Annotated in this window: 201 protein-coding genes, 1 pseudogene and 2 riboswitches (2 of these 204 cut by a window edge); of the genes and pseudogenes, 90 read left to right on the plus strand and 112 right to left on the minus strand. The window is 67.6% G+C overall.

All coding sequences use genetic code 11. The annotated features are described in order from the left end of the window. Positions 1-842, plus strand: the end of a protein-coding gene (locus ACZYRS_RS21090; RefSeq protein WP_463420818.1) for a prolyl oligopeptidase family serine peptidase. Its footprint begins 1,303 nt before the window's first position; 842 of the gene's 2,145 nt are visible here — the last part of the coding sequence; the start codon falls outside the window, past its left edge; the stop codon is at positions 840-842. Between the two features lie 49 nt (positions 843-891). Here ACZYRS_RS21090 and ACZYRS_RS21095 read toward each other — a convergent pair whose 3' ends face one another. Further along, complete coding sequence (locus ACZYRS_RS21095; protein WP_463420819.1) at positions 892-1,455, minus strand: cytochrome b; 564 nt, start codon at positions 1,453-1,455, stop codon at positions 892-894. 161 nt (positions 1,456-1,616) lie between these two features. Between ACZYRS_RS21095 and ACZYRS_RS21100 the strand changes: the two genes are divergently transcribed. After that, complete coding sequence (locus tag ACZYRS_RS21100) at positions 1,617-3,098, plus strand: glycosyltransferase family 2 protein (protein ID WP_463420820.1); 1,482 nt, start codon at positions 1,617-1,619, stop codon at positions 3,096-3,098. Between the two features lie 46 nt (positions 3,099-3,144). Here the strand turns inward: ACZYRS_RS21100 and ACZYRS_RS21105 are convergent, their stop codons facing one another. Beyond that, a complete protein-coding gene (locus tag ACZYRS_RS21105; RefSeq protein ID WP_463420821.1) occupies positions 3,145-3,969 on the minus strand; it encodes a DODA-type extradiol aromatic ring-opening family dioxygenase in 825 nt (274 codons plus the stop codon). A gap of 99 nt (positions 3,970-4,068) precedes the next feature. Between ACZYRS_RS21105 and ACZYRS_RS21110 the strand changes: the two genes are divergently transcribed. Together ACZYRS_RS21110 and ACZYRS_RS21115 are read left to right on the plus strand one after the other, a co-directional pair. Beyond that, complete coding sequence (locus ACZYRS_RS21110) at positions 4,069-5,004, plus strand: LysR family transcriptional regulator (protein ID WP_463420822.1); 936 nt, start codon at positions 4,069-4,071, stop codon at positions 5,002-5,004. A 72-nt stretch (positions 5,005-5,076) separates the two neighbouring features. Then, complete coding sequence (locus tag ACZYRS_RS21115; protein WP_463420823.1) at positions 5,077-6,933, plus strand: ABC transporter ATP-binding protein; 1,857 nt, start codon at positions 5,077-5,079, stop codon at positions 6,931-6,933. Here the strand turns inward: ACZYRS_RS21115 and ACZYRS_RS21120 are convergent. Next, a complete protein-coding gene (locus ACZYRS_RS21120) occupies positions 6,930-7,622 on the minus strand; it encodes a GNAT family N-acetyltransferase (protein ID WP_463420824.1) in 693 nt (230 codons plus the stop codon). The genes ACZYRS_RS21115 and ACZYRS_RS21120 overlap by 4 nt on opposite strands. Before the next feature lie 70 nt (positions 7,623-7,692). Here ACZYRS_RS21120 and ACZYRS_RS21125 point away from each other — a divergent pair, with 70 nt between their 5' ends. After that, complete coding sequence (locus ACZYRS_RS21125) at positions 7,693-8,655, plus strand: GlxA family transcriptional regulator (protein WP_463420825.1); 963 nt, start codon at positions 7,693-7,695, stop codon at positions 8,653-8,655. Between the two features lie 32 nt (positions 8,656-8,687). Here the strand turns inward: ACZYRS_RS21125 and ACZYRS_RS21130 are convergent, their stop codons facing one another. Next, positions 8,688-9,116 (minus strand): VOC family protein, encoded by a 429-nt coding sequence (locus ACZYRS_RS21130; protein ID WP_198784900.1) that lies wholly within the window; start codon positions 9,114-9,116, stop codon positions 8,688-8,690. A gap of 92 nt (positions 9,117-9,208) precedes the next feature. Here ACZYRS_RS21130 and ACZYRS_RS21135 point away from each other — a divergent pair, with 92 nt between their 5' ends. Next, a complete protein-coding gene (locus tag ACZYRS_RS21135) occupies positions 9,209-9,790 on the plus strand; it encodes a TetR/AcrR family transcriptional regulator (protein WP_463420826.1) in 582 nt (193 codons plus the stop codon). A 123-nt stretch (positions 9,791-9,913) separates the two neighbouring features. Here ACZYRS_RS21135 and tssF read toward each other — a convergent pair whose 3' ends face one another. Both tssF and tssE read right to left on the minus strand, forming a co-directional pair. After that, a complete protein-coding gene (tssF, locus tag ACZYRS_RS21140; protein WP_198784454.1) occupies positions 9,914-11,794 on the minus strand; it encodes a type VI secretion system baseplate subunit TssF in 1,881 nt (626 codons plus the stop codon). Between the two features lie 46 nt (positions 11,795-11,840). Beyond that, positions 11,841-12,428, minus strand: coding sequence for a type VI secretion system baseplate subunit TssE (gene tssE, locus ACZYRS_RS21145; protein ID WP_463420827.1), 588 nt, complete (start codon positions 12,426-12,428; stop codon positions 11,841-11,843). A gap of 464 nt (positions 12,429-12,892) precedes the next feature. Between tssE and ACZYRS_RS21150 the strand changes: the two genes are divergently transcribed. From ACZYRS_RS21150 to ACZYRS_RS21160, 3 genes are all read left to right on the plus strand, one after another. After that, positions 12,893-14,287 (plus strand): DUF2868 domain-containing protein, encoded by a 1,395-nt coding sequence (locus tag ACZYRS_RS21150; protein WP_463420828.1) that lies wholly within the window; start codon positions 12,893-12,895, stop codon positions 14,285-14,287. Then, a complete protein-coding gene (locus ACZYRS_RS21155) occupies positions 14,284-15,723 on the plus strand; it encodes a GTPase/DUF3482 domain-containing protein (RefSeq protein WP_463420829.1) in 1,440 nt (479 codons plus the stop codon). The genes ACZYRS_RS21150 and ACZYRS_RS21155 overlap by 4 nt, the downstream gene beginning before the upstream one ends. 105 nt (positions 15,724-15,828) lie before the next feature. Beyond that, positions 15,829-16,188, plus strand: a complete 360-nt coding sequence (locus tag ACZYRS_RS21160) for a hypothetical protein (RefSeq protein ID WP_463420830.1) — start codon at positions 15,829-15,831, stop codon at positions 16,186-16,188. Positions 16,189-16,203: 15 nt separating this feature from the next. On the opposite strand, the gene ACZYRS_RS21165 is transcribed toward ACZYRS_RS21160, so the two are convergent. Then, the gene (locus ACZYRS_RS21165) at positions 16,204-17,202 is read right to left on the minus strand and encodes a sialic acid TRAP transporter substrate-binding protein SiaP (RefSeq protein WP_463420831.1); all 999 of its coding nucleotides are present in this window, start codon (positions 17,200-17,202) and stop codon (positions 16,204-16,206) included. Between the two features lie 223 nt (positions 17,203-17,425). On the opposite strand from ACZYRS_RS21165, the gene ACZYRS_RS21170 reads away from it, so the two are divergent. From ACZYRS_RS21170 to ACZYRS_RS21185, 4 genes are all read left to right on the plus strand, one after another. Further along, a complete protein-coding gene (locus ACZYRS_RS21170; protein WP_463420832.1) occupies positions 17,426-18,001 on the plus strand; it encodes a hypothetical protein in 576 nt (191 codons plus the stop codon). A gap of 10 nt (positions 18,002-18,011) precedes the next feature. Continuing rightward, positions 18,012-18,539: an O-acetyl-ADP-ribose deacetylase gene (locus ACZYRS_RS21175; protein WP_463420833.1), complete on the plus strand. Its 528-nt coding sequence runs from the start codon at positions 18,012-18,014 to the stop codon at positions 18,537-18,539. 111 nt (positions 18,540-18,650) lie between these two features. Beyond that, complete coding sequence (locus ACZYRS_RS21180; protein WP_463420834.1) at positions 18,651-19,646, plus strand: Bug family tripartite tricarboxylate transporter substrate binding protein; 996 nt, start codon at positions 18,651-18,653, stop codon at positions 19,644-19,646. 16 nt (positions 19,647-19,662) lie between these two features. Beyond that, on the plus strand, positions 19,663-21,417 hold the full coding sequence (locus ACZYRS_RS21185) for an IlvD/Edd family dehydratase (RefSeq protein ID WP_463420835.1): 1,755 nt from the start codon (positions 19,663-19,665) through the stop codon (positions 21,415-21,417). Here ACZYRS_RS21185 and ACZYRS_RS21190 read toward each other — a convergent pair whose 3' ends face one another. Next, entirely contained in the window at positions 21,418-22,287 is an 870-nt protein-coding gene (locus ACZYRS_RS21190) for a LysR family transcriptional regulator (protein WP_463420836.1), read from the minus strand. It lies immediately after the preceding gene. Between the two features lie 33 nt (positions 22,288-22,320). Further along, a complete protein-coding gene (locus tag ACZYRS_RS21195; RefSeq protein WP_463420837.1) occupies positions 22,321-22,938 on the minus strand; it encodes a DJ-1/PfpI family protein in 618 nt (205 codons plus the stop codon). A 61-nt stretch (positions 22,939-22,999) separates the two neighbouring features. Between ACZYRS_RS21195 and ACZYRS_RS21200 the strand changes: the two genes are divergently transcribed. From ACZYRS_RS21200 to trhA, 3 genes are all read left to right on the plus strand, one after another. Further along, positions 23,000-24,334 carry an aminotransferase-like domain-containing protein gene (locus ACZYRS_RS21200; RefSeq protein ID WP_463420838.1) on the plus strand — a complete coding sequence of 445 codons (1,335 nt, stop codon included), beginning with the start codon at positions 23,000-23,002 and terminating at the stop codon, positions 24,332-24,334. A gap of 88 nt (positions 24,335-24,422) precedes the next feature. Further along, on the plus strand, positions 24,423-25,862 hold the full coding sequence (locus ACZYRS_RS21205; RefSeq protein ID WP_463420839.1) for a glycerophosphodiester phosphodiesterase family protein: 1,440 nt from the start codon (positions 24,423-24,425) through the stop codon (positions 25,860-25,862). 33 nt (positions 25,863-25,895) lie between these two features. Then, complete coding sequence (trhA, locus tag ACZYRS_RS21210) at positions 25,896-26,519, plus strand: PAQR family membrane homeostasis protein TrhA (protein WP_463420840.1); 624 nt, start codon at positions 25,896-25,898, stop codon at positions 26,517-26,519. 18 nt (positions 26,520-26,537) lie between these two features. On the opposite strand, the gene bla is transcribed toward trhA, so the two are convergent. Beyond that, positions 26,538-27,422, minus strand: a complete 885-nt coding sequence (bla, locus tag ACZYRS_RS21215; protein ID WP_463420841.1) for a class A beta-lactamase — start codon at positions 27,420-27,422, stop codon at positions 26,538-26,540. Positions 27,423-27,592: 170 nt separating this feature from the next. Here bla and ACZYRS_RS21220 point away from each other — a divergent pair, with 170 nt between their 5' ends. From ACZYRS_RS21220 to ACZYRS_RS21260, 9 genes are all read left to right on the plus strand, one after another. Then, a complete protein-coding gene (locus ACZYRS_RS21220; protein WP_198784472.1) occupies positions 27,593-27,931 on the plus strand; it encodes an ArsR/SmtB family transcription factor in 339 nt (112 codons plus the stop codon). 26 nt (positions 27,932-27,957) lie between these two features. Continuing rightward, positions 27,958-28,494 (plus strand): SRPBCC family protein, encoded by a 537-nt coding sequence (locus tag ACZYRS_RS21225; RefSeq protein WP_463420842.1) that lies wholly within the window; start codon positions 27,958-27,960, stop codon positions 28,492-28,494. A 40-nt stretch (positions 28,495-28,534) separates the two neighbouring features. Then, positions 28,535-29,278 (plus strand): glutamine amidotransferase, encoded by a 744-nt coding sequence (locus ACZYRS_RS21230; RefSeq protein ID WP_463420843.1) that lies wholly within the window; start codon positions 28,535-28,537, stop codon positions 29,276-29,278. 118 nt (positions 29,279-29,396) lie between these two features. Beyond that, positions 29,397-30,035, plus strand: coding sequence for a CDP-alcohol phosphatidyltransferase family protein (locus ACZYRS_RS21235; protein ID WP_198784475.1), 639 nt, complete (start codon positions 29,397-29,399; stop codon positions 30,033-30,035). A 26-nt stretch (positions 30,036-30,061) separates the two neighbouring features. Beyond that, positions 30,062-30,643 carry a glutathione S-transferase family protein gene (locus tag ACZYRS_RS21240; protein ID WP_463420844.1) on the plus strand — a complete coding sequence of 194 codons (582 nt, stop codon included), beginning with the start codon at positions 30,062-30,064 and terminating at the stop codon, positions 30,641-30,643. A gap of 97 nt (positions 30,644-30,740) precedes the next feature. Then, the gene (locus ACZYRS_RS21245) at positions 30,741-33,143 is read left to right on the plus strand and encodes a penicillin acylase family protein (protein WP_463420845.1); all 2,403 of its coding nucleotides are present in this window, start codon (positions 30,741-30,743) and stop codon (positions 33,141-33,143) included. Positions 33,144-33,166: 23 nt separating this feature from the next. Beyond that, positions 33,167-33,817: a histidine phosphatase family protein gene (locus ACZYRS_RS21250; RefSeq protein ID WP_463420846.1), complete on the plus strand. Its 651-nt coding sequence runs from the start codon at positions 33,167-33,169 to the stop codon at positions 33,815-33,817. Between the two features lie 41 nt (positions 33,818-33,858). Further along, a complete protein-coding gene (locus ACZYRS_RS21255; RefSeq protein ID WP_463420847.1) occupies positions 33,859-34,821 on the plus strand; it encodes a DnaJ C-terminal domain-containing protein in 963 nt (320 codons plus the stop codon). Between the two features lie 2 nt (positions 34,822-34,823). Further along, positions 34,824-35,141 (plus strand): chaperone modulator CbpM, encoded by a 318-nt coding sequence (locus ACZYRS_RS21260; protein WP_463420848.1) that lies wholly within the window; start codon positions 34,824-34,826, stop codon positions 35,139-35,141. A 21-nt stretch (positions 35,142-35,162) separates the two neighbouring features. On the opposite strand, the gene ACZYRS_RS21265 is transcribed toward ACZYRS_RS21260, so the two are convergent. Next, positions 35,163-36,908 (minus strand): dipeptidase, encoded by a 1,746-nt coding sequence (locus ACZYRS_RS21265; RefSeq protein WP_463420849.1) that lies wholly within the window; start codon positions 36,906-36,908, stop codon positions 35,163-35,165. A gap of 138 nt (positions 36,909-37,046) precedes the next feature. Then, on the minus strand, positions 37,047-38,786 hold the full coding sequence (locus tag ACZYRS_RS21270; RefSeq protein ID WP_463420850.1) for a dipeptidase: 1,740 nt from the start codon (positions 38,784-38,786) through the stop codon (positions 37,047-37,049). A 60-nt stretch (positions 38,787-38,846) separates the two neighbouring features. Between ACZYRS_RS21270 and ACZYRS_RS21275 the strand changes: the two genes are divergently transcribed. Then, positions 38,847-39,431, plus strand: coding sequence for a DNA-3-methyladenine glycosylase I (locus tag ACZYRS_RS21275; RefSeq protein ID WP_463420851.1), 585 nt, complete (start codon positions 38,847-38,849; stop codon positions 39,429-39,431). Positions 39,432-39,516: 85 nt separating this feature from the next. Here the strand turns inward: ACZYRS_RS21275 and ACZYRS_RS21280 are convergent, their stop codons facing one another. Both ACZYRS_RS21280 and ACZYRS_RS21285 read right to left on the minus strand, forming a co-directional pair. After that, a complete protein-coding gene (locus ACZYRS_RS21280) occupies positions 39,517-39,867 on the minus strand; it encodes an alpha/beta hydrolase (protein WP_198784484.1) in 351 nt (116 codons plus the stop codon). A 273-nt stretch (positions 39,868-40,140) separates the two neighbouring features. Further along, positions 40,141-41,109 (minus strand): Bug family tripartite tricarboxylate transporter substrate binding protein, encoded by a 969-nt coding sequence (locus ACZYRS_RS21285; RefSeq protein ID WP_463420852.1) that lies wholly within the window; start codon positions 41,107-41,109, stop codon positions 40,141-40,143. A 227-nt stretch (positions 41,110-41,336) separates the two neighbouring features. Between ACZYRS_RS21285 and ACZYRS_RS21290 the strand changes: the two genes are divergently transcribed. After that, positions 41,337-42,848 carry a short-chain fatty acyl-CoA regulator family protein gene (locus ACZYRS_RS21290; protein ID WP_463420853.1) on the plus strand — a complete coding sequence of 504 codons (1,512 nt, stop codon included), beginning with the start codon at positions 41,337-41,339 and terminating at the stop codon, positions 42,846-42,848. On the opposite strand, the gene ACZYRS_RS21295 is transcribed toward ACZYRS_RS21290, so the two are convergent. Both ACZYRS_RS21295 and gcvA read right to left on the minus strand, forming a co-directional pair. Beyond that, on the minus strand, positions 42,790-43,641 hold the full coding sequence (locus ACZYRS_RS21295) for a hypothetical protein (protein ID WP_463420854.1): 852 nt from the start codon (positions 43,639-43,641) through the stop codon (positions 42,790-42,792). The two genes, ACZYRS_RS21290 and ACZYRS_RS21295, sit on opposite strands and share 59 nt — an antisense overlap. Then, positions 43,638-44,600: a transcriptional regulator GcvA gene (gene gcvA / locus ACZYRS_RS21300; protein WP_463420855.1), complete on the minus strand. Its 963-nt coding sequence runs from the start codon at positions 44,598-44,600 to the stop codon at positions 43,638-43,640. Before gcvA ends, ACZYRS_RS21295 begins: the two co-directional genes overlap by 4 nt. A gap of 172 nt (positions 44,601-44,772) precedes the next feature. Between gcvA and ACZYRS_RS21305 the strand changes: the two genes are divergently transcribed. Together ACZYRS_RS21305 and ACZYRS_RS21310 are read left to right on the plus strand one after the other, a co-directional pair. After that, a complete protein-coding gene (locus ACZYRS_RS21305; RefSeq protein WP_463420856.1) occupies positions 44,773-46,140 on the plus strand; it encodes an amidase in 1,368 nt (455 codons plus the stop codon). 8 nt (positions 46,141-46,148) lie between these two features. After that, positions 46,149-47,465: an MFS transporter gene (locus ACZYRS_RS21310; RefSeq protein ID WP_463420857.1), complete on the plus strand. Its 1,317-nt coding sequence runs from the start codon at positions 46,149-46,151 to the stop codon at positions 47,463-47,465. 185 nt (positions 47,466-47,650) lie between these two features. On the opposite strand, the gene ACZYRS_RS21315 is transcribed toward ACZYRS_RS21310, so the two are convergent. Genes ACZYRS_RS21315 through ACZYRS_RS21345 form a run of 7 tightly spaced genes read right to left on the minus strand, consistent with a single transcriptional unit; the run spans position 47,651 to position 53,933 of the window. Next, positions 47,651-47,875 (minus strand): acyl-CoA carboxylase biotin carboxyl carrier protein subunit, encoded by a 225-nt coding sequence (locus tag ACZYRS_RS21315; RefSeq protein WP_463420858.1) that lies wholly within the window; start codon positions 47,873-47,875, stop codon positions 47,651-47,653. Further along, positions 47,868-48,683: a LamB/YcsF family protein gene (locus ACZYRS_RS21320; RefSeq protein WP_463420859.1), complete on the minus strand. Its 816-nt coding sequence runs from the start codon at positions 48,681-48,683 to the stop codon at positions 47,868-47,870. The genes ACZYRS_RS21315 and ACZYRS_RS21320 overlap by 8 nt, the downstream gene beginning before the upstream one ends. Further along, positions 48,680-49,699, minus strand: a complete 1,020-nt coding sequence (locus ACZYRS_RS21325; RefSeq protein WP_463420860.1) for a 5-oxoprolinase subunit C family protein — start codon at positions 49,697-49,699, stop codon at positions 48,680-48,682. Before ACZYRS_RS21325 ends, ACZYRS_RS21320 begins: the two co-directional genes overlap by 4 nt. Beyond that, positions 49,696-50,412, minus strand: coding sequence for a 5-oxoprolinase subunit PxpB (gene pxpB, locus ACZYRS_RS21330; RefSeq protein ID WP_463420861.1), 717 nt, complete (start codon positions 50,410-50,412; stop codon positions 49,696-49,698). The genes ACZYRS_RS21325 and pxpB overlap by 4 nt, the downstream gene beginning before the upstream one ends. Before the next feature lie 17 nt (positions 50,413-50,429). After that, complete coding sequence (locus ACZYRS_RS21335; protein ID WP_463420862.1) at positions 50,430-51,830, minus strand: acetyl-CoA carboxylase biotin carboxylase subunit; 1,401 nt, start codon at positions 51,828-51,830, stop codon at positions 50,430-50,432. A 3-nt stretch (positions 51,831-51,833) separates the two neighbouring features. Beyond that, the gene (locus tag ACZYRS_RS21340) at positions 51,834-53,069 is read right to left on the minus strand and encodes an MFS transporter (RefSeq protein ID WP_463420863.1); all 1,236 of its coding nucleotides are present in this window, start codon (positions 53,067-53,069) and stop codon (positions 51,834-51,836) included. Between the two features lie 42 nt (positions 53,070-53,111). Continuing rightward, on the minus strand, positions 53,112-53,933 hold the full coding sequence (locus ACZYRS_RS21345) for a putative hydro-lyase (protein ID WP_463422518.1): 822 nt from the start codon (positions 53,931-53,933) through the stop codon (positions 53,112-53,114). A 197-nt stretch (positions 53,934-54,130) separates the two neighbouring features. On the opposite strand from ACZYRS_RS21345, the gene ACZYRS_RS21350 reads away from it, so the two are divergent. After that, on the plus strand, positions 54,131-55,117 hold the full coding sequence (locus tag ACZYRS_RS21350; protein WP_463420864.1) for a LysR family transcriptional regulator: 987 nt from the start codon (positions 54,131-54,133) through the stop codon (positions 55,115-55,117). Here ACZYRS_RS21350 and mmsB read toward each other — a convergent pair whose 3' ends face one another. The 5 genes from mmsB to ACZYRS_RS21375 are packed head-to-tail and all read right to left on the minus strand — an operon-like array spanning position 55,118 to position 60,258. Further along, complete coding sequence (mmsB, locus tag ACZYRS_RS21355) at positions 55,118-56,014, minus strand: 3-hydroxyisobutyrate dehydrogenase (RefSeq protein ID WP_198784498.1); 897 nt, start codon at positions 56,012-56,014, stop codon at positions 55,118-55,120. Between the two features lie 33 nt (positions 56,015-56,047). Further along, on the minus strand, positions 56,048-57,163 hold the full coding sequence (locus tag ACZYRS_RS21360; RefSeq protein ID WP_463420865.1) for an enoyl-CoA hydratase/isomerase family protein: 1,116 nt from the start codon (positions 57,161-57,163) through the stop codon (positions 56,048-56,050). Between the two features lie 28 nt (positions 57,164-57,191). After that, a complete protein-coding gene (locus tag ACZYRS_RS21365) occupies positions 57,192-58,346 on the minus strand; it encodes an acyl-CoA dehydrogenase family protein (RefSeq protein ID WP_463420866.1) in 1,155 nt (384 codons plus the stop codon). After that, the gene (locus ACZYRS_RS21370) at positions 58,343-58,738 is read right to left on the minus strand and encodes a lysozyme inhibitor LprI family protein (protein ID WP_463420867.1); all 396 of its coding nucleotides are present in this window, start codon (positions 58,736-58,738) and stop codon (positions 58,343-58,345) included. The genes ACZYRS_RS21365 and ACZYRS_RS21370 overlap by 4 nt, the downstream gene beginning before the upstream one ends. Further along, positions 58,735-60,258 carry a CoA-acylating methylmalonate-semialdehyde dehydrogenase gene (locus tag ACZYRS_RS21375; RefSeq protein ID WP_463420868.1) on the minus strand — a complete coding sequence of 508 codons (1,524 nt, stop codon included), beginning with the start codon at positions 60,256-60,258 and terminating at the stop codon, positions 58,735-58,737. Before ACZYRS_RS21375 ends, ACZYRS_RS21370 begins: the two co-directional genes overlap by 4 nt. 170 nt (positions 60,259-60,428) lie before the next feature. Here ACZYRS_RS21375 and ACZYRS_RS21380 point away from each other — a divergent pair, with 170 nt between their 5' ends. Together ACZYRS_RS21380 and ACZYRS_RS21385 are read left to right on the plus strand one after the other, a co-directional pair. After that, the gene (locus tag ACZYRS_RS21380) at positions 60,429-61,337 is read left to right on the plus strand and encodes a LysR family transcriptional regulator (RefSeq protein ID WP_463420869.1); all 909 of its coding nucleotides are present in this window, start codon (positions 60,429-60,431) and stop codon (positions 61,335-61,337) included. 174 nt (positions 61,338-61,511) lie between these two features. Further along, a complete protein-coding gene (locus ACZYRS_RS21385; protein WP_463420870.1) occupies positions 61,512-62,678 on the plus strand; it encodes a pyridoxal phosphate-dependent aminotransferase in 1,167 nt (388 codons plus the stop codon). Between the two features lie 12 nt (positions 62,679-62,690). Here the strand turns inward: ACZYRS_RS21385 and ACZYRS_RS21390 are convergent, their stop codons facing one another. The 3 genes from ACZYRS_RS21390 to ACZYRS_RS21400 form a co-directional block, all read right to left on the minus strand. Next, on the minus strand, positions 62,691-63,746 hold the full coding sequence (locus ACZYRS_RS21390) for a DUF4241 domain-containing protein (RefSeq protein WP_463420871.1): 1,056 nt from the start codon (positions 63,744-63,746) through the stop codon (positions 62,691-62,693). A gap of 75 nt (positions 63,747-63,821) precedes the next feature. After that, positions 63,822-64,460, minus strand: a complete 639-nt coding sequence (locus ACZYRS_RS21395) for a 3-oxoacid CoA-transferase subunit B (protein WP_013540817.1) — start codon at positions 64,458-64,460, stop codon at positions 63,822-63,824. A gap of 1 nt (position 64,461) precedes the next feature. Beyond that, the gene (locus tag ACZYRS_RS21400; RefSeq protein ID WP_463420872.1) at positions 64,462-65,283 is read right to left on the minus strand and encodes a CoA transferase subunit A; all 822 of its coding nucleotides are present in this window, start codon (positions 65,281-65,283) and stop codon (positions 64,462-64,464) included. Between the two features lie 104 nt (positions 65,284-65,387). On the opposite strand from ACZYRS_RS21400, the gene ACZYRS_RS21405 reads away from it, so the two are divergent. The 3 genes from ACZYRS_RS21405 (at position 65,388) to ACZYRS_RS21415 (ending at position 67,172) form a co-directional block, all read left to right on the plus strand. Further along, a complete protein-coding gene (locus tag ACZYRS_RS21405) occupies positions 65,388-65,954 on the plus strand; it encodes a LuxR C-terminal-related transcriptional regulator (protein ID WP_198784507.1) in 567 nt (188 codons plus the stop codon). 174 nt (positions 65,955-66,128) lie between these two features. After that, entirely contained in the window at positions 66,129-66,902 is a 774-nt protein-coding gene (locus ACZYRS_RS21410; protein WP_463420873.1) for an alpha/beta fold hydrolase, read from the plus strand. Between the two features lie 123 nt (positions 66,903-67,025). Beyond that, positions 67,026-67,172 (plus strand): hypothetical protein, encoded by a 147-nt coding sequence (locus tag ACZYRS_RS21415; protein WP_177224783.1) that lies wholly within the window; start codon positions 67,026-67,028, stop codon positions 67,170-67,172. A gap of 9 nt (positions 67,173-67,181) precedes the next feature. On the opposite strand, the gene ACZYRS_RS21420 is transcribed toward ACZYRS_RS21415, so the two are convergent. The 11 genes from ACZYRS_RS21420 to ACZYRS_RS21470 all read right to left on the minus strand — a co-directional run bounded on the left by ACZYRS_RS21420 (position 67,182) and on the right by ACZYRS_RS21470 (position 80,464). Then, positions 67,182-67,562 (minus strand): VOC family protein, encoded by a 381-nt coding sequence (locus tag ACZYRS_RS21420; protein ID WP_463420874.1) that lies wholly within the window; start codon positions 67,560-67,562, stop codon positions 67,182-67,184. Between the two features lie 39 nt (positions 67,563-67,601). After that, a complete protein-coding gene (locus ACZYRS_RS21425; RefSeq protein ID WP_463420875.1) occupies positions 67,602-68,387 on the minus strand; it encodes a CorA family divalent cation transporter in 786 nt (261 codons plus the stop codon). After that, on the minus strand, positions 68,387-69,121 hold the full coding sequence (locus ACZYRS_RS21430; protein WP_463420876.1) for a phospholipase D-like domain-containing protein: 735 nt from the start codon (positions 69,119-69,121) through the stop codon (positions 68,387-68,389). Before ACZYRS_RS21430 ends, ACZYRS_RS21425 begins: the two co-directional genes overlap by 1 nt. A gap of 3 nt (positions 69,122-69,124) precedes the next feature. Continuing rightward, the gene (locus ACZYRS_RS21435; RefSeq protein WP_463420877.1) at positions 69,125-74,386 is read right to left on the minus strand and encodes a DNA repair ATPase; all 5,262 of its coding nucleotides are present in this window, start codon (positions 74,384-74,386) and stop codon (positions 69,125-69,127) included. Between the two features lie 12 nt (positions 74,387-74,398). Further along, positions 74,399-74,944 (minus strand): zf-TFIIB domain-containing protein, encoded by a 546-nt coding sequence (locus tag ACZYRS_RS21440; RefSeq protein ID WP_198784513.1) that lies wholly within the window; start codon positions 74,942-74,944, stop codon positions 74,399-74,401. Then, positions 74,941-77,127: a flotillin family protein gene (locus ACZYRS_RS21445; RefSeq protein ID WP_463420878.1), complete on the minus strand. Its 2,187-nt coding sequence runs from the start codon at positions 77,125-77,127 to the stop codon at positions 74,941-74,943. Before ACZYRS_RS21445 ends, ACZYRS_RS21440 begins: the two co-directional genes overlap by 4 nt. Before the next feature lie 52 nt (positions 77,128-77,179). Next, a complete protein-coding gene (locus ACZYRS_RS21450; RefSeq protein WP_463420879.1) occupies positions 77,180-77,824 on the minus strand; it encodes a ubiquinone biosynthesis protein in 645 nt (214 codons plus the stop codon). Positions 77,825-77,860: 36 nt separating this feature from the next. After that, positions 77,861-78,238: a hypothetical protein gene (locus tag ACZYRS_RS21455; protein WP_463420880.1), complete on the minus strand. Its 378-nt coding sequence runs from the start codon at positions 78,236-78,238 to the stop codon at positions 77,861-77,863. Continuing rightward, positions 78,235-78,948, minus strand: a complete 714-nt coding sequence (locus tag ACZYRS_RS21460) for a PspA/IM30 family protein (RefSeq protein WP_463420881.1) — start codon at positions 78,946-78,948, stop codon at positions 78,235-78,237. Before ACZYRS_RS21460 ends, ACZYRS_RS21455 begins: the two co-directional genes overlap by 4 nt. Before the next feature lie 13 nt (positions 78,949-78,961). Next, on the minus strand, positions 78,962-79,378 hold the full coding sequence (locus tag ACZYRS_RS21465) for a YjfI family protein (RefSeq protein WP_198784518.1): 417 nt from the start codon (positions 79,376-79,378) through the stop codon (positions 78,962-78,964). Between the two features lie 141 nt (positions 79,379-79,519). Next, complete coding sequence (locus ACZYRS_RS21470; protein WP_463420882.1) at positions 79,520-80,464, minus strand: LysR family transcriptional regulator; 945 nt, start codon at positions 80,462-80,464, stop codon at positions 79,520-79,522. A gap of 107 nt (positions 80,465-80,571) precedes the next feature. Here ACZYRS_RS21470 and ACZYRS_RS21475 point away from each other — a divergent pair, with 107 nt between their 5' ends. The 3 genes from ACZYRS_RS21475 (at position 80,572) to ACZYRS_RS21485 (ending at position 84,819) form a co-directional block, all read left to right on the plus strand. After that, entirely contained in the window at positions 80,572-82,098 is a 1,527-nt protein-coding gene (locus tag ACZYRS_RS21475) for a CoA-acylating methylmalonate-semialdehyde dehydrogenase (protein WP_463420883.1), read from the plus strand. 99 nt (positions 82,099-82,197) lie between these two features. Beyond that, positions 82,198-83,049 (plus strand): class I SAM-dependent methyltransferase, encoded by an 852-nt coding sequence (locus ACZYRS_RS21480; protein WP_463420884.1) that lies wholly within the window; start codon positions 82,198-82,200, stop codon positions 83,047-83,049. Positions 83,050-83,220: 171 nt separating this feature from the next. After that, a complete protein-coding gene (locus tag ACZYRS_RS21485; protein ID WP_463420885.1) occupies positions 83,221-84,819 on the plus strand; it encodes an OpgD/OpgG family glucan biosynthesis protein in 1,599 nt (532 codons plus the stop codon). Positions 84,820-84,843: 24 nt separating this feature from the next. Here the strand turns inward: ACZYRS_RS21485 and ACZYRS_RS21490 are convergent, their stop codons facing one another. Then, positions 84,844-85,761 carry a LysR family transcriptional regulator gene (locus ACZYRS_RS21490; protein ID WP_463420886.1) on the minus strand — a complete coding sequence of 306 codons (918 nt, stop codon included), beginning with the start codon at positions 85,759-85,761 and terminating at the stop codon, positions 84,844-84,846. Positions 85,762-85,886: 125 nt separating this feature from the next. Between ACZYRS_RS21490 and ACZYRS_RS21495 the strand changes: the two genes are divergently transcribed. Further along, the gene (locus ACZYRS_RS21495; protein ID WP_463420887.1) at positions 85,887-86,642 is read left to right on the plus strand and encodes an SDR family NAD(P)-dependent oxidoreductase; all 756 of its coding nucleotides are present in this window, start codon (positions 85,887-85,889) and stop codon (positions 86,640-86,642) included. A gap of 4 nt (positions 86,643-86,646) precedes the next feature. Here ACZYRS_RS21495 and ACZYRS_RS21500 read toward each other — a convergent pair whose 3' ends face one another. Further along, positions 86,647-87,057 carry an FKBP-type peptidyl-prolyl cis-trans isomerase gene (locus tag ACZYRS_RS21500; RefSeq protein WP_042579315.1) on the minus strand — a complete coding sequence of 137 codons (411 nt, stop codon included), beginning with the start codon at positions 87,055-87,057 and terminating at the stop codon, positions 86,647-86,649. 119 nt (positions 87,058-87,176) lie between these two features. Between ACZYRS_RS21500 and eat the strand changes: the two genes are divergently transcribed. The 7 genes from eat to ACZYRS_RS21535 all read left to right on the plus strand — a co-directional run bounded on the left by eat (position 87,177) and on the right by ACZYRS_RS21535 (position 94,698). Then, the gene (eat, locus tag ACZYRS_RS21505) at positions 87,177-88,637 is read left to right on the plus strand and encodes an ethanolamine permease (RefSeq protein WP_463420888.1); all 1,461 of its coding nucleotides are present in this window, start codon (positions 87,177-87,179) and stop codon (positions 88,635-88,637) included. Positions 88,638-88,667: 30 nt separating this feature from the next. Further along, positions 88,668-90,062: an ethanolamine ammonia-lyase subunit EutB gene (locus ACZYRS_RS21510; RefSeq protein WP_463420889.1), complete on the plus strand. Its 1,395-nt coding sequence runs from the start codon at positions 88,668-88,670 to the stop codon at positions 90,060-90,062. After that, a complete protein-coding gene (eutC, locus tag ACZYRS_RS21515) occupies positions 90,059-90,844 on the plus strand; it encodes an ethanolamine ammonia-lyase subunit EutC (protein WP_463420890.1) in 786 nt (261 codons plus the stop codon). The genes ACZYRS_RS21510 and eutC overlap by 4 nt, the downstream gene beginning before the upstream one ends. A 71-nt stretch (positions 90,845-90,915) precedes the next feature. Next, positions 90,916-91,260, plus strand: a complete 345-nt coding sequence (locus ACZYRS_RS21520) for a helix-turn-helix domain-containing protein (RefSeq protein ID WP_463420891.1) — start codon at positions 90,916-90,918, stop codon at positions 91,258-91,260. Positions 91,261-91,953: 693 nt separating this feature from the next. Then, a complete protein-coding gene (locus ACZYRS_RS21525; protein ID WP_463422519.1) occupies positions 91,954-92,502 on the plus strand; it encodes a type II toxin-antitoxin system HipA family toxin in 549 nt (182 codons plus the stop codon). Positions 92,503-92,581: 79 nt separating this feature from the next. After that, positions 92,582-94,012 (plus strand): carotenoid oxygenase family protein, encoded by a 1,431-nt coding sequence (locus tag ACZYRS_RS21530; protein WP_463420892.1) that lies wholly within the window; start codon positions 92,582-92,584, stop codon positions 94,010-94,012. Positions 94,013-94,044: 32 nt separating this feature from the next. Beyond that, on the plus strand, positions 94,045-94,698 hold the full coding sequence (locus ACZYRS_RS21535) for a glutathione S-transferase family protein (protein WP_463420893.1): 654 nt from the start codon (positions 94,045-94,047) through the stop codon (positions 94,696-94,698). Between the two features lie 11 nt (positions 94,699-94,709). Here ACZYRS_RS21535 and ACZYRS_RS21540 read toward each other — a convergent pair whose 3' ends face one another. The 8 genes from ACZYRS_RS21540 to ACZYRS_RS21575 all read right to left on the minus strand — a co-directional run bounded on the left by ACZYRS_RS21540 (position 94,710) and on the right by ACZYRS_RS21575 (position 98,990). After that, entirely contained in the window at positions 94,710-95,474 is a 765-nt protein-coding gene (locus ACZYRS_RS21540) for an immunity protein Imm33 domain-containing protein (protein WP_463420894.1), read from the minus strand. A gap of 8 nt (positions 95,475-95,482) precedes the next feature. Then, positions 95,483-95,797: a nuclear transport factor 2 family protein gene (locus ACZYRS_RS21545; protein WP_463420895.1), complete on the minus strand. Its 315-nt coding sequence runs from the start codon at positions 95,795-95,797 to the stop codon at positions 95,483-95,485. A 353-nt stretch (positions 95,798-96,150) separates the two neighbouring features. Continuing rightward, positions 96,151-96,402 (minus strand): hypothetical protein, encoded by a 252-nt coding sequence (locus ACZYRS_RS21550; RefSeq protein ID WP_463420896.1) that lies wholly within the window; start codon positions 96,400-96,402, stop codon positions 96,151-96,153. Positions 96,403-96,525: 123 nt separating this feature from the next. Continuing rightward, the gene (locus tag ACZYRS_RS21555; protein ID WP_463420897.1) at positions 96,526-96,891 is read right to left on the minus strand and encodes a hypothetical protein; all 366 of its coding nucleotides are present in this window, start codon (positions 96,889-96,891) and stop codon (positions 96,526-96,528) included. A 55-nt stretch (positions 96,892-96,946) separates the two neighbouring features. Continuing rightward, entirely contained in the window at positions 96,947-97,282 is a 336-nt protein-coding gene (locus ACZYRS_RS21560; RefSeq protein WP_463420898.1) for a hypothetical protein, read from the minus strand. A 137-nt stretch (positions 97,283-97,419) separates the two neighbouring features. After that, positions 97,420-97,722: a DUF6678 family protein gene (locus tag ACZYRS_RS21565; RefSeq protein ID WP_463420899.1), complete on the minus strand. Its 303-nt coding sequence runs from the start codon at positions 97,720-97,722 to the stop codon at positions 97,420-97,422. Between the two features lie 83 nt (positions 97,723-97,805). Continuing rightward, positions 97,806-98,135: a hypothetical protein gene (locus tag ACZYRS_RS21570; protein ID WP_463420900.1), complete on the minus strand. Its 330-nt coding sequence runs from the start codon at positions 98,133-98,135 to the stop codon at positions 97,806-97,808. Positions 98,136-98,729: 594 nt separating this feature from the next. Further along, positions 98,730-98,990 carry a hypothetical protein gene (locus tag ACZYRS_RS21575; protein WP_198784535.1) on the minus strand — a complete coding sequence of 87 codons (261 nt, stop codon included), beginning with the start codon at positions 98,988-98,990 and terminating at the stop codon, positions 98,730-98,732. A 488-nt stretch (positions 98,991-99,478) separates the two neighbouring features. On the opposite strand from ACZYRS_RS21575, the gene ACZYRS_RS21580 reads away from it, so the two are divergent. Together ACZYRS_RS21580 and ACZYRS_RS21585 are read left to right on the plus strand one after the other, a co-directional pair. Further along, entirely contained in the window at positions 99,479-100,753 is a 1,275-nt protein-coding gene (locus tag ACZYRS_RS21580; protein WP_463420901.1) for an HAD family hydrolase, read from the plus strand. A gap of 72 nt (positions 100,754-100,825) precedes the next feature. Beyond that, positions 100,826-101,404: a peroxidase-related enzyme gene (locus ACZYRS_RS21585; RefSeq protein ID WP_042577136.1), complete on the plus strand. Its 579-nt coding sequence runs from the start codon at positions 100,826-100,828 to the stop codon at positions 101,402-101,404. A gap of 123 nt (positions 101,405-101,527) precedes the next feature. Here the strand turns inward: ACZYRS_RS21585 and ACZYRS_RS21590 are convergent, their stop codons facing one another. Genes ACZYRS_RS21590 through ACZYRS_RS21600 form a run of 3 tightly spaced genes read right to left on the minus strand, consistent with a single transcriptional unit; the run spans position 101,528 to position 104,576 of the window. Further along, the gene (locus ACZYRS_RS21590) at positions 101,528-103,297 is read right to left on the minus strand and encodes a phosphoethanolamine transferase (protein ID WP_463420902.1); all 1,770 of its coding nucleotides are present in this window, start codon (positions 103,295-103,297) and stop codon (positions 101,528-101,530) included. Between the two features lie 57 nt (positions 103,298-103,354). After that, the gene (locus ACZYRS_RS21595) at positions 103,355-103,924 is read right to left on the minus strand and encodes a phosphatase PAP2 family protein (RefSeq protein ID WP_463420903.1); all 570 of its coding nucleotides are present in this window, start codon (positions 103,922-103,924) and stop codon (positions 103,355-103,357) included. Continuing rightward, on the minus strand, positions 103,911-104,576 hold the full coding sequence (locus ACZYRS_RS21600; protein ID WP_463420904.1) for a phosphatase PAP2 family protein: 666 nt from the start codon (positions 104,574-104,576) through the stop codon (positions 103,911-103,913). Before ACZYRS_RS21600 ends, ACZYRS_RS21595 begins: the two co-directional genes overlap by 14 nt. 183 nt (positions 104,577-104,759) lie before the next feature. Between ACZYRS_RS21600 and ACZYRS_RS21605 the strand changes: the two genes are divergently transcribed. Further along, positions 104,760-105,434 (plus strand): winged helix-turn-helix domain-containing protein, encoded by a 675-nt coding sequence (locus tag ACZYRS_RS21605; RefSeq protein WP_198784540.1) that lies wholly within the window; start codon positions 104,760-104,762, stop codon positions 105,432-105,434. After that, on the plus strand, positions 105,431-106,786 hold the full coding sequence (locus ACZYRS_RS21610) for a sensor histidine kinase (RefSeq protein ID WP_463420905.1): 1,356 nt from the start codon (positions 105,431-105,433) through the stop codon (positions 106,784-106,786). Before ACZYRS_RS21605 ends, ACZYRS_RS21610 begins: the two co-directional genes overlap by 4 nt. A 22-nt stretch (positions 106,787-106,808) precedes the next feature. Here the strand turns inward: ACZYRS_RS21610 and ACZYRS_RS21615 are convergent, their stop codons facing one another. The 6 genes from ACZYRS_RS21615 to ACZYRS_RS21640 all read right to left on the minus strand — a co-directional run bounded on the left by ACZYRS_RS21615 (position 106,809) and on the right by ACZYRS_RS21640 (position 111,459). Beyond that, positions 106,809-107,501 (minus strand): LysE/ArgO family amino acid transporter, encoded by a 693-nt coding sequence (locus ACZYRS_RS21615; RefSeq protein ID WP_463420906.1) that lies wholly within the window; start codon positions 107,499-107,501, stop codon positions 106,809-106,811. Positions 107,502-107,505: 4 nt separating this feature from the next. Next, the gene (locus tag ACZYRS_RS21620) at positions 107,506-108,345 is read right to left on the minus strand and encodes a 2OG-Fe(II) oxygenase family protein (protein WP_463420907.1); all 840 of its coding nucleotides are present in this window, start codon (positions 108,343-108,345) and stop codon (positions 107,506-107,508) included. Between the two features lie 299 nt (positions 108,346-108,644). Beyond that, positions 108,645-109,340 (minus strand): M949_RS01915 family surface polysaccharide biosynthesis protein, encoded by a 696-nt coding sequence (locus tag ACZYRS_RS21625; RefSeq protein ID WP_463420908.1) that lies wholly within the window; start codon positions 109,338-109,340, stop codon positions 108,645-108,647. Positions 109,341-109,346: 6 nt separating this feature from the next. Continuing rightward, complete coding sequence (locus tag ACZYRS_RS21630; RefSeq protein ID WP_093433771.1) at positions 109,347-109,769, minus strand: acyl-CoA thioesterase; 423 nt, start codon at positions 109,767-109,769, stop codon at positions 109,347-109,349. After that, a complete protein-coding gene (locus tag ACZYRS_RS21635; RefSeq protein WP_463420909.1) occupies positions 109,766-110,599 on the minus strand; it encodes a DMT family transporter in 834 nt (277 codons plus the stop codon). The genes ACZYRS_RS21630 and ACZYRS_RS21635 overlap by 4 nt, the downstream gene beginning before the upstream one ends. Positions 110,600-110,676: 77 nt before the next feature. Then, on the minus strand, positions 110,677-111,459 hold the full coding sequence (locus tag ACZYRS_RS21640) for an SDR family oxidoreductase (RefSeq protein ID WP_463420910.1): 783 nt from the start codon (positions 111,457-111,459) through the stop codon (positions 110,677-110,679). A gap of 117 nt (positions 111,460-111,576) precedes the next feature. On the opposite strand from ACZYRS_RS21640, the gene ACZYRS_RS21645 reads away from it, so the two are divergent. From ACZYRS_RS21645 to ACZYRS_RS21660, 4 genes are all read left to right on the plus strand, one after another. Further along, positions 111,577-113,274, plus strand: coding sequence for an electron transfer flavoprotein-ubiquinone oxidoreductase (locus ACZYRS_RS21645; protein ID WP_463420911.1), 1,698 nt, complete (start codon positions 111,577-111,579; stop codon positions 113,272-113,274). Positions 113,275-113,439: 165 nt separating this feature from the next. Next, entirely contained in the window at positions 113,440-114,414 is a 975-nt protein-coding gene (locus ACZYRS_RS21650; RefSeq protein ID WP_463420912.1) for a TRAP transporter substrate-binding protein, read from the plus strand. A 358-nt stretch (positions 114,415-114,772) separates the two neighbouring features. After that, entirely contained in the window at positions 114,773-115,285 is a 513-nt protein-coding gene (locus tag ACZYRS_RS21655) for a TRAP transporter small permease (protein WP_198784550.1), read from the plus strand. An 11-nt stretch (positions 115,286-115,296) separates the two neighbouring features. Continuing rightward, positions 115,297-116,589, plus strand: coding sequence for a TRAP transporter large permease (locus ACZYRS_RS21660; RefSeq protein WP_198784551.1), 1,293 nt, complete (start codon positions 115,297-115,299; stop codon positions 116,587-116,589). Positions 116,590-116,601: 12 nt separating this feature from the next. Here the strand turns inward: ACZYRS_RS21660 and ACZYRS_RS21665 are convergent, their stop codons facing one another. Beyond that, the gene (locus ACZYRS_RS21665; RefSeq protein WP_463420913.1) at positions 116,602-117,396 is read right to left on the minus strand and encodes an AraC family transcriptional regulator; all 795 of its coding nucleotides are present in this window, start codon (positions 117,394-117,396) and stop codon (positions 116,602-116,604) included. 92 nt (positions 117,397-117,488) lie between these two features. Here ACZYRS_RS21665 and ACZYRS_RS21670 point away from each other — a divergent pair, with 92 nt between their 5' ends. The 6 genes from ACZYRS_RS21670 to gcvP all read left to right on the plus strand — a co-directional run bounded on the left by ACZYRS_RS21670 (position 117,489) and on the right by gcvP (position 124,921). After that, complete coding sequence (locus tag ACZYRS_RS21670) at positions 117,489-118,691, plus strand: MFS transporter (protein ID WP_463420914.1); 1,203 nt, start codon at positions 117,489-117,491, stop codon at positions 118,689-118,691. A gap of 82 nt (positions 118,692-118,773) precedes the next feature. Further along, positions 118,774-119,283, plus strand: a complete 510-nt coding sequence (locus tag ACZYRS_RS21675) for a L,D-transpeptidase Cds6 family protein (RefSeq protein WP_463420915.1) — start codon at positions 118,774-118,776, stop codon at positions 119,281-119,283. 120 nt (positions 119,284-119,403) lie between these two features. Continuing rightward, positions 119,404-119,970, plus strand: a complete 567-nt coding sequence (locus tag ACZYRS_RS21680; RefSeq protein WP_463420916.1) for a hypothetical protein — start codon at positions 119,404-119,406, stop codon at positions 119,968-119,970. 35 nt (positions 119,971-120,005) lie between these two features. Further along, positions 120,006-120,096: riboswitch (glycine riboswitch) on the plus strand. A 12-nt stretch (positions 120,097-120,108) separates the two neighbouring features. Further along, positions 120,109-120,216: riboswitch (glycine riboswitch) on the plus strand. A 47-nt stretch (positions 120,217-120,263) separates the two neighbouring features. After that, a complete protein-coding gene (gene gcvT / locus ACZYRS_RS21685; RefSeq protein WP_463420917.1) occupies positions 120,264-121,436 on the plus strand; it encodes a glycine cleavage system aminomethyltransferase GcvT in 1,173 nt (390 codons plus the stop codon). A gap of 72 nt (positions 121,437-121,508) precedes the next feature. Next, positions 121,509-121,880 carry a glycine cleavage system protein GcvH gene (gene gcvH / locus ACZYRS_RS21690; protein WP_198784555.1) on the plus strand — a complete coding sequence of 124 codons (372 nt, stop codon included), beginning with the start codon at positions 121,509-121,511 and terminating at the stop codon, positions 121,878-121,880. Positions 121,881-122,008: 128 nt separating this feature from the next. Continuing rightward, positions 122,009-124,921, plus strand: a complete 2,913-nt coding sequence (gene gcvP / locus ACZYRS_RS21695; protein ID WP_198784556.1) for an aminomethyl-transferring glycine dehydrogenase — start codon at positions 122,009-122,011, stop codon at positions 124,919-124,921. A gap of 31 nt (positions 124,922-124,952) precedes the next feature. On the opposite strand, the gene ACZYRS_RS21700 is transcribed toward gcvP, so the two are convergent. The 6 genes from ACZYRS_RS21700 to ACZYRS_RS21725 form a co-directional block, all read right to left on the minus strand. Beyond that, positions 124,953-125,201, minus strand: a complete 249-nt coding sequence (locus ACZYRS_RS21700) for a hypothetical protein (protein ID WP_198784557.1) — start codon at positions 125,199-125,201, stop codon at positions 124,953-124,955. Between the two features lie 115 nt (positions 125,202-125,316). Next, on the minus strand, positions 125,317-126,240 hold the full coding sequence (locus ACZYRS_RS21705; RefSeq protein ID WP_463420918.1) for a DUF3014 domain-containing protein: 924 nt from the start codon (positions 126,238-126,240) through the stop codon (positions 125,317-125,319). A gap of 157 nt (positions 126,241-126,397) precedes the next feature. Then, complete coding sequence (locus ACZYRS_RS21710; RefSeq protein WP_463420919.1) at positions 126,398-127,066, minus strand: alpha/beta hydrolase; 669 nt, start codon at positions 127,064-127,066, stop codon at positions 126,398-126,400. Between the two features lie 12 nt (positions 127,067-127,078). After that, positions 127,079-128,131, minus strand: a complete 1,053-nt coding sequence (locus tag ACZYRS_RS21715) for an NAD(P)H-dependent flavin oxidoreductase (protein ID WP_463420920.1) — start codon at positions 128,129-128,131, stop codon at positions 127,079-127,081. Positions 128,132-128,218: 87 nt separating this feature from the next. Further along, complete coding sequence (locus ACZYRS_RS21720) at positions 128,219-128,599, minus strand: DUF3140 domain-containing protein (protein ID WP_463420921.1); 381 nt, start codon at positions 128,597-128,599, stop codon at positions 128,219-128,221. Continuing rightward, complete coding sequence (locus ACZYRS_RS21725; RefSeq protein WP_463420922.1) at positions 128,592-128,804, minus strand: hypervirulence associated TUDOR domain-containing protein; 213 nt, start codon at positions 128,802-128,804, stop codon at positions 128,592-128,594. The genes ACZYRS_RS21720 and ACZYRS_RS21725 overlap by 8 nt, the downstream gene beginning before the upstream one ends. Positions 128,805-128,967: 163 nt before the next feature. Here ACZYRS_RS21725 and ACZYRS_RS21730 point away from each other — a divergent pair, with 163 nt between their 5' ends. Continuing rightward, positions 128,968-129,681, plus strand: coding sequence for a helix-turn-helix domain-containing protein (locus ACZYRS_RS21730; protein ID WP_198784563.1), 714 nt, complete (start codon positions 128,968-128,970; stop codon positions 129,679-129,681). 54 nt (positions 129,682-129,735) lie between these two features. Next, complete coding sequence (locus ACZYRS_RS21735) at positions 129,736-130,635, plus strand: DMT family transporter (protein WP_463420923.1); 900 nt, start codon at positions 129,736-129,738, stop codon at positions 130,633-130,635. Between the two features lie 24 nt (positions 130,636-130,659). Here the strand turns inward: ACZYRS_RS21735 and ACZYRS_RS21740 are convergent, their stop codons facing one another. The 3 genes from ACZYRS_RS21740 to ACZYRS_RS21750 all read right to left on the minus strand — a co-directional run bounded on the left by ACZYRS_RS21740 (position 130,660) and on the right by ACZYRS_RS21750 (position 133,044). After that, positions 130,660-131,157, minus strand: a complete 498-nt coding sequence (locus ACZYRS_RS21740) for a hypothetical protein (RefSeq protein ID WP_463420924.1) — start codon at positions 131,155-131,157, stop codon at positions 130,660-130,662. 84 nt (positions 131,158-131,241) lie between these two features. Next, on the minus strand, positions 131,242-132,543 hold the full coding sequence (locus ACZYRS_RS21745) for a UDP-N-acetylglucosamine 1-carboxyvinyltransferase (RefSeq protein ID WP_463420925.1): 1,302 nt from the start codon (positions 132,541-132,543) through the stop codon (positions 131,242-131,244). A 252-nt stretch (positions 132,544-132,795) separates the two neighbouring features. Beyond that, on the minus strand, positions 132,796-133,044 hold the full coding sequence (locus tag ACZYRS_RS21750; protein ID WP_463422520.1) for a hypothetical protein: 249 nt from the start codon (positions 133,042-133,044) through the stop codon (positions 132,796-132,798). A 211-nt stretch (positions 133,045-133,255) separates the two neighbouring features. Here ACZYRS_RS21750 and ACZYRS_RS21755 point away from each other — a divergent pair, with 211 nt between their 5' ends. Both ACZYRS_RS21755 and ACZYRS_RS21760 read left to right on the plus strand, forming a co-directional pair. Then, complete coding sequence (locus ACZYRS_RS21755; protein WP_463420926.1) at positions 133,256-133,501, plus strand: hypothetical protein; 246 nt, start codon at positions 133,256-133,258, stop codon at positions 133,499-133,501. A 120-nt stretch (positions 133,502-133,621) separates the two neighbouring features. Beyond that, positions 133,622-134,023 (plus strand): RidA family protein, encoded by a 402-nt coding sequence (locus ACZYRS_RS21760; RefSeq protein WP_463420927.1) that lies wholly within the window; start codon positions 133,622-133,624, stop codon positions 134,021-134,023. On the opposite strand, the gene ACZYRS_RS21765 is transcribed toward ACZYRS_RS21760, so the two are convergent. Together ACZYRS_RS21765 and ACZYRS_RS21770 are read right to left on the minus strand one after the other, a co-directional pair. Beyond that, positions 134,013-134,921: a LysR family transcriptional regulator gene (locus tag ACZYRS_RS21765; protein ID WP_463420928.1), complete on the minus strand. Its 909-nt coding sequence runs from the start codon at positions 134,919-134,921 to the stop codon at positions 134,013-134,015. The genes ACZYRS_RS21760 and ACZYRS_RS21765 overlap by 11 nt on opposite strands. 56 nt (positions 134,922-134,977) lie before the next feature. Continuing rightward, positions 134,978-135,211: a hypothetical protein gene (locus tag ACZYRS_RS21770; protein ID WP_463420929.1), complete on the minus strand. Its 234-nt coding sequence runs from the start codon at positions 135,209-135,211 to the stop codon at positions 134,978-134,980. A gap of 163 nt (positions 135,212-135,374) precedes the next feature. On the opposite strand from ACZYRS_RS21770, the gene ACZYRS_RS21775 reads away from it, so the two are divergent. From ACZYRS_RS21775 to ACZYRS_RS21790, 4 genes are all read left to right on the plus strand, one after another. Next, entirely contained in the window at positions 135,375-135,992 is a 618-nt protein-coding gene (locus ACZYRS_RS21775; protein WP_463420930.1) for a LexA family protein, read from the plus strand. 129 nt (positions 135,993-136,121) lie between these two features. Continuing rightward, a complete protein-coding gene (locus ACZYRS_RS21780; RefSeq protein WP_463420931.1) occupies positions 136,122-136,385 on the plus strand; it encodes a hypothetical protein in 264 nt (87 codons plus the stop codon). 250 nt (positions 136,386-136,635) lie between these two features. Further along, positions 136,636-137,202, plus strand: coding sequence for a TetR/AcrR family transcriptional regulator (locus ACZYRS_RS21785; protein ID WP_463420932.1), 567 nt, complete (start codon positions 136,636-136,638; stop codon positions 137,200-137,202). Between the two features lie 29 nt (positions 137,203-137,231). After that, complete coding sequence (locus tag ACZYRS_RS21790; protein WP_463420933.1) at positions 137,232-137,912, plus strand: response regulator transcription factor; 681 nt, start codon at positions 137,232-137,234, stop codon at positions 137,910-137,912. A gap of 78 nt (positions 137,913-137,990) precedes the next feature. Here the strand turns inward: ACZYRS_RS21790 and ACZYRS_RS21795 are convergent, their stop codons facing one another. Continuing rightward, a complete protein-coding gene (locus ACZYRS_RS21795; protein WP_463420934.1) occupies positions 137,991-138,308 on the minus strand; it encodes a hypothetical protein in 318 nt (105 codons plus the stop codon). Between the two features lie 255 nt (positions 138,309-138,563). Between ACZYRS_RS21795 and ACZYRS_RS21800 the strand changes: the two genes are divergently transcribed. Further along, positions 138,564-139,247 (plus strand): class I SAM-dependent methyltransferase, encoded by a 684-nt coding sequence (locus tag ACZYRS_RS21800; protein WP_463420935.1) that lies wholly within the window; start codon positions 138,564-138,566, stop codon positions 139,245-139,247. Here ACZYRS_RS21800 and ACZYRS_RS21805 read toward each other — a convergent pair. Then, on the minus strand, positions 139,205-140,149 hold the full coding sequence (locus ACZYRS_RS21805) for a LysR family transcriptional regulator (RefSeq protein WP_463420936.1): 945 nt from the start codon (positions 140,147-140,149) through the stop codon (positions 139,205-139,207). The genes ACZYRS_RS21800 and ACZYRS_RS21805 overlap by 43 nt on opposite strands. A gap of 156 nt (positions 140,150-140,305) precedes the next feature. Here ACZYRS_RS21805 and ACZYRS_RS21810 point away from each other — a divergent pair, with 156 nt between their 5' ends. Then, positions 140,306-141,646 (plus strand): amidohydrolase, encoded by a 1,341-nt coding sequence (locus ACZYRS_RS21810; protein WP_463420937.1) that lies wholly within the window; start codon positions 140,306-140,308, stop codon positions 141,644-141,646. A gap of 9 nt (positions 141,647-141,655) precedes the next feature. Here ACZYRS_RS21810 and ACZYRS_RS21815 read toward each other — a convergent pair whose 3' ends face one another. Continuing rightward, a complete protein-coding gene (locus tag ACZYRS_RS21815) occupies positions 141,656-142,048 on the minus strand; it encodes a hypothetical protein (RefSeq protein ID WP_463420938.1) in 393 nt (130 codons plus the stop codon). Positions 142,049-142,187: 139 nt separating this feature from the next. Between ACZYRS_RS21815 and ACZYRS_RS21820 the strand changes: the two genes are divergently transcribed. After that, on the plus strand, positions 142,188-143,861 hold the full coding sequence (locus ACZYRS_RS21820) for an AAA family ATPase (RefSeq protein ID WP_463420939.1): 1,674 nt from the start codon (positions 142,188-142,190) through the stop codon (positions 143,859-143,861). Beyond that, entirely contained in the window at positions 143,858-144,565 is a 708-nt protein-coding gene (locus ACZYRS_RS21825) for an alpha/beta hydrolase (RefSeq protein ID WP_463420940.1), read from the plus strand. Before ACZYRS_RS21820 ends, ACZYRS_RS21825 begins: the two co-directional genes overlap by 4 nt. Here ACZYRS_RS21825 and ACZYRS_RS21830 read toward each other — a convergent pair. The 3 genes from ACZYRS_RS21830 to ACZYRS_RS21840 form a co-directional block, all read right to left on the minus strand. After that, positions 144,543-145,307 carry a tRNA-uridine aminocarboxypropyltransferase gene (locus ACZYRS_RS21830; protein WP_463420941.1) on the minus strand — a complete coding sequence of 255 codons (765 nt, stop codon included), beginning with the start codon at positions 145,305-145,307 and terminating at the stop codon, positions 144,543-144,545. The two genes, ACZYRS_RS21825 and ACZYRS_RS21830, sit on opposite strands and share 23 nt — an antisense overlap. A 15-nt stretch (positions 145,308-145,322) precedes the next feature. Next, positions 145,323-145,781, minus strand: a complete 459-nt coding sequence (locus tag ACZYRS_RS21835; protein WP_463420942.1) for a hypothetical protein — start codon at positions 145,779-145,781, stop codon at positions 145,323-145,325. A 103-nt stretch (positions 145,782-145,884) separates the two neighbouring features. Then, positions 145,885-146,295, minus strand: a complete 411-nt coding sequence (locus tag ACZYRS_RS21840) for a cupin domain-containing protein (protein ID WP_198784586.1) — start codon at positions 146,293-146,295, stop codon at positions 145,885-145,887. Positions 146,296-146,824: 529 nt separating this feature from the next. On the opposite strand from ACZYRS_RS21840, the gene ACZYRS_RS21845 reads away from it, so the two are divergent. After that, on the plus strand, positions 146,825-147,010 hold the full coding sequence (locus tag ACZYRS_RS21845) for a hypothetical protein (protein WP_463420943.1): 186 nt from the start codon (positions 146,825-146,827) through the stop codon (positions 147,008-147,010). 27 nt (positions 147,011-147,037) lie between these two features. On the opposite strand, the gene ACZYRS_RS21850 is transcribed toward ACZYRS_RS21845, so the two are convergent. After that, complete coding sequence (locus ACZYRS_RS21850; protein ID WP_463420944.1) at positions 147,038-147,850, minus strand: class I SAM-dependent methyltransferase; 813 nt, start codon at positions 147,848-147,850, stop codon at positions 147,038-147,040. A 231-nt stretch (positions 147,851-148,081) separates the two neighbouring features. Between ACZYRS_RS21850 and ACZYRS_RS21855 the strand changes: the two genes are divergently transcribed. Then, positions 148,082-148,438 carry a hypothetical protein gene (locus ACZYRS_RS21855; RefSeq protein ID WP_463420945.1) on the plus strand — a complete coding sequence of 119 codons (357 nt, stop codon included), beginning with the start codon at positions 148,082-148,084 and terminating at the stop codon, positions 148,436-148,438. A 50-nt stretch (positions 148,439-148,488) separates the two neighbouring features. Here the strand turns inward: ACZYRS_RS21855 and ACZYRS_RS21860 are convergent, their stop codons facing one another. After that, entirely contained in the window at positions 148,489-149,898 is a 1,410-nt protein-coding gene (locus tag ACZYRS_RS21860) for a DUF2130 domain-containing protein (RefSeq protein ID WP_463420946.1), read from the minus strand. 232 nt (positions 149,899-150,130) lie between these two features. Here ACZYRS_RS21860 and ACZYRS_RS21865 point away from each other — a divergent pair, with 232 nt between their 5' ends. Then, on the plus strand, positions 150,131-150,640 hold the full coding sequence (locus ACZYRS_RS21865) for a DUF4303 domain-containing protein (RefSeq protein ID WP_463420947.1): 510 nt from the start codon (positions 150,131-150,133) through the stop codon (positions 150,638-150,640). A gap of 87 nt (positions 150,641-150,727) precedes the next feature. Here ACZYRS_RS21865 and ACZYRS_RS21870 read toward each other — a convergent pair whose 3' ends face one another. The 3 genes from ACZYRS_RS21870 to ACZYRS_RS21880 all read right to left on the minus strand — a co-directional run bounded on the left by ACZYRS_RS21870 (position 150,728) and on the right by ACZYRS_RS21880 (position 153,428). After that, the gene (locus tag ACZYRS_RS21870; RefSeq protein ID WP_463420948.1) at positions 150,728-151,837 is read right to left on the minus strand and encodes an enolase C-terminal domain-like protein; all 1,110 of its coding nucleotides are present in this window, start codon (positions 151,835-151,837) and stop codon (positions 150,728-150,730) included. Further along, on the minus strand, positions 151,834-152,757 hold the full coding sequence (locus tag ACZYRS_RS21875; protein WP_463420949.1) for a ketopantoate reductase family protein: 924 nt from the start codon (positions 152,755-152,757) through the stop codon (positions 151,834-151,836). The genes ACZYRS_RS21870 and ACZYRS_RS21875 overlap by 4 nt, the downstream gene beginning before the upstream one ends. A gap of 65 nt (positions 152,758-152,822) precedes the next feature. Then, positions 152,823-153,428 (minus strand): TetR/AcrR family transcriptional regulator, encoded by a 606-nt coding sequence (locus ACZYRS_RS21880; RefSeq protein WP_463420950.1) that lies wholly within the window; start codon positions 153,426-153,428, stop codon positions 152,823-152,825. A 198-nt stretch (positions 153,429-153,626) separates the two neighbouring features. Here ACZYRS_RS21880 and dsbD point away from each other — a divergent pair, with 198 nt between their 5' ends. The 4 genes from dsbD to ACZYRS_RS21900 are packed head-to-tail and all read left to right on the plus strand — an operon-like array spanning position 153,627 to position 157,622. After that, the gene (dsbD, locus tag ACZYRS_RS21885) at positions 153,627-155,498 is read left to right on the plus strand and encodes a protein-disulfide reductase DsbD (RefSeq protein WP_463420951.1); all 1,872 of its coding nucleotides are present in this window, start codon (positions 153,627-153,629) and stop codon (positions 155,496-155,498) included. Beyond that, positions 155,495-156,328, plus strand: coding sequence for a TlpA family protein disulfide reductase (locus ACZYRS_RS21890; RefSeq protein WP_463420952.1), 834 nt, complete (start codon positions 155,495-155,497; stop codon positions 156,326-156,328). The genes dsbD and ACZYRS_RS21890 overlap by 4 nt, the downstream gene beginning before the upstream one ends. Next, positions 156,325-156,996, plus strand: coding sequence for a thiol:disulfide interchange protein DsbG (dsbG, locus tag ACZYRS_RS21895; RefSeq protein WP_463420953.1), 672 nt, complete (start codon positions 156,325-156,327; stop codon positions 156,994-156,996). Before ACZYRS_RS21890 ends, dsbG begins: the two co-directional genes overlap by 4 nt. Continuing rightward, positions 156,996-157,622: an SCO family protein gene (locus ACZYRS_RS21900; RefSeq protein WP_463420954.1), complete on the plus strand. Its 627-nt coding sequence runs from the start codon at positions 156,996-156,998 to the stop codon at positions 157,620-157,622. The genes dsbG and ACZYRS_RS21900 overlap by 1 nt, the downstream gene beginning before the upstream one ends. Positions 157,623-157,763: 141 nt before the next feature. Here ACZYRS_RS21900 and ACZYRS_RS21905 read toward each other — a convergent pair whose 3' ends face one another. Both ACZYRS_RS21905 and ACZYRS_RS21910 read right to left on the minus strand, forming a co-directional pair. Continuing rightward, entirely contained in the window at positions 157,764-159,263 is a 1,500-nt protein-coding gene (locus ACZYRS_RS21905) for an ATP-binding protein (protein ID WP_463420955.1), read from the minus strand. Beyond that, on the minus strand, positions 159,260-159,925 hold the full coding sequence (locus tag ACZYRS_RS21910; protein WP_463420956.1) for a response regulator: 666 nt from the start codon (positions 159,923-159,925) through the stop codon (positions 159,260-159,262). Before ACZYRS_RS21910 ends, ACZYRS_RS21905 begins: the two co-directional genes overlap by 4 nt. A gap of 403 nt (positions 159,926-160,328) precedes the next feature. Here ACZYRS_RS21910 and ACZYRS_RS21915 point away from each other — a divergent pair, with 403 nt between their 5' ends. The 3 genes from ACZYRS_RS21915 (at position 160,329) to ACZYRS_RS21925 (ending at position 172,177) form a co-directional block, all read left to right on the plus strand. Beyond that, positions 160,329-162,029: a ShlB/FhaC/HecB family hemolysin secretion/activation protein gene (locus ACZYRS_RS21915; RefSeq protein WP_463420957.1), complete on the plus strand. Its 1,701-nt coding sequence runs from the start codon at positions 160,329-160,331 to the stop codon at positions 162,027-162,029. A 13-nt stretch (positions 162,030-162,042) separates the two neighbouring features. Continuing rightward, positions 162,043-171,234 (plus strand): two-partner secretion domain-containing protein, encoded by a 9,192-nt coding sequence (locus ACZYRS_RS21920; protein WP_463420958.1) that lies wholly within the window; start codon positions 162,043-162,045, stop codon positions 171,232-171,234. Positions 171,235-171,427: 193 nt separating this feature from the next. Then, on the plus strand, positions 171,428-172,177 hold the full coding sequence (locus ACZYRS_RS21925; protein WP_463420959.1) for a hypothetical protein: 750 nt from the start codon (positions 171,428-171,430) through the stop codon (positions 172,175-172,177). Here the strand turns inward: ACZYRS_RS21925 and ACZYRS_RS21930 are convergent. From ACZYRS_RS21930 to ACZYRS_RS21980, 11 genes are all read right to left on the minus strand, one after another. Beyond that, positions 172,174-173,385: a DUF1501 domain-containing protein gene (locus ACZYRS_RS21930; RefSeq protein ID WP_463420960.1), complete on the minus strand. Its 1,212-nt coding sequence runs from the start codon at positions 173,383-173,385 to the stop codon at positions 172,174-172,176. The two genes, ACZYRS_RS21925 and ACZYRS_RS21930, sit on opposite strands and share 4 nt — an antisense overlap. A 16-nt stretch (positions 173,386-173,401) precedes the next feature. Continuing rightward, positions 173,402-174,964, minus strand: coding sequence for a DUF1800 domain-containing protein (locus ACZYRS_RS21935; protein WP_463420961.1), 1,563 nt, complete (start codon positions 174,962-174,964; stop codon positions 173,402-173,404). 121 nt (positions 174,965-175,085) lie between these two features. After that, entirely contained in the window at positions 175,086-175,769 is a 684-nt protein-coding gene (locus tag ACZYRS_RS21940) for a DsbA family oxidoreductase (RefSeq protein WP_463420962.1), read from the minus strand. A 60-nt stretch (positions 175,770-175,829) separates the two neighbouring features. Then, positions 175,830-177,248: an MFS transporter gene (locus ACZYRS_RS21945; protein ID WP_463420963.1), complete on the minus strand. Its 1,419-nt coding sequence runs from the start codon at positions 177,246-177,248 to the stop codon at positions 175,830-175,832. Between the two features lie 69 nt (positions 177,249-177,317). After that, the gene (locus ACZYRS_RS21950) at positions 177,318-179,192 is read right to left on the minus strand and encodes a bifunctional sugar phosphate isomerase/epimerase/4-hydroxyphenylpyruvate dioxygenase family protein (protein WP_463420964.1); all 1,875 of its coding nucleotides are present in this window, start codon (positions 179,190-179,192) and stop codon (positions 177,318-177,320) included. 132 nt (positions 179,193-179,324) lie between these two features. Continuing rightward, positions 179,325-180,092: an alpha/beta fold hydrolase gene (locus ACZYRS_RS21955; RefSeq protein WP_463420965.1), complete on the minus strand. Its 768-nt coding sequence runs from the start codon at positions 180,090-180,092 to the stop codon at positions 179,325-179,327. 15 nt (positions 180,093-180,107) lie between these two features. Then, positions 180,108-181,316, minus strand: a complete 1,209-nt coding sequence (locus tag ACZYRS_RS21960; protein ID WP_463420966.1) for an MFS transporter — start codon at positions 181,314-181,316, stop codon at positions 180,108-180,110. Then, positions 181,313-181,762 carry a carboxymuconolactone decarboxylase family protein gene (locus ACZYRS_RS21965; protein WP_463420967.1) on the minus strand — a complete coding sequence of 150 codons (450 nt, stop codon included), beginning with the start codon at positions 181,760-181,762 and terminating at the stop codon, positions 181,313-181,315. Before ACZYRS_RS21965 ends, ACZYRS_RS21960 begins: the two co-directional genes overlap by 4 nt. Then, on the minus strand, positions 181,759-182,970 hold the full coding sequence (gene pcaB / locus ACZYRS_RS21970; RefSeq protein ID WP_463420968.1) for a 3-carboxy-cis,cis-muconate cycloisomerase: 1,212 nt from the start codon (positions 182,968-182,970) through the stop codon (positions 181,759-181,761). The genes ACZYRS_RS21965 and pcaB overlap by 4 nt, the downstream gene beginning before the upstream one ends. A 19-nt stretch (positions 182,971-182,989) precedes the next feature. Further along, positions 182,990-183,823 carry a shikimate dehydrogenase family protein gene (locus tag ACZYRS_RS21975; RefSeq protein ID WP_463420969.1) on the minus strand — a complete coding sequence of 278 codons (834 nt, stop codon included), beginning with the start codon at positions 183,821-183,823 and terminating at the stop codon, positions 182,990-182,992. Positions 183,824-183,852: 29 nt separating this feature from the next. Further along, positions 183,853-184,776, minus strand: a complete 924-nt coding sequence (locus tag ACZYRS_RS21980; RefSeq protein WP_463420970.1) for a shikimate dehydrogenase family protein — start codon at positions 184,774-184,776, stop codon at positions 183,853-183,855. 198 nt (positions 184,777-184,974) lie between these two features. Here ACZYRS_RS21980 and ACZYRS_RS21985 point away from each other — a divergent pair, with 198 nt between their 5' ends. Beyond that, positions 184,975-185,787, plus strand: a complete 813-nt coding sequence (locus ACZYRS_RS21985) for an IclR family transcriptional regulator domain-containing protein (protein WP_198785986.1) — start codon at positions 184,975-184,977, stop codon at positions 185,785-185,787. 51 nt (positions 185,788-185,838) lie between these two features. Here ACZYRS_RS21985 and ACZYRS_RS21990 read toward each other — a convergent pair whose 3' ends face one another. From ACZYRS_RS21990 to ACZYRS_RS22000, 3 genes are all read right to left on the minus strand, one after another. After that, the gene (locus ACZYRS_RS21990; protein WP_463420971.1) at positions 185,839-192,852 is read right to left on the minus strand and encodes an autotransporter outer membrane beta-barrel domain-containing protein; all 7,014 of its coding nucleotides are present in this window, start codon (positions 192,850-192,852) and stop codon (positions 185,839-185,841) included. Positions 192,853-193,229: 377 nt separating this feature from the next. Next, positions 193,230-193,967, minus strand: a complete 738-nt coding sequence (locus ACZYRS_RS21995) for a response regulator transcription factor (protein WP_463420972.1) — start codon at positions 193,965-193,967, stop codon at positions 193,230-193,232. Further along, positions 193,967-196,132, minus strand: coding sequence for a sensor histidine kinase (locus tag ACZYRS_RS22000; RefSeq protein ID WP_463420973.1), 2,166 nt, complete (start codon positions 196,130-196,132; stop codon positions 193,967-193,969). The genes ACZYRS_RS21995 and ACZYRS_RS22000 overlap by 1 nt, the downstream gene beginning before the upstream one ends. A gap of 185 nt (positions 196,133-196,317) precedes the next feature. Between ACZYRS_RS22000 and ACZYRS_RS22005 the strand changes: the two genes are divergently transcribed. Genes ACZYRS_RS22005 through ACZYRS_RS22025 form a run of 5 tightly spaced genes read left to right on the plus strand, consistent with a single transcriptional unit; the run spans position 196,318 to position 200,867 of the window. Next, positions 196,318-197,322, plus strand: coding sequence for a Bug family tripartite tricarboxylate transporter substrate binding protein (locus ACZYRS_RS22005; protein WP_198785983.1), 1,005 nt, complete (start codon positions 196,318-196,320; stop codon positions 197,320-197,322). A 26-nt stretch (positions 197,323-197,348) separates the two neighbouring features. Then, positions 197,349-198,014: a response regulator gene (locus ACZYRS_RS22010; RefSeq protein WP_463420974.1), complete on the plus strand. Its 666-nt coding sequence runs from the start codon at positions 197,349-197,351 to the stop codon at positions 198,012-198,014. Positions 198,015-198,023: 9 nt separating this feature from the next. Next, entirely contained in the window at positions 198,024-199,424 is a 1,401-nt protein-coding gene (locus ACZYRS_RS22015) for a sensor histidine kinase N-terminal domain-containing protein (protein ID WP_463420975.1), read from the plus strand. Positions 199,425-199,438: 14 nt separating this feature from the next. Beyond that, positions 199,439-200,449 carry a Bug family tripartite tricarboxylate transporter substrate binding protein gene (locus tag ACZYRS_RS22020; RefSeq protein ID WP_463420976.1) on the plus strand — a complete coding sequence of 337 codons (1,011 nt, stop codon included), beginning with the start codon at positions 199,439-199,441 and terminating at the stop codon, positions 200,447-200,449. A gap of 16 nt (positions 200,450-200,465) precedes the next feature. After that, entirely contained in the window at positions 200,466-200,867 is a 402-nt protein-coding gene (locus ACZYRS_RS22025; protein ID WP_463420977.1) for a DUF6194 family protein, read from the plus strand. Positions 200,868-200,876: 9 nt separating this feature from the next. Here the strand turns inward: ACZYRS_RS22025 and ACZYRS_RS22030 are convergent, their stop codons facing one another. Continuing rightward, positions 200,877-201,518 (minus strand): hypothetical protein, encoded by a 642-nt coding sequence (locus ACZYRS_RS22030; RefSeq protein WP_463420978.1) that lies wholly within the window; start codon positions 201,516-201,518, stop codon positions 200,877-200,879. A gap of 192 nt (positions 201,519-201,710) precedes the next feature. On the opposite strand from ACZYRS_RS22030, the gene ACZYRS_RS22035 reads away from it, so the two are divergent. Together ACZYRS_RS22035 and ACZYRS_RS22040 are read left to right on the plus strand one after the other, a co-directional pair. Next, positions 201,711-201,968 (plus strand): hypothetical protein, encoded by a 258-nt coding sequence (locus ACZYRS_RS22035; protein ID WP_198785977.1) that lies wholly within the window; start codon positions 201,711-201,713, stop codon positions 201,966-201,968. Continuing rightward, on the plus strand, positions 201,953-202,417 hold the full coding sequence (locus tag ACZYRS_RS22040; RefSeq protein ID WP_463420979.1) for a hypothetical protein: 465 nt from the start codon (positions 201,953-201,955) through the stop codon (positions 202,415-202,417). Before ACZYRS_RS22035 ends, ACZYRS_RS22040 begins: the two co-directional genes overlap by 16 nt. Before the next feature lie 29 nt (positions 202,418-202,446). On the opposite strand, the gene ACZYRS_RS22045 is transcribed toward ACZYRS_RS22040, so the two are convergent. The 11 genes and pseudogenes from ACZYRS_RS22045 to ACZYRS_RS22095 form a co-directional block, all read right to left on the minus strand. Further along, entirely contained in the window at positions 202,447-203,676 is a 1,230-nt protein-coding gene (locus tag ACZYRS_RS22045; protein ID WP_463420980.1) for an ROK family transcriptional regulator, read from the minus strand. Next, positions 203,669-204,466 (minus strand): ATP-binding cassette domain-containing protein, encoded by a 798-nt coding sequence (locus tag ACZYRS_RS22050; protein ID WP_198785974.1) that lies wholly within the window; start codon positions 204,464-204,466, stop codon positions 203,669-203,671. Before ACZYRS_RS22050 ends, ACZYRS_RS22045 begins: the two co-directional genes overlap by 8 nt. Next, positions 204,466-205,431 (minus strand): ABC transporter permease, encoded by a 966-nt coding sequence (locus ACZYRS_RS22055; protein WP_198785973.1) that lies wholly within the window; start codon positions 205,429-205,431, stop codon positions 204,466-204,468. Before ACZYRS_RS22055 ends, ACZYRS_RS22050 begins: the two co-directional genes overlap by 1 nt. A gap of 40 nt (positions 205,432-205,471) precedes the next feature. After that, positions 205,472-206,494: a substrate-binding domain-containing protein gene (locus tag ACZYRS_RS22060; protein ID WP_463420981.1), complete on the minus strand. Its 1,023-nt coding sequence runs from the start codon at positions 206,492-206,494 to the stop codon at positions 205,472-205,474. A gap of 589 nt (positions 206,495-207,083) precedes the next feature. Beyond that, positions 207,084-215,003: a YadA-like family protein gene (locus ACZYRS_RS22065; protein WP_463422521.1), complete on the minus strand. Its 7,920-nt coding sequence runs from the start codon at positions 215,001-215,003 to the stop codon at positions 207,084-207,086. A gap of 357 nt (positions 215,004-215,360) precedes the next feature. After that, positions 215,361-215,471: pseudogene (locus ACZYRS_RS22070) on the minus strand (ESPR domain-containing protein); the annotation flags it as partial. 723 nt (positions 215,472-216,194) lie between these two features. After that, a complete protein-coding gene (locus ACZYRS_RS22075; protein ID WP_463420982.1) occupies positions 216,195-220,910 on the minus strand; it encodes an autotransporter domain-containing protein in 4,716 nt (1,571 codons plus the stop codon). A gap of 557 nt (positions 220,911-221,467) precedes the next feature. Then, positions 221,468-222,640, minus strand: coding sequence for an MFS transporter (locus ACZYRS_RS22080; protein WP_332875234.1), 1,173 nt, complete (start codon positions 222,638-222,640; stop codon positions 221,468-221,470). Between the two features lie 17 nt (positions 222,641-222,657). Beyond that, positions 222,658-223,770 carry a chorismate synthase gene (gene aroC, locus ACZYRS_RS22085; RefSeq protein WP_463420983.1) on the minus strand — a complete coding sequence of 371 codons (1,113 nt, stop codon included), beginning with the start codon at positions 223,768-223,770 and terminating at the stop codon, positions 222,658-222,660. 33 nt (positions 223,771-223,803) lie between these two features. Further along, positions 223,804-224,001: a hypothetical protein gene (locus tag ACZYRS_RS22090; protein ID WP_093433918.1), complete on the minus strand. Its 198-nt coding sequence runs from the start codon at positions 223,999-224,001 to the stop codon at positions 223,804-223,806. Between the two features lie 117 nt (positions 224,002-224,118). Then, positions 224,119-225,084, minus strand: the 3' portion of a protein-coding gene (locus ACZYRS_RS22095; protein ID WP_463420984.1) for a hypothetical protein. Its footprint extends 111 nt past the window's final position; only the last 966 of its 1,077 coding nucleotides appear in the window; its start codon lies off the right edge, out of view; its stop codon occupies positions 224,119-224,121.

Here is a 225,084-nt window from a genome sequence, read left to right on the forward strand (position 1 = left end):
CCACCTTCTTCGATGCCGCCGGCCTCCGGGTGCAGCGGCTGGAGGCGCGCTCGGCCGATGGAACGCTCATTCCCTACACGGTGATCGCGCCCGCCGCGCTGGCAACGGACGGCCAGGCGCCGACGCTGCTGTACGGGTACGGCGGCTTCGGCATCGCGCTCGAGCTGGACTACCAGCGCATGCCCGGCATCAACTGGCTGCGCTACGGCGGCGTCTACGTGCTGGCGCACATCCGCGGCGGCGGCGAGTTCGGCGCCAGCTGGTACGAGGCGGCGAAGGGCGCGCGCCGGCAGGCCGCGTTCGACGACTTCATCGCGGTCGCCGAAGACCTGGTGCGGCGCGGCATCACGCGCCCCCGGCGGCTGGGCATCTACGGCGCGAGCAACGGCGGCGCGCTGGTGTCGGCCGTGCTGGTGCAGCGGCCCGAGCTCTTCGGCGCCGCGGTCGCGCGCGTGCCGCTGACCGACATGCTCGAGTTCACGCGCTTCACCGCGGGGCCGTCGTGGATCGAGGAGTACGGCGACCCGGCGGTGGCGGCGGACCGCGCGGTGCTCGCGCGCTGGTCGCCGCTGCAGAACCTGAAGAACGCGAGCGGCGGCGTCGCCTATCCGCCCACACTCTTCATCGGCAACCGCAACGACGACCGCGTGCACCCGTCGCACGCGCGCAAGATGGTGGCGCGCATGCGGGCGCTGGGCCATGCACAGGCATGGCTGTACGAGGAAACCAGCGGCGGGCACCTCGGTCGTGCGACGCCGCAATTGCTCGCCACGCGCGAGGCGTTGCTGCACACCTTCCTCATGGGCATGCTGCAGCGCAGCCCGGCCGAGCCGGCCGCGTAGTCCGGTGTAGTCCGGCGTGTTCCGGCGTGTTCCGACCTTTGCGAGGCGGTCAGGGAAGCATCCGCTGGAGCTCGGCTTCGCCGTCGAAGAACTGGTGCTTCAGCGCGCCCAGCACGTGCAGGCCGAAGAGCACATACAGCACATAGCCGGCCCAGGTGTGCACGCCACCCAGCACCGTGTGCCAGCTTTCCTTCAAGGCCGGCTCGATGCCCGAGATCCAGCCGATGCGCGGCCACTCGAACAGGCCGAAGAGCTGCATCGGGTGTGTGGCCGCATCCTTCCAGGCCGAATCGTGCATCCAGCCCGACAGCGGCAGCAGGACCATCAGCAGGTAGAGGACACCGTGCGCCGCATGCGCGGCCGCGCGTTCGAGCCGCCCGTAGGAGCCGGGCATGGCCGGCGGCCGGTGCGTGGCGCGCCAGAGGATGCGAAGAATCACCAGCCCCAGCACCGTGATGCCGATGGACTTGTGGGTGTCGACGGCGGGCCGCACCCACTCGTCGGGGTAGTGGTCCACCAGCAGGATCAGCGCGATGTTGAGCGCCATGAGCAGCGCGATCGCCCAGTGCAGCACGATGGCGGTTCGGGTGTAGCGGTTTTCTTGTTGGGGCATGCGGGGAATTTTCAGGGCAGGACGCACTCAGTCTTCGGCACGCCCGATTGTCCCGGCATTGCGCCGGACCTTCCCGCCGCCTTGAAACCGCTGGTCGGGTTCTTGCGTACTCCGTTCGCCGCCGACCACCCTCGGCCTCGTCATTTTTTTGCGGCTTTGTCTTGAACGATTCACTCCAACGCGCCTTCGAGGCCGCATCGCCGCGGATTTCCCCGCCCGCCACGCCGCTGCGAAGCTGGCTGATCCATGGCGGTGTGCTCGTGCTCTGGGCACTGCTGTTCGCGATGGCGTTTCGCATCGGCAACGTGCGCGCCTGGTCGGTGGGCGTGGCCTATGTGCTTTACGACACCGTGCTGCTGCTGTTCGTGGGGTGGAAGACCTTGCCTATCCTGCGGTCGCTGCGGCCCATGCACCCGCCCGCTGCCGCTCCTGCCCCCGGAGGCGGCCCGCGGCGCACCACGCTGGGCGTGATTGTCGCCTCGCACAACGAGGCCGCGGTGCTGCCGGTCACGCTTGCTGCGCTGCTCGGGCAGGACGACCGGCCCGACCGCATCGTGATCGCGGACGACGGCTCCACCGACGCCACAGCAGAACTGCTCGCCGCGCGCTACGGCCTCACGGCGCCCGCGCCCGGCGCGTTGAGCGAGGCGAGCACGCTGCACCCCGGTCTTTACTGGCTGCGCCTGCCCCATGGCGGCAAGGCGGTGGCGCTCAATGCGGCGATGCTGTGCATCGACACCGACACCGTGCTCACCGTGGACGGCGACACGCTGCTGGACAAGGGCGCCATCGGCGCGGTGCGCCGCGCATTCGCCGCCGAACCGAACCTGGTGGCCGCCACCGGCGTCATCACCCCCGTGTGCAGCCGCACGCTGGCCGGGCGCTGCCTGCAGTGGTTCCAGACCTACGAATACATCCGCAACTTCCTCTCGCGCTATGCGTGGATGCGCGTCAACGGGCTGCTCCTGATCTCGGGCGCATTCGCGGGCTTCCGGCTCGAGGCGGTGCGCGCGGTGGGCGGCTTCGACACCGACTGCCTGGTGGAGGACTACGAGCTCATCCACCGGCTGCACCGCCATGCAGAAGCGCATGGTCTCGCGTGGACCGTGCGCGTGCTCGGCGACGCGCAGGCCCACACCGATGCGCCCAGCAGCACCGGCGCCTTCCTGCGGCAGCGTCGCCGCTGGTTCGGCGGCTTCCTGCAAACGCAGTACTGGTACCGCGCGATGGTGGGCGACCGGCGCTACGGATGGCTGGGCACGCTGATGCTGCCGGTGAAGGCCATCGACACGCTGCAGCCGCTCTACGGGCTGGCGGCCTTTGGGCTCTTGCTGATGTACCTGGTGCGCGGCGACTTCGGCGTGCTCGCGCCGGTGGCCGGAGTGATCGGCGCGAAGATCGTGCTCGACCTGGCCTTTCACCTGTGGTCGGTGCACCTGTACCGGCGCTGGATCGGCCGCCCCGGCGAAGCCCACATGGCGCACGCCTTGCTGGCCGCGCTGGTGGAGCCCTTCACCTTCCAGATCCTGCGGCACACCGGCGCCGCATGGGGCTGGTGGACCTTCCTGACCGGTCGCGGCACCTGGGGCAAGCAAACCCGCGTCGGGCTGGTCGATGCCGAGGGCGCCGGGCGCCGGCCTTGACCTGCGGCGCGCGCCGAAGCGACCCGGCGCGGGTTCCCGCAATGCCTCAGGCCGCGCCGAAGCGGTAGCTGGACACCACGAGCCCGCCCATGAAGGCGTCCTCGTGGTACACGCGCTCGCCGGCATCCGCCTCGGCCGCGCCGACCGCGACCATCAGCGGAATCAGGTGCTCCTCGCGCGGATGCGCCATGCGCGCGGCGGGCGCTGCTTCCCAGTTCTTCAGGTGCGCGGCGCGCTCGGCCGACGCGCCCTTCACCACCGCGGCGTCGAGCCAGTCGTCGAAGGCCTTCGAGACGCCATGCGCCTGCGGGCCGAAGTTGCGCAGGTTGTGATAGCTCAGGCCACTGCCGACGATCAGCACGTCTTCGTCCCGCAACGGCGCGAGCGCGCGGCCCAGTGCGAGGTGCTCGGCCGGATCGAGCCCGCGCCGCAGCGACAGCTGCACCACCGGCACGTCGGCCTTCGGATAGATCGCGGCCATCGGCGAGAACATGCCGTGGTCGTAGCCGCGCTCGGGATCGATCTGCACCGGCAGGCCGGCCGCCGCGATGAGCGACTGCACACGCTGCGCGAGTTCGGGCGAACCGGGCGCGTCGTAGCGCACCTCGTAGGTGTGGGGCGGGAAGCCGCCGTAGTCGTAGATCATGGGCGGTTTGGGGTTGCCCTGCACCGTGAAAGCCGGCGCCTCCCAATGCGCCGACACCATGAGGATGGCCTTGGGCGTGCGACCGATCTGGCGCGGCATATCGGCGAGCGAGGCGGCCAGTTGGTCGTAGGTGGGGCCCATCTCCTTCTTCATCCAGGGCCAGGGGCCGCCGCCGTGGGAGATGAAATACGTAGGGAGGCGGGAGGTGCGGTTGTCGTGGGTCAAGTCGATGCTCCTTCAAGCGTTGGATCGACTGTAGACATTTCCTCAAAGGAAATCGACCGGCTACGATGCATCGAATCATTTCTTTGGAGGAAACCATCGATGGACCGCATGACCAGCCTGCGCGTATTCCGCGAGGTCGTCGAAGCCGGCAGCTTCACGGCCGCGGCCGGGCGGCTTTCGATGTCGCCGCCCATGGCGAGCAAGCATGTGGCGCAGCTGGAGAAGTCGCTCGGCGCGCGCCTCTTGCACCGCTCCAGCCGCCACCTGAGCCTGACCGAAGCCGGAACGGCCTGGTACGAGCAGAGCCGCCGCGCGCTCGACCTGCTCGATGCGGCCGAGGCGGCGATCGGCCAGACCAGCGAGGCGCCGCGCGGCCAGCTCAAGGTGAGCGCGCCGGTGTGGTGTGCCACGCCGCGTTTCGCGCGCGTGCTCGCCGATTACCGCGAGCGCTTTCCCGAAGTGCTGGTCGACATGCACCTGGAGAACCGCAAGGTCGATCTCGCGGCCGATGGCTATGACCTCGCTTTGCGCGCCACGCAGGAGCCCTCGCCCGCGCTGATCGCGCGGCCGCTGTGCCGCGTGCCCTTTCACCTCGCGGGCACGCCCGATTACCTGAAGCGCATGGGCGGCTGCCCCGCGCTGCCCGCCGACCTGGCGCGGCTCGGCGCGATCGTGCCGAGCTACGTGAACCTGGACAACCTCGCGCTCAAGGGACCGGGCGGGCGGATGCTTCCGCTGCGCCTCACGCCGGCCATGCGCTCGGACGACACCACGCTCACGCTGCACGCGGTGCATGCGGGCATGGGCATCGCGTTCATGCCGCTGTGGCTCATCGACGAGGACCTCGCCGCGGCCCGGCTCGTGCGGCTGCTGCCGGAGTACGCGGCCGAGCCCGTCACGCTCTTCGCGGTGTACACCAGCCGGCAGTACATGGCGCCCAAGCTGCGTACTTTCATCGACTTCCTGGGCGAGCGGCTCGGCGCGCTGGAACCAAAGGCAACGCCGCCCGCCGTCGCGAAGCCTCGCAAGCGCTAGAACAACGCACCTTTTCAGGGCAAGGACTTGCGGGCGCGGCTACAGTCCAAGGCTCTCTGGGAGACCGTGTCCTTGTTCCGCTTCTTCGAAAAACTCCTCCACCCCTACCCCGCCGCCGAACCGCCCCTGCCGCCGCAAGGCTTCTTCGCCTTCCTGTGGGCCTGCACGCACGGCGTGCGCGGCAAGATCGCCGTCATGGCGGCGCTCACGGCCGTCATGTCGATCTTCGAGGCGGCCCTGTTCGCGATCCTCGGGCGCATCGTCGACTGGCTCGGCGGCCAGGTGCCCGCGCGGCTGTGGACCGAGCGCGGCGACATGCTGCTGTGGATGGCCGCGGTGCTGATGGTCAGCATCGGGGTGGTGGCGCTGCAGACCATCGTCAAGCACCAGACGCTGGCGGTGAACCTGCCGATGCGCCTGCGCTGGAACTTCCACCGGCTGATGCTGGGCCAGAGCATGGCCTTCTACTCGGACGAGTTCGCGGGCCGCATCACGGCCAAGGTGATGCAGACCGCGCTCGCGGTGCGCGACACCATCTTCGTGCTGGCCGACGTGCTGGTGGCCATGGGCGTGTACGTCGCGACCATGATCATCCTGGTGGGCCTGCTCGATGCGCAGCTGGTGTGGCCCTTCGTCATCTGGCTGGCGCTGTACATCGGCTCGCTCGTTTACTTCGTGCCCCGCCTGGGCAAGGTCGGCAAGGCGCAGGCCGATGCGCGCGCGCTCATGACCGGCCGCGTGACCGACGCCTACACCAACATCGCGACCGTCAAGCTCTTCTCGCACACGCAGCGCGAGGCGGGCTTCGCACGCGATGCGATGCGCGAATTCATGCACACGGGCTACGGCCAGATGCGCCTGGTGAGCGCGTTCGAAATCGTCAACCACACGCTGAGCATGGGCCTCACGGCCGGCATGGCGGGCACGGCTCTCTGGCTCTGGTCGCACGGCACGGTGGGCGTGGGCGCGGTGGCCGCGGCCACCGCGATGGCACTGCGGCTGCAGGGCATGTCGCACTGGATCATGTGGGAGATGACCAGCCTGTTCGAGAACATCGGCACGGTGCAGGACGGCATGAAGACGCTCTCGCGCCCGCGCACCGTACTCGACGCAACCGACGCCGGCGTGCTCGACGTGCCGCGCGGCGAAGTGCGCTTCGACCACGCGAGCTTCCGCTATGCGGACGCGGGCCGCCGCGTGATCGACGACCTGAACCTCACCGTGAAGCCCGGCGAGAAGATCGGCCTGGTCGGCCGCTCGGGCGCGGGCAAGTCCACGCTGGTGAACCTGCTGCTGCGTTTTCATGACCTGGAGAGCGGCCGCATCCTCATAGACGGGCAGGACATCGCGCATGTCACGCAGGACTCGCTGCGCAGCCACATCGGCATGGTCACGCAGGACACCTCGCTCATGCACCGCTCGGTGGCCGACAACATCGCCTACGGCCGGCCCGATGCGACGCATGCGCAGATCGAGGCCGCGGCCAAACGCGCCGAAGCGCACGACTTCATCCAGACGCTGGGCGATGCGAGCGGCCGGCGCGGCTACGAGGCGCACGTGGGCGAGCGCGGCGTGAAGCTCTCGGGCGGCCAGCGCCAGCGCGTGGCCATTGCGCGCGTGATGCTCAAGGACGCGCCGATCCTCCTGCTCGACGAAGCGACCAGCGCGCTCGACTCCGAAGTGGAGGCCGCGATCCAGCAGAGCCTCTACACGCTGATGGAAGGCAAGACCGTGATCGCTATCGCGCATCGGCTCTCGACCATCGCGGCGATGGACCGGCTGATCGTGCTCGACGAAGGCCGCGTGGTGGAAGAAGGCGACCACCGCACGCTGATGGCGCAGGGCGGCCTCTATGCGCGCCTGTGGGCGCACCAGAGCGGCGGGTTCCTGGGCGATTCGCTCGACGAAGACGAAGCGCTCAGGGCCTAGTCGAAACCCACCCGGTAGAGGTGAAACGTCTGCCGGGTCTGGAACCCCAGGCGTTCGTAGAGCCCGATGGCCGTCGCGTTGTCGTCGCGGACATGCAGGAAAGGTGTCTCGCCGCGCGCGCGTATCTCGCGGCGAAGGATGTTCATGAGGCGGCCCGCGATGCCCTTGCCGCGGTTCGCGTCGGTCACGCAGACCGCGCTGATCTCGGTGTAGCCGTCCAGGCGCATCCGCTCGCCTGCCATTGCGACGAGGCTCCCGCCTTCCCGGATGCCGATGTAGTTGCCCATCTCGTGCGTTCGCGGGCCGAAGGGGCCGGGCTTGGTCTCCAGGGCCAGTGCCAGCATCTCCGGCGCGTCGGCGGCGGCCAGCCGAAGCACGTCGTCCTGCGTCGCGCTCGCAGCCTCGGCGGTGTCCACCATCTGGCACACCGCGAACAGGCGCTCGGCGTGCACCCCTTCCACCGGCGGCAACGGCTCCACCGCCGTGAGCAGCACGTGCTCGCCCGGTGCGACGAGCAGGCCGAGCTGACGGAAGGCCTCGGGCGTCGTGTTCGCCACGCCGGCGAACGCGGCGACGTCCGGGTGGTAGCGGGCTGCCAGCGCTTCGCGCCGCCCCAGATGCGCCTGCTTCGTGGCGAGGGCGAACCATGGCGGGTTGTCGAGCCGGCTTTCATCGTGATGTTTCGTCATGCGCCCAGTTTAGGCAGCGGGGCCGCACTGGGCTACAGTCGCAAACGACATCTTTGGTGCGATTCACGACATGAAGCTTTGCATCCTCGCTCTCGACGGCGCGTTCGACACCGGCATCACTGCGCTGCTGGACACCTTCGCCACGGCGAACGAACTGGCCATGTTGCAAGGGGCAGCGTCACCGCCATTCGATGTGCGGCTCGTCGGCGTCAGAAGGCGCATCCGCACGGCCATGGGGTTCACCACGATGGTCGAGCCGGCGGGCGCGCTCGGGCGGCCCGACTGGGTGGTGGTGCCGGCGCTGAATGCCAAGCAGCCCGCGAGCCTCGTGGAAGCATTGGCGCGGCGCGACGTGTGCGAAGCCAAGGACCATCTTCGCGCCTGGCATGCGGAGGGCATCGGCATCGCCGCCGCCTGCATCGGCACCTTCCTGCTCGCGGACGCGGGGCTGCTGGACCACGGCGACGCGACCACGACCTGGTCGCTCGCGCCCCTCTTCCGCCAGCGCTATCCAGCAGTGAAGCTGGACGATTCGCGCATGGTCATCACATCGCGCGGGGTGGTGACGGCGGGCGCGATGATGGGCCACCTCGACCTGGCGCTCTGGCTGGTGCGGCAGGCCAGCCCCGAGCTGGCGGCGCGCGTGGCGCGGCTGATGCTGGTCGACAGCCGCTCGTCGCAGGCGCAGTACATCATTCCGGACTTCGTGGCCCATGCCGATCCGCTGATGGCGCGGTTCGAGCGCTGGTCGCGCGAGCACCTCGCGCAAGGGTTCTCGCTGCAGGCGTGCGCGGACGCATTGCACGTTCATCCGCGCACGCTGCAGCGCCGGATGGAAGCGGTGCTGGGCAAGTCGCCCCTCGCGTTCTTCCAGGACCTGCGGATCGAGCACGCCAAGCAGCTCGTGGCGTCCGGCGGCGACCTCGAGGCGATCGCGGCAGCGGTCGGCTATGCCGATGCCTCGACCTTGCGGAATCTCCTTCGCCGCAAGCTCGGCCGCGGCGTGCGGGAGCTTCGCGCGGAGATGAGGTAACGCGGTAGCGGCCGCCCTCTGTCCCCTCTGTATCAGGCCGGCAGCGCGCCGGCCTCGTACTGCGCCGCGAACTCCCCGCTCGGCGGGATCGGCTTGATGATGTCGATCAGCACCCCGTTCGGATCGCGCGTGATGAAGTGGCGCTGGCCGAAAGCCTCGTCGCGCAGCGGCAGCAGGATCGGCAGGCCCGCCGCCTTCAGCCGGTCGTGAACAGCATCGGGGTCGTCCACCTCGAAGTTCAGCAGCAGCCCGCCCACGACCTGGCCGCGCGCGGGCGCGGGAATGGTCTCGTGGCGGCCATCGAGCACGGCCAGGTTCACCGAAGGCTCGCCCTCCAGTTGCAGATGCACGTACCAGTCGCTGGTGAAGAGCGGCACGAAGCCGAAGTGCGATTGGTAGAAGGCGGCGGTGCCAGCCACGTCTTCGGTCATGACGACGGGGTAGTAGCTCGTGACTTTCATGGGCAGCATGGGACAGGTCCTTTCATAAAACATACAGTCTGTACGTAAGTTGAATATTAACCTACAGACAGCCTGCATGTAAATTACCTCCCATGGCCACCAACCGCGAACGCACCGAAACCACCCAGCTCGCACTGATCGAAGCCGCCCGCGCGCTCTTCGTCAGCAAGGGCTACGGCGACACCTCCACCCCCGAGATCGCGCAGGCCGCGGGCATCACGCGCGGCGCGCTGTACCACCACTTCGCGGACAAGCGCGACCTGTTCCGGCAGGTGCTCGCGCGCGAGGCGATGGCGGTGGCGGCCGACATCGAGGCCGCCACGCCCGAGCGGCTGGGCCCGCGCGAGGCGCTGCTCCAGGGCAGCGAGGCCTACCTGGACGCCATGACCGTGCCGGGCCGCACGCGGCTCCTGTTGGTCGACGGCCCGGCCGTGCTGGGCATGGCCGAGGCCATGGCGATCGACGATGCCAACGCGGCGCAGTCGTTGCGCGAGGGATTGAAACGCGCCGGCATGGGACGCGGCCAAGTCTCCGTCGATGCGCTGTCGCAGCTGCTGTCGGCCGCCTTCGACCGCGCCGCGCTGGAAATCGACGCGGGCGCCGATGCCAAAGAGGTTCGCGCCGCCATGCGCTGGCTGGTCGAACAGGCGCTGGGGCCCGTCAAGAAACGCTGACCCGTCCTGACTCGAGTTGGCCGTCAATCCACAAAAACCGTTCGGGCTGAGCTTGTCGAAGCCTCGCGCGGCGCTTCGACAAGCTCAGCGTGAACGGTTTTATCTTTTCAAACGCACTAGGTATCAGACGATCCCGCGCCCGCCCATGCGCACGGGCCACCTGGCCACCGTGCCGCGCTGCATCGATTCGAGCGTCGTCTGCGTGAACACGTTGATGCTCACGTGCCGCGCGAGGTAGTGCTCCAGCACCACGCCCAGGAGGTACGGGCTCGTGCCCGAAAAGCCCTCTTCATCGACGCTCAGGGTGCACTGCACGCCGCGCCCGTAGATCAGCGGCCCCGAGCCCGGCAGCCGCCGCGTCACCGGCTCGATGCGCGAGCCCACGAGGCTGTCGATCTGCCGGCGCAGCACGTCGCTGTCGGCCGAGACGAACAGCCGCAGCATGTCGCGCAGCGCCTGCGCGCCCTCGCGGTGCGGCATGTCGGCCAGCGGCAGGTGGTTGAAGCCCAGCTGGCGAATCAGCCGCCATGCGATCTCGCGCTGCGCGAACGGCGACTTCGGCGTGCTCGGCGGGCGGATCAGGCCCACCGCCGACACCGGGATCGAGTCGGACACCGCCAGATCCGAATGCCCGTTGCGCGGCACCAGGCAGGGCAGGTCGCGGTTCGTGAGCATCGCCTTCACCGACAGGTAGCGCAGGCTCTCCGGATACGGCGCTTCGTGCTGGTCGACCAGCGAAAGAAACACCTCGGTGCCGATGTACGGCGTGCGCGTGCCGTACTTGCGCGCGGTGTCGGACACGAGCCGCGGCTCGCGGCGCACCGAGAAATAGCGGCCGTGGTTGCCCTCGTCTTCATTGAGCGTCTGGTAGAGCGGGCGGAACTCCATTTCGGCCGTGGTCTGCGCCTGCTGTCCCGCAATGCGCTGGACCGAATAGACCTCGAAGTCGAGCGGCCGCGAGCGGTCGGGCACCAGGTGGAACTCGGGCTGCGCCGCGTTGAGCTCGATGCGGTCGGTGCGCCGCTCGAAGAGGTTGACCACCGGCGTGCTGAAGAGCGCGAACTGCCCCGCATCGACCAGCGCGCCCAGCGGCCCCGGCGGCTTGCTCAGCAGCACGAGGATCTCGACCTCCTTGCCCTGCACGCGCGCAAGGCCCGGCGCCAGCTGGGTCAGCGTGAAGAAATAGAAGCGCTCGGGGCACGCGAAGTATTCGTGCAGCAGGTTGTGCCCATGGAAGGTGTTCCACGCGAGCGGCAGCAGCCCCTGCCCCGGCGCGAGTCCTTCGTGCACCAGCGCGCCGTCGGTCACCACATGCGGGCGCTCCATCAGCCTGCCCGGCTCGCCGACGAAGGTGGCGACCGCCGAGGTGTGCAGCAGCTCGAACAGGTGCGAGGCCACGTGCTCGTTGCCGCGCAGGTAGATGGGCAACCGGTCGAGCCCGACCAGCGCGCCGAAGCCCATCTCGCCCACGGTGCGCAGCTTCAGGCGCAGCGCGCCCGTCACCTGCACGTGCGGTGGCAGGTAGCGCTCCAGCGCGGGAATGTCGGGCGGCGCGCCGGTGAGCTTCGCATCGACGATCTCGATGGGCCACAGCGTCACGTCCTGGCTGGAGCGGAACTCGCAAGGCGTTTCCTCGCCCGCCGGCACGCGCGCATGGAAGGCCGTGCCGCGCGGCACCGCGAAGCCGCGCGTGAAGTCGCCCTCCTTCACGCTCGGGTGCAGTTGCGCCACCGCCATCGACGGCGTGGGGCTCAGGTAGTTGGGGTACAGCACTTCGAGCAGCCGCTGCGTGAAGCGCGGGAACTCCGCGTCCAGCTTGATCTGCATGCGTGCCGAGAGAAAGCTGAACGACTCGATGAGCCGCTCCACGTACGGGTCGGCCACCTCGATGCCGTGCATGCCCAGGCGCCTTGCGATCTTCGGGTGCGAGGCGGCGAACTCGCTCGCGGCCTCGCGCATGTAGACCAGCTCTTTGTTGTAGTAGTCGAGGAGTTGCGGGTCCATGGTGGCGTGTTTTCCCTGAATGAAGTCTGTTGTTGTGATGAAAGGATCAGCGCGCGGAAGAGATCACGCGCATGCGGTTGGTTTCCAGATCGACCGCGCTCTGCACCGTGAACGCCAGCGGGTAAGGGCTCAGGTGGATCAGCGCGCGGATCTCGAACAGCAGCACGTTGTAGTCACCGGCCGCGCCGCCCTCCTTCATGAGCGGCACGACCGTCACCGTCTCGGTGATCAGCCGCGGCTCGTAGTCCTGGATGGCGCGGCGGATGATGCGTTCGATGTCCGCCCACTTGCGCTCCGACAGGTAGCTTCCCGCGAGCGGCGGCACGCCGAAGTTGATGGTCGAGGACGCCGCCTCGGCATGGCGCGTGCGGTCGATCAGGTCTTCGGCGTTGGTGGTGTTGAGCAGGTAGGCCAGGTCGCGCTGCACGATGCCGCGCATCTGCGCGGGCGTTACCGCGTACTCGGCGGGCAGCTCGCTCTCGCGGCTCGGGGCCTCGTCGCGCAGGCGGTCGAACAGCGTGGGGAGGAGCTGCGCGTTGGGGTGCATGGCCGGGGCATCGGCCGGCCGGGGCGAACGGGCGCCGGGGTGCGCGGGGTGGGTGCCTGTGAAGGACGACTGCTCCGAAGGTCGCATGGCTGGGCCTTTCTGCTTTCTGCTTTCTGGAAGCGCCCGAGTCTTGCGTGGATGCGCGCCGCGCATTGCAAACAATGGTCACATCTGCCGGCGCGCGCTGACAAAGCCGCCCAAACCGGAGATTTGTCATGGCCGGTGCGCTTCGCGAGTCCTACAGCACCCGCCGCCTCCCGCCGACATCGGCCGCGGCGCCGAAGCCCGATCCTTGATTCATCCCAATCAACGAGGAGTCCTCGCGTGAATTCCATCATCTATATCGTCGGTCTGGTCGTGGTCGTTGTGGCCGTGTTGTCGTTCTTCGGCCTTCGCTGAGAACGCACCGCGCTTTTTTCGATCCGACATCCCTTCGAGAACGGGGCCGCATGCGGCCCCGTTTCTCATGGCCGCTCGCAAGGCGCCGGGCATAATTCCCGCGCCCCGGCACTCCGCGGGGCACGACCCGGCCACTTGCGAGAAGGACCCTGTTGATCAACACCGCGTTGCGCGAACCTGCCTTTCCGGATGCGGTGATCACCGAGGCGATCCGATGGACCGAAGAGCGCGGTCCGCTCGACGACGCAGAGGCCCTGCGCACCGCCGCCTCGCGTGCGAGCGACGGCCAAGCCCGCATCACCGAACGCGCCCTGCAGCTGGGCGAGCGCATCGGGCTCCAATCCGAAATGACGCGCGCACGCCAGTGGGCGCCCTGGGTGCTGCTCGCGCTGGTGGCGCTGATCGTCGTGGCGGGGCTGGGCCTCGCGGGCAATGTGGTGGGCGGTGGCGAGCGGCACATCAACGTGATCGTCGCGCTCGTGAGTCTGCTGGGCCTGCATGCGCTCACGCTGCTGCTGTGGCTTGCCGGCCTGTGGCTGCCGGCGGGCGCGTTCGGCACCGCGTCGCTCGGCTGGATCTGGCTGTCGCTCAGCGCGCGCGTGGCGGGCGGCAGGCGCGGCCAGGCACCGCTGCTGGTGCGCGCGACCACCGGTCTCCTGACACGCGCCCGGCTGCTGCCGTGGGCCTTCGGACTCGTGAGCCACGGCATCTGGTCGCTGTCGTTCGCCGTGGTGCTGGCCGCGATGCTGTTCGCGCTGGCCTTTCGCAGCTACACGCTGAGCTGGGAGACGACGATCCTCGATCCGGCCTTCTTCGTGCGCGCGGTGCAGGTGCTGGGCTGGGCGCCGTCGCAGCTGGGCTTTCCGGTGCCCGACGCGGCCACCGTGCTTTCCGCCTCGCCCGGCGCCGCAGGCCAGCGCACCTGGGCGATGTGGCTGACCGGCTGCATCGTGGTCTACGGCCTGTTGCCGCGGCTGGCGCTCGTGCTGTTGAGCGCCGCCGTCTGGCGCAGCCGCCGCAAGGCGCTGCAGCCCGACTGGAGCGAGCCCTACTACCGCAAGCTGCTCGCGCGCTTCGCCGCACTCGCGCCGGCCGCCATCGTCGATGCCGACCCGGGGCGCACGCGCGGCGCCGCGCCCGCCCGGCCGGCGCCCTCCGAACTGCAGGACGCGCTCTTCGTCATCGGCTTCGAGCTGCCGCCCGACATGCCCTGGCCGCCCGCAGCCCTGCCCGCCGATGCCACGCAAGTGCTGCGCATCGACGGCAGCGCCCCCGCCCGCCGCGCGCTGCTCGACCAGTTGGCATTGGCCCGTCCGCGCGCCGTGCTGCTGGTGTGCCACGCCGCATCGAGCCCCGACCGCGGCACCGAACGGTTCCTGCGCGAAGTGCTCGCGCATTGCGGCGAATGCCGGCTCTGGCTGGCCAGCGCGACCAGCGACGATGCGATCACCCGCTGGACCGACTGGCTGCGCGACACCGGCCTCGAACGCATAGCGGCCAGCGACCGGCTCGACACCGCCTTGCAGGCGCTGGACCCCACGCCATGACGCAAGAAGCCGCCATCCGCATCGCCGTCGTCGGGCACACCAACGCGGGCAAGACCTCGCTGCTGCGCACGCTCACGCGGCGCGTCGACTTCGGCGAGGTGTCGCAGCGCCCGGGCACCACGCGCCATGTCGAATCAGCCGATCTCGACGTGAACGGCGCGGCCGCCGTGCGCTTCTTCGACACGCCGGGCCTGGAAGACGCGATGGCGCTGCGCGAGCACCTCGCGGGCTTCGACGCAGGGGCCACGCCGCCCGAGCGCATCCGCCAGTTCCTGCAGGGACCCGAAGCCCACGGCGTGTTCGAGCAGGAGGCCAAGGTGCTGCGCACGATGCTCGACATCGACGCGGCCTTTCTGGTCATCGACGTGCGCGAGCCGGTGCTGCCGAAATTCCGCGACGAGATCGAGCTGCTCAACGCCTGCGCGCGCCCCGTGCTGCCGGTGCTCAATTTCGTGCGCGATGCGGCCAGCCGCGAGCCCGCGTGGAAAGAGCTGCTCTCGGCCTACGGCCTGCACGTGCAGGTGCGCTTCGATGCAGCGGCGCCTTTCGTCGGCGCCGAGCGCGACCTCTACAACGACCTCGCCACGCTGCTGCGCGAGCGCCGTGACCAGTTGCGGGGCGTGGCCGATTTTCTCGATGGCGAAGCCGCCGAGCGCCGCCGGTCCGCCTGCACGCGCATCGCCGGGTTGCTGGTCGATGCGGCGGCGATCCGCCGCACCGTGTCGGCCACCGAATTCGCCGACACGGCGCGGCGCGAAGCCCTCGTCGCCGCCCTTCGCAAGACCGTGTTCGACAAGGCCCAGCGCTGCACCGACGACCTGCTCGCGCTCTACGGGTTTCGCCAGGGCGATGCCGACGAGGCGCCGCTGCAGGCGATCGAAGGCCGCTGGACGCTCGACTTCTTCAGCCCCGAAGCGATGAAGGACGCGGGCCTGCGCCTGGGCAAGGGCGCCGTCATCGGCGCCGCGGTGGGCGTGGTGGCCGACCTCGCGGTGGCGGGCATTTCGCTCGGCGCGGGCGCGGCATTGGGCGGCGCCATCGGCGGCGCGGTGTCGCAAGGCTGGGGGCCGCTGGGCCGCAAGCTCGCGAACAAGCTGCGCGACGTGCACGAGGTCACGGTGGAAGACGGCGTGCTGTTCACGCTGGTGGCCTGGCAGCTCAAGCTCACGCAGGCGCTGGAGCAGCGCGGGCATGCGGCGACGCAGCGCATCAGCGCCCAGGCCTCCGGAATGCCCGAGGACGGCGACGCGCCCACGCGCGCCGCGGCCGCCGCGGCAGCCGCGGCAGTCGCGGTGCGCGGCGCGCAGCCCGCGCGCAACCATCCCGAATGGGAACAGAGCGGCATCGCGACGCGCAGCTTCTGGCGCCCCTCGCCGCAGCGCGAGACGCTGGTGGCCGATCTGTCGCGCGCCCTGCTCCCCGCCTTCCAGCCCTGACGCCGCGCTTGGCTTGCAGCCGGCGTTGGCCGGCTCCTACGCACCGGCCGCGCCAAACGGCCCAGCGTTCCGACGATGTTCACCGGCACATCGAAAGGAAACCCCATGGCCGTCGAATGCAAGCTCCTGTCCACCCCGCTCGTCGGGCGCATCTGGGAAGGCCGCACGCCGATTGCGCGCGCGGACGAGTACCTGCGCTACAGCGTCGAGCACGGCATCGCGGAGATCGCGAAGAAGCCCGACTGCCTCGGCGTGCAGTACTTTCGCAAGCTCAACGGCAACGTGGCGGAATTCCGCACCGTGTCGTTCTGGCGCTCGATCGACGAGATGCAGGCGATGCACGCCAGGCGCGGCGGCGATCCGCTGCGCGTGGCGCCGCTCGCGCGCGATGAGGAGTTTCTGCTGGAGCTGCCCGAATACGTCGACATCGTCGAGGTGCATGTCAATTCGTTCGGAAACCGTTGAGGCGGAGAAGACCGATCAGTTCGCCCCGCCGAGCGCCTGCAGCTTCGCGTAATCACCCGGCCGCGCGCCGAACTGCTCGGGCGTCGAGCGCTTGGCGATGCGCTCCAGGAACGCCTGCCGGTTGACCGGCGAGACGGTCATGCCCTTGCCGCGCAGGAACTGCTCGTCTTCCAGCTCGCCGGCGATCACGCCGACGTTGGTCCACTTGGCCGTTTCCACGAGCGTCTTCTCGACCATCGCCTGCTGCTGCGGCGTGAGCTTTGCCCATGCCGCCTTGCCGATGACGATGCCCAGCGTGTCGTAGATGTGGCCGGTCAGCTGCACGTATTTCTGCACCTCGTAGAGGCGCTTGTCCTTCACCGTGCCGAGCGGGTTCTCTTGCGCTTCGACCTCGCCCTTCTTGAGCGAGCCGTAGAGGCTCATGAAGGGCAGCGTGATGGGCTTGGCGTCCAGCGCGGTGGCGAAGAGCTGGTAGGCCGAGGCATCGGGCACATAGAGGCGCAGGTCGCGAAAGTCCTCGGGCTTGAGCAATGGCTTGCTCGACGTGACCTGCCGCGCGCCGTAGTACACCGGCGCCACCATGTGGTTGCCGCTCTTCTCGTCGTAGCCCTTCATCAGTTCCGCGAGCAGCGGGCTCGCGAGGTACTTGCGCATGTGGGCGAGGTCCTTGAAGGCGAAGGGGTAGCTCCCGAGCCGCAGCGGCGGATAGCCCTCGGCCAGCGTGGCCTGCCCGACGTAGGCGATCTGCATGGAATCGTTGGCGAGCATCAGCGCGAAATCGCCCTCCTGCCCCAGCTTGGACGAGGGCACCACCTCGATCTTGATCTTGCCCTCGGACTGCTCGCCGATCTTGCGCGCCGCCAGCTCCGCCTGCTGGTGAAAGATGCTGCCGGGCTCGAAGACATGGCCCCACTTGAATTGCAGCACCTGGGCCTGGGCGGCCGCGCTCGCGACGACGCCACCCAGCGCGATCAGCAGGACGCCAGCCCGGCGCCACGGCAAGAAGCTTTTCATGAACTCTCTCTCCCTCGGTTTGAGAAGGTCAACACAGTGCAAATTGCGCGCCAGAGCACCGGTCGGCCACCGCGGAAAAATCCCGGCGAACGGATCGTAAGGATTTGAAACAAAGGTGGTAATCGGGTTTGCCCGACTGCTGCATGCCGCCAAGCCCAGGTCGCCGCCGCATTTAGGATGCGTGCCTCGCACACGCAGAACCGCACAACCACCAGCGACCGCCATGCAGATCACCCAGGGAATTCTTCGCCGGCTCCTGATGGCCGTCATCGCGCTGCTGCTCCAGCCCGCGGCCATGGCACAGCCGCAGAGCACCTACCTGTCCGTGGCCCGGCAGGGCGATGCCTATGTGCTCACCGTGCCGGCCAGCAAGCTGAGTCTTGCGATCCCTTCGCGCGGCCTCAACCAGATCAACCCGAACGCGGGCGGCGCCACGCAGAGCCCGAGGTATTTCTATTTCTCCGACGAGGCCCGCAGCCTGACCATCTCGGGCTGGTTCGAGCCGGCCGTCCAGTACCACGGCCTGGAGTTCACCTGGCAGGGCGATCAGGTCGATTGGAAAAGAATCGGCCTCCCGGCGCCGACCGATGTCTCGTTCGACAAGGTGGATGACTGGGAGGTGGTGCTCTACGAACAACCGACGTCGGCCATCTCCAACTCGCACATCCGGGCTCACCTGGTCCGCGCGGGCACCTGGATCGACGTGCACATTTCCATCGCGACCCAAGGAGCGGGCAAATCGAACCGCCAGGCGGCGACCGCGTTTCTCAAGACGCTTGCCGTGTCGCAACGCGAGTGACCGCCGCGCCATGACCCTCTTGCTGCGCGCGCTCCGCGCCGACATCACCACCCTGCAGGTCGACGCCATCGTCAACGCCGCCAACTCCTCGCTGCTCGGCGGCGGCGGCGTGGATGGCGCGATCCATCGCGCGGCCGGGCCGGACCTCGTGCACGAATGCCGCCTGCTCGGTGGCTGCAAGACGGGCGACGCCAAGCTGACCAAGGGCTACCGCCTGCCGGCCAAATTCATCATTCATACGGTCGGGCCGGTGTGGCGCGGCGGCACTTCGGGCGAACCCGAGTTGCTCGCGTCCTGCTATCGCCGCGCGATGGCGATTGCAGAAGCGCAGGGGGTGCAAAGCATCGCCTTCCCGAGCATCAGCACCGGCATCTACGGCTACCCGATCGAACTGGCGGCGAAGACCGCCGTTGCCACGGTGCGTGCCGCGGCGAAGGAGGCACCGTCCGTGCGCGAGGTCGTCTTCTGCTGCTTCTCGCCCGCCGACCTGGCGGTGTACGAAGCGGCCCTCGGCGATACGGGCGCGCCCGGCGGCTAGCTTCCACCGCACACGCAAGAATCTTTATCTTGTGTCCTTGCCCCAGCCGCTTCAACGCACACGCCCCACGGGCAACACTGCGCACCGAGAGCGAACTGGAGACAACACAAGATGAAAGCCCCCCGATTCCCGCGCCGCCGGGCGCTGCAGGCGTGCCTGGCCGCAGCCCTCGCGGCATGCGCCCCGGCCGTGCTGGCCGCTTACCCCGACAAGCCCGTGAAGCTCGTGATCCCCTACCCACCCGGCGGCGCCACCGACGTGATCGGGCGCATCGTCGCGCTCAAGCTCGGCGAGCAGTTGGGCCAGCAGGTGGTGGTGGACAACCGCGGCGGCGCGGGCGGCAACATCGGCGCCGAGGCGGTGGCGCGTGCGCCGGCCGACGGCTACACGCTGCTGATGGGCGCGCTGACCTCGCACGCGACCATGGCGACGCTGGAGAAAGGGCGCCTGCGCTACGACCTCACGAAGGACTTCGCGCCGGTGATGGTCGTGGGCTCCGTGCCGCTGGTGATCGTGGTGAATCCGCAGGTGCCCGCCACGACGCTGAAGGAATTCATCGCCTACGCCAAGGCCAACCCCGACAAGCTGAATTACGCCTCCTCGGGCGCGGGCTCGCCGCAGCGCATGGCGGCCGAACTCTTCCAGCGCGAGGCCGGCATCCGCATGACGCACATCGCCTACAAGGGCAGCGGCCCCGCGATGACCGACATGGTCGCCGGGCAGGTCAACACGATGGTCGAGACCGCGCCGGCCTCCCTACCCTTCATCACCGCGAACAAGCTGCGCGCGCTGGCCGTTGCCACGCCGCAGCGCATCTCGATGCTGCCCGACGTGCCCTCGGCGATAGAGGCCGGCGTGCCGAACCTGGAGGTGAGCTCCACCTTCGGCGTGCTCGCGCCGGCGGGCACGCCCGCGGCCGTCGTCGCGCGGCTGAACGAGGCGCTCGCCAAGGTCGTGCAGTCGCCCGAGGCCAAGGAGATGCTGCTCAAGCAGGGCGTGTATGCGGCGCCGCCCACCACGCCCGCGCACTCGGCCGCGCAGATCCAGGCTGAGGTGGCGCGCTGGAAAAAAGTGATCACCGAGTCCAATATCAAGTCCGACGAATAACCCCCCACGACCACCCATGCCAGATTCCCCTTTCGAGCCCGACGACAACGCCCCCGACAGCAACGCAGGCATGCGCAAGGGCCTGACCAGCTACGGCGACCGCGGCTTCTCGCTCTTCTTGCGCAAGGCCTTCATCAAGGGCGCGGGCTTCACCGACGCGGCGCTGGACCGCCCCGTGATCGGCATCGCCAACACCGGCAGCGCCTACAACCCGTGCCACGGCAATGCGCCGCAGCTCATCGAAGCGGTCAAGCGCGGCGTGATGCTCGCGGGCGGTTTGCCGATGGACTTTCCGACCATCTCGGTGCACGAGAGCTTCGCCGCGCCGACCAGCATGTACCTGCGCAACCTGATGTCGATGGACACCGAAGAGATGGTGCGCGCGCAGCCCATGGACGCCGTCGTGCTCATCGGCGGCTGCGACAAGACCGTGCCCGCGCAGTTGATGGGGGCGGCCTCGGCGGGGCTGCCCTCGATCCAGCTCATCACCGGCTCGATGCTCACCGGCAGCCACCGCGGCGAGCGCGTGGGCGCCTGCACCGACTGCCGCCGCTACTGGGGCAAGTACCGCGCGGGCGAGATCGACATCGAGGAAACCGCCGACGTCAACAACCAGCTGGTGGCCAGCGTGGGCACCTGCTCGGTGATGGGCACGGCCAGCACCATGGCCTGCATCGCCGAGGCGCTGGGCATGACAATGCCCGGCGGCGCATCCCCACCGGCCGTGACGGCCGACCGCATCCGCATCGCGGAGCAGACCGGCGCGCAGGCGGTGCAGATCGCGCGCGACCGGCTCACCATCGACAAGGTGCTCACGCCCGCCGCCTTCGAGAACGCGATGCGCGTGCTGCTGGCCATCGGCGGCTCGACCAACGGCATCGTGCACCTGGCGGCCATCGCGGGGCGCATGGGCCTGGACATCGACCTGCACGCGCTCGACCGCATGGGCCGCGAGACGCCGGTGCTGCTCGACCTGAAGCCCTCGGGCCAGCACTACATGGAAGACTTCCACGCCGCGGGCGGCATGGCGACGCTGCTGCGCGAATTGAAGCCGCTGCTGCACCTGGACGCGCTCACGGTCACCGGCCGCACGCTCGGCGAAGAAATCGAACGCGCCGGCCCGGGCTTCAAGCAGGACGTGGTGCGGCCCGCGAGCCAGCCGATCTATCCGCAGGGCGGCATCGCGGTGCTGTGGGGCAACCTCGCGCCGGGCGGCGCGATCATCAAGCAGTCGGCGGCCGACGCGAAGCTCATGGAGCACGAAGGCCGCGCGGTGGTGTTCGAGAACGCCGAGGACCTCGTGACGCGCATCGACAGCGACGACCTGGACGTGACGGCCGACGACGTGCTGGTGCTCAAGAACATCGGCCCCAAAGGCGCACCGGGCATGCCCGAGGCGGGCTACATCCCCATTCCGCGCAAGCTCGCGCGGGCGGGCGTGAAAGACATCGTGCGCATCTCCGACGGCCGCATGAGCGGCACGGCCTTCGGCACCATCGTGCTGCACGTGACGCCCGAGTCGGCCATCGGCGGGCCGCTGGCGTATGTGCAGAGCGGCGACCGCATCCGGCTCAGCGTCGCGAATCGCGAGATTTCGCTGCTGGTGTCCGACGAGGAACTTGCGCGCCGCGCGAAGGAAACGGTGGTGATCGAGCCGACCGCCGACCGCGGCTACAAGAAGCTCTTCCTGCAGACGGTGATGCAGGCGGACAAGGGCGTGGACTTCGATTTCCTGCGCGCGCCGAACACCGTCGGCAAGGTGCCGCGCTGACTAACCGAAGACGGCTCGCGCCTCCGCAAGCAGCGCCTGTGCGAGCGCCGCGCGCGGCCCCTGCGCCGCCCAGATGAGGCCCACGCGCCGCACCGGCGCACGCTCGGGCAACGGCACGCGCGCGATCTGCATGCCGGCGCGCCACATCGGCGCCCAGTCGGGCAGCAGCGCCACGCCCAGGCCGCGCCCCACGAGCGCGGCGACGGCCATGAGGCTGTCGATTTCCAGCCGCTGCCGCACGCGGATGCCATGGTCGCGCAGGTACCGGTCGGCGAGCTGTCCGCCCAGCACCGAGCGGTCGTAGCGGATGAAGGGCTCGGCGGCCAGCAGTTCGTGCGCCGCGCGGTGCGCCATGGCCTCGGGCGCCACCACCACCAGCGGCTCCTCCAGCAGCGTCTCGAAGCTGCAGCCCTTGCCCACGGCGAACTGCGGCTCGACCACGATGGCCGCATCGAGCGCGCCGTTCGCCACCTGCCGGCACAGTTCCACCGAACTGCCGGGCGCCACGAACACCGAGAGATCGGGAAAGCGCGCGTAGAGGCGTTCGAGCACCGGCGGCAGCACGCCGGTGAGCGCCGAGATGAACACGCCCAGCCGCAGCTCACCGAGCGAGACGCCGCCGCTGGTGGCAGCGCGCAGGTCGCGCACGTCGCGCAGCACGTTGCGCGCGCGCTCGAGCATCTTCAGGCCCGCCTCGGTCGGACGCACCGAGCGGCCGGCGCGCTGCACCAGCGGCACGCCGATGTCGTCTTCGAGCGCCTTCACGCGCGCGGCGATCGCGGCGGGCGTGAGGTCGAGCCGCCGCGCGGCCTCGGCCATCGAGCCCAGTTCGACCACGGCGACGAAGCTCTGCAGGTATCGCGTATCCATGCGCGCGAATGTACGCGCCGGGCGGCTCTGGCCTCAGGCGGCGAGGGGCGCGACTTCCAGGAACGGCGTGATGTTGCGCATCGCGCGCTCCACGTAGTCTTCCTTTTCTCCGACGGGCGCCACGTAGTGCATCGCACTGCGGGCCTCTTCGACGCCCGCGAGGCGGGCAATGACCCACGCTGCAAGGTACTGCGACGCGAGGCAACCGCCGGCAGTCGCGACGTTGCCATTCGCGACGAAGGGCTGGTTCAGCACGGCAACGCCGGCGGCTTCGACCCACGGCTTGGTCGTCAGGTCCGTGCACGCCGGAACGCCGTTGAGCAAACCCAGCTTGGCCAGCACCAGCGCGCCGGAGCACTGCGCGCCCAGCAGTTGCCGCGACGGATCGAGCTGCAGCTGCGCCATCAAGCCCGCATCGGCGACCACCTCGCGCGTCTGCATGCCGCTGCCGACGATGACCGCATCGGCCTCGCCGGCTTCGCGAAGGGACGCCTGCGATTCGAGCACCACGCCGTTCATCGACCGCACGCGCGCGGTGGGACTGGCGATCGACACGCGCCAGCCCGGCGTCTTGATGCGGTTGAGGATGCCCAGCGCGATGAGCGAGTCGAGCTCGTTGAAGCCTTCGAAGGTGAGGATGGCGATGTGCATGGGCCGCATCGTAGACAGGGCGATCAATACAATCAAGAAATTGTCATGGATACATTGCCGCATGCCTCAAGCCCGCTACAAGCAGTTGGTCGATGCGCTCGCCGCGCAGATTCGCGACGGCAGCCTGCCGCCGGGCACGCGCCTGCCGACCGTTCGCAAGCTCGCGGCGCAGCAGAGCCTGGCGCTCGTCACCGCAGGCCGCGTCTACGCGGAGCTGCAGGCGATGGGCCTCGTGAGCGGCGAGACCGGCCGCGGCACCTTCGTGCGCGAGAGCCTCTTGCCTCGGGGCCTGGGCATCGACCAGCATGCCGCGGCCTCGGGCATGGTCGACCTGAACTTCAACTACCCGTCCCTGCCGGGCCAGGCCGAGATGCTGCGCGCGGGCCTGCGGCAGCTCGCCGCCTCCGGTGACCTGGAGGCGCTGCTGCGCTACCAGCCGCACGGCGGTCGCCCGCATGAACGCGCCATCGTCGCCGGCCATCTCGCATCGCGCGGCCTCGCCGTGAATGCGGACCAGGTGATGCTCGTGAGCGGCGCGCAGCACGGGCTTGCCACGACGGTCATGGCGCTGCTGCAGCCGGGCGACGTGGTCGCGGCCGATGCGCTGACGTATCCGGGCTTCAAGGTGCTGGCCGAAGCGCACCGCCTGGAGCTGGCGCCGATCCCCGCCTCCGGCCACGGCCCCGATCTCGATGCGCTGGAGCGCCTCTGCAAGAGCCGCCGCGTGCGCGCCCTCTACACGATGCCCACGCTGCACAACCCGCTCGGCTGGGTAATGAGCGCGAGCCGGCGGCGGCAGCTGGTGGCGATCGCCCGGCGGCATGGCCTCCTCATCATCGAGGACGCGGCCTACGCCTTTCTCGCGGAGGACGCGCCAGTGCCGCTCGCCGCGCTGGCGCCGGAATCGACGGTCTACATCTCGGGGATTTCCAAGAGCATCGCGACCGGGCTGCGCGTCGGCTTCGTCGCCGCGCCCACCGCGTGGGTGGCCGGCATCGAGCGCGCGATCCGCGCCACCACCTGGAACACGCCCAGCGTGATGACGGCCATCGCCTGCGGCTGGCTCGAGGACGGCACCGTCACCCGCCTGGAGGCCGAGAAGCGCGGCGATGCGATGGCGCGGCAGGCGATTGCGGCCGGCGTCTTCGCCGGCATGCGGTGCGTGCGCCATCCGTCGTCGTACTTCGTGTGGCTGCCGCTCGCGGAAGAGGTGCGCGCGGACCAGGTGGCCACGGCGCTCATGCGCGACGGGATCTCGGTGTCGACGGCCGAACCGTTCGCGACCTCCGCCCAGGTGCCGCATGCCATTCGCCTCGCGCTGGGGTCGGTCGGCCTGGACACGCTGCACGGCGCGCTCGCGCAGGTCCGCCGCACGATCGACGCATACCCCCTCTGAGGCGCGAGCCTCTGGCGGTCACCGTGCCGTCACGGGCCAAACCTAGCATCCGCCGGCCTTCGTCCCTACAAAACATCCGAAAACCAACATGACAAAGAACGTTCCTGCGCCTGCTCCCCGTCCGCTGCGCGCGGCCCTCGTCGCCCTGGGCGGCAGCCTCGTGATCGCAGCCTGCGGGGGCGGCGGCAACGACGGCCCGGTGTTCCCGATCATCCCGCCGGCGCCCGCACCCGCGCCTGCGCCCGCCCCGGCACCGCAGCCCTCGCCGCTGGGCACGCTCGACGGTTCCGTGCCCCTGGTCATCGGCCACCGCGGCCTGCCGGGCCTGTTCCCCGAAGAGACGCAAAAGGCCTACGAGGCCGCGGCCGATGCCGGCGCCGATTCGCTGGAGACCGACCTGCACCTCACCAAGGACTGCGTGCTCGTCGCGCGCCACAACCCCTGGCTGAGCGACAACACGAACGTGGCCGACGTCGCCAAGACCAACCCCACCGTGGCCGGCCGCAAGCGCACCGTGCCCGGCGTGCTGGTCGATGTGAAGTACCCGCCCGTGGCCGACAACGGCCCGCCGCAATACCTGAGCGACCTGACCGATCCGAAGGACCCGAAGTCGGTGCTCAAGTCGCTCATCGTCGACGGCGAGGACCACACCAACGACTGGTCCATCACCGACTTCACGATGGCCGAGCTCAAGCAGTGGATCGCCGGCACCACCTACGACGCCGCCGACCAGCGGCCCACCGAGCTCAACGGCAAGCTGCCGATCCTGAGCTTCCAGGAAGTGATCGACATCGCCAAGGCCAAGTCCAAGTCGACCGGCCGCGCGCTCACCATCTACCCGGAAACCAAGAACCCGATCTGGAACAACGCACAGGCCATCGCCAACGGCTGCGGCGTCGCCGGCAGCCATCCGCTGGAAGACGCGCTCCTGAAGATCATGGCCGCCAACGACCTCAACCGGAAGGACGCGCCGATCTTCGTGCAGAGCTTCGAGCCCGAGAGCCTGAAGTACCTGCGCACGGCCGGCCTGAAGGCCCGCGCGGTGCAGCTGGTGGACGGCAACGCCATCGACTTCAAGACCGGCGAGATGATCTACGTCACCAACGACGTCTACACCTTCGTCGATGGCCGCCCCTACAGCTGGACGCTGGCCGGCAACCCCAAGTGGTTCGGCGAGATGCTCACGCCCGCGGGCCTGGCCGAGGTGAAGACCTACGCCGACGGCATCGGCCCCTGGAAGCCGCAGGTCATGGCGCACACCATCGTGCCGTTCAAGGACAAGGGCACGCTCGCCGACGTGAACACCATCAAGCCCACCGCGCTCATCGCCGACGCGCACAAGGCCGGCCTCATCGTGCACAGCTACACCTTCCGCAACGAGGCCAAGTACCTCGCGGGCGTGTTCAAGGGCGACCCGGTGGCCGAGTACCTCGCGTACTTCCGCGCGGGCATCGACGGCGTGTTCTCGGACTTCGCGAACACCGCCTTCGCCGCGCGCCAGGCGTACCTGAAGGAAACCGGCCGGTAAGGGTCAGGGCCGGTAACAGACAGCAGGCGGCGCATGTATCCAGGCGAACGACTCAACGGATACAGCCACCTGCTCGGGCTCGTGCTCGCGCTGCCCGCGGCCGCCCTGCTGCTCGCCAAGACCGTGCCCACCGGCGACCCCGCGCGCATCGCGGGCGCGCTGGTGTTCTCGCTCTCGGCCGTGGCGCTGTATGCGGCCTCGACGCTGTTCCACAGCACGCGCGGGCGCTTCAAGCGCATGTGGGAGCGCGCCGATCACTGCGCGATCTACCTGCTGATCGCGGGCACGTACACGCCCTTTGCGCTCGTCACGCTGCAGGGCTTCTGGGGCTGGCTGCTGCTTGGGACGATCTGGGGCGCCGCGTTCTACGGCATCTGGCGCGAGCTCCAACCACCCAAGACCGATGCGCCGCAGAAACCGCCGCTCGCGCTCTACATCGGCATGGGCTGGCTCGGTGTGCTGGCCGCCGTGCCGCTCGCGGCGCGGCTCGAAGGCGGCGGGCTCGCGTGGCTCCTGATCGGCGGCGTGCTGTACACCGCCGGCACCGTGTTCTATCGCAACAGTTTCGGGCTGCGGCATGCGCACGGGGCGTGGCATCTGTTCGTGCTGGCGGGGACGGCGAGCCACTATGTGGCGGTGGGGTGGTTTGTGCTGTAGATGGGGTCCAGGCGCGACTCAGGCCAGCGCCCCCACCGCAATCCGCGTCGCCGACGCCACCACATCGTTGCGCCCCTTCGCATCCTTCTCCGGAAACGTCAGGTACACCGCCAGCACCAGTGGCGCACCCGCTGGTGGCCAGAGCACGCCGACGTCGTTGTTCGTGCCGTAGGAGCCCGCGCCGGTCTTGTCGCCGACCTTCCATCCCGCCGGCACGCCCGCGATGAATCGCTCCTTGCTGGTGGTGTTGCCCAGCAGCCAAGTCTTGAGCTGTTCGCGCTGCGAGGTGCCGAGCGCGTTGCCCAGCACCAGCCGCTGGACGCTGGCCGCCATGGCCGCGGGCGTGGTGGTGTCGCGCAGGTCGCCGGGGATGGCGGTGTTGAGTTCGGTCTCCCAGCGGTCGAGCCTGAAGGCATCGTCACCGGAAGAACGCGCGAACGCCGTCACCGCGGGCGGGCCGCCCAGGATCTTCATGAGCAGGTTGGCCGCGGCGTTGTCGCTGTACTGGATCGTGGCGGCGCACAGGTCGGCCACCGTCATGCCGGCCGCGACGTTCTTCTCGGTGATGGGCGAGTTGGGGATGATGTCGCCCTTGCTGTAGTTGACGCGCCGCGCGAGCAGGCCGCCCTCCTTCGCGCTGCGGTCCAGGACGGCCGCGGCCAGCATGAGCTTGAAGGTGCTGCAGAACGGAAAGCGCTCGTCCGCGCGATGCTGCACGCGCGCGCCGGTGGCGGTGTTGAAGCCGACGACGCCGAGCCGGCCGCCCGATGCGCTTTCGAGCGCGGCCAGTTGCGCCGACGCATCCTGCTGCGCGCCCTTGGCGGACCATGCGGTGCAAGCGCTCGCGAGCGGAAGAACGGAAGCGGCGAGCAACAGGGTGCGGCGATGTACGAGAGGATTCATGGGTTGTGTGGCAAGTGAATGGAACGAGCCCTCATCGTAGGAGCGCCTTCGCGCAGGCCCAAGCGCGCCGCGGCGTGTGGGCGTCTCGCGTGTATCGGGTGTAACGGCCCCGGCTTTTATATTCAACCTTGTGGTTGAATAATTTCCGGAATCCATCTATATTCAACTTCATGGTTGAACTAGATGACGAACGGCTCGACGCCGTGTTCCAGGCCCTGGCCGACAGCACGCGCCGCACCATGCTGCAACTGCTGGCCCAGGGCGACTGCAGCGTGGGCGAACTCGGCGCGCCGTTCCACATGTCCTTCGCGGGCGCCTCCAAGCACGTCAAGACGCTGGAGCGCGCGGGCCTGGTCTCGCGCACCGTGCTCGGCCGGGCACATGTCTGCCGGCTCGAGCCGGCGGCGCTGGCCACGGCCGATGCATGGCTGCGCCACTACGAAGGCTTCTGGAACACCCATCTCGACGCGCTTGCAGAGGAACTGCGGCGCGACACATCCGGCAAGTGAACGAATCTCTCAAGGAGCGCGACCTCATGACACTCAAGCACAGCCTCGGCACATTGATCGAACCCGCCACCCTGCGCGTGGAGCGCACCCTGCCCGCGCCCGTGGAGCGCGTGTGGGCCTACCTCGTCGACCCCGAGAAGCGCAGGACCTGGCTGGCCGGCGGCTCCATGGCCGCGGCGCCGGGCGGCGTGTTCGAACTGCGCTTCCAGCACACCGAACTCTCCGGCGAAGAAGCACCCGAGCACTACGCGGCCTACCGCAAGACGCACATCCAGAAGTCGCGCGTGGTGCGCATCGAGCCACCCAAACTGCTGACGATCAGCTGGGGCAGCGAGAGCGACACGGCTTCCGAAGTCACCTTCGAACTCACCCCGAACGGCGACGGCACGCAGCTCGTGCTCACGCACCGGCGCCTGCCCGACCGCAAGGAAACGGTGAGCGTCTCCAGCGGCTGGCATGCGCACCTGGACGTGCTCGACGATGTGCTGCACGGGCGCAAGCCGCATGGGTTCTGGACGAACCTGCAGGAAACCGAGAAGGCCTACGAAGCCGGCATTCCCTGAGCATCCGCTTGCGCATTTCGCCTGCGGCATGATCCCGGGCATGGACAACCACAGCCCTCTTCCGCTCGTCATCGTCAAGCTCGGCGACACCCATGCCACGCTGCGCGAACGCCGCGGCGATTTCGAACACTGGATTGCCGACGGCCTCGACGCGCAGACCCTGCCGCTTCTCGTGATCGATCCACGCCGCGGCGACACGCTGCCCGCACCGGATGCGGTGTCGGGCGCGGTGATCACCGGCTCGCATGCGATGGTGTCGCACCGCGAGCCCTGGAGCGAGCGCACCGCCGAATGGCTCGCACGGCTCGTGGCGCAGAACACGCCGGTGCTCGGCATCTGCTACGGCCACCAGCTGCTCGCCCACGCGCTGGGCGGCGAAGCAGGTGACCATCCGCAAGGCATCGAGATCGGCACGGTGACCGTCACGCTCGACGAAGCCGCCGCCACCGATGCGCTGCTGCAGGGCCTGCCGGCCGAATTCCCGGCCCACGTGGTGCACCTGCAGACCGCGCTGCGCCTGCCCGAAGGCGCGGTGCGCCTCGCCGGCAACGCACACGAGCCGGTGCAGGCCTTTCGCGTCGGCGACAGCGCCTGGGGCGTGCAGTTCCACCCCGAATTCGATGCCGAGACGATGCGCGGCTACATCGACATGCTGGCCGGCGACCTGAAGGCCGGCGGCGCCGACCCGGCCGCGCTGCGCGACGGCGTGAGCGACACCGGCACGGCCGCCGCGCTGCTCGGCCGCTTCGCCCGGATCGTCGAGGCGCGCCAAGCCGGCGGCTGAGCGGCGCAAGCGGGCCACAGACGCCCACAGACGCCTTCACCGCGTCGGAGCGCGACTACAAGAAGGGGCCCGCGCTTGGGTTAAGGTGCGGTCCATTCGTCGATTCCGAAGCCTCTTCATGACCACGCCCTCCCCCGTTCCGGCCCGCAAGCATTTCTCGATGATCCGCGGCTTCCACCTGGCCGACGTGTTCACGCTCGGCAATGCGGCCTGCGGTGTCGGCGCGGTGTTCCTGGCGATGGCCTACATGGCGAGCCAGTCGCTCGCGCAGTTCCTCTGGGCCGCGGCGCTGGCGCCGGCGGCTTTCATCTTCGACGTGTTCGACGGCCGCATCGCACGCTGGCGCCAGACGCACTCCGCGCTCGGGCGCGAACTCGACTCGCTGGCCGACGTGATCTCCTTCGGCGTCGCGCCCGCGGCGCTCGCCTTCGCGGCAGGCCTGGATGGCGGCTGGGACTGCGCCATCCTCATCTATTTCGTGGGCTGCGGCGTGAGCCGGCTCGCGCGCTACAACGTCACGGCCGAGGCACTGTCCGAGGGCGCCGACAAGGTGAAGTATTTCGAGGGCACGCCGATCCCGACCAGCGTGGTGCTGGTGGGCGTGCTGGCGTATGCGGCGTGGCAGGGCCGCATCGGAGACGCCGTCTGGGGCGGCGCCTGGGCCATCGGCCCGTGGCTTTTGCATCCGCTTGCGCTGCTGTTCGCGCTCTCGGGCACGCTGATGATCAGCAAGACCCTGCGCATTCCCAAGTTCTGATTCCCTCCAGCCGAAGGAGAACGCCCATGACCATGAAGCTGTATTTCGATCCGCAAAGCCGCTCGCAAATCGCCAAGTGGATGCTCGACGAAGCCGATGTCGACTACGAAATCGTGACCACGCTCATCAAGGACAAGGCGCACAAGCGCCCCGAGTACCTGAAGATCAACCCGGCCGGCAAGCTGCCCGCGCTGGTCGACGGGCGCACGCGCATCTTCGAGAACGCGGCCATCTGCATGTACATCGCCGAAAAGTTTCCCGGCAAGCGCCTGGCGCCCTTCACCGGCACACCCGAGCACGGCCGTTACCTGTCGCTCATGGTGTATTCGACCGCGCAGCTGGAGCCCGCGATGGGTGACAGCCTGCTGCACATCCGCAGCAACAACAGCGCGCGCGGCTGGACCAATTTCGAGGAAGCCAAGAACGCGGTCGAGCGCGAGCTGGGCTACGGCCCGTACCTCTTCGGCACGCAGTTCACCGCTGCCGACGTGATGATCGGCTCGATGTTCATCTGGCACCGCGCCTTCGGCGGCAAGCTGAACCGCCCGAAGCTGGACGCCTATGTCGACCGCCTGCAGGCGCGGCCCAAGGGCATGAAGTTCGGCTGAGCCACGTGCGGCGTGCCGCGCTCGCGACAGCGCGCGGCGGAGGCTCAGGCCTCTAATCGGTCCCGTTGTCCGGCTTTCAAAATCACACGCCCGCACCATGACTTCGAACACCCCGCTCTCCCGGCTCTCGGCCTTCTCTCTCGGTTTTCTGGGCCTGGCCGCCCTGCTCTCGGCCTGCACCAGCGCGCCGCCCTCCAGCGGGCGCAGCGTGACCATCGAGCGCACCACCTTCGGCATCGCGCACATCACCGCGCCCGACTACGAGGGCCTGGCCTACGGCAGCGCCTACGCGCATGCGCAGGACAACGTCTGCCAGACCGCCGAACACCTGCTCACGCTGCGCGGCGACCGCTCGCAGTTCCTCGGCGCGCAGAACACCGGCGAGATCGGGCTGGGCCGCGCGCCCAATGCGCAGATCGATCTCTTCATCCGCTATCACATGGACGACGAGGCGCTCGCGCGCGCCGGGGCCACCACCAGCCTGGATGTGAAGGCCGCGCTGCGCGGCTACGTGGCGGGCTACAACCGCTACCTGCAGGACGCGGGCCCGAACGGCCTGCCCGCGGCCTGCCGCGGCAAGCCCTGGGTGCGGCCGATGACGCTGGCCGACCTGTCGCGCGCCACCGAGATGTCGATGATCCAGGGCGGCCTGGGCGCGCTGGCCGGCGCGGTGCTGGCTGCTGTTCCGCCACCGCCCGGCGTGAAGACCGGCGCGGCGCCTGTCGAGCTCACGGAGGCCGTGGCCGAGATCGGCCGCCACAGCTTCAACGCGAACCCCGAGGGCGGCGAGCTCGGCTCCAACGGTTGGGCGTTCGGGCGCAACGCCACGCCCGACGGGCGCGGCCTGCTGCTGGGCAATCCGCACTTTCCGTGGAACGGCACCAACCGCTTCTGGCAGATGCACCTGACCATTCCCGGCCAACTCGACGTGATGGGCGCCACCGGCGGCCTGAGCCCGGTGGTGGCGATCGGCTTCAACAAGGACGTGGCGTGGACCCACACCGTGTCGACCGGCAAGCGCTTCACGCTCTATGAACTGAAGCTCGACCCCAACGACCCGACCGTCTACTGGGTCGACGGGCAACCGAAGAAGATGGTCGCGCGCACCGTGGTGCTGCCGGCCGCGGCCACGGGCGGCGGCGCCGCGCCGGTGCAGCACACCTTCTACGCAACCGACTGGGGCCCCGTCATCTCGCTGCCGCGCGCGGGCCTGGGCTGGACCGCGCAGAAGGCGTATGCGATCCGCGATGCCAACACGCTCAACGTGCGCTCGGCCGAGAGCTGGATGCGCATGGCGCTCGCGCGCAACGTGGCCGAGCTGCGCGCCGCCATGGGCAACCAGGGCATGCCGTGGATCAACACCCTCGCGGCCGACCGCGAGGGCAACGCGATGTATGCGGACCTCTCGGTGGTGCCCGACGTGTCGGCCGACATGCTCAAGGCCTGCGCGCCCTCGCCCGCCGCTGCGGCGCTGCTGGGCGCGGCGGGCCTGCCGGTGCTCGACGGCTCGCGCAGCGCCTGCGCCTGGAACCGCGACATCACGGCCGCCACGCCCGGCCTCATCGCGCCGGCGCGCATGCCGGTCGTGGTCACGCCGGACTACGTGCAGAACAGCAACGACAGCTTCTGGCTCAGCAACCCGCGCATCGCGCCGATGGCGGGCGTCTCGCCGCTGGTCGGCCCCATCGGCGTGCCGCAGCGGCTGCGCACGCGCAGCGGCATCATGGAGATCGAAGGCCGCCTGGCCGGCGCCGACGGCCTGCCCGGCAACCGCATGGGCGCGGCCGAACTGCGCAGCGTGATCTTTCGCGACAGGAACCTCGCCGGCATGCTGGTGATGGACGACCTGCAAGCCGCCTGCGCCGCCGGCGGTGCCGCGCTGAATGCCGACCAGGTGCTCGGCTGCCGCGTGCTCTCGGCCTGGGACCGCACGAGCAACGCCGATTCGAAGGGCGCCGTGCTGTTCCGCGAGTTCTGGCGCAAGGCCAAGGACCTGCCGAAAGTCTGGCGCGTGCCCTTCGATCCGGCGCAACCGGTGGCAACGCCCGCCGGCTTGGACATGGCCACGCCCGCCACGCGCGAGGCGGTGTTCAAGGCGCTGGGCGAGGCGGTCGGCATCGTGCGCACTGCGGGCTTCGCGGCCGACGTGCCGCTGGGCGTGCCGCAGTCGCGCGAAGTGCGAGGCCAGAAGATCGCGCTGCACGGCGGCGACGAGTTCGAGGGCGTGCTCAACAAGCTCGAATCGCAGGGCCAGTCGCTGATCGACCCGAAGGGCTACAACGTCAACTACGGCAGCAGCTACATGCAGGTCGTGACCTTCGACGAGCGCGGCCCGGTCGCGCAGGGCCTGCTGACCTACGGCCAGAGCAGCGACCTCGCCTCGCCGCGCGCCTACGACCAGCTGCCGCTGTTCGCGGCCAAGCAATGGCACGCGCTGCCGTTCCATCCGGCCGACGTGCAGGCGCAGCGCGAAGGCCAGCCGATCCGATTGGCCTACTGAGCGATCGACGGACAGCGAAACCCATGTCACAGCACACGCCCCCACCCGCACACACCGCCGCCGGCGGCCTCGACCGGCTGGTCGAGATCGCCGCCGCGCAGCCGCTCGCACCGGCCTGCGACCACTTCTACTTCCTGCGCCACGGCCAGACCGGGCGCAACGCGCTGCGCATCTTCCAGGCGGTGGACGAGCCGTTGAGCGAGCTCGGCCTGCAGCAGGCGGCGCACGCGGCCGAGCTGCTCGCGGGCGAGCCCATTCGCACCATCGTCTGCAGCGATGCGCGGCGCGCCTTCGACACCGCCCACACGGTGGCGGCCGCGCTGCGCCTGGTGCCGACGGCGCAGGCCGAGCTGCGCGAGCGCAACTTCGGCGCGCTGATCGGCACCTCGTCGGCCAACATCGACTGGGCCTGCGAACCCGAGGGCGGCGAGACGTTGACGCAGTTCGTCGCCCGCAAGCGCGCCGCGCTCGACGCGGCCCTGAAGCAACCCACGCCGGTGCTCGTGGTGGCGCACGGCGGCACGCTGTACGCGCTGGCGGCGCTGCTGGGCGTGCCCATCGACGTCACCGTGCTCGGCAACGCGCAGCCATTGCGTTTTTCGCGCAGCGGCCTTAAATGGGCTGTAACGCCGCTTCTGCGGCATGCCGACGGCGCATCCTCCGCCCTGGCCTAGCCGGGTCGCCCGGTCCGCCGTCCATCGAAACGACCCTCACCATGGAATTCAAGGACTACTACAGCGCACTGGGCATCGAGCGCACCGCGTCGGACGACGAGGTGCGCAAGGCCTACCGCAAGCTCGCCCGCAAGTACCACCCCGACGTCAGCAAGGAGCCCGACGCCGAGAAGCGCATGCGCGAGATCAACGAGGCCAAGGACGTGCTGGGCGATAAGGAAAAGCGCGCGTCCTATGACGCGCTGGCCGATCGCGTCGCGCGCGGCGGCAGCCCCGAGGGCGACTTCCAGCCGCCGCCGGGCTGGGACTCGGGCTTCGAGTTCCACCGCGGCCCGCGCCAGGGGCCGGCCGACCATGCGGACTTCAGCGAGTTCTTCTCGTCGATGTTCGGTGAGGCCGAGCGCCGCGGCGCCGCGCGGCAGAACTACCGCGCGCGCGGCGAGGACCATCACGCGGCCATCGAGATCGCCATCGAAGACGCGCTCAACGGCGCCGAGCGCGAGATCACGCTGCGTGCACAGACCGTCGATGCGCAGGGCCATCCGCAACTGGAGAACCGCACGCTCAGCGTGAAGATCCCGCCGGGCGTGCACCCGGGCCAGTTCATCCGCCTCGCGGGGCAAGGCATGCCCGGCCACGGCGGCGAGGCGGCCGGCGACTTGTACCTGGAAGTGCGCATCGCGCCGCACAAGCTCTACCGCGTGGAGGAACGCGACATCTACATGACGCTGCCCGTCACGCCCACCGAGGCCGCGCTCGGCGCGCAGGTCGAGGTGCCGACACCGGGCGGCGGCGTGGTCGAGGTCACGGTGCCGCGCAATGCGCGCGGCGGCATGAAGCTGCGGCTGAAGGGCCGCGGCCTGAAGGGCAAGACGCCCGGCGACCTGTACCTGCTGATCGAGATCGCGCTGCCGCCCGCCGACAGCGACGCCGCGCGCGCGGCCTACGAGCAGCTTGCGCAGGCAGCCTCTTCGTTCAACCCGCGCCAGCACCTGGGAGTCTGAGCATGGCGACTGTTTCCGTCACAACCGCAACCGCCATCAGCGCCTCGCAACCGCTCGCGCTGAACGACCTGGCCCATGCCGTGGGCGCCGATGCCGCCTGGGTGGTGCAGCTGGTCGAGGTCGGCATCGTGCAGGTCACCACGGCCGAGGCGCCGCCCGAGCGCTGGGAGTTCTCCAGCACCGATCTGCAATGCGCACTGGAAGCGCGGCGGCTGGAGCGCGACTTCGGCGTGGGCCTGGATGCCGCGGCGTTGATCCTCGACCTGCAGCACGAGGTGCGGCGGCTCAAGGCCGTGCTGCAGGCGCACGGGGTGCGCTGAGCGCAGCCCGCCGCGCCTGGGTTACTGCATCTGCTGCAGGTTGCCGATGCGCACCAGCATCTCGGTGAACATCTGCAGGTCGGCCTCCAGGTCGGGCACTTCCTTGTATTCCTTGGCGTTGTGCCCCGTGTACTTCTTGCCGGGCATGCCGGGGCCGAAGCTGATCGCGTTGGGCATCTGCTTGGCCGTGGTGGCGCCGGCCGCGGACACCGGCTTGGCTTCGAGCCCGGTGGTGTCGCCGTAGATGTTGAGCAATGTCGAGAGCCACTGGCCCGAGGGGTCGCGCGCCATCCAGTTGCCTTGGTCGTACTTGATCTCGACCTTCGCCTTGTTCGCCGCGGCCCATTCGTTGATCTTGGCTTCCACCTGCGCCTTCAGTTCCTCGGGCGTGCGGCCGCGCGGCATGCGCGTGTTGACCGACATGACCACGCGGCCGTCGGCGCCCGTGCGGATCAGGTTGGGCGAGAACGTCAACGGGCCCATGAAGTCGTCCTTGTAGCCCACGCCCATCTTCTCGCCGAGGTAACCGGTGCCGTAGAGACCGTCGATGTACTTCACGGCCTTCAGGAACTGGTTGTCGGCCAGCGCGACGCCCGACTCCTGCAGGAACAGGGACAGGCGCGGCAGCGGGTTCACGCCGTTCTGCGGCTCGGACCCGTGGGCCGAGGTGCCGGTGACCTTGATGTCGATGCTGTCCCCGTTGTCGCTCTTGCGCGTGACGGCGATCGCGAACTTGCCCTGCGGTTCGTACTTCTGCAGGAAGGCCGGCTTCGCGGCGTCGAGCTTCGCCTGCACGGCCGCGAGATCGCCGCCCTTGAGCGTGGCGGTGGCGGTCTGCGAGATGGCGTTGACCGCGGCGGCCGCGCCCATGTCGGTGATCGCGGTGACGGCGCCATCGGTTTTCTCGGCCGGGAAGAACACGCTCAGCGAGCCCGCGCCCTTCTCGGCCACGACGGCCGGGTAGCCGCTGTCGAGCACGATGTTGTATTCGGGCAGCTTGGTCTTGCCGCGGTAGTACTCCATCGCATCGCCGCCTGTTTCCTCGGTGGTCTCGATCATCAGGCGCATGGTGCGCTGGATCGGGATGCCGCTTTCCTTGACCGTCTTCATCGCGTAGAGCACGGCCGCGATGGAGCCCTTGTCGTCGATGGTGCCGCGGCCGTAGAGGCGGTCGCCCACGCGCTTCATCGTGAAGGGGTCGAGCGTCGTGCCGTCTTCGAGCACCCATTCGGAGAGCACCGCGGGCACCACGTCCGAATGCGTGAGGATGCCGAACTCTTCGGTGCCCTTGCCCTTGAGGCTCACCTCGAAGATGCGGTTGTCGACGTTGCGGTACGCAAGCCCGAAATCCTTCGCCATCTTCTGCACGAGCTTGCCGAAGTCGACGATCGCCGGGTTCTCGTGCGGCGGGATCTGCACGTTGCGCGCGGTCGGCAGCGCCACCATGGTGCCCAGGCTCGCGATCACCGCCTTCTGGTTGTGCAGGCGGTTGTAGAGGCCGAGCAGGCGCCCGATGTTGGTGAGGTCGTCGCCGGCCAGCGGCGCCTTCTTGCGGTAGGCAGCCACGGCGGGTTTGAGCGTGGGGTCGGCCTTCTCTGCCTGGGTGAGGAACGCATTGAAACTGGACGGCGGCTTGCCGCCCTGCCAGGCCGCGGCCAATTGGTCGAGCGCGGGTTTCTTGAGCGTGTCTGCGAAGGCCGGTGCGGTGAGGCCAACTGCCATCAGGCCCAGGGTAAGGGCCGGCAACGAGACGCGAAATTGCTGCATGAGGGTGACTCCCGGTTCACGAAAAATGGAGCCTTCGACGATACCCGAGGCATGCATGCCGGCATGCCTCGTCACGCTACGAAGAAACGTAGCGCACGAGGCGAAAGGTGCAGCTTTAGGTTTGCAGACCGCGCGTGGTCACTGCATCTGCCGCAGGTTGCCGATGCGCACGAGCATCTCGGTGAACATCTGCATGTCGGCATCGAGGTCGGGCACTTCCTTGTATTCCTTGGCGTTGTGCGCGGTGTATTTCTTGCCCGGCATCGCGGGGCCGAAGTTGATCGCGTTGGGCATCAGCTTGGCCGTCGTGCTGCCGGCCGTGGGCACGGGCTTGGCTTCGAGGCCGGTGGTGCTGCCGTAGATGTCGAGCAGCGTGGAGAGCCACGCGCCCTTGGGGTCGCGGGCCATCCAGTTGCCCTGGTCGTAATTCACTTCAAGCTTCACCTGGTTCGCCGCGGCCCACGCGTTGACCTTGGCGCTCACCTGCGACTTCAATTCGTCGGGCGTGCGGCCGCGCGGCATGCGCACGTTGGTCGTCATCTCGAGCCTGCCGTCCGCGCCCATGCGGATGAGGTTGGGCGAGAAGGTCAGCGGGCCCATGAAGTCGTCCGTGTAGCCCAGGCCCATCTTCTCGCCGAGGTAGCCGGTGCCGTAGAGCGCGTCGATGTACTTCACGGCCTTGAGGTACTGGTTGGCGGCGAGCGGCGCGCCCGATTCCTGCAGGAAGAGCGCCAGGCGCGGCAGCGGGTTCACGCCTTCTTCCGGACGCGAGCCGTGGGCCGATGTGCCGGTGACCTTGATGTCGATGCTGTCGGCGCCGCGCGCGATGTCGATGGCGAACTTGCCGCCTTGCGGTTCGTACTTTTGCAGGAAGGCGGGCTTGGCGGCTTCGAGCTTCGCGGCCACTGCGGCGAGATCGCCGCCCTTGAGCGTGGCGGTCGCGGTCTGCGAGATCGCGTTGGCGGACGCGGCGCCGCTCATCGCGGTGATCGCGGTCGATGCGGCGTCCGCGGTCTCCGCGGGGAACAACACCTTGAGCGCGCCCGAGCCCTTCTCCGCGACCACCGCCGGGTACTTGCTGTCGAGCACGATGTTGTAGGCCGGCAGTTGCGTCTTGCTGCGGTAGTACACCATCGCGTCGCCGCCGGTTTCTTCGGTGGTCTCGATCATCAGGCGGATGCTGCGGTCGATGGGCAGGCCACTGTCCTTCACCGCCTTCATCGCGTAGAGCACGGCGGCGATGGAGCCCTTGTCGTCGATGGTGCCGCGGCCGTAGAGCAAGTCGCCCACGCGCTGCATCGTGAAGGGGTCGAGCTTCGTGCCGTCGTCCAGCACCCACTCGGAGAGCACCGCAGGCACCACGTCCGCGTGCGTGAGGATGCCGAACTCCTCGCTGCCCTTGCCCTTCAGGCTCACTTCGAAGATGCGGTTGTCGACGTTGCGGTACGCGAGGCCGAAGTCCTTCGCCATCTTCTCCACGAGCTTGCCGAAATCGATGATCTGCGGGCTCTCGTGCGGCGGCACCTGCACATTGCGCACCGTGGGAATCGCCACCATCGTGCCGATGCTCGCGATCACGGCCTGCTGGTTCTGCAGGCGGTTGTAGAGGCCGAGCAGGCGCGCGATGTCGACGAGCTCGTCGCCCGCCAGTGGCTTCTTGTTTCGGTACGCGGCAACGGCCGGCTGCAATGCGGCGTTCGACCTGGCGGCCTGTGCAAGAAAGGCATTGAAATCGGCGGGCGGCTTGCCGCTGCTTTGCCATGCCGCGGCCAGTTGGTCGAGCGCCGGTTTCTGGAGCGTTTCAGCGACGGCCGGTGCACCGAGACCGAGCGCAACGCCCAATGAAAGGGCCGACAATGAAAAGCGAAATTGCTGCATCAGGGTGACTCCCTCATTCTGAAAACATCTCACGACGATAGCCGAGCGACACATCGAACAATGAACAGCACCACCGCCATCACCGCCACGCCAACGCGCTGCGCCTGGGCCCAGACCGACCCGCTGCTGGGCGCCTATCACGACGCCGAATGGGGCGTGCCCGAATACGACAGCCGCGCGCTGTGGGAAAAGCTGATGCTCGACGGCTTCCAGGCCGGGCTCGCGTGGATCACCATCCTGCGCAAGCGCGATGCGTTCCGCAAGGCCTTCAAGGGGTTCGTGCCGGAGAAGGTCGCCAAATTCACGGCCGACGATGTCGAGCGGCTGATGCAGGACGCGGGCATCGTGCGCGCGCGGGCCAAGATCGAGGCCACCATCGGCAACGCGCGCGCCTATCTCGCGATGCAGGCGGCGGGCGAGGATTTCTCGGAATTCATCTGGGGCATGGCCGGCGGCAAGCCCATCGTCAACAAGACCGGCAAGGTGCCGACGCAGACGCCGCTGTCGGAAGAGATCTCGAAGGCGCTCAAGAAGCGCGGCTTCAAGTTCGTCGGGCCGGTCATCGTCTACGCCTGGATGCAGGCGACCGGCATCGTGGACGACCACGCGCCGGATTGCCACCGGCACGGATTGAAGAAGAAATAGACACGCAATAAAAAGCCGGACCGCGCTTTCGCACGGTCCGGCTTTTGTTTGGCTGGTGACCTGAGGCGGCTTGCGCCGCGACGGATTACAGGCCGGCTTGACGCGTGAAGGTCAGGCTCTTGGCTTGCGAGGGAATCACGCTGCCAGCGAAGGTTTCAGGACGCAGGTTTTGGCCCGGTGCGTGCGCTGCGGCAACAGCCTGAGCACGAACGGCGGCGCGGTCGGTGGTCGAAGCGGTCAGCGTGGGTGCCACGGTGGACGAAGCAGCGTCGCTGTATTCGTTGCCGGCACGAGCGGCGGCAGCAGCTTGGGGCGCCACGTCGGCGCGGCTGTAGCCGGAGGTCAGGGGTTGCACGCCTTCATAGGTTTCTGCATGGGCGCCAGCAGCGGCGAGCAGGGAGAGAGCGGCGGCGGCGAGGATGTTCGAGGTCTTCATTTCAATTTCCTTCTTGATTGGGCTTTGGATGCCCTGAAGTTTGCACCACGATTCCAAGGGAAAACCCTACTCAATCGAATCGCAGTGTTCATGAAACTGAAACAATGACCGGGAACTTTGTGACGAGGCTAAGTCAAGTGCCCATTGCCCCTCCGAAAACCCGGCTAGTTTGCGTACTTTTCCTCTAGATCGTCAAGCAATGGTTGGCACCAAGGTGCTAAGTCATGCACGCCAATGCACGTTGCATGCCAGCCACCGCCCACCTCACCGCGCCTAGTCTTCCTTCATGCCCGTCGCCTTGACCACGCCGCCCAGTCGCGCGCGCTCCTCATCGACGAACTTCGTGAACGAGGCGCGCGTGCCGCCGATGGGCTCGATGCCCATGCCCTTCAGGTGCTCGGCCGTGGCCGGTGTCTTCATCGCGGCATCGATGGCCGCGGCCATCTTGTCCAGGATGGCATCGGGCGTGCCGCGCGGCGCGTGCACGCCGGCCCAGTGCGCGATGCGGATCTCGGGGAAGCCCTCTTCCGCCGCGGTCGGCAATTGCGGATAGGCCGAGATGCGCTGCGTCCACGTGCCAGCCAGCGCCTTCAGCTTGCCGCTCTTGATGTACGGCAGCACCACGATGCTGGCCTCCGACGTCGCCTCGACCTGGTTGCCGAGCACCGCGGTGATCGACTCGGAGCCGCTCTTGTAGGGCACCACGTCGAGCTTGCCGCCGTACTTCGTCTGCAGGATGCCCTCGACGAAATGCGGCGTGCTGCCGGTGCCCGCCGTCGCCCAGTGGAAGCCGTTGGCCGATTGCTTCGATGCGGCCACGAACTCCTTCAGGTCCTTGTAGGGCGCGTTGGCCGGCACCACCACCACCGAGGGCGCGAGCGCGATCATGGCCACCGGCACCAGCGCGTCGTCCTTGTAGGGCATGTTCTTCTTGATCATGCTGTTGGACACGACGCCCGCCGCGCTCACGAGAAAGGTGTAGCCATCGGGCGCGCTCTTGGCGACCACGTCGGCACCGAGGATGGCACCCGCGCCCGGCTTGTTGTCGATGACGACCGGCTGGCCGAGCTGCTTGGACGCGCCCTCGGCCGCGGCGCGCGCCATCAGGTCGTTGGCACCACCGGCCGAGAACGGAACGACGAGGCGGATCGGCTTGGTCGGCCACGCCTGCGCAGAAGCGCCCGAGGCAAGCACCGACGCTGCAAGCCCGATGGCCAGCGAGGCAAAGCGGAATGAAATCATGCTGTTCTCCTGTGTTGTAGTGGGTGTGAAGAGGCCCGTCGAAGCGGGTTTTTCATGATGCCACGCCCCCGCTTTCCGCGGCCTCCCGCATGGAAATCGCGTGCGATTTACATGATTCGCAATTCACGCAATTTCGTACCCATAATGAAGGGCTCGATTGGCAAATCCTTGCGAATGCGACGCGCAAGATTTGCGAATCTTGCGAACATCGAAGAACGGATCGAACGATGAAGAAGACCTTCATGGGCGTGCGGCTGCGCAGCCTCCGCGAAGCGCGCGGCCTGAGCCAGCTCGCGCTCGCGCAGCAACTGGGCCTGTCGCCCAGCTACCTCAACCAGATCGAGCAGAACCAGCGGCCGCTCACCGTGCCGGTGCTGCTGCGCCTGCATGCCACGCTGGGCGTCGACATCCAGGCCTTCTCGGAAGACGAGGAAGCACGCCTCGTCGCGAGCCTGCGCGAGGCGCTGGCCGACAACCCGGGCGGCGATACCGTCGCGCTCGCCGAGCTGCGCGAAGTCGCCACGCAGATGCCCGCGGTGGGCCGCGCGCTGGTCGCGCTGCATCAGCGGCATCGCGATGCCATGGAGCGCCTCGAGGCCCTGGCTGGCGAGCTCGGCGATGGCCGCGGCGACCTCGCGCGCATGCCGCAGGCGCGGCCCATGCCGTTCGAGGAAGTGCGCGATTTCTTCTTCGCGCACCAGAACCACATCGCGCCGCTCGACGACGCCGCCGAGGCTTTCTCCGCCGAGTGGCGGCTGCGCGAGGGCAACCCTGGCGACCGGCTCGCACAGCGCCTGCTCGAAGCGCATGGCGTGCAGGTGATTCCGGCCGAGGACGACGAAGGCGGCGCGCAACGCCGCTTCGATCCGGCCACGCGCGTGCTCCGTCTCTCGCGCTACCTGGAGCCGGGCCAGCACGCCTTCCAGCTCGCGACGCAGCTGGCGTTTCTCGAAGTCGGCGACATGATCGACAAGCTGGTCGCAGAAGCGCCGCTGTCGAGCGACACCGCGCGTTCGCTCGCGCGCATCGGCCTCGCGAACTACTTCGCCGCCGCGCTGCTGCTGCCCTACGGCGTGTTCCTCGAAGCGGCCGAACAGCTGCGCTACGACATCGACCAGCTCGCGCGCCGCTTCGGCGTGGGCTTCGAAACCATCTGCCACCGACTGAGCTCGCTGCAGCGGCCCGAGGCGCGCGGCGTGCCCTTCTTCCTCATCCGCGTCGATCGCGCGGGCAACATCTCCAAGCGCCAGTCGGCCACGCACTTTCACTTCTCCAAGACCGGCGGCACCTGCCCGCTGTGGAACGTGTACGAGGCCTTCGCGCAACCGGGCCGCGTGCTGACGCAGCTCGCGCGCATGCCCGACGGCCGCGCCTACCTCTGGATCGCGCGCACCGTGTCGCACGGCTTTCGCGGCTACGGCTCGCCCAACAAGACTTTCTCGATCGGCCTGGGCTGTGACGTGAGCCACGCCACGCGGCTCGTCTACTCCAAGGGCATGGACCTGCGCGATCCCGAGGTGCCGACGCCCATCGGCGCGGGCTGCAAGGTGTGCGAGCGCGAGGCCTGCCCGCAGCGCGCCTTTCCGTTCGTGGGCCGGCCGCTCGATGTGGACGAGAACCAGAGCCGCTTCATGCCCTATGCCGCGGCGCCCGAAAAATACGGTGCCGCGCGGGCAACCCTCAAGAGCGGGGCCAGCCGCGCACCAGCGTCCGGATCGCCACGGCGCCGCTCCCCTTGACCTCGGCGCGGTAGGTGCCCACCAGCGCCTCGCGCTCAGCGGCGGCCTGCGGGTCGTTGCGCCAGGCGAGCAAGGCCGCCGCGTCCGCATCGGGCAATGCCGCGAGCAGCGCCTGCGTGACCTGCTTCTCGAACTCGCGCGCCACCGTCAGCAGGTTGCGCGGACGCGGCGAGGTGATGCCGCGCGACCACAGCGTGTCGACCGCCATGTCGAGCGTGCGGTCGGGCAGCGAGGTGAACTGGCCGGCATTGCCGCGCGCCAGTTGCTTGACGACGGAACTGAGCAACAGCTGGCTGGAGAAATCGACTTCGCGCGTGTCGGCCACGGCCATCCGATCGAGCAGTTCGGTGCGCACCGGGTCGGCCGCCTTCGCGCGTTCGCGGTTGAAGAACTCGACCTTGGCCGCGTCGTCCATCGCCGCGTAGTCGGCGCGCAGCTTCGCGAAGCGCGCCACCGCCTCCAGCACCTGCGGGTTCGGCGCGGCGCCGCCCTTGCCGGCAGTGGCGATCTCCTGCTGGATCGCGGCCACGGAAGCCTTCACATCGAACGCGCGCGAAGCGGCCGTGTCCAGCGCCGCGAGCGCCTTGTCGGCGATGGCCTGGTCCGGCGGGTCCAGCAGTTGCCGTGCATCGCGCGACACGGCGCCGGGCGCATACGCGGCCTGGTAGCGCGCCTGCACGCCTTCGAATTGCAGCAGCGCCTGTGCACGGTCCTGCGCCCAGGCCATGGCCGGCGCGAGCAGCAGCGAAAGGACGAGGGCAAGACGTTTGGCTGCGAGGGGAGAGACATTCATGGCGCCATTATTGGCGCGGGCCGCGACCGCCCCTTGCCGCCTCTGCCTGCCCTCTTGCGCGGAGAGGCCGCTTTCCTGCTCGCCTCGCTCAAGATCCATTCGCGAAAGGCCGCGACCTTCGGACGGTCGTGGCTGTTCTCCGGATACACGAGGTAGTAGGCAAAGTCTTCGAGCCAGCTCACATCCGACAGCTGCACGAGCCGGCCTTCCGCCAGGTCGTCGGCCACCACTGCAGCGGGCAACAAGGCCGCGCCCTGCCCCGCAAGCACGGCCTTCAGGAGCAGGCCCGAATCGTCGAATGACGGACCGCGCGCAGGCCCCGTGCTCTCGATGCCCTGCGCCTCGAACCACAGCGCCCACGCCTTGCGCTCGGCATCGTTCACGCGCGGCCAGCGCGTGAGGCCAGCCGGTGTTTCGGGCATGCCGAGGCGCTTGACCAGCGCAGGCGCAGCGACCGCAACGATCTCCACCGTCAGCACCCGCTGGCTGCTCAACCCCACATAGCGGCCCAGCCCGTGGCGGATCGCAACGTCCACACCATCGCGCGAGAAGTCGGCCAGCGCGCTGCTGCTGAACACCTGCAAATCGATGTCCGGATGCGCGTCCTGAAAGCTCTTGAGCCGAGGCACCAGCCACGCGGAAGCGAAGAACGGCGTTGCGCTCACGGTGAGGATGCCCGTGTCCTCGGGCACCGCGACGCGGCGCGTGGCATCGCTGATCTGCCGGAAGGCATTGCGCACCGGCGGCAGGTAGGCCTGACCGACGTCGGTGAGGAAGATGCCGCGGTTCACGCGGCGAAAGAGCGGAACGCCCAGGTGCACCTCCAGCGTCTTGATCAGCTGGCTCACCGCGCCGGGCGTCACGCACAGCTCGTTCGCCGCGTTCTTGACCGAGAGATGGCGGGCGGTGGCTTCGAAGGCGCGCAGCGCATTGAGCGGTGGGAGTTGGTGCTCTGTCATTTAGTTAATCTGATCCAAGATCTTCAGAAAATCTGGTTTGCGAGGCGGCGCTTCAAAGAGGAATATTGGCACAACGAAGACGAAATGAGAAACCACCTTGTTGCACACACCCGATCTCCTTGACCTTAGATATTCTGATCACTCGAACGACGCCCTCCACTATCTGGAAATCATGGTACTGGCCGCGCGCATCCGCACGCGCCAGGTCTCCCCGGTCGCGGTGCTCCGCGCCCAGCTCGATCGCATCGCCGCGCTGGACAGCACGCTGCACAGCTACGCGCTGGTGATGGCCGACGCCGCGATGACGCAGGCCGAAGCGGCGCAGGCAGAGATCGCCGCGGGCCGGTACCGTGGCCCGCTGCACGGCGTGCCCATCGCGGTGAAGGACCTCTGCTTCACCGCAGGCTTCGCCACCGCGGGCGGCATGGCGATCCACAAGCACCACATCCCCGCCGAGGATGCGACCGTGGTGCGCCGCCTGAAGGAAGCCGGCGCGGTACTGGTCGGCAAGCTGCAGCTCACCGAAGGCGCGTACTCGGATCACCATCCGTCTATCACGCCGCCGCGCAATCCATGGCATGCGGACCATTGGCCCGGCATGTCGTCCAGCGGCTCCGGCGTGGCAACCGCGGCGGGCCTTTGCTACGGCTCGCTCGGCTCCGACACGGGCGGCTCGATCCGCTTTCCCTCTGCAGCCAACGGCCTCACCGGCATCAAGCCGAGCTGGGGCCGCGTGAGCCGGCACGGCGTGTTCGAGCTCGCGGCCTCGCTGGACCACATCGGGCCGATGGCGCGCAGCGCGGTCGATGCCGGCGTGCTGCTCGGCGTGATCGCGGGCAGCGAGGAGAACGACCCGACCGCCGCGCTCGACGCGGTGCCCGACTACCTCGCGACGGCGGACCACGGCGCGCGCGGCTTGCGCATCGGCATCGATGCCGCATGGAACAGCGACGGCGTGGACCCCGCGACGCAAGCCATGCTGAAAGACGCCGCAGAGACATTGCGCGCCCTCGGTGCGCGGCTCGTCAACCTGCGCCTTCCCGACATGACGCAGGCGGTGGCGGACTGGTTTCCGCTCTGCGCGGTGGAAGCCGCCGTGGCGCACGAAGCGACCTACCCGTCACGCAAGGATGCGTACGGCCCCGTGCTCTCTTCGGTCATCGAATCGGGCCATGTCGTGAGCGGAACCGAGTTCCAGAAAATCAACCTGCGCCGCATGGCCCTGCGCGGCCGCGTCTCGGCCCTGTTCACCGGCATCGACCTGCTGCTGATCCCGGTACACCCCTTCGCATCACCCACCGTCGCAGCGATGCAGGCCCTGGGCGAAACGCCGACACTGGTGTCCGCGCTGCTGCGCTACACCGCGCCTTTCGACATGACCGGCCACCCCACGATCACGCTGCCCGGCGGATTCACCGAGGCCGGCATGCCGCTCGCATTTCAACTTGTCGCAGCGCATATGGACGAAGCCACGCTGGTGCGCGCCGGCGCCGCGTTCCAGAGCGTGACGGCATGGCACCGCCGCCATCCACTGGACTGAAGAAGAACATGGAGACCTCCCCCTTGACCCCTTCATCTCCTTCGCCGCGCGCACGCCTTTTCCGCGGCTGGCTCGTCGTCGCGGGCGCCTTCGCCGTGACCCTCGTGGGCTTCGGCAGCGCCTACACCTTCAGCGCCTTTCTCGAATCGCTGCAGCGCGACTTCGGTGCCTCGCGCGGCTCGGTGTCGCTGGTGTTTTCGCTCGCGGGCTTTCTCTATTTCGGGCTGGGTGTCATCAGCGGCCCGCTGGCGGACCGGTGGGGTTCGCGCCGGCTCGCGGTCGCGGGCATGGTGCTGGTCGGGCTGGGCCTCGCCCTCGCGGGGCAGGCGCGGAGCCTCACGCAGATCTATCTCGCCTACGGGCTCGGCGTGGGCCTGGGTGTCGGCGCGTCGTATGTGCCGGTGCTCGGCGCGGTGCAGCGCTGGTTCGTCAAGCGGCGCGGGTTCGCATCGGGCCTTGCGGTCAGCGGCATCGGCGTGGGCACGCTGGTGATGCCGCCGCTGGCGTCGTTCCTCATCGAAGCCATCGGATGGCGCCACGCCTACCTGGCACTCGGCGTGCTCGCGGTGGTGGTGGGCGTGGGCATGGCGCTCTTCATTGAGAACGATCCGCGCGACCGCGGGCTCGGCCCCGACGGCGATCCGCCGCAGCCGCAAGCGCCATCGGCCAAGCCGGCAGGTGCGACGGTGCGCGAAGCGGTCACGTCGCGGCGCTTCGCCGGCCTCTTCGCGGCCTGCCTCATCAGTTCGTTCGGCCTGTTCGTGCCCTTCGTCCATCTCGTGCCTTATGCGCTCGACCACGGCGTGCCGTCGACTTCCGCAGTGCTGCTGCTGGGTGCCATCGGCATAGGCAGCACGGCGGGCCGCTTCTTCCTCGGCGGGCTGGCCGACCGCATCGGCCGCCAGTTCGCACTGCCGCTGATGTCCGCCGGCATGGCGCTGTCGCTCGTGGTGTGGGCCGTGTCCGACGGGTTCTGGGGGCTGGCCGTGTTCGCGTTCTCTTACGGCGTGTTCTACGGCGGCTTCGTCGCGCTGCTGCCGGCGCTGGTGATGGACTATTTCGGCGGACGCAACATCGGCGCGATCATCGGCGTGCTCTACACCAGCGTCGCCGTGGGCACGCTGGTCGGGCCGAGCGCGGCGGGCTTTGCGTTCGACGTCAGCCGCAGCTACCTGCTGCCGATCGTGGCCAGCATCGGCGCGAACCTCGTGGCCGTCGCCATCCTGCTGGCCATGGCCCGACGGGATGCCTCGGTGAAACCGGCCGCGGCCGGAGCCGCGCGGGGTACAGTCGGGAATGAACCCACAACCGCCCGCCGCCCCTAGCCCCGCTCCCGCGGCTGCCCCCGAAGTCGTGACCGAAGCCCAGGCCTTCACCCGCGCCTGGATGCTCTTCGTCGTGCTGGTCGCCGTCGTGCTGGGCGTCCTGTGGGCCGTCAAGGCCTACTTCATCTGACGGCCGGGAGCCTGGAATTTAGCGGGCGCTCAGGTCCCTCGCGATTGCGGGGAATTCACGCGGATTCCAGCACGACCAGCACCTGCTCGTCGGTCACCATGTCGCCTTCGGCGGCCAGGATGCGCAGCACCGTGCCCGCGGCCGGCGCCTCCACCGGGATTTCCATCTTCATGGACTCCACGATCAATAGCGTGGCGCCCTCCTCGACCTGCTGGCCCTCGGCCACCTCGAGCTTCCAGATGCGGCCGCTGACATCGGCCACCACGTTGTGTTCAGGCATGGGTATCTCCTCCGGTTGATTGCGTGCGATTCGTCGACAGGAATTCGGGAGCGGCCACGCGCACGCCGACGGCATCGAGCGCGCTGCGGATGCGCTGGGCGAACGCGAGCGCGCCGGGCTGGTCGCCGTGGATGCACAGCGTGTCGGCGCGCAACGCGACCGTCTTGCCGCTGACCGCGCGCACCGTGCCGTGCCGCACCATCTGCAGCACCTGGGCGGCGGCCACGTCGGCGTCTTCGATCAGTGCGCCAGGCTGGCCGCGCGGCGACAGCGAGCCGTCGTCCTGGTAGCTCCGGTCGGCGAACACCTCGGCCGCCACGGGCAGGCCCAGGGCCTCGGCGGCGCGGATCATCTGGCTGCCCGCCAAGCTGAACAGCACGAGCTGCGGATCGACCTCGTGCACGGCGCGCGCGATCGCATCGGCCAGTGCGCGGTCTTTCGCGGCCATGTTGTAGAGCGCGCCGTGCGCCTTCACATGGCTCAACGTGCCGCCGGCCGCCCTCGCGAAGGCCCACAGCGCGCCGACCTGGTAGACCACCATCGCGTGGACCTCGGCCGGCGACACCTGCATCACGCGCCGCCCGAAACCCTGCAGGTCGGGCAGGCCCGGATGCGCGCCGACGCGCACGCCGCGCTGCAGGGCCGCGGCCACCACGCGGTGCATGGTCTGCGGGTCGCCCGCATGAAAGCCGCACGCGATGTTGGCCGAGCTCACATGGTCGAGCAGCGCGATGTCGTTGCCCATGGCCCAGGCGCCGAAGCCCTCGCCCATGTCGCAGTTGATGTCGATGCGCAGCGCCCGCGTCATGGCGCCTCCCCGGCCGCGCGCACCAGGCTGCGCAGCCGCGCGAGCGCGCGCTCGCGCCCCAGGTAGAGCGCCTGCGCCGCCTCGAGCGAAATCGGCTCGAAGCGCAGCGCTTGCTGCGGCGCCAGCTGCGCGACCAGCGGCAGGTCGACGCTGGCCACGCAGGCGATCTTGGGATAGCCGCCGGTGGTCTGCCGGTCGGCCATCAGCACGATCGGCTGCCCGTCGGGCGGCACCTGCACCGTGCCGAAGGCCACGCCCTCGGAGATCATCTCCATCGCATGCCGGCGCTCGAGCACCGGCCCTTCGAGCCGAAAGCCCATGCGGTCGGACTGCGGGCTCACGCGGAACTCGGCCTGCATGAAGGCCTCTTGCGCCTGGGCGGTGAACAGCGCCCATTGCTGACCCGCGATCACGCGCACCGGCGCCGGGCCCTCGGCTTGCGGCGTGATGGCCGGCGCATGCACCTCGGGCTCGTGAATCTCGATGAAATCTCCATCACCCAATCGGGCGAGCGATGCGGCGACCGATGGCGCGGAAAGCGGCGGCACGCCCCCCACCTCCAGCACATCGCCCTTCTTCAGCGCCCGCCCCTGCAGCCCGCCGAACGCGCCGCGCACATAGGTGCTGCGGCTGTCCATCACGCTGGGCACCGCAAAGCCGCCGCGCACCGCCAGGTAGCTGCGCATGCCCTCGATGCGCTTGCCGAAATCCAGCCGCGCACCGGCGCGCACCCACACCGCGCGGTTCATCGGCAGCTCGGCCTCGCCGATGCGCGCCGACAGGTTCGCGCCGCACAGCGCGATCGCCTGGGCCTCGTGGAACAGGAGGCTCGGCCCCATCAGCGTGATTTCGAGCGTGGCTTCGTCCTCGTCGTTGCCGAGCAGCGCGTTGGCGCAGCGGTGCGACCACTCGTCCATCGCGCCGCCCACCACCACGCCCAGGTGCTGGTAGCCATGGCGCCCGCGGTCCTGCAGCAGCGACAGCGCACCGGGCTTGATGACGTCGATGCGGCTCATCGGCGCACCTCCGCGCTGCCGAAGACCTCGGCCGATGCCGGCACGAAGCGGATGCGGTCGCCCGGGCGCAGCAGGCACGGCGATTCGGCCGCCGCGTCGAACAGCTTGAGCGGCGTGCGGCCGATCACGTTCCAGCCGCCCGGCGTTTCCAGCGAATAGATCGAGGTCTGGTCGCGCGCGATCGCCACGCTGCCTGCGGGGACGCGCGTGCGCGGCGTGCCGCGGCGCGGCACGGCGAGCGACGGATCGAGTCCGCCGATGTACGGAAAGCCCGGTGCAAAGCCCAGCATGCAGACGAGGTGCGGCGATGCGACGTGACGCGCGATCACCTCTTCGGTCTGCAGCCCGCAGGCAGCGGCGACCTCTTCGAGATCGGGGCCGAATTCGCCGCCGTAGCAGACCGGGATATCGACAGTGCGCGCGTCCTCGTCTTGATGGCGGATGCCACGCGAAAGCAAGGCGTCGAGCCGCCGGCGCAGCACGTCGTACGGCGAGGCACCTTCCGCGAAGAACTCGGGGCGGTAGTGCACCGCCACGGTGATGAAGGCCGGCACCACGTCCACGATGCCCGCGATGGGTTCGTCGAGCAGTTCGCGCGCGAAGCTGCGCACGGTGGCGTTGACGGCCGGTTCCACGGCCTGGCCGAACTCCACGACGAGGCTGCGGTCGCCCACCGGGGCGATGCGCCAAGGCGATGTGCTGGGAGAAGTCATCGGTCGCACCTTCGTGTTCAGCGCACCGCCGGCGCAACCGCCATCGCCTCGAGCAGCCGCGCGCGCTCTCGCTCGACCAGCCCGGTGTCGAGCCGCCCGGCCGCGAAGTCCTCGTGGCGGATCACGGCCTTGAGGAATGCGAGGTTGTTCTTCACGCCCTCGATGCGGCTGCCCTCCAGCGCAACCAGCATGGCGGCGAGCGCCGCGTCGCGGCTCTCGCCCCAGACGATCATCTTGGCGATCATCGGGTCGTAGAAAGGCGTGATCACATCGCCCTGCCGCACGCCGGTGTCCACGCGCAGGTGCGGCGCGGCCGGGGGCAGCGCGAACACATCGAGCGGGCCCGGCGAAGGGAAGAAGTTCTTGGCCGGGTTCTCCGCATAGAGGCGGCATTCGATGGCCGCGCCGTGCATCGCGATGTCCGCCTGCGCGATCTTGTCGAAGCCCGCGAGCGAGGGGCCCGCGGCCGCCAGCTTGATCTGCTGCTGCACCAGGTCCCAGCCCGTGACCATCTCGGTGACCGGGTGCTCCACCTGGATGCGCGTGTTCATCTCGAGGAAGAAGAATTCGAGCGAGTCCGCATCGACGATGAACTCCACCGTGCCCGGGCCGCGGTAGCGTTGATGCGCGGCCAGCGCGGCAGCGGCCTTGGCCATGCGCGCGCGCAGCTCGGGCGGCAGGCCCGGCGCGGGGCTCTCCTCGATGATCTTCTGGAAGCGCCGCTGGATCGAGCACTCGCGCTCGAAGAGATGCACCGCGCTGCCGTCGCCATAGCCGAACACCTGGATCTCCACATGCCGCGCACGCGGCACATAGCGCTCCAGGTAGATCGTGCCGTCCTTGAACGATTTCGCGGCGAGCTGCTGCGTGGCCGACACCGAGGCCAGCAACTTCTCGGGCGCATCCACCAGCCGCATGCCGATGCCGCCGCCACCGCCCGTGGCCTTGACCAGCAGCGGATAGCCCACGGCCACGGCCGCGTCTTCGATGCCGGCCAGCTCGTCGAGCGCGAAGCGCCGGCTGCCCGGCAGCGTCGGCACGCCAGCCGCTCTGGCGATTTCGCGGGCGCGTTCCTTGTCGCCCATCTCCTCGATGCTCTGCGGCGTGGGGCCGATCCACACCACGCCCGCCGCCTCGGCGGCGCGTGCGAACGCCGTGTTTTCCGACAGGAAGCCGTAGCCCGGGTGCACGCCTTGGGCGCCCTCCGCGACGGCGGCCGCCAGGATGCGCTCGTGGTTCAGATAGCTCTCGGCCGGCGACGCGGGGCCGATGGCGACCGCGCGGTCGGCCATCTCCACGTGCAGCGCCTTGGCGTCGGCCTCGGAGTACACGGCCACCGTCTCGATGCCGAGCGCCTTGCAGGCGCGGATGACGCGGCAGGCGATCTCTCCGCGATTGGCAATAAGGATGCGCTTCATCGCTCAGTCCTCCGACGAGAGCTCGAGGCCGCCCGTTTCAGGCAGCAGCAACGACGCGATGATCACCAGCAGGTAGCCGCCCGCCGCCATGTAGCCGATGGCAATGCCCAGCGGCATCGAGGTGCTCATGTAGCCGATGAGCGCCGGGCAGATCGAGCCGACCGCGCGGCCGAAGTTGTAGCAAAACCCCTGGCCCGAACCCCGCACGCGGCTGGGGAAAAGTTCGCTCAGGTACGCCCCCATGCCCGAGAAGATGCCCGAGAGAAAGAAGCCGAGCGGAAAGCCGAGCACCAGCATCATCCCGTCGGTGATCGGGATCTGCGTGTACGCGATCACCAGCAGCCCGGCGCACAGCGCGAACAGCATGAAGCAGCGGCGGCGGCCCAGCTTGTCGGACAGCCACGCGCTCGTGAGGTAGCCCACGAAGGAGCCGAGGATCAGCACCAAGAGGTAGCCGCTGGTGTTGAACACCGAGAGGTTGCGCTCCATCTTCAGGTACGTCGGCAGCCACGTGGTCACCGCGTAATAAGCGCCCTGCATGCCGGTGGCCAGCAGGCTCGCGAGGATCGTGGTCCTGAGCAGCTTGGGCGAGAAGATTTCCAGGAAGTTGCCCTTGTCGCCCTCGGCCTTCATGCGCGCGCGGGTCTGGTGGTAGACCTCGGGGTCGCTGATGTTGCGGCGGATGTAGAGGATCAGGAGCGCCGGCAGCACGCCGATCCAGAACAGCACGCGCCAGGCGAGCGCCGGCTCCAGCAGCGCATACACCGCCCAGAACGCGATGGCCGAGATGCCCCAGCCCACCGCCCAGCTGCTCTGCACCAGTCCCACGGCCTTGCCGCGGTGGCGCGCCTGGATCATCTCGGCGATCAGCACCGAGCCCACCGACCATTCGCCGCCGAAGCCCAGCCCCTGCAGCGCGCGCGTGACGAAGAGCTGCTCGGGCGACTGCGTGAAGCCGCTCAGGAAGGTGAAGAAGCTGAACCACAGCACCGTCAACTGCAGGATGCGCACGCGGCCATATCTGTCGGCCAGGATGCCCGCGAGCCAGCCGCCGATGGCCGAGGTGACCAGCGCGCCGGTCGCGATGTAGCCGGCCTCGGTCTTGGTCATGCCCCACACCAGGATCAGCGTGGGGATCATGAAGGTGTAGATCATGTAGTCGAACGCATCGACGCCGTAGCCGGCGAAGGCGGCGACCAGCGTCCGGCGCTCCTGGGGTTTGGTTTCCTGCAGCCACATGGTGCGAATCCTCGTTTTTGGAGTGAAGTGAATCGGGGGCGCTCAGGCGAACGGAAGGTCGCGGTTGAGCATGTCGGTGACCAGCATGCAGCCCGGCGAGTGCGTGATGCACAGCGCGGGCCTGGCAGCCATCACCACCGCCTGCGGCGTCACGCCGCAGGCCCAGAACACGGGCAGCTCGTCGGGCGCGATGCGCACCGCATCGCCGAAGTCGGGGCGGGCGATGTCGGCGATGCCGATGAGCGAGGGGTCGCCGATGTGCACCGGCGCACCGTGCACCCTGGGCACGCGCGCGGTGATCTGCACCGCGCGAATGGCGTCGGCCGCCTTCATCGGCCGCATCGACACCACCATCGGCCCGTGGAAGGGACCGGCCGGCACGGTCTGGATGTTCGTGCGGTACATGGCCACGTTCTTGCCCTCGTCCACATGGCGCAGCGGAATGCCCGCATCGATGAGCCCATGCTCGAACGAGAACGAGCAGCCCAGCACGAACGCCACGAAATCGTCACGCCACAGGGCCTTCAGGTCGTCCACCTCGCCCACCAGCACGCCTTCGCGATAGACGCGGTAGGCGGGCACGTCGGTGCGGATGTCGATGTCGCGGCCCAGCGTGGGCAGTTGCGGGTTGCCGGGCTGGCCGACCGCCAGCAACGGGCACGGCTTGGGGTTGCTCTGGCAAAAGCGCATGAAGTCCGAGGCCAGGTCCACCGGCAGGATCGCCAGGTTGCCCTGCACGTGCGCCGGCGCGAGCCCGCTCGTGTGGCGGCGCCAGCGGCCGGCGCGGATGGCCTGCCTTGCCTCCCAGGCGTTAGCGAATTCGTCCGGCGCCTGTACGGCGCGTGTCCCGTCGGTTGCCTGCATGGCACTGCCCGTATCCACCAATTCCATTGCGTACCTCTTGATGTCATGCTTTTGCGGTGGTGCAGGTCTTGCATGCCGGCACACCGTCAATGGGGGGCGATGAAATCACGGCATGCCGATGACGTCGACTCAGAAATTGTTCGAGCCCTCGATAAGATTTTTTTAAGCACCGCTTTGCACCGAACACCGACGGACCGATGAACACACGCTTTCTGGAGACGCTGGTCGTCCTTTCCCGCCTCAAGAGCTTTCGCGAGACCGCGCAGGTGCTGCACACCACGCAGGCGGCCGCATCGCAGCGCATCGCGGCCCTGGAAGACGAACTAGGGGTTTTCCTTGTTGACCGCTCCAATCGCACCCTCGCCCTCACGCCCGTGGGCGAACAGGTGGTGCGGCAGGCCGAGCGCATGCTGGCGCTGGAGCGCGAGCTCAAGCTCTCCACGCAACCCGATGCGCCGCCCGCCGGGCGCGTGCGCATCGGCGTGATCGAGACGGTCGTGCACACCTGGCTCACGCCGCTCATCCACGGCATCACGCGGCGCTTTCCGGCGGTGGACCCGGACATCACCGTGGAGCCCGCGCGCAACCTCAGGGAGCAATTCCGCCAGCACAAGCTCGACCTGCTGATCCAGAACGATCCCGTGGAAGAGGCGGCCGGCAACGTGGAGCTCGAAGTGACGCCGCTGTCGCGCTTTCCGATCCGCTGGATCGCCCGGCCCGACGTGTGGCCCACGCAGGACGTGCTCGCGCTCGAAGACCTGGAGCGCATTCCCGTGCTGACCTACGTGCGCACCTCCAGCCCGCACGCGCATGTGCGCGCGCTGTTCGCGGGGCGCGAGGCCGAGCCGCGCATCTGCAGCTTTCCGTCGGTGCAGTCGATCGTGCAACTCGTGAAGGAAGGCTTCGGGGTGGCGGCGATTCCGCCGATCTTCGTGCAGCGCGAAATCGAGGCCGGGGACCTGAAGCTCTGCGAGGGCCCCGCCCTGCCGCCGCTGGTGGTGACGGTGACGCGGCCCCGCGAATCGTCGCCCGCCGTGATGGCGGTCGACACGATCATCCGGGAGGTGGTGGCCAGCTACTGCAAGGCGGCCGGGCCGCCGTGGGCCATCGACCTGCAGGAGGAGCTGGATGCGGCTGCTGTTGCTGCAACAGCAGCCGCAACTGCGCCCCTCACCGGCAGCTGATCAGGACGCCTTCTGCACCAGCTTCAGCACGCTGGAGAAATCCAGCGCGCCGTGGCCCGCGAGGCTGTGCGCCGCGTACAGGCTGCGCGCGAGGCCGCCCAGCGGCGTGGCAGCGCGCACGGCGGCCGCGTTCTCCTGCGCCAGGCCCAGGTCCTTGAGCATCAGGTCGGTGCCGAAGCCGCCCGCGTAGTTCTTGGAGGCGGGTGACGTCTCCATCACGCCCGGCATCGGGTTGTACTTCTCGAGCGCCCAGTTGCCGCCCGAACTGCGCCGCATGATTTCGGAAAGCACCTTCGGATCGAGCCCATTGGCCACGCCCAGCGCCAGCGCCTCGGAGGTGCCGATCATCAGGATGCCGAGCAGCATGTTGTTGCAGATCTTGGCGGTCTGCCCCGCGCCTGCCGCGCCGGCGTGGAAGATATTGGCGCCCATCTTCTCGAGCACCGGGCGCGCGCGCTCCAGGTCGCGCGTCTCGCCGCCGACCATGAAGGTCAGCGTGCCCGCGATCGCGCCGCCGGTGCCGCCCGAGACGGGCGCATCGATCATCGCGATGCCCTTGGCCTCCGCCGCTTCGGCCACCTTGCGCGAGGTGGCGGCGGCGATGGTGCTGCTGTCGATCACGAGCGTGCCGGCGCGGATGCTGTCGAGCAGGCCGGGCTTGCCCGCGCCGCCCAGGTACAGGCCTTCGACGTGCGCACTGGCCGGCAGCATGCTGATGACGACTTCGGCATCGGCCACGGTTTCCGCGGCCGACTTGGCAATCGGCAGGCCCTCGGCGCCGAACTTCTTGCAGGCCTCGGCCGAGAGGTCGAAGGCGCTGAGCGTGTGGCCGGCCTTGCGCAGGTTCAGGGCCATCGGCCCGCCCATGTTGCCCAGGCCGATGAATGCGATCTTCATGTGTGTTGTCTCCGTTGTTCTCTGTGAATCGGGTCAGACCAGCGAGGCCAGTTCCGCCGGCATGTCGCCGCGCGGGCGCAGGTGGTCGTCGATGAAGGCGGGCGTGATCTCTTCGATCGTCGCGGGGTTCCAGTGCGGGTTGCGGTCCTTGTCGATCAGCACCGCGCGGATGCCCTCGGCGAAGTCCTTGTGCGCGCAGAAGCCGAGCGACGCCCAGTACTCGAGCCGGAACACCTCGGCCAGCGACATGCGGTGCACGCGCTGCCAGAGCTCGAAGCTCAGCGCGGCCGAGCTCGGCGCGCCCTTCACGAAGGTCTTGGAGGCGGACTGCAGCCACGGGTCGTCGCTCTGCAGGTTGCGCAGGCGATTCGCGATGTCGATCAGGTCGTCGCCGGCCATCAGCGCGTTGATGGTGTCGTAGTGCTCGCGCACCTTCGAGGCCGGCAGCTCGGCGCCCTCGCCCGCCTTCGCGAGGATGCGCGAGAGCGTGGCGCGGTCGGCCTTGCTCTCGCCGGCCCATGCCGCTGCGGCGATGGCGTCGAGCACCTGGCCCTTGCGCTCCTGCGGCACGAGCACGTCGGCCAGGCCGCAGAAGATGGCATCGGCCGCGTTGAGGTTCGCGGCCGTGAGCGCCAGGAACAGGCCGGTGCGCCCCGGCGTGCGGCGCAGGAACCAGCTGCCGCCCACATCGGGATAGAGGCCGATGGCGATCTCGGGCATCGCGATGCGGCTCTGCGTGGTCACCACGCGGTGCGAGCAGCCCGACATCAGGCCCACGCCGCCGCCCATCACGATGCCGTGGCCCCAGCAGAGGAAGGGCTTGGGAAAGGTGTGGATCAGGTAATCGAGCTCGTACTCTTCGCGAAAGAAGTCTTCGGCGTAGGTGTTGCGCGCGGGGCCGCATTCCAGCAGCGTCTGGTAGAGCTGGCGCAGGTCGCCGCCCGCGCAGAAGGCCTTCTCGCCAGCGGCCTGCAACAGCACGCCGACGATGCCGTCGTCCTTCGCCCACTCGCGCAGCTTGGGTGTGAGGAGGCGGACCATGTCCACCGAGAGCGCATTGAGCGATGCGGGTGCGTTGAGTGTGGCGGTTGCGAAGCGCTGGCCGCCGGCGGTCTTGATTTCGTCGAAGAGAACTACGGAGTCGGTCATTGTCTTGAGGGGTTCCGGGTGCGGGGCGTCAGCGGATATCGCTGTCCCCTTCCAGCAATTTTCGCGCAACGATCACGCGCATGATCTCGTTGGTGCCTTCCAGGATCTGGTGCACGCGGGTATCGCGCACCAGGCGCTCCAAAGGGAACTCGCTCAGATAGCCGTAGCCGCCGTGCAATTGCAGCGCATCGTTGCAGATGGTGAAGCCCGCATCGGTCGCGAAGCGCTTGGCCATCGCGCAATACGTGCTGGCGTCCGCGTGGCCCGCGTCGAGCTTCGATGCGGCCAGCCGCACCATCTGCCGCGCGGCGACCAGTTCGGTCGCCATGTCGGCCAGCTTGAACTGCAGCGCCTGGAAGCTCGCGATCGGCTTGCCGAACTGCTGGCGCTCGTGCAGGTAGCGGCGCGCCGCATCGAGCGCGCCCTGCGCCGCGCCCACCGAGCAGGTCGCGATATTGATGCGCCCGCCGTCGAGCCCCTTCATCGCGATGCGAAAGCCCTCGCCTTCCTTGCCCAGCAGGTGGTCGGCCGGGATGCGCACGTTGTCGAAGTTGATGGTGCGCGTGGGCTGGCTGTTCCAGCCCATCTTGTGTTCCTTCTTGCCGTAGCTCACGCCGGGCGCATCGGCCGGCACCGCGAAGGCCGAGATGCCGCCCGCGCCGCCGCCGCCCGTGCGCGCCATCAGCACCAGCACGTCGGTCGCGCCCGCGCCCGAGATGAAGGCCTTGCCGCCGTTGATGACGTATTCGTGGCCCTGCAGTTCGGCGCGTGTCTTGAGCGAGCCCGCATCCGACCCGGCGCCCGGCTCGGTGAGGCAGTAAGACGCGAGCTTGCGCCCGCTCGTGAGGGCCTCGCCCCACTGCGCGGCCACCGCATCGGTCGCCCAGGTGCCGAGCATCCAGGTGGCCATGTTGTGGATCGTGATGAAGGCCGTGGTCGACGGATCGACCGCGGCCATCTCCTCGAACACCAGCGCCGCATCGAGCCGCGGCAGCCCGAGGCCGCCGATGCGCTCGGGCGCATAGAGCCCACAGAAGCCCAGCTCGCCGGCCTTGGCGATGGCTTCCTTCGGGAAGATGGCCTCGGCGTCCCACTGCGCGGCGTGCGGCGCGAACTCGGCCCGCGCGAAGTCGCGCGCGGTCTGCGCAAAGGCGTTCTGTTCTTCGGACAGTTCGAAGTTCATTGCTCGCGGCCCTTCCAGCGGTCCAGTTCGGCGGTGCGTTTGCGGGTCGACTTCTCCAGGCATGCGCTGAACACCAGCGGCCAGATGGAGCCGCCCTCGTTCGCTTTCGAGGCCCGCTTGCACGCGGGGTCGCGGCCCTTGAGCCAGGCGCGCTGCTCGGTGCGCAGCGCGACGCGCATCTGCGGCGAGAGCGTCTTCATCACCTCGCCGTAGCGGATGTTGAGCGCGGCGTCGGCCGCACGAAAATCGCGCGCCGCGCAGGCGTTCATCTGCTGCTGGTTCCCGTTGGGATCGCAGTCGTCCGGGCCGGCGTCGGCGGCCTGCGCGCCGCCGGCAAGCAATGCGAGCGCAGCGACGGCACCCCAGGCCGCGACGCGAAGCCCGTGCCTCATTTGAGGCTGATGGTGGTGTTGACGCCGTGCGAGACGGTGCTGTCGTCGAACCAGCGTGCCGTCACGGTCTTGGTCTGCGTGTAGAACATGATGACCTGCTTGCCGTAGGGGCCCAGGTCGCCGAGCTTGGAGGCGCGCGAACCGGTGAACGAGAACATCGGAACGGGCACCGGAATCGGCACGTTGATGCCGACCTGGCCGACGTCGATGTCTTCCTGGAAGCGGCGCGCCGCGGCGCCCGACTGCGTGAAGATCGCCGTGCCGTTGCCGTTGGGGTTGCTGTTGATCAGCTCGATGGCCTCGTCGATGGTCTCGGCATCGGCCACGCACAGCACCGGGCCGAAGATTTCCTGGTCATAGATCGTCATGCCGGGCTTGACGCCCGTGAAGATCGTCGGGCCGACGAAGTTGCCCTTCTCGTAGCCGGGCACGGTCGGCTTGCGGCCGTCGAGCTCGAGCTTGGCGCCGTCGGCCAGGCCCCGTTCGATGAGGTTGTTCACGCGGTCGTACGCGGCGCACGAGACCAGCGGGCCCACGTCCACGCCCTTCTCGGTGCCGGCGCCGATCTTCAGCGTCTTCGCCTTGGCGATCAGTTCGGGCACCCACTTGCGCGCATCGCCCACCAGCACCGCCACCGACACCGCCATGCAGCGCTGGCCGGCGGCACCGAAGCTCGCGCCGGCGAGTGCGTTGAGCGTCTGCTCCTTGTTGGCGTCGGGCATCACGATCGCGTGGTTCTTCGCGCCCATCATGCATTGCACGCGCTTGCCGGCCAGCGTGGCGCGGTTGTAGACGTGCGTGCCGACCTTGGTCGAGCCGACGAAGCTGATCGCCTTGATGTCCTTGTGGTCGCAGATGCCGTTGACGATGGCTTCGCCGCCATGGATCACGTTCAGCACGCCGGGCGGAATGCCGGCTTCGAGCGCGAGTTCGCACAGGCGCATGGTGACCATCGGGTCTTGCTCGGAGGGCTTGAGCACGAAGGTGTTGCCCGTGACGATGGCCATCGGGAACATCCACAGCGGAATCATCGCGGGGAAGTTGAACGGCGTGATGCCGGCGCACACGCCCAGCGGCTGCAGCAGCGTGTAGGTGTCCACGCCGTTGGCCACGTTGTTGGCCAGCTCGCCCAGCTGCAGGTTGCCGATGTTCGATGCGTGCTCGACCACTTCGAGGCCGCGGAACACGTCGCCTTCGGCGTCCGGCAGCGTCTTGCCCTGCTCGGCCGTGAGGATCGCGGCCAGTTCGCCCATGTTCTCGCGGATGAGCTGCTGCAGCTTCAGGAAGATGCGTGCGCGCGCGCCGATGGGGGTCTTGCGCCAGGTCTTGAAGGCTTCCTTGGCGGAGGCCACGGCCGCGTCGAGCTCGGCCTGCGTTGCGAAGGGCACGCGGGCCAGCACCTGCTGGGTGGCCGGGTTGACGATGTCGCGCCATTCGGTGGTCTTGGATTCGACGAGCTTGCCGCCGATCAAGAGCTTGACGGTGGCGATCTGGGTCGAGGGCGTGGTGGTGGCGTCCATGGGGTTTGTCTCCTGTGAATCTTTGCGAAATCTGGAAAGGCGATGCCGGCAGGCCGGTGCAGCCCGCATCCTAGCTTTGCAGATTTGCGATGACAATAGACAAATATGCGCCACGGCTTTGCAAAAATGCAGAGCCTTTGCGACGCATCGCTATGGAGACACGCGAGCACATGGACTGGGACAACCTGCGCTACTTCCTGGAGCTGGCCCGCTCCGGCACGCTGATGAGCGCGGCGCGCCGGCTCGAGGTGGACCACACCACGGTCGCGCGGCGCATCCAGTCGCTCGAAAAGGAAGTCGGCGCCCCGCTCTTCTCGCGCGAATCGGGCGGCCACCGGCTCACCGAGGCGGGCCGCCGGCTGCAGCCGCAGGTCGAGGCGATGGAGAGCGCCTTCCAGGCCGTGGAGAGCACCGCGCCGGCTTCGCAAGAAGGCCTCTCGGGCCTCGTGCGCATCGGCGCGACCGAGGGCTTCGGCACGGTCGTGCTGGCGCCGCAACTCGCGCTCTTCGCGTCGCAGCACCCCAAGCTCACCATCGACCTGCTCGCGATGCCGCGGCTGGTGCACCTGTCGCGGCGCGAGGCCGACATCGTGATCTCGCTGGAGCGCCCGGCGCGCGGGCCGGTGGTGGTGAGCAAGCTCACGGACTACACGCTGCGGCTCTACGCGTCAAAGCAGTACCTCGCCGCGCACAAGCCCATCAAGACGCGCGAGGACCTGCGCGGCCACACCTTCATCAGCTACGTGGACGACCTGCTGTTCAGCAAGGAGCTGCAGTACCTGGACGAGCTGCACCGGCCCGACACCTTCGCGCTGCGCAGCACCAGCGTGCTGGCGCAGCACAGCGCGGTGGCGGCGGGTGCAGGCATCGCGGTGCTGCCGGCCTTCATCGCGGAGAAAGACAGCGCGCTGAAGCCGGTGCTGCGAGGCCAGGCAAATTTCACACGCTCGTTCTGGATGTCTATGCCGGCCGAGACCAAGCACTTGGCACGCATGCAGGCCGTGTGGGAATTCCTCCGCGAGACTGCGGCGGCGCAGCGGCTATTCCTTTTGCCTGACGGCGCGGCAGAGACAAAATGACCGACCTCGCGCTCCTAGCAGGAGTTAGATGGAAGACAACAGTCAAGGAATCCTTGACGGTTCAAAGCAAGGGCCTGCCGGACGCTTGGAGCGGAAGCGAAGCAGGGTTGAGCACCATGATGGGATTGCTGAAATCCCGATAAGCCTCGCTTGTCCACAAACCAGGAGACACGCATGCCACGTCATCGCCCCACACGGCTCGAACACATCGCAGGCATCGGCGTCGACCGCATGGGCGCCATCGCGGACGATGCGGACGGCCCGCCCTTTCTCCGGCTCGAGAACCTCGACGTCGACATCCCGCCCGACCCCGAAGCCATCGCGCGCACCGTGCGCGCCGCCTCGGAGGATTCGGACAACAGCTACCTGCCCTTCGTCGGCCAGTCGCGTTTGCGCGAAGTTGCCGCGCGCCACGTGTCGGCGCTCTCGGGCGTGGAGTACGGCCCGCGCCATTGCGTGATCTCCGCGGGTGGGCTCTCGGGCATCCTCAATGCGCTGCTCGCGACCGTCGAGGTGGGCGACGAGGTGCTGGTGACCGATCCGACCTACGCGGGCCTGCTCAACCGCATCCGCCTCGCGGGCGGCACGCCGAAGTACGCGCCCTTCCAGTTCACGCCCGGCGGCGAATGGAAGCTCGACCGCGCGGCGCTGCAGACCGCCATCGGGCCGCGCGTGCGCGTGATGCTGCTGATGTCGCCGTCGATGCCGACGGGCGGCTATTTCGATGAGGACGACTGGCGCGCCATCGCCGCGCTGTGCGTGCAGCACGACCTGACGCTGATCCTCGACACGGCCATGGAGCGCCTGCTCTACGACGGCCGCCAGGTGATTCACCCGGCGGGCCTTCCCGGCATGGCCGAGCGCACGATCACCGTGGGCTCGTCGGCCAAGGAGCTGCGCATGATCGGCTGGCGCGTGGGCTGGACCGTCGCGCCGGAGAGCTACATGCCCGATCTCGTGGCCGTGTCGCTTGCCAATGTGGTCGTTCCTGTGGGCATCGCGCAGGACGCGGTGGCGACGGCGCTGGAACAGTCCGCGCACACGCTCGCGCCGTATGTGGCCGAACTGGAACGCCGGCGCGACACGGTGCTGGATGAACTCAAGGGCCTGCCGGTCGGCGTTCCGGCCGGTGGCTGGTCGCTGCTGCTGCGGACCAGTGATTTCGGCATCGACGGGCAGACGCTGTCGGAACGGCTTTTGAAGGCGCGCGTCTGCGCGACCGCGATGAAGGGCTGGGGCGAAACGCACGGCGCGCAGTACCTGCGCTTCGTGTTCTCCAACGAGCCCGTCGAGCGGCTGCGCGGGCTCGGCGACAAGGTGCGCGCCGCGCTGGGCGCCTGAGCGCCTGGTCGCTCAGGAGAAAAGGCGCTCCAGGAATCCGGGCTTCGCCGCTGGCGCCGCGGCTTTTTCCAGCAGCTCGATGAGCCCTTCGACGCGCGGCTTCTTGAGCCGGCGCGCGTAGTCGATGTAGCTCTCTTCCTTGTCCATGCTGTAGAACTGCGGCGGCATCGGCAGGCCTTGCGCCGCGGCCAGCAGCACGCGCAGCGCGTCGAGCCGGTTCATGCGGATGGCGCTCGTGATCGCGGTCTCGCCGAACGAGGGAATGATCTCGTTGGGCTTGGCGAGCCCCGCGTCGAGCAGGGTCTTGATCGCCGCGGCATCGCCTTCGACCGCCGCCGCGCCCAGCGCCTCGAGCGCGGCGCGTTTCTCCGGCGAAAGGCTGGCCTTGTAGGCGTCGCTGCGCTTGTCGTCTTCGTCGCGCGCGTCGCCGCCGGTCATCGTCATGAAGTCGGTCACCAGCGCCACGGGCTCGCCCGCCGCATCGAGCGCCCAGTAGCTCGGGTAGCTGCCGTCGCCCCAGCCGGAGCGAAAGATCACCATGTTGCTCGCCGAGCCCAGGCCGAGCGGGTAGTGGTCGACAACGTCGGTATCGCCCATCTCGCCGTCGAGCACATCGTCGTAGTAGTTGCTGAAATCGGGATTCTCGGCTTCGCGCTTGTCGCGTTCGGCCATGGCGATTGCGGCGTCCGGGTCCATGAAGCAGCCGAGGCCGGCGTCGACCGGGTAACCGTAGAACTCGTCGTCGCCCAGCGTGTCGAGCGTCTCTCCTTCGATCAGCGCCATCTGCCAGGTCAGGTCGGCGGCACGCACGCTGTCGCGGTCGCGCAGCCACAGCACGGCGAGCGCGTGCCGGCCTTTGTCGTGCAGCACCTCGACGGGAAACGCGCCGCGCGCCTCGAGTTCGCGTGCGAAGGGTTGGCGCTCGGGCTGCACCAGCGGATCGCAGGCCACGATGCGGCCGCTCGTGATGTTCGCGGCGCCGCAAGGCAGACGCTGCAGATGGACGGCGCGAAGTGCCTCGTCGCCGAGAACGATGGTGCGCAGGTTGTCGATGTCGAGATAAGCCATGCGCGCAGTTTCTCATTGCGCCATGACGAAGGGCCGCAGAAGCGGCCCTTGTCGATGTCGGATGCGGCCGATCGTTTACTGGATCAGCTTGGCACCCGTCTTCGCCTGCAGCGCATCGAAGCTCACGCCCGGCGCGAGCTCGACGACCTTCAGGCCTTCGGGCACCACGTCCATCACCGCGAGGTCGGTGATGATGCGGTCGACCACGCCCACGCCGGTCAGCGGCAGTGTGCACTTCTCGAGGATCTTGAAGTCCTCGGTGCCGTCCTTCTTCTTGGCCACGTGCTCCATCAGCACGATCACGCGCTTGACGCCGGCCACCAGGTCCATCGCGCCGCCCATGCCCTTGACCATCTTGCCGGGGATCATCCAGTTGGCGAGATCGCCTTCGGTGCTCACCTGCATCGCGCCGAGGATAGAGAGGTTGATCTTGCCGCCGCGGATCATCGCGAAGCTGTCGTGGCTGCCGAAGATGGCTGAGCCGGGGATGGTGGTCACGGTCTGCTTGCCGGCGTTGATGAGGTCGGCGTCGACGTTGTCTTCCGTGGGAAAGGCGCCGATGCCCAGCATGCCGTTCTCGCTCTGCAGCCACACTTCCTTGGTGCCGGTGTGGTTGGCCACCAGCGTCGGGATGCCGATGCCCAGGTTCACGTAGAAGCCGTCTTCGAGTTCTTGCGCGGCACGGGCCGCCATCTGGTCTTGGGTCCAGGGCATCTCAGGCTCCTTCTTTCTTGTTGACTGGCACGGTGGGCACGGTGGGCACGGGCACTTCGCTGCCGGCCGCAGCCTGCGCAATGACGGCCTGGGCCTCGACCTTGGCGGCGGCCGCATCGACCGGCGCCGCGGCGCTCACGGTGCGCTTCTCGATGCGCTTCTCGGGCGTGGCGTTCAGCACGATGCGGTGCACGTAGATGCCCGGCAGATGGATGTCGTCGGGGGCGAGCTCGCCCACTTCGACGATCTTCTCGACCTCGACGATGCAGATCTTGCCGGCCATGGCCGCGGCCGGGTTGAAGTTGCGCGCCGTGAGACGGAAGCGCAGGTTGCCCGACTTGTCGGCCACGTCGGCCTTCACCAGCGCCACGTCGGGCACCAGCGAACGCTCCATGACGTAGGTCTCGCCGTCGAACTCGCGCAGCTCCTTGCCCTCGGCCACTTGCGTGCCCACGCCGGTCTTGGTGAAGAAGGCCGGGATGCCCGCGCCGCCCGCGCGCAGCTTTTCGGCCAGCGTGCCCTGCGGCGTGAATTCGAGGGCCAGTTCGCCCGCGAGGTACTGGCGCTCGAACTCCTTGTTCTCGCCCACGTACGACGCGATCATCTTCTTGATCTGGCGCGTCTCGAGCAGCTTGCCCAGGCCGAAGCCGTCGACGCCCGCGTTGTTCGAGATGACGGTGAGGTTCTGTGCGCCGGAGTCCTTCAGCGCCTCGATCAGCGCCTCGGGAATGCCGCAAAGGCCGAAGCCGCCGACCGCGAGCATCTGCCCGTCGGCCACGACCCCCTTGAGTGCCGCTTCTGCGGAGGGATAAATCTTGTTCACTCGGGCTCCTTGATGGAATGGTGAGAGTGGGTGGGTGGTTGGGTGGGAAGCCGTCAACGATACTACGTACCCGCATACGTAGTATTTCGTAATGGTGACCCCCGATGCCCGAGATCGATTACAGGCTGGCGTTTGAGCATGCACCCGTGGGCATGGTGGTCTCGAGCAACCGCACCATCGTGGCCTGCAACCTGCGGGTGTGCGAGATCTTCGGCGCAACGCCCTCCGCGCTGGTGGGGCATTCGTTCAGCATCCTGTACCCGAGCGTGGCCGAGTTCGAGCGCATCGGCAAGCGCATGGAGCCGTTTCTGAACGCCAACGGCAACTACGCCGACAACCGCATGATGAAGCGCCTGGGCGGCCTGCACGGGGCGATGGCCGGCGAGACCTTCTGGTGCCACGTCACCGGCCACGCGATGAACCGCGACGCGCCGCACGAGGCCGGCATCTGGACCTTCGAAGACCTGGGCTCGCGCCGCGCGGTGAAGGCCGAGCTCACGCCGCGCGAGCGCGAGGTGGCCGCGCAGGTGATGCGGGGACTGACCTCCAAGGAGATCGGCAAGGCGCTGGGCATCAGCCACCGCACGGTGGAGCTGCACCGGGCGCGGCTGATGCGCAAGTACGCGGCGGCGACGACCGCGGAGCTGGTGCAGAAGCTCATCGCGGGCTAGCTTCGCGCGGCGAGCCGGACCCGCGCGTCCGGCCTTCATGTTTCGTCTGTAATCCACGCCCGCTTCATCTGCATCGAAGCCTGGCCGGACGCAATTCGCGCGGAACGCACGGCGCGGAGAGTACGGGACATCGACTCCCCCTTCACCACTCTCTCCGCACAAGGACCCAGACCCATGAACCGCCGCTCCTTCTCCGCCGCCATCGTCGCAGGCGTTGCCGCATCCACCCTCTCCACCCGCGGCCTCGCGCAGACGCTCGCGCCGGGCGTGCGCAACGTGGTGCTGGTGCATGGTGCCTACGCCGACGGCTCGTGCTGGTCCGACGTGATCGGGCGGCTGCAACAGGCGGGCCTGAAGGCCACCGCGGTGCAGAACCCGCTGACCTCGCTGGCCGACGACGTGGAGGCCACGCGGCGCATCCTGGCCTTGCAGGACGGCCCGACGGTGCTGGTGGGCCATTCATGGGCCGGCACGGTGATCAGCGAGGCCGGTGTCGACCCTAAGGTGTCGGCGCTGGTCTACGTGGCCGCGCGCGCGCCCGATGCCGGCGAGGACTACGGCGCGCTCGCCGTCAGGTTTCCCACGCCGCCGGCCAGCGCCGGCCTGGTCAAGGCGAACGGCTTTGCGCAGCTGGGCGAAGAGGCGTTCCTGCGCGACTTCGCGGGCGATCTCGATCCGGCCAGGGCGCGCGTGCTGTACGCCGTTCAGGGCCGCATTTCCGACACGCTTTTCGCCTCGCGCACCACGCAGGCGGCATGGCGCACCAAGCCCTCGTGGTACGCGGTTTCCACCCAGGACCGGACCACTTCGCCCGAGCTGGAGCGCTTTCTCGCGCAGCGCATGAAGGCGAAGACGATCGAGGTCGAGTCGAGCCATCTTTCGTTGATTTCGCATCCGGACCGGATCGCCAACCTGATCCTGGAGGCGGCGGGAAGTTCCAGGGCCTGAACGCCCGATCGTTGCGAAAACGGAAACGCCGCATCGTCGAAAGCGCCGTGTCGTTCCTTTCCCGGAGGCCTATCTTCGAACCCATGCGAACAAGCCGTTCGCAGCCACCCAGGAGTATTTGATATGTCCACAGCCCTTCATTCCGAAAAGAACCTCCTTCAGCAAACCAGGCTGTCGGTCGCCCAGGTCCATGCCATCGCCACGCACCGCCTGCCGGTGACCCTGACGCTGGCAGCGATCATCCTGTCGGTGCTCGGGGTCAAGGCGTAGCCGGGGATTTCAGGGCGCGAGCTCTGAAATCTCGATGAGGTTCAGGTCGGGGTCGCGCACATAGACCGAGCGGATGCGCGAGGTGGCGCCCGTGCGCATCACGGGCCCTTCGATGATCGCCACGCCCTTCTCGCCCAATCGTTCGATGACCGCTTCGAGCGGCACGCTGGCGATGAAGCACAGGTCCAGTGAGCCGGGCGTGGGCACGTCGGCCTTCGGCTCGAACTCGTGGCCCTTCACGTGCAGGTTGATCTTCTGGTGGCCGAAGCGGAAGGCCTTGCGCCCGGCGCCGAAGCTCTCCAGCGTCATGCCCAGCGCATCGACGTAGAAGCGCACGCAGGCCTCTTCGTTGGCGGTGGTGAGCACCAGGTGATCCAGGTGGTCGATCATGGGTTCTCCTTGAGTCCTTGGGGGGGCGCGCGCCCCAGCCTACTTCTTCCCGAGCGTGGAGGCGGGCTTTGCCGCAGCCCGAGGCAGCACCGGTGGCGCCACCGGCGCCTTGACCCAACTGCGCAGCATCACGCCCAGCCAGATGCCGGCCGCGAAGATCACCCAGTACACCCAGCCCGGCAGGTTCTCCGCGCCGCTGTGCAGGTTCATGCCGAAGGCCGCGCCAATGGCCATCAGCGGAAAGGTCAGTGCCGCGATGGTGTTGAGCTTGTGCTGCGCACGGTTCATTTCCATGGCCGAGCGCGCCTGCGCCTCCGCGGCGTGCGCGAGGCGGTAGTCCAGCGACATGCGCGTGTCCGCCAGCAGCAGTTCGAAGCCGCGCGAGATCTCGACCGCGAGGTCGCGCAGGTCGACGAGCATCACGTCGTCCTTGACGGCGTCGCGGGCGGCCTGCAGGGTGTCTTGCATGTTCCGCGCGGCACGGGTGAGTGGCATCAGCGGGCCGAGGATCTGGAACAGGTCTTCCGAGGTTTCCGCCGCCTGGTGACGGATCTCGAAGGTGCTGAAGGCCGCGCGATAGCTCTCCAGCAGCTTGGCGAGCGCGCGTTCGCCGGGGTTGTTGCCCTTGTGCAGCCACGCCCCGTCGGGCTTGCGCAGGAACACCGTGGGCTTGCGCTCGGCGCCGGTGCCGGTGGGCGGCTCGTGCAGGATCACCATGAGGTGCCCCTGCTCGTGGATGATGCGCTGCGCGCCGTAGGTGGTGCCGCCCAGCCGCTGCTGCATCTCGGGAGGCAGCTCCCAGTCGTAGTCGATTCGTCTTGCCATCAGTCGGCCTGCAGTTCTTTCCACAAGGTGTCGAATTCGTCCGCGAAGCGGCGAACGAGCGTCGGGTCGTTGCTCAGGATCACGTTCTCCTCGTTGTAGTCGCAGGCGCTGCGCGTCCAGTTGTAGCTGCCGTTGATGAGCCGCGCGCCGTCGAAGATGGCGAACTTGTGGTGCATGTGCGCCTCGGTGCGGTCCACCGCGACCGGAATGCCGGCCGCGCGCAACTGGCCGACGTCGCTGCCGCGGTCGAACTCCTTGTCGTTGTCGGTGATGAAGCGCACCGCCACGCCGCGCCGCTGTGCGGCCAGCACCTCGGCGGTGATGCGGTCGTCCGACAGCGTGAAGACGCACAGGTCCACCGAGCGCTTCGCGGCCTTCAGCTGCTGGTTGATCGCCTGCAGGCAGCCCGTGCCCGGGCTGAAGAAGGCCTGCGAGCGCACCGCCACCGCGTCGGGCGAGCGGCCGGTGTCGATCGCGCGCACCACGCCTTCGAGCCACCTGAGGAGCGACAGCTGCTCGGGGTCGGCCGTGCGTGCGCGCACCAGGTCGAAGGCGCGGTTGCGCAGCTGGCGCAAGCCGTCTTCGGGCGGCGAGGCTTCGCGCAGCGTATGGACCAGCACGCGGCGCTCGTCGTCGCTCAGGCGCGCATCGGCCAGGGTGGCATCGAGCTGCGCGAGCAGTTCGGGCAAGGCTGCCTGCGGCTCGTCGGCAACGGAGGAAAAAGGGGTGGGCATGTCTCAGTGCTCCTTGTCGGGTTTGGGCGGTGGCGCGCGCTTGGGTGCCGCGCGGCTCGCCTGCACTTCGGCGGCCAGCCGCTCCATGTCCTGCCTGATCGAGCGGTCGAGTTCGAGCCGGCGTTCGGTGGCGGTCACCAGCGGCAGAATCAGCTCGCGGTAGGTCACCGCGATCTGCAGCATCGCGTCGGCCAGGCGCTGGCCTTCGCTCGGCCCTTCGGCCACCGGTGTGGGCGCGGGCACCGGCTTGAGCGCATCGACCGCGCGCGCCACGTCGAGCATGCTGCTGGCAATGCGCTGGCTGCCGTCCACATCGGCGCCGCCGAGCTTGCGCTGCCGCACGAACTCCTCGCAGATGACGGTCCAGCGCGCGCTTTCTTCCGGCGTCGGGCTGCCCAGCAGTTGCGCGAGACGCAGCAGGTTTTCTTCCGCGCCGGTGGTCAGCGTCTGCGCCTCGCCGCGGTAGTGGTCGCGCAGGAGCGCATCGAGCTCGTCGTCGCGCATGAGCGGCGTGATCTTGCCCGCCAGCTTGGTCATGTTGCGGTAGCTGCCCTGCAGCTTGAACGGCGGTGCGGCGCGGTAGGCCTCCTGCTGCGCGGCCGATTCGATGTACGCGAGGTTCACCTTCAGCAGCAGGTCGCGCGCGCGGAACAGGCGCTGCAGCAGCGCCTTGATCTCCTCCAGCTCGACCGCGCTGTAGGCGTGCGAGAGCGCGCTGCTGGGCACGTCGTGGCCCTGCGCCATCTTCACCAGCAGCTGCACGTCCTTCGGGTCGCGCGAGGCCAGCGGCATGAGCGTGGGGTTGGAGGTCAGGCTGTTCTCGATGTAGGAAAGCGCGAACGCCGCCTCGCGGCCCGAGAGCACGTCACCCAGGTTGTAGATGTCGGCGCGGTTGGCCAGCATGTCCGGGATCTTGAAGACGTCGCCCGACTCGGTGTAGGGGTTGCCCGCCATCACGATCGCGAAGCGCTTGCCGCGCATGTCGTAGCTGCGCGGCTCGCCGTTCCACACGCCCTCGATGCGGCGCGTGCCGTCGGCCAGCGCAATGAACTTCTGCAAGAACTCGGGGCTCGTGTGCTGGATGTCGTCCAGGTACAGCATCACGTTGCTGCCCATTGCCAGACCGAGGTTGAGCTTTTCCAGCTCCTGCCTTGCCGCGCTGTTGGGCGCGTTGGCCGGGTCGATGGCCGTGACGCCGTGGCCGAGCGCCGGGCAGTTGATGCGCACGAAGATGAGGCCCAGCCGATCGGCCACGTACTCCATCAGCGTCGTCTTGCCGTAGCCGGGCGGCGAGATCAGCAGCAGGAGGCCCATGCGGTCGGTGCGGCTGCCCTCGCCCGCCGAGCCGATCTGCTTGGCGAGGTTGTCGCCGATGATGGGCAGGTAGAGCTCGTCGATCAGCTGGTTGCGCACGAACGTGGAGAGCGGCTTGGCCTGGAACTGGCCGAGCTTCAGGCGCGCCTTCTCGCGTTCGAGCAGCGCGTGGCGCAGGCTCTGCAGCGCCTCGTAGCCCGGCACCGCGTGCATGGTGTGGAAGAGGAACCGGCGCCAGAAGTCGTTGAGGTTCAGCGTGATGCGGCCGTCGGCCACGCGCGGATGCTCGCCGCGCAGCCCCTCGACCGTGCGGTCGAGCGCCGCATTGACGCGGGTGCGTTGCAGCGGAATGGCCAGCACGCTGGCTGCGTCGTCCACCCAGTCGACCGATTGCGGCGCCTGATGCACGGCATAGGCGCGCACCCAGTCGCGCGCGAGGCGCCAGCGCTCGGCGGGCGGTGCGGCATCCAGGTCGTGCTGCCAGGCGTCGCGCCGGCCGCCGCGCTCCAGCTCGCGCAGCAGCGCGGCCGCAAGGTCTTCGCCCGCGCCCGAGACGGCCCAGGTTTCGCCGCCGCGCTCGCCGGCCAGCTCGCGCACGAGGTAGGCGGCGGCCTGGTCGCACAGCGTGGACACGCGGCCCTGGTGGGCATCGCGCTCTTCCTCGCTCGCGGCCTCGGCCAGCGGCAGCATGTCGGGCACCACGTCGTGCGCGAAGTGGGTCAGGGCGCGCGCCGTGTCGGCTTCGAGTTGCTCCAGCGCATCGCGCCGGCCGAACAGCGTCTGCATCTGCATCGCGGCGCGCGCGCGGCGCAGCAGCGATTCGCGGTGCGCGATCAGGTGCCCGTGCTGCCAGTAGAGCAAGGCCAGCGCGCGTTCGGTCGGGCCCCAGGCCAGCAGGCCCGCCTGGTCCTGCATCGCGACGAGCGCGCCCAGCAGGCGCAGGGCGTCGTCGTCGTGGATGCCCTTCTGGTAGCCCTCCTGATAGCGTGCCGCGGCGAAGCGGCGGACCATGTCGAGCAGTTGCGGATGCAGCGGGTCTTCGGCCAGCAGCGTGCGCACGTCGGCCCAGTTGCGCTCGGCCTTGCCGTCGAGCAGCGCTTCCAGCAAGCGGCCCGCGAGGTATTCGGCGCGCGAGAGCTCCGCTGTCTCCGACACCAGCGACTGGTTCCAGTAGCGTTGCAGCGGCAGCAGCCGGGGCTCGTCCACGGGGCTCTGGTAGTCGGTGCCCGTCACCTGGTAGGCCATGCCCTCGTCGCGCGCCACCAGCGTCAGGTCGACCGGCTGGCGGTGCACGGTGAAAGCATGGCGGCCCAGGCGCAGCGTGTCGCCGCCCTCGCTCACCAGCTCGCGCTTGTCGCGGATGGAGCGCAGCGCCTGGTCGCGCGCGGTCTTCAGGCGCGTGTCGAGTTCGTCGGCCGGCACCGCGGCGCCCAGCGTGCGCAGGTCGGCAATCAGCGTGCGCAGCTTGCCGATCATCGGGTCGGCCGCGAAGTAGCTGTGGACCTGCGTGAGGTCGGCCAGCTGCGCGATGCGGCGCGGAATGCCATCCAGGATGCGACCCGCCGCATCGACCACGCCTTGCGCGCGGCGCTGGCGGGCTTCCACCAGGCTCTGGCGGCGCGCGGAGAGCGCCTCGTACACGGTCTCGCGCTTCTCGGCGATGTCGGCCAAAAAGTCTTCCTGCTCGGCGAAGCGGCCTTCGATTTCCTCGAGCTGGGCCAGCAGGCGCGTGAGCGCGTCGTCGCACTTTTCGGGCGTGTCGGCGAATTCCAGCGCGTTTTCCACCGCCTGGCTGAAGAGCTTGAACTGCGCGCCGAACTCCGCGCGCGCCTCGGTCGCGCCCAGCGACTTGCGCCGCACGCGCGCATCGGCGCGCATGCGGTTGATGTCCGCGTAGATGAGCGAGATGCGGTCCAGGATCGAGGTGCGGATCACCGCATCGCCGCCCGGAAGGCTCCCCAACTGCTCGGTCAGCAGATCCAGGCCCGCGGCCTGCTCGTCGAGCGTCGCGAGCATCTGCCCGAGCGCGGGCGACGTGGCCAGGTTGGGCAGCTCGAGCGCGAGCTTGTCCAGCGCCTGGCGCTGGCCGTTGAAGGCGGTGTCGGCCGCCAGGAACTGCATCGCGCGCTCGCCGATGCGCTGCTGTTCGACCTCGAGCGCGGCGTCCATCGCGGCGATGCGCGGCAGGTCGGCGTAGCGCAGCTCCTTGAGCATCTGCAGCGCGCCGCGGCGCTCCCGCAGGCGTGCGAGCGCCTTCACGAAATCGTCGGGCGCGCGCCAGATGGTGCTGGCGATATCGACCAGCAGCGCATGCTGCGCGTCTTCGGCCCGGGCCAGTGCGCGCGCGGTTTCGCGCCGGATGGTGTCGACCTTCTCGAACTCGGCCAGCGTGCTGCGCGCCACGTCGGCGATGCTGCGCAGCTCCGCCATGAGGCCGGCGGCCTCGGGCGCGTCGAGCCAGAAGTAGGCGTCGCTCACGCGGGTGCATTGGCGAATGAGGTCTTCGTAGGCGGCGCGCGTGGGCGCCTGCTCCCGCACCGCGCGGGCGATGCCCATCAGGTCGCTCACGCCGCGCACCAGCTCGGCGTTGCCGATCTTGCCGAAGAAGCCGGTGGCGGGCGGCTGCGCGCTCACATGCTCCTCGCTGGCGAACGGTGTCTGCCACAGCTGCATCGGGTGCACGCGCGTCGGCTCGCCGTCGTTGTCGTGGAACACCAGGATGCGGCCGTCCGCAAAACGCGCGTAGCCGTTGGCGATGATCGGCGTGGCGAGCTTCTTGTCGATCAGGTTGTAGTTGAAGAGCGCATAGCGCCCCGGCTTCGGGTCGTAGAACACATAGGCCACGTCCTCGCCGTTGGGCGAGCGCAGCATGCGCTTGAAGCGCAGATGCTCCACCACTTCGGCCGGCAGGTCGAAGCGCTTGTACTCGCCCGACTGCAGGTAGTACCCACCCGGAAAAATGATGCCGTGGTCTTCGGGCAGCTGCACGCAGGAGCCGCCGATGGCGTCGATGCGCTCGACCTGCTGCGTGCGGATGTTGAACACCAGGTAGCGCGTGACCTGCTCGCGGTAAGGCTTCACGCGCAAGAGGATCAGCATGCCCAGCTTGGCCCACGCGATTTCGGCGTCGGTGAGCGACTGGCTCTTGTCCTCCACCGGTTCGCTGTAGATGCCCAGACCCGTCTCGGTGTTGTTCTCGATCTTGATCGTGAGGTCGCCGCCCAGCGTTTCGACGAACACCGTGTCCAGCACGTTCACATGCGGATGCTTGCCGCCCACGTGGTCTTCGCGCGTGGCGACGGTCCATTCGAAATCGTGGCTCGCGGGCAGCGCGATGTCGCGCTCGCCCCGGTTGTCGATGTACTGGATGCTGCCGTCGCGCTCGATGGCCCAGCGGAACACGCGCACGTCGTGCAGCTGCTGGCCGATCTGGAACGAGGCGAGCAGCTTGTCCTGCGTCACGCGCAGCTGCAGCAGCGTGGCCTGCTTGTAGTAGGCGTAGAGCTCGCGAAAGTCCGAGGTGAAGCGCGTGTCTTCCAGGAAGGTGCCGGCCAGCGGCACGGGCTGCAGCTCGTCGTTCTCGGTGGCGGCTTCGCCCGGCGATGCGAGCCGGTAGAGGCCGAACACGTCGCCCACGGCCGTCTCCTTGCGCAGGCCGATGAATACGTTGTAGCCGAACAGCAGCAAGTCGCCGATGCGCACGATGTCGCGCGCCACGGCGTTGTTCTCGGTGCGCGCGCGGGTGCGCAGGATCAGCGTCTGGTCGGAGCGGCCGAACTCGGCCAGGCGCTGCTCGTTGAGCGCCTGGGTCTTCCTGAGCAGGCCCTCGCCCTGGGTTTCGAGCCGCTTTTTCAGCAGGTCGTAGCTGCCGCTGCCCGAGACCAGGGCTTCGGTCGCATCGGTCGGCGTCTGGGCGCCCGGTGGCGCACCGGTTTCGTCGGTGGGTTGCATGGATCGGCGCGGTCAGTCCGCGCGAAGCAGTGCGAGCAGTTCGTCGCGGTGAGGCTGGGTGTCGAGCCAGGCGCGGATGCGGTCCAGCTCGTCGATGCAGTCGTTGCCGTAGCGGCGGCGCAGCGCGGCCAGTCGCGCTTCGCGCACCTCCTCGGTCTGCAGGCGGCGCTGCCATCCGTCGGACAGCAGCTCGTCAAGCCGGCCCGCGAGGCCGCGGCTCACGATGGCGCGCCACTCGCCCGCGTCGAACCACAGGTTCTGGCAGGCCACGCAGCGGTCGATGCGAAAATCGGGCCCGGCGCTCACGCGCAGGCGCTGCATCAGCCGGTCGCACTCGGGGCAGTGGCGCACGGCGGCGATGTCGAACACCTCGATCACTTCGTCGTCGACCTCATGCGGCACGCGCTTCGGGTCGGCCGCCTTCCAGGCGCGCCAGTCGTCCATGGCCATCACCATGCCGCTGCAATCGGCGCACTGCACGCCCAGCAGCGCTTCGGCCAGCGCCACCGGCTGCATCGCTGCGTGCCCGGTGCAACTGCACTTCAGGTTGGGGTTCATTGCACGTTCCCGTTCAACGGACGGAAAGTGGAAATGAGGTTCTGCAGCGCCGACTTCTGCTTGTCGGTGCCATCGGCGGCGATGCGGCTCATCAGCGAGGCGACGCTCAGGTTCTGGATCTCGCCCGACGAATTGCCCAGCGCGCCGACGATGTCGCGCAGGTCCTTCACCACGTCGCGTTCGCCCGAGAGCTGGTCCTTGAAGGCGACCTGCACCGCCTGGCTCTTGGAGATGACGCCGTCGATGCCCTTGCCCACCGAGAGCGAGCGCACGAAGCTGTCGAAGTAGTCGCCCGAGCCGCCCACGATGTCGATCTTGGCGTTGGCCAGCGCGGTGCCCAGCACATCGGCCTGTTCCTTGGCGATGGAGGTCTGCGCGTCGATGCCCTTCATGGTCTCGATGTGCGACTTTTCCAGGCGCATGCGGAACTCTTCGTGGTCGCGGGTCTCGGGGCTCATCGACTTCATGGCCTCGAACTTCTCGTGCAGGCCCTTGGCCTCGGCATTGAAGCGGGCTTCGATCACCTGCGCATCGGCCTGGCCGGACTTGAGCGTGGCTTCGGCATCGGCCGTGCGCACGGCCACGTCGGCAAGGCCGAGCTTTTCCTTGCCCGAGGCCTCGGCGTCGAACTTGGCGCGCATGCCGGCGGCTTCGGCCTGCGAGCGCGCCTCGATCACCTGCGCGTCGGCCTGGCCGGCCTTGAGGATGGCGTCGGCATCGGCCTGGCGCACGTGCACGTCGGCCAAGCCCAGCTTTTCCTTGCCCGAGGCTTCGGCCTCGAAGGTGGCCAGGCGCGCCTGCGCGGTGGCGATCTCGACCTTGGCAGCCGCCAGGCCCGGCGCGGCGGACAGGGCCTCCATGCCCTCGGCCTCGCGCTTCTTCGATTCGGCGTCGCGCTCGGCCACCTTGAGCTTGGCATCGGCCAGCGTCAGCTCTTCGGCCGCCTTGTGGCGGGCGCGCTTTTCCTGCGTTTCGGCCGCCTTCACGTCGATCACCATCTTCTCGTCGGCCTGGCCCTCGGCCATGATCACGACCGACTTCTTGGTGCGCTCGGCCTCGGCCACCACGCGCAGTTCCTTGATGGCTTCTTCCTGCTCGGCCACGGTGCGCTCGACCACGATGCGCTCGCGGATCACGTCGGCAATGGCCTTCTTCTGCACTTCGACGGCCTTGTCCTTCTCGATGCGCTGCAGCGTCACTTCCTTCTCGCGGTCGACGATTTCCAGGTCGCGGGCACGCGTGACTTTTTCTTCCTCGACGGCCACCGCGCGCTTGCGGTTGTTCTCGGCCACTTCCTTTTCGCGTTGCACGTTCTCTTGCTGCACGGCCACGGTCTGCTCCGAGAGCAGGCGCGCGGTTTCGGACTTGGTGCGCTCTTCGGACTGGATCTTGGAGGTCTCGGCTTCCTCGCGCGCACGCACGCTGGCGATCTCGCGGTGCTGGCGCGAGGTGGCGTCGGCCTGCTGGCGCTCGAGTTCGAGCAGCGCCTCCTGCGTCTCGACGTTCTTCTTCTTGATCTGCATTTCCTCGTTGCGGCGCAGCTCGTTGGTGCGCACATGCTCGACCGCCGTGAGTTCGGTGATCTTCTTGATGCCTTGCGCATCGAGGATGTTGTTGGCGTCCAGCTCCGACAGCGGCGTCTGCTCCAGGTAGTCGATGGCCGCGTCCTCGAGCACATAGCCCGAGAGGTCGTTGCCGATCTGGCTGATGATCTGGTCGCGAAAGCCGTCGCGCGCCTGGTAGAGGTCCACGAAGTCCATCGACTTGCCCACCGTCTTGAGCGCTTCGGAGAACTTGGCGGAGAACAATTCCTCGAGCGTCTCGTGGTTGGAGGCCCGCGCGCAGCCGATGCCCTGCGCCACCTTCAGCACGTCGTCGGCGGTCTTGTTCACGCGCACGAAGAACTTCACCTTGATGTCCGCGCGGATGTTGTCGCGGCAGATGAGGCCTTCGTTGCCCGAGCGGTCGATCTCGATGGTCTTGACCGAGATGTCCATCAGCTCGGCCTTGTGGATGATCGGGTAGACCATGCGCCCGGTGAAGGTCACCTCGGGCTCGGCGCGCAGCGTGTTCACGATGAGTGCGTGGCCCTGTTCGATCTTGCGATAGAACTTGGCGAACATCGCGAACAGGCCGAGGATGACCACGGCCAGTATGACCACGGCAAAGATGATGGGCTCCATTTTTTCTCCAGATTTGCTTTGAGAGCGGACGAACAGTAAGGGATGCGCGTGATCAGACGATGTCTTCGTGCGCGGCGATGAGGTAGCGCCCGGCCACCCCGTCGTATTCGAGGATCAGCGCGTGCGAGCCGCGCGTGAGCGTGTTGGGCGTGGGTGCCCAGACGCGGATGTTGAGGCTCGCGCCGCGGCGCGAGATTTCGGCGCGGCCGTCTTTCTCGTTCACCACGCCGGTGACCACGCGGCAGGCCTGGCCGACCAGCGCCGCGTTGCTCACGGCCGTGTGGCTCACGAAGAGACCGCGCAGCGGCCGGATGGCGATGGCCGTGACCGGAATGGCGATGGCGGCGCTCGCCACCAGCAGCACCGTGCCGGCCACGAGCTGGAGCAGCATCGTCGGCACCAGCGGCAGGAGCCATTCGCCGCCGAGGCACGAGACGGTCCACGCGACGAGCACCAGCAGGCTCACGGCTACCGAGAACGGCACGCCGTTCAGCCCGAAGGCGACGACGTAGCTCGCGAGCTGGCCCACATCGCTGGTGTCCCCGTCGGCATGCGTGTGCAGGTCGACGTCGATGCCGCTGTGTTCGATGTCGACCATGCCGAGCACCGCGAGCACCCAATAGATCACCACGACGCTCAGCAGCACCGTGTAGATCGCGGTGGGGTACCCCGTCACCGCATCCATGAAATTGCCCATTGATCCCTCCCGCGAGCGGGTTTGTTGTTCGTTGTTCTACTTGCGGCCCGGCTTCCCCAAGCCGGCACCCTTCTTCCCACTGCTTGCACCACTTGCACCACTTGCAAATGCGATCAGGTCGCGCGTGGCCCTCTCCTTGATGGCCAGCCGGTCGTCGGCGGCCAGGCCGTAGCGGCTGGCCAGGAATTCGTAGTCTGCCCCACTGAGCGAGACCGTCAGGCGCGGTCGCTTGGGCCTGGACGTGGTCGCCAGGCCCAGCACCTGGCGGATCTGGTCGGAGGTGGACACATGCTGCGCAAAAGCCGCGGTGCGCACCGCCTCCAGCACGGCCTCCTCCACGTCGAACGCCACCTGGACGGCGCGTATCGCCTCGTCCGAGCCCTGCCAGCGAACCGGCTTGACCCGCACGTTCATTCGGAGGCGGTCCCGCCCGGGTTGGCCTGGCGGGCGCGGATGCGTTCCATTACCTTGCCGGTGCGGTCGACGTCGCTGCCGATGCCGGCGGCGGCCAGCTTCTTCTCGAGCGCCTGGTGGCCCAGTTCGTTCTCCAGCGCCTGGCTGGCCGTCATGCGGTCGGCCAGGTCTTCGTGGCGGGCGCGGATGCGTTCGAGCGACTCGCGCGCATTGGCCAGGCGCGAGCCGCCGCTGCCGATGTTCTCGGAGATGGACTGCGTGGCGCGGTAGACGCTCTCGGTGGTCTTGGCGATGCCGATCTCGCGCTCGTGCTCGCGGATGCGCGCCTCGGCCGACTTGATCAGCTCCTTCAGCTTGGCGACCTGCAGTGCATACGAAGCATGGGCCTTGGCCTGCTCCTCCAGCTCCTGTTCGATGGTGCCGACCTTGGCCGCCACGTCGAGCGCGAGGCCTTCCTGCGTCTTGTTGAGCGCCTCCACCGCGAGGCCTTCGTAGCGCGCGATTTCGTTCTTCAGGCGCTCGATCTCGCGGGCCGACTGCATCTCCTTGGCCATCACGCCGGCGAGGTCGCCCTTGGCCTTCTCGATGCTGTGCTTGGCGTCGACGATTTCCTGCTCGTAGATGCGCGTGGCGTTGCTGTCGACCACGCTCTCGCCGATTTCGCGCGCGCTGCCACGCAGCAGGGTGACAAGCTTCTTGATGACGGTCATGGGGATCTTTCGCTTAATTCAGGAATTCGGACAGGGCGTCCAACGCATCGAGCGCGTTGTCGCTGAGCACGGCCACCTCGCGTGCGATGTCTTCCACGCGCGCATTGCGCCCGAGCGCACCGGTGAGCACGTAGCGGCCATCCACGCGACCGAAGGACGACAGCGGCACGGACGGGTTCAGGTCGAGCAGCGATTCGAGCAGCTCGGTGCGGCGCTCGGGCCTCACTTCATCTTCCGTCCAGAGGTAGCAAATGCAGATGATCTGCATGTCGGAACTCGTCACGAAGATCGGCAACTCATCGCGCCCCTCGATGCTCACCTGGACCACGGGCGTGCTGCCCGGAATGGGCTGCAGCTGCACCGGCAGCCCACCCATTGCGGCGCCCGTCAGCGCATCGAGGCCCTTGAGTTGATCGAGCAGTGATTGCATACCTCTCCTTGTGGTTGCGTACCGTTGGAAGCGAGCGGTGCTTCGATGGGTTCACTATAGGTGTCGCGACATAACATGTCAAAAAATTTCTTTTTTCACAGCCATGACTTTCGGCACTGGTGCGATTCATGGCCCGCCGATTCAAGCCACCTGGAACCCCGCCTTCAGCGCCTCGCGCAAGTGCTCGACGAACAAGGTCACGGCCCGCGGTATGTGCAGCGAGTACGGGCGGATGGCGTAGATCTCTTCGGCGAAAGCCCCCGTCGGCCGCCACTCGGGCAGCACCTCCACGAGCTTGCCCGCCTGCAGCCCGGCTTGCGCGCTGAAGTCCGGCAGCAGCGCAATACCCAGGCCAGCTTGCGCGGCGTCGCGAAGCGCCTCGCTGTTGTTGGCCGCCAGCGGTCCGTCGATGGGCACGGTCATGCGCTCGGCCTGGCGCGCGCGGCCGGCGCGCCGCTCGAACGACCACACGTTCGTCTCCTGCCCGCGCGGATAGTGCAGGCAGTCGTGCGCGGTCAGCATGTGCGGCGTGAGCGGCGTGCCCTTGCGGCGCAGGTACGCGCGGCTCGCCACCAGCACCGAGCGCGTGGCGCACAGCCGCCAGGCCACATGCGTGTCGGGCGGCGCGGACGCGTGCCGGATCGCCAGGTCGAAGCCCTCCATCGCCAGTGAACTGAGCCGGTCCGAGAACTCCATCTCGATGCGGATCGACGGATGGGCCAGCAGAAAGTCGGTCAGCCGCGGCAACAGTTGCTGCCGCCCCAGCGCCACCGGCACGGTGACCCGGATCAGGCCGCGCGGCTCGCCGGCCAGGTCCCGCGCATTGAGGAAACTGTGCGCGATCTGCTCGAAGGGCTCGCGGGTCTGGTCCACCAGGCGCTGGCCGGCCTCGGTGAGCCGCATGCTGCGCGTGGTCCGCCGCACCAGGGTGACGCCGACCGCGCGCTCCAGCTCGGTGATGCGCTGGCTCATCGCGGCCTTGCTCACGCCCAGCCGGGCGGCCGCGGCGGTGTAGCTGCCCTGCTGGCCGAGCACGATCAGCCAGTGCAGATGGGCCCAGAGCGACTCGGCTTTTTTCGTGTCCATGGTTTCATTGTTCAGTTTGGCGAATAAACAATTCAGCGCTGGAGTATAGGCAGGCACCCTTCGCCTTCCTAGACTTGGCGCTTCCCCCAACCTCCCAGGACCTCCCCGTGACCGCTGCAAGCTCCAAGCCCGGATTGATCGCCCACTACATCGCAGGCCAGCATGCGGCCGGCGAATCGAGCCGCACGCAGGACGTGACCAATCCCGCGACCGGCGCCGTCACCGGCAAGGTCGCCCTGGGCGCCATCGCCGATGTGAACGCCGCCGTCGCGGCCGCCCGTGCGGCCTTCCCGGCCTGGGCCGACACGCCGCCGATCCGCCGGGCGCGCGTGATGTTCAAGTTCCTGCAGCTTCTCAACGAGCACAAGGACGAGCTCGCCCACCTCATCACCGCCGAGCACGGCAAGGTCTTCACCGACGCGCAGGGCGAGGTCTCGCGCGGCATCGACATCGTCGAATTCGCCTGCGGCATTCCGCAGTTGCTCAAGGGCGACTTCACCGACCAGGTGAGCACCGGCATCGACAACTGGACGCTGCGCCAGCCCCTGGGCGTGGTCGCCGGCATCACGCCCTTCAACTTCCCGGTGATGGTGCCGATGTGGATGTTCCCGGTGGCCATCGCCGCGGGCAACACCTTCGTTCTCAAGCCCAGCCCGACCGATCCGAGCCCGTCGCTGCGCATCGCCGAGCTGTTCAAGGAAGCGGGCCTTCCCGACGGCGTGTTCAACGTCGTGCAGGGCGACAAGGTCGCGGTCGATGCACTCATCGAGCACCCCGACGTCAAGGCCGTGAGCTTCGTCGGCTCCACGCCCATTGCCAACTACATCTACGAAACGGGCGCCCGGCACGGCAAGCGCGTACAGGCCCTGGGCGGCGCGAAGAACCACATGGTGGTCATGCCCGACGCCGACATCGACCAGACGGTGGATGCGCTGATCGGCGCGGGCTACGGCTCGGCCGGCGAGCGCTGCATGGCGATCAGCGTCGCGGTGCTGGTGGGCGACGTGGCCGACAAGATCGTTCCCAAGCTCATCGAGCGCACCCGGACGCTCAAGGTCCTGAACGGCACCAACCTCGCGGCCGAGATGGGCCCGATCGTCACGCGCGCGGCGCACGAGCGCATCACCGGCTACATCGCGCAGGGCGAGAAGGAAGGCGCCAAGCTCCTGGTCGATGGCCGCTCGTTCGACGGCAGCAAGGCCGGCGAGGGCTGCGGCGATGGCTTCTGGATGGGCGGCACCCTGTTCGACCACGTCACGCCCGAGATGCGCATCTACAAGGAAGAAATCTTCGGCCCGGTGCTCAGCTGCGTGCGCGTGGCCAACTTCAAGGACGCCGTGGACCTCGTCAACGACCACGAGTTCGGCAACGGCGTGAGCTGCTTCACCCGCGACGGCAACGTGGCGCGCGAGTTCAGCCGCCGCATCCAGGTGGGCATGGTGGGCATCAACGTGCCGATCCCGGTGCCGATGGCCTGGCACGGTTTCGGCGGCTGGAAGAAGAGCCTGTTCGGCGACATGCACGCCTACGGCGAGGAAGGCGTGCGCTTCTACACCAAGCAGAAGTCGATCATGCAGCGCTGGCCCGAGAGCACGCCCAAGGGCGCCGAGTTCGTGATGCCGACAGCCAAGTAAAGACTTGACGGCCACCTGACCGGGTGGCTGTACAAAAGACTGACTTGCCCGGGCGCGCGGGAGCCGCGAGACTTTGCGCATGATCTCGCTCCTGCATTCATGACGACCAGCAAGCTCGCTCGGCGCCTGTCGGCCGTTCCCTCCACCTTGCGGATTCCCCTGGCCGCGCGCGCGTCCGGCGACGCCATCTTTCCGCAGGTGGCCGTGCGGGACGCCTATGCCGCGGCCATCCTGGAGAAGATCCGCGACGACGGGCAGGCCCTGCCCGAAGACCGGGCGACCATCTACGGCATCCTGGCGCGCACGCGCCGCTTTCGCAGCCTCGCGCAGGATTTTCTGAAACGGCATCCCGGCGCGCGCGTGGTGAACATGGGCTGCGGCCTGAGTCATTACTTCCAGTGGCTGGACGACGACAAGTCGCGCATGACCGATGCCGACCTGCCCGAGGTGCTCGCGCTGCGCCGCGAACTCATCCCCGAGACCCATCCGCGCCACGACGTGCGCGAGCTCGACCTCACCTCGCCCGACTGGTGGGACCAGCTGGGCCTGCCGAAGAAGCGCAACGCGCAGCCGGTCTTCCTCTTCACCGAGGGCGTGTTCATGTACCTCAAGCCCGAGGCCGTCGAGGCCGTGCTCGCCGCCTTCGGCGAGCGGGCGCCCGCGGGCTCGGTGCTGGCCTTCGACGCCATGTGCTGGATCGCCACCGGGCGCGCCCGCAACCATCCGTCGGTGCGGCCGACGGGCGCGGAGTTTCTGTGGGGCCTGCGCCGCCCCGCGGACCTGACCGAGCCGCACCAGCGCCTGCGGCTGGACGGCACCTACCGCGTGATGGAGGGCTTCGGCCTCGCCGCCACGCTGTTCGGCCCGGTGTTCCGGATGGTCTTCGGCGTGCCGCTCTATGCGGTGTATGCGCTTGGCACGGTGGACATGCTGAAGGTCGCCGATACATAAACGCACAATTTTTCGAATCGGCGGCTTTGTCCGGCCTGCATTGCGCGGAATGGCTGACGCGGGGTGTCCTGGCAGATGCGGCAAGCTTGCGGCTGCTTCCATCGCGGAAAATCATTCCGCGCCTCGCCCCGTTTTCCCTTCCCCCAAAGAACCGAAACCCTCAAGAAACACATGCTTGATCGCCGATCCTTCCTTGCCGCAGGTGGTGCCGCCGCCGCACTCGCCGCCCTTGGACTGCCCGAAGAGGCGCTGGCCGCCAACGGCCTGCAACTGAGCCAGCCGGCGCCCTTCTCGTTCGATCGGCTCGTCGCACAGGCCAAGCGCCTGGCCGCGCAGCCTTACGTCGCCGCCACGCCGCTCGCCCCCGACGTGCTCGAGAAGATCGATTACGACGCGCACGGCAAGATCAAGTTCGACCCCGCCAACGCGCTCTTTCGCGAAGGTCCCGGCGCGTTTCCGGTCACCTTTTTCCACCTGGGCCGCTTCTTCCAGACTCCGGTGCGCATGCACGTGCTGGAGAACTCCGACGGCGATGCCTTCGCCCGCGAAGTGCTCTACAGCCCCGACTACTTCTCGATGCCGCCCGACAGCCCCGCGCGGGCGCTCCCGTCCGGCGCGGGCTTCGCGGGCTTTCGCCTGCAAGAGAGCCGCCTGGGCGACCAGGGCAAGCTCGACTGGCAGAAGAACGACTGGGTCGCCTTTCTCGGCGCCTCGTACTTCCGCGCGATCGGCGAGCTCTACCAGTACGGCCTCTCGGCGCGCGGCCTCGCGCTCGACGTGGCGGTGCCGGACAAGCCCGAGGAATTCCCCACCTTCACCCGCTTCTATTTCGAGACGCCGGCCGCGAACAACACCACCTCGATGACCGTCTACGCGTTGCTCGAAGGGCCGAGCGTGACGGGCGTCTTCAAGTTCGTGATGCAGCGCGGCAAGGCGGTGATCATGGACATCGACTCGCGCCTGTTCCTGCGCCGCGACGTCGCGCGCCTGGGCCTCGTGCCGCTCACCTCGATGTACTGGTACTCCGAGACCATCAAGCCCACCGCCATCGACTGGCGCCCCGAGGTGCACGACTCCGACGGCCTGGCGATCTGGAACGGCGCGGGCGAGCGCATCTGGCGCCCGCTCAACAACCCCGCGCAGACACGCGCCTCCGCCTTCGCCGACACGAAACCGCGCGGCTTCGGCCTCTTGCAGCGCGACCGCTCGTTCGACCACTACCAGGACGGCGTGAACTACGAGAAGCGCCCGAGCCTGTGGATCGAGCCGCTGGGCGACTGGGGCGAAGGCTCGGTGCAGCTCATCGAGATTCCCACCGACGACGAGATCCACGACAACGTCGTCGCCTTCTGGGTGCCCAAGGCCGATGCGAAGGCGGGCGCGAGCTACAGCCTGCAGTACCGCCTGCACTGGACCGACCAGGAGCCCTTTCCCTCGCCGCTCGCGCGCTGCGTGGCCACGCGCATCGGACGCGGCGGCCAGCCGGGCCAGCCGAGGCCGCAGGGCGTGCGCAAGTTCATGGTCGAGTTCATCGGCCAGCCGCTGACCACCGTGCCCTTCGGCGTGAAGCCCGAGCTGGTCCTCACGGCGCCGCGCGGCAAGTTCTCATACGTCTTCGCCGAGGCCGTGCCCAACGGCGTGCCGGGCCACTGGCGCGCGCAGTTCGACTTCACGCCCGAAGGCAACGAGCCGATCGACATGCGCCTGTACCTGAAGAACGGCGACCAGACGCTCACCGAGACCTGGCTGTACCAGTACCAGCCGGCGTGATGCTGGCGCGATGTTGCGGGCGCCTCAGCGCCTGCTCGCGTCGTTGTAAGGCGCGAAGAGTTCCACCGCCCAATCGACGAACACCCGCAGCTTGGCGCTCAGGTGCCGGTTGGTCGGGTACACCACATGCAGCGGATAGGTCGGCGGCGCCCAGGCCTGCAGCACCTCGACCAGCGCGCCGCTCGCCAGGTACGGCGCGGCCATCACGTCGAAGGTCTGCGCCACGCCCATGCCGGTGAGCACGGCCGTGAGGTGCGCGGTGCTCTCGTTCACGCCGACCACGGTGTGGCCGTGGATCTCGATGCGCTCGTCCCCATGCGCATAGCGCAGTGGAATCGGCCGATTGCTCAGCGACGAGAAATAGCCCACCACCCGGTGCGTGCCGTCGCCCAGGTTCGCGGGCGTCGCCGGGATGCCGTGGCGCGCGAGGTACGCGGGCGTGGCGCAGGTCACGAAGCGCAGGTTCGCGATGCGGCGCGCCACCAGCGACTGGTCCACCAGTTCGCCGGCGCGGATGACGCAGTCCACCGCATCGCCCACGAGGTTCACCGGCCTGTCGCTCACGCCGATCTCCAGTTCGATCTCCGGATAGCGCGCGTGGAACGCAGGCAACTGCGGAATCAGGATCATGTTGGCGAACGAAGAGCCCACATCCACCCGCAGCCGCCCACGCGGATTGGCCTGCGCGTTGGTGAGGTCCGATTCGATGTCTTCCAGTTCGGCCAGCACGCGCGCGGTGCGCTCGTAATACGCCGCGCCTTCGGGCGTGACCGTCACGCGCCGCGTCGTGCGCTGCAGCAGCTTCACGCGCAGGTGCGTCTCCAGCTGCTGCACCATCTTCGTCACGGTGGGCTTGGGCAGTTGCAGCGAGTCGGCCGCGCGGGTGAAGGTGCCGGCCTCGACCACCCGGGCGAAGACGCGCATGGCGGTGATCTGGTCCATCGCCGGATTATTAGTGATTCGGAAATAAACAAGTCACGCGCGGCACCTTGGTCTCGGAGGGAGTCGCGCCCAAACTTCCTTCCATCGTCAACGCTGCTTCGCAGCAAACCCTCAAGGAAGAAGTCATGTCCCAACTCAAGCTCAACGACAAGATCGCCCTCGTCACCGGCGGCACCAGCGGCATCGGCCTGGCGACCGCGCAACGCTTCGTGGCCGAAGGCGCCCACGTGTTCATCACGGGCCGCCGCCAGGCGGAACTCGATGCGGCGGTGAAGACCATCGGCCGCAACGTGACCGGCGTGCTCGGCGACGTCTCCAAGCTCGCCGACCTCGACAGGCTCTACGCCGCCATCAAGGAACAGAAAGGCCGGCTCGACGTGCTGTTCGCCAACGCGGGCGGCGGCAGCCTGGTGCCGCTGGGACAGATCACCGAGGAGCACTTCGACAAGACCTTCGACACCAACGTGCGCGGCCTGCTCTTCACCGTGCAGAAGGCGCTGCCGCTGATGCCCAAGGGCGCATCGATCGTGCTCAACGCATCGATCACCAGCATCAAGGGCACGCCCGCCTTCAGCGTCTACAGCGCGACCAAGGCGGCGGTGCGCAGCTTCGCGCGCAGCTGGGCGGTGGACCTGAAGGATGCCGGCATCCGCGTCAATGCGGTCAGTCCCGGCGTGGTGCCGACCCCGGCCTATGAACTGCTGGGCCTCACGCCGGAGCAGGTGAAGGGCTTCATCGAGATGCAGGCGCAGACCATTCCGCTGGGCCGCGTCGGCACGCCCGACGAGATCGCGAAGGCGGTCGTGTTTCTCGCCTCCGACGACAGCAGCTTCGTGAACGGCACGGAGCTCTTCGTCGACGGAGGCTCTGCGCAGATCTAGTCGATCAGCGCTTGGTGACCGACACCAGCTCGACTTCGAAGTTCAGCGTGGCATTCGGCGGAATCACGCCGCCCGCGCCGCGCGAACCGTAAGCGATCGACGGCGGGCAGGTCAGCTTGGCCTTGCCGCCCGGCTTCATCTTCTGCACGCCTTCGGTCCAGCACGGGATCACGCCGTTGAGCGGGAACTCGGTGGGTTCGCCGCGCTTGTAGGAGCTGTCGAATTCCTTGCCGGTGTCGGGGAAGGTGCCGCGGTAGTGAACCTTCACGGTGTCGGTGGCGGCGGGCGATGCGCCGGTGCCTTCCTTGAGCGACTGGTAGACCAGGCCGCTGGGCGTGGTCACGGGCGCGGATTGCGCGAACGCTGCGGGGATGGCGAAGACGGACACGAGAGCGGCACAGAAAAGAGACTTCACGAAACACCTCGGGGATTGAAAGACCCCGATTATGGCCAGCGCGCGCGTCTCGGCCAGAGGTGCCGATGAGCCCGCGATGTAGCGCGATGTAGCTAGTGGAACGACCCTTGCTTTGCAGGATGTGCACTGTCAACATCCACGCAGAGAGGAAGCCCCATGCATTCCACCGAAGCCTCGCCGGCCGCCCCCCCGTTCACGCCGGCACCGGTCACCTCAAGAAGGTCCTGGGCCCCATCCAGCTCTGGGGCATCGCGGTGGGCCTGGTCATCTCTGGTGAGTACTTTGGTTGGAGCTACGGCTGGAATACCGCCGGCACGCTCGGCTTCCTGGTCGCCACGGTGCTGGTGGCCACGATGTACACCACCTTCATCTTCAGCTTCACCGAGCTGTCCACCGCCATCCCGCACGCGGGAGGCCCCTTCGCCTATGCACGGCGCGCGTTCGGGCCGACCGGCGGCTTCGTCGCGGGCTTTGCGACGCTGATCGAATTCGTCTTCGCGCCGCCGGCCATCGCGCTGGCGATCGGCGCGTACCTCAACGTGCAGTTCCCGGGCATCAACCCGAAGTGGTTCGCGCTCGGGGCGTACGTGATCTTCATCGCGCTCAACTGGGTCGGCGTCGGCATCGCCGCCGCCTTCGAGCTCTTCGTGACCGTGCTGGCCATCGTCGAGCTGCTGGTGTTCATGGGCGTGGTCACGCCGGGCTGGACGATGGCCAACTTCGTGGCCAACGGCTGGGCCGGCGGCAGCGTGCTCAATGGCGCGGCGATCTCGGGCATCTTCGCCTCGATTCCGTTCGCGATCTGGTTCTTCCTGGCCATCGAGGGCGCGGCCATGGCGGCCGAAGAAGCGCGCGATCCGCACCGCACCATTCCCATCGCCTACACCACGGGCATCGTCACGCTGGTGGTGCTGGCCTTCGGCGTGATGATCTTCGCAGGCGGCGTGGGCGACTGGCGCAAGCTCGCCAACATCAACGACCCGCTGCCGCAGGCCATGAAGGCGGTGGTGGGCGACAACAGCGGCTGGCTGCACATGCTGGTGTGGATCGGGCTCTTCGGGCTCATCGCATCGTTCCACGGAATCATCATGGGCTACTCGCGGCAGATCTTCGCGCTGGCGCGCGCGGGCTATCTGCCGCGCTACTTCGCGGGCCTGAGCCCGCGCTTCGACACGCCGCACCGCGCGCTGCTGGCCGGCGGCGTGATCGGTGTGATCGCGATCTTCAGCGACGAATGGGTGCAGTTCGGCGGGCAGACGCTCACCGCCAACATCGTGACCATGGCGGTGCTCGGCGCGATCGTGATGTACCTCATCTCGATGGCCGCGCTCTTCAAGCTGCGCAGGACCGAGCCCGAGCTGCTGCGCACCTACCGCGCGCCCTTCTATCCCGTGTTCCCCGCGATCGCGCTCGGCCTGGGCGTGGTGTGCCTGGGCGCGATGGTGTGGTTCAACTTCATGCTCACGGTGCTGTTTTTGGTGCTGATGGCCGCGGCCTACGGCTACTTCCTCCTGACCTCTTCGCAGCGCAAGGCGGCCGCGCCCGACGAGATGCTTTCTTCCTCGGCCACCACCGGCTGAACTTTTGCCAGAACCTTCACCTGAAAGACGATGCGCTACCGCACCACCATCGCAGACCAGGTCTTCGCCTTCGACGACCTCAAGCAAGTCATGGCGTTCGCCAGCCCCGCGCGCTCGGGCGACTACCTCGCCGGCGTCGGCGCCGCCACCGCGCAGCAGCGCATGGCCGCGCGCCACGTGCTGGCCGACACGCCGCTCAAGCAGTTCCTGACCGAAGCGCTCATTCCCTACGAGAGCGACAACATCACGCGGCTCATCATCGACGGCCACGATGCGGCGGCCTTCGCGCCGGTGTCGCACCTCACGGTCGGCGACTTCCGCAACTGGCTGCTGTCGGACGACGCCACGACCGCCACGCTCACCGCGCTCTCGCCCGGCCTCATGCCCGAAATGGTCGCGGCCGTGTCCAAGCTCATGCGCAACCAGGACCTCGTGTCGGTCGCGAAGAAGTGCAGCGTGGTCACGCGCTTTCGCAACACCATCGGCCTGCCGGGCCACCTGTCGGTGCGGCTGCAGCCCAACCACCCGACCGACGACCTGCGCGGCGTGGCCGCCTCCACGCTCGACGGCCTCCTCTACGGCGCGGGCGATGCGGTGATAGGCCTCAACCCCGCCTCCGACAGCATGCCGGTGCTGGGCCAGTTGCTGCACATGCTCGACGAGGTGATCCAGCGCTTCGAGATTCCCACGCAAAGCTGCGTGCTCACGCACGTGACCAACACGCTCAAGCTCGCGGAGGCCGGCGCGCCGGTGGACCTGGTGTTCCAGTCGATTGCGGGCACCGAGAAGGCGAACCTCTCGTTCGGCGTGACGCCCGAGTTGCTCGACGAGGCCTACGCGGCAGCGCTCGCCTTGAAGCGCGGCACCGTCGGCGACAACGTCATGTACTTCGAGACCGGCCAGGGCAGCGCCCTCTCCGCCAACGCCAACTTCGGCGTCGACCAGCAGACCTGCGAGGTGCGCGCCTATGCGCTCGCGCGGCGCTACAAGCCGCTGCTCATCAACACGGTCGTCGGCTTCATCGGGCCGGAATATCTTTACGACGGCAAGCAGATCATCCGCGCGGGCCTGGAAGATCACTTCAGCGGCAAGCTGCTCGGCCTGCCCATCGGCTGCGACATCTGCTACACGAACCACGCCGAAGCCGACCAGGACGACATGGACACCCTGCTCGTGCTGCTGGGCACCGCGGGCATCAACTTCATCATGGGCATTCCAGGCGCGGACGACGTGATGCTCAACTACCAGAGCACGTCGTTCCACGATGCGCTGTTCCTGCGCCAGACGCTGGGCCTGAAGCGCGCGCCCGAGTTCGAGGCGTGGCTGCAGCGCATGCAGATCACCGATGCGGCGGGGCAGCTCGCGCCGCCCTCGTCCAACCGATTGCTCGCCGACATGAGCGGGCTCAAGGCGCTCGCGCCATGAGCGACGCCGTCACACCCAACCCCTGGACGCAATGGCGCTCGGCCACGCCCGCGCGCCTCGCACTCGGCCGCGCCGGCGCCGGCATGCCCACCGACGAGACGCTGCGCTTCGGCTGGGCGCATGCGATGGCGCGCGATGCGATCCATGCGGCACTCGACGTCGATGCACTCGAAGCCACGCTGGCCGCGCAGCACTGGGAAGTCGCCCGCGCCCGCAGCCGCGCGTCGGACCGCACCACGTACCTGCGCCGCCCCGACCTCGGCCGTCAGCTCGACGAGGAGGACGACGCGCGCCTGCGCGCCATCGGGCGGTACGGCTGCGATGTCTGCGTCGTCATCGGCGATGGCCTGTCATCGCTGGCCGTCGCGCGCCATGCCGCGCCGCTGCTCGCCGCGCTGCGCTCGCAACTGCCGGCCGACACGCGCTTCTCGCCCGTGGTGATCGCCACGCAGGCGCGCGTGGCGCTCGCCGACGAGGTGGGCGAGCTGTTCGGCGCGATGCTCTCGGTGATGCTGATCGGCGAGCGGCCGGGGCTCAGTTCACCCGACAGCCTGGGCATCTATCTGACGCATTCGCCCAAGCGCGGACTGAACGATGCGGCGCGCAACTGCATCTCCAATGTGCGGCCCGAAGGGCTGCCGTATGAAGTCGCCGCGTTCAAGCTGGCGTGGCTGATGCGCGAGTCGCTCCGGCGCGGGCTGACCGGCGTGGGGCTCAAGGACGAGAGCGATGTTGCGGTGCTGGAGAAGCAGGCCACCCGACGACCGGAGCTGCCCGGATAGGCACGCACCCTTTCCATATCGACAAATACGCAATAAAATGACTCTTAAGCCGTTTAATAGTCATTTTATTGATGTCAAAAAGCAGCCACAGCCTCTCCGCCCTGCCCTCGCAAACCATCGCGCCCCTTGAAAGGCTCGGCCTTCGCCTGCGTGCGCACAGGATCAACCGCGCGTGGACCGTCGCCGAAATGGCCGAGCGGCTGCTGTGCTCGCCCAACACCCTGCGCGCACTCGAATCGGGCAAGCCCGGCACCAGCATCGGGCTGCTGGCGCATGCGTTGTGGCTCTTCGGCGAGATCGATTCGCTCGACGGCGTGGCCCTTGCCCCCGCCGGCCTGGCGGCAAAGCGCCGCGTGCGCAGGTCGGCCGCGCAAGGTGCCGCGGGCGTGATCGCGGAGGGCGAACGTGATTTCTGACGACGCCGATGTCGAGCGCCGCATCTACGTCGGCCTCGCGCGGCACACGGGCCAGCGGGTGCAACCGGCCGGCCTGATGAAGGTCGTTCGCCGCGGCGTGGTGGAGTCCGGCGAATTCGCCTACGGCCGGCGCTATCTCGAAGACCCGGCGGCCGCACCGCTCAACCCCGAGCACCTGCCGCTGCGCGATGCGGCCTTCGTGCTGCCCGAACGCCGCATTCGCGACGGCGGTGCCATGCCGCTCACGCTGCGCGATGCGCTGCCCGACAGCTGGGGCCGCAAGGTGCTCGAGATACGCCAGGGCAAACCGCTGTCCGACATCGATGCATTGCTGCTGACCAACGAAGACCGCATCGGCGCGATGGTGTTCGCCGAATCGCTGCCCATCGAGAGCGAGGAGCCGCCGTCGGTGCTTCTGGCGCTGGAAGAACTCGCCGACGCATCGCGGCGTGTCGAAGCCGGCATGGAGATCGGGCCCGACATGCACCGCCTGCTGCGCGGCGGCAGCCTGGGCGGCGCGCGGCCCAAGGCGGCCTTCGTGCACGAGGGCCGGCGCTTCATCGCCAAGTTCGCATCGCGCGGCGACGACCACGACGTGGAGGTGATCGAGGCCGCCACGCTCTGGCTGGCCAATGCCTGCGGCATCGACGTTCCCCCTTCCTGCTGCAGCCTCTTGCATCGGGGCACGCGCTGCTGGTCGAGCGGTTCGACCGCGCAGGGCCGGTCGCCGACGAGCGGCGCTTTCACTACCTCTCGGCCTCGGCGCTGCTCGACGTGCCCTATGAATCCAGCCGGGGCAGCTACGTCGAGCTGGCGCAACTGCTGCGGCGCATTTCGCAACGGCCGCAAGAAGACCTGGCCGAACTGTTCCGCCGCCTGGTGTTCAACCTGGCGGTGGGCAACAGCGACGATCACGTGAAGAACCACGGCGCGCTGCGCGGCGAAGACGGACAGTGGCGCCTGGCCCCTGCCTTCGACCTGGTGATGCAGCTGGGCGGCCATACGGGCTATCAGGAGCTGGCCGTGCTTCCCGGGCAGCACGCATCGAGCCTTGCTTTGGCGCGCGAGGCGGCGCCGCACTTCGGCCTTGCGGCCGCGGCGGCCGAAGAAGTCATCGTTGCCATCTGCGAGACCGTCGCCATTCAGGCGGCGGCCGGCGTGGCATCCGCCGGCGGCGATCGGGCGTTGGTGCGGCGCGTGGCCGCCTTCATCGCGCAACAAGCCGAACGCATCGGCGCCTGACGGGTGCAGAATCGAAACCGTATCGGGCGGCCAAGAACGGACACTCCACACTGAGCCAACAGGAAGTGAGGCAGGCGCAATGAGCTGGCAAGACGGGGACATCAAGAAGGCGTTTCAAGCCAGGCGACACAAGCCCTGGACGGTGGGCTACGAAACACCCGTCAGCGCCGACATGCAGACCGGCCCTCTCGAAGTCACCGGCAAATTTCCGAAGGACCTGCAGGGCGTGCTCTACCGCAACGGCCCCGCCATGCACGACCGCGGCGCAGGCCGCTATGCCCACAAATGGGACGGCGACGGCATGATCCAGGCCTTCCGCTTTGCGGACGGCCGCGTGACGCACACCGGCCGCTTCGTGCGCACGAAGAAATTCCAGGCCGAAGAAGCTGCCGGCGAATACCTGCTCAGTGCGTTCGGTTCGGCGGTGCCCGGAAAGACCGAGCTCAACACCGACATCGACGAGATGAACTCCGCCAACCTGAGCGCGGTCTATCACGCAGGCCGGCTGCTCGCGCTGTGGGAACCCGGATCGCCCCATGAGCTGGACCCCGAGACGCTGGAGACCAAGGGCATCTATCGCGCGGACAGCGCCGAACTGCTCAGGCCCTTTTCGGCACACCCGAAGATCGGCACCAATGGCGATGGCGATCTCTGGAATTTCGGATCGGACCCGATCACGTCGGAGCTGAGCATCTACAAGCTGTCGGCCACGGGGGCGGTGGAGGTATGCCGCCGCTTCGCGGTGAAAGACCTGCCGCCGATGCACGACTTTGCCGTCACGCAAAACCATCTGATCTTTCTGCTTCCTCCCGCGCTCTTCGACAGGGAAAAGCTGATCGCCGGCAAGGCATTCGGCCTGTCGGTGAACTGGATGCCGGAGCTCGGCACCCGCGTGCTGGTGATCGACAAGCGAAGCTGGCGCCAGACCTGGTACCAGCTTCCGCCATGGATCATTCACCACGTGGGCAACGCCTGGGAAGACGCCGACGAGGTGATCCGCTTCGACGTCTTTGCCAACGCGGAACCGCAGGCGATGGCCACCGGCTGGAACGTCATGCGCGGGAAGTACGTGCATATGCAGGGACCGGTGATGACGCTGGTCGAACTCCGCGCGGGCAAGTCGCCGCAGGTCACGCGGTTCGATGCGCTGGAAGGTGAGTTTCCGGTGATCGACCCTGCGCTGGCCGGGCGCGACTATGAGCAGGTGCTGTGCGTGGCGCGTAGCCCGGTGCGACCGAGTGGCATGCCGGATTGGGGGGATGTGGCGAGCTTCAACCTCAAGCAAGGGACCATCCAGTCCTACGGCTTCGGTGACGACTGGATCGCCGAGGAGCATGTGTACGCGGGGAGGAATTCGCAATGGGCCGTCGGCACCGCGCTGGACACCGCGGCGAGGCGCACGGTGATCTCCGTGTTCAACGTGCATCACGTCGGTGATGGGCCAGTGGCGCAAGTCCGGCTTCCTTATGCGCTTCCGCTGGGGGTGCATGGGACGTTCAGGGCGATGTAGTTTGCGGTGCCGCGCAATCAAGGACCCACACGATGACCATCACCATCACCGCCTTTGAACGCTCGCCCGACGGCGGCAAGGGCCTGGCGCGCGACACGCGCGTGCGCTGGGCGCTGGAGGAAGCCGGCCTGCCCTATGAGGTGCGCCTGGTGTCTTTCCACGCGATGAAGGAGGCCGCGCATCTGGCGCTGCATCCCTTCGGCCAGATCCCCACCTACGAGGAAGGCGGTCTCGTGCTGTTCGAGACCGGCTCCATCGTGCTGCACATCGCCGAGCGCCACCCGGGCCTGCTCCCCGCCGATGCCGACGCCAGGGCGCGCGCCATCACGTGGATGTTCGCGGCGCTCAACACGGTCGAGCCTCCCATCCTCGAACTCGTCACCGTCAAGTTCGCGGAAGGCGACAAGCCCTGGAAAGACGAGCGCCTGCCCCTCGTGCAAGACCGGATACGCGCCCGGCTCACCCCGCTCGCCACCCGCCTGGGCGACGCCGACTGGCTGGACGGCGGCTTCAGCGCGGGCGACCTGCTGATGGTGTCGGTGCTGCTGCGGCTGAGACCGTCGGGCCTGCTGAACGAGTTTCCCAGCCTAGCCGCCTATGTCGCTCGCGGCGAAGCGCGGCCGGCCTATCAGCGGGCGTTCGCCGCGCAACTGGCGATCAACGCTGCCCCCTTGCCGGCGGGCTGACGGGCGCTTGCCTACGCCCCTGCCAAGGGTGCGCGTTGTTGCCGGAGCTTGTTCAACTCGCTCAGGTACGAGCCTGGAATCTGCGGCACCTCGCCGTCTGCCCCGAGCACGCCGATGCCGGCGCCATCCACGACGACTTGCAACCCCGCTGGCACGGCGAAGAACTTCACCAGGTCCGGGCGGTCGACGCCGAGCTGATAGAGCGACGTCTTGACGAAGCGAGCCGGGTCCTGGGAGCCTGCTTCATCATCAAGGTCCGAGAGCCACCAGCCGGAGTCCGCCCCGTCGAGCGCATCGCTTCGCGTGAGCAGGACCCGCGTTGCTTCCTTGTAATTGACGTGCACGACAGCGCTTTGGCGCAGCGACGGAAAGTCCGGCTCTGCCGGAAGCGAGAGGCTCCTGACAACGTCTTGCTGGTTTCGCAGGTGCATCAGCGTGCTGTCGACCGAATCGACAAACTTCACCGGAACGGCCTTCATGTCGGGCTCCAGAACGCGTAGGAATCCCTCCGGTCCGTCCTCGAGCATCGTGAACATCCAGCCGACCTGCAGGCTCTGGCCGCTTCGGAACTTCGCGCCCTCGGCCACGCGTTGCTCGAAGAACCGCAGAAGCCAGGAGATGTCTTTAGCCGGCACGGCGCTGTTGGCAACGCGAATCTGAAACTCGGGGTGGTCGTGGCGTTTGCAGTCGGACGTTGCGTGGACCGACGACAGGCCACCCGATGGCACGGAGGGCGGATTCCGGCCGAACTTCGAGAAGATGGAGCGCAGAGACATAGGCGGGGTCAGGGCGTGGTGGACGACGTTGCGGTGGTGGCTTGCGTCATGACGGTGGCCCATGCACCGTCGATGCGCTTCCAGACTTCCACGACCCAGAGCCCGCCGCTGAAGAAGCGAGTGACGACAAGGTCGCCTTGCTGTTCGTGCTGCTCTCGTTCGCGTGGGACATAGGGGCGGTGCTTTTGCGTTTGAAGGTTCTCGATCCGGTCGGCCCGCGACATGAACCGGCCGTTCTGCTGGACGGTCGTGAAGTCGCTCGCGGTGTACTTGGCCCACTGCGCCGCGTCGACGGCGTAGAAGGCTTCGTCGCGTGCGCGCATGGCGGCTTGAAGGTCGGGAGGGAGTGGGTTTGTGCCGGGCATGAGGGGACTGTAGCGGCCATGCCGAGGTCCCGATCGTCCACATCATCCAGGCTGACCATCACAAGTTGTCGTGACCGCGAACGGTGAATGGTTTGTCGAATGGGCTATTTCGGCAAAGGCACTGCTTGCGTCTATTTGGATGACGAGGGTCGACGCGCATTTGTTTTTAGCAAGCGGTAGCCGTGTGCGAGGACCGGTATCGGGCGAGTCGAGCGGCAGCTAAGAGCCCACAGCGGGCTTACGTGCTGCTCGGAAGCAGTCACTCAGGACGAGGCAGGTGGCGCGCACTCACAGGTCCGAACAAGCAAAAGCTAGCGCTTCTTTCGGTATTCCATCCATGCATAGAACGCGCCCGCTGCGAACATGAAGGCCGCGCCCGCTCCGCCGGAAGCAAAGTCAAAAGCACGGCCTCCCAAGAGGCCAAGAGCGCCGAAAAGGGCAAAGTTGAGGGCAAGACCAGCTGGAAGAGCGGCGGCGTTTTTCTTATCAAGGAACCACATCCAACTGAGAATTGACGCTGCTAGTCCGACCAAAAAGACGACGGCAGTGACCAATGAATGCATGTGGCAGTACGTGATGAGTGACTGGTTCTGGCCGACTGTAGCCATCTATGGCGTCGCCGCACTCGCCACAGACTGCGCACATATCGAGTTCCAAACAACGGCATCGAGCGGCATCACTTTCGACTAGTCGATTGCACCGGTGAAGATGGGGTGCGGAGCAAAGCCGTAGAACTGACCTTTCCCGCGAAGCACCCCTTTGTCCTTGAGGAGAGCCACACCCTCACTCAGCAGGTTTTCCTGCAGCCGCTCGCGCGACTTCATGAGTTCAGAGAAGCGCTGGAAGTCGTCAGCAACGAGGTGGACGTCGCCATCCAGCATGTCCAGTTTCATGACCTCGCCGGAGCGGCGCTCAAAGAATAGGTCGCCAAACGCAGATGCTCCAATCAGTCGTACCTGCCCTGTGACCTTTCCCGGCCATTCCGCGAGCAGGCCGTTGAAGTCGAGAAGCGCCGCGTCGACGAACAGGTCGTCCCAGGTCAAAGAACTCATGTGTAGGTCGTTTTGGGTGGTTGTAGTTGAACGTCCGCTTCTGGCCGGATTCAGGCTATCGCCGCGTTGCGAGCAGATTGGCGAGGCTCTTCGCATGCGTCATGGCATCGCCAAGAAAGTTGGTTCCCGTCGAGTTCGCATTCCGAAATTGGGGCCACAGGCCGAGCGTCTCCGGTAGCCACGCGGGAACGTCCTCAAGATAGTGAATGCGGAAGTACGAGTCCTCACACTTGAGGTCGTAGAGCTCAATCGAGCTGACACGGAAATTGTTCCCCTCAAACTTCAGCTTGGAGAACTCATCCTCCGGGAAGTACCGACATCCTTTGGTTACGAGCACATCCTTGAGCCCTGACAGTTCGTATATGTTGATGAGTTCGCCGGTACGGTCCATGAATATTGATCTCGTTGAGGGTTGCTTCGCGAATCTCACTGCCAAGGGGAGTCAACACGAGAGAGGATGGCGGCAGCACCTACAGAAAACTAGAAGGGCCTGGCGTACTTCCGCTTTTGGCCGCGAGCCGAACCTGTTCAAAGGTACTCCACATGCGTACCCAGGGGCACATAGCCGAATATCTTGAAACCTGTTGGCGTCGTGGCGCCTGGAACACGCAAGGAGTGGAGTGCCCGCAGAACGGCCTCACTTTGAGCTGAGGAGCTCACGGCAACTTCAACCCATTCGTCTTCCTCGTGGCGTCCATAAAAGTGATGAAACCACTCCCCATCCCACTCGCTCACGTAGCCGCTTCGCAAATTGCGAACGCGAAACTTAGGCGCCAGTTCTCCAAGCTCGTGCATGCTGAGTCGAAGTTCATTCCACTTTGTGTTGTTCATGACCGAGGTAATAGGGACTGGCATTTTTTGGCGGTGGACGCGAAGGTCAGGTATTGGCCGGCTGCGGCCGGACGCGGCGGTCGTCAGTAGGCGCCGCCCCTAGGTACGCAGCCATCCGAGTCATGCAACTTACCTTCAGCGAGCACGTTTTCCGTCTTGCAGACCTCGTTGAAGCTCCAGACCTCAAAAGCATCACCCGGAATTGCATGCTGTTCCAGATAGGCTTCAAATTCTTCGAGGTCCTCGAACGAAACGACGCATGGACAACTTGCCCCTCGATAGAACCAGTGCTGAACAATGACAGGACCTTTAGCCAATGCATTCTTGATTTTGGCAAGGCTTGCTTCGGAAAGAATCCTGGCTCCGTCCTCAGTCCAATCGTCGGGGGCGTGGCGATCAGGAATTCGTTTCATAGGTTATCGCGATAAGTGATTTTCTGGACTCGACCACTCCGAGAATAGGCCGTGTTGAGCGGCTGCTCTTGGCCGGATTCTGCCTATAGCCCAGCACACGCATGGCTCACGACTGGAGATGTTCCGCTCGAGCCTATTTGCGGTTCGGCTTCCAGGTCGATGCGGAAGACACAGGAGTAAGGAGGCCACAGATTGTCTCTTTGACTTGAGCAATGCAGCATCCCCTTCTTGCTCGATGGAACCTCAGGGGCTGCGGTACAGGCATAGCCCTGTAAAGCCAACTTCTGAGCTAATTTTGCTGGCGGCTCGCCCTTGAATTCTGTCAAGACGGCGTCAAGCTTTCGACTTTCCCGCACTTCGATCGGAGCACATCCGCTAGTCACCAACAGCACTGCGGGAAAAACCGGTGCTAGTAGTAGCCGAGCTATCGAGCGGAACTTCTGCATATTTGCTGCTGGCATGTTTTGAAGCTTGCTGCTTATTAGAAGTCTCGAGTCTGCTTCTGGCCGATAGTACCCATCCACGCGCCGTTCCCTCCCCTCGCAAACGGCAGGCCGCGAAAAATCACAGCCTGCCAGACCAGCCATTCAGCGTTTACTGGCCGGTCTCAGGCGCCTTGCGCAGCGCCGCCACGCTCAACTGAAACAACGCCACCGCCCTGCGCGTCAGGTCCGATGCGAGCCAATGCAGGTTGGCCAGCTGCGTAGGGCCATCGCCGCCGCTCCAGTCGATGTCTTCTCCGTGGCAGGTCCACATGAGCGCTTCGAGCTGTGCGAGGGTGGCTTCGAGCAAGTCCGTCGGGTCTTGGTCGGGGGGTACCGGCGTGCGAGGCCGGGCTATAGTCTTGGTAGCCATTTTTGTGCTTCCTTTAGAGGGTTGGGCACGTCTTTGGTTAGACGGCTGGGGTGCTCGATACACCCCGGCCGTCGCCTTTTGATACCTCGCATTTGCATCGGTGCTTTCGCACCGACAACCCGCCGCGAGGCGTAGCGGTTCTTCAATCATTGGGCTTGCTGTGTGTGTGGCGCCTTGCTGCTCCCCTTGGTGGGGCGCTGAGTGACAGGGGCATTCACTTTAAAGAAGAGCGGCTGCGATGTGGCCGCCACGTGTGGAACGAAGTCTCGATTCGCGCGAACAAATGCAGCTTAGGCCGTGCAACGCGAACGCGCGCCGAACTCGTGCCGATCACCTACCGGTCGCGCACCGATCGCGCACCGATCACGCACCGATCACGCACCGATCACACAGCCTGGCACGGCTGATGCGTACGTCGATGCGGAAGTGTCACGAGCGCTGCATACGCTCGGCGCTTCTCGTCCACAACGCACAACAACAGGGAACGCATGCAACGCCGCCTCGTCCTTCTCACGCCGCTCGCTGCCGCGCTCACGACCACGCTCGCCGCCACCGGCTGCGCCAGCCTCTCGCCCGCCAGGGGCCTGTCGCCCGCCCACTGGGATGCCTTCAACCGCGCGCAGATCGAGGGCCTCCTCGCCGGCCTCGGCAAAGGCAGCGCGGGCTACAACGCGGCGAGGCCGCCGTACGTGGTGTTCGACTGGGACAACACCAGCGTCTTCCTCGACATCGAGGAAGCCTCGCTCATCTACCAGCTGGAGAACCTCGCCTTCGGCGCGACGCCCGCGCAGCTCGAGGTGGCGCTGCGCAAGAACATTCCGAAGAAAGACTTCCTGCCCGCGTACAACAACGCGGCGGGCAAGCCGGTGAACATTGACCTCGTGGTGCCCGACATCGTGGCCAGCTACACCTGGCTCTACCAGAACTGCAGCACCCTCAAGGGCAGCAAGCCGCTGGCGGCGGTGAAGCTCGATCCGAACTACATCGCCTTCACCACCAAGGTGCGCTATCTCTACGAGGCCATCGGCGACACCTTCGACCACGACACGGCCTACCCGTGGGTCACGTACCTCTTCGTCGGCATGACCGAGGCGCAGGTGCGCAAGCTCACGGCCGACACGGTGGCGTGGCAGTTGAAGGAGCCGATCGCCAAGATCAAATGGACCTCGCCGGCCGCACTGCCGGGCCAGGCGGGCGTGGTCTCGGTGAGCTGGAAGAACGGCCTCCGGCTGCAGCCCGAAATGCAGGCGCTGTATGCCGCCTTTCGCAACGCGGGCTTCGATGTGTGGGTGTGCTCGGCGTCGTTCGTGGATGTGATCAAGGAGATCTCGTCGAACCCCGCCTTCGGCTACAACAACCCGCCCGATCGCGTGCTCGCGATGGAGCTGGAGCGCGACGCCAACGGCGTGATCCAGCCCGAGTACCGCCGCGGCTACGACCAGACGCAGGGGCCGGGCAAGACCAGGAACATCCAGCGCTTCCTGGTCGCCAAGTACGGCTACGGCCCGAGCTTCATCGCCGGGGACAGCGAGGGCGACCAGAACATGATGGCCGACTTCGCCGACACGAAGAAGGTGCTGATCGTCAACCGCCTGCGCGATCCGAAGACCGACATCGGCAAGTTCTCGGCGATGGCCGTGCAGGGCTACGGCAAGCCCGACACGCGCTACCTGCTGCAGGGCCGCGACGACAACACCGGCCAGTGGGTGCCCTCGCAACTGCACACGCCGCTGGGCGCGACGCAGGGCAAGGCGCTCAAGTAGCGCCCGGGGCCGACAGCGGGGCTGGATGGGTACGTGCCTATGATCCTGGCATCGAACACCAGGAGACAAACCATGGCCGCCCGCTACCCCCTCGCCGAACTCAAGGACCTGCCCGAAGACATCCGCACCGCGATCCTCGCTGTGCAGGAGAAGGCGGGCTTCGTGCCCAACGTGTTCCTCGGCCTCGCGCGCCGACCGGCCGAGTGGCGCGCGTTCTTCGCGTACCACGACGCGCTGATGCTGAAGGAGGAAGGCTCGCTCACCAAGGGCGACCGCGAGATGATCGTCACCACCACCAGCGCGGCCAACCAGTGCCTCTATTGCGTGGTGGCGCACGGCGCGCTCCTGCGCATCTACGAGAAGAAGCCGCTGGTCGCGGACCAGGTGGCGGTCAATTACCGCAAGGCCGACATCACGCCACGCCAGCGCGCTATGCTCGACTTCGCGATGAAGGTCTGCGACCGCTCGCACGAAATCGACGACAGCGACTTCCCGCCGCTGCACGCGCACGGCTTCGATGACGAAGACATCTGGGACATCGCGGCCATCACCGCCTTCTTCGGCCTGAGCAACCGCCTCGCGAGCTTCAGCGGCATGCAGCCGAACAACGAGTTCTTCCTGATGGGAAGGCTGCCGCGCGAGAAGAAGTAAAAGCCTGCGTCCGACAAGGCACGAACCGGTGTTCTCGGTTCTTGCCGAAGAAAAATCCGTTCACGCTGAGCTTGTCGAAGCGCCGCGCAAGGCTTCGACAAGCTCAGCCCGAACGGTTGGACATCAGGCCTTCGCGCGGCACGTCGCCAGCGCGTCCAGCGCGGGCTTGTAGGTGGGCGTGTTCACGTCCATCAACCCCAGCACGGTGTGATAGAGGTTGTCGTGCGTGAGCGGCGCATCCAGGCCCGCTTCCATGCACGCGCGCGAGAGCTTGCGGCGCTCGCTCATGCCTTGGCTGAACCAGGTGACCATCGGCACGTGCTTCTGCGCCTCGGGCGCGAAGCTGTAGGGCACGCCGTGCAGGAACAGGCCGTATTCGCCAAGCGATTCGCCGTGGTCGCTCACATAGAGCATCGCCGGGTCGTACTGCTTTGACTGCGCCTTGAGCCAATCGATGGTGTCGGCCAGAAAGCGGTCGGTCTGCACGATCGAGTTGTCGTAGACGTTCATCAGCTCGTTGTGCCCGCACTCGGCCAGCGCGTTGGTCTTGCACTCGGGCGTGAAGCGCTTCACGTCGGGCGCGGAGCGCTTGTAGTAGGCCGGGCCGTGGCTGCCCATCTGGTGCATCACCAGCACCACGCCCTTGGCGCGGCGCTCGGCTGGGAGCGCGGCGATGCGCGCGTCCAGGTTCTTCAACATCACGTCATCGAGGCACTCGTCGCCATCGCACAGCGCCTTCTTGGTGGCCGCATCGAGCCCGTCGAAGGCCGATGCGTTGGGGATGCGCGTGCACACGTCCTTGCAGCCGGCCTGGTTGTCCAGCCACAGCACGGCCAGGCCCGAGGCCTGCAGCACGTCGACCAGGTTCTCGTAGTCGTCCTTGCGCGATTCGTAGCCCTCCTTGCCCAGCGGCGAGAACATGCAGGGCACCGACGCCAGCGTGTTGGTGCCGCACGAATGCACGTCGCGGTAGCTCAGCACGCCGCGCTTGGCCAGCTCGGGCGTGGTGTCGCGCGCATAGCCGTTGAGCGCGAAGTGGTCGGCCCGCGCCGTTTCGCCCACCACGACCACGAACATCGGCGGGCGCACCTGCGCCGCGTAGCTCGCGCCGAGCGACGTACCGGCTGTGATCGAGATGAGCTTGCCGCTGCGCTTGAAGAGCGGCTTGATGAACACCGAGCCCGTCGAGTAGATGCTCGCGATCGGGTTCATCATGTAGCGCAGGTGGATGTTGTTGCGCATCAGCGGCGCGAGCTGCCGGTTCATCGCCACGCCCGTGCCTACCGCCACGAGCAAGGCCAGCACCAGCAGCGCCGCGTTGCGCCAGAGCTTCGACAGAAAGCCCATCCGCGCGATGCGCACGCGCCAGAGCAGGAGGCCCGCGGGCAAGGCGACCAGCAGCACGTTGAAGGCCATGCGCCAGCTCAGCAAGTCGCGCGCTTCGTTGGGGTCGGTCTGCAGCGCGTTGGCGATCATGGTCGGGTCCATGACGACGCGGTATTCGAGCATGTAGTGCTGCGTCACGGCGGCCAGCACGACCACCGCGAACCACAGCGGCTTGAGCCAGCGCGACCAGGCCGTGAGCGAGAGCATCGCCACCGTGCCGCACAGCGTGAGCAGGCTCATGGCCATGACCGTCGGCAGGTAGGTGCTGGGCGCACCGCCGATGCGGGCCAGCTCGTTCCACAGCGGCCAGTTGGCGGTGAGCGCCAGGTACAGGCCGAGCCAGAGCACGACCTGCGCCGCGGAGCGCGGTCGGGCGAGCCATTGGTCGATGCGTTGCCACAGCGCGCCGGCCGAGGGAAGGTGTGGCGCCGATGCCTCGGGAGCCTCGGAAGCTCCGGGAAAAGGCACGCGATGCGCGGGTGCAGGCTCGATACGCGAAAACGACATACAACGAATGTAGGGACCGCGCCTGAAAGGAACCTGAACTCCCGGTTCAGGCCGTGTTCAGGCTCGCCGTGCGCGCGCCCGCCGGCGGCGGGCCGGCATCCTGGCCAGCGCGAGGTGCAGCGGACGGCTCACGCCGCGTTCCACCATGATCGACACCAGCGCGCCCAGCAGCACCGCCGCGGCCACGTCCGAGGGGAAATGCAGGCCCAGGTAGAGGCGGCTCCAGCCCACCACCGCCGCCACGGCAAGCGCCGCCAGCATGGGCGCGCGGCGCGGCAGGCACCACAACGAGAAGGCGGCGGCAAAGGTCGTGGCCGTGTGCAGGCTCGGAAAGCCGGGCCGCGCACCCTGCGGCGCCCACTGGATGCCCAGGCCGTAGGCCGCGGGCCGGGGAAACGGCAGCGCCGAGCGGAACACGTTCACGACGATCCACGTCACCAGCACGCTCACCAGCGCGGTGAAGAGCGCATAGCGCCAGCGCTTGTCGACCATCGCGCCCGCGACGATCGTCAGGGCCAGCAGGGCCGGCAGCACCTCGGAGGCGAAACGGGCGAATTCGATGAGCCACAGCGGCGCCGAGACGTCCGCGTTGAGCCACGCGAACAGGGCGAAATCAAGAGCTTGCATGAAGGGGGGCTGAGGGTTCGAGCAGGTTCTGTTTGCGCGGGGCCATCGCCATGTCGATGGCGAACGCCACCGACCAGCAGATCCACGCGGTCCACAGCGTGTGGCTCATGTAGTGGGCGCCGCGCAGTTGCTGCGACAGCCCCAGCGTGAGGCCGGCGAGCACCGCCACGCCCAGCCAGATGAACGCCGCGCGAGTGGACACCCGGCGCAGCACGAAGTAGCCGCCGACGTAGGCAAATGCCGCCGAGGCGTGCCCGGCCGGAAAGCACCCACCCGCCCCGCCGTCGTCCACGCCCCATGCCCAGTGCGACACGTGGCGCGCGACGCCGCCGAACTCCTTGAGGTCCCAAGGGCAGCTGGTGTCGCTGAAATGCTTGATGAGGCTCACTGCCAGCACCGAGGCCAATACGGTCAGCGCCAGTTGAGCCCGGTCTCGCACGGGCAGCTTGCGCAGGATGCCCACCGGCCAGCGGATGGCGGCGAACAGGCCGATCACCAGCAGCCAGCTCAGGTTTCTGGCGCCCGCATGCATCACGTGGACCAGGAAGGGGTTCTCGCGCCACGGAAAGCCCATCGGCGTGCCGGCCATGCGTGCGAGCCAGAGGTCGCCGCCGGAGGCGTCCCACGTCATCAACAAGGCCAGTGCGAGCAAGGTCAGGACTCCGGAACGGAGATTCGCGGTGCGTGTCATTTGAAAAAACCAGGCCTCGACAAAAACTGGCGCGAGCCTACGTTCGCGAAATGAACCCAGTCTGAAGCGACCTGAACGAATCCTGACGCGGCCCTCCGGCCGCCCTGCGGCGCTAGACTTCGTGTTTTTTCAGAGACACACCGCGTGCGCATATTGCTCGTCGAAGATGACACTTCCTTGGCAGATGCCGTGTGCAGCTATCTGCTGGCCAAGGCGTTCGTCGTCGATGTGGCGCCCAGCCTGGCCGATGCGCGCGGCGCCCTGCTCTCGGTGCAGTACGCGGCGGTGCTGCTCGATCTGCACCTGGGCGACGGCGACGGCCTCTCGCTGCTGCCGCAGGTGCGCGCATTGCGCGAGCCCCCCATCGTCATCGTGCTCACGGCGCGCGACCAGGTCACCGACCGCATCCGCGGCCTGGATGCCGGCGCCGACGACTACCTCATCAAGCCCTACGACCCCGCCGAATTGCTCGCTCGGCTGCGCGCGGTCGAGCGCCGGCGCAGCGCCAACACCTCGCCCGTGCTGCAGTTCGGCACGCTGGAGATCGACCTGGCCCACGACCGCGTGCGCAAGGACGGCACGCCCGTCGTGCTCACGCAAAAGGAATGGGCGCTCTTGCGCGTGATGGCCACGCGCCCCGAACGCATCCACACGCGCGAGAACCTCGCAGATGCGCTCTACGGCTTCGGCGACGAGGCCGACAGCAACACGCTGGAAGTCTTCATCAGCCGCCTGCGCCGCAAGCTCGGCAAGAGCCACATCCAGACGCTGCGCGGCCTGGGCTACCGGTTGTCGTTCTCGGCGGACGAGGACGAATGAGCGCGGCCCGGATCACCTACGGTCGCGACTCGCTGGCCGGGCGCCTCACGCGCACCCTCATCCTGTGGGTCGGCGGCGTGTGGCTCCTGTGCGTGTTCGCCGTCGTCTGGTATGTGGACCGCGAGATCAACCACAACTTCGACAACGAGCTTGTGGAGGTGTCGCACCGCATGTTCGACATGGCCGTGCAGGAGCTGGACAAGCTGCAGCACAAGGGCGGCGCCGTGCCGAGCACGCCGCTGGTGGCGCCCAAGCAGCTCTTCTCCGAAGACGCGGTGATGTACCAGGTGGTCGACATCCACGAGCACGTGCTGCTGCGCTCGGCCGAGGCGCCCATCGATGCCTTCGATGTGCCGCTGGCCGCGGGCTTTGCGAACAACCAGACCTGGCGCATCTACACCGTGCGGCATCCGACGCTCGGGCTCTATTTCCAGGTGGCCGATCCGCTGGACGAGCGCCGGCGCGCGCTCAACCGCACATTGTTCGGCCTCATCATTCCGCTCGGCGCGGTGCTGCCGCTGCTCGCGCTGGTGCTGCGCAACGTGGCGCGCACCGAACTGCGCGTGCTGCAGCAACTGGCCGGCGAGATCGAGAAGCGCAGCGGCACCGACCTGCGCCCGATCACCCTCCCCGGCCTGCCGCAAGAGTTGCGCTCGGTGGGCGACCACGTCAACAGCCTCCTGGAGCGCCTGGCGCAATCGCTCGACGTGGAGCGCGCGCTCGCCGCCAACGCGGCGCACGAGTTGCGCACCCCGCTGGCCGCCGCGCGCCTGCGCCTGCAGACCGCGCTGGACCATGACCTCAAGCGCGAGGACGTGCAGGGCGCGCTCCAGGCGCTGCAGATGCTGAGCCATCGCACCGAAAAGCTGCTGCAGTTATCGCGCGCGGAATCGGGCGCTTCGCTCACGCGCGCGCGGGTCGACCTGGTGCAACTCGCAGGCACCGTGGCGCAGGAGTTCTGGCAAGACCCGCTCAACAGCGAACGCCTGAAGCTCAAGGTGCCCGACAGCGCCGCGCCCGTGGCGTTCGGCGATGTCGATGCGCTGGCGATCGCGCTGCGCAACCTGGTGGAGAACGCGCTGCGCTACGGCGGCGGCGGGCGCGTGGTGATCGAAGTGGGGGCGCCCTGCACGCTGGTGGTGAGGGACTTCGGCGCGGGCGTGAGCGCGGTGCAGTTGAAGACGCTGCAGCAACGCCACGTGCGGCACGGCTCGGACCGCGCGGGCTACGGGCTGGGCCTGTCGATCGTGGGCACGATCGTCGAGAAGCACAACGCGAAGCTCGAGCTCGCGTCGCCGCCGGCAGGGGCGGCGCAGGGGTTCGAGGCGCGGATCGTGTTGCGGCCGGCCTGAGCGGGTCGCGCCGCGTGCGGCGCTACAGGGGCCGCCAGGGATAGTCAGAGACGAGCTTCATCGCCAAAGCCATCATCGAGAAAGCTACGATGAGGTCGAGCACCTGCCAGGCGCGCCGATCGCGGAACAAGGGCGCCGCCAGCCGCGCGCCGAAGCTCAGGAAAGTAAACCAGATGAAGGACGCGATCATTGCGCCGGCAGCGAACGCGAACTTGGCATCTCCTGCTTTTGCCGCACTGACGGACCCGATCACGAGCACGGTATCGAGCCATGCGTAAGGCGTCGCCAGTGAATGGAAAAGCGCCATGCCAGCCACCTGGGATGTCGCCCTTGGTTCGAGCGACGGCTTGCAGTTGGCCGCTGGTCTCGCGGACGGCCCGAATACGGATCGCAGCGCCTGCAAACTGAAATACACCAAATAACCGATGCTGAAAACCATGGCCGAAATCATCGCCCAGCGATTTGCGGCCACCACCAAGCCGAGTCCGGCGACACCCAGCGCGATCAGCAGCACATCGGACAATGCGCAAATGGCGATCAGCATCGTTGCGCTGTATCCCTGAAGGCTGTTTTTGATGACGAAGGTATCTTTGGGGCCCAGCGCAATCAATAGGCCCGCGCCAAGCAGCAACCCCTCGAAGAAAGATGCGGTAAACACGCGTTTTCCTGTTTTATGTTGTTGGAAAGGCGACAAAACAAACATCGCCTTTCTCATGGAATCAAATCAGCGCAGTATTTCCAAATGCCCGATGACTTTCATTCGCCAATTCGGCAACATTGATCCGCTTTTGGGCAAGCAGCGTCGTGTAAGCCTGCGACAATTCGGGAATCGCGAAATACACAAGCGATTTTCTCTCCATATGCACAAAAGGATTTTTGACGGCGTGGTACATCGGAGGGATTCTTCCGTCCGACAGCGCCGTCAACAGCGATCCCGAGATGACGAGCAATTCGTCGTCGTGCAGGAAAACAGGAACTTCCCGCGCATCCGGGCCGTCGGGAAAGATCACCAATCCGTCGCGCGTCGGTTTGATCAAGGTGATCAAGTGCCCGTCTTCATGCCGGTCTTGCAGATAGCGCCGGTCGCTCACGCGATGCTCGTTCGCATACATACACAACTGCAGATATGAGCTGTCGCGAATATCGACCTGCCCGGTGCCATTGAAAAAATCCCATAAGCCCGCAATTATCTTTTGAGCCATGGCATGCATTTCGAATTCGCATGTGGCGATGGCGGAATATATTTTTTCTTCGGCGAATTTCTTCTGCCGATGATTGCCGCGATGTTTGTGCCAATAGCAAAATCTATCGCACAGATCGACGTGGGTGGTGTATTTGGCGTGTTCGCCTCCGATAGCCAGGAATCCATCGGTGAATTCCGGAAAGGAAAAATCTTCCCGGAGTTCCGGCGCTACCGAATTGATGCCATCCAGCGCATGCCACATGGCTGCCTGCGTGCCCATCGGGATCTTGATGACCGCGTAGCCTTTCATGACAATCGAAGCAATTGATTCCCGCAGCGGCGAAGCCTTATAAGAATAAGGACTTAGTATTTCCATTTTTTATACTCCCTCTTTCGGTCGGCAAGATTGCCGACGGCGCATCTTAATCACCACCTCCGTCGCTCACCACCCAATCCGCTGCCAGGAATCAATTGAAACAGTGGTGTATTGATTTAACTTTTTAAAAACGGCTTTTCAATGCGGTTGCAATGCCGCAGCCAATTTCATTGATGGGTGTCGAAAATGACGCGCAGACGCCGGCGGGAGCGCCGGTCATGCGCAGAGGTCAGGGGCGCCGCAAAGCAGTTGCCCGCGCCGGCCCGGCTCGGGCTTGGGGGCTCGGTGCTGTGGTCGGCCTAGCGCGCCTTCGCCTTCTTCGGCATGAAGTCGTCGGAGTTGTCGAAGCCGAACTGGCCGGCCTTGTACATGCCGGCCATCTTCGCGACCAGATGCGCGCGCACGGGCTTCGGCAGCGCGAAGAAGTCCGCGTTGGCCCTCGTGCTGCGGTCGCCGTCCAGGTCGCCGGTGATGGCGTGGATCACCACCTTGCGGCCCTGGTGGAACGCGACGATCTTGATGGCGCCCGAGAAGTCGTCGCTGTCGAAGTTGTCCTTGTCGCTCGGGGCGAAGAAGCGATAGACCAGGATCGGGTCGATGAGCCCGTCCCCATCGAGATCGGCGAACTCGGAGAGCTTCGACCTGAAGTTGATGCCCGCATCGTCCTTGCCCGCGAAGTCGCGGATCGACCATTGCCGCGTCAGCGCGTTGTCGCTCCCCACCTTGAAGAGCGTGGCCTGGACGGCGGAGGACAGCGTCTCCTTGGTGAACGGCAGGTCTTGCTTCTCGGAGAGCAGCAAGGCGTAGCTGCCGGACTTGTCGGTGTAGCAATAGCGCTTGAACACCGGGAGTTCGACGCCGGCTTTCTTCACCGCGTCGGCATTCAGGAACGGCGCATCGGCCGGGCATGCGTTCGGCTCGGCCTTCGTCGTCTGGGCATGGCTCGCGGCGGCGAGCAGCGCGAACGCGGCGAGCGTCAGGAGGTTGCGTTTCATCGTGCGTTACTCGCTCACCAGCGTGCGCAGCCAGTCGGGCAGCGCCAACGCCTTCTGCTTCGGAAAATCCACCCAGATCGTTGTCGCCCCGCCGGCCGCGCAGATCACGTCGGGCGCTTCTTCGCGCGCCATGGTGCCCCAGCTCTCGAAGGTGGTGCGGCCCGGGTCGCTCACGTACATCTTCAGCAGCACGTTGCCCGGGTACTCGATCTGCCGGTAGAAATTGCAGAAGGCATTGACGATCACCATGCCCTCGCCGCCCGGCTCGGGCTCGAAGCCGATGGAGCGCATCCAGTCGATGCGCGCGGTTTCGAGATACCGGAAATAGGTGCCGTTGTTCAGGTGGCCCATGGCGTCCATGTCGCCCCAGCGGATGGGGATGGACATCTCGTACACGAGCTTCTTCTTTTCGGGGATTTCGATTCTCATCGGTGCGCCTTGATGGATGCGAGGATGCCCAGCACGAACAGCAGTGCCGCCACCCACTCGGTAGCCTCTGGCCAGCGGCCGTCCCAGACGAAGGAATAGAGCAAGGCGAACAGCGTCTCGCTCACGATCAGTTGGCCGCACAGGCTCGCCGAGAGGCGCTGGCTGGCGACGTTCCAGAGGATGGTCGCGAGCCACGAGGAGCCGAAGCCGCCCGCCAATGCGATCCAGATGAAGCGCATGCCCTCGGGCCGTGACTGCAGCGTGGCGAGGCTGCTGCCCGCCACCACCCACAGCAGCAGTGCGCCCAGGCCCGTGGCGATGCCGAGCCAGTTGGCCCAGTCGGTCGCGTTCAGCTCGGTGTGGCGCTGCAGCCATTTCGCGTTGAGCAGGCCGTAGATGGTCCAGCTCACCATCGAACACAGCGCGAGCGCGATGCCCCAGCCGAAGCGCGCGCCGCCATCGCCCGCCGTGCCATGCTGCGCCGACCATGCGCCCCAGATCATCAGCGCGATGCCCGCGCCCGTGAGCAGCAGCCCGGGCAGCAGCGCGCGCATCTGCAGCCCCGCGGGACGGCCGAGCAGCATCATCCAGACGGGAATCGTGCCGATGATGAGACTGGGCACCTCGGTGCCGGCCGCCGCGATGCCGAAGGCCAGCAGCAGGTAGTAGCCGCTGAAGCCCAGCACGCTCAGGCCCAGTGCCGCGAGCGCCTGCTGCCTATTCGGCCAGCGCACGGCGGCAGGCCGCGCGAACAGCGCGAGCCCCGAGATCGCGCCGAACACCGCGAAGCGCGCGGCCGTGATGTCGACCATGCCGAAGTGCCCGACCATGCGCGGCGCCACGAACACCAGGCCCCAGAGCGCGCCCGCGCCGAGGCCTGCGGCAATGCCGATCGACGTGCGTGAATTCAGACTGCGAACCCGTCGTCGGCCGCGATGACGGCGCCGTTCACGAAATGGCTCTGGCCGCTGGCCAGCAGCACGATCAGGCCGTCCAGGTCTTCGGCCTTGCCCACGCGCTTGCGCGGCAGGATGCTGACCAGCTTCTCCCCGGCCTCGGTGCTCCAGAGCGCTTCATTGAGTTCGGTGGCGATGTAGCCCGGGCACAGCGCGTTCACGTTGATGCCGAAGCGGCCCCATTCGAGCGCCATGGCCTTGGTCATCTGCACCACCGCGGCCTTGCTCATGCCGTAGGCGCCGATGTTGGCCACCGACTTGAGCGCAGCCACCGAGGCGATGTTGATGATGCGGCCGCCGATGTAGGTGCCGGGCGCCGAGCCATCGGCGCGCGCCAGCATGCGCTTGCCCACTTCCTGCGCGACGAAGAAGGCGCCCTTCAGGTTGGTGTCGAAGATGAAGTCGTAGTTGTCGGGCGTCACGTCCTGCAGGCGCTGGCGCACGTTCACGCCCGAGTTGTTGACCAGGATGTCGATCGGGCCGACCTCGGTCTCGGCGCGCGCGACGGCGGCCTTGATGCTGCCGTGGTCGGTCACGTCGAGTTCGACGACGTGGGCATCGCCGCCCTCGCCTTCGATGCGGGCGCGCAGCTCCTTGAGTTTTTCGACCCGGCGGCTGGCCAGGACGACCGCGGCGCCGGCGCGCGCCAGCGTTTTCGCGAACTGGGCCCCGAGGCCGCTGGAGGCGCCGGTGACGAAGGCCACGCGGCCCGAAAGATCGATGCTGTAAGCCATGGGAGAACGTTCCTGGGTGGGTCCTGGAGAGTCGCGCAGGCGACGTGCTGCGCTCCCCCTAAAATGTTTCGCGCCCTCGTAGCGTCCGAGCCTCAAAACATTATCGACCAGACCCACATGACCCACGACGAAATCCTTGCCCAGTTCGGCCCTCGCGAAGCCATGGAATACGACGTGGTCGTGGTCGGCGGCGGCCCGGCGGGCCTCTCGACCGCGATCCGCCTGAAGCAGCTGGCTGCCCAGCACGAGAAAGAGATTTCGGTCGTGGTGCTGGAGAAGGGCTCCGAGCCCGGCGCGCACATCCTCTCGGGCGCCATCATGGACCCGCGCGCGCTCAACGAACTGCTGCCCGACTGGAAGCAGCTGGGCGCCCCGCTGAACCAGCCCGTCACCGACGACGCGATGGTGTTCCTCGGCGAGAAGTCGGGCCTGCGCACCCCCAACGCCTTCCTGCCGGCGTGCTTCCAGAACCACGGCAACTACATCATCAGCCTGGGCGCCTTCACCAAGTGGCTCGCGCAGCAGGCCGAGAACCTGGGCGTCGAGATCTTTCCGGGCTTCCCGGCGGCCGAAGTGCTCTACAACGAGAACGGCTCGGTGCGCGGCGTGGCCACGGGCAACATGGGCGTGGGCAAGGACGGCGAGCCGACCGAGAACTTCCAGCTCGGCATGGAGCTCCTGGGCAAGTACACGGTATTTGCCGAAGGCTCGCGCGGCCACCTGGGCCGCCAGCTGATCAGCAAGTTCCAGCTCGACGAAGGGCGCGATCCGCAGACCTACGGCCTGGGCGTGAAGGAGGTGTGGGAAATCGACCCCCAGCGCCACCAGCCCGGCTTCGTGCTGCACACGGCCGGCTGGCCGATGAAGAGCGACACCTACGGCGGCGCCTTCCTCTATCACATGGAGGACAACAAGGTCACGATGGGCTTCATCACGGGCCTGGACTACAGCAACCCGTACTTGAGCCCCTTCGAGGAAATGCAGCGCTGGAAGCTGCACCCCAACATCCGCTGGTACCTGGAAGGCGACGAGGCCAAGGGCATCAAGCAGGCCAAGCGCATCGGCTACGGCGCGCGTGCCATCACGGCCGGCGGCCTGCAGTCGCTGCCCAAGACGGTGTTCCCGGGCGGCGCGCTGGTGGGCTGCGAGGCCGGCTACCTGAACGTGAGCCGCATCAAGGGCAGCCACGCCGCCATCAAGACCGGCATGCTGTGCGCCGAAGCCGCCTTCGACGCGGTGCAGGCCGGCCGCCAGCACGACGAGCTCACCGCCTACCCGGCCGCGTTCGAGAAGAGCTGGCTGCACGCCGAGCTGAAGAAGTCGCGCAACTTCAAGGCCTGGTTCAAGAAGGGCCTGGGCGTCGCCACCCTCATGAACGGCATCGAGCAGTGGCTCCTGAAGGGCAACATCCCCTGGACCCTGCGCCGCACCAAGCCCGACCACCTGTACCTGAAGCCCGCGGCCGAGTGCAAGCCCATCGTCTATCCGAAGCCGGACGGCAAGCTCACCTTCGATCGGCTCTCCAGCGTGTTCATCAGCAACACGAACCACGAAGAGCAGCAGCCGGCGCACCTCACGCTCAAGGATGCGACGGTGCCGGTCAACATCAACCTGGCGAAGTTCGCGGGCCCCGAGAGCCGCTACTGCCCGGCCGGCGTGTACGAGTTCGTGGGCACCGAGGACGGCAAGCAGCGCCTGCAGATCAACGCGCAGAACTGCGTGCACTGCAAGACCTGCGACATCAAGGACCCGACGCAGAACATCGTGTGGGTCACGCCCGAAGGCGGCGGCGGGCCGAACTACGTGGGCATGTAAGGCGCCCCGCCTGCTTGTTCAAAAGAGCCCTCTTCGGAGGGCTTTTTCGTTTCTTGCGGGGTGTGCGTCCGTGAAACTCCCGACATGCCGAGGCCCCCGCATGCGGCATAGTCGAACGCGCCTGACGCTTTCCTGACCCCTGACAACATTCCCCCCGGAGACACCATGAAACTCGGCCACATCGCCGCCGCCTGCCTTTCGCTCGCCCTCTGCACATCCGCCCTCGCCCAACAACCGACGGTGCTGAAGATCGGCTACGCGACCTCCAAGGAGTCGCACTACGGCGTGGGCTCCACGGTGTTCTGCGACGAGGTCGAGAAGGGCACGCAAGGCCGCTTCAAGTGCCAGCACTTCGCCAACTCGGCGCTGGGCGGCGAGCGCGAGCAGATCGAGGCGATCCAGCTGGGCACGCAGGACCTGGTGAACACCTCCACCGGCCCCGTGGGCAACTTCGTGCCCGAAGTGAAGATCGTGGACATCCCCTTCCTCTTTCGCGACTACGACCATGCGCGCAAGGTGATGGACGGCCCGATCGGCCAGGACATCCTCACCAAGTTCCCGAGCAAGGGCATCATCGCGCTGGCCTGGACGGAGAACGGCTTTCGCCACATGACCAACAGCAAGCGCGACATCGTCAAGCCCAGCGATGCCGCGGGCCTGAAGATGCGCACCATGGAGAACAAGGTGCACATGGACGGCTACCGCACCTTCGGCATCCTGCCCACGCCCATGGCTTTCCCCGAGCTCTTCGGCGCGCTGCAGCAGGGCACGGTCGACGGGCAGGAGAACCCGATTCCGGTGATCCTGGCCTCCAAGTTCTCGCAGGTGCAAAAGCACCTCTCGCTCACCGGCCACGTGTATTCGCCCGCGCTGCTGCTGCTCTCGCCGAAGGTGTGGAACAAGCTGTCGGACGCGGACAAGAAGGTCTTCGTCGATGCCGCCAAGAAGGCCGCCGTGGCCCAGCGCAAGAAGGTCAACGACGACGAGAACAACGGCATCGCCCAGCTGGAGAAGGACGGCATGAAGGTCACCAAGGTCGTGGACGGCGCGGCCTTCCGCGAAGCCCTCAAGCCGGCCTATGCGGGCTACGCCAAGGAGTTCGGCGCGGACAACATCAAGAAGATCACGGACGTCCAGTAAGCCTGCGCGCCAGACCCCAACCGTTCACGCTGAGTCCATCCCACCGTTCGCGCTGAGTCCATCCCACCGTTCACGCTGAGTCCATCCCACCGTTCACGCTGAGTCCATCCCACCGTTCGCGCTGAGTCCATCCCACCGTTCACGCTGAGTCCATCCCACCGTTCACGCTGAGCCTGTCGAAGCGCCGCGCAAGGCTTCGACAAGCTCAGCCCGAACGGTTGTTTGGTTCAGCCCGAACGGTTGTTTGGTTCAGCCCGAATGGTTGTTTGGTTCAGGCCGAACGGTTGTTTGGTTCAGGCCGAACGGCTTTTTGTCCGAGCCCATGGTTCTTTTTTGAGCTCAGTTTGAGAACAACAACGTGCAAGCCTTCGAGCGCTACTTTCTCGCCGCCAACCGCTGGGCGCTGATCCTTCTGCTGGCCGCCATGTCGGTCATCATCTTCACCAACGTCGTCATGCGCTACACCACGAGCAATTCGCTCGAATGGGCCGAAGAGGTGTCGCGCCACATGATGATCTGGCTCACCTTCCTCGGGGCCGGGCCGGTGCTGCGCTACGGCGGCCACATCGCGGTGGAGAACCTGCAGGACGCGCTGCCGCGCGCGGGCGCCATCGCGGTGCGCGCCTTCGTCGCCGCGCTGCTCTTTGCCTTCTTCGGCTTCATGGTCTGGTACGGGTGGCTCTACATGCAGCGCACGATGTTCCAGCTCACGGCGGTCACGCAGATTCCGTTCGCCTACATCTACAGCGCGATGCTGTTCGGCGGCATCCTGCTGATCGTGCATTGGCTCCTGGTGGTGCGGGGCTACGTGCTGCGGCGCGAGTTCGCATCGGACGCCCACTTCGACGCCAACGCCTCGGCGTCGCTGTAAGGAGAACGACCATGGATGCCAGCATCGTTCTCATCGTCTCGGCCTGCATTTTCCTGGCCATCGGCGTGCCCGTGGCCTTTGCGCTCGGGCTCTCCACCGTCACCACGCTGATCCTTGCGGAAAACTATCCGCTCATGGTGCTGCTGAAGGAAACCTTCACCGGCATCGACAGTTTTCCGCTGATGGCCGTGCCCTTCTTCATCCTGGCGGCCGAGCTCATGAGCGGCGGCTCGCTCACCGAGGTGCTGCTGCGCTTCGCGGGCCAGTTCGTGGGCCACCGGCGCGGGGGCCTGGGCTACACCAACGTGGTGTCGCTCACCTTCTTCTCGGGCATCTCGGGCTCGGCGCTGGCCGACGCGGCGGGGCCGGGCTCGATGCTCATCAAGATGATGGACAAGGCCGGCTACGACCGCTCTTACGCGGCGGCGCTCACGGCCTCCACGGCCATCGTGGGGCCGATCATTCCGCCCTCGATCATCATGATCATCTATGCGCTGCAGGACGAGAGCGTGTCGGTGGGCACGCTGTTCGCGGCCGGCATTTTTCCGGGCATCCTCATCGCGGTGGCGATGTGCGTGGTGAACTTCCATGTCTCGAAGAAACGCAACTACAAGGGCGATGGCCAGACGCCGCCGCTGCGCGAAATTCTCGTCACGACCTGGAAGGCGATTCCCGCGATCCTGTTGCCGGTGGTCATCCTGGGCGGCATGCGCGCCGGCTGGTTCACGCCGACCGAGGCGTCGGTGGTGGCGGTGTTCTATGCGCTGGTGTGCGGCAAGTTCATCTACCGCACGCTCGAGTGGAAGATGCTGCCCGACATCCTCTCGCGCTCGGCCCTGCTCTCGGCCTCGGTGCTGATCATCATCGGCCTCTCGGCCTCGTTCGCGTGGGTGCTGACCATCGAGGGCATTCCGCAGCAGATGGCCGAATGGCTCATCAGCATGAACCTCTCGCCGTGGATGTTCCTGATCATCGTCAACGTGTTCCTCTTGCTGTTCGGCATCTTCATCGAGCCGCTGCCGGGGGTGATGGTGCTGGCGCCGATCCTTGCGCCCGTGGCGATCAAGCTGGGCGTGGACCCGGTGCACTTCGCGATGATCGTGATCTTCAACCTCACGCTCGGGATGATCACGCCGCCGGTGGGTGGGCTCTTGTTCGTGACCTGCAACGTGTCGAAGGTGCCGATGTCGGCGCTGGTGAAGGAGCTGGTGCCGTTCCTGTGGGCGCACGGCGCGGTGCTGATGATCCTGACCTTCGTGCCGGCGCTCAGTACCTGGCTGCCGCGGGCGCTCGGATTCAAGTAGCGGCGCGGCCAATCATTCCTTTTCCTTTTCTTCTTCCTGGCGAAAGTAGAGGCTGGGCGGCGCGCCCAGCGTGCGCCGGAACATCGCGGTGAACGCGCTCGGGCTCTCGTAGCCGTGCGCGAGCGCCACCTCCAGGATCGAGGCGCCCGCCGCCAGTTTCGGCAGGCTCAGCAGCAGCCGCACCTGGCGGCACCACGCGCCGAAGTTCATGCCCGTCTCGCGCTGGAAGAGGCGCGCCAGCGTGCGCGTGTTCATGTGCAGCCTCTCTGCCCAGTCGTCGAGCGTCGCATTGAGCGACGGGTCGCGCACCAGTTCCTCGCACAGCGCCGCCAGGCGCGCATGGCGCGGCATGGGCACATGCAATTGCAGCGCGGGCGCGGCCTCGATTTCGTCCAGGATGAGCTCCATCACGCGCTCGTCGCGGCTGCCCGGCGCGTAGTCCAGCGGCAGCGACACGGCCGCGACGATCAGCTGCCGCAGCAAGGCGCCCACGCGGATCACGCGGCAGGCGCTGCCCAGGTCGGCGCGCGTGCCGGGCTCGATGAAGACGGTGCGCATCCGCACCTCGCCGGCCAGCCGGATCTGGTGCGTCATGCCCGGCGGCACCCACACGCCGCGCCCGGTCGGCACGACCCAGCTGCCGGCCGCGGCGCCCACGATCATCACGCCCGAGATCGCATGGATGAGCTGGCCGCGCCGGTGCGCGTGCGGCGGAATGAAGGTGTCGCCCCCGGGGTCGGTCGCCAGCGCGGCGACGGCGCGCGGCGTGAACTCGCCTTCTTCGGGGCGCAGGTTCAGTGTGTCCATTTCTCGACGACGTTTGCGGATTTGCAGCGAGACCATCTTCGCACGGCTTCCTACGATGACCCTCCCCCTCAGGACCTCAAGGAAACCATCGAATGGACAAGCGCCGACTCGGGCTGCTCACCGGCACCCATGCCGTCAACGACCTCTACCAGGGCCTCGTGCCCGCCCTGCTGCCCTTCATGGTGCTGGAGCGCGGCTACAGCTACACGGCGGTGAGCGGGCTGATGCTGGCGGCCACCGGGCTCTCCAGCGTGGTGCAGCCGCTCTTCGGCCTGTATGCCGACCGCCATCCGCGCGGCTGGCTCGTGCCCGTGGGCTTCCTGGCCGCGGCGCTGGGCGTGGTGCTGGCGGGCCTGAGCCGGAGCTACCTGCTGACCTGGATCGCCATGACGCTGTGCGGCCTCGGCATCGCGGCCTTCCACCCGCCCGCGACCGTGGCGGCGCGCGCTGCCGGCGGCGCCTCGCAGAAGGCCATGAGCGTGTTCTCGGTGGGCGGCACCATCGGCGCCTCGTTCGCGCCGATGCTGGCGGCCGCGGTGGTCGGCGGCGGCGGGCTCGCGCGCAGCTACCTGCTGGGCGTGCCCGCGCTGGCGATGGGCGTGGTGTGGTTCATGGCCCACGCGGCTCATGCACGGCGCGGTGCGGGTGCTGCGGCCGCGGCGGCGGCGCGGCAGCGGGCCGCCGTCGATGGGCCGAAGCCCGCCAACGACTGGCGCGCATTCGGCCTGCTGGTGGCGACCGTGGTGGGCTGGTCGATCCCGTATGTCACGGTGCTCTCGATGCTGTCGCTGCGCATCACGCGCGACCTGCACGGCACGGCCTTCCAGGGCGCCGCGGCCCTCACCGGCTTCACCGCTTCGGGCGCGGTGGGCGTGCTGCTCGGCGGGTGGCTGGGCGACCGCATCGGCCGCATGGGCACCATCCGCAGCGGCTACCTGCTGGCGCTGCCGGCGCTCGCGGGCCTGGTGCTCGCGCCGACTGCCGGCTGGGCGCTGGCCTGCACCGCGCTGCTGGGCATGAGCATGTTCCTGCCCTTCGCCGCGCAGGTCACGCTCGCGCAGGACTACCTGCCGCGCAACCCGGCCACGGCCAGCGGCATCACGCTCGGGCTGGCGCTCTCGGTGGGCGGGCTGGTGTCGCCGCTGTTCGGCATGCTGTCGGACGCGCGCGGGCTGGGCGTCACGTTCGGCGTGGTGCTGTGCGTGCTGGGCGCGGCGACCGCGCTGGCCCTGCGGCTTCGCAACCGTGCGCCCGCCATCGCGCAGCGCGACGCCCAGGCGACGGCCGCGGCCTGAGCGCGTGCCGCCTGGGCCCTGTCACGGGTTCGCTGCCAGAATCGGCGCCACGCCAACAACCGATACCCGAGGGAACCGCACCATGAACCGACTCGTCGCCTGCCTGCTCACCGCAGGGCTGCTGTCCACCGCCGCACTGGCCGCGCCACCTTCGGCATCGCCACCCGCTGCGGCGGCCTCCGCGGCCGCAGCGGCGCCGGCGCCCGCTGCCGCTCCCGCTCCCGCTCCCGCAACAGCAGCAGCCCCCTCCGCCGGCATCGCCGAAGTCGAAGCCGCCGTGCGCGCCTGGGCCGCGGCCTGGTCGGCGCGCGACGTGGACCGCTACCTCGCGGCCTACGCCCCCGACTTCACGCCCGCGAAGAAGCAGGACAAGAAGCGCTGGGAGGCCGAGCGCCGCACCCGCATCGCCAACAAGTCGGCGATCAGCGTCGCGGTCGACGACCTCGTCATCAGCGTCAGCGGCCAGACCGCGAGCGCGCGCTTCAAGCAGGTCTACAGCGCCGACAAGCTCAAGAGCACCGACCGCAAGACGCTGGAGCTGCAGCGCGTGGGCGACAAGTGGCTCATCCGCAAGGAAAGCACCGGCGGCTGAAGAATCGAGCGCCAGACGGCGCAGCGGCGGTGATATCCCCTGTAAGTCAAACAGGTTCATGAAGGTGTCACCGCCTGCAACGATGCTGCAGCCATCGATCTTTCGAAAGCTGTGGCCGCCATGTTTCCCACCAAGACCGACAAGGCACGCGACGAACTCCAAGGCGGGCAACGCACGCTCAGCCAGCGCGAGCGCGCGCTGCTGCTGATGGCCGACGGCCGGCGCTCGCTGACCGACTTCAGCCCGCTGTTCGCGAGCCGCATCGAGGCGGAGCAGGCGATCCAGGCGCTGATGAGCAAGGGGTATCTGCAGGATGCGCGGCCTGCCGCTGCGGCGCCTGCAGCCCAGCCGGCACAGCCGCCCGCGGCGACAACCCCGCCCGAGCCGGTGCCCACGTCCAACCCGATCCAGCTCACCGCCACGGCCGACAACTTCGACGGCAAGCGCTCTCTCGCGACCACGCGGATGTTCCTGTTCGACATCTGCGAGCGCATGTTCGTGCGGCGCGATCCCAAGTTCGCCCTGCAGATGCGCGACGCCCTGCGCGAGGCGCGCGACCGCGAGGCGATGCTCACCATCGCCGCGCTGATGCTCAGCGAAATCGAGAAGACGGCGGGTGTCGAGCGGGCCGAATCGCTGCGCGAGCGCATCGAGCGGCTGCTGCCGCCGGCCGAAATCGTGCACTGACCCCACGCGCTCAGGGCTTGCGCGATCCACTACACTCGGCGGAGTCAGGAGAGAGCCCCGCGCGACGGGGCCGCCGAAGGCGCAGGGGATTCCCGAACGCTCAGGCAAAAGGACTGACAAGACGCCGGTGCACACCGGCGTTTCCTTGCTGGAGAGAGGCCGTTGCACCATGTGCGCCGGCCCACCGAAGGAGCAAACCCCGATCGTGGGGCGAATCTCTCAGGTAAAGCGGACAGCAGGGGTGGCCCGTGGCGTTGCAGCCATGGATTTCGACTGCCCCTTTGGAGTGCCCCGTGGCCGCTTCTTCCGCTCCCGATACCCAACTTCTCAAGACGCCGCTGTACGACCTCCACGTGGAGCTCGGCGCACGCATGGTGCCCTTCGCGGGCTACTCGATGCCCGTGCAGTACCCCGCCGGTTTGATGGCCGAGCACAGGCACACGCGCGATGCGGCCGGCCTCTTCGACATCTCGCACATGGGCCAGTTGCGCCTCGTCGGCCCCGACGCCGCAGCCGCCTTCGAGACCCTGATGCCCGTCGACGTGATCGACCTCGCCCCCGGCAAGCAGCGCTACGGCCTGCTGCTGAACGACGAGGGCGGCATCCTCGACGACCTGATGTTCTTCAACGAAGGCCACGGCTCGCTCTTCGTGATCGTGAACGGCGCCTGCAAGGTGGTGGACCTCGCGCACATCCAGCAGAAGATCGGCGCGCGCTGCGAGGTGCAACCGCTGCCCGACCACGCGCTGCTCGCGCTGCAGGGCCCGCAAGCCGCGGCCACGCTGGCGCGGCTGTCCCCCGGCATCGAGCGCTTCGTGTTCATGACGGGCGGCGCGGTGCAGATCGGCGGCATTGCGGCCTTCGTCACGCGCAGCGGCTACACGGGCGAAGACGGCTTCGAGATCTCCGTGGCCGGCAAGGACGCCGACGCCCTCGCCCGCCTGCTGCTGGCCCAGCCCGAGGTCAAGCCCATCGGCCTGGGCGCGCGCAACTCGCTGCGGCTGGAAGCCGGGCTCTGCCTCTACGGCAACGACATCGACACCACCACCACGCCGGTCGAGGCCTCGCTCAACTGGGCGATGCAGAAGGTGCGCCGCACGGGCGGCGCGCGCGAAGGCGGCTTTCCGGGCGCGGCCAAGATCCTTGCCCAACTCACAGCCGCGACCGTCGGCGCGGCCGGCCACACCGACCATGACACCCTGAAACGCAAGCGCGTCGGCCTCGTCGCGCTGGAGCGCATTCCGGTGCGCGACGGCACGCTGCTGCAATCCTTCGAAGGCCAGGACATCGGCATCGTCACCAGCGGCCTGCTCGGCCCGAGTGCCGACCGTTGTGTCGCGATGGGCTACGTGGCCACCGCGTTCTCGGAGCCCGGCACGCGCGTGCAGGCCATCGTGCGCGGCAAGCCGGTGCCGATGGAGGTCTCGACCATGCCCTTTGTGCCGACCCGCTACTACCGCGGATGACCGAGGCTGATCGCGCTTGACCGCGGCTAGGCTCTGCATCCCGATTCAATTTTTTCCACGAGGAGTTTCCCCATGAGCATCAAGTACACCAAGGACCACGAGTGGGTCTCGGCCGAAGGCGGCGCCGCCACCGTCGGCATCACCGTGCATGCGCAGGACGCGCTGGGCGACGTCGTGTTCGTCGACCTGCCCGAAGTGGGCAAGACCTTCGCGCAGGGCGAAGTGGCCGGCGTCGTCGAATCGGTGAAGGCCGCGGCCGACGTGTTCATGCCCGTCTCGGGCGAGATCACCGAAGTGAACGAAGCGCTGCGCGCCGACCCCTCGCTCGCCAACAGCGACCCGCTGGCCACCGGCTGGTTCTTCAAGGTCAAGCTGAGCGAGCCCGCGCAGCTCGATGCGCTGCTCGACGCCGCCACCTACGACAAGTTCGCAGCCGAATCCTGAAAATGCTCGCCCCTCGGCTTGCCACTTCGTGTGCTTCGCCATCCCCCATGGGGAAGGCGCGGCCCGCCTTGCGGCGGCCCGGCGGCGACCGCTGAGCCTCTCTTCTTTTTTACGCCGATATCACCGCCATGCCGATTCCCGCCCTTCCCTCTTTGCAAGAACTAGAGAACGCCGAAGAATTTCTCGCCCGCCACATCGGCATCGATGCGGCGGACGAGGCGCGCATGCTGCCGGTGATCGGCTCGGCCACGCGGGCCGAACTCATCGACGGCATCGTGCCCGCGGCCATTCGCCGCGCGAAGCCGATGCGCCTGCCGGCCCCGGTGACCGAGGCCGAGGCGCTGGCCGAATTGAAGGCGATGGCGTCGAAGAACAAGGTGTTCAAGAGCTTCATCGGCCAGGGCTACTACGGCACGCACACGCCGGGGGTCATCCTGCGCAACGTGCTGGAGAACCCCGCCTGGTACACCGCGTACACGCCCTACCAGGCCGAGATCTCGCAGGGCCGCATGGAGGCCCTGCTCAACTTCCAGACGATGGTGTGCGACCTCACGGGCATGGCCATCGCCAACGCGTCGATGCTCGACGAAGCCACGGCCGCGGCCGAGGCGATGACGCTCGCCAAGCGCAGCGTGAAAAGCAAGAGCAACGTGTTCCTCGTCTCGGGCGACTGCCATCCGCAGACCATCGAAGTCATCAGGACGCGCGCCGCGCCGCTGGGCATCGAAGTGAAGGTGAGCACCGTCTCCGAGACGCTGCCGCACCTGATGGCGAGCTGCGAATTCTTCGGCGTGCTCGCGCAGTACCCGGCCACCACCGGCCACGTGCACGACCTGCGCCCGCTCGCGGGCCACGCCCATCAATGCGACGCCGCCTTCTGCGTGGCCGCCGACCTGCTCGCGCTCACGCTGCTCGCGCCGCCCGGCGAATGGGATGCCGACATCGTCTGCGGCACCACGCAGCGCTTCGGCATGCCGCTGTGCAACGGCGGCCCGCACGCCGCGTACCTGGCCTGCCGCGATTCGTTCAAGCGCTCGCTGCCGGGGCGCCTGGTCGGCGTGAGCGTCGACACGCACGGCCAGCCCGCCTACCGCCTCGCGCTGCAGACGCGCGAGCAGCACATCCGCCGCGAGAAGGCCACCTCCAACATCTGCACCGCGCAGGTGCTGCCGGCCGTGGTGGCCAGCATGTACGCCGTGTACCACGGGCCCGACGGGCTCACGCGCATCGCGCAGCGCGTGGCGGCGCTCACCGCCATCCTCGCGCAGGGCCTGGCGCAAATGGGCCGCGAGCCGGTCAACGAATTCGCCTTCGATTCGCTCACGATCCGCACCGGCGACGACACACCGAAGATCATCGAGCGCGCGACCGCCGCCGGCGTCAACCTGCGCCAGCGGCTGCAGCAGCACCTGGGCATCTCTCTGGACGAAACCACGACGCGCGCCGATGTCGAAACGCTCTGGGCCCTGTTCGTGCCCGCCGGCACCGCGATGCCGCGCTTCGACGACCTGGCCAACACCGCGCCGCGCCTGCCCGAAGACCTGCGCCGCACGAGCGCCTTCCTCACGCACCCGGTGTTCAACACGCACAAGAGCGAGACGGCGATGCTGCGCTACATCCGCAGCCTCTCGGACAAGGACCTCGCGCTGGACCGCAGCATGATCCCGCTGGGCAGCTGCACGATGAAGCTCAACGCGACCAGCGAGATGATCCCCATCACCTGGCCCGAGTTCGCGAACATCCACCCCTTCGCGCCCGCCGAGCAGCAGCTGGGCTATGCGCAGCTCGATGCGCAGCTGCGCGCGTGGCTCTGCGAAGCGACGGGCTACGCGGGCATCAGCCTGCAGCCCAACGCGGGCTCGCAGGGAGAGTACGCGGGCCTGCTGGCCATCAAGTCGTTCCATGAAGCCAAGGGCCAGGGCCACCGCAACATCTGCCTGATTCCCTCGTCGGCGCACGGCACCAACCCCGCGAGCGCGCAGATGGTGGGCCTGCAGGTGGTGGTGACGGCCTGCGATGCGCAGGGCAACGTCGACATGGACGACTTGAAGCGCGCCTGCGAAAAGCACAGCGACAAGCTGGCCGCCGTGATGATCACCTACCCCAGCACGCACGGCGTGTTCGAGACGCGCGTGAAGGAACTCTGCGAGCTCGTGCACGAACACGGCGGCCGCGTGTACGTCGATGGCGCCAACATGAACGCGCTGGTCGGCGTGGCCGCGCCGGGCGAATTCGGCGGCGACGTGAGCCACCTGAACCTGCACAAGACCTTCTGCATTCCGCACGGCGGCGGCGGCCCGGGCGTGGGCCCGGTGTGCGTGGTCGAAGACCTCGTGCCCTACCTGCCGGGCCATGCGACGGCCGGCGTCGCATCGAACGGCGTGGGCGCCGTGTCGGCCGCGCCGCTGGGCAACGCGGCGGTGCTGCCGATCAGCTGGATGTACTGCCGCATGATGGGCGCCAAGGGCCTGCAGGCCGCGACCGAGACGGCCATCCTGAGCGCCAACTACATCAGCGCGCGGCTGAAGGACCACTACCCCACGCTGTACGCGAGCCCCAACGGGCACGTCGCGCACGAGTGCATCCTGGACCTGCGCCCGCTCAAGGACACGAGCGGCGTCACCGCCGAAGACGTGGCCAAACGCCTCATCGACTACGGCTTCCACGCGCCCACGCTGAGCTTCCCCGTGCCCGGCACGCTGATGGTGGAGCCCACCGAGAGCGAGCCGCTGGCCGAGCTCGACCGCTTCATCGACGCGATGATCGCCATCCGCGGCGAGATCCGCCGCATCGAGGAAGGCGTGTGGCCCAAGGAAGACAACCCGCTCAAGCACGCACCGCACACCGCGGCCAGCCTGCTGGGCACCGAGTGGGCGCACCCGTATTCGCGCGAACTCGGCGCGTTCCCGCTGGCCGAACTCAAGCAGGCCAAGTACTGGCCGCCGATCGGCCGCGTGGACAACGTTTACGGCGACCGCAACCTGTTCTGCAGCTGCGTGCCGGTGGGCGAGTACGAGGAAACCGAAGCGGCCCGGGGCTGAACGCAGGGGCGCTGCGGCGCCCCCATCGGGATCAGCCCTCGCGGCGGTACATCGACCACTTCACGGTGAGGATGTCCGCCGCGATCTTCGCGGCGTTCACGCCCGCGTAGGTCTCGGACGGGTTGAACTCGAAGCCCTCCTGGTACCGCTTGACCTGTGCGAAGTCGCGGTCGAAGGTCATCGGGCCCATGAGCTCCGCGGGGTTGACGCCCGCGGGGAGCGCGAGGAATTTCTCCGGATCGGTGGCACTCTGGTAGAGGTCGACGCTCATCTGGTTCATATGCTTGTCCTCGTGATTGGAAAGCACATGGTCCCCGGCCCCGGCGCCGCGCGCAATCGGTCCGCGCCTACACGGCGCGCCGGATCAAGCCCGAAGGCCCGCCCTCGAAATTGCCTCAGGGCTGCTTCTTCCTGGCCAGCTCGCCCGTGGCGATCTGCTGGCGAAAGCCGCGCAGGCTGGCCTTCACCTTGCGCTCGTTCTCCGGCCCCATGCGCACCATGATCTTCTGGCCCGAGGACATGGCCTCCAGCTTCGCGTCGACGTACTCGTAGCGCACCCACGGCCGCTGCGAAGGCACGTCGCCCTTCACCTCGACCAGCCGCACCTGCACCGGGCCGCTGGGCTCGGGCGCCTGCAGCAGGTGGTCGATGACGGCGATGAGCCGGTCGTTGAAGTAGCGCCCCGGAAAGCCCAGCTCCTCGTACGCCTTCTGGAACAGCGGATAGAGCTTGGCGTACACCGTCGCCGCCTTGGCCGGATCGACCGTCTCGGCCAGCAGCACGATGCCGTTGTAGCGCGCCGCGTTGTTCGCGGCGATGGTCTGCGTGCCCCCCTGTTGCGGCCCGTCGGTGATGAAGCGCTGCCCCGTGGGCTGCACCGGCCAGGCGCTGGCGGGCGCCTGCTCGCGCGCGAGGTTGTCGACCGTGGCCACGAAGCGCCGCACGATGCCGTCCGAGCGCAGGTAGGCCGAGGCGTTCTTGCCGCCGATCAACTCGCTCAATGCCTTCATCACGCGCGAATCGGATTCCGCGAGCGCCGGCAAGGCGGCATCGGGCGGCGCGAGCGCATCGACGGGGTTCTGCGGGCCCGTGGGCTCGGCAGCCGCGGGCGGTGCGGCGGGCCGGTCGTCGGGCGCCGCGGCGACGGGCGTGGGCTCGGGCGCTTTCTGTTGTTGCTGGTACCAGCGCCAGCCGAAGAACGCGGCCGCCAGCACCACGAGGCCGATGACGACGATCATGCCGATCGGCGTCTCGCGGCGGGGGCGGAATTCGGGGGCGTCCCGGGAGCCTGGGGAGTCCGAGGATGGGTTGTCGGTCATGGCGGCACGTTCCTTTTTGCTGAAGGCTGTGTGATGCAACAGGTCGGTCGATGTTGCATCAATCGGTACCCCATTCACGCCTGAGCTCGTAACGCCTTGTGACGCGGGGCACCGTCCACGCACCGCCCAGCACCGCTTACACACCGCGCCCGATGGTTCAGGCCGGCGCGCTGAGCGACTGCAGCCACGCGACCGTGCCCTGCAGTTCGGCCGGGCGGAGCTCGTGCGCGCCCGGAAAGTCCGAGCCCGACAGCGCCAGCGGCAGCGTGCGCGCGAGCTCGCGCGTGACCTCGGCAGCGCTCGGCGGAATCACGTTGTCGGCGCTGCCATGGCTCACCCACAGCGCCTTGCCCTCGAAGGCCTCGGCGGGCGCGATGTGCGGCACCACCTGCGACAGCAGCCGGCTGTGCCACACCATCGCGGCGCGCAGCTTCGCGGGCTGCGTGAGCAGCAGCGACAGCGCCATGATCCCGCCCTGGCTGAAGCCGCCCACCACGATGCGCTCGGGCGGCACGCCCAGCTGCTGCGCGGCCGAGTCGATCATCTCCCCGACGAGAAAGCGGCTCTCGCGCTCCTGTTCTTCGTCGATCTGCCGCTCGCCGTTGGGCAGCACGCCGAACTCGAACCACGCATAGGCATCGGGCGACAGCACATAGGGCGCGCGCAGGCTCAGCACATGGAACTGCGGCGGCATCAGCCGCGCGAGGCCGAACAGGTCCTGCTCGTTGCTGCCCACGCCGTGCATCAGCACCAGCAGCCAGGGCTCGCGCACGTTGGCCTGTGCGCTGTGTTCGAGAAACTTGAGGGGCAGGTGAAGTTGGGTCATGAATGCGTTCGTTCAGAGGGATGCTTGAAAACCTTGGGCGAGCGCGCGCGTCACTTCGGCGGCCGACACCTCGCGGCAGCCGGTGGCGTTCTGCCCCGACCACAGCGGCGAGAAGTCGCCGCTGCCCTGCGCTTCGGCCTTCGCGCGCAGCGGCGCGATGCCCGATGTGGCGAGCGGAAACTCGGGCGCCGCCGCGCCGATGGGCCCGAGCTCCCGCATCACGCGGTTGACGATGCCGCGCGCCGGGCGTCCCGTGAAGAGGTTGGTGAGCGCGGTGTGGCGCGCCGCTTCACTCTTGAGCGCCGCGCGATGGATCGCGCTGGTGGTGGCCTCGGGCGTCAGCATGTAGGCGGTGCCGGCCTGCACGCCCGCGGCGCCGAGCGCCATGGCCGCGGCCACGCCGTTGGCATCGGCGATGCCGCCGGCCGCGATCACCGGCACCTTCACCGCGCGCACCAGCTGCGGCAGCAAGGCAAACGTGCCCAGTTGCTTTGTCAGGTCGTGCGACAGGAAATGACCGCGATGCCCGCCCGCCTCGAGCCCCTGCGCAATCACCGCATCGGCGCCATGCGCCTCGAGCCACAGCGCCTCTTCGACCGTGGTGGCCGAGGCCAGCACCTTCGCGCCCCAGCCATGCACCCGCGCCAACAGCTCAGCGGACGGCAGCCCGAAATGAAAGCTCACCACCGGCGGCTTGAACTCGGCCAGCAGGTCTGCCACGTCGGCGCTGAAGGGGTTGCGGCCCGGGCCGGTGGGGACGCTCGCCGCATCGATGCCGAATTCTGCGTAGTACGGCGCGAGCGCGGCACGCCATGTGGCCTCGCGTTCGGTGCTCGGCGCGGGCGGCGTGTGGCAGAAGAAGTTGACGTTGTAGGGCTTGTCGGTTCCGGCGCGGATGGCGGTGAGTTCGCTGCGCATCACGTCGGGGCTCAGCATCGCGCAAGGCAGCGATCCGAGCCCGCCCGCGTTGCTCACCGCGATGGCCATCGCGCTGACCTGGATGCCGGCCATCGGCGCCTGGATGAGGGGAAGTTCGGTGCCGAGAATCTGCTGCAGCGTGGCCATTCGGGTGCTCCTTCTTGATCGGATGCCGCGATTGTCCCGCCAAGCCGGGCGGCGCTGCGCCCGCGGGGTCATCGCAGGGCTCGGCGATCAAGCGGCTCGCCTGCGCGGCACGTGCTTGGCTTGCTTGGGGTCGTGCCCCCAGTTCATCAACGAGTAGCGCCACGGCGTGTCGGTCACATCGCCCTCGGGCCGCTGGGCCAGGTGGCGCTTGACGTAGCCGACGACCTTGCGCATGTGCGCGATGTCGCCGGCCGTGAGCTCGCCGCGGGCCTTCGCGAGCAGGCGCACGATGCGCCGCCCCGAACGATGGCCGACCGACTCACCGCCCTCCGCGCCCTTGAAGCCGACCGCGCGCGAGTCGTCGGTTTCGAGCCAGTCGCCGAGCTGCCGCGGCGTCATGTTGACCGCGCGCTTGAACGCGCGCACGGTGTCCGCATCGGCCGCGGCGGGCGTGCGTGCGCTAGCCATTTTTCTGAAGCGCTTCGGCCTTGTGGATCGCCTTCTTGCCCGACTTGCTGCTCTTGACCTCGAACTCGGGATGGGCCTCCGTCGCCTTGGCGGTGTGCCCCTTCACGCTCGCGGTGCCCGTCACCTTGCGGGTCACCACGCCTGTGGTCTTTCCCTGGGAGGTGCTCCAGGCGACCTTGTCGCCCACCTTCGGTTCGGTCTTCATGTGCGTTGCCCCGTGGAAGTCTGCGAATGGCCCAGTCTCTCCAGGCACGCGCGAGGACGGCGTTGCGATGGCCGACGAAAGGCGTAGGACGGTGCCGTCACCGCCTTGGCGACGGGCGCTGCGGCAGCGGGGCATCGCGGCGTGGCTTGGCACAATCGCGCGCATGCCCTCCCCGACCGCGCCCGCCCCGCATTGCAGCATCCGCAGCTACAGCGGCGAGTACCTGGGCCACGATCATGACCACGCGCAGATCATGTATGCGCTGGACGGCCGCATGGAGCTGGAGATCGGCGGGCGCGCCGCCTTCACCGACAGCTCGTGCGGAATGATCATTCCGGCCGGCATGGCCCACACCTTCATGGCTCCGCGCGGTGTGCGCATGGTGGTCATCGACACGCCCGACGACGCCGGCGTGGACCGCCTGCGGCGCTTCGCGGTCACGGCCGCCTGCCGCAACGGCATCGACGCATCGAATGCCGCGCGGCAACTGGCGAAGGTGCTCGAGGCGCCCTCGATCCTCGCGCGCCGCAGCATCGAGCTCGCCCGCCTGGACGACGCCCTCGGCCGCGCGCTGCACGCGCCGTGGGACACCGCGCGCATGGCCGCGCTCTTCTTCCTGAGCCCGCAGCGCTTTCATGCGCGGCTGCTCGAGCTGACCGGCCTCTCCCCGCAGGCGTACCTGCGCGCGCGGCGGCTCGATGCGGCGGAGCGCTGGCTGCGCGGCGGCATGCCGCTGGAGGCGACCGCGTTGCGCGTGGGCTACCGCTCGGCGAGCGCGCTGGGCTTCGCGCTGCGGCGCGAACGCCAGCTGGGGGCGAGGCAGCTGCGCGCACTCTCCGCGTCTTCCGCACCCTCGGCATCTTCGGCATCCTCCTGAAGGTCGAGAGTCTCTCGACATTCGGGCGCCCCGTCTCGCCCGAGCATCCGGGGCATGAAGAACGCATCCATCGTCGGCGCCTGCATGGTGCTGGCCGCCGCCGCCCTGTGGGGCACCACCGGAACCGCGCAGACTTTCATGCCCGCGCACACCTCGCCCTACTGGGTGGGCACCTTGCGCATGGCGATCGCCACGCTGTTCTTCGCGGCCTTCATCGCCTGGCGCCGGCGCGGCGGCGATCGCCCGACGCTCGCCCTGCCTGCCACCGCATGGCGATGGGTGCTGCTCGCGGGCCTGTGCATGGCCGGCTACAACCTGAGCTTCTTCGCGGGCGTCAAGGCCACGGGCATCGCCATCGGCACCGCGGTGGCGGTGGGCAGCGGGCCGGCATGGGCGGGGCTGCTGCAGTCGCTGGTCTCGCGCAGGCCGCCCGCGCCGGTGTGGTGGGTGGGCACGCTGCTGGCCATCGGCGGCGGGTGCCTGATGGTGATGCCGGCCGGCGCCGCCGGCCTGCAGGCAGAGCCGGCGGGACTCGCGCTGTGCCTGGCATCGGGTTTTTGCTATGCGGTCTACACGCTGGTGAGCCAGCGCCTCGTGCGCCACTCGCCGCCCGCGACGGTCACGCTCTGGGTCTTCGGCGTGGCCTCTGCCGCAGCGATACCGGTGGCGTTCCTCCTCTCGGGCCCCTTCACGGCCACGCCGTCGGGATGGGCCATCGTGGCGTACCTGGGCCTGGTCTCCACGGGCGTCTCGTACCTGCTCTTCAGCCATGCGCTGCGGCACATCTCCGGCGCCTCGGGCGTCACGCTCGCGCTGGCGGAACCGGTCACCGCGTTCGCGCTGGCCCTGCTCGTGGTGCACGAGCGCCCGGCCCCGGCAGCCTTCGCCGGACTGGCGATGGTGCTCGCGGGCCTGGTGGTCGTCGTGTGGACCGAAGCGCGCAGCGCCCGGTGATGCAAGCCCCGCTGGCAGCAGGACCTAGCGCGGCGCGCCGAATTCCTTCAGCTTGAAATCCGTCTCGTCCTTGTAGCCATGCAGGCGGCACGCGGCGCGAAAGTCTTCCTCGGAAAAGCCCGTCCAGGCGTAGTTCCTCACGTTGCGCCCCGTCGCGCGGTTCTGCACGTAGAACGACAGCGTCGCCTTCGACTCGGAGATGCCGATCGTCTTGTGCAGGTTCGGCACGAACCTGAATTGCTGCGCATCGAAGGTCTTGGCAAAACCCAGCGCCGTGCGCACGACGATGCGCTCCGGGGTGAATTCGAACTTCGTCACGAAGAGATAGTCGCGGCGAAGCAGCACGACAACCACGAGCCCCAGAAGGAGCGTCGCCGCATAGAACAGCGGCGAGTTGATCGTCCGGTCGACCAGGAACCGGTACGCGTAATTGAAGACCAGCGAGGCCAGCCCGACCATCAACACCAGCTGTCCGACCTGGCTGAGCAGCCACTTGCCCTTGTTCGATACCGAAACGATCACGATCTTTCTCCCTCTTTTTTCTTTGTTGAAAATCATGTGGCGGCGATGGCGGCGCACAGCCGCCTCGCGCCCTCTGCCGTCTTTTTATTCCTCGCTCGTCCACTCCACCTGCACGCCCAGGCTGCGCAGGTTTTCCACGAAGCGCGGGTGCGCGCGGCGAATCGGCGTCGCGTTGCGGATCTCCGAGCGCCCCTCGATGCTCGCGGCCACCATGAAGAGCGCGATCGCCACGCGGATGATGTACGGGCTCTCCACCACCGCCGGCGTCAGCGGATTGCCGCCGAAGGTGATGAGCCGGTGCGGGTCCGACGAGAACACGTGCGCGCCGAACTTGGAGAGCTCGCCGGTCCAGCCGAGAGCGCCGTCGTACACCTTGTTCCAGAACATCGCGTTGCCCTGCGCGCGCACGCCCAGCGCGATGAAGATGGGCAAGAGGTCCACCGGAAAGTAAGGCCACGGCGCCGCCTCCACCTTGGTGAGCACGTTGCTCGTGAACGGCGTCTGCACCTTCAGCGGGCCGGTGCGGATCGCGCGCGACCAGCCGTCCGCATGCTCGATGCGCACGCCGAATTTCGCGAAGGTGCGGTCCAGCAGCGGAAAGTTCGCGGGCGCGCTGTTGCGCACGATCACGTCGCCGCCGGTGATCGCGCCCAGCGCGAGAAAGGTCGTGATCTCGTGGAAGTCTTCGTCGAAGCGGAACTCGCCGCCCGTGAGCGCGTTGCCGCCATGCACCGTCACGCGCGAGGTGCCGATGCCTTCGATGCGCACGCCGATCATCGCCATGAAGCGGCAGAACTCCTGCACGTGCGGCTCCGAGGCGGCGTTGGTGAGCGTCGAGGTGCCGTCGGCCGCGGCCGCGCACAGGACGAAGTTCTCGGTGGTCGTGACCGAGGCGTAGTCGAGCCAGTGGTCCGTGGGCGTCAGGCGCCCGGCGCTGCGCACGAGCAGCGACCCCTCGGTGCGCTCCACCTGGCCGCCGAAGCGCTGGAACACCTCCACGTGCGGATCGATCTCGCGCACGCCCAGCGTGCAGCCCTTGACGTTGTCCTCCAGCCGCGCGACGCGAAAGCGCGCCAAGAGCGGCGGCACCAGCATGATCGACGAGCGCATCTCCTCGGGCAGGCGATGCCGCGCGGCGTCGAACGCGGTTTCGCGGTGGTGCAACTCCAGCGTGCCGGTGGCGTGGTCCATCTGCACGTCGCTTCCGAGCGTGCGGAAGATGTCCAGGATCTTGCGCACGTCGGTGATGTCGGGCACCCCGAGCAATCGCAGCGGCTCGTTGGTGAGCAAGGTGGCGCAGAGCACCGGCAGCACGGCGTTCTTGTTGGCGGAGGGGGTGATGCGGCCGCGAAGCGGCGTGCCGCCGTGCACGATGAGGTTGGACATGGGTGTGCGGAAAGCGGAAAAACGGAAAAAGCGGGCGGAAAACCGAGGGGCCCGGGGCGGAAAAGGTCGCGGACAGTCCGCGACCGGGTGACAGGACTTTAGCCTCGGCGGACGGCCATTTCGCGCCGGCAAGTTGTAAGAAGACCCCGATCGACGGCCGCTGGGCGTGCGCATGAAGTGGCAGGCACAGGGGCCTGGATCACCAGGGCGCAGCGCATGACGCCAGGCTCGGAAGCGCTCGAGTGCGCCGGCCTACGAATGGCAGGCCCGATGCCCCGCTTCGGAATCGGGGCCTGCCCCCACGAGTTCCCGCGCCTGCGATTGGCGCGCCGGCGTCACCGTGTCGCGCCGCAAGCTCCAGATGCATGCGCAAAGCCGGAGCAATCCCTCGACCTGGACGGCGTACAGATCGTCCTGCGGGTCTTGCTCGGCGATCAGTTTGGCGATGTGGTCGATGGCGTCTCCGGGATGAAAGCCGAGCCCTGAGCGCGCCATGTCCATGGCGGTCACTAGTACTTCTGTTTTTTGCATGCGCAAGTGTGGTTTCCGGAATGAAACAGCCTTGGTACTCAAATTCGCAGAAGCTGTACTAATTTGCGATTTCAGGCGGCAACCGCCCCGTGCCGAGATCGTTCGTCGTAGCACGAACGCGGTATTGCAGGGAACCCACCCCCTGGGATGTACTGGCCACCAAGATACAAGGAGTTTTCCGATGACCAGGGCCACCTTCCACAAAGCAACGGCAACCTTGAAAGTGCCGTTCCACACCGACCCGGACACCGAGTTGGCGGCCCTGCGCATCGCAGGCATCCCGGTCGACGACCGGGGCCTCGCGACCACGGGCTTTCTGCACATGCGGACCACCGCGGGCTACCGCTCCCGCATCTTCCGGTGGTTCGCCGATGTCGATGCCAAAGGCTCGCGTGCAAGCCCCGCGACCCTGGGAGACGGTCGCTGACCAGCAGACTGTCCATGCAGGTGGACAGTCATGACAGGGATTCGGGCTTTTTCTTCTTCTTTTGTCTCCCTATCATTGGCATCTGATTTATGCCATTGATCATCGATATTGGAGAGAAAAGTGAGCAAACCCGAATTCTTCGTCACCCCTGGCTATGGACAGCAATTCCGAGACAGGTTGCATTATTCCCAAGCCGTCAAGATCGGCAATCGCGTGGAAATTTCAGGCCAGGGCGGCTGGAATGACGAGCTGCAATTCCCCAAATCCCTCGAAGAAGAGATTGCGCAGACATTCCGAAATGTCGAACGGACGCTGGCCGCCGCCGGCGCCAGCTGGGAGCATGTCGTTCACGTCAATTCGTACCACGTCGGCGGATTTCCTGACGAGGTGAACGAGACGATTTCCAGGCTTTATCGCCAATACATGCCCAACCATGCGCCCATCTGGACGGAATTGGGCGTCGAGGCCCTCGCACACCCGGACATGCACATTGAAATTCGCGTGACCGCAATTATTCCGTAATAAGCAGATCGCCTCCGAATTTCTGAATCACCCAATCGACGAACGCTTTCAACCGGGCGTTCTGATGCCGGTTGGGCGGATAAAGCACATGAAAAGGCATTGCCGGCCGTGACCAATCTTCCAGCACCGGGACCAATTGGCCCGCGTCCAGATAGGGCTGGACGACGCGCCTGAAATGCTGCCCGACGCCCAGGCCCGCGAGCAGCATCTCCTTCAGGCCCTCGCCCTCGTTGGCCGAGAATACGCAATTACCGATTTCGAATCGCTCATTGCCGCGCTCGAATACCAATAATTCCGGCTTCCCGGTCGCGGCAAAGAAATAACACGCCGCGTCGTGATTGGATTGAAGATCCTCGGGAGAAGACGGAATTCCCTTGCGTTTCAAATAGGCTGGCGCCGCGCAGGTCAGGTATTGAAGCTCGGTCACCTTGCGCCCGATCATCGCCATATCGCCTAATTTTCCGGCGCGGATGACGCAATCCACGCCCTCTTCCACGATATTCAAGGGCCGGTCGCTGATTCCCACGGCGACGGTGATATCCGGGTATTGATGGTGAAAATCCGCCAATTCGGGAATCAGCAGGCCATTGGCGAATGAGGCGGGCACGTCGACTCTCAAATGCCCGCTCGGGTTGAGTTTGTTTCCCCGTACCGCACTTTCCACCGAATCCATTTCGGCAATCCAGCGCATGGCGTGCTCGTAATACTCCAGGCCGTCCGACGTGGGCGCCACGGCACGCGTGGTTCGCTGCATCAATTTGATGCCCAGGTGCTTTTCAAGATCGGTGATCAGCTTGCTGACCGTGGAACGCGGCAGCGCCAATTGATCGGCGGTCCGGCTGAAGGAGCCGGTCTCCACGACGCGCACAAAGGCCCGCATGGCCAGAAGTTGATTCACCGTCGCCCGCCTGTTTCATTGTTCACAGGCCTGCACAGTACCTCATCGGCGGGGATTCACCGCGTTTGCCATTCGGCCATCCACGATTCGACGCGCACCTTCACGCGCCGCAGAGCCTCGGTGCGGTCGCTCGCGAGGCTGGCCAGGGTCAGATGGCACATGTCCACGCCGTGGCGCCGCAGCAAGCCGATGCCGCCGAAATCGCCGTCGGTGTTGCGGCTCAGGCGGAGTTCGAAAACCCAGCCGATCGGCAGCAACGGGCCGCATTCCAGCCCCAGGTCTGTGTCCAAGAAGTCCCTTTCGCCGTCCGTGGGACTGTTGTTTGTGCGGCCCAGCATAGGCCGCAAGTGCGCCGCATGTCTCGGGGAAACCCCTTCGGCGGTGCATCTTTGCTTGCCAGATTTCCTATCCCGGATTTATTTTCTATCTCTTCGTGAGCCTAGCCTCTGCACGATGAGCATCCACAGACTTATCCGAGAAGGGCGCCGGCGACTCGGATTGAGCGAGCAGCAATTCGCTGACGCTGTCGGGGTCAGCCGGGGTGCCGTCCAGCAATGGGAAAAGCCGGGCGGCACAGCGCCCAAGCGCAGCAACCAGCCGCGGGTGGCCGAGTTGCTCGGCGTGTCCGTGGTGGAGCTTCTGTCCGGCGGCTCCAACACCAGCCCGGGCGTGGACGTGCGCGCCGAGGTGCCGCTGGTCTCCGAGGTGGAGGCCGGCAACTACACCGTCATCGACAACTTCAAGCCCAAGGGCCAGTTCGAGACCGTGCCCGTCACGGTGCCCATCAAGCGCCACACCTACGCGCTGCGCGTGCACGGGGACAGCATGGTGAGCGAGACCGGCGACTCGTTTCCCGACGGCTCGATCGTCATCGTGGAGCCCGAGATGGAGGCGCTGCCGGGCGACTACGTCATTGCCCTGAACGACAGCAACCAGACCACCTTCAAGCAGCTGGTGAAAGACGGCGGCGAGTACTACCTGCGGCCGCTGAACACCCGCTACCCCATCAAGCCGCTGGGCAAGGCCTTCGTCATCGGCGTCGTGCGCGAGTTCACCAAGCGATTTCGCTGACCTCGCCTGCAAGGGTTTTGGATTGCGATGCCGTTCTTTTGGGGATAGATTCATCCGAGGGGGAATATTTTTCTATCCAGAGCCCATCGAATCGCGGTCGCAACCTCAGGTCCGCCGCGGCGGCACCACATGGCCATTCAGAGCGAAGAGCACAGGATCAGCTATCTCTCCTGGGACATCGTGATCCGGTTGACGGTGGTCCGGGCAGGCGAATGTGTCGCCGGCCACGCCGACCTGCACCGGGACGGAGACCACCGGTGCCGGCTGGTCCTGGCGACCATCCTTTCCGACCCGGCTGAAATGATCGTCCAGCTCGAAGCCAAGGCCCGGGGCTACGTCGACGATTGGCAGAACAGGGCCTCCACGAGCACCGCGCCAGCCGGCCCGCCCTGAACTTGCCGGGAGCGGGCGCTCCCGCTTCACCTGACCTTGCTGAATTGATCTGGAGCGGGCGCACGCACGCCCCCTTCGGCCCGACCATTTACATCCACAAACCAACCAATATGGTTGGCAACCATATGAAATGGTCTATGATCGCGCCGACCGCGACGCACGGCACAGCCGCCGCCGCTGGCGGTAGGCGTTATCTGCGAAGCCATCGAAGCCGTCTATTTCATGCCATTGCCGCCCGCGAGTTAAGCCCATGCCCAAACCCACCAAATCGGAGATCGATGCCGACATCATCGACAGCGCCGCGGCCCTGTTCGCGCGGCACGGTTTCGACCACACCTCGCTCCAGCAGATAGCGGATGCGGTCAACTACTCAAAGGCGGGGCTGCTGCATCACTTTCCGAGCAAGCTCTCGATCTATGCGGCCGCCATCGATGCCCTGCGCGAGCACGTGATCGCGGTGCGCGAGCGCGTGAAAGCCATGCCCGTCGGCATCGAGCGCGACCGCGCGAATGTCGAGGCGGCGCTGCAGTTCACCTACGACTGGCCGGGCGTGTCCGCGCTCTCACACCGCATCGCCGAGAACGAGCCCGACGGCGATCCGCAGCTGATCGAGATCGGCCTCATCCTCTACGAGGCGCTGGGCATCGACCTGAAGAACCCGAAGGACCTGAGCATGGAGCGCATCGTGCGCGTGACCAGCGCCTTCACGGGCCTGGGCATCTCGGCCCTGCAGGCGGTGCGCACCGACCTCAAGCGCGAATGGCGCGATCACATCGCGCAGGCGGCGATGGATGCGCTGGGCCACGGCACGCGCTGAGGCGCAAACTTCTGCAGCACCCGCACCCCATGCGCGTACTCCTGGTCGACGACGAGCCCGATCTGGCCAACGCCCTCGCAGCGGCGCTGCGCCGGCACCACATGCTGGTCGACGTGGCGCGGTCGCTGCGTGCGGCCGAACACGCCGCGTTCGATGCCGCGTACGACGTGATCCTGCTCGACCGCCGCCTGCCCGATGGCGACGGAATGGCGCTGCTCGACCTGCTCGCGCACACCGAACCGCGCGCGGCCGTGGTGATGCTGTCCGCGATGGCCGGCACCGCCGATCGCGTGGCCGGCCTGGACCGCGGCGCCGACGATTACCTCGCCAAGCCTTTCGCGCTGGACGAACTGCTGGCCCGCATGCGCGCCGTCGTCCGCCGCCCGAGCGCGCGCAAGCCCCGCACGCTGCAACTGGGCCGGCTGCGGTTCGACACCGACATGCGCCACGCCTTCGTCAACGGCACGCCCCTCGCGCTGCCGCGCCGCGAGCTGCTGGCGCTGGAGGTGCTGCTGCGCAACAAGCAATGCACGGTGCTGCGCTCGGCCTTGCTCGAGCGCGTGTACGAAGAAGGCAACGATCCGAAGTCCAACTCGCTCGACGCCAATCTCTCGCGTCTGCGATCGAGGCTCGACGGGGCGGATGCGGGCGTGGAGATCCACGCGATCCGGGGGGTCGGGTATCTGATGCGGGAGGCGATTGCGTGCTGACCCGGCACTGCGCAATGCGCGCCCGAATGTTTGAAGGACAGGGCCATGGTCCGCTTCGGTCGCGAGTTTCCGTGCGGGCTAATAGCCGGACAGCCAGGGCTCCTGCTCGATGGCGGCAAGGTTTCCCTCGGCAAGATGGCGCCACAGTTCGAGAACCCTGGGAACCGGCACCGCATCCATGTGCCGCTCGGTCCCTGCATCGGCTTCGAGATTCTCGAAAGCGATGTAACCCCCGCGCGATACGGACAAGCTCCACCCGGATTCATGGGTGACCGCCACGGTACCGTGCTCGGTGTCTTCCTGACGATCTTCAAGTTCGCGAAGCAGCGCGAGGAAATCGGAGTTGGCGTTGCCCGGTTCCATGCTGCCGTAGCGGTGGGTCAAACTGAAGGCCATGTTTTTTTAAAAAAAGAGACTATGTCGGAGGACTGCTTAAGGGGGCGTCGCCTGCAGCGGCTAATCCCGCCTGGCGCTCCCCTCGCCGATCCAATGTCTGGTTCTGGCCGCCCAGGACAGTCGGCCGTTCCAGGCAATGTCGTGGTCGAAGCCCGAGGGACCAGAGCATTGATTCGATCCGTTCACAAACAGCGCTTTGCGCCGCATTCTGCCCTCGCCTCGCAGCCAACCCATCGCATTCCCTAAACTGCCCGCATGTCCGAACCCAACACCGCTTTCAGCAACGCCTCGGCCCTCGCCAACTACGCCGAGAAAACCGCCCGCATCGTCCCCGGCTTGCACGACCTGCAAACGATGGCGGCGCTGCTCGTCGCGGAGCACGCGCCCGAATCGGCGAATGTGCTGGTCATCGGCGCCGGCGGCGGCATGGAGTTGAAGGCGCTCGCAGAGGCGCACTCGCAATGGCACTTCGTCGGTGTCGATCCGTCGCAACCCATGCTCGACCTGGCGGCCGCGGCGCTCGGCCCGCTCGCCGAGCGTGTACAGCTGCACCACGGCTACACCGACACCGCGCCCACCGGTCCGTTCGATGCCGCGACCTGCCTGCTCACGATGCACTTCGTGGCCGTCGAAGAAAGAAAGTCGACGTTGAAGGAAATCCATCGCCGTCTCCAACCCGGTGCGCCGTTCGTCATGGCGCATCTGAGTTTTCCTCAAGCGCCAGAGGAGCGGGAGGTGTGGCTCTCGCGCTATGCGGCTTTCGCCGTGGCGTCAGGCGTCGATGCGGAGAACGCGCGCAAGGCGGCGTCCGCCATCGGCGCGACGCTGCCGTTGCAGAGCCCGGAGCGCGAAGAAGAATTGCTGGAAGAAGCGGGCTTCACGAACGTGCGCCTGTTCTACGCGGGCTTGGCCTTCCGGGGCTGGGTGGCGCGGGCCTGAGCACCTTCATCGCGGGGCATCCGCTCGGCAATCACCTCCCTGAGCAACGGCAACGTCGGCGCCTCGCTGCGCCCGGCCAGCGTGACGAGGCCGAAGCGCGCGGCGCCCAGCGGCGGGTGCACCGGTAGCGCCACGAGGTCGGGCGCGACCGCGCGCACGGCCAGCAAAATTGCATCCGTGTTGCGTGTGAGCTCGACCAGGTTCGAGATCTCCGAGCAGCGCAAGGTCACGCACTGGTCGGGGTGCGCCTCGGGGCCGTAGGCATCGACCATCGCGCGCATCACGTCGCGGCCCAGGCCGGTGGAGGCCATCGGGTAGTCCAGCAGGCGCCCGAAACGCAAGGGCCCGCGCTTCTTCGCGAGCGGATGGCCGCGGCGGCACATGAAGGCGCCGCGCATTTCCACCAGCGGCTCGATCTTCAGGTCGACGCTCGGCGTCACGGTGCGGAACTCGACCACCGCCGCATCGAGCGCGCGCTCCCGCAGCGCCTGCAGCAGGCGGTCGGTGTCGCCGCGCAGGATGTCGATGCGCACCGGCGCATCGCGAAAGGCCATGCGCTCGAGCAGCGGCGTGGCCAGCAGCGCGCCGGGGCCTGCGCCCAATCCGACCCGCAAGGTGTTGCTGCCCTTGCCCCGTGCGGCGGCCACGAGATCGTCCGCATCGCAGACCAGGTGGCGCACGCGCTCGAGCACGTCGCGCCCGAAGTGCGTGAGCTCGCTGCGCCGCCCCACGCGGTCGAACAGCGCGCGCTGGAAGCCGCCCTCCAGCGCGTGGATGCTGCGGCTCAGGGCCGGCTGCGTGATCGACAGCGCCTTGGCCGAACGGGTGAAAGACCCCGTCTCGGCCACCGACAGGAAGTGCCGCAGCTGCACGAACGTCATGGTGTGAATGGGCTTGTTCATGCATTCGAATTATTGCAGCGCATAGAACAATGCATTGGACGCCTGGCAAAACTTTCCCTAGATTCACGCTCGCCGTGCAACAGCACGTCAAGGCACACACCGATGCGCCGCACGGCCCACCCCGTTCGACACCCCTCCCCGGAGACACGCCCTCTCATGTTTTCTCTTCGCCAGCTTTCTCTCTCGCTGTCCTGCCTGTCCTTCTTCTGCGCGGCCGTGCCGGTGGCCATGGCGCAGAACGCGACGCCCGCCGCGCAACGGATCGAGCCGCTGGTGCGCGAGATGTACCCGCAGCTCGATGCGCTCTACAAGGACATCCACGCGCACCCCGAGCTCGGCTTCCAGGAGGTGCGCACCGCCGCCAAGCTCGCGGCCGAGATGCGCGCCCTGGGCTTCGAGGTGACCGAGCATGTGAACCGCACGGGCGTGGTCGCGGTCTTGCGCAACGGCGCAGGCCCCACCGTGATGGTGCGCACCGAGCTCGACGCGCTGCCGATGGAAGAGAAGACCGGCCTGCCCTACGCGAGCAAGGCCAAGGCCCTGTGGCAAGGCAAGGAAACCTTCGTTGCGCACAGCTGCGGCCACGACATCCACATGGCGAGCTGGGCCGGCACCGCGCGCACGCTGCTCGCACTCAAGGACCAGTGGCACGGCACGCTGGTGTTCATCGCGCAGCCCGCCGAAGAGAGCAGCGGCGGCGCCAAGGGCATGATCAACGAGGGCCTCTACAAGCGCTTTCCCAAGCCCGACTTCGCCTTCGCGCTGCACACGGCGGCATCGCCCTACGGCTACGTGGGCTACCGCGCGGGGCCGATCACCTCGGCATCGGATGGCATGGAGATCGTCTTCAAGGGCCGCGGCGGACACGGCTCCGCGCCGCACAGGGCGATCGATCCGATCATGATGGCCGCGCGCTTCGTGACCGACGTGCAGGCCGTGGTGAGCCGCGAGAAGGACCCGAGCGAATTCGGCGTCGTCACGATCGGCGCGATCCAGGCGGGCACGGCCGGCAACATCATCCCCGACGAGGCGCTGCTGCGCGGCACCATCCGCAGCTACGACCCGAAGGTGCGCGACGGCCTGATCGACGGGGTGCGCCGCACCGCCAAGGCCACGGCCGCCATGGCCGGCGCGCCCGAGCCGGTGATCGGGCTCGACCCATCGAAGGGCAACGCCGCGGTGATCAACGACCAGGCGCTGGTGCAGCGCACGGTGGCCGCGCTGAAGGCGCAGCTGGGCGATGCGAAGGTCTTGCCGGTGCCGCCGATCACGGCGAGCGAAGACTTCTCGGAGTTCGCCGTCGAAGGCGTGCCGACGATGTTCTTCTTCATCGGCGTGAACGATCCGAAGGACGTGGCCGATTCGCAGAAGCCGGGCGGCAAGCCGCTGCCGTTCAATCACTCGCCGTACTTCGCGCCGGTGCCGGAGCCGTCGATCACGACGGGGGTGCGGGCGATGACGGCGGCGGTGTTGAGTGCGTTGGGGGCGAAGAGCTGAGGGCTTGCGTCAAGGCGCGCCGGCGCGGTTCGATCTTTGCTCGATGGCGTGGATGCACCGCTGCATCCACTCGTCGGCAAACGCGCTGTACAGCGAGCGCTCCGGGTCTTTCAGCGGCATGAAGAAACGAGACCGCGCCTTGACGCGCGCCAGGCCGACCAGCAGTTCATGGATGGCCTTGTCGCGCAGCACGCGCGTCTTGCTTCCGATGGGAGCGATGAAGAACACGATGCCGGACCGGTCATCGAACTCGAACATCTCGCAAGCGCGATCGTGCGAATGGGCCAGATGGAACTCCGCGATGCGCGCCCATGCCAGGCGCGGCAACGTCGAGTGAATGATCTCGACCTCCGCGCGGGACAGTGCGTATTGGCCCTTCAGGTTGTAGACGACGATCTTCATTCGAACTTGGTCAAAGGGTCGTTGGGTCGGAGACGTACGGCCCGATGGTAGACGCCCCGAATCTTCCCCCAACCTTGACCCAGGTCAAGCGCCATCCCCTCCCCCCTGGCTAGCATCGACGGCAACACGAGGAGACACCGTGGAACTCGAGATACCGGAGATGCTGGCCGCCGCACTGCAGGGCGAGGTCGGCGCGCAGTCGCCGCTGGGCCTGCAGCTGGGTGGGCATGGCGGCGGCAGTGGTGTGCGCATCGTGTCCAGCCGCCACTTCGACGGGCACGCGCTCAACCTGCTCTTTCAATTGGGCATGGGCACCGGCGCGCGCGACCTGGTGTTTCAGCTGCTCGCGCTGGACAACCTCAACGGCGAGCCGCAGGCGCGGCCCATCGCGAGCCTGGAGCTGATGGTGCCGGCGCTGATCGAATGGCTGCAGCGCGACCTGATCGACGGCTGGCTCTACCAGCGCGGCAAGGACGGCGTGCTGCTGCCCTGGCTGGTGCACACGGTGCGCCTGGTGAAGCCGACGGATGGCGAGTCTTACGTGCTCGTGGGTCTCCTGGCCAACACGCTGCAGGCGGCCAACCGCGAGCCGCCTTCGGAGCCGCGCCTTCGTTTCGCGGGCATGACCTGGGGCCTGAGCTTCCACGCGGAAGACCTGCCGGGCCGCACGCTGGCCGGCCTCTTCGCGGACCACGGCTTTCACAAGGAGTGCGCCGAGTTCAAGCGCGAGTACGACAAGCAGGTGGCCGCCTTCTCGCGGCTGCAGCCGCAGTTCGGCGCGCAGTTCACCATCGGCGGCAGCGCGTGGACGGCCGGCGAAGGCCCGCGCGCGAACATGGCCTGGCACCGCCTGCCCGAAGGCGCCGCGGCGCGCTGCGTGAACGATGAAGAGCTGCTGCAGCGCCGCTTCGACCTGGCCGCCGATCCGCACTACTGGCGCGAGAGCGGCATCGCGACCGGCTTCGACCGCATTCCGCAGCACTGCTACCTGCACCTGTTTCACCTGGACTGGCATCGCAACATCTGGGTCCATGCGCAGCACGTGCAGGACTACAAGTACCAGCCCGGCCTGCGCGAGCGGCTGGTGCTGCCGCAGGCGCACCGCGACCTGATCGACATCCTCACGGCCGACCGCTGCTTCCTGGTGGAAGACGTGGTGCCGGGCAAATCGGGCGGCACCACCATCCTGTGCAAGGGCGCGCCGGGCCTGGGCAAGACGCTCACGGCCGAGGTGTATGCGGAGGTCGTCGGCAAGCCGCTGTATCGCGTGCATTCGGGGCAACTGGGCGTGACGGCCAACTCGGTGGAAGCCAGCCTCACGAAGATCCTGCAGCGCGCCGCGCGCTGGGACTGCGTGCTGCTGCTGGACGAAGCCGACGTGTACATCCGCCGCCGCGACAACGACCTGCAGCACAACGCGATCGTGGCGGAGTTCTTGCGCACGCTCGAATACTTCAGCGGCCTGCTGTTCATGACGACCAACCGCGTGGGCGATATCGACGAGGCCATCCTCTCGCGCTGCATCGCAGTCATCGACTACCAGCCGCCGGGGCCCGACGATGCGCGGCGATTGTGGTCCACGCTGTCGGCGCAACTGGGCGTGGCGCTGCCGGGCGCGGTGATCGACCGGCTGGTGGTGGACTATGCCGGCGCGAGCGGCCGCGACATCAAGGAGCTGCTCAAGCTCACGAGCAAGTACTGCCGCCGCAAGGACGTGCCGCTGTCGACGCAGTCGTTCGCGCAGTGCGCGGTGTTCCGCGGCATCGCATGCGCGTCGTCGCAGTCCAGCGTGCAGCCGGAGGCGAGCGAATGATCGACGCCAGCCTGCTCGGCGGCGCGCTCACCGGCCGCCTCGCCTTCCGGCCGGGCGCCCTGCCCGTTTCGCCGCAGCTGGCGCCGGGGCGCCATGGCCTCTCGTTCGCCGAAGGACGCGAGGCCGTGCTGGTGGTGCCCGAGGGCCTGCCCGCCGATGCGCCGGTGCCGCTCCTGGTGATGTTTCACGGCGCGGGGGGCGAGGCCAACCGGGTGCTGCCGCATTTCGTGGCGCATGCGCGGGCACGGCGCTTTCTGCTGCTCGCGCCGCAGTCGATGTACCCGACATGGGACATCGTGGTCGGCGGGCATGGGCCCGATCTCGAACGGCTCGACGGTGCGCTCGCGCGCGTGGCCGAGCACTTCCGCATCGACGCGGCGCACCTCGCGTTCGCGGGCTTCTCCGATGGCGGCAGCTACGCCCTGTCGCTCGGCACCACCAACGGCGACGTGGCGAGCCACGTGATCGGGCTGTCGGCCGGCTTCATGAACGCCTTCACGCAGACGGGCAAGCCGCGCGTGTTTCTCGCGCATGGGCGGTCGGACAGCCAGCTGCCCATCGAGACCAGCGCGCACCCGCATGCGCGGCGGCTGCTGGAAAGCGGCTACGACCTGACGCTGCAGCCCTTCGATGGCGACCACGTCATCGTGCCGTGGGTGGTGGCACGCGCGGTCGAGTTCTTCATGGGGCGGCAAGAGCCGTAGCACTGGCAGCTTGCACCTCGCGCAGCCGCTGGTGCGCATCGCCATCCCACACGATGGGCTGCTGGTTCTTCGCGCGCAGGTAGTGGTGCGTGAACACCGCGAGGTAGGCCTCCAGCGTTTGCTTGGCAGCGTGTTCGCCCGCGAGGTTCATGCACAGGGCCGCCACCTCGCTGGTGCAGAAGTGATCGTCGCGGCCGGAGCGGCGCAGCTTGTACTGCGATATCTGCTCGGGCGCCAGGCTCAGCACAGGCAGCGCATCGAGGTACGGGCTTCGGCTGAACATCTTGCGCGCCTCGCCCCAGGTTCCGTCGAGCAGGATGAAGAGCGGGCGTTTCGCAATCGCACCGCCCGTTGATTCGGGCGACGGCGGCACGGTGTGCACCACGCGCTCGGGCGCCGCGTATTGCCCCGGAAACACCACATACGGTTGCCACTGCGGATCGCTCAGCAGCGCCAGCAGCGCAGGGTCGGTTTCCGTGCGCGCCCAGCCGAAGGCGAAGGTATCGGCCACCACATCGGCGATCAGCCAGCCCGTGTTCGTCGGCTTGAGCGGTTCGATGTCGGCCATGAGCAGGCACACGCCCGCACGCGTGGGCACCGATGGGCGCAGCGCGCACATGCAGTGGCTGGGCAGCAGCCGGCAGCCCGCGCAGCGCTCGCGCTTGAAACCGCCGCGGGCAAGAAAGGGCTTGGCGCTTCGCGCGAGACGTGCGGCGCGAAGGAGGGAAACGGCGTGAGGCATGCGGCGATTTTCAGCTCAACGCGGCGCCTCGGAAATCATCTTGTACTGGCCGGGCTTTCCGGCCTCGATGGTGACCTCGCTGTCGTCGGACGAATACGGGTTTGCGGCACGCAGCTGAATCCGCAGCCCGCTGAACGTCTCGCGCCGAGGGTCCAGCCGCACGACCGCGAAGCCCGAAGACAACTCCTTGACCAGCACCCGTGCAGCGAGCCGCGACATTCCGCGCTCATCGACGGTGAGCCATTCGAGCCAGAGCTTCGAATGCACATGCTCGACGCCCTGGTTGACGATGATGAGGCGAAGCGTGCCGCCGGCTCGCGCGGAGGACCACTCGCCGCCGGTCGCCACGGTGCTCACCTGCGGCGGCACAGCCGGACCGTTGGCTTGCGCATGCACCGCAGTCGCACCCGAGATGGCGCTTGCGATCGTCAAGGCGGCGACGAGCGTCCGTGGAAACGACTTCATGGTCTTCATCCCTCGCTGGTGGATTGGGGGGCGGTGCATGCAACTGTGCGGACTGTATCCGCCTACGTTGCAAGCGCCCGGCGAGCGATGCGCAGAAGCGCGTTTCAGCAACTCACTTGCTCACGACGAGCGGCTTGCCCTTCTGCACCAGATAGGTCGCAAGCTCGGCCGCGTTGCCGCTGCCGACGTTCTTCGCCGAGTGCACCGCGCCGGCCGGAATGAACAGCGAATCGCCGACCTTCAACGTGACGGGCGGCTTGCCCTCGAACTGATATTCGACCGTGCCTTCGAGCACATAGGCGATCTCTTCACCCGGGTGCGAGTGAAAGCCGAAGGCCGCGCCCTGCGCGAAATCGACGCGCACCTGGATCACTTCGCGGCCCGGCTCGGCCAGGTCGTGTTTCAGCGATTGCGTGCGGCCGATGCCCGCGGGCTGCTGCGCGAATGCGAAGTGCGGCGCCAGTGTGCTGCCGGCGACCAGCAATGCCGCGGCCATCGTTCGGATGTTCAGTGTCTTCGTCATGAGAACTTTCAGAGGGTGTGTGTGGATGACGAAGGCGATTTTTGGGGGCGAACGCCATGCGGGCTGCGCGATCGGTATGCCTGTGTATCCGGGCGCGGTTTCGCGACACTAAATTTCACTGCTGCCGGAGAAGGCGCGCACCGCGAAATAATCTGGAAAAGGTTCCGCACGACATAAGCGGTATTTGTTGGCGCGAATCGAAACATCCTCATGCGCCAAGGCGGTCATATCGCGCCGCGCGTCCCTAAAGTGAATGCCCCTCTCACCCAATACCCCGCCAAGGGAATATGGAAGGCATCACACCCACAGCACTCAGATGAATCGAAGGCCGCTTCGCCTCGCGGCGGGTTGTCGGTGCGCAAGCACCGACGCAAAAGCGAGGTATCAAAAGGCGACGGCCGGGGTGCAGGAACACCCCAGCCGTCTAACCAAAGACGTGCAATCACCTAAGAAAAGGACGCACACCAATGGCTACCAAGACTATAGCCGGGCATCTCACGCCCCTCCCCCCGACCAAGACCCGACGGACTTGCTCGAAGCCACCCTCGCTCAGCTCGAAGCGCTGATGTGGACCTGCCACGGAGAAGACATCGACTGGCGCACCGGCGACGGGCCCACACAGCTGGCCAACCTGCATTGGCTGGCGTCCGACCTGACGCGTCGCGCGAACGAGTTGTTCCAGCAGAGCCAGGCTGCGGGCCGCAACGCGCGATGAGACCCGGGCGGCTCGCAGGCCGCCGCGCTAGGCCGCCGCCACCATCACATGCGCCTGGATCTTGCCGGCCACCGGGCCTTCGCCATGGCGGGCGGCAAGCACCTCGGCCGCGCGCTCGGTGGCAAGCTGAAGCAGGCTGGCGTCGCGCGCTTCGATCTCGTTGCGCAGCGGCGTGCCCTGGCAGTAGGCGCTGGCGACGGCACCTGCCGAGGGCGCGCGACTCACCTTCTCGCGCATCGCGATCTCGATGTTGGCGAACCCCGCGCGGCGCAAGTCATCGCGGATCAGCGCGACGTCGTGATAGCCGTGCGGCGTGCGTGCGAGAAAGCGCGGCGGGTCGTTCGGAAACACCGTCGCGACCGCGTGCGTCACGTCGTCGGCGAAGGCGTTGTCTTCGATGCGGTCCCACACGCTGAAGACGAAGCGCCCGGCCGGCCTGAGCACGCGGCGCGCCTCGGCGTAGCCGGCGGCGCGGTCAGGGAAAAACATCGCGCCGAACTGGCAGCACACGACGTCGAACGAGGCATCGTCGAACGGCAGGTGAAGCGCGTCCGCCTGCCGCCATTCGATGCGGCTGTCAGCGCCTTGCCGCGAGGCGGCGTAGTCGAGCATGGGCTGGTTGAGGTCCGTCACCACGTAGCGCGCGTTCGCGCCGAGCCTCGGCGCGAGCGCCCGCGTGACCACGCCGCTGCCCGCCGCCGTCTCCAGCACCGCACCGGGCGACGATGCTGCGGCAAGCTCGGCCATGTCGGCGGCATAGGCCTCGAAGATCAGCGGGACCATCAGCGTGTCGTAGAACTTCGGGATCGAGCCCGCGAACACCTTGTCGGCTGCAGCCATGGGATCTCCTTGAAAGCTCCGGGCGGCGGCCTTGCTGGTCACCGGTTTGCAGAGCGGGGCAGACCTCCCATCGGTGCATGGTGGCCGCGCGCGGAATCCCCGTCAACATCCCCTGTTCGGGCTACCCCATGCGCGTCTTGCGTTAGGCTTTTGCCTTGGGCCTTTCCGGCTCTCTCGGCTCTCTCGGCTCTCTCGACTCCCTCACCACCCACATCGCACCGACTCGACCCCATGCGCACCACCCTCTACTACACGCTGATGCTCCTGCTCGGATTCGCCTGGTACAAGTTCGGGCAGAACCTGCTGCGCAAGGGCTATCGCGATGAGAACGATGAACGCGTCGAAGGATTCGTCGGGCCGGTGGGATTCCTCGTGGCCGCCGGTGCGGGCTGCTACCTCGTGTTCGCCCTGTTGCGCGCGCTGTTTCAACGCGAGGTGCCCTGCATCGGCAAGGGCTGCAGGATGCAGGTCTACACCCTGGCGTCACACGCCGGCGATTACTGGGCCAACGTGTTCTTCCTCGCGTGGATCGTGCTTGCGCTGGGCTACGCGCTCTATGTGACGCAGAAGATCTGGTTTCGCGCGTAGCGCTACTGGCAAGACGTTGAAAAAAGCACTTTCAACGTACTTGCCCCGCGTCACTCCGCATCCGCGGGCCCCTGGTTCTTGAGCTCCACGAACTTGGCCGCCATCGTCGGGTTGCCGCGCGTGAGCTTCTTGATCGTCACGTCCTGCGCCTTGTCGTTCGCCAGGCGCAGGTTGCGGTCGGTGCCGAGCAGCGCCTCCTTGGTCTTCTGCAGGTGGTCGATCGATTTGTCGATCTCCGCGATGGCCTTCTGGAAGTGCCCCGAGGCGAGGTCGTAGTTCCTCGCGAATGCGGCCTTGAAGGTCTCCAGCTCCGATTCGAACTTCGTGATGTCGATGTTCTGCGCCTTCACGAGCGCGAGCTCCGACTTGTACTTGAGCGAATTCATCGCCGCGTTGCGCAGCAGCGTGATGATGGGCAAAAAGAACTGCGGCCGCACCACGTACATCTTCGGATAGCGGTGAAACACGTCCACGATGCCGGTGTTGTAGAGCTCGTTCTCGGGCTCCAGCAGCGACACCAGCACCGCGTACTCGCAGCCCTTCTCGGCGCGGTCCTTGTCGAGCTCTTTCAGGAAGTCTTCGTTCCTGTTCTTGGTCGCGGTGCGGTCGCTCTCGTTCTTCATCTCGAACATGATCGAGACGATCTCGGTGCCGGCCTCGTCCGCGTCGCGAAAGATGTAGTCGCCCTTGCTGCCGCTGCGCGCGTCGTTGTCCTTCTCGAAATAGGCGCGGGGAAACGCCATCGACCGGATACGGTTGAACTCGGTCTCGCAATGCAGCTCGAGCGTTTCGCCGACCATCTTGGTCGAGAGACGCGCCTTCAGGTCCCGCAGGCGCTCGATCGTGTCGTCGCGGTCCTTGAGCTGCGTTTCGTACTTGTCCTTGAGGGACTTTTCGGCCAACTGCTTTTCGAGCGCCGTGCGTTCGAGGCCGCTCTTCAATTGGTCCCGCTCCTTCTCGACCACGCTCACGGCCTCGGTGATCGCGAGCTTCTGCGCCACCTCGATGGCATCGAGCTGGGCCTTCAGGCCCTGGATCTCCGCTTCCTTCGCGGCGGCGCCCTTCTGCAGTTCGCTCACGTGCCGTGCTTCGGCCAGTTCGGTTGCGGCGCGCTTGTCCTGCCGGGCCTGCGCGAGTTCGTTGGCGAGCGCATCGCGCTCTTTCTCGACGGCGCTCAAGGCTTCGCTCACGGCGAGTTTGCGGGCGACATCGCCGGCTTCGAGCTTTGACTTGAGCTCCTGGATCTCGCCGTCCTTGGCCGCGGCGGCCTTCTGCAATTCGCCGGCGGCCTTTGCCTGGGCGAGTTCGACGGCGTTGCGCTTGTCCCGCTCGGCCAGTTCGAGCCGCTCGTGCAACTGCTTCTCGAAGTCGCCGTCGCGGACTTGCTTGAGGATGTCGGCGTAGCCGGCTTCGTCGATCTTGAATGCCTTGTTGCAATGGGGGCAGATGATTTCATGCATGGCGGGGTGCCCTTTTGGCTTCGGCAGGCCTGTGGGAGTTCTTGGTGCGAACGGATGGAATGCTCATGTGCGACTTTCGATTTTTATCTGCTTGGGGTGATGCTAGACGACCCTGATGGCTTCCCGCAGGCGCGGCCTCGCGCCTCGCGGCTGCGACCGGCTACATTCGGCCCGGAGCGCTCCTTCGCGCAGTCGTCCTGGCGATGCAAGGACACATGGACAAGTCCCCAGAATGAATCATCAATTTGACGAGTTGAAGCGTGCGCTGCTGTCGGCGACAGAGGCGCACTGCCACCGGCTCCATGCGCAGGGCAACAGCCAGGATCTCTACGGATACAGCCTCTACACCGATGACTCGGTGATGAGCATCGGGCCAGTGGCAAATTCCAGCGAGAAGATTGCCGTCGGCGTTGACGATCCACTGCACAACTACTACCGGTATGGACCGCAGGAGTGGTCGATATGGGATGACCACGGCCTGTTCGGGGAGGTCAACCGGATCATTGCGAGCATCCATGATCGCGAAGGTTTGTCGTTCGATGCCAGACGCGATGGAATTCTTCAGGCCGCATTCGAGGCGCTTGTCGTTCTTGAGGAGCGCCATGTTTTTGGCCCCAGAACGGATCGTCGATTTGTGGTGCTCTGGATCGCCGATTCAGCGGACCCCGTGATGACGCGGTCGGCCAGAGAACTGAACAGCGACGCAGTATTTCTGGCGTACGCCTCCGAGTACGCGGAATAGGAGCTTGCTGATCGATTCAGCCACCTTGCCTCTGCAACGCGCGGTCGCAGGGCAAGCCAACATCCCGTCTCCCCCCGCCGCCTCGACTCAGCGCAGACTCTCCGTCGAATACCGCGCATAACGCTTCACCGCATCCGCGTCCCAGGCCATGCCGTGGCCCGGCCGGTCAGGCGGCGTCACGAAGCCGTCGGTCACCTTCAATGGCTCCTGCAGGATCGCATCGGCCCAGTCGACGTATTCGAGCCAGTGCGCCGTGGGCGTGGCGGCCATCAGGTGCGCGCTGACCTCGTGGAACAGGTGCGACGAGCACTCGATGCGCGCCGCATCGGCCAGCGCCGCGGCGGCCATCCAGCCGGTCACGCCGCCGATGCGCTCCAGGTCGGGCATGACGAGGTCGCTGGCACGCTGCGAGAGCGCCTGCGCCATGGCGCGCGGCCCCTGGAAGTTTTCGCCGATCTGCACGGGCGTGCGCAGCAGCGAGGCCAACGCGTGCGTGGTGGCGTAGTCGTCGTGCGCGACCGGCTCCTCGATCCAGTACAGGCCCTCGCCGTCCAGCTGCAGGCAGCGCTCCCGCGCGGCACTCGGGCTCAGGGCCTGGTTGAAGTCGGACATGAGCGCGATGTCGTCGCCGATGGCCGCGCGCACGGCGCGCACCGCGGCCAGGTCGTCTTTCGGCGATGCGCGGCCGAGCCGCATCTTGATCGCGTGAAAACCTTCGGCGACCAGCGCCCGGGCCTCGTCGGCCGCAGCCTGCGCATCGAGCAGGCCGAGCCCGTTGCTGTTGTAGGCCGCCACGGGCTTGAGCGGCGCGCCCAGGAGCCGCGCGAGCGGCATCTCCGCCGCGATGGCCAGCGCATCCCAGCAGGCGACGTCGATGCCCGCCATGACCATCGACGCGATGCCGCGCGCACCCAGCAGGCGAAAGCGCGCATCGAGCGAGCGACGCACATCGGCCGGCGCCGCGCTGGTGCCGGCCAGCATCCTGTCCGCGTCGCGCACCAACGCCAACGCGGCTTCGCCGGCGGCGGGCACATAGCAGAACAGGTAGGCACGGCCGGTGATGCCCTGGTCGGTCCGCAGGTCGATGAGCAGCAGCGGCGCCTCGGTGATGCGCATCGCGCTGGTGCCGAGCGCGCGGCGCATGGGCACCACGACCAGCGTGGCCTCGATGGCGTGGACCTTCGGCGCCGTGCTCATGCGGGGCGCCCTTCGGCGTGCACCGAGAGGATGTCGAACACCGCGCGGTTGCACGGCGTGGCCACGCCCAGCCGTTCGCCGCGCGCGACCACGTCGCCGCTGAGCCACTGCACCTCCAGGCGGCCGCCGCGCTCCAGGTCGTGGTGCATCGAGGAGGTCATGGTCGCGGGCACCTGGTCGCAGAAAGCCATGCGGTCGTCCGCGTAGTCCTGCGGCAGCGATACGCCTTCGGCGCGCGCGACCTGCACCACCTCGTCCATCAGCCCGCGCAGGAAGCCGCGGGACCGCGCGAGCGCGCGGATCGGGCCGATGGGCGTGCGCACCGTGCTGGTCGCGCCCGAGAGGCCCACGAGGAACACGAACTTCTCCCAGATCGCGCGGCGGATGTCGCCGCTGAGTTCGACGTCGATGCCGGCCTCCACGCAGGCATCGCGAAAGCGCGTGACGCGTTCGCTCTGGCTGCCGTCGTATTCGCCGAACACGAGCTTCTGCATCGCGCCCGAATGCCGGATCAGGCCCGGCTCGGCGATGGTCGCCGCGATGTAGCAGACGCCCCCGACGACATGCGCATCGCCCAGCACGCCGCGCAGCACCTCGTCCTTCACCACGCCGTTCTGGAACGACACCACCGCGGTGTTCTCGCGCAGCAGCGGCTTGATTGCCGCGGCCGCGCTCTCGGTGTCCCAGAGCTTGACGCCGAACAGCACCAGGTCGGTGGCACCGGCTTCCGCGGGTGTGTCGGTCACCTTCACATCGCGCAGGTGCAGGTCGCCGCGCGGGCTTTCGATGCGCAGCCCGTGTTCGCGCAGCGCGGCCAGTTGCCGCCCGCGCGCGATGAAAGTGACGTCGTGCCCCGCGTTCGCGAGCCGCGCGCCGAAATAGCCGCCGACGCCGCCGGTGCCCATGACGGTGATCTGCATGGTGGATCCTTTCTGTGTGGGTTGTTCAATGTGGCAATGACGCGCACTTGCCTGGGTTCAAGCGCTCAATGCGATCGCTGTGATCGCTGCAGCGGCTCGAGCGTGGCCAGCGCGGGCCGCACGATGCCTTCGAGCAGCGCGCGTTCGGGCCGTGCGCGCGCGAGCACGCGAATGCCCATCAGCACGCCGAGCAGCAGGCGCGCCGCGTCCTTGGCATCGACGGTGGAGGCGATGTCGCCGCTGCGATGGCCGCGCTGCACGCAGCGGCGAAAGAAGGCCTCGATCTGCTTGAGTTCCTCGGCGACGACCAGGCGAAATTCGGGATCGTGCGGCGCCACTTCGAGTGCCGCGTTCACCAGCATGCAGCCGCGGAATTCGCCATCGCCCATCGAGCGCTCGACGATTTCGCCGAGGAAGGCCGCAATGGCCTCGCGCGGCGCGAGCACCTCGAACCGCACGATGCGGTTGCGCACGCTCATGTCCAGGTAGTGCTGCAGCGAGCGGCGGTACAGCGTGAGCTTGTCGCCGAAGGCGTTGTACAGGCTCGCGCTGGTGAGCCCCATGCCTTCGGCCAGCTCGCGCACGGAGGTGACCTCGTAGCCGCGCGACCAGAAGCGCTGCATGGCCGCGTCGAGCACTGCGCTTTCGTCGAACTGTCGGGGTCGGGCCATCGGCTTTTCGTTGCTCTCTGGAAGATGTTCAACGCATTATGTATCACTTGTTCTAAAACCTGGATCACCCCTCCGACGGTGGTGCGCCGGCAGCCCGCGACGGGACCACGTTGCAACGCGGCGCGGTGGGCCGGCAGCGTTAACGTTCTCTTAATGGGCTCGCGAAATGATGGCCTCTTCCCATCGCGACGAGCGTCCATGCACATGTCCCGCGTCTTTCTCCTGCGCTTCCTGCGCTTCCTGCGCTCCGGTCTTTCGGCCATCATTTTTCTTTTCGTCCCCGCCATCTTTCTCGGCGGCGCGCAGGCCCAGGACGGGTTCCTGCCGGCGGAGAGGGCCTTTGCACTGAACGTCCAGCGCGCCGCAGAGCCCGGTGCACCGCCGCACCTGCGCTGGGATATCGCCGAGGGGTACTACCTCTATCGCGATCGCATCCTGATCACCGAAGGGCCGGCGAACGCGCCGGTCGATTTCGCGCGGCCTGCCGGCGAGAAAAAGGAAGATCCGAACTTCGGGACGATGGAGGTCTATCACCACGCACTGGAGATTTCCGCCCTCCGGCTCCAGCCGACGTCGGATTCGATCACCGTGACCTGGCAGGGCTGCGCCGAGGCCGGGCTCTGTTACCCGCCGCAGTCCAAGACCATTGCGCTCGCGCCTGCAGGCGCCGAGCCGGCATCGGCGGCAGGGGCGCCGGCTTCGGCCGCGCACGCGGGCTTCACCGCCGGCAGCGACAGCGACATCCTGGGCCTTCTGCAGCACAGGTCGCTCGCATGGACGCTGCCGCTGTTCTTCGTGTTGGGCATCGCGCTGGCCTTCACGCCGTGCGTCCTGCCGATGGTGCCGATCATCTCGAGCATCGTGGTGGGCGGCCAGGCGAGTCCGCGGCGCGCCGTGGCGCTGACGCTGGCCTTCATCCTGCCGATGGCCGCGACCTACGCGGCGCTGGGCGTGGCCGCCGCGCTGGCGGGCGCCAATCTCCAGGCGCTGCTGCAGACACCGTGGACCCTGTTCACCTTCTCCACGGTCTTCGTCGTGCTGGCCTTCAGCATGTTCGGCTTTTTCACCCTGCAGCTGCCCGCCGCGCTCAGGAACCGCCTGGACAACGCCAGCCGGGCACGGCGCGGCGGCTCGCTCGCGGGCGCCGCGGGCATGGGCACGCTGTCGGCCCTTTTGGTCGGCCCCTGCATGACCGCGCCGCTCGCCGGGACGCTGCTGTACATCGCCCAATCCGGCAACGCGGTGCAGGGCGGGCTGCTGCTGCTCTCGCTCGGGCTGGGCATGGGCGTGCCGCTGTTCGTGGCAGGCACCGTGGGTTCGCGCTACCTGCCGAAACCGGGGCCGTGGATGGACCGCGTCAAGGGCGCATTCGGTTTCCTGCTGCTCGCCACCGCCATCTGGATGGTGGAGCGCGTGGTGTCGGCGCCGTTGGCGCTGGCGCTGTGGGGCGGGCTGGTGATCGTGGTGGCGGTCGCGCTCTATCAGCTGGCCGCGCCCGAAGGCGAGGGCCGCGCGCCCGCCGCCCCCAAGGCACGCTTGCTGCTGTGCAGCGCTGCGCTGGTCAGCGGCCTGTGGGGCGGCGCCATGTTGCTGGGCGCGGCCCGCGGAGCGGCAGACCCGTGGCAGCCGCTGGGCTTCGCGGGCCGCACGGAATCCGTCTCCGGCACCGGCACCGGCGCGGTGCGGGGCGGTGAGTCCGCCCTCCTTTTCGGCGCGATCGACAGCCCGCAGGATCTGCGCCGGCGCGTGCAGGAAGCCAGCGCCACGGGCAAGCCGGTGCTGGTCGATTTCTATGCGGACTGGTGCGTCGCGTGCAAGAGCATCGAGAAAGAGGTGTTCACCGATCCGGACGTCCGCCGCCTGCTCGCCGGCGCCGTGCTGCTGCGCGCCGACGTCACGGCGAACACGCCGCAGCAGCAGGCGTTGATGCGCGAGCACCAGATCGTCGGCCCGCCCACGGTCATGTTGTTCGACGCCAGCGGCCAGGAGCGCCGCAGCGCGCGGCTCGTCGGCGAGTTCTCCGCTCGCGACCTCGTGGCGCGCGATCCGGTGCCCGGAGGGCCGACGTGAACGGCGCGCTCCAGCTCGGCCCACTCACCCTTCCCTTCGCTTTGTTGCTGGCGCTCGGTGCGATGGCCGCGGGGTCCGTCGCGAGCCACTGGCTCGGCAAGCGCTTTCGCGTCGACAGCGGCCCGGCCTTCTTCTGGCTGCTGTTCGCAGGCGCCATCGCGGCGCGGCTCGCGTTCGTCTGGCGATTTCGCGAGGTCTACCTGACCGCACCGCTCGAGATGATCGACATTCGCGACGGGGGCTGGAGCCTGCTGGCGGGAACCGTGGCCGCATGGGCCGGGTTCGCCGTGATCGCGCTGCGCCGCAAGTCGCTGCGAAAGCCGCTGGGCGGTGCCCTGGCGCTCGCCACTGTGATCCTGGTCGCGGGCAACGCGCTGCTGGCGGTGCCCGCGCCGGAGCGGAACATTCCTGCCGTGAGCCTGCAGAGCGCCGATGGCCAGGCCGTGCCCCTCGCCTCCTTTCGCGGCAAGCCGATGGTGGTCAACCTGTGGGCCACATGGTGCCCGCCATGCCAGCGCGAGATGCCCGTCCTGGGCGAAGCGCAAACGCGCCGGCCCGACATCCATTTCGTGTTTCTCAACCAGGGCGAAGACCCGGCCGCGGTCAGGCGTTTCGTGGCGCTGCGGCATCCCGCACTGCGCAATGTCCTGCTGGACGCGCAAGGGCAACTCGCCGATCTGGTCGGCCATCGCGCGCTGCCCACCACGCTGTTCTTCGATGCGCGCGGCCGCATGGTCGACACGCGCATCGGCGAGCTCTCGCAAGCCACGCTGGCCGAGCGGCTCGACGCGCTGACCTCCCTCAACCCTTCTCCATCGATCGACCCATGACACCCAAGAATCTCGACGCCCGACGCCGCATCGCCATCGCCGTGCGCACCCTCATCCCCGCCGTGGCGCTGCTGACGGCCTTGGGACATGGCCCGGCGTTCGCCGATCCCATGTCCAATGCCGCGCATCCGCCCCACAAGGCCGACCCAGCGGCCCAGGCCGTGCTCTCGCAACTCGGGAACGCCGCGTGGATCGCGGACGGCGCCGACAACGCCCCGCGCGTCATCTATGTCTTCACCGATCCCAACTGCCCGTTCTGCAACCGGCTATGGAGCGATGCGCGCCCGTGGGTCGATGCGGGCAAGGTGCAGCTGCGGCACCTGCTGGTCGCCGTGCTCACGCCGACCAGCGCGGGAAAGGCCGCCGCGCTCTATTCGAGCAAGGACCCCGCCTCGGCACTCGCCGCGCACGAGCGCCTCAATGCGCCGGGCAATGCCAGGCGCATGGCGGCGGGACACATCCAGCCGCTGGGCGACCTGGGCATCAAGCCGCTCCCCGAAGTGGCGCCGGCGGTCCAGGCCAAACTCGCGAACAACGAAAGGCTGATGGCCTCGTTGGGCCTGGGGGGGACGCCTGGCGTGGTGTGGACCGATGCCAATGGCGCCCTGAAGGCGCGGGCCGGCGTTCCTCCCGGGGAGATGGAAACCATCTTTCTGCCGCTGCAATGATGAGCCGGAGACTGGCCCTCCAGGCCGTGGCCGCCGCGGCCAGCGGCGCCACCACCTCGCCCGCGATCGTGCTCGCGCTTTCGTCCGGCCTTGTTGCCTGCACGCAGGTCAACCCGGCGTTCAACGGCACGGACATCACCGGTGCGGGCTATGCCCGGCGATTCTCGTTGCGCGACGCCGAGGGACGCCTGCGCACCATCGAGGACTTCAAGGGCAGCGTGGTCGTCGTCTTCTTCGGCTTCGTCCAGTGTCCGGACGTCTGCCCCACCACGCTGGCCGACCTGGCGAAGATCAAGCGCGGGCTCGGCCCCGACGGCACCAGGTTCCAGGTCGTGTTCGTGACGGTGGACCCCGAGCGCGACACGCCCGAGGTCATGAAGGCCTACATGGCGGCTTTCGATCCAACGTTCGTGGCGTTGATTCCGACGCCCGATGAACTGGCTGCGACGGCGAAGGAATACAAGGTTTATTTCCAGAAGGTCGCGGGCGCGACGCCCGCCAGCTATTCGATAGACCATTCGGCCGGCAGCTATGTCTACGACACCTTCGGCAGGCTGCGGCTGTACGAACACTACGGCGTTGCGGGCGATGCCCTGGTCCGGGACATTCGCGCCCTCATGGGCTGACCATCGCGTCCTGTAAGCGCGCCACCGGTCGACAGGCATCGGCCCTGCGCCGCCCGGCACGATCGCGGCGCAAGCAGCGACATCGATGTCGTTCAAGAGATGGACAGGCGTGGCTTCGCGCAATTGCGCGGGAGAAAGCACTCAGCCATTCGCATCGACACCGCCTGCCGGCAGCACCAGCGTTGCGACCAGCCCGGCGGAGGCGCCGGGCTCAAGATGGAATGTGCCGCCGTGGCGCCGCGCGATGGCATTCACGATGGACAAGCCCAGTCCGCTGCCGTGCGAGCTGGGCCCGCGGCGCCAGAAGCGCTGGACGGCCAGGGCGCATTCGGCAGCGCTCAGTCCCGGGCCATCGTCGACGATCCGGAACCGGATCCATCGCCCGTCCTGGCGCGCCACCTCCACCCGGACCGGGGATTGCGGCGGCGAATAGCGCAATGCGTTGTCCAGCACATTCCGCAAGGCCGATACGAGCAACGGCTCAGCGACGGCCACCAGGTAGTCGCCTTCTCTGTCTCCTTCTCCTTCCCCGGGCATATCGAACGCCACCCGGCCGCCGCCCGCCTTCACGCCGCCCTCGGCGCTTTCGATCGCGCGCCAGGTGGAGGCCCTCGCCGCGCAGACCGAGGAGGCAGAGGACGTTTCGGCAGAGGGGGACGCAGCCGGCGAATCGCCCGGCGCGTCCAGCCGTGCGAGAAACAGCAGCTGTTCCAGCGTTCCCTGCAGGCGCTCGACGCCGAGCTCCGCGTCCTGCAGCGCCGCACGCCGCAGCTGTGCGCTCTGCGCATCGTCGGGGCGGCTCATGCCGAGGCGCAGCACCTGAAGATGCGTCTTCACGGCCGTGAGCGGGGTCCGCAGCTCGTGAGCCGCGTCGTCCGTGAAGCGGCGCTCGCGGGCGATCGTCGAGCGCATGCGTTCGACCAGGTGCCGAATCGTCTCGACCAATGGGCTCAGCTCGGGCGGCGCGTGAAGTTCGGGCAAGGCGGATGCGTCGTCGGGGCGCCGGTCCGCCAGCGCCTCGCGCACGCGCTCGATCGGGCTGAGCCCGCGGCCGATGCCGAACCACAGGATCAGCAGGCTGCCGGCCAGCGCCACCGCGAACGGAATGCCCGCGGCCAGCGCGACGTCGCGCAACAGGCTGCGGCGCACGTCGATGCGGTCCGCCGTGGCGACGCGGAACTTGCCCTGCTGAAGCACGTAGCTGCGCCACGCCTGGTCGCCGAAGGTGCGCGTGCTGAAGCCTTCGGGGGCCTGCGCGAGGCCGGGGCTGCCCTTGGTCTTGGCCATCGTCCGCAGGCCGTCCTGCCCGCCCAGCAGGCTGACCTCGCACACCAGGCCGTCGGGCGCGACAACGTCCAGCACCGATGAGCGGGTGCGTTCGTCCGAGGCGTCGAACGCCGGTATCTGCGTGACCAGTCCGGCCACCATGCGCGCCGATGCGGCCAGCCGTTCGTCCAGCACGGAGCGCAGTTCGTTGCGCACGTCCACCAGCGTCCAGACCGCCACCAGGCACCAGACGCTCGTGAGCGAGATGCCGATGATCGCCAGAAGGCGGGAGCGCAGCCGCCACTGCCGCGGGCCGCTCGGGCGTGCGGTTCCCGCCGCGGCCGGTTCGCCAGGAGGCGGTCGCCACGGCCTCATGACCCCGCCTTGCCCAGGCGGTATCCCTGGCCGCGCACCGTCTCGATGAAGCCCTTGCCCAGTTTGCGCCGCAGGTGATGGACATGAACGCTCACGGCATTGCTCTCCACCTCCTGGTCGAATCCGTAGAGGCTGTCCTGCAGGTGCTCGGGGCTCAGCACGCGCGTGGGGTTCTGCAGGAAGGCCCGCAGCAGCGCCAGCTCGCGGCGCGAAAGCTCCACGCTCTGGCCATCCAGGCGCACCTCGCCGGACGAGGCAGTGAACGACAGCGGACCGAGCTCGATGCAATCGGCACTGTGCCCGGCGGCGCGCCGCAGCAGCGCATGGACGCGCGCCACGAGCTCATCCAGGTCGAAGGGTTTGAGCAGGTAGTCGTCGGCGCCGGCACGCAGTCCCGCGACACGATGCTCGACCGCGTCCCGCGCGGTCAGCACCAGCACCGGCAGGCTGCGCCGGGCCGCACGCCAGCGCGCCAGCAGTTCCATGCCGTCGCCGTCAGGCAAGCCCAGGTCGAGCACGCAGATATCGAAGCGCCACGCAGCCACGGCGCCCTCGGCCCGCGCGGCGCTGGCGACATGGTCGACCGTGAAGCCGTGCAGCCGCAGTCCCGCGACAAGGCCGCGGCCTACCAGCTCATCGTCTTCGACTACCAATACATGCATTGCGGGGGTTCTTGATGTGTCCCGGCCGAGCTTGCGTCAGCCACATGAAGTCAACATTAAGAGCCGAAGTCTCCGGTTCGCTGTCGCTCGTCGTCAATGTCGGCAGGGAAGACGAGCTTCACCTGCACCGCGAGTACAGCAAAAGCCGGGCTTCAGGCACCAACGAAGCGGCCCAACGGCCCGTTGTGAACACCTAACAATACTTGTTTCATGGTATGTCCAAATGTTAATGAGAACGTAATAATCCGCGCGCACCTGGACCGGTGCGCACCCCGGCATTCCGGACAAGTGACGGCATTCGGCTCCATAGATGGGTCGATCTATGCCATTTTTTGCTTCGAAACCGCCGTTTGGCGGCAATTCCGCATCGTCTTTGCGGCGTTACAAGAGACGTTCGCTGGCGGTGCTCGGCACCGCCTTGCTGGGCATGTCGGCCCAGGCGCAGGTCGTCAATCCGGCGGCCGAGATCGATCGGCAGAACCAGATCATCGAGCGCCAGCAGCAAGACCGCCTGCGCGAAGAACAGGACCGTGCCCAGCGCGCCCTGCCCGCGCCCGGCGGCACCAACCTGCAGCAGGTACGCCCGCAGGTGGTGGTGCCCGACATCGGCGTGCAGTGCCGCGACATCAAGGAAATCCGCTTCAACGGTGACACCGGCAACCTGCCCGGCAAGCTCACCGAGCGCCTCCAGGGCGAGAACGCCGGGCGGTGCCTGGGCGTGGCCGAGCTGGAAGCCATCCTGGCCGCGCTGACCAAGAGCTACATCGACCGCGGCTACATCACCACGCGCGCCTACCTGCCGGCGCAGGACCTGCGCTCGGGCGTGCTCGAAGTGACGATCGTCGAAGGCAAGATCGAGCGCTTCGAGGTCACCGGCGGCAGAGACCGGGCCCAGTGGATTCGCGGCGCCTTCCCCGCCAGCCCGGGCGACCTGCTGAACCTGCGCGACCTGGAACAGGGCATCGACCAGGTCAACAGCCTGACCGCCAACAACGCCAAGCTCGACCTGCGCCCCGGCAGTGCGCCGGGCCAGACCGTGGTGGTGGTCGAGAATCCGGCCGCGTTCCCGGTGCACCTCTACACCTCGCTGGACAACTCCGGCACGCGTGCCACGGGCCGCGACAACGCCTCGGCCACCGTTACCTTCGACAGCCTGCTGGGGCTGAACGAGTTGCTGTCGATCACCAAGCGACAGTCGGTGCTGCCCGAGCGCTGGGATCACAAATCCGATTCGACCGGCCTGCGCGCCGTGCTGCCCTTCGGCTACAGCACGTTCAGCCTCGACGCCAGCGAGAGCAACTACCGCAACGTGCTGCGGTTGCCCAGCGGCCAGTTCCTCGCGTCCGAGGGCACCACCATCAGCAAGAGCTTCACGGCCGACCGCGTGGTGTACCGCGACCAGGCAAGCCGCATCTCACTGTCGGCACGCCTGGGCACGCAATCGAGCCGCAACTGGCTCGGCGGCGAATTCCTGCAGGTGGCCAGCCGCGACCTCACCACGCTCGACGTGGGCGCGAGCGCCTTCACGCAGGTGGGCGGCGGCATCCTCAATGCGCGCGTGGGCTACGTGAAGGGCCTGAAGGCCTTCGGTGCGCTGCGCGACGCCGACACGCTCGAAGACGATCTGCCGCACGCGCAGTTCCGCAAGGCCACGCTCGACCTGGGGTTCTCCCGCCGCTTCGAAGTGGCGGGCAGCGCGTTCTCTTTCTCCACCCAGTTCAGCGGCCAGCACGCCTACGACACGCTCTACGGCACGCAGCAGATGCTGATCGGCGGCGGCTCGTCGGTGCGCGGCTTTCTCAACACCGTGCTCAGCGGCGACAGCGGCTTCTACCTTCGCAACGAACTCTCGATGCCCTGGCAACTCGCGCTCGGCGATGGCGCGCCGCTGCAAGGCCGCGTCTACACCGGCTTCGACGTGGGCCGCGTGAGCAACCGCGCGAGCGGCGTGCCCTCCGGCTCGCTGTCGGGCGCGACGCTCGGCGCCGCCTTCCAGTGGAAGACGCTGAGCCTCGACGTTTTCGCCTCGCGCGCCGTGCACGTGCCCAGCGCGCTCGTGCGCGAAGGCACCCTTTACGGCTTCCGCCTTTCTGCCTCCCTTTGAGACTGACCGCACCATGAACCACATCTATAGAGTCGTCTGGAATGCCGTGTCCGCCACCTGGACGGCCGTTGCGGAAACCGCGCGGGGCAATACGAAGAACAGCAAGAGCGGCACGAGCGGCAAGGCCGTCTCGCGCAGCCGCAACCTCGTTGCCATTGGCGCGATGGTGCTGCTGCCGCCCTTCGCGCTGGCGCAGGTCGCCTCCGTCGTCGTGGCGCCGGGCACCCAGCTCAACGCGTATGTCGCGCCCAACGGCGTGACGGTGGTGAACATCAACCGGGCCAATTCGGCCGGGCTGTCGCACAACCGGTACAACAGCTTCAACGTCAACCCGATCGGCCTCATCCTCAACAACACGACCAGCGCGGCGCAGATCGCCTGGCAGTCGCAGCTTGCAGGCCAGGTCACGGCGAACTTCAACCAGTCCAGCGCGGCGCGCGTGATCCTGAACGAGGTGGTGTCGAACAACCGCAGCACGCTGGCCGGCTTCACCGAAGTGCTCGGCGGCAGGGCCGACGTGGTGCTCGCCAACCCCTACGGCATCACCTGCTCGGGCTGCGGCTTCATCAACACCGACCGCGTGACGCTGAGCACGGGCAACCCCTTCCTTGCCTCGAACGGCGGGCTCGGCGGCTTCAGCGTGGGCCAGGGCGACATCCTCATCACGGGCACCGGCCTGAACGCGACGGCGCAGCAGGTGCTCGACCTGGTGACGCGCTCGGTGCGCATCGAAGCGCCCATCAATGCGCAGGACCTGAGCATCGCGACCGGCACCAACAAGTGGAGCTACGACACGCGCGCCGTCACGGGCGCCGCCACGCCGACGGGCAGCGCGCCGGTCTATTCGATCGACACCGCCGTGCTCGGCGGCATGTACGCCAACCGCATCCGCCTGAGTTCCACCGAAGCCGGCGTGGGCGTGCGCATGCTGGGCGACGCCGCAGCCAGCGCGAGCGACTTCACGCTCACCGCCGCAGGCAAGGTCGAGCTGCAGAACCGCATCTCGGCTGCGACCGACGTGAACGTGAGCACCACGGGCACCGGCGCCGGCGCACTCGCGCTGACCGACGCGAGCCTCACCTCGACCGGCGCGCTGTCTCTTTCGTCCACGGGCGGCACGTCGATCGCGGGCAGCGCGCTCGTCGCGGGCACCGACCTTTCGGTGAGCGCGGCCAGCCTGCTGGACACGGCCAGCAGCGCCGGCATCGCCAACAACAACCTGCGCCACGCGGGCGGCGCACTGGCGCTGGCCGTGGGCGACACAGCCTCGCTCGGCGCGACGGAATGGAGCGCGGGCGGTGCCTGGAACGGCACCTTCGGCAACCTCGTGACCACGGGCGCGACCAAGCTCTACAGCAGCGGCGGCACGCTGATCGCCAGCGCCGGCAACGGCGACCTGGCGCTGGGCCTGGCCGCGTTGCAGTCGGCCGGGAACATGACGCTCACCGCGAGCGGCAAGATCGGCACCGCCGCGGGCGGCGCGCTGCAATCGCTGGGCGGCAACCTCGCGCTGACGTCGGGCAACGGCCTGGAGAACGCGGGCACGGTATCGGCCGACAAGGGCGCGGTCACGGTGCGCGTCGATGGCACCATCGCCAACAGCGGCCAGATCCACGCCGCTCAGAACCTGGACATCGCCGGCCGCAACGGCCTCGCGACGGCCAGCCTCGCGAACAGCGGCACGCTGCTGACGGAACAAGCGTTGTTGTTGAAGGCCGCCGCCGTGAGCAACACGGCCGCAGGGCGCGTGCAGGCACAGACAGGGAGCACCGTCAACGCGGCCAGCATGGACAACCAGGGCGCGTGGCTGCTGTCGCAGGCAGCCGGCGCGAGCGACAACGTCACCGTGACGGGCACGCTCGCCAACAGCGGCACGCTGCAAGGCGCGGGCGCCGTCGCGGTGAACGCGGGCCAGGTGGACAACAGCGGCACCCTCCTCGCAGTCACCGACCTGGCAGCGACGACGAGCAAGGACTTCACCAACAGCGGCATCGCGCAGGCCGGGGGCACGCTCGGCGTGACCGGCGGCGGCACCGTCACCAACACCGGCACCGGCGTGCTGAAAGCAGCAGCGCTGAACCTCACGGCCGCCAACGGCCTGAACAACGCGGGCATCGCCACGGCCGACACCGGCAACGCCACGCTGCGCGTGGACGGCACGCTGACCAACAGCGGCCAGTTGCACGCGAAGGGCAACATCGACATCGCCGACCGCACGGGCGGCGCGACCGAGGCCGTCGTCAACAGCGGCAAGCTGCTGGCCGAACAGGCACTGGCACTGAAGGCCGCTTCGTTCGGCAACACGGCCGCCGGCTGGACGCAGGCAGCCTCCGGCAGCACGGCCACGCTGGGCGCGTTGAACAACGCGGGGACCTGGCTGCTGTCGCAGAACGCGGGCGCGACGGACCAGATCGCCGTCTCGGGCGCCGCCACCAACAGCGGCACGCTGCAGAGCGCGGGCGACCTGGGCGTCACGGCCGCGAGCCTCCTCAACAGCGGCAACATGCTGGCCGCGGGCAAGATCGACGCGACCACCACGGGCGACCTGGGCAACGCCGCGGGCGGCGTCGTGCAGGCCGGCACCGCCCTCACGCTCACCGCCGGCAACCTGGCGAGCAATGCCGCCACCGGCACGATGAAGGGCCAGAGCGTCGCGATCCAGGCAGGCAACGGCCTCGCCAACGCAGGCGCCATCGAGGCCAGCGCGGGCACCGCCACGCTGCGCGTGAACGGCACGCTGAACAACAGCGGCACCGTGCATGCGACGAACAACATCGACATCGCCGATCGCAACGGCGGCGCGACACAGACCCTCACCAACAGCGGAACGCTGCTGGCCGACCAGGCCTTCGCGATCAAGGCCGCGAACGCGACCAACGCCGCGACCGGCCGCATACAGGCGAACACCAGCAGCACCGTCGCCGTGGGCGCCTTCGACAACAAGGGCACCTGGATCCTGTCGCAACAGGGCACCGCCGCGGACAGCGTGACCGTCACCGGCACCCTGGCCAACAGCGGCACGCTGCAAAGCGCGAATGACGCGACGCTCGGCGCGAACCAGATCGACAACACCGGCAAGCTCATCGCCACGGGCAATCTCACGGCCAACGTGACGGCGGGCCTCAACAACAGCGGCGGCACGGCGACCGTGCAGGCCGGCAGGCAGCTGTCGGTGCAGGGCACGGGCGCCGCGCTGGTCACCTCGGCCAACAGCAAGATGCTCGGCGACGGGCTGGCCCTCAATGTGGCGAGCATCGACAACGCCGGCACCCTGCAGGGCGGCACGCGCAGCGACAGCACGGTGAACGTGGCCAACACGCTCACCAATCGCACCGGCGGCGTGCTGACCGTGGCCACCGCCGCGGCCGGTGCCGGCTCGGTGGCCGCCACGACGATCGCGAACGACGGCAAGATCCAGTCCGCGGGCGCGCTCACGCTGGGCGTGGGCACGGGCGGCCTCACCAGCGCCGGCACCGTCATCGCGGAACGCGACCTCGCGCTGCAAAGCCGAAGCGGCAACAACTACGCGGCCACCGTCAACGGCCTCATGCAGAGCCGAAGCGGCACGCTCTCGGTGAACGGCAACGGCGCGAGCACGCTCAGCATCGGCGCCGCCGGCACGGTGGTCGGCCAGAAGCTCACCGCCGCGCTGGGCACCGTCAACCTGGCGAACGGCGCCACGCTGTCGTCCGACCGCGACATGACGCTCACGCTCGGCACGCTGGCACTGGCGGGTGCCAACTCGGCCGTGCTGGGTTCGACCGACCAGGCCAATCCGTCGCAGACCCGCATCACCACGACCAGTGCGCTGACCAACAACGGCCTGCTCTTCTCGGGCAACGACCTCACCGTGACCGCGCCGTCGCTCACCAACGGCTTGACCGGCGGCATCGCGGCGCTGCACGACCTCAACGTGACCGCGGCCGGAGGCCTCACGAACCGGGGCGCGCTGTATGCGGGCAACGCGCTCACGGCCTCGGCCGCGTCGGGCACGCTCACCAACGCGGCCACGCTGAGCGCCTACCAGGGCACGATCAGCGCGGGCAAGTCGGTCACCCTGAGCGCCGACACGCTGGTGAACAACAGCACCATCGACAGCAACGGCGCCATCACGATCGCCGCACGCGACCTGCGCAACGAGGTGCTGGGCGGAGACACCCGCACCTACGGCACCGAGACCACGCGCGTGCAAACGGAGACGGGCCATGACAGCCAGGGCTACAACGGCCACGGCTGCTGCGACCAGTACGAGAGCTGGTACTACAAGCAGACCTGGTACAAGGACCAGACCTACGCGGGCGGCACGCCCACGATCAAGCCCCAGATCACCGGAGCCGGCGCGGTCAGCCTGACATTCAACAGCGGCAAGAACCTGGGCGGCGTGATCTCGGGCGACGTCGTCACGTTCTCGGGCAGCGGCAGCAACCCGACGTTCGTCAACGACGACCTCGCGCTGCAGCGCACCTCCTACACGCGCACCTGGACCGAAGAAACCAAGTACATCGCGGCGGGCGGCGCCACCTACTACGAACGCCGGGTCATCAACGACAACACCACCAACGCCGTCACCGAAATCAGCAACATCGGCGCCGGCGTCTACGCCCGCGTGCTGAACACCGGCACCAGCTTCGCCCTCACCAACAACGGGTCCACCGCGGCGCAGGCGGCGGACATGAAGAAGGGCGGCGCCAAGACGGCCGCGGTGTCGGCAGTGAACGGCGGCAACGCCACCAAGGGCACCGTCGGCGGCGCGGCCACGGGCACCACCGGCGCGGCCGCCGGCAGCGTCACGCCCGTCACGACGCTCAATGGGCGCCCGGCCATCTCGTTCGTCGCGGTGAACGCGGCCAACGGCGTGCAGGGCACCTCGTTCGGCGGCATCAACATCCCGCTGCCGACCAACCCGAACGGCCTGTACGTGATCGCCAGGGAGCCGGGCGCCAAGTACCTGGTGGAAAGCAATCCGCGCTACCAGATCGGCTCGTCCACCGTCGGCTCCGACTACCTGGCCAAGCTCCTGGGCTACGACGCCGACACGCTGGTGCGGCGCCTGGGCGATTCGAGCTACGAGGCCTACCTGATCAAGCAGCAGCTCATCGCGCAGACGGGCAACTCGCTGCTCGCGGGCGCTAAGGACGCGGGCACCCAGGTGCAAGCGCTCATGGATTCGGCCGCCGGCGAAAGCAAGGCGCTCGGCCTCGTCTACGGCCAGGCCCTCTCGCCCGAGCAGCAGTCCAAGCTCACGCACGACATCGTGTGGATGGTGCAGACCGAGATCGACGGCCAGGTGGTGCTCGCGCCCGTGGTCTACCTGTCGCCCAAGACCCGCAGCGGCCTCACGCAGGGCGCGGTCATCACGGCGGACACCGCCAACCTCAGCCTGACTTCGCTGACCAACAGCGGCGGCACCATCGCCGGCACGCAGGCGCTCACCGTGGTGTCCGTCGGCGACGTGACCAACACCTCGGGCACGATCAAGGGCGGCAACGTGGCCGTGAGCTCCACGCAGGGCAGCATCGTCAACCAGACCACGGCCAGCGGCTCGGGCGGCGACCAGCGCTATGCGACCGACATCGGCAAGACGGCGTCGATCGAATCGACCGGAACGCTCTCGCTGGATGCGGCCAAGAACATCACCAACACCGGCGCCAACGTGGCCGCCGGCGGCGATGCGAGCCTGAAGGCCGGCGGCGACGTGACCTTCGACACGATCCAGAACAAGTCCGCCGACACCACGCACAGCAGCTACAACACCGCCTTCAGCAGCGGCTCGACAACGACCACCACGACCACGGTCACCCAGGTGAAGTCGGGCCTCACGAGCGGCGGCAACCTGTCGATCGATGCGGGCAGGAACATCACGCTGGCCGGCACCGACACCAAGGCCGCGGGCAACGCCGACCTGAAGGCCGGCGGGGACCTGAACATCATTGCGCGAGAGAACAGCAAGACCACGCACACCGAGAGCAACTCGGCCGGCATGGGCATGAACAACTCGCTGTACGGCACGACGGCCGTGACCACCGACTCGAACTCGGTCCGCAACGTCGCCAGCACGCTGCAGGTGGGCGGCAATGCATCGCTCACCGCCAAAAACGACATCACGGTGCAGGGCTCCAGCGTCGACGTGAAGGGCAACGGCACCGTCAGCGCCACCAACGTCAACGTGCTTGCAGGGCGCAACTACGACGAGACCAACACCACGGTCAAGCAGAGCGGCATCATGCAGGTCGGCGCATCGGGCAGCGGCTCGACCAGCGCCGGTGCAGGCGCGGCATCGGCCTCCAAGAGCGACCACAACGGCGCATCGGCCTCGGCATCCGCGCAAGCCAGCGCGCAGGCCTCGGGCCAAGGCTCGGCCGGCCTGGCGTTCAGCGCCGACACCACCACCACCACCCAGACCACCGACCTGAAGCACGTCGGCTCCAGCCTCGGCTTCGGCGGCAATCTCACGGTCAACGCGAGCAACGACGTGACGCTGCAAGGCTCGTCGGTGAACGCCGGCGGCAATGCGACGGTGAACGCAAAGAACGTGAACCTGCTCGCGGCCGAGGACAAGTCGACCTCCACCACCAACGTGAGCACGACCCGCGTCGGCCTCATGGCCAGCACCGACAACACCGCCAAGGCGGAGGCGCAAGCCGGCGCGAGCGCGGCGGCGGGCAAGGGCATTCCCAATGCCGGCGCGCAGGCATCGGCGGGCGTGTCGGCCAGCACCGAGAACCACCTGGACCTCGTGCAGAAGAGCGACACCACCACGAGCACGCTGGACACGAAGAACCAGGGCTCCTCGATCGGCGCGGGCGGCAACCTCAGCATCAAGGCGAGCGACACGCTGAACGTGGAAGGCTCCAAGCTGGCCTCGGGTGCGGACATGAAGCTGGACGCCAAGGACATGACGTTCAAGGCGGTCGACGACCGGCACGAGGTGAGCACCAGCAGCAGCGTGACCACCGCCGGCCTCTATGCCAGCGGCAGCGCCAAGGCCGGCGTGGAAGGCGGCGCGTCCGCCGGCCTCGGCGCACAGGCCGGCGTCTCGGCCAAGGCGGAGGCCTCGGGCGAGGTCGGCATCTACGGCTCGAACACGCGCGGCAGCACGCTCGACGGTTCGACCACGGCGCAGACCTCGGGCATCTCGGCCGGCAGCAGCATCACGCGCACCGCCACCAACAACATCACCGACGTGGGCACGCAGATCGAGGCAGGCGGCAACTTCACGCAGTCGGCCACCACCATCGCCAGCAAGGCGGCGGCGAACACGACCTACAGTTCGTCGAACACCGCGACCGATACGGCCAAGCTGGGCGTCTATGCCGAAGCGTCCGCCGAAGCGGGTGCCAGCGCCAGTGCGGGCCCCGGTGCGGGCAAGCCGGGCGGCACGTCGACCGATGCCGGCGCGGGCATCCGCGCCAGCTACCAGCACGACGATGCCAGCGAGAAGTCGGCCACGAGCAATGCGGTGGTGTCGAACATCAAGGTCGGCGGCAACGTGAGCAGCACGTCCACCGGCGCCACCACGATGGAAGGCACCAACATCGCCGCCGGCAAGGACGTGACGATCGGCGCCAGCTCGCTCAACTATTCGGCCGCCAGGGACACGGCCAGCGGCAGCAGCAACAGCACCAGCGCGGGCGGCAGCGTGAGCGTCGACCTCGTGAACAAGAGCGCCGCGGTGGGCGTGAACTATGCGGGCGGCACCGCCAGTGGCAGCAGCAGCACGGCGGTGGTGGGCGGCATCACGTCCGGGGGCAACCTCAGCGTGACCACCACCGGCGACACGCGCCTGGAAGGCACCAACCTCGCGGCCGGCGGCGGCGCCAGCGTGACGACCGGCGGCAAGCTCGACTTCGCGGCCGCCAAGAACACCAGCACCTCGAGCAGCCAGGACGTGGGCGTGGACGTGGCCGTGTCCGCCGGTGCCAAGAGCGGCAGCGCGAGCGCGGACGTGAGCTACGCCAAGTCGACCGCCAGCAGCAACGAGGACGTGGCCGGCAGCATCAAGAGCGGCAGCGGCCCGCTCACGATCAAGAGCGGCGGCGACGCCACCTTCACGGGCACCACCATTGCCAGCAACAGCGACGTGTCGGTGGCGGCGGGCGGCAACCTCGCGTTCAACGCGGCACGCAGCGTCTCGAGCAGCGAGTCGCTGAGCGTGGACGTGTCGGCGGCGGCCTCGGGCGGCAAGAAGGAGAACGTGGGCGGCACCACCACCGGCGGCAAGACCACCGGCGGCAAGACCATGGACGAGCGCAGCGGCGAAGCCTCGGTGGGCGTGGGCTACGGCAAGGCCGACAGCAACATCGCAACCGGCGCGAGCATCACGAGCAACGGCGGCAACATCGCGCTGTCCTCGGGCAAGAACACCTCCCTCGAAGGCACGCAGGTCGCGGCCACCGGCGCCGTCGGCGTGACGGCCGGCGGCAAGGTGACGCAGACCGAGGCGAAGAGCAGTTCGAGTTCGCTGGGCGTCGACGTCGGCGTTTCGGCTTCCGGCTCGAGCCTGCAGCCGGAGAAGAAGACGGGTACGGCGACGGCTGGAAGCACCGGTGGAACCGGTGGAACCGGTGGGACCGGTGGGACCGGTGGGACCGGTGGGACCGGTGGGACCGGTGGGACCGGTGGGACCGGTGGGACCGGTGGGACCAGTGGGAGCGGTGGGACCGGTGGGACCAGTGGGAGCGGTGGGACCGGTGGGACCAGTGGGAGCGGTGGGACCGGTGGGACCAGTGGGACCGGTGGGACCGGTGGGACCAGTGGGACCGGTGGGACCGGTGGGACCAGTGGCACTGGAGGCACTGGAGGCACTGGCAGTACGACTGGCACGCCCGCCAAGGATCCGCTCGCCCAAAAGAAGGGCAGCGGCGTGGCCACCGCGAGCGTCGAGACGGAATCGAGCAACACCAGCCAGAAGACGACGCTGAGCGGCGGTCAGGGCGTGACGGTGACGCAAGGCACCGCGAGCCCCGCCACGCGCCAGATCACGGCCAGCGTGCCCATGCCCGACAAGCTGCCCGCAGGCAAGACCGTCGCGGCCACCACGGCCACCGGTGCACCGCTGCCGACCTGGCTCAAGCTCGATCCCGCCACGGGCAAGTTCAGCGGCACCCCGCCTGCGGACTTCAAGGGCGAGCTCAAGGTCAACGTCAAGGTGCCGCAGGCGGACGGCTCGGTGAAGAACGTGCCGATGACTTTCTCGGGGAACTAGAGCGCTGGCTTGGCCGATCTGGCTTGCAGATCGGTCGAGCCAGGTTCGAGGCGAGGCGCCGTCCTTCCGGGCGAGCGGCCTCGCCAGGGTTGCCAGCGGGTCGGGCGAGTGCGGCGGGCGGCTACCCCGACCGCCCCCTGTGGCAACATCCCGCCGATACCGGCGGCAAGCCGCGGAAATCCTCACGCATTCCATGGCACTGACACCCGACAACTGGCCCAGCCGGGCAGCCATCCAGGCCGCGCTGGCCGCCCGGTTCACCCTGCCGCCCTTGCCCCCGCCGATGCACGACTGGTTCGCCTGGTGCCGCAGCATGGGAACGCAGTCCCTCGTGCTGGAAGACCCGGCCTGGCGCGAAGGTTGGCGTGGCGATCTCACCGGCCCGGGCGCCGTCGATGTGCCCAGCCTCCTGGCGGGCATGGAGGGCTATCGCTTCATCCTGGACCAGGCGGCGAGCACGCCGGATCATCTGGTGTGGAGCGACGCCGTCGAAACGGGCCAGTGGCAGCCGCACTGGGTGGTGCTGCAGAACGCCGATGGCGATCCGTTGATCGGCGACATCGGCCAGCCCGAAGTGCCGGTGCTCTGGGACTGGCACGGAAGCGGCCGCTGGTCGCCGCAGCCGCTGTTCCCGAACCTTCGAACGCTGATGGCGCGCATCGAGGTCGAGGCGCCCGAGCCACCGGACGATGCGCCCTCGACGGTGCTTTTCTACACCGTGCATCTGACGGACCTGGGCGCCCAGCCCCTGCAGGTGCTGACCGCGCTCAAGGCGCATCCGGACTACAGGCACCTGGCGGGCGCGAGCCTGCTCAAGCTCAAGCATCAGCTGCCCTTGCCGCTGCTGGTCGACAACATCAGCGCCGAGGCGAAGGACTATCTGGTGCGCCACTACGAGGCGCTTGGCGCGCGGGTGAGTTGCCGCGCAGACCGGCTCCGCTAGACCAGTTGCAGATCCCGCGGCGCCACGCCCTCGAACACCCGCCCGAGCTGCGCGGGCGACAACCCGTACATCCGGCTGAAGAGCCCGCCGAACACCGCCCGGTATTCATTGAGCACCGGGTAGTCGCGGTTCTGGAACAGCGTGGCCTGCGTCAGCGCCTGCTGCTCGCCGACGATGCGCCCACCCGCCTGTGCTGAAAGGCCACCGCCGAGCACCCAGTACACGGTGCCGTGCCCATGGTCCGTTCCCCGGTTGCCGTTCTCGCGGAAGGTGCGGCCGAACTCGCTAATGACGACCACCACGGTCTGGCGCCATGCGTCCTCGCCCATCTCCTGTGCGAAGCCGGCGACGCCCCGGCCCAGCTCTTCGAAGCGGTTGGCGAGGTAGCCGGTGCCGGCGCCCTGCCCCACGTGCGTGTCCCAGCCGCCGACGTCGACGAAGCCCAGGTCGAAGCGGTCGCGCATCAGCACGGCCATGCGCCGCGCGACGAGCTCGAAGCCCTTGGCGGTCATCGCGTTGCGGCTGGCCGCGTCCATCTCGGCCTGCACCGCGCGCATGACTTCGTCGCGCACCTGGAAGCCCTCGGCCACGGGCTGCGCAAGTGGCGTGTTGCGGTACATGGACGCGATGATCCGGCTCTGCCGCGCGTCGATGCCCGAACGCGCATTGCCCGCGAGCGCCATGTTCGCGGCCTTGGCGTCGCCGCGCAGCGCGATGGGCAACTGGTCGGTGAAGGCGATGGGCGACACGTCGGTGATGGGCCCGCCGCCGAGCACGCCCGCCAGGCGGTTGAGAAAGCCCGAGCGGTAGTCGCGGCGCTTGTCGAGCGCCTGCCCGAGTTCGATGGAGTCCTGCGTTTCGAAGTGGCTGCGCGTCAAGTCGTCGGTGCCCGCGAAGGCGATGAACGAGGCCTGCTTCTGCTGGAAGAGCGGCATCACGCTCTGCGCGAGCGCGGGGTGCAGGCCCCAGTTGCCGTCCAGCGGCAGCGCGCCGCCCGGCTGCCCCGGTCGCGCGATGGCGATGTTGGGGCGCGAGGCGTAGTAGAAATCGCTGGCGGTCGGCACCAGCAGGTTGGCGCAGTCGTAGGCGCCGCGCAGGAACACGACGAGCAGCTTGGCGCCTTCGGCGGCAGGTGCCGCGATCAACCGGCCCGCGGCGCCCGCGAGCGGCGCGGCGGCGATCAGCTTCAGGAGTTCTCTGCGTTGCATGTGTTTTTCCTTCTGCTCATCGGCGCATCAGCTCGGGCGATGCCAGCAGGAAGGTGTTCCACTCCTGCGGCGTCTTCGCCTGCGCGAGCGCCTCGCGCGTGTCTTCGCTCAAGCTGCCTTGCTTCGCGCGCACCGCGTTCGATTCGGCCAGTTGCGGAAACGCGGGCTTCTCCAGCGGCGCCTTGTCGTCGGCGCGGAACAGCACCGCGCCGTTCGCACCGATGGCCCGCGCGATCTCGAAGCGCGTGTTCATCTGCCCGGCGCTCGCCCATGCGGCTTCGTTGAGCGGATAGCCGTCGGGCGTCTCGTGCCCGTACAGCGGCTCGCCCATGCGGTTGATCCAGTTGAGCATCGGGTTCACATCGAGCGCCACGCGGTCGTCGTACGCGAGCCGCACGCCGGCCATCACGTAGTGCACCGGGTCGCGGAACTTGCGGCCGAGCGAGGCAGAAAATTCAGGTGACTCGAACAGTGCCCTCAGCGTGACGGCGATGTCGCCATCGCTGCGCGTGAAGGCCAAGGCCATGCGGTCGACCAGCGCGGACGGCGGTTCGTCGGCGACGAAGTACACCGCGAGCTTGCGCGAGATGAAGCGCGCGGTGGCCGGTGCGCGCGCGAGGCGATCGAGCGCCTCGTCGGCTTCGGCGAGGCCGCGCGTCTGGATCGGCTGGCCCAGCAGCGTCTTCGGGCCATAGTCATGCCGGTTCGGGTTGAACTCGAAGAGGCCCTTGCGCACATAGTCCGCGCGCACCGCGGGCCGGATGTTCGGCACCGCCTCGAGCGGCTGCAGGCTCACGCCCACGCCGGTGAGCACGAGCGCGAGCTCCTGCACGTCGGCCTGCGAATAGCCGCCGCCCACGCCCAGCGTGTGCAGCTCCATGAGCTCGCGCGCGTAGTTCTCGTTGATGCGGTTGGCCGCGTTCTGCGCGTTGTCCAGGTAGCGCAGCATCGCGGGGTGGTGCAGCGTGGCGCCGAGCAGGTCGCGGAACCTGCCGAGCACATGCGGGCGAATGGCGTTCTCTTCGTAGTCACCCACGAGCGCGCGGATGTTGTCCTTGCGCAGGTTGACGTTGAAGTGGTTCATCCAGAACCAGGTCATCTGCTCCTGCAGCTGGTTGGGCGAATACAGCGCGCGCAGCACGAAGCGTTGTTGCGCCTCGCGCGCGAGCCGGGTCAGCGCCTGCTGGTAGGCCTGGCGCGCGGCCTTCTTCTCTTCTTCGTCGGGCAGGGCATCGGCCGCCTTGCGCTGGGCGTCCAGGCCGATCACGAGCTGGTCGAGCGGTGTGCGCGAGATCGTCATCGCGTCGATCTGCGCCTGCGCGGCCGGGGGCAAGGGCTGTGGCTGCGGCTTCAACTGCCGCCCCATCCATCGCGCGAGGCCGGTCTTCGCAAGTTCGGCCTGGCTGCTCGCGTTCGCGCCCCAGGTCACGCGATCGAGCCATTGCAGCTGCGCGGCCGGGCTGTCGGCCGCGGTGCTGGACACCGACAGCGGGGGCGCATCGGATCGGAGCGATCCGGTCGTGCAGGCCGCCAGGGCGATGGCGGCCGACACCATGCAGAGACGGCCAAGATGCAGCATGGGACTCATCATGAACCGATCAACCCGCACCGGGCCGATGCGGTTGACGGTCGCTCGCCGTCGCTCAGGTAAAGCTGGCGGTCAGCTTCGTTTCAAGCCGAAACGAAAGCCAAAGGCCACGTCAGGCGCTGACGACCCGGCTGGGCTCCGCGCCGGCGATCTGCTTGAGCGCGCGCTCGAACACCTCGACCGGCTGGCCGCCGGAGATCAGGTGCTGGTCGTTGATGATGATCGCGGGCACCGAGTGGATGCCGGCATCGGTGTACATGCGCTCGCGCTCGCGGGTCTCGGCGGCGTATTCGTCGCTCGCCAGAATCTCGCGGGCCCGTGCCGCATCGAGCCCTGCTTCGGCCGCCGCGTGCACCAGCACCTCGGGGTCCGAGGGGTTCTGGCTGTCGGTGAAGTAGGCCTTGAGCAAGAGCTTCTTGAGCGCTGCCTGCTTGGCCGGGCTCTCCAGTTCGGCCCAGTGCAGGAGCCGGTGCGCGTTGAAGGTGTTGTAGACCCGGGGCCGGCCCTCGGGGCTGAACTCGAAGCCGACGGCCGCGCCGCGCTGGCGGATCATCTCGCGCGACTGGGCCTGCTGCTCCCGCGAGGAGCCGTATTTCTGGTTCAGGTGCTCGAAGGTGTCCTGCCCTTCGGGCGGCATCTGCGGGTTCAGCTCGAAGGGCTGGAAGTGCAGTTCCGCGGTGACTTCCGGTGCCACCCGCTTGAGCGCCGCCTCGAGCGAGCTCAGGCCAACGGCGCACCAGGGGCAAGACACATCGGAGACGAAATCGATCTTGAGGTGGGAGGAAGAGGTGGTCATGGGCGCCATTCTTCATGGCCCCACAACCCTTGGTGCGCGAAAGGTTTTCCGTGTGACGGCTCAGCTCAGCTGGGCCGCGGCCTTGGCAAGGCGGGCGTCCGAGAGCGTCTGCTCTCGCAGCCGGTCGTACTCGGCCTTCTCGACCGGCGCGGCCTTGGGATCGCCCAGGTCACGCATGTGAACGCGGTAGGTCTCCCGCGCGCTCATGGCCGCGAGCGCCGCGAGGATGGTCACCGAGAAAGTGATCGCGCCCACGGTGAGCCACACGTTGGTCGAGCCCGGAGGCGCCACGGCGGCGAACAGCGCGGGCAGGAGCGCGGTGAAGGTGGTGCCGATGTTCTGCGAGATGGCCATGGCCGAGACGCGGTTGCGGGTGCGGAAGAGCTCCGGATAGAAGCTCGGAAAGGTCGCGTTGTAGCCCTGGTACACGATGCCCCACATCAGGAGCGACATGCAGATCGCGAGCGGCACGTTCTTGATGCTGATCGCATACAGGTACACGAACGACAGCAGCCCCGAGGCCAGCGCGCCCACGATGATCGGGGGCTTGCGGCCGATGCGGTCCGACAGGTTCCCCACGAACGGAATCACCAGCACCGCGAGGATGTTGCCCAGCACGGGAATCCACAGATACAAGTCTTTCTGGAACCCGATACCGTAGGCCGCCTGAACCGCATACGCGGCACCGAACACGGTGGCCACCACCGGAATCACGTTCATGAGCGCCATGCACACCACGCGCAGCATGTCGGCCCAGCTGTCGGTGAAGGCCTGCACGATCGGCGACCTGGCCACTTCGCCCTTCTTGTCGACTTCGGCGAAGGCGGGCGTCTCGTCGACCTCGCGGCGGATGATGTAGCCGGCCACGATCACCAGGAAGCTCAGGAGGAACGGAATGCGCCAGCCCCACGAGTTGAAGGCGTCTTCAGGCATGTAGTGCGCGAGCGGCAGGAACACCGCGGCCGCCAGGATCTGCCCGGCCTGCACACCCTGCAGCGTGAAGCTCGCCAAGAAGCCGCGGCGCCCGAAAGGTGCGTGCTCCAGGATCATCGAGCTCGCGCCCGAGATCTCGCCCGCCACCGCGAAGCCCTGGATGAGCCGCAGGATCACCAGCAGCGTCGGGGCCAGCAGGCCGACCTGGTCGTACGTGGGCAACAGGCCCACGGCCACGGTCGAGAAGCCCATGAGGAACATGCACAGCACGAGCACTTGCTTGCGCCCATGCGTGTCGCCCCAGTGGCCGAGCACGAAGGCGCCGATGGGCCGCGCGACGTAGCCCACGCCGTAGGTCGCGAGCGACGCGATGATGGCGGTCTTGGGATCGCCCTTGGGAAAGAAGATCTGCGGAAAGATCAGCGCCGCCGCGGTGGCGTAGATGAAGAAGTCGTAGTACTCCAGCGCCGAGCCGATCCAGCCGCTTGCCGCGGCCTTCCTGGACTGGTGCCTGCCTTGCGGCTCTTTGGCGGATGTGTTGGCCATGGGTTTGTCTCCAGTGGTGATGCAGTGTGATGCGGTGATGCAGTGGTGCGGTGATGCGTGCGAAAGAAATCAGTCCTGCGCCTGCGACGCCATGCGCGCGGGTGCGTTGAGGGCGCCGTAGGCGTCGTAGTGGCCGATGCGCTGCGCGACCTCGAAGAAGAGCCCCCCCTCGAAGCTCTCGGTATAGATGTGCAGGTAGTCGCCGGCCGGCGAGCGGTCGAACAGCACGCCCGCCGCGCGCATGCGCGCGAGCAGTTCGGGCGCGAGGTCGATGCGCGTGGCCAGGTCGTCGTAGTAGTTGTCCGAGATCGGCACGAAGCGCGTGCCGTTGGCGCGCAGCTTCGCGGCCGCCGCGAAGATGTCCTCGCAACGCAGCGCGATGTGGTGCACCGCCCCGCCACCGGTCACGCTGAGCGTGCGCGCGGTGCGGGTGCGCTGGCTCAGCGACACGTTGAGCACGAGGCGCACGCTGCGCTCCGCGTTGGCGACACCGCGGCTGCGGATGAGGCCGAAGGGGTCGGCCAGTTCGAGGCTCTCGCCGGCTTCGAGCCCGAGCACGGCGCGCGTGAAGAGCACCCAGGTGTCGAGCTGGTCCACCGCGAGGCCGAGGGCCACGTGATCGATCTGCGCGAGGCCGGCGTCGTTGCTGTCGGGCGCATCGTCTTCGAGGATGAAGTCCGCTTCGTAGAGGCCGTTGGCGCCCAGCGCCTCGGGCACGAAATGGATCAGGTTGCCGCCCGGCGCCACGACCGCGGGCACGCGCAGTTCGTTGGGGCCGACGGGGCTGTCATGCCGCTTGGAGCGCATCGCAGTCGCGCGCCCGACGGCCGCCAGCGGATCGGCGCAGCGCACGCCGATCGCGCACACCGAAGTGCCATGCGCCTCGAAGCGGCCGCGCGCGAAGGAGTCGGGCTGCGCGTTCACGATGAAGTTGATCTCGCCCTGGCGGTACAGCGTCACCGCCTTGGAGCGGTGCTTGCCGATGCGGCGAAAGCCCAGTTGCCGCACCAGCGTGTCGAGCGTGCGCGCCGAGGCTTCGTCCGCCGCGAACTCGATGAACGACAGCCCCGAGAGCGCGGCCACCGGCGGCGGGTTGAAGAGCTCCACGCGCTGCGGCTGCACGGTGGCAATCCGCTGGCGCGCCTCGCTCTCCAGGTACAGCAGCGAGCGCATCGCATCGACGGCGGTGCGGCGGTTCGGCGTCTCGCGAAAGATGTCGTTGAAGATCTCCAGCGACAGCGGCCCGGTGTAGCCGGCGCGCAGCACCTGCTCGAAGAAACCGACGACGTCGAAATCGCCCTGCCCCGGGAACGAGCGATGGTGGCGCGCCCACTGCAGCACATCCATCGCGAGCAGCGGCGCATCGGCCATCTGCAGGAAGAAGATCTTCTCGCCCGGAATGTCGGCGATGCCCGCGGGATCGTCCTTCAGCGACAGCGTGTGGAAGCTGTCCAAGATCAGCCCGAGGTGCGCATGGTCCGCCTGCTTCACGATGTGCCACGCCTGCCCGTAGCGCGAGGTATGCCGGCCCCAGGCCAGCGCCTCGAAGCCCACGCGGAGGTTCCGGCGCGCGGCGCGCTCGGCCAGTTCATGCAGTTGCGCAGCGGCGAGCGAAGGGTCGTCGACGCACAGCGGCGAGGTGTTCGAGCAGCACAGCACCATCGGCGCGCCCAGCGCTTGCATCAGGTCGAACTTGCGCTCGGCGCGCTCCAGGCTCCGCAGGAACTGCGCCTGGGGCATGCCTTCGAAATCGCGAAACGGCTGGTAGAGGTCGATCGACAGGCCCAGGTCGGCGGCGATGCCGCGCAGCTGCGTGGCCGTGCCCTTGAAGTTGATGAAGTCGGCCTCGAACAGCTCGATGCCGTCGAACCCGGCGGCCGCGATGGCTTCGAGCTTCTGGCGAAGGGTGCCGCTGAGCGAGACCGTGGCGATGGAGCGATGCATGGGGTGGACTTTAGGAACCCCGGCCCCGCGCCACAATCTATTCGGGCGACGGCTGATCGATTATCGAACGACTTCGTTCATTAATCGCACGGAATACGGGATACACCTAGGTCCGAGGCCCCGCTAGGCCGCTCAAAGGCTGCGCCAGAAATCGATCAGCAGCTGCGTGAACTCGACCGGGCGCTCCACCGCGCTCAGGTGGGCGGCATCGATGGTGGCCAGTCGCGCGCCCGGAATGGCGGCGGCCATGGCCTCGGACATCGCCATCGGCGTGGCCTCGTCCTGCAGGCCGCCGATCACCAGCGTGGGCACGGCGATGCGGTGGTTGCTCTCGCGGAAATCGATGGCCGCGACCGCGTTGCAGCTCTCGATGTAGCCCTGCGCATCGGTGGCGACCAGCACGTCGTGCAGCGATTTCGCCGCGCCCGCGCCCTCGGGCGTGCCGACGTACGCCGGCGTGAGCCAGCGCGAAACGGCGCCCGGCGCGATGGCGCCCACGCCCTTGGCGTTGACCGTCTCGGCGCGCGCGCGCCACGGTGCCTGGTCGGGGTAGTGCGCGGACGAATTCGCGATCACCACGGTCTTGAGCAGCTCGGGGTGCCGCACCGCGAGCGCCTGCGCGGTCATGCCGCCCATCGAGAGGCCGACGAAGTGCACGGGCTCGCCGCCCGCCTCGCGCTGGATGAGCTCGGCCGCGTCCTGCGCCAGCGTCTCCACGCGCAGCGCGCCCGGCACCACCTCGGAGCCGCCGTGGTTGCGGTGGTCGTAGCGGATCACCGTGTGGGCGCGCGCCAGCAGCGCGGCCACGCCGTCCCACATGCGCAGGTTGCAGCCCAGCGCATGGCTGAGCACGACGATCGGGCCTTCGCCCTCGCGAACGACATTCAGGCGGGTGGTCATGGTGTGGTTTCCTTTTTACGGATGCTTGGGAGTTTGAAGACGCGGGAGCCAGAGGAACGCGATGGCCAGCAGCACGGCACCGGCCGCCAGCATCGGCACGACCATGGGCCACGCGCCGTTGGAGAAATCGTTGTCGACGAACAGCGCGGCGACCTGCCCCACGCAGAACGCGACCATCATCATGCCGAAGCCCGACCACGACACGGCCCGCCCCGCCAGGTGCGGCAGATCGCCCACCGCACCGGCCTGCCCGCAGGGCTGGTGGATGCCGTGGCCGAGGCAATACACCGCGTGGCCCGCGAGCAGCGGCACCGCACTCAGCGGCATGAGCCAGCAGCCCAGCGCCTGGATCACCGCGCCCGCCATGCTGAGCGACGCGCCCAGCCGCACGGTGCGCACCGGCCCGTAGCGCCGCAGCAGCGTGCGGCACATGGTGGTGCTGAAGATGTAGACCAGCGAGCCGCCGGCCGGGATCCACCCGTACCACGCGGGCGACCAGCCGAGGTAGCCGATGTAGACCATCGGCGACAGCAGCAGGAAGCAGAAGAGCCCGCCGTAGGTGGTCGCCGCCACCGAGGCCCAGGCACGGAACGAGCGGCTCGCGAACACCGCGCGCGTGCTGCCGCGCGGCGCGGACGATTCACCGGTGAGCGGCTTGCGCGTTTCGCCGAACGAGCGCCAGCACATCGCGAACAGCAGCGATGCATACGCTGCCATCGCGACCATCACCCAGCGCCAGCCCGCGCCCTGCACCAGCCATGCGCCGAGCAGCGGCGCCACGAGCCCGACCACGCCCAGCCCCGTGAGCCCGCGCGCCATCACATGCGGGCCTTCGTGCGCGGGATAGAGATCGCGCACCGCCGCACGCGCGCACACAAGGATCGCGGCCATCGAAAAGCCCTGCAGCGTGCGCCAGCCCGCGAGCACCGCCACGCTGCCCGCGAACGCGCCGCCGAATGCGGCGATCGCGTAGCAGGCCAGGCCCGCGAGCAGCACCGGCCGGCGGCCGAAGCGGTCCGCGAGCGGGCCGCACAGCAACTGCGCAAAGCCGAAGGCCAGCACGAACAGCGTGAGGCTGGTGCTGGCCGAGCCGAGCTCTTTCGCGATCGCAGGGAGCGCCGGCAGGTAGCTGTCGGTGGCCACGGGCTGCGCCGCCAGGAGCAGCGGCAGCATCAGCGTGAACGTGACGTCGAGGCGGCCCTTGCGGGCGACCGGCACGGTCACTGCGCTGCCGGTGCGGCGGCGGGCGTGGCGGGCAGCAGCCCCTTCTCGCGCAGGATGTTGGTGGCGATGCCGAACGCATGGTTGGCCACCGGCACGCCGCAGTAGATGGCGGCCATCATGATCACTTCCTTGATGTCCTCGGGCGTCAGGCGCGACTCGGGCGGGCCCTCGAGCGCGGCGCGCACGTGCATCGCGAATTCCTCGTAGGCGTGGATGCCCAGCATCATCGACAGCACCATGTAGCGGCGCGTCTTGTCGCCCAGCGCCGGGCGGCCCCAGATGTCGTTCCACGCGTGGCGCGTGATGAGTTCCTGGAACTCGGCGTTGAAGCCGTTGCGGTTGGCGAGCGACTTGTCGACCCAGGCATCGCCGAGGATGCGGCGGCGGTTGAGCAGGCCGTCTTCGTAGTCGCTGCTGCTGCTGCTGGGGGTTTCGGGGGCGGTCATTGAAAGAGTTCCTTGTCTGAGAGTCTGGCCTGCAGCGCCTTCACTTCGGCGAGCGCGACCTGGCCGGCGTTGATGGCGAGCCCGGGGTCGAACCATTCGTCGGCCGCGTCGCGCGGCAGTTCGGCGCGCAGGTGCTCGATGTTGGCACGCATGCGCGCGGCATCGACCTGCAGGCCCGGCAATGCGCCCGCCATCGCGCGCACGCTGCCGTGCGCCGACATCAGGAGCTGCGGCCATTCGGCGAGCTCCGCCTGCCACGCGCCGAGCGCGCGCTCGTGCTGCTGCGGCATCGCGCCGAGCAACGCGGCCACGCGCTGCGGCGCGCGATGCGCCGCGGCAATGGCGACCATCGACGCCACGGGGTTGCGTTTGTGCGGCATCGCCGAGGAGCCGCCGCGGCCCGGTTCGCTGGGCTCGGCGACTTCCGCGACTTCGTACTGTCCGAGCAGCGAGATATCGACCGCCACCTTGCCGAGGCTGCCCGCGATCAACGCGAGCTCGCAGCCGAGCGCGACCCATTCGTCGCGCTGCGTGTGCCACGTCGCGCCGGGATCGCCCAGGCCCAGTTCCTTGGCCATGCGCTGGCGCACCGCGGCGCCCAGCCCGTTCATCTGCGCGAGCGTGCCGACCGCGCCACCCAGTTGCAGCTTGAGCGCGTGCTTCGCGGCGTTGTGCAGGCGGATGCGGCTGCGCACCAGCGGCGCCGCCCAGCCCGCGCACTTGAAGCCGAAGCTGGTGACCGAGGCCGGCTGCATCAGCGTGCGCGCGAGCATCGGCGTCTCGGCGTGCTGCACGGCCAGGCGCAGCAGCGCGCTGACCGCCTTGGACAGATCCGCCGCGATGAGCGTGACGGCCTCGCGCGTGACCAGCGCCATCGCGCTGTCGATCACGTCCTGGCTGGTGCTGCCGAAGTGCACGAAGGGCGCGGCCTGCGCATTGAACAGGCCCACGGCCTCGCGCAATGCCTTGACCAGCGGAATGGCGACGCTGCCCGCGCGGCCGCTCTCGCGCACGATCTTGGCGACGTCGAACAGCTCGACCTTGCAGCTGCCGACGATCGAGTGCGCGGCGCTCTCGGGGATCAGCCCCTCGGCGGCCTGCGCGCGCGCAAGCGCGGCCTCGAAACGAAGCATCGCGTCGACGAACGCGCGGTCGCTGAAGGCGTCCAGCGTTTCGGAGGTGGAGAGAAAGCCTTCAAAAATGCTCATGCGATGGCCTTGGTGTTCATCAATATTTCAGCTGCGCAACGGCGCGCAGCTCTTCCGGGGATGCGGTGCCGAAGCCGAAGAATTCGAGGTACGCGGGGATCATCTCGAACAGCATGTCGGTGCCTACCTGCACCGCGCAGCCCTTGGCCTTGGCGGCCTGCAGCAGCGGCGTGTATTCGGTCTTCATGACGACTTCGCCGACGAAGGTGTGCGGGTCGATGCGGTCCACGTCGAAGGGCAGCGGGTCGCTGTCTTTCATGCCGAGCGGCGTGGCGTTGACCACCACGTCGTAGCCGGCCGGGTCCTTCGAGCCCGTGGCGACCTTCATCTGCGGGTAGTGCTCGCGCAGCCGCGCGGCCAGTGCCTGTGCGGACGCATCGCTCATGTCGAACAGCATCAGCTCGGCCGCGCCGGCTGCGGCAATCGACGCCGCGATGGCCGAGCCCACGCCGCCCGTGCCCGACACCAGCACGCGCGTGCTCTTGAAGAGACGCCCCTTGCGTTCCACGCCGCGCACGAAGCCCGCGCCGTCGAACTGGTCGCCCAGGAGCGTGCCGTCGGGCCGCTTGAGGATCGCGTTGCAGGCGCCCGCGACGCGCGCGGTGGGCGTCACTTCGTCCACCAGCGCCATCGTCGTGACCTTGTGCGGCATGGTCACGAGCGCACCGCGCAGGTTCGAGAACCGGAACACCTGCGGCAGCGTGGCCGCGTAGTCCTCGGGCTTCACGCCCATCGGCACCACCACCGCGTCGATGCCCTGCTTGTCGAACCAGGGGTTGTAGATCATCGGCGCCTTGAAGGCCTCGGTCGGGTAGCCGAGGTGGGCGATGAGCGTTGTCTTGCCGGAAATCATGAAGACCGTTTCTTGAAAAATGTGGAGGCTCAGGCGACGCTGGGCGAGTGGTAGCGCAAGGGGTTGGCGATTTCGGCGTGCATCGCCGGCGGGTAGACGATTTCGCGCAGGAAGTTCGCATCGGCCTGAAGCGCCGCGGCCGCATCGAGGTGGCCGAAGTAGCGCAGGTAGTGCGGCATCTGCTGGATCAGCATCTCGAAGCCGGCCTGCGCATGGAGCCCGCGCGCCCGCGCCGCACGCACCAGCGGCGTGGGCTGGTTGCGCAGGAGGATGTCGAAGAGCGCCGCGTGGCTTTCCATGCGCGACACGTCCAGCGGCAGCGCATCGCCCTCCACCAGCCCGAGCGGCGTGGCGTTGATCACGAGGTCGTAGCCCTCGGGCGCGTTGCTCTCGACCGCGACCACCGTGGCATCGAAGAAGGCATCGAGCTTGGCGGCCACGCCCGCCGCCTTGCCGGCCGCGGTGTCGTGAAAGGCGATGTGCTCGGCGCCGTTCACCGTGCCGCCCTCGGCCAGCGCCACGCCGATGGCCGCGGCGCTCACGCCCGCGCCCAGGATCAGCACGCGCTTGCCGCGGAAAGGAATGTTGCAGTGGTCGAGCGCGCCGATGAGGCCCTCGCCGTCGAACAGGTCGCCCTCGAGCTGGTCGCCCTCGGTGCGGCGCACCACGTTGACCGAGCCCGCCACGCGCCCGAAGAGGCCGCAGCCGTCGAGCAGGTCGACCACCAGCGGCTTGTGCGGCGGCGCGATCACCATGCCGCGCACGTTGCGCGCGAGAAAGGCCGACTTGAAGAACACCGCGAAGTCGCGCACCGGCACCTGCATCGGCAGCAGCACCGCGTCGATGCCGAAGCGCTCGAAGGTCGCGTTGAACATGCGCGGCAGCCGCACGTTGCGCACCGGATCGCCCGGGATCAGGTAAGCCTGGGTGCTGCCGCTGATGGATTGGCTCATGTGCTGGGTTCCGTTCGTCAATCGCTCTTTGAGGGGCGGATGGCCAGCTTTATAGACCCATCAGTTGACCTTTGCGGTGTCGAAGTTTACAAAACGCTCGCTGATCGATCACTAGAATTCAATAATCGATCAAACCAAGGGTTTTTACCCAGAATGAATGCAAATCGCCGACCCGCGGCCGGAGGCACACTCCCGACCATGAGCCAGGACAACAAGGACAGCACGGACCCCATCGACGACCAGTCCCCGCCCGCGGGCCTGGACAAGCGCGACTGGATCGCCGGCCTGGAGCGCGGCGTGAGCATCATCGAAGCCTTCGACGACGCCAACCCGCGCCTGACGGCCAGCCAGGCCGGCCAGCGCACGAACATGACGCGCACCGCCGCGCGGCGCTACCTCCTGACGCTGCAGCACATGGGCTACGTGGCGAGCGACGGCAAGCTCTTCTGGCTCACGCCGCGCGTGCTGCGGCTGGGCCGCTCGTACCTGGAATCGGCCCGCCTCCCGCGCGTGGTGCAGCCCTTTCTGCAGCGCGTGGCCGCCGGCACCAACGAGATCGCCTACCTCAGCGTGATGGACGGCGACGAGGTCGTCTACATCGCGCGCAACGGCCCCAACCGCAGCATGAGCACCGGCTACGTGCTGGGCGCGCGCGTGCCGGCGCAGGTCACGGCCTCGGGCATGCTGATGCTCGCGCTGCGCAGCGACGCCGAGCTGAACGCGTGGCTGGCCACGCGCGAGCTCACCGTGTTCACCTCGCACACCATCGCGAGCATGGAGCGCATGAAGCTCGAGCTGGCCCGCATCCGGGCGCAGGGCTGGGCGCTGTCGGAGCAGCAGCTGGACTTGAATTCGCGCGGCATCGCGGTGCCGCTGCGCGACCGCCACGGCGCGCTGGTGGGCGCGCTCAACATCACGATGCCGATGGGGCACGAGAGCTCCGAAGACGCGGTGGCGCGCGTGCTGCCCGTGCTGCGCGAGACGGCGCAGGCGATGCGCAACCTGATCTGAGGCGGGCCGGCCGCGCACCGGCCATGCCGGCGCTGTCGATGCGGCCTCACATCACCACGTCACGCGCACGCCCGCTGCTGCGTTGATGGAACTGCCCACGCGGGCATCGCCACTTGCGGCCCACTGCTTGCCCAGTTCGCCGTAGAGGCTCGTGCGCTGGCTCACCGACAACGTGAAGCCCGCGGCCAGTTCGGTGCTGGTGCCGCCGATCGGGGCCCCTACCGGCGTGATCGCCGCCAGGTTCACGAAGCGCGCGACGTCGTTGCCCTTGGCGCTGCGGTAGACGTTCACGCGCGCATAGGGCTGCAGCGTGCCGGCGCCGGTGGCGAAGCTGCCCTTGATGCGCACGCCCGCGCGGCCGGTCCAGCCGCCGTCGGCGTCCTGCTGCACGAGCGCGCCCGGGATGGACACGTCGTCCAGCCGCAGGCGCTGATGAATCAACTGCAGTTGCGGCTCCACGGACCAGCCGCCCGAGCCGATCGCGAAGCCCTTGCCCACCTCTATCGAGGCCAGAAGGCTGTTGCCCTTGCCCTCGACGCCTCCGCTCAGCAGCGGCTGCACGGTGTAGCGGTGGCGGCCGGCCTGCAGCACGGCGTCGGCATAGAAGCCGTCTTCGGTGGCATAGGTGCCGTACAGGCCCAGGTACTGGCTGCGCAGGTCGTTGCGCCCCGTTGCTGTGTTCAGGAGGCCGCTGCCCAGGCCGCTCACGCGGGTGTCTCCATCGAGCTGGCCCACGTAGATGCCGGCACGCCAATCCGGATTGGCCCACAGGTCGGTGCCAGCCTGCAGCCCGGTCAGGCGACCTTCGCTGTGCGGCGAGACAGTGCCGCCCTGGCGAATGTCCATGTCGGTGGAGATCAGCCGGCCCCAGGCGCGGCGGTAGCTGCCGTCGGTGCCGGAGGTGGCGCCTGCGCCGCCGCGCACATCGTCGTCGCCGATGCGCTGGCTGCGGCTTGCGAGCATGCCCAGGTTGCTCTGGCGCAGCTGGTTGGGCAGCGCCGCGAACAGCGAGGCTTCGGCGCGGTAGGTCGGAAGGCCTGTGCCGCCAGGATTGCCCGGTGCACCCGGCGTGTCCGGCCCGGCCTCGGTGCGCAGATACCAGTTCTCGCCGCCGCCGCCGGCGTCGCCCGCGTACAGCCGGTACTCGAAGGCACCGGCATCGACGTGGCCGCCCGCGAGCGCAAAAGCGTCCTTGGTGGTCTGCGCGGTGGTGGTCGCGCCGTTGCGTGCGCTGATGAGTTCGATGCCCGCGCCGCTGGTGCGCGCGCCCAGGCCGCCGAGGTTGGCGACCTGCACGCTGGTCTTGCCGCTGGCCGCGCCGCCGTCGATCACCAGCCGGTCCGACGGCCCCGCGCCAGCGTTGAGCACGGTGCCCAGCTTCAGCACACCGTTGTTGCCGACGTAGTTGCCGTTGACCGTCAACGTGGTGCCGGCCCCGGCGCCCGCCAGTGCCACGGTGCCGCTGTTGCTCAGGCCGGCCACTGTCTGGTTGAAGCCTGCGAGGTTCAGCGTGGCGCCGCTGGCCACCACGGCGCTGGAGGCCGCGCTGAAGGCGTTGGCCGCGCCGGCCTTGAGCGTCCCTGCCGCGACGCGCGTCTCACCGCTGTAGCTGGCCGTGCCCGCGAGCGTGAGCGTGCCTGCGCCGACCTTCACGAGCGAGCCGCCGGCACCGGTGATCGCGCCCGAGATCGTGCTGTCACCGCCCATCGCACCGGTGGTCAGCGCCTTCGCGCCGAGCACCACGTCGCCCGCGCCGCCGAGCGCACCGATGCTCGCGCCGGTGGTCGCCAGGTCGATGCGCACCTGACCGCCAGCCGCGTTGCTCACCGTGGCGCTCGCGGCATTCGCGCCGTCCTGCAGCCGCAAGGTGCCCTGGTTGGCGATGGCGAGCTTGCCCGCGTCGGCCTTGCCGCCGAACTGCAGCGCAGCGGCCGAAGCGATGCTCACTGCGCCCGTGCCCAGCGCGCCGCTGGTGTCGGTGGTGAGCGTGCCCGCATCGACCAGCGTGCCGCCGCTGTAGCTGTTGGCATTGGCCAGCGTCAATGTGCCGGTGCCGATCTTGCGCAGCTTGCCGGTGCCGCTCATCGCACCTGCGTAGGTGCCTGCGGTCGCGCCTTGATCGAACGCAACCTCGGCGTTGTTGACGATGGCGCCCTGCAGGCTGGTGGCGCTGCCCTGCAGCACGCCGCCCTTCACGGTGGTGCCGCCGGTGTAGGTGTTGGCACCGCCCAGGATCAGCCGGCCCGCGTCCTCCTTCGAGATGCCACCCGCGCCCGAGAGCGCCACATTCAGCGTGGCGGTCATGTTCGCGCCGGCAGCCGTGCCGTCGCCCACGCGAATCACCGAGTTGGCGTTGTTGACGACGATGCCGTCGCCGTTCACCACGTAACCATCGACCGCGAACTGCGCGCCCGCGATGCGCACCGCGCCTCCTGCGCCGTCCACGGTGACCGTGCCGCTCTTGCCACCGAACACCGCGAACTGGTCTTGCGCCCAGTTGGCGTTGAGCTTGCCGTCCATGTCGGTCCAGCCATCGCCCGGACTGCCCACGCGCCAGGTGCCGCTGCCGCCGGCCACCTGGCCGTCGTTGTATTTCTTGCTGTCGCCGCCGTCCCAGAAGTTCAGCGACAGGCCGGCGCGGTTGAGCAGGTTGACCTGCTGCGCGACCGAGGTCTGTAGCTGCAGATCGGCCACGGCGCCCGGTGCGGTGCCGATGTCCAGCCCGTTGTCGGTGAGCGTGCCGCCGTAGCTCATGAGGCGGTACAGCCCTGGCCCGAAGGTGCCGCCGGCCGACTGCGCGATGTTCAGCGTGCCGTCCAGCTGCAGGTTGCCGCCCACGTCGATCAAGTCGTTCAGCGCGCCGCCGGGCACGCCCGCCTGGCCGAGTTCGTAGTTCAGCGTGGAGCCGCCGGCCAGCGTGAGTGCGCCCACGGTCAGCGTGCCGGGGCTGTTGCCCGCGGCAAGGATGCCGCCCTTGTCGATGGTGACCGCGCCCGCGATGGTGCCGCTGCCCGCCAGCGTCGCGCCGCTCTGGATCTGCACGACGCCCGTGCCGGTGCCGCTGCCGCTCTTGTTGTTCACGCTCAGCGTGCCGGCGGACACCGTGGTGCCGCCCGTGTAGGTGTTGGCGCCCGTCAACGTGAGCGTGCCGCCGCCCACCTTGACGACCGAGCCGCCGGCGCCGCTGACGGTGCCCGACAAGGCGTTGTCGCCGCCGCCGCCGCCGAGCGTGAGCGCCTTGGCCCCGAGCACGACGTCGCCCGCACCGTCGAGCGCGCCGAAGCTCACGCCGGTGGTCGCCTGGTCGATGCGCACCTGGCCGCCGGCCTGGTTGATCACCGTGGCCTTGTCGGCCGAGGCGTTGCCGGCAAGGTCCAGCACGCCGCCCGCGGCGTTGGTGAGGGTCGATGCACCGGCGCTCGCCTTGTCCTGCAAGCGCACCGTGCCCTGGTTGGCGATGGCGGTGGTGCCGGCATCGAATGCGCCCCCCAGTTGCAGCGTGGCGCCCGTGGCCACGCTTGCCGCGCCGCTGCCCAGCGCACCGGTCACGTCGGTGGCCAGCGTGCCCGCATCGACGAAGGTGCCGCCCGCATGGCTGTTGGTGCTGCCCAGCATCAGCGTGCCGCTGCCGATCTTGCGCAAGCGACCGGTGCCGCTCATCGTGCCCGCGTAGGTGCCCGCGGTCTTGTCCTGGTCGAACGCGACCTCGGCGTTGTTGACGATGGCGCCCTGCAGGCTGGTGGCGCTGCCCTGCAGCACGCCGGCCTTCACGGTGGTGCCGCCGGTGTAGGTATTCGTGCCGCCGAGGATCAACCGGCCCACGTCTTCCTTCACGAGGCCGCCGGTGCCGATGAGCGCGACATTCAGGGTCGCACTGCGCGTGGTGTCGGTGCCCGAGCCATCGCCCACGCGCACCACCGTGCCCGAAGCGCCGAGCTCGATCGCATCGCCCTGCACCGCATAGCCGTCGGCCGCGAACTGCGCGCCGGTGATGCGCACCGTGCCGCCCGCGCCGTCGACCGTGACGGTGCCGCCCGTGCCCGCGAACACCGCGAACTGGTCCTGCGCCCAGGTCGCATTGACCTTGCCGTCGGCGCCGGTCCAGCCGTCGCCCGGCACGCCGACGCGCCAGGTGCCCGAGCCACCGGCGATCTTGCCGTCGTTGTATTTGCCGGCGTCGCCGCCGTCCCAGAAGTTCAGCGCGAGACCCGCGCGATTGACCAGGTTGACCTGCTGCGCCACCGCGGTCTGCACTTGCAGGTTCTTCGCGGCCGTGGGTGCGCTGCCGATCTCCAGGCCGTTGTCGGTGAGCGTGCCGGTGTAGTCGATCAGACGGTAGACGCCCGCGCCGAACACGCCGCCCTTGGACTGCGCCACATTGAGCGTGCCGTCCAGCTGCAGGTTGCCGTTGACCCTGACCAGATCGTTGAGCGCGCCGCCGGCGACGTTGGCCTGGCCCAGGTCGTAGTCGAGCACCGCGCCGTCGGCGAGGTTCAGGCTGCCCGTCGTGAGGGTGCCGGCGCCGCTGTTGCCGGCCGACAGGATGCCGCCCTTGGCGATCGTCACCGCACCGGCCAGCGTGCCGGTGCCGGCAAGCGCCGCGCCGCCCTGGACCTGCACCGCACCGCTGCCGGTCGCGCTGCCGCTCGCGTTGTTCGCGGCGAGCGTGCCGGCCGCCACCGTGGTGCCGCCGGTGTAGGTGTTCGCGCCGGTGAGCGTCAGCGTGCCGCTGCCGGTGTACGAGAGGGGGCCGGTGCCCGAGATGACGCCGCCGAGCCCGATGTTGTTCGCCCCGCCGATGTCCAGGCCCGCGTTGAGCAACAGCCTGTTGCTCAGGTTCACATTCGCGCTCGCGTCGAGCGCGGCGTTGCCGTTCACCGTCAGCGTGCTCAGGCCCAGCGAGGTGTTGGTCCCCACGCGCAGCGCACCGCCCTGCAGATCCACGCCGCCCGAGAAGGTGTTGGCGCCGCCCAGCGTGAGACGGCCCGTGCCGCTCTTCCTGACGATGCCCAGGCCGGTGAGGGTGCCGTTGAGCGCAAGGTCGTTGCTGCCGCCCGCCGCGAGCGTGGCGTTGAGGCGGAAGTCGTTGCCAAGGCTCACCGACTTGTTCGAAGCGAGCGAACTCGCGCCGCTGACCGTGACGCCGCTGCCGCCCAGCGCGGTGTCGTTGCCCACGGTGAGCGCGCCGCCGCCGATGTTGAAGCCGCCGGTGAAGGTATTGGCGCCGTTGAGCGTGACGCCCGGCGCACCGGCCAGGCTGATGCCGCCCGCGCCGCTGATCACGCCGTCGAGCGTGAGCGCGCCGCCGCTGCTGCCCGCGCCGAAGTTCAGGGTGCTGTTGAGCACCACGTTGTTGGCGAGCACCACCCCGGCCGCGCCGGTCAGCACGGAGGCGCCGTTGATGGTGAGGTCGCCGGTGCCGAGCGCCGTGTTGCTGCCCACGTCCAGCCTGCCGCCGCCCAGCGTCGTGCCGCCGCCATAGGTGTTGCTGGCGGCCAGTGCGAGGTTGCTGCCGTTCACCGTCAGGCTGCCAGCCCCCGAGATGAGATTGCCCAAGGTCAGCGTGCCTGTCCCGTCGAGCGTCAGCGCGCCGTTGAGCTGCACCTGGTTGTTGAGCGTGCCGGTGAAGGTGGTGTAGAGATCGGCATTGCCGCTGACCAGGAACAGGCCCGAGCCGAGCGCACTCGCGTTGCCCAGCGTCACGCCGCCGCCGTTGAGCGCAAAGCCACCGCTGAAGTTGTTGATGCCGTTCAGCGTGAGCGTGCCGGTGCCGGTCTTGGTGATGCCGCCGCCGCCGCTGACGGTGCCGCCCAGCGTGAAACCGTTGTCGCCCAGCACGGTCAGGCCGCCCGTGAGATTCACGTTCTGGGCCAGCGTGATGCCGCCCACCGAGGCCTGCATCGCGCCGCCGTTGCCCGTCAGCGTGCCGGCGCCGAAGGCGCCCGCGTCGTCGAAGATCGTGAGGCCGCCGTTGAGCAGAGTGCTGCCGCTGACCACCGCGCCGTTCAGGGTCCAGGTGCCGCTGTCGACCTGGAGGTTCTCGAAGTTCAGGTACTGCGCGGCCTTGATCCCGCCCGTGCCGGCAGTGCCCGAACCGGGGCCGCCCACCCTGTTGCGCAGCACCAGCATGTCGGTGCCGCCGAGGCCCGCATCGACCGTGCCGCCGGCCGCGAAGTTCAGGCTGCCGCCCGAGGGCGTCGCCACCGCGATGGCCGGTGCCGACCCGCCGGTGATGCTCGAGCCTGTGACCGCGAAGAAGGTGTCGTCGCGCTCCCCGGTGCCGAGCGAAACGCTGCCGTCGATCGTGCCCGCGTTGGTGAAGGTGTGGCCGCCGCTGGCCGCGCTCTCGAACGCGATGCGGCCGGTGATCGTGCCGGTGGCGTCGTTCAGCATGCTGACTTGGCCGCCGCCATAGACGGCGACCACGGCCGCATCGGCCGCGGCCAGAGTCGCGCCGACGATGGCCCCCGTCGTCATCGTTCCCGTGTTGGTGATCGTTGTGATGCCGCCGGGGCCGTTGCGTACCGTGAGCGCCAGGCCGGCCAGGTCGACCGACGACTGCCTGGTGCCGCCTATCGTCGCGTTGTTGACGGCGACGATCGTGCTGTTGCCGGTGTTGCCCATCACGACGCCCGTGGACAGCTTCGTGGTGTTGCTGCCGAACAGCAGTGGATCGATCAGGCCGTTGTTCGTGAGCCTGACGCCGGAACCCGTCAGCGACACTGCGCTTCCACTGACGCCCAGCAACACGCCGAGGCTCGCCCCGGGGTTCATCACCAGGTTCAGGTTGTTGGCGCCGTTCGCATAGCCCGGCGCCAGCGGGTTGGCAGCGCCGTTGCAGGTCACGTCGCTGCCCGCAGTCGTGCAGATGGCCTGCGCCGGCAAGAAGCTGGTCGCAAAAAATGCAAGCGCCGTCAGCATGCCGACCTTCGTCAGCCCCACGAGACCTGCCGTGCGACCCGCGCGCCGACTGGTGCTTCGCTTGCCCCGCGCGCGCGTTGTTTCCGAGACGGCCACCCATGCACCGATCGCGGCGTTCCAGACGGTCTTGTAGGCGGTATTCATGGACGGTTCTCCTCCGTAGGCAGCGTGCAAAAAGCGCTGCGACAAAAAGCCAATTCAGCCGAGGACCAAGGGTCGAGGGCTGTCGTACTGCTGTTCATGGGGGTCTCCTCCCGCCATGCAATCGCGCGCGGCGCGCGGCATGTGCGGCATCACTGCGTTGCCGCTTCGAGCGAAATTCTCAAGCGCCACCCTCTCGTTTGCACCTTACTTTTTCTTGCAAACGGGCCCACGGTCACCTACGGAAAACCGTGGTTTTGCCGACGGCAAAGGAGCTTGGCAGGCGCGTGGTGACACGCGTTCCGGTGGTGCCGGCTGTGCTGCAGCCAGGCGAGCCGGATGCGCGGGCGCAGGCTCACCGGTCATTCGACCAGCGGCGCTCACCGCTCGATGCGCACGTTCCCCTGGAAGCTGTAGCCCTCGCCGCGCACCGCGACGATCGGCAGCTTCTCGCCACTGGCCTGCTCGGCCTTGCGACGCAGCCGCGAGACCGTGACGTCGAGGTTGCGTTCGTAGGCCTCAAGGCCCGGGCGCCCCATCGCCGCAAGCAGCGTGGCCCGGTCCACCACTTCACGCGGCTGCTGGATCAGGCACTGAACGAGCCGCGCTTCCGCGCTGGACATCTGCACGCGCTGGCCGGCAGGCGACAGCAGCAGCCAGGTGGCGCCGTGATAGCGCCAAGGCGCCTGCGCGGCGGGTTCCTCGGCTGCAACGGCACTAGGCTCGCGCGTGCCTTGCCCCTGCGCTTCCTGGCTGCGCTGCAGCAGGTTGTGCAGCACCATCTCGAGCTCGCGCAGGTTCACCGGCTTGACCAGGTAGTAGTCGGCGCCGAGGCCAAGGCCATGCAGCCGGTCGTTCGCCATGCCGCGCGCGGTCAGCATCACGATGCGCATGGCACTGCGCGATCGCAGACGGGCCAGCACGCTGAATCCGTCTTCGCCCGGCAGGTTGACGTCGCACACCACGGCATCGAAATCCTGTCGTACCAGTTCCGCGTCGAGCCCCTCGGCGCTCTCCAGTCCGCGGGCCAGCATGCCGACACCGCGCAGGTACCGCAGCAGCGTGTCGCGCAGGTCGTCGTCATCCTCGATGACCAGCACACGGGCCGGAGTGCTCATCATCTGCAGCCTCCCTGACCAAGCGCCACCGCGTTGCCGGCATCCCGGGTTTCCGGTCCCTCGGCACTTCCAAGAAGAGGCAGGGTCAGGGTCAGCACGGCGCCCTCGCCGGCTCCATTGGAGGCGACCACGCTTCCACCATGAACCGTGGCGACGCGGTGCACCATGTGCAGGCCCAGCCCGATGCCCGGAATCCGCCGGGTACCGGCCGCGCGGTAGAAGCGCTCGAAGACGTGCGACAGGTCATGCGGCATGAAGCCAGGGCCTTCGTCGCACACCTGGATGCACACGTCCGGCACCGTGTCGCCTTCCGCAAGATCATTCGACCGGCCGCGCCGGATACCCGCGCCGACCAGAATCGGCGAATGCGGCGGCGCGTACTTGATGGCGTTGGTCAGCAGGTTGTCCAGGGCGATGTGCAACAGCGTCTCGTCCGCCAGCACGGGCAATTCGCGCGCATCGAGATGCAGCGAAATGCGCCCGCCACCGACGCCTTCGTTGTGCTCTTCGATCTTCTCGCGCAGGAACCCCGCGAGCTCGATCGGGACCATGCACAGGTTTTCGCTGGACGCATCGAGCCATTCGTCGGCCAGCAGGGTGTCCACCAGATCGCGCATGCGAAGGACGGTGCGGCTGATCTTCTCGGCCTCCTTCAGGACCTCCTCGCGAGCAAGGCCGAGCCGGTCGTCCGCAAGGATCTGCGCCGCGCCGCCGATCGTGCCGAGCGGCGTGCGGAACTCGTGCGACACCATGGCCAGCAGGCCGCGCTGCTCGCGCAGCGCCAGTGCGAGCTGGTCGTGCGTGCGCTGGTGCTGCGTGATCTCCTGGCGCAGATCGAGGGTGCGCTCGTTCACGCGCTGTGCCAGCCGCGCGCGATGCCGCAGGGACAGCGAGAGCGCCCGCCGCTCGCGATGGCGCACGCGCCAGCCCAGCGCGAAGAAGAAAGCCATGATGTGGAGGATGCTGCCGAGCGCATAGCTGTACTGGGTGGCCTGCGTGTAGGGCAGCCACTGCAGGTTCTTGGCGAAGTGCACCGCGCCCATCATGAGGTAGACGACATAGCCGACCAACCCCGGCCAGACATGGCTGTTCCGGCGCAGCGCAACGGCGCACATCGGCACGATGCAGGCCGCGAAGAGCAGCCACAGCAGGTTCAGCGGTCGCGCGACGTACCCGTACCCGCCGGCCAGGGCGATCGCGCAGGCCGCCAAGCAGACGAGCGTCATCACCTGGAACACGCGGTTCATGCGCGGGAACTGCCGCTCCATGTCCAGCAGCACCCTGGCGAATCCGAACGCGGCGGCCGTGTGCAGGCAGACCGAGAGGTTGTGCAGGCGAACGGCAGCCAGGGGATTGTTCTGCAGCCACAGGGACACCGGCAGGCCCTCCGAGCTCGCGAACACCATGGCGAGCGTGAGGAGGTAGCCGGCGTAGGCGACGAACCGGCGGTCGGGCAGCGCGATGCCCATCATCAGGCTGACCACCGCCATCAGCAGGACCATGCCGACGACAGCCGCGTCGGCGTAATCGAGCCGCTGCTGCACCTCGGCCAGTTCCCGCAGCGGCGAAACGCCGCCGACGAGGCTCAGCGTGCGGTCGCCCGCCAGTCGCACCCACACCCAGCGCGGCTCGGTATCGCGCAGTTCGGGCAGGCGCGTCGCCGCGATCGACCAGGGCAGCTCGCGCTGGGAGCCGGCCCGCATTCCGCCGAGCGCCCGGTGTGTGAATCCACCGCTCGCGCCGGCTTCTGCATCGGGCCACCACACGTCCAGGTAGTCGGCATACGGCGCGTTCAGCCGCAACCACCAGCCACCCTGGAGTGGGCGTGCCACCTGCTCGGGCGAAGCCTCGATACGGAAGCGCACCCACCAGGCACCGCGGTCGTAGCCGCCGTTGAAGGCGCCCTTGAGCGTCTGGAATTGCTGCGCGTAGGGCGGCGACGCCACCTGCTCACGCGTCAGCAGGCCGGTGGTGTCGTGGAAGGCCTGCGAGCGTCCCTCGAGGTTGCGCTCCAAGAGGCTCAATCCCGCATCGAGCTTCAGCGGCTCCACCTGTGCATGGCCCGGCATGGGCAGGCATGCCAGCAGGAACAGGGCGAGCCCCGCCATCGCGCGGATCGCAGCGAGCCGCAACCCGAAATTCGTCAAGCAGAGTGCGATGAACAAAGTTGCCGTCCGAGTCCTCGAAAGTGCCATCGCGGCGACGTCTGCGTCGCCGCTTCGCAACGGATTCTGGGGCGCGGCCGCGGAGTTTGCACCTTACTTTTTCTTTCATCCCGCACTGACAGCATTCCGACAGCCCCCGCCGGGCACCATGCGGCCTTCCCGACAAAAACCACGGAGACGCCTTCATGCACGCCAAGCCTTTTTCCCTGTCCTCCAGCCGCCGCCAGTGGCTGCAATCCGGCGGTGCCCTCGCCCTGGGCGGCCTTTTGCCCTCGCTGGCCTCGGCCCAGTCCGCATGGCCCAGCAAATCGGTGCGCTTCGTCGTGCCCTTCGCGCCGGGCGGCAGTTCGGAAATCGTCGCGCGCTCCACCGCCGCGGAGCTTTCGCGCACGCTCGGCCAGAGCGTCTTCGTGGACAACAAGCCCGGCGCGGCCGGCAACATCGCGATGAGCGAAGTGGCGCGCAGCACCGACCAGCACACGCTGATCCTCGGCCACATCGGCACGCTGGCCGTGAACCCGTACATCTTCGCCAAGCTGCCTTACGACCCGAACAAGGACTTCAAGCCCGTGAGCCTGCTGGCCAAGGTGCCCAGCCTCTACGTGGTGCACCCCGACGTGCCGGCGAAGAACCTCAAGGAATTCATCGCCTACGCCAAGTCCAAGCCGGGCAAGCTCAGCTACGGCTCCGCGGGCAACGGCAGCGCCGGCCACCTCGCCTTCGAGTACCTGAAGATGACCGCCGACGTGTTCATGCTGCACGTGCCCTACCGCGGCACCGGCCCGATGGTGACCGACCTGCTCTCGGGCCGGCTCGACGCCTCGGCCATCGGCGCGGCGGCGATCATTCCGTTCATCAAGGCCGGCAAGGTGCGCTGCATCGCGACCGGCTCGGCCAAGCGCCTGGCGCAGTTGCCCGACGTGCCGACCGTCGCGGAGCAAGGCTTCCCCGGCTTCGAGATGACGCAGTGGTACGGCATGCTCGCGCCGGCCAACATCGAGCCCGCGAACCTCGCCAAGCTCTCGGCCGAGACGATGAAGGCGGTGAAATCGCCCGACTCGATGCAGCGCTTGACGGCCGATGCGGCTGAGGCCGTCGGCGGCACGCCCGAGCAGTTCGCGCAGTTCATCGCGGCCGAGCAGACACGCTGGCAGAAGGTGATCGCAAGGGCAAACATCAAGCCTGATTGAGCGCCCGAGGCCCTAGCATCGGCGCCATGCGCATCCTGCTGGCCGAAGACGAACACACCCTGGGCACCTGGCTCTGCAAGGCGCTGGAGCATGCGGGCATCCAGGTCGAATGGGTGGACGACGGCCGGCTCGCGGACCGCGCGCTGCAGCAGCGCGACCACGATGCGCTGGTGCTCGACCTGGGCCTGCCCGGCATGGACGGCCACACGGTGCTGCAGCGGCTGCGCGAACGCGACCAGCGGCTGCCGGCGCTGATCCTCACGGCGCGCGATTCGGTCAACGAGCGCGTCGCCTCGCTCAACGCGGGCGCCGACGACTTTCTCGCCAAGCCCTTCGCGCTCGCCGAACTCGAAGCGCGGCTGCATGCGCTGGTGCGGCGCGCGCGGGGCGTGGAGCATCCGCGCCTGGCCTGCGGGCCGCTGGTGTACGACGGCGCGCGCCGGCAGTTCGTGCTCAATGGCGAGGCGCTCGCGCTCTCGCCGCGCGAGCACGCGGTGCTGCGCGTGCTGGTGCAGCGCAGCGGCGAGCCGCTCTCCAAGCAACAGATCGTGGAGCGGGTGTTCTCAGACGACGAAGAGGTGCACCCCGAGGCGGTCGAGGTGTTCGTCTATCGCCTGCGAAAGCGCCTCGATGGCACCGGCGTGCGCATCGTCACGCTGCGCGGTCTCGGCTATGTGCTGGAAGCCGACTGAGTGCGCGTGATGCGAAGCTTCCTGCGCCGCGCGAGCCTCTGGCAGCGGCTCGCGCTGTTGCTGTTCCCCGCCCTGCTGGTGGTGACCGGCCTCGAACTCTGGATGACGCGGCACGACGCGCTCGCCGCGGCCAACGCGGCCTACGACCGCTCGCTGCTGGGCGCGCTCAAGTCCATCGACGCCAACATCTCCACAGCTTCCGGCGGCCTCTCGGTCGAGCTGCCGTACACGATGTTCGAGTTCTTCGAGCTCACGGCGAGCGGCCAGGTGTTCTTTCGCGTGGCGACGTCCGACGGGCTGGTGGAGTTGGGCAGCGCCGACCTGCCCGCGCCACCCGCCGAACTGAAGATGGGCGTGCCGGCCTTCTACGACGCCACCTATTTCGGCGAGGCCGTGCGGCTCGCGGCGTACCGGCGCGACCTCGACCGCGCGCCGGCCGGCAGCACGGGGCGCAGCGTGCTGATCCAGGTCGGCGAAAGCACGCGCTCGCGGCAGGAATTCAGCGCGCGCTTCGTGCGCAGCGCCGCGCTGCGCGACGGGCTGGTGCTCGCGCTGCTGCTGTGCGGCACCGCCATCGCGCTCGCCGCGGCGCTGCGCCCGTTGTCGCGGCTCGCGCGCGACGTGCAGGCGCGCACGCCCGACGACCTCACGCGCATCCCCGAGGCCGACCTGCCCGCCGAAGTGCGCCCGCTGGTGGATGCGGTCAACCAGCAGATGTCGCGCACGCAAGACCTCGTGACGCAGCAGCGCCAGTTCCTGGACGACGCCTCGCACCAGCTGCGCACGCACCTCACCACGCTGCAGATGCAGGCCGACTACGCCCGACGCGAGGAAGACCCCGCGCAGGTGCGCGCCGCGCTCGATGCGCTCGGCACCGAGATCGGCCGCGCCACGCGCAGCGCGCAGCAGCTGCTTGCGCTGGGACGCAGCGACACGGTGGCGGTCGAGCCTGCCGAGTTCGACCTCGCGGCGCTTTTGCGCGAAGTGGCGGTGGACCTCCTGCCGCTCGCGCGCGCCAAGCGCATCGACCTGGGCATCCATGCGCCCACGCCGGAATTCCTCGCGGTCGCGGACCGGGGGCTGCTGCGCGAAGCGCTCGGCAACCTCGTGACGAACGCGATCACCTACACGCCCGCCGAAGGCACGATCACCCTCTTCGCCGCGGGCGATGCCGCGGGCTGGAGCCTCAACGTCGAGGACGACGGCCCCGGCCTCGGCGAAGAAGAGCGCTTCGCCTTGGGCCAACGCTTTCGCCGCGGCGCGCGCGCGGGCAAGGGCGGCTTCGGCCTCGGGCTGGCCATCGCGCGGTCGATCGCGCAACGGCACCGGGGCGAATTGCGGCTCGAGGCGCGCGAGGCCGGCGCGGGGCTGCATGCGATCATCTGGTGGCCCCGGCCGGCCGCCAGCTAGCGGCGCACAACGCCATGCAGATGCCCTCCTCCACCCGCCGCCATGCGCTCTGCGCGCTCTCCGCATTGCTCGTGCCCGGCATCTCCACGGCGCAGTCCGGCGACCCCTCGCTGGCCGCGGCCGACTGCGTGATCCCCGCCAAGGCCGGCGGCGGCTTCGCGCTCACCTGCACCCTCGCGCGCGATGCGCTGCAGGCGGTGCGCCCTTCGCGCCCGCCGCTCGGCCAGCGCTACCTGCCGGGCGGCATCGGCGCCGTGGCCTTCGACCGCATCGCCACCGGCCAACTGGGCGGCACGGGCACGCTGGTCGCGTTCTCCAGCGGCTCGCTGCTCAACCTCGCGCAGGGCCGCTTCGGCCCGCATCCTCCCTCGGCCGTGCGCTGGATCGCCACGCTCGGCACCGACTACGGCGTGATCGCCGTGCACCGCGACTCGCCCTACAAGCGCCTGCAGGACTTGGTCGCGGCCCTGCGGCAAGACCCTTCGCGCATGGCCTTCGGCGCGGGCGGCACGGTCGGCAGCCAGGACTGGGTGAAGGCCGCGCTGCTGGTGCGCGCCGCGGGCCGCGACCACAAGGCGATGCGCTTCGTCTCCTTCGAGGGCGGCGGCGATGCGCTGGGCGCGCTGCAGGGCAAGCACGTCGACGTGTTCCCCGGCGATGCGGCCGAGGCGCTGCAGGCCATCGCGGGCGGCGCGGCGGTGCGCCTGCTGGCGGTGCTGTCGGAGGCGCGGCTCGGCGGCGCGCTCACCGGCGTGCCGACCGCGCGCGAGCAAGGCGTGGACATCGTCTGGCCCACGGTGCGCGGCCTGTACCTGAGCGCGAACGTGCCCGACGCGGCCGCGCGCGACTGGACAGCCGCCTTCGCCGAAGCCACGGCCGCGCCGGGCTATGCGGCGCTGCGCGAGCGCCACAGCCTTTATCCTTTCGCGCTCACCGGTGCCGCGCTCGACGACTGGGTGCAGGCCCGCATCAAGACCTACCAGGCGCTCGCGGACGACCTCGGCCTGCGCCGCTGGAAGCCCTGAGCACACGAACATCGCCATGACCGAAGACGACATCACCCAGCACATCATCGACACGCTCGGCGGCGGCCATTTCCAGGTCGCCGACGACAACACCTTCTTCTTTCATGGCGCGGACAACAGGTTTCCGTTCGCGACCATCGTGACGAAAGACCACGCATCGGACAGCGCCTCGAAGCTGGACAGGCCCGGCGTGTTCCGTCTCAACATCGGCGTGGGCAAGGAGACGTTCCACGCGCTGTTCGGCGAGGCGCCGACAGGCACCGACTTCGCCGCGCTCGACACGCTGATGCCGCACCCGGTGTACGCGAAGATGCATTGGGTCAGCGTGATCAACCCGAGCGGCAAGACCTTCGAGACCGTGAAACCGCTGATCGCCGAAGCCCGCGGACTCGCGGCTGCGAGAGACAAGAACAAATAGGAGCCGCGCTCACGCCGACGAACGCGACAGCGTCGCCAGCTTCTTCTTCGCACTCTGCAAGAGCCCGACCCGCTCGACAGGCAACTGCGCCTTCGTGTCCCCGAGCTTGACGACCTCGAGCGCCGAGGGCTTCGGCATGAGCGCATCGCGCGGCGTGAGGCCGTTGAACCGCGCGTTCGAGATGACGTGCACCTTCAGGTGCCGGTGGATGTTCTTCGAGAGCTTCTGGCAGGCCGCCGCCATCGCGGCTTCGTCGGGCATCAGCTGGCCGTGCACGATGAGCAGCTCCAGCGTGCCGTCCTTGTCCTCGCCCAGGATATAGGCGCGCACGACCGACTCCTTGAACTTGCCGCGCAGCATCGCGCGCACCGGCTCGGCGGCGGCGAACGACTTCAGCGCGATGCTGCGCAGCTCGGCGTGAAAGAGGAACGCGCGGTCGATCGAGACGGTCTCGGCCTCCTCTGCCTTGGGCTTGTGGCGCTTCAGGATGCCGCTGCCGATCAAGTGCTCCAGCGTGCGCGCCACATCGTCGGGCGCGAGCTTCGTGCGCTGGGCCAGATCGCTGGAAGAAAACGGCTGGTCGGGCGCCGCGTAGGCGACCATCAAGAGCTTCTGCACCTCGGGGGCGAAGAGGAAATCTGCGGCACTCATTCTGTTGCGGTTCTCTGGAAATGGATTTGCATTATCGAAAGTCCGGGCACGGCGAAGCGGTCGGCTCCGCGACGCGGTTTTCTCCACGGCATTTTCGAGGCGGATTCCGTCATGGCGCATGGCGCAGGCCTACAGCGGCGCCGGGTTCCGGTCGGTATGAACGGCTGAACACGAACAGAAGGAGCTTCAGCCATGGGCCTCGAACAGACGATCGACAAGATCAAGCAAGTGGATGCCGCGCGCGCCGACTATCCCGGCGAGCACCTCATGGTGCTCGGTGCCGGCGTGTTGCTGCTGCTGGCTGCGGGCCGCAGCCGCTCGTTCCTCATGCGCATCGCCGCGGGCGCGGCCGGCGGCGCGCTCATCGGGCGGGCCGCGAGCGGCACCGGCGGCATCGCCAAACTCGCGGGCGCACTGCAGAGCGGAGGCCTGCCATGGCCGCGGCGCTGAGCACTCGCGCCGCACCGTCCAGCGGCGGTTCCGAACGGTACTGGGCGCCGTGCCTCGCCGTGGCGCTCGTTGCGATGTCGCTTTTCTACGTGACGTTGAAAGACCTCGTGCACGAGAGCGCGGCACGCGCGCCGACCCCGCCGCCGGCGGTGATGCCAGCCTACGTCGAGGCCACCGAATCGGCCGGGCGCCTTGCGTTGCCCGACCCGGTGACTTCCTCGTCCGTGCGGGCGGCCATGCCCGCGTACGTTCGCGCGCCGCTGACGAATGCGAACTTCGACGCGTCGTCGATGGCGCAGCCTGCCAAGGCCGCGCCCGCGGTCATCGAGGTGCACAAGTGCGTGATGCCCGAGGGCGATGCGGTTTATTCCGACGGGCCCTGCCCCGAAGGCTCGCGCGCGAGCACGCTGCGGCTGCCGCGCGATCTGAACGCGGGCGCAAGGCTCTGAACGGCTGAGGCCGTTCCCTGCGCAGGCGCTCAGGCCGCCTTCAGGAACACATCGTGATCCGGTGCGAAGTTGGCGTGCAGCGGCAGCATCGCCCCGCCCAGCGCGCACGCCTGCGCCCCTACCCTGCCCCCGTGCAACTGCGGCGGCCACAGGCCTTCCCAGTTGCACTGGGAGAGCGCGGCGCGCGTCTGGTCGAGCAGAGCTTGCAGCAATGCGCGTGACATCGATCCATCCATCACCACATCGGCCAAATCGAGCACCGCGGTGCTGCTGACGATCGCATGCGCCAGCGCCAGCGACGCGGAGCCGAGCCAGGCCTGCGTGGCCGCGGCATAAGGCGCCTGCAACGCGCGGTCGTCGTAGGCCGCGGCGGGATCGAGCCCTTCGCCCTGCAGGCGCTGCTCGAGCTCCCACAGCGAGGCCTCGGCCATCACCTGCGGCGGCAGCGCGCCGCCCGCACGCACCGGCTGCATCGGCAACGAAGCCAGCGCGCCGGCATTGCCGTTCGCGCCCGCGTGCAGGTGCGAATCGATGACCAGCCCGCCGCCCACGAAGGTGTCCACGAAGATGTAGAGAAAGCTCTTCAAGTCATGCCCGCGCCCGCCCACCAGCTCGGCCACGCAGGCGGCCACGGTGTCGCGCGCGAAGCTCACCGGCACCTCGGTGCGCGCGCGCACCTCGGCCAGCAGGTCCATCTGGTTCCATTCGTCCGACTGCGCTTTCGACAGGCCCAGCGTGCGGTGCCAGCCGCCCAGCAGGTACGGCGCGGCCAGCCCCACGCCGACGTTGCGCGCGGCCAGCGCGCCGAGCCCGTCGCGCAGGCGATGGATGTGCTCGGCAATCGCGGGCAGCAGCGCATCGGCATCGGGAAAGTCGTAGCTCATCGCATGGCGCTCGCGCACCTGCGCGGTGAAGTCGATCAAGAGCCACTCGGCGCCGCGCCGCCCCACCTTGATGCCGATGGCAAACGCCCCGTCGGGGTTCAGCGCGAGCGGCACCGAAGGCTGCCCGATGCGCCCGCGCACCCGGCTTTGCTTGACGATGAGCTGGTCTTCTTCCAGCCGCGCGGTGATGAGCCCGATGGTCTGCGCGCTCAGCCCCGTGAGCCGCGCGAGGTCGGCCTTGGGCAGGCTCGTGTGAACGCGCAGCGCCTGCAGCACCACGCGCTCGTTGAACTGGCGCATGCCGACCTGGTTGGAGCCGCGCGGGCGCAGCAGGTCGGGCGAGCGCGCTGCAATGGGTGCCTCCACATCAGGCATGCGCGTCCGCGGGCAGCTGGTCGGCGGTCATGGCGCCGGTCATCACGGCCACGGTGTCGCTCATGCTGATCTTCTTCGGGTTGAGCACCGCGGCGCGCTTGCCCAGGCGCGCCACGTGGATGCGGTCGGCCACCTCGAACACGTGCGGCATGTTGTGGCTGATGAGCACCACGGGCAGGCCCTTGTCGCGCACGCGGCGGATGAGCTCCAGCACCATGTTGCCCTCCTTCACGCCGAGCGCGGCGGTGGGCTCGTCCATGATGACCACGTGCCGCGCGAAGGCGGCGCTGCGCGCCACCGCCACGCACTGGCGCTGGCCGCCCGAGAGCGTTTCGACCGCCTGCGTCATCGACTGGATGCCCACCTTCAGGTCGGCCATGCGCGCGGCGCTTTCCTGCAGCATCTTCTTCTTGTCGAGCATGCGCAGCACGTTGCCCAGGAACCCGGGGCGGCGCAGTTCGCGGCCGAGGAAGAGGTTCTCGTAGATGGTCATGGCAGGTGCCACGGCCAGGTCCTGATACACCGTCTCGATGCCCGCGCGCCGCGCATCGAGCGGATTGCGAAAGTGCACCGGCGCGCCATCGAGCAGGATCTCGCCCTGGTCGGGCACGACCGCGCCCGAGAGCGCCTTGATGAGCGAGGACTTGCCCGCGCCGTTGTCGCCGATCACCGCGAGGATTTCGCCTTCGCGCAGCTCGAAATCGACGCCGTCCAGCGCGGTGACCTGGCCGTAGCGCTTCACGAGGCCCTTGGCCTGCATCACGATCTTGGGGTTGGCCACGGTGTTCATCAGCGTGCTCCCTTGCGCGAGAGTTGGTCGGCCGCCACCGCGAGGATCACGAGCACGCCCGTCACCAGCACCTGGTAGATCGACGACACGCCCATCAGCGTGAGCCCGTTGCGAAACACACCCACGATCAGCACGCCGATCAGCGAGCCCAGCACGATGCCGCGGCCGCCGAAGAGGCTGGTGCCGCCGAGCACCACGGCGGTGATGGCGTCCAGGTTCTCGGTCTGCCCCGCATTGGGGTCACCCACGCCGGTGCGCGCCACCGACAGCAGCGAAGCGATGCCATAGAGCGCGCCCGCGGCCACGTACACGCCCAGCAGCACGCGCTGGGTCGGAATGCCCACCAGGCGCGTCGCCTCGGCGTTGTTGCCCACGGCGTAGATGTGGCGGCCCGCGCCCGTCTCGCGCAGCACGAACCACGCGAGCAGGTACAGCAGCACCATCAGCACCGCGCCCCAGGCGACCTCGGTGCCGCCGATGGCGAAGGTGGTGCCCAGCCCCGTGAGGCTCGCGGGCAAATCGGTGATGGTCTGCGACGACGAATACAGCTGCGTGATCGCGAACGCGATGTTCAGCGTGCCCAGCGTCACGATGAAGGGCGGCAGCTTGATGCGCGTGACCAGGAGGCCGTTGACCAGGCCGAAGAGCGTCGTCACGCCCACGCCGCAAAGAATGGCCACCGGCACCGGCAGCCCGAGCTCGGTGGCGAACTTGCTCATGACGATGCCGCCCAGCGCCATCACCATGCCGCACGACAGGTCGATGCCCGCCGTGAGGATGATCAGCGTCTGGCCGATGGCGATCACGCCCACCACCATCACCTGCTGCAGGATGAGCGACAGGTTCTCGCCGGTGAGGAACCGGTCGGACTGCGTCGCGAAGAAGATGCATGCGCCCAGCAGGGCCAGCCAGGGCCCGAGGGCGCCCCACGGGATGTGGTGCGTCGGGGATTTCGTCGTCGTCATTGTTGTGTGCTCCCTGCGGTCTCGTTCTTGCGGCGCCTGATTACTTCTTGCCCCAGCACAGCTCGGCGCCGGTCTTGGTGTCCTTGCTCTCCACGCCCGCCACGCTCTTGCCGGCGATCAGCGTGACGCCCGTGTCGACATAGCCCGAGGCCTTCTTGCCGGTCTTGGCGAACTCCACGCCCGCGGCCACGCCCATGGCGGCCATCTTCAGCGGGTACTGCTGCGAGGTTGCGGCGATGACGCCGGCGTTGGTGTCCTTGATGCCCTGGCAGCCGCCGTCGACCGAGACGATCATCACGCCCTTCTCCTTGCCCGCGCGCTTGAGCGCGGTGTAGGCACCGGCCGCGGCGGGCTCGTTGATCGTGTAGACCAGGTTCACGTCGGGCGCTTTCTGCAGGCAGTTTTCCATCACGGTCTGCGCCTTGGCCTGGTCGCCGAAGCTGTCGGCCATGCAGACGATCTCGGGCGCCTTCGAGAGCTCGTTCGACTTGGCATCGTTCGCAGCCAGGCCGAAGCCCTTCATGAAGCCGTTGTGCCGCTGCGCGCCCACCGGGTGACCCGGCAGCAGGTCCAGCGCGATGATCTTGGGCGTCTTGCCGGCCATCGCGGCCTTGGCGTATTCGCCGATCAAGACGCCCGCGGTGTAGTTGTTGGTGGCGAAGAGCGCATCGGTCGCGTCCGGCGGATCGGCCGGGCTGTCCAGGGCGATCACCATGATCCCCTTGTCGCGCGCCTTCTTGATGGCCGGCACGATCGCCTTGGCGTCGCTGGGCGTGATGAGGATGGTCTTGGCGCCGGCCGCGATCATGTTTTCCATCGCGGTGATCTGGCCCGCGTTGTCGCCGTCGGCCTTGCCCGCGCCCGACAGCAGCTTGGCGCCGAGCTTCTTGGCTTCTTCCTGCGCGCCCTCTTTCATCTTCACGAAGAAGGGGTTGGTCTCGGTCTTGGTGACCAGGCCGATGACTGGCTCGCCGGCCGCATAGGCGGTGGATGCGGCGGCGGCGGCCAGGGAAAGAATGGCGAGGGCCAGGGTCGAGCGACGGCGGCTGCGCGAACTGAACATGGGTTTGTCTCCTTGGGATGGCGATAGGTCTGCGACTGCGGGAACGGGGGCAACTATGTTTCAGCACGGCGACTAAATCAAGTGCTTGTAGTTATCGGAAACCCGGAGACCGGACTGCCCGACGGCGAATTCCTTCATTGCCTCCGGATTTGCGAATGTAGGTCGAATCGGCTATTCATCCGGATAGGGATAGGCCTATTGTTTTATTGACCCAATGACGTCCAATCGCGCGTTATTCCGACTCCTATCAATTGTTTTTCAATATTGATTTTTTGTTCTAAAAACGAATGAATTGATTGCACGCTCCTCGAAGCCTCAAACTCGCTAAATCCTAAAAAGTCGTTATCTGACAATGACTTACAAGAGGGCACAGGCGCGCAGCGGAATTTCCCGGCACTTGCGAAACAGCTTTTACCAACATCGGTAAATCAGCTGCAACCGGATCGCCGGCAGAAATCCTCGCAATTCCGGACGCGATGAGGACCACCCGGCAAGCGCACGTGCATGAATCGCCATCGGCAAACAAAAAAGCACCGCCTGGGCGGTGCTTTTTTGAGACGTCGCGATCAATGCATCGCGTTCGAACCACTTACCACTGGAAACCGACGCCCGCCGTCGCGCCGACGTCGCCGCGGGTGTTGGCCGAGCCGCTGAACTTGTACGTCCAGCGGGTGTCGGCGGACAGCATCGACACCCCGGCGGCGATCGCGGTCTGCCCCTTGTAGGTCGAGACTGCGGCCGAAGCCATCGGCCGGCCCGGCACCGCCGCCTGCGGCAGGCCCGCCATCGCCATCGCTGCCGCGGTGCCGCTGTCCGCGTCGCGCCGCAGCTCCTGCGCCTTCGCATCGGTGTACGCGTTGGCTTGCCGCAGGGCCTGGGCGGAGGTCTGGCGCGAGATGCCGACCGCCTGCTGCAGGTTGACGGCGTCTGTCGCTTCGGTGGCGGGCGCCACGTTGGTGATCTGGCGCTCGGCGCCTTGCGCGCCCACCGACACGGTGTTGGCGCGATCGGCCAGCGAACCTGCCCCGATGGCGACGGCGCTCGGCGCGGTCGCAGCGGCATTGCTGCCGATCGCCACGCTGTTGTTGGCCGCTGCCAGCGAATCCGGACCGACCGCCACGGCGCCCTGACCCTGGGCGTTCGCCTTCGGCCCCACGGCAACACCGCGGCTGCCAGCTTGCACCACGGCGGCGTCGGAGCCGTCGGCGTTGGCGTCGACCGCCACCGTCGCGCCCTGTGCCTGCATTCGGTCCACGCGCTCCTTCGCGGCATCGGCGACCGTTCTGGCCGCCTTCGCGTCGCCGCGGACGTCGGCGATGTCGGCGGTGTTCGTGGCCACGCGGCCGTCCAGGTCCTTCACGGACTTTTGCGCTTCGCCGGCTTGGGTCTTCGCATCGTCGGCGGTCGCCTTGGCGGTGTCCGCCTTGGCATCGGCCGTGGTCGCGGTGCGCTGGGCCTCGTCGGCCTGGGTCTTGGCGGCGGTGGCGGCGCTGGTCGCCGTGTCGGCCTTGGTTGCCGCCGCGGCGGACTCGGCCTTCGCGGCGCCGGCCAGCGACTGGGCGGCCGTTGCCTTGCCGTCGACGCCTGCGATGTCGGCGGTGTTCCTGGTCACGCGGCCGTCCAGGTCCTTCACGGACTTTTGGGCTTCGCCGGCTTGGGTCTTTGCGTCGTTGGCCGTTGCGCTCGCAGTGTCGGCCTTGGCAACTGCCGTGGCCGAGTCAGCCTTCGCACCCTCAGCCACAGTCTTGGCCGCATCGGCTGCCGACTTCGCATCGGTTGCCTTCACGTCAAGGCCAGCGATGGCGTTGGTGTTCTTCGCCACTCGACCATCCAGCGCCGATGCAGACTTCTGTGCATCACCGGCCTGCGCCTTGGCTTCGTTTGCTGCTGTGCTCGCCGTGTCGGCCTTGGCAACTGCGGATGCCGAATCGGCCTTGGCAGCCTCAGCCACCGTCTTGGCCGCATCGGCTGCCGACTTTGCGTCGGTTGCCTTCACGTCAATACCGGCGATGTCGGTGGCGTTCTTGGCCACATCGGTCTTGAGGCCAGCAACGTCGCCGGTGTTTTTCGCCACGTCGGTCTTGATGGCAGCAATGCCGTCGGTGTTCTTCGCCACATCGGTCTTGATGGCCGCAGTGTCACCCTTCAGACCAGCGACATCGCCAGTGTTCTTCGCCACGTCGGTCTTGATGCCAGCGATACGGTCTTCATTCTTCGTCACTCGACCATCCAGCGCCGATGCAGACTTTTGTGCATCACCGGCCTGCGCCTTGGCTTCGTTTGCTGCTGTGCTCGCCGTGTCGGCCTTGGCGATTGCGGATGCCGAATCGGCCTTGGCAGCCTCAGCCACCGTCTTGGCCGCATCGGCTGCCGACTTTGCGTCGGTTGCCTTCACGTCAATACCGGCGATGTCGGTGGCGTTCTTGGCCACATCGGTCTTGAGGCCAGCAACGTCGCCGGTGTTTTTCGCCACGTCGGTCTTGATGCCAGCGATACCGTCTTCGTTCTTCGTCACTCGACCATCCAGCGCCGATGCAGACTTCTGTGCATCACCGGCCTGCGCCTTGGCTTCGTTTGCTGCCGCGCTCGCCGTGTCGGCCTTGGCAACTGCCGTGGCCGAATCGGCCTTGGCAGCGTTGGCCACCGTCTTGGCCGCATCGGCTGCCGACTTCGCGTCGGTTGCCTTCACGTCAATACCGGCTATGTCGTTGGTGTTCTTCGCCACATCGGTCTTGAGGCCAGCGATACCGTCGGTGTTCTTGACCACATCGGTCTTGATGGCCGCCGTGTCGTTCTTCAGGCCAGCGACATCCCCCGTGTTTTTCGCCACGTCGGTCTTGATGCCAGCGATACCGTCGGCGTTCTTGGCCACATCGGTCTTGATGGCCGCAGTGTCGTCCTTCAGGCCAGCGACATCACCCGTGTTCTTCGCCACGTCGGTCTTGATGCCAGCGATACCGTCTTCATTCTTCGTCACTCGACCATCCAGCGCCGATGCAGACTTCTGTGCATCACCGGCCTGCGCCTTGGCCGCATCGGCTGCCGACTTCGCGTCGGTTGCCTTCACGTCAATACCGGCGATGTCGTTGGTGTTCTTGGCCACATCGGTCTTCAGGCCAGCGACATCACCAGTGTTCCTCGCCACGTCAGTCTTGATGCCAGCGATACCGTCTTCATTCTTCGTCACTCGACCATCCAGCGCCGATGCAGACTTCTGTGCATCACCGGCCTGCGCCTTGGCTTCGTTTGCTGCCGCGCTCGCCGTGTCGGCCTTGGCAACTGCCGTTGCCGAGTCAGCCTTCGCACCCTCAGCCACCGTCTTGGCCGCATCGGCGGCCGACTTTGCGTCGGTTGCCTTCACGTCAAGGCCAGCGATGTCGTTGGTGTTCTTCGCCACATCGGTCTTGATGCCAGCAATGCCGTCGGCGTTCTTGGCCACATCGGTCTTGATGGCTGCCGTGTCGTTCTTCAGGCCAGCGACATCACCCGTGTTTTTCGCCACGTCGGTCTTGAGGCCAGCGATACCGTCGGCGTTCTTGGCCACATCGGTCTTGATGGCTGTCGTGTCGTTCTTCAGGCCAGCGACATCACCAGTGTTCCTCGCCACGTCAGTCTTGATGCCAGCGATCCCGTCGGTGTTCTTGGCCACATCGGTCTTGATGCCAGCAATGCCGTCGGTGTTCTTCGCCACATCGGTCTTGATGCCAGCGATACCGTCTTCATTCTTCGTCACTCGACCGTCCAGCGCCGATGCAGACTTTTGTGCATCACCGGCCTGTGCCTTGGCCTCGTTTGCTGTCGCGCTCGCCGTGTCGGCCTTGGCAACTGCCGTTGCCGAATCGGCCTTCGCAACATCGGCCACCGACTTCGCATCCGTCGCTTTGGCATCGATACCAGCGATGTCGCTGGTGTTCTGTGCCACATTGGTCTTGATGGCCGCCGTGTCGCCCTTCAAGCCAGCGATGTCACCGGTGTTCTTGGCTACATCGGACTTGATGACTGCAGTGTCACCCTTCAGTCCAGCGACATCGCCAGTGTTCTTTGCCACATCGGTCTTGATGGCCGCCGTGTCGCCCTTCAACCCAGCGACGTCACCGGAGTTCTTTTCCACATCCGTCTTGATGCCAGAGATGTCATCGGCATTCTTTGCCACTCGCGCCTCCAGAACTGATGCGGACTTCTGCGCATCACCGGCCTGCACCTTGGCTTCGTTGGCAACTGCGCTCGCCGAATCAGCCTTGGAAACCGCTGTTGCCGAATCAGCCTTTGCACCCTCAGCCACAGTCTTGGCAGCATCGGCTGCCGACTTTGCGTCGGTTGCCTTGGCGTCAAGTCCAACGATGTCGCTGGTGTTTTTCGCGACATCGGTCTGGAGGCCAGCGACATTGCCAGTGTTTTTCGCGACATCGGTCTTGATGCCAGAGATGTCGTCGGCGTTCTTCGTCACTCGCCCGTCCAGCGCCGATGCAGACTTCTGCGCATCACCGGCCTGTGCCTTGGCTTCGTTCGCAACTGCGCCCGCGGTGTCTGCCTTGGCAACTGCTGTTGCCGAACCAGTCTTTGCAGCTTCAGCCACAGTCTTCGCAGCATCGGCCGCGGACTTGGCCTCGGTTGCCTTGGCGTCGAGGCCAACGATGTCGTTGGTGTTCTTCGTCACTCGACCGTCCAGCGCCGACGCAGACTTCTGCGCATCACCCGCTTGTGCCTTGGCTTCGTTGGCAACTGCGCCCGCGGAGTCGGCCTTGGCAACTGCCGTTGCCGAATCAGCCTTTGCAGCTTCAGCCACAGTCTTGGCAGCATCGGCTGCCGACTTTGCGTCGGTTGCCTTGGCGTCGAGGCCAGCGATGTCGCTGGTGTTCTTGGCCACGTTGGTCTTGATGCCAGAGATGTCGTCGGCATTCTTCGTCACTCGCCCGTCCAGCGCCGACGCAGTCTTCTGCGCATCACCCGCTTGAGCCTTGGCTTCGTTTGCCGCAGCGCTTGCCGTGTCCGCCTTGGCAACTGCTGTTGCCGAATCAGTCTTTGCAGCGTTGGCAGCCAACTTTGCATCGGTCGCTTTGGCGTCAATAGCGGCGATGTCACTGGTGTTCTTGGCCAGGTCGGTCTTGACGGCCGCGGTGTCGTTCTTCAGGACGGCGACATCGCCAGTGTTCTTCGCCACATCGGTCTTGAGGCCAGAGATGTCGTCGGCATTCTTCGCCACTCGCCCGTCCAGTGCCGATGCGGACTTCTGCGCATCACCGGCCTGTGCCTTGGCTTCGGTTGCAACTGCGCTCGCCGTGTCGGCCTTGGCAACTGCCGTTGCCGAGTCAGCCTTTGCAGCTTCAGCCACCGTCTTGGCCGCATCGGCTGCCGACTTGGCGTCGGTCGCCTTGGCGTCTAGGCCAGCGATGTCGCTGGTGTGCTTGGCCACATCGGTCTTGACAGCCGCCGTGTCGTTCTTCAGCCCGGCAACATCGCCCGTGTTTTTCGCCACTTCGGTCTTGAGGCCAGAGATGTCGTCGGCATTCTTCGTGACTCGCCCGTCCAATGCCGATGCAGACTTCTGTGCATCGCCGGCCTGTGCCTTGGCTTCGGTTGCAGTTGCGCTCGCCGTGTCGGCCTTGGCAGCTGCCGTTGCCGAATCGGCCTTTGCAGCTTCAGCCACCGTCTTGGCAGCATCGGCTGCCGACTTTGCGTCGGTTGCCTTGGCGTCGAGGCCAGCGATGTCGCTGGTGTTCTTGGCCACGTTGGTCTTGATGCCAGAGATGTCGTCGGCATTCTTCGCCACTCGCCCGTCCAGTGCCGACGCAGACTTCTGTGCATCACCGGCCTGCGCCTTGGCTTCGTTTGCTGCTGAGCTGGCTGTTTCGGCCTTCGCAACTGCCGTTGCCGAATCAGCCTTCGCCCCCTCAGCCACCGTCTTGGCCGCATCGGCCGCCGACTTTGCGTCGGTTGCCTTGGCGTCGAGGCCAGCGATGTCGCTGGTGTTCTTGGCCACGTTGGTCTTGATGCCAGAGATGTCTTCGGCGTTCTTCGTCACTCGGCCATCCAGCGCCGATGCAGACTTCTGTGCATCACCGGCTTGAGCCTTGGCTTCGTTCGCGGCTGCGACCGCCGTGTCGGCCTTGGCGACTGCCGTTGCCGAGTCAGCCTTTGCAGCATCGGCCGCCGACTTTGCATCAGTCGCTTTGGCGTCGATACCGGCGATGTCGTTGGTGTTCTTGGCCAAGTCGGTCTTGACGGCCGCCGTGTCGTTCTTCAGGCCAGCGACATCACCCGTGTTCTTCGCCACATCGGTCTTGAGGCCTGCAATATCACCGGTGTTCGTCGCTACATCAGTCTTGATGGCCACTGCGTCGTTCTTCACTGCAGCGACATCGCCCGTGTTCTTCGCCACATCGGTCTTGAGGCCAGAGATGTCGTCGGCATTCTTCGCCACTCGTGCGTCCAGTGCCGATGCAGACTTCTGCGCATCACCGGCCTGTGCCCTGGCTTCGTTTGCCGCCGCACTCGCCGTGTCGGCCTTGGCAACCGCTGTTGCCGAGTCGGCCTTCGCAGCTTCAGCCACCGTCTTGGCCGAATCGGCTGCCGACTTTGCGTCGGTTGCCTTGGCGTCGAGGCCAGCGATGTCGCTGGTGTTCTTGGCCACGTTCGTCTTGAGACCTGCGACCCCGTCGGTGTTCTTCGCCACATCGGTCTTGAGCCCAGAGATGTCGTCGGCATTCTTCGTGACTCGCCCCTCCAGTGCGGATGCAAACTTCTGTGCATCGCCGGCCTGTGCCTTGGCTTCGGTTGCAACTGCGCTCGCCGTGTCGGCCTTGGCGATTGCCGTTGCCGAGTCAGCCTTCGCAGCTTGAGCCACAGTCTTGGCCGCATCGGCTGCCGACTTTGCTTCGGTTGCCTTGGCGTCGAGGCCAGCAACGTCGCTGGTGTTCTTCGCTACGTCGGTCTTAAGACCTGCGATATCACCAGTGTTCTTCGCCACATCGGTCTTGATGGCCGCCGTGTCATTCTTCAGCCCGGCGACATCGCCCGTGTTCTTCGCCACATCGGTCCTGAGGCCAGAGATGTCGTCGGCATTCTTCGCCACTCGTGCGTCCAGTGCCGATGCAGACTTCTGTGCATCGCCGGCCTGTGCCTTGGCTTCGGTTGCAACTGCGCTCGCCGTGTCGGCCTTGGCGACTGCCGTTGCCGAGTCACCCTTCGCAGCTTCAGCCACCGTCTTGGCCGAATCGGCTGCCGACTTTGCGTCGGTTGCCTTGGCGTCGAGGCCAGCAATGTCGCTGGTGTTCTTGGCCACATCAGTCTTGACGGCTGCCGTGTCGTCCTTCAGGCCAGCGACATCGCCAGCGTTCTTCGCTAGGTCGGTCTTGAGACCTGCGATATCACCAGTATTTTTCGCCACATCGGTCTTGATGGCCGCCGTGTCGTTCTTCAAGCCAGCAACCTCACCAGCGTTCTTCGCCACGTCCGTCTTGACAGCCGCCGTGTCGTTCTTCAGCCCGGCGACATCGCCCGTGTTTTTCGCCACATCGGTCTTGAGGCCAGAGATGTCGTCGGCATTCTTCGTGACTCGCCCGTCCAATGCCGATGCAGACTTCTGCGCATCGCCGGCCTGTGCCTTGGCTTCGGTTGCAACTGCGCTCGCCGTGTCGGCCTTGGCAACCGCTGTTGCCGAATCGGCCTTTGCAGCTTCAGCCACCGTCTTGGCCGCATCGGCTGCCGACTTTGCGTCGGTTGCCTTGGCGTCGAGGCCAGCGATGTCGTTGCTGTTCTTCGTCACCCGACCGTCCAGCCCCGATACAGACTTCAGCGCTTCACCGGCCTGCGCCTTGGCAGCCTCGGCTGCCAGCTTGGCCGCATCGGCGGTGGCAACCACGCTGTCTGCCTTGGTGCCTGCTGCGGCGGCCGCATCGGCCGCGGCCTTTACCGAAAGGCTCAACCGCTGGTCGAGTTCATTCAATTGGGAGCCATTGATCGCGTCCTTGCTGTCCGCGGAAACAACGCCGGGGTTCACCCCGGTGAGTTTTTGATCCAGGAATTCGACGACACCTGTTCCGCCGATTGTCGTTTGACCTTTCTTAAGGCTATTTATCAAAACACCACCAGCGGCATCCAGATTCATAGTCTTGTCGGCAGTCAGATTCATGTTGGTACTAGCACCAAAACTCATGTAGCCGCCGGAAAAGAGTTCCAACTCGTTTCCCGTCCTGATTCGCCCCCAGCTTTGGGCGCCGATATCGATTGCCGCTCCGCTCGTCAGATCCATACTGTAAGCCGAGAGCAATCGCACCTGTCTACCGGAAGACAGGCTCATGTTTTCTCCGGATAAAAAATCAAGCGTGCTTCCTGTTTTTAGTTTTCCCCAGGTCTTAGCTTCCATGTCGATTTCCGCCCCGCTGGTCAAATCAATTTTGTTGCCTGAGAGCAAACGGATCTGTTGATCGGATGTCAGGTACGTAGTTCCTCCGGAGGACAATTCGAGCTGTTGCCCTGTCTTGATTCGCCCGAATGTCTTAGCTTTCATATCGATTTCCGCCCCGCTGGTCAGACCAATTTTAGTGCCTGAGGACAAATTCACCTGACCTTGCAAAGACGTCAAATCTAAATTGCCGCCCGCGGAGCCACTTATGGAAGTTGTCTGTGCAGTATCAGTCGCACCACCACCTCCTGCCGAAGTCCCCAATCTATCTAAAGCGGTGGAAATAGTGAACGAAGATCCTCCAGTATTAGTGGTCCCACAATCTATCGCAGATATTTTTGCGTCCTTTCCCGATCCGTGACCCACGCCTGAACCTTCGCTCCCGGTGCCACATAACTGAATCCCGACTGCATGCGCACTTTGAGTCAGCCCCATACCGCTAATAACCACGGTCGCCAAAACCCCGGCAATTGCTCGCACGACAGAAGATTTACCCCGCCCCTTAGCGCTTTCACACACCGCGGCCCACAATTGCGTGGAGGCATTCCATACAAGACGATAGATTCGATTCATGATATTTAAAACTGGTGATTCAAGAGGAGCGAAGTAAAAAACCCATTACTGGGACCCCTAATTCGGGGAAAACGGAATATAAATGGATAGCAAACTCCACGGGTCCGTTGAAAATACTCAAAAGTAATGTTTGAGACTATCCCCGGGCATCAAGCGCGCAAAAATCACCACTACTTCACACCGCTGTTCGACATCGTTGTTTTTATGCTTACTTGCATTTAAAAGTAATGTTTAAGACATTTAAGGAAGTTTTTTATTTAATTCCGAGGAAAAATTCACACCTGCAATTCAGGCGCGTGTTTTTTGGCGTATCGAAAATGCGGGGTAAAAGCCGGGTCGAAGCGCCCGCAGCGCGGGTGCCGCTCAAGCGCAGCCTTGCGAGGCAGCGCGCTCGATCTGCTCCAGCCCCCTCCCCGCACAGGCTCCCCACGCCCGACCGCCTGCAGCGCCGCCGCAGTGATGAACATCGCCTGCTAGCCGAACTCCTGCGCCACCGCACCGCCCAGCAGCACGCCCAGCAAGCCGCCGACGCCGCTCAGGGTGAACAGCGCTTGGAGAACGAGAACGGTGCGGCAATGAGGCCAAGGACCGCATCGCGCAGGCCGCCGCTAACAAGCCGGTGAAGCACTGAAAGAAACGGCAATGCCTCGCGGGGACTTTCACGAGGCAAAAAAAAGAGGCCGCTTTCGCGGCCTCTTTGTGTTCATGCCCTAGGGGCCGTCGTCAGAACTTCATCGCGAAGCTCGCACGCAGGCTCTGGTCGTTCGCCTTGGCGCCGTACCGGCCGGCGTAAGTGAGGCTCAGGTTGGCTTGCGGCGCGACCTTGAAGTTCAGGCCCGCCTCCACGAGCGCCGCATCGCGTGCGATGGGCGTGCCCTCGATCTCGAAGCTGCGCCCGCCCGCGAGGCTGAAGCGCGCGTCGGGCACCGTGTCGCCGAACGCGTGCTGCCAGCCCAGCGTGCCCTTGGCCGTGACCGGCACGCCACCCAGCGCCCACTCGGCTTGCGCGTGCAGGCCGAGCGTGGTGAAGGTGGCGTCGTTGTCCGTGCCGCTGCTGCGCAGTGCCGCCTCGCCGCCGCGTTCGTTGAACCTGTTGGTGTGCAGGTTCACGTACGCGAGATTGGCGAAGGGCTCCAGCGCGACGGCGCCGGCCTGCACCTGGTAGCCCAGTTCGCCGAAGGCCTGCGTGGTCGAGGCGCGGTACTGGGCTTCGGGCTTGCCGCTGAAGCCGCTGAAGCTCACGCTGCGCGTGGTGTCGATGTCGTGCCGCGTGTAGGCCGTGCCCAGGCGCAGCGCGAGGTCGCCCCAGCGCGAGCCGCCGTACATGCCCAGGTGGTAGTCGTCGCTCTTGGCCGAGGCGTGGCGCGCATCGGCCTGGAACGACGAGTGGCTGTAGCCGGTCATGACGCCCAGGCGCCAGGTGTCGCCCACCGCCACGTCGGCGCCGGCCGCGAAGCCGCCGATGGTGCGATCGAGCTGCGCGGCGTGGCCCCATGAGCCGAAGGTCGAGGCCCAGACGGTCGGTGTGCTCCTGCTGGCGCTGCAGCCGCTGGCGGCATCGCACGACGCATCGCGCAGGCGCTCCAGCGCGGCGCCCCGCACGAAGCGGCTGTCGTCCAGCAACGCGCCCTTGAGCGAGGCATGCACGTCGCCCGAGAGCTGGTCGAACGCGGCGCGGGCGGCTGCGTCGGTCTGCTGGTTGAGGAGGGCCGTGGTCAGCACGCTGCGCGGCGGTTGCGCCTGGGGGGCGCTGGGTGTCGCTGGCGGGGCCTCAGCCGGTGCGGATGGCTGGCTTGCAGCCGCAGCGGTCGGCTGCGTCGCAACTGGCGCAACCGGTCGGACCGCAGTCGGTGCGGTTGGCCGGACGACGACCGGTGCGGTCGGCTGAACCACAGCCGGTGCGGTTGGCTGAACCACAACTGGTGCAGTCGGCTGAACCACGACCGGCGCGGTCGGCTGAACCACAACCGGTGCAGTCGGCTGAACCACGACCGGCGCGGTCGGCTGAACCACGACCGGTGCAGTCGGCTGAACCACGACCGGTGCGGTCGGCTGAACCACGACCGGGGCTGTTGGCTGAACCACAGCCGGCGCGGTCGGCTGAACTGCAACAGGCGGTGCCGGCTCGGCCGCGGTCGGCGAGGCTGGCCGTTTGCCCGCCCGAATAAAGTTAGAAGTGGGTGGAGCGATCGGCGCAGCAGGATCGATGGCATTCGCCACGGCCGTTTGATTGGGCGTAACAGCCACCGCCGCCAGCGGCTTGGCCTGGAACGTCTCCAGGTACAGGACGTTGTCCGCTGTGCCCTGGCGCAGGCCGATGAATGCCGACAGGTCGGTGTCGCCCGTGAGGGTGTAGGCGCCCGTGATTCCGGTCTCCGCCTGGAGCACGTTGTACTTGGCACCGAGTGAGTAGTCGTGCGCCTTTGTCTTCACCACGTTCAGAACGGCGCCTTCTTCAAGCGTGGCGGCTCCGATCACGGAGATCTTGTCGGACCTGCCGAGCATCACTGGATTGACCTTGGCCTGGTAAGTCGAACCCGCCGCCTGCGCGAAGTCGCCGTTGATGATGAACGTGGCCATCCCGTCGCCGGTGCCAAGGGTGCCGCCCGGGGCGATGGTGCCGCCCGCCAGGATCCGCGTCGTCCCGATGGTGCCCTTGCCCTTGAGGGTGCCGCCGCTCGCCACCGTGATGCTCGAATCGATCAGCAGATCGTTCACCACCGAGAGCGCGCCCGCCTCGACGCGCGTGGCGCCGGTGAAAGCTGAGCCTTGGCCCACGAAGTCGAGCTGCCCCGCGCCGCGCTTGGTGAAGTTGCCCTTGCCCGACAGCGCATTGTTGAAGGCCGCATTGACCGCCTGGTCGACGACCAGTTCGCCGTCGTTGGCGATGGCGCCGCTGCCGAAGCTGGCGGCGGTGCCGGCCAGCGTACCGCCCAGGATGGCGGTGCCGCCGCTGTAGGTGTTGGCGTCGGCCAGCCGCGTGGTGCCGGCATGCACGTCGACGCTGCCCGGGCCGCTGATCACGGGCAAGAAGCGGTAGTCGGTGTTCGTGTGGTTGAACACCAGCTTGCCGGTGCCTTGGCCGAACTCGACCGTGGGCGTGTCGAGCGTGCCGGCGCCGGTGGCGGCGGCATCGGCGCCGGCGCCGATGTTCAGGGTGCCGATGGCGCCTGCTTTCTGGGCGATGGAAACCTTCGAGGCCTTGACCGAGCCGTCGTTGCCCACCGTCAGCGAACCGGTGCCCTTTGTCGCCACCTGCAAAACGCCGGTGGTGTTCCACGCCGAGCCCTTGCCGTCGACAACGACCGCGCCTTTGGCCTTCTCGTCTTTCGCCACGTCGCTGACATCGTCCGAGACTCTGCCGCCGCCGCGGATCGTCAGAGTGCCTTCGCTTCCGTCGGCAACTTCGAGTTCGCCCTGGATCTCCCACGCGGACGCAGGCCCTTCCACCAGGACCGAACCGGTGCCGCCCGGGAACATACCGATGCGTGCAGAAATCTCGCCTGTCTTCGATGCCGCGCTCTTGACCAGCCCTGCGTTGCGGATCGTCAGCGAACCGTTCCCAGCGACGCCGACTGCAAAGCCCTCATGGCTTTCCCAAGTGGAGCCGGCGCCATCGACGACGACCGCGCCCGTGCTGCCGACATAGAACGCCGTACCCGTAAGAGCCATATTGACGACCTTGCCACCCCCGCCGATTTTCAAGGTGCCGGACCCGCTGCGACCCACATACAAAATACCGTCGCTCCTCCAGAGCGAGCCATTTCCATCGACGGTGACGGAACCGTTGGCGCCGGTCTCCATGCCTATGAATGCGTGCGTGTTCGTGACTTGACCGCCGTTGGTGACCGCCAGCGAACCCGTGCCCGCGGCGCCAACGGCCAGGTCACCTGCATTCGCCCAAGTCAAGCCCTCGAAGCGTTCTGTGCCGCCCTTGGGCGCCACGAATGCACCCGCGCTGGTCACTTCGCCAGCCTTGGGCGTCAGCGGGCCGGAGCCGCCGACGCCCACGCCCAGGTCCTTGCTGCTTGCCCACAGTGAATCTTTCCCGTCGACCACGACCGCACCCGTGGAATTCGCGCGGGCTCCAATCTTTGAGCCGCCGTTCTCGACGTGTCCACCGTCGCGAATGCTCAGCGTGCCTTCGCCGGCATATCCAACGCTGAGGTCCCCTCGGTGTTGCCACGTGGAGCCGCCCCCTTGAACCACAACCGAGCCGACGGCACCCGCCTCGGAGCCAACGTGGGCGCTGCTGTGTCCATCGGCCTGGCCGCTCCTCACGACGCCGCCGGTGCCGATCGCCAACGAGCCGGTGCCACGGGCTCCCACGAAGAGACTGCCCCCACTGGCCCACACGGAATCCTTGCCATCGACGGCGACTTTGCCCACGCCGTTTTGCTGCGCGGCGATCTGCACCACGCCGTCGTTGACGACCCGCGCGCCGTCGCGAACGCTCAGCGTGCCTTCGCCAAACTGGCCGACGTCGAGCCTGCCCTTGCTCTCCCACACAGAGCCAGGCCCTTGCACCTGCACCGAGCCCGCGGCACCCGCATAGCCGCCGATCACGCCACTGACTGCGCCATCAGCCTCCGCGCTCGTCACGGCCCCCCCGTTCCTGATCGTCAGCGAGCCGGCTCCCCGCCCGCCTACGTTCAGGCCTGCGCTGCTCGTCCAGGTCGAGCCCGTGCCATCGACGGTGACCGTGCCCTTGGACTTCTCCAGGTTGCCGACGATGGCCGTGTCGTTGGTGACATGCCCACCCTCAAGAAGAGTCAACGTGCCTTCACCCTTCTGCCCGACAACGAGTTCTCCCTTGTTCTCCCATGCGGACCCCTGCCCCTGCACCTGGACCGACCCGACACCGCCCGCCTCGGTGCCAATGGAGCCACCGACATTGCCGTCGGCACTGACGCTCTTCACGACGCCTGCACCACTGATCATCAACGTCCCTGTGCCGCGGCCACCCACAACGAGATCCTTGCCGTTCGCCCACACGGAGTCCTTGCCATCGACATGGACCGTGCCATTGGATTTGTTGGCCGCTGCGATGGCGCCGGAGACGCTGGAGACACGTCCGGCGTCATGCAGGCTCAGCGCGGCCGACCCCCCGCTCGCCGTGCCGACCTTGGCGATGGCCGCTTCCAGTTTGCCCGCCGAGACGGTCAGTTCGCCCTTGGTTACCGCAAGGTCGCGGATGGCCGCCGAGGTGGCAGCGCCGATCGCCGGCGTGAAGGTGGCACCGCCAACCGTCACGTCGTCCGTGACACCCGGAACGCCCGCGGGGTTCCAGTTGGCTGCGTCGGACCAGTCGGTGCTGACCGAGCCTTGCCAAACGACCGCATGGGCCAGGGGGACAAATACACCCGCCAGCGAGGTGATGAAAAGCGAGGTGAAAAGGCGCGGTACGGTCCGGCGTGGTTTGAAATTCTTTGGGATCACGGTCAGGGCTCGATTCGGTTTTGAAAAGGCAAATCGCCTTTTGCCCTTTGAATAATCAAAAGACAAACTTTATTCAGCAGGCAAAAGCCCACGGGCCCAACGCCATGAATAACGATTGATTTGCCGCACGACGGACGCGTGCGCGCTCGCGTTCTCGAGCGTTCACAGAGGAGGATCGCCGCAGTCGGGCATCTCCCTGTCCGGAATCGACTTTAGGAGTTCGTGGAATTAGAGCGGAATTGAATTGGCATCGAAAGCAATATTCAGGACGTTTGCCACGCAACAACCGTCTCGAGTGCCAAAGATCGCACAGATAGACAAGGTGCGATGTTTCCTTTTTGCCGCAGGCGTCCGGCCATTAATTCTCAAAAGAATTAATAGGTTCCATTCATTGAATGCCTGATCTGAGAAAAATTGCAAACAACCAATTCCAATGCACGCGCCTCGGTGCAATTGAAAAGCTCGCGGGCGCGGCGCCCGACAGGCGCAAGACGCGCGACGCACGACGCACGACGGAATGGGGTTGGGAACGCGCCTGCGCCGGGCTCGGGCCGGGCCTAAGCGCCCGCGCGCTCGGCCTGCTCCAGCCGCACCACCCGCCACGCGCAGAGGCTCCCCACCACCGCCAGCAGCGCCGCGGCCGTGAACATCGCGCGGTAGCCGAACTCCTGCGCGACCGCGCCGCCCAGCAGCACGCCCAGCACGCCGCCAAAGCCGTAGCCGATCACGGTGAAGAGCGCCTGCCCCCTGCCGCGCAGCCGCCCCGGAAAGCGCCGCGACACCACCGCGATGCAGGTGGTGTGGTGCGCCGCGAAGCTGAGCGCGTGCAGCCATTGCGCGACGACCAGCGCGGCGATGAAGCCGCCCAGGCCCGCCGTGAGCCCCAGGCGCGCGACCGCCGCGATGCCGCACACCAGCATCCAGCGCGGCATCGGCAAGAGGCCGATGAGCCGGCCCTGCAGGTAGAACCAGACGATCTCGGCCACCACCGACAGCGCCCACAAAAGGCCGATGGTGCTCTTGGTGTAGCCGATCGAATCCAGGTACAGCGAGAAGAACGCGTACACCGAGAAGTGCGACATCACCTGAAAGAACAGCGCCGCGAAGAACCACCGCACCACGGGGCTCTGCAGCACGGGCCCGATGGGTTCGCGCGCGGCGTCGTGCGCGGCCACGGGCTCGCGCACGTCGGGGAGCTTCATCGTCGCGACGAGCACGATGGCCAGCGTGCCGGCGGCCCAGGCCGGAAAGTGCTTCATGCCGAAGCGATCGAACCACTCGCCCGCCACGAACACGGTGACCAGGAAGCCGGCCGAGCCGCACAGGCGTATGCGCCCGTAGCGGCCCCAGTCGCCGGCCACCAGCTGCGCCATGGCCGCCTCGGTGAGCGACATCATCGAGCTGGTGTGGGTGAACATGACCAGCAGCACCAGCGCGAGCCACCACGCGCCGCCGTGCCACCAGAGCCCGAAGGAGCTCGCCAGCGCCACCGCCGCGCTGAAGCGCAGCAGCATCACGCGGTGGCCGGTGTGGTCGCTGAGCGCGCCCCAGGCGTAGGGCGCGAACACGCGCGTGACCGACTGCACCGAGGCCAGCAGGCTGATCGTGAAGATCGGCAGCCCCAGGTCCTTGAGCCACAGCGGCAGGTAGGGGTTGAAGAAACCGATGTGCGCGAAATAGCTGGCCGACAGACCAGCGAATGCCAGCAGGTGGCCGCGCTGGGCGGCCACGGGTGGCGGGGCTTGCACTAGAGGAAGGAGGCCTGCGGGGACGCGGCTTCGCTCTTCTGGGCGTCCGTCTGCACGTCACCGCACTGGGCGCGGTTGCGCAGCACGTGCTCCATCACCACCAGCGCGAGCATCGCCTCGGCGATGGGCGTGGCGCGGATGCCCACGCACGGGTCGTGGCGGCCCTTGGTGACCACCTCGACGGGGTTGTTGTGGATGTCGATCGACTGGCGCGGGCTGATGATCGAGCTGGTGGGCTTGATCGCGATGCTCACCTCCAGGTCTTGCCCCGAGCTGATGCCGCCCAGGATGCCGCCCGCGTTGTTGGTGACGAAGCCGGTCGGCGTGATCGAGTCGCCGTGCGTGGTGCCGCGCTGGGTGACGCTGTCCCAGCCGGCGCCGATTTCCACGGCCTTCACCGCGTTGATGCCCATCATCGCGTAGGCGATTTCTGCATCGAGCTTGTCGAAGAGCGGCTCGCCCAGGCCCATGGGCACGTTGGTGGCCGTGACGCGGATGCGCGCGCCGCACGAATCGCCCGCTTTGCGCAGGCGATCCATGTAGGCCTCCAGTTCGCTCACGTCGGCGATGGGGGCGAAGAAGGGGTTGTTGGGCACGTGGTCCCAGCTCTCGAAGGGAATGGCGATGTCGCCGATCTGCGTCATGCAGCCGCGAAACACCATGCCGTATTTTTCGGCGAGCCATTTCTTGGCGACTGCGCCCGCTGCGACCATGGGCGCCGTGAGCCGCGCCGAGGAGCGCCCGCCGCCGCGCGGATCGCGGATGCCGTATTTCTTCCAGTAGGTGAAGTCGGCGTGGCCGGGGCGGAACTGCTGGGCGATCTGCCCGTAGTCCTTGCTGCGCTGGTCGGTGTTCTGGATCAGGAGGGCGATCGGGGTGCCGGTGGTCTTGCCCTCGTACACGCCGGAGAGGATCTGCACCGCATCGGGTTCGTTGCGCTGGGTGACGTGGCGGCTGGTGCCGGGGCGGCGGCGGTCCAGGTCGCCCTGGATGTCCGCCTCGCTCAATGCCATGCCCGGGGGGCAGCCGTCGATGACGCAGCCGATGGCCGGGCCGTGCGATTCGCCGAAATTGGTGACCGCGAAGAGTGTTCCGAAAGTGTTGCCGCTCATGGCCGGGATTATCCCTACAAAGCGGCGGCCCCCTCAGGAGGCCGTGCTTTCGGAGGCGCCTTCCAGGCGCTTGGTGAGCGCGCCCACCTGCAGCTCGATGGAGAACAGCCGCTCGTTCAGCACGGCCGTCTGCAGCCGGATCGCCTCGATGATGGCCTTGGTCTGCGGATCGGTGGTGTTCTCGCAGAGTTCGGCCAGGTCGTGCAGCTTCTTGCGCAGTTCGTTGCTCATGGGAGGCTCCGGTGGTCTCGTCGTGGAAGCCCCAGTATGGGTGTTCGTCAGCGCTCCGGCAATGCGGGGTTCACTAGGAAACAGCGACTCGTCCGTCGAAGAATCACGCAGCAATTTTTACTTGCGCCCACCCACGTCAGCAAATCGCACGGTCCACATAACCACGTCCTCCTTCTTCAGGACGAGCCTTATGACAGGTTGCGTAGTCGCTAAATCGGTCACTGATTTTTCGACAAGCACCTGCGCTCCGATCCGCGAGCGGATCGTCACGCCCCGGAGGATCCCGGTCGCGTCCGACGATGACATGAAGCACCGCAGGTCTGTGGATGACGTCAATGACATTGATCGGCACACGTCGGCTTTGACCAGTAGATCAACATTCTTTATTTCTCCGAATCCGAGCAACCGCATCGTGCTCGAAGGGAGCTCGGAAAAATTTCCCGTTAACAGCACTAGCAGGACAAATGCAACCAAGCCTGAAAGCGGTGCAAATATCCAGGCTTGCTTCTTAGAAAGAAAGGAAGTGGCGACGTTGATGCCGACGAGCAGAAGCATCCAAACCGCGACCACAAGAACAATCAGCCACGAAGAATGGTGACTCCCTGCTGAAAAACGAATCGCAAGCTGGAGCGCTGTAAGAGTTCCGAGGAGCCACGCCAAGGCGCTGAGACTGAGCAAAAAAATGCTCTCGAGCCCCGCAGGCCCTTCAACCTTTGGCATGGGGACCCCATCGACTCTCTGCAGGGTTTTGCTCAGGTAGAAAACCCGCCACACAACGGCGCCGACCGCCAACGCGATGAAGCTGAACATCAGATACGGGGCTATAGGCACGACCTCATCTTCATAAAACCAGACGAGGGCCACGATCGACATCGGAAACACAACGCCAGAAGCGGCAACCGTCGCCAAAGTCCACCACTCAGGTGGTAGCGCCGACTCGTCAAGCGCGTATTGAGTGACTACACCAGGCAGTACCGCCATGAAAACAAAGGCAGTGATGGTTCCCAAGCCGACAAGGGCAACGGAAACGAGCAACGCGGTTGAACTGGCGAGATCCACATCCGGCATGAACCCGATCTGTAC

The sequence above is a fragment of the Variovorax sp. AC194 genome (genome assembly GCF_979257995.1).

Bases quoted from the DNA above. Each gene is read 5' to 3' on its own strand.
- ACZYRS_RS21095 (WP_463420819.1), bottom strand. From the start codon at position 1,455: ATGCCCCAACAAGAAAACCGCTACACCCGAACCGCCATCGTGCTGCAC.
- ACZYRS_RS21110 (WP_463420822.1), top strand. From the start codon at position 4,069: ATGGACCGCATGACCAGCCTGCGCGTATTCCGCGAGGTCGTCGAAGCC.
- ACZYRS_RS21120 (WP_463420824.1), bottom strand. From the start codon at position 7,622: ATGACGAAACATCACGATGAAAGCCGGCTCGACAACCCGCCATGGTTC.
- ACZYRS_RS21125 (WP_463420825.1), top strand. From the start codon at position 7,693: ATGAAGCTTTGCATCCTCGCTCTCGACGGCGCGTTCGACACCGGCATC.
- ACZYRS_RS21130 (WP_198784900.1), bottom strand. From the start codon at position 9,116: ATGAAAGTCACGAGCTACTACCCCGTCGTCATGACCGAAGACGTGGCT.
- ACZYRS_RS21135 (WP_463420826.1), top strand. From the start codon at position 9,209: ATGGCCACCAACCGCGAACGCACCGAAACCACCCAGCTCGCACTGATC.
- tssF (WP_198784454.1), bottom strand. From the start codon at position 11,794: ATGGACCCGCAACTCCTCGACTACTACAACAAAGAGCTGGTCTACATG.
- tssE (WP_463420827.1), bottom strand. From the start codon at position 12,428: ATGCGACCTTCGGAGCAGTCGTCCTTCACAGGCACCCACCCCGCGCAC.
- ACZYRS_RS21155 (WP_463420829.1), top strand. From the start codon at position 14,284: ATGACGCAAGAAGCCGCCATCCGCATCGCCGTCGTCGGGCACACCAAC.
- ACZYRS_RS21160 (WP_463420830.1), top strand. From the start codon at position 15,829: ATGGCCGTCGAATGCAAGCTCCTGTCCACCCCGCTCGTCGGGCGCATC.
- ACZYRS_RS21165 (WP_463420831.1), bottom strand. From the start codon at position 17,202: ATGAAAAGCTTCTTGCCGTGGCGCCGGGCTGGCGTCCTGCTGATCGCG.
- ACZYRS_RS21170 (WP_463420832.1), top strand. From the start codon at position 17,426: ATGCAGATCACCCAGGGAATTCTTCGCCGGCTCCTGATGGCCGTCATC.
- ACZYRS_RS21175 (WP_463420833.1), top strand. From the start codon at position 18,012: ATGACCCTCTTGCTGCGCGCGCTCCGCGCCGACATCACCACCCTGCAG.
- ACZYRS_RS21180 (WP_463420834.1), top strand. From the start codon at position 18,651: ATGAAAGCCCCCCGATTCCCGCGCCGCCGGGCGCTGCAGGCGTGCCTG.
- ACZYRS_RS21185 (WP_463420835.1), top strand. From the start codon at position 19,663: ATGCCAGATTCCCCTTTCGAGCCCGACGACAACGCCCCCGACAGCAAC.
- ACZYRS_RS21190 (WP_463420836.1), bottom strand. From the start codon at position 22,287: ATGGATACGCGATACCTGCAGAGCTTCGTCGCCGTGGTCGAACTGGGC.
- ACZYRS_RS21195 (WP_463420837.1), bottom strand. From the start codon at position 22,938: ATGCACATCGCCATCCTCACCTTCGAAGGCTTCAACGAGCTCGACTCG.
- ACZYRS_RS21200 (WP_463420838.1), top strand. From the start codon at position 23,000: ATGCCTCAAGCCCGCTACAAGCAGTTGGTCGATGCGCTCGCCGCGCAG.
- ACZYRS_RS21205 (WP_463420839.1), top strand. From the start codon at position 24,423: ATGACAAAGAACGTTCCTGCGCCTGCTCCCCGTCCGCTGCGCGCGGCC.
- trhA (WP_463420840.1), top strand. From the start codon at position 25,896: ATGTATCCAGGCGAACGACTCAACGGATACAGCCACCTGCTCGGGCTC.
- bla (WP_463420841.1), bottom strand. From the start codon at position 27,422: ATGAATCCTCTCGTACATCGCCGCACCCTGTTGCTCGCCGCTTCCGTT.
- ACZYRS_RS21220 (WP_198784472.1), top strand. From the start codon at position 27,593: ATGGTTGAACTAGATGACGAACGGCTCGACGCCGTGTTCCAGGCCCTG.
- ACZYRS_RS21225 (WP_463420842.1), top strand. From the start codon at position 27,958: ATGACACTCAAGCACAGCCTCGGCACATTGATCGAACCCGCCACCCTG.
- ACZYRS_RS21230 (WP_463420843.1), top strand. From the start codon at position 28,535: ATGGACAACCACAGCCCTCTTCCGCTCGTCATCGTCAAGCTCGGCGAC.
- ACZYRS_RS21235 (WP_198784475.1), top strand. From the start codon at position 29,397: ATGACCACGCCCTCCCCCGTTCCGGCCCGCAAGCATTTCTCGATGATC.
- ACZYRS_RS21240 (WP_463420844.1), top strand. From the start codon at position 30,062: ATGACCATGAAGCTGTATTTCGATCCGCAAAGCCGCTCGCAAATCGCC.
- ACZYRS_RS21245 (WP_463420845.1), top strand. From the start codon at position 30,741: ATGACTTCGAACACCCCGCTCTCCCGGCTCTCGGCCTTCTCTCTCGGT.
- ACZYRS_RS21250 (WP_463420846.1), top strand. From the start codon at position 33,167: ATGTCACAGCACACGCCCCCACCCGCACACACCGCCGCCGGCGGCCTC.
- ACZYRS_RS21255 (WP_463420847.1), top strand. From the start codon at position 33,859: ATGGAATTCAAGGACTACTACAGCGCACTGGGCATCGAGCGCACCGCG.
- ACZYRS_RS21260 (WP_463420848.1), top strand. From the start codon at position 34,824: ATGGCGACTGTTTCCGTCACAACCGCAACCGCCATCAGCGCCTCGCAA.
- ACZYRS_RS21265 (WP_463420849.1), bottom strand. From the start codon at position 36,908: ATGCAGCAATTTCGCGTCTCGTTGCCGGCCCTTACCCTGGGCCTGATG.
- ACZYRS_RS21270 (WP_463420850.1), bottom strand. From the start codon at position 38,786: ATGCAGCAATTTCGCTTTTCATTGTCGGCCCTTTCATTGGGCGTTGCG.
- ACZYRS_RS21275 (WP_463420851.1), top strand. From the start codon at position 38,847: ATGAACAGCACCACCGCCATCACCGCCACGCCAACGCGCTGCGCCTGG.
- ACZYRS_RS21280 (WP_198784484.1), bottom strand. From the start codon at position 39,867: ATGAAGACCTCGAACATCCTCGCCGCCGCCGCTCTCTCCCTGCTCGCC.
- ACZYRS_RS21285 (WP_463420852.1), bottom strand. From the start codon at position 41,109: ATGATTTCATTCCGCTTTGCCTCGCTGGCCATCGGGCTTGCAGCGTCG.
- ACZYRS_RS21290 (WP_463420853.1), top strand. From the start codon at position 41,337: ATGAAGAAGACCTTCATGGGCGTGCGGCTGCGCAGCCTCCGCGAAGCG.
- ACZYRS_RS21295 (WP_463420854.1), bottom strand. From the start codon at position 43,641: ATGAATGTCTCTCCCCTCGCAGCCAAACGTCTTGCCCTCGTCCTTTCG.
- gcvA (WP_463420855.1), bottom strand. From the start codon at position 44,600: ATGACAGAGCACCAACTCCCACCGCTCAATGCGCTGCGCGCCTTCGAA.
- ACZYRS_RS21305 (WP_463420856.1), top strand. From the start codon at position 44,773: ATGGTACTGGCCGCGCGCATCCGCACGCGCCAGGTCTCCCCGGTCGCG.
- ACZYRS_RS21310 (WP_463420857.1), top strand. From the start codon at position 46,149: ATGGAGACCTCCCCCTTGACCCCTTCATCTCCTTCGCCGCGCGCACGC.
- ACZYRS_RS21315 (WP_463420858.1), bottom strand. From the start codon at position 47,875: ATGCCTGAACACAACGTGGTGGCCGATGTCAGCGGCCGCATCTGGAAG.
- ACZYRS_RS21320 (WP_463420859.1), bottom strand. From the start codon at position 48,683: ATGACGCGGGCGCTGCGCATCGACATCAACTGCGACATGGGCGAGGGC.
- ACZYRS_RS21325 (WP_463420860.1), bottom strand. From the start codon at position 49,699: ATGAGCCGCATCGACGTCATCAAGCCCGGTGCGCTGTCGCTGCTGCAG.
- pxpB (WP_463420861.1), bottom strand. From the start codon at position 50,412: ATGACTTCTCCCAGCACATCGCCTTGGCGCATCGCCCCGGTGGGCGAC.
- ACZYRS_RS21335 (WP_463420862.1), bottom strand. From the start codon at position 51,830: ATGAAGCGCATCCTTATTGCCAATCGCGGAGAGATCGCCTGCCGCGTC.
- ACZYRS_RS21340 (WP_463420863.1), bottom strand. From the start codon at position 53,069: ATGTGGCTGCAGGAAACCAAACCCCAGGAGCGCCGGACGCTGGTCGCC.
- ACZYRS_RS21345 (WP_463422518.1), bottom strand. From the start codon at position 53,933: ATGCAGGCAACCGACGGGACACGCGCCGTACAGGCGCCGGACGAATTC.
- ACZYRS_RS21350 (WP_463420864.1), top strand. From the start codon at position 54,131: ATGAACACACGCTTTCTGGAGACGCTGGTCGTCCTTTCCCGCCTCAAG.
- mmsB (WP_198784498.1), bottom strand. From the start codon at position 56,014: ATGAAGATCGCATTCATCGGCCTGGGCAACATGGGCGGGCCGATGGCC.
- ACZYRS_RS21360 (WP_463420865.1), bottom strand. From the start codon at position 57,163: ATGACCGACTCCGTAGTTCTCTTCGACGAAATCAAGACCGCCGGCGGC.
- ACZYRS_RS21365 (WP_463420866.1), bottom strand. From the start codon at position 58,346: ATGAACTTCGAACTGTCCGAAGAACAGAACGCCTTTGCGCAGACCGCG.
- ACZYRS_RS21370 (WP_463420867.1), bottom strand. From the start codon at position 58,738: ATGAGGCACGGGCTTCGCGTCGCGGCCTGGGGTGCCGTCGCTGCGCTC.
- ACZYRS_RS21375 (WP_463420868.1), bottom strand. From the start codon at position 60,258: ATGGACGCCACCACCACGCCCTCGACCCAGATCGCCACCGTCAAGCTC.
- ACZYRS_RS21380 (WP_463420869.1), top strand. From the start codon at position 60,429: ATGGACTGGGACAACCTGCGCTACTTCCTGGAGCTGGCCCGCTCCGGC.
- ACZYRS_RS21385 (WP_463420870.1), top strand. From the start codon at position 61,512: ATGCCACGTCATCGCCCCACACGGCTCGAACACATCGCAGGCATCGGC.
- ACZYRS_RS21390 (WP_463420871.1), bottom strand. From the start codon at position 63,746: ATGGCTTATCTCGACATCGACAACCTGCGCACCATCGTTCTCGGCGAC.
- ACZYRS_RS21395 (WP_013540817.1), bottom strand. From the start codon at position 64,460: ATGCCCTGGACCCAAGACCAGATGGCGGCCCGTGCCGCGCAAGAACTC.
- ACZYRS_RS21405 (WP_198784507.1), top strand. From the start codon at position 65,388: ATGCCCGAGATCGATTACAGGCTGGCGTTTGAGCATGCACCCGTGGGC.
- ACZYRS_RS21410 (WP_463420873.1), top strand. From the start codon at position 66,129: ATGAACCGCCGCTCCTTCTCCGCCGCCATCGTCGCAGGCGTTGCCGCA.
- ACZYRS_RS21415 (WP_177224783.1), top strand. From the start codon at position 67,026: ATGTCCACAGCCCTTCATTCCGAAAAGAACCTCCTTCAGCAAACCAGG.
- ACZYRS_RS21420 (WP_463420874.1), bottom strand. From the start codon at position 67,562: ATGATCGACCACCTGGATCACCTGGTGCTCACCACCGCCAACGAAGAG.
- ACZYRS_RS21425 (WP_463420875.1), bottom strand. From the start codon at position 68,387: ATGGCAAGACGAATCGACTACGACTGGGAGCTGCCTCCCGAGATGCAG.
- ACZYRS_RS21430 (WP_463420876.1), bottom strand. From the start codon at position 69,121: ATGCCCACCCCTTTTTCCTCCGTTGCCGACGAGCCGCAGGCAGCCTTG.
- ACZYRS_RS21435 (WP_463420877.1), bottom strand. From the start codon at position 74,386: ATGCAACCCACCGACGAAACCGGTGCGCCACCGGGCGCCCAGACGCCG.
- ACZYRS_RS21440 (WP_198784513.1), bottom strand. From the start codon at position 74,944: ATGAACCCCAACCTGAAGTGCAGTTGCACCGGGCACGCAGCGATGCAG.
- ACZYRS_RS21445 (WP_463420878.1), bottom strand. From the start codon at position 77,127: ATGGAGCCCATCATCTTTGCCGTGGTCATACTGGCCGTGGTCATCCTC.
- ACZYRS_RS21450 (WP_463420879.1), bottom strand. From the start codon at position 77,824: ATGGGCAATTTCATGGATGCGGTGACGGGGTACCCCACCGCGATCTAC.
- ACZYRS_RS21455 (WP_463420880.1), bottom strand. From the start codon at position 78,238: ATGAACGTGCGGGTCAAGCCGGTTCGCTGGCAGGGCTCGGACGAGGCG.
- ACZYRS_RS21460 (WP_463420881.1), bottom strand. From the start codon at position 78,948: ATGACCGTCATCAAGAAGCTTGTCACCCTGCTGCGTGGCAGCGCGCGC.
- ACZYRS_RS21465 (WP_198784518.1), bottom strand. From the start codon at position 79,378: ATGCAATCACTGCTCGATCAACTCAAGGGCCTCGATGCGCTGACGGGC.
- ACZYRS_RS21470 (WP_463420882.1), bottom strand. From the start codon at position 80,464: ATGGACACGAAAAAAGCCGAGTCGCTCTGGGCCCATCTGCACTGGCTG.
- ACZYRS_RS21480 (WP_463420884.1), top strand. From the start codon at position 82,198: ATGACGACCAGCAAGCTCGCTCGGCGCCTGTCGGCCGTTCCCTCCACC.
- ACZYRS_RS21485 (WP_463420885.1), top strand. From the start codon at position 83,221: ATGCTTGATCGCCGATCCTTCCTTGCCGCAGGTGGTGCCGCCGCCGCA.
- ACZYRS_RS21490 (WP_463420886.1), bottom strand. From the start codon at position 85,761: ATGGACCAGATCACCGCCATGCGCGTCTTCGCCCGGGTGGTCGAGGCC.
- ACZYRS_RS21495 (WP_463420887.1), top strand. From the start codon at position 85,887: ATGTCCCAACTCAAGCTCAACGACAAGATCGCCCTCGTCACCGGCGGC.
- eat (WP_463420888.1), top strand. From the start codon at position 87,177: ATGTGCACTGTCAACATCCACGCAGAGAGGAAGCCCCATGCATTCCAC.
- ACZYRS_RS21510 (WP_463420889.1), top strand. From the start codon at position 88,668: ATGCGCTACCGCACCACCATCGCAGACCAGGTCTTCGCCTTCGACGAC.
- eutC (WP_463420890.1), top strand. From the start codon at position 90,059: ATGAGCGACGCCGTCACACCCAACCCCTGGACGCAATGGCGCTCGGCC.
- ACZYRS_RS21520 (WP_463420891.1), top strand. From the start codon at position 90,916: ATGTCAAAAAGCAGCCACAGCCTCTCCGCCCTGCCCTCGCAAACCATC.
- ACZYRS_RS21530 (WP_463420892.1), top strand. From the start codon at position 92,582: ATGAGCTGGCAAGACGGGGACATCAAGAAGGCGTTTCAAGCCAGGCGA.
- ACZYRS_RS21535 (WP_463420893.1), top strand. From the start codon at position 94,045: ATGACCATCACCATCACCGCCTTTGAACGCTCGCCCGACGGCGGCAAG.
- ACZYRS_RS21540 (WP_463420894.1), bottom strand. From the start codon at position 95,474: ATGTCTCTGCGCTCCATCTTCTCGAAGTTCGGCCGGAATCCGCCCTCC.
- ACZYRS_RS21545 (WP_463420895.1), bottom strand. From the start codon at position 95,797: ATGCGCGCACGCGACGAAGCCTTCTACGCCGTCGACGCGGCGCAGTGG.
- ACZYRS_RS21550 (WP_463420896.1), bottom strand. From the start codon at position 96,402: ATGCATTCATTGGTCACTGCCGTCGTCTTTTTGGTCGGACTAGCAGCG.
- ACZYRS_RS21555 (WP_463420897.1), bottom strand. From the start codon at position 96,891: ATGAGTTCTTTGACCTGGGACGACCTGTTCGTCGACGCGGCGCTTCTC.
- ACZYRS_RS21560 (WP_463420898.1), bottom strand. From the start codon at position 97,282: ATGGACCGTACCGGCGAACTCATCAACATATACGAACTGTCAGGGCTC.
- ACZYRS_RS21565 (WP_463420899.1), bottom strand. From the start codon at position 97,722: ATGAACAACACAAAGTGGAATGAACTTCGACTCAGCATGCACGAGCTT.
- ACZYRS_RS21570 (WP_463420900.1), bottom strand. From the start codon at position 98,135: ATGAAACGAATTCCTGATCGCCACGCCCCCGACGATTGGACTGAGGAC.
- ACZYRS_RS21575 (WP_198784535.1), bottom strand. From the start codon at position 98,990: ATGGCTACCAAGACTATAGCCCGGCCTCGCACGCCGGTACCCCCCGAC.
- ACZYRS_RS21580 (WP_463420901.1), top strand. From the start codon at position 99,479: ATGCAACGCCGCCTCGTCCTTCTCACGCCGCTCGCTGCCGCGCTCACG.
- ACZYRS_RS21585 (WP_042577136.1), top strand. From the start codon at position 100,826: ATGGCCGCCCGCTACCCCCTCGCCGAACTCAAGGACCTGCCCGAAGAC.
- ACZYRS_RS21590 (WP_463420902.1), bottom strand. From the start codon at position 103,297: ATGTCGTTTTCGCGTATCGAGCCTGCACCCGCGCATCGCGTGCCTTTT.
- ACZYRS_RS21595 (WP_463420903.1), bottom strand. From the start codon at position 103,924: ATGCAAGCTCTTGATTTCGCCCTGTTCGCGTGGCTCAACGCGGACGTC.
- ACZYRS_RS21610 (WP_463420905.1), top strand. From the start codon at position 105,431: ATGAGCGCGGCCCGGATCACCTACGGTCGCGACTCGCTGGCCGGGCGC.
- ACZYRS_RS21615 (WP_463420906.1), bottom strand. From the start codon at position 107,501: ATGAGAAAGGCGATGTTTGTTTTGTCGCCTTTCCAACAACATAAAACA.
- ACZYRS_RS21620 (WP_463420907.1), bottom strand. From the start codon at position 108,345: ATGGAAATACTAAGTCCTTATTCTTATAAGGCTTCGCCGCTGCGGGAA.
- ACZYRS_RS21625 (WP_463420908.1), bottom strand. From the start codon at position 109,340: ATGAAACGCAACCTCCTGACGCTCGCCGCGTTCGCGCTGCTCGCCGCC.
- ACZYRS_RS21630 (WP_093433771.1), bottom strand. From the start codon at position 109,769: ATGAGAATCGAAATCCCCGAAAAGAAGAAGCTCGTGTACGAGATGTCC.
- ACZYRS_RS21635 (WP_463420909.1), bottom strand. From the start codon at position 110,599: ATGGTCGGGCACTTCGGCATGGTCGACATCACGGCCGCGCGCTTCGCG.
- ACZYRS_RS21640 (WP_463420910.1), bottom strand. From the start codon at position 111,459: ATGGCTTACAGCATCGATCTTTCGGGCCGCGTGGCCTTCGTCACCGGC.
- ACZYRS_RS21645 (WP_463420911.1), top strand. From the start codon at position 111,577: ATGACCCACGACGAAATCCTTGCCCAGTTCGGCCCTCGCGAAGCCATG.
- ACZYRS_RS21650 (WP_463420912.1), top strand. From the start codon at position 113,440: ATGAAACTCGGCCACATCGCCGCCGCCTGCCTTTCGCTCGCCCTCTGC.
- ACZYRS_RS21660 (WP_198784551.1), top strand. From the start codon at position 115,297: ATGGATGCCAGCATCGTTCTCATCGTCTCGGCCTGCATTTTCCTGGCC.
- ACZYRS_RS21665 (WP_463420913.1), bottom strand. From the start codon at position 117,396: ATGGACACACTGAACCTGCGCCCCGAAGAAGGCGAGTTCACGCCGCGC.
- ACZYRS_RS21670 (WP_463420914.1), top strand. From the start codon at position 117,489: ATGGACAAGCGCCGACTCGGGCTGCTCACCGGCACCCATGCCGTCAAC.
- ACZYRS_RS21675 (WP_463420915.1), top strand. From the start codon at position 118,774: ATGAACCGACTCGTCGCCTGCCTGCTCACCGCAGGGCTGCTGTCCACC.
- ACZYRS_RS21680 (WP_463420916.1), top strand. From the start codon at position 119,404: ATGTTTCCCACCAAGACCGACAAGGCACGCGACGAACTCCAAGGCGGG.
- gcvH (WP_198784555.1), top strand. From the start codon at position 121,509: ATGAGCATCAAGTACACCAAGGACCACGAGTGGGTCTCGGCCGAAGGC.
- gcvP (WP_198784556.1), top strand. From the start codon at position 122,009: ATGCCGATTCCCGCCCTTCCCTCTTTGCAAGAACTAGAGAACGCCGAA.
- ACZYRS_RS21700 (WP_198784557.1), bottom strand. From the start codon at position 125,201: ATGAACCAGATGAGCGTCGACCTCTACCAGAGTGCCACCGATCCGGAG.
- ACZYRS_RS21705 (WP_463420918.1), bottom strand. From the start codon at position 126,240: ATGACCGACAACCCATCCTCGGACTCCCCAGGCTCCCGGGACGCCCCC.
- ACZYRS_RS21710 (WP_463420919.1), bottom strand. From the start codon at position 127,066: ATGACCCAACTTCACCTGCCCCTCAAGTTTCTCGAACACAGCGCACAG.
- ACZYRS_RS21715 (WP_463420920.1), bottom strand. From the start codon at position 128,131: ATGGCCACGCTGCAGCAGATTCTCGGCACCGAACTTCCCCTCATCCAG.
- ACZYRS_RS21720 (WP_463420921.1), bottom strand. From the start codon at position 128,599: ATGGCTAGCGCACGCACGCCCGCCGCGGCCGATGCGGACACCGTGCGC.
- ACZYRS_RS21725 (WP_463420922.1), bottom strand. From the start codon at position 128,804: ATGAAGACCGAACCGAAGGTGGGCGACAAGGTCGCCTGGAGCACCTCC.
- ACZYRS_RS21730 (WP_198784563.1), top strand. From the start codon at position 128,968: ATGCCCTCCCCGACCGCGCCCGCCCCGCATTGCAGCATCCGCAGCTAC.
- ACZYRS_RS21735 (WP_463420923.1), top strand. From the start codon at position 129,736: ATGAAGAACGCATCCATCGTCGGCGCCTGCATGGTGCTGGCCGCCGCC.
- ACZYRS_RS21745 (WP_463420925.1), bottom strand. From the start codon at position 132,543: ATGTCCAACCTCATCGTGCACGGCGGCACGCCGCTTCGCGGCCGCATC.
- ACZYRS_RS21750 (WP_463422520.1), bottom strand. From the start codon at position 133,044: ATGGACATGGCGCGCTCAGGGCTCGGCTTTCATCCCGGAGACGCCATC.
- ACZYRS_RS21755 (WP_463420926.1), top strand. From the start codon at position 133,256: ATGACCAGGGCCACCTTCCACAAAGCAACGGCAACCTTGAAAGTGCCG.
- ACZYRS_RS21775 (WP_463420930.1), top strand. From the start codon at position 135,375: ATGAGCATCCACAGACTTATCCGAGAAGGGCGCCGGCGACTCGGATTG.
- ACZYRS_RS21780 (WP_463420931.1), top strand. From the start codon at position 136,122: ATGGCCATTCAGAGCGAAGAGCACAGGATCAGCTATCTCTCCTGGGAC.
- ACZYRS_RS21785 (WP_463420932.1), top strand. From the start codon at position 136,636: ATGCCCAAACCCACCAAATCGGAGATCGATGCCGACATCATCGACAGC.
- ACZYRS_RS21790 (WP_463420933.1), top strand. From the start codon at position 137,232: ATGCGCGTACTCCTGGTCGACGACGAGCCCGATCTGGCCAACGCCCTC.
- ACZYRS_RS21795 (WP_463420934.1), bottom strand. From the start codon at position 138,308: ATGGCCTTCAGTTTGACCCACCGCTACGGCAGCATGGAACCGGGCAAC.
- ACZYRS_RS21800 (WP_463420935.1), top strand. From the start codon at position 138,564: ATGTCCGAACCCAACACCGCTTTCAGCAACGCCTCGGCCCTCGCCAAC.
- ACZYRS_RS21805 (WP_463420936.1), bottom strand. From the start codon at position 140,149: ATGAACAAGCCCATTCACACCATGACGTTCGTGCAGCTGCGGCACTTC.
- ACZYRS_RS21810 (WP_463420937.1), top strand. From the start codon at position 140,306: ATGTTTTCTCTTCGCCAGCTTTCTCTCTCGCTGTCCTGCCTGTCCTTC.
- ACZYRS_RS21815 (WP_463420938.1), bottom strand. From the start codon at position 142,048: ATGAAGATCGTCGTCTACAACCTGAAGGGCCAATACGCACTGTCCCGC.
- ACZYRS_RS21825 (WP_463420940.1), top strand. From the start codon at position 143,858: ATGATCGACGCCAGCCTGCTCGGCGGCGCGCTCACCGGCCGCCTCGCC.
- ACZYRS_RS21830 (WP_463420941.1), bottom strand. From the start codon at position 145,307: ATGCCTCACGCCGTTTCCCTCCTTCGCGCCGCACGTCTCGCGCGAAGC.
- ACZYRS_RS21835 (WP_463420942.1), bottom strand. From the start codon at position 145,781: ATGAAGACCATGAAGTCGTTTCCACGGACGCTCGTCGCCGCCTTGACG.
- ACZYRS_RS21840 (WP_198784586.1), bottom strand. From the start codon at position 146,295: ATGACGAAGACACTGAACATCCGAACGATGGCCGCGGCATTGCTGGTC.
- ACZYRS_RS21850 (WP_463420944.1), bottom strand. From the start codon at position 147,850: ATGGCTGCAGCCGACAAGGTGTTCGCGGGCTCGATCCCGAAGTTCTAC.
- ACZYRS_RS21855 (WP_463420945.1), top strand. From the start codon at position 148,082: ATGCGCACCACCCTCTACTACACGCTGATGCTCCTGCTCGGATTCGCC.
- ACZYRS_RS21860 (WP_463420946.1), bottom strand. From the start codon at position 149,898: ATGCATGAAATCATCTGCCCCCATTGCAACAAGGCATTCAAGATCGAC.
- ACZYRS_RS21865 (WP_463420947.1), top strand. From the start codon at position 150,131: ATGAATCATCAATTTGACGAGTTGAAGCGTGCGCTGCTGTCGGCGACA.
- ACZYRS_RS21870 (WP_463420948.1), bottom strand. From the start codon at position 151,837: ATGAGCACGGCGCCGAAGGTCCACGCCATCGAGGCCACGCTGGTCGTG.
- ACZYRS_RS21875 (WP_463420949.1), bottom strand. From the start codon at position 152,757: ATGCAGATCACCGTCATGGGCACCGGCGGCGTCGGCGGCTATTTCGGC.
- ACZYRS_RS21880 (WP_463420950.1), bottom strand. From the start codon at position 153,428: ATGGCCCGACCCCGACAGTTCGACGAAAGCGCAGTGCTCGACGCGGCC.
- dsbD (WP_463420951.1), top strand. From the start codon at position 153,627: ATGCACATGTCCCGCGTCTTTCTCCTGCGCTTCCTGCGCTTCCTGCGC.
- dsbG (WP_463420953.1), top strand. From the start codon at position 156,325: ATGACACCCAAGAATCTCGACGCCCGACGCCGCATCGCCATCGCCGTG.
- ACZYRS_RS21900 (WP_463420954.1), top strand. From the start codon at position 156,996: ATGAGCCGGAGACTGGCCCTCCAGGCCGTGGCCGCCGCGGCCAGCGGC.
- ACZYRS_RS21905 (WP_463420955.1), bottom strand. From the start codon at position 159,263: ATGAGGCCGTGGCGACCGCCTCCTGGCGAACCGGCCGCGGCGGGAACC.
- ACZYRS_RS21910 (WP_463420956.1), bottom strand. From the start codon at position 159,925: ATGCATGTATTGGTAGTCGAAGACGATGAGCTGGTAGGCCGCGGCCTT.
- ACZYRS_RS21920 (WP_463420958.1), top strand. From the start codon at position 162,043: ATGAACCACATCTATAGAGTCGTCTGGAATGCCGTGTCCGCCACCTGG.
- ACZYRS_RS21925 (WP_463420959.1), top strand. From the start codon at position 171,428: ATGGCACTGACACCCGACAACTGGCCCAGCCGGGCAGCCATCCAGGCC.
- ACZYRS_RS21930 (WP_463420960.1), bottom strand. From the start codon at position 173,385: ATGCAACGCAGAGAACTCCTGAAGCTGATCGCCGCCGCGCCGCTCGCG.
- ACZYRS_RS21935 (WP_463420961.1), bottom strand. From the start codon at position 174,964: ATGCTGCATCTTGGCCGTCTCTGCATGGTGTCGGCCGCCATCGCCCTG.
- ACZYRS_RS21940 (WP_463420962.1), bottom strand. From the start codon at position 175,769: ATGACCACCTCTTCCTCCCACCTCAAGATCGATTTCGTCTCCGATGTG.
- ACZYRS_RS21945 (WP_463420963.1), bottom strand. From the start codon at position 177,248: ATGGCCAACACATCCGCCAAAGAGCCGCAAGGCAGGCACCAGTCCAGG.
- ACZYRS_RS21950 (WP_463420964.1), bottom strand. From the start codon at position 179,192: ATGCATCGCTCCATCGCCACGGTCTCGCTCAGCGGCACCCTTCGCCAG.
- ACZYRS_RS21955 (WP_463420965.1), bottom strand. From the start codon at position 180,092: ATGACCACCCGCCTGAATGTCGTTCGCGAGGGCGAAGGCCCGATCGTC.
- ACZYRS_RS21965 (WP_463420967.1), bottom strand. From the start codon at position 181,762: ATGACCGCCCCCGAAACCCCCAGCAGCAGCAGCAGCGACTACGAAGAC.
- pcaB (WP_463420968.1), bottom strand. From the start codon at position 182,970: ATGAGCATTTTTGAAGGCTTTCTCTCCACCTCCGAAACGCTGGACGCC.
- ACZYRS_RS21975 (WP_463420969.1), bottom strand. From the start codon at position 183,823: ATGATTTCCGGCAAGACAACGCTCATCGCCCACCTCGGCTACCCGACC.
- ACZYRS_RS21980 (WP_463420970.1), bottom strand. From the start codon at position 184,776: ATGAGCCAATCCATCAGCGGCAGCACCCAGGCTTACCTGATCCCGGGC.
- ACZYRS_RS21985 (WP_198785986.1), top strand. From the start codon at position 184,975: ATGAGCCAGGACAACAAGGACAGCACGGACCCCATCGACGACCAGTCC.
- ACZYRS_RS21990 (WP_463420971.1), bottom strand. From the start codon at position 192,852: ATGAATACCGCCTACAAGACCGTCTGGAACGCCGCGATCGGTGCATGG.
- ACZYRS_RS21995 (WP_463420972.1), bottom strand. From the start codon at position 193,967: ATGAGCACTCCGGCCCGTGTGCTGGTCATCGAGGATGACGACGACCTG.
- ACZYRS_RS22005 (WP_198785983.1), top strand. From the start codon at position 196,318: ATGCACGCCAAGCCTTTTTCCCTGTCCTCCAGCCGCCGCCAGTGGCTG.
- ACZYRS_RS22010 (WP_463420974.1), top strand. From the start codon at position 197,349: ATGCGCATCCTGCTGGCCGAAGACGAACACACCCTGGGCACCTGGCTC.
- ACZYRS_RS22015 (WP_463420975.1), top strand. From the start codon at position 198,024: ATGCGAAGCTTCCTGCGCCGCGCGAGCCTCTGGCAGCGGCTCGCGCTG.
- ACZYRS_RS22020 (WP_463420976.1), top strand. From the start codon at position 199,439: ATGCAGATGCCCTCCTCCACCCGCCGCCATGCGCTCTGCGCGCTCTCC.
- ACZYRS_RS22025 (WP_463420977.1), top strand. From the start codon at position 200,466: ATGACCGAAGACGACATCACCCAGCACATCATCGACACGCTCGGCGGC.
- ACZYRS_RS22030 (WP_463420978.1), bottom strand. From the start codon at position 201,518: ATGAGTGCCGCAGATTTCCTCTTCGCCCCCGAGGTGCAGAAGCTCTTG.
- ACZYRS_RS22035 (WP_198785977.1), top strand. From the start codon at position 201,711: ATGGGCCTCGAACAGACGATCGACAAGATCAAGCAAGTGGATGCCGCG.
- ACZYRS_RS22040 (WP_463420979.1), top strand. From the start codon at position 201,953: ATGGCCGCGGCGCTGAGCACTCGCGCCGCACCGTCCAGCGGCGGTTCC.
- ACZYRS_RS22045 (WP_463420980.1), bottom strand. From the start codon at position 203,676: ATGCCTGATGTGGAGGCACCCATTGCAGCGCGCTCGCCCGACCTGCTG.
- ACZYRS_RS22050 (WP_198785974.1), bottom strand. From the start codon at position 204,466: ATGAACACCGTGGCCAACCCCAAGATCGTGATGCAGGCCAAGGGCCTC.
- ACZYRS_RS22055 (WP_198785973.1), bottom strand. From the start codon at position 205,431: ATGACGACGACGAAATCCCCGACGCACCACATCCCGTGGGGCGCCCTC.
- ACZYRS_RS22060 (WP_463420981.1), bottom strand. From the start codon at position 206,494: ATGTTCAGTTCGCGCAGCCGCCGTCGCTCGACCCTGGCCCTCGCCATT.
- ACZYRS_RS22065 (WP_463422521.1), bottom strand. From the start codon at position 215,003: ATGAAAGCTAAGACATTCGGGCGAATCAAGACAGGGCAACAGCTCGAA.
- aroC (WP_463420983.1), bottom strand. From the start codon at position 223,770: ATGAGCGGCAACACTTTCGGAACACTCTTCGCGGTCACCAATTTCGGC.
- ACZYRS_RS22090 (WP_093433918.1), bottom strand. From the start codon at position 224,001: ATGAGCAACGAACTGCGCAAGAAGCTGCACGACCTGGCCGAACTCTGC.